This is a genomic window from Thiomonas sp. (assembly GCF_034007205.1).
Lineage (GTDB): Bacteria > Pseudomonadota > Gammaproteobacteria > Burkholderiales > Burkholderiaceae_C > Thiomonas.
Genome location: NZ_JAVERI010000002.1, coordinates 1 through 221,451, shown reverse-complemented (window position 1 = coordinate 221,451; position 221,451 = coordinate 1). Strand labels below are relative to the sequence as shown.

Below are 221,451 nucleotides of genomic sequence, written 5' to 3'. Positions count from 1 at the left end.
TGCGATCTGGCAGCCTGGACGCGAACCTGCGGCCTGGCCCGGCTGGACGCCCAAGCCCTGATTCAATCGGTGTTGGGTTGGACTCGCGCGCAGCAGGCCGCGCATCCCGAACGCGAACTCGGCGCGGCGGACCTGGCCCAGCTGAACGCGCTTGCCGTCCGCCTGCGCGAAGGCGAGCCCCTGGCCTATGTGCTGGGCGAGCGCGAGTTTTTCGGTCTGAGCTTCAAGGTGACCCCCAACGTGCTCATTCCCCGCCCCGATACCGAGCTGCTGGTGGAACTCGCCCTGCGTCATCTCGACGCCCTGCCCGCCGGTCGCCTGCCAGCGGTGCTGGACATGGGCACGGGAAGTGGCGCCATCGCCATCGCCATCGCGCACGCCCGCCCTCAGGCTCAGGTCTGGGCGCTCGATGCCAGCACCGCGGCACTGGCTGTGGCGCAATGCAATGCGCAGCGCCTGCTCGATCCGCAGCGCCCGGGGGGTGCCCTGCGCTTGCTCCAATCCAACTGGTGGGATGCCCTGCGTCCGCTGACCGGGGTGGCGCATTTCGACTGCATTGTTTCCAACCCGCCTTACATCGCCGTGGACGATCCGCACCTGCCCGCCTTGCGCCATGAACCCTCTCTTGCGCTGACCGGCCGACAACCCAACGCGGACGGGATGGACGATCTGCGCCAGATCATTGCACAAGCCGACCGATTTCTGCGCGACGACGGCTGTCTGCTGCTGGAGCATGGCTATGATCAGGCTGCGGTGGTGCGCGATTTGCTGACCATGCACCACTATCAGGACGTATTCAGCGCGCGCGATCTGGCCGGTATCGAGCGTGCGAGCGGGGGCATTCTCCCCGGCCTGCGGTCAAGGCGGGCAGCTTCTAAAATGCCTTGATCGACATCAACCAGGAAAACCCGCCATGTCCAGTGTGCAGGAGCAAATCGATCAAATCGTCAAGAACAACGACGTCGTGCTGTTCATGAAAGGCTCGCCGCAGTTCCCCATGTGCGGTTTTTCGGGGCGTGCCGTGCAGTTGCTCAAATCTTGCGGCGTCAGCCAGATCAAGGCGGTGGACGTGCTGCAGGACGAGGCCATTCGTCAGGGCATCAAGGAATACGCCAACTGGCCCACCATTCCCCAGCTTTACGTCAGGGGCGAATTTGTCGGCGGCTCGGACATCATGGCGGAAATGGCACAAAGCGGCGAACTGCAAGCCCTGCTCGACGGCCTGAAGTAGTTTAATAGTAAATACGCTGATACCCGCGTCCGCCATTTTCCTCACCCCTTGGAATCCCGCCCCGCGTCCATGACCCGACCGCGACTCATCGTGGCACTGACCGGGGCGACGGGCGTCATCTATGGCGTGCGTCTGCTGCAACACCTGCGGCGGCTCGGCAGCGTCGAGACGCACCTGCTCATTTCCGCAGCCGGCGTGCTCAACCTCAAGTTGGAAATGAATCTGGATCGCAAGGCGGTCGACGCGCTGGCCGATGCGGTGCATCCCGTCGGCGACATCGGCGCAGCTATTGCAAGCGGCTCGTTTTCCACCCTGGGCATGGTGGTGGCTCCCTGCTCCATGCGCTCTCTGGCGGCCATTGCGCACGGTTTTTGCGACAACCTCATCACTCGCGCGGCAGACGTTTGCCTCAAAGAGCGCCGCAAGCTGGTGCTGCTGCCGCGCGAAGCGCCGCTCAACCTGGCGCATCTGCGCAATATGACCGCCGTCACGGAAATGGGCGGCGTCATTTTTCCGCCCCTGCCCGCGTTCTATCTGCGCCCCGCCAGCATCGAAGCCATGATCGACGCCAGCCTGGCGCGGGTACTCGACCAGTTCGCCATCGCCCACGATCTCGGCGAGGAATGGGCGGGCGTCAGAGGGTGTGAATGAATCCGCCATGCCCGGGCGGCATCCTTTCCTGGGTTTATGTGCCGCCGAAGCGCCTGGCGAATGCGCGCAACAAAGCCGCATCCACCTCGGGCAGCAAGGCGTTGACTCTGGCCAGCCTGGCATCGTCCATCGTGCGCTGCGCCGCAGACCAGGCGGACTGCGGCCAGTAAGCGTCCCAGCGCCAGCGCGGCATCACATGCCAGTGCAGATGCGGCACCACATTGCCCAGACTGGCGAGGTTGATCTTGTCGGGAGCGAGTGTCGCACGCAGCGTCTGCTCGACCAGCACCACGGCGTCCATGCAGCTCAGCCGCTGCAGTGCGCTCAAGTCGCTGAACTCGGTCAAGTGCGCGTTCCACACGATCCGGTACAGCGCGGGCAGCAAGGCGTCGTCGGCACGAATCAAGCGAAATTCGGCGCCGCGCCAGATCACCCGGCCACCGTCGGTGTCACACAGAGGGCAGTTCGTTCCGTTCGGCATGTCCATTTCAAGAGCACGGGATGGTTCACAGGCCTGACATGAGGCAGCTGTGTTGGCGTTTTGCTGCTCGCCCGCAATTCAGACAGAACGGGCCATAAAACAGTCCGGCTCGCAGAAGATGTTATCGGCATCGCACCCGATACGGCTGTTGTTCGAATCACACGCTCGCGGGCAAAGCGGGGGCGGGCCGCGCGACTGATTCGATGGATTCATTTATCCCAGATCAAAAGATTGCAATTTCGGCATATCGGGTTCGTTGTTTTTGCGTCTTGTCACAATTGCAACTTACTGTATCTGTGACCATACTGACCTTGATCGATCCGTTTCGCGCACCGACTGGAGTGTCCGTCATGCCGCTTACCCACCGCTTCGCGCCTGCTGCCCGCTTCGGCTTCTGGCTCCATCTGGCCGCTCTCCTTGCGGCCGCGGCCAGCGCCCCGCCCGCGCTGGCCTCCCCTGCTTCGTCAGCGCCGCAGTCGGCCATTGCCGAGGTCGATATCAACGCGCCTTATGCCGTGATTCCCAAGATCCCCACCGGCCCGAAGGCCACGGTCGACCACAGCAAGTTCAAGGAGCTTCAAGGGCCGTTCAAAAGCGGCCCCGAAGTCACCGCGGCCTGCCTGAGCTGCCATACCGAGGCGGCCAAGCAGATCAAGAGCACCCTCCACTGGAAGTGGGAAGCCGTCGAACAAGACTCCAAGCGCATCGTCGGCAAGAACAAGGTGATGAACAACTTCTGCGTGTCTACGCCGAGCAACCAACAATACTGCACAGGCTGCCACGTCGGCTATGGGGATGCCAAGAGCGGTGAGTTCGTCGCCTTCAGCAAACGACCGGACACCGATGTGGACTGCCTGGTCTGCCACGACCAGACCGGCAAATACGTCAAGGCGCCCTACCAGTCGGGCAACCCGCCGACCACCCCCATCGAGATGCCGCCGGGCTCGGGCAAGTTCATCGAACCGATCGATCTGGCCGTGATCGCTCAGCATGTGGGCGAACCCGCACGCGCCAATTGCGGCACCTGCCACTTCAACGGCGGCGGCGGCGACGGCGTGAAGCACGGCGATCTCGACAGCTCGCTCATCAATCCGCCCAAATCACTCGACGTGCACATGGCCAAGGACGGGCTGAACTTCACCTGCCAGACCTGCCACGTCACCGGTGGACACGAGGTCAGCGGCAGCCACTACAAACTCGACGCCAAACACCTCGGCGGCCAATATGTGCGCGGCAGCCAGCACAATATGGGCAGCGCGGCGAGCTGCCAGTCCTGCCACGGCGACACCCCGCACAAGGGCAATCTGGCGCAGGAGCTGAACATGCACACCCGCAACATCGCCTGCCAGACCTGCCACATCCCCGAGTTCGCCCGCGGCGGCGTGCCCACCAAGATGGAGTGGGACTATTCCAAGGCCGGTCAGCGCGGCCCCGACGGCAAACCCCTGGTCATCAATGACGAGCACGGCCACCCGACCTATCTGGGCATCAAGGGCCAGTTCAAGCTGGGCGAGGACGTCGTGCCCGACTACACCTGGTTCAACGGAGCGGTGAAGTGGATGAATATCGGCGAGAACGCCGTGCCGAACAAGGACGGCGTGATCGCCATCAATCAATACGGTGGCAGCCCCACCGATGGCAAGTCGCGCATCTGGCCGGTCAAGACCATGAAAGGCACCCAGCCCTACGACCCGGAGATGCACCGTCTGCTGGCCATCCACAACGCCGGTTTCGATGATGCGGCCTACTGGCACACCATGGACTGGGAAAAATCCATCGCCGCAGGCATGAAGGAGGCGGGGCTGGAGTGGTCGGGCAAGTATGAATTCGTCAAGACCACCACCACCTGGCCGATCACGCATATGGTCGCGCCCAAGGACAAGGCGCTCAACTGCGCGCAATGCCATGCCAACAACGGGCGGCTGGAGAAAATCGACGGCATCTACATCCCCGGACGCAGCAAAGACCATCAGACCTGGATCGAAACCATCGGTCTGGGTGTGGCCGGGCTGAGCCTGGCCGGGGTGATGGTGCATGGCGGCATCCGCAGCTTCCTGTGGCTGCGCCGTCGCAACAAGCCCGGAAGCAAGAACCACTGATCACCCGCGCAAGGCAAACCCTCAGAGGAATCCGTCATGGCCACAACACATCGCGTCATCCTGTTCAAGCGGTTCGAGCGCTTCTGGCACTGGAGCCAGGCCGGGCTCATCATCCTGCTCATGCTCTCGGGCTTTCGCATCCACGGCCTATACGACCTGGGCGTAGACTTCCTCACCGCGCTGCGCATCCACACCATCGCCGCCTGGGCACTGGTGATCCTGTGGGTGTTCGCCATTTTCTGGCACTTCACCACCGGCGAATGGAAGCAATACATCCCGACCTTCGACAAAGTCTTTCTGGTCGCGCGGCACTACGCCTGGGGCATGTTCCGCGGCGAGGAGCACCCCTACCATCCGACTCCGGCGCGCAAGCACAACCCGCTGCAGCGTCTGGCGTATCTGTGGTTGAAGCTGATGATCAACCCCATCATCTGGATCAGCGGCATCTGGCTGCTGTTCTTTGCCGACTGGGGCGCCTGGCCGGTCTGGCAGCAGTGGGGCATCAGCCTGCAGCTCGTAGCCTGGGCGCACACCATCGGCGCCTACATGATGCTGATCTTCTTCATCATCCACGTCTATCTGACGACCACCGGCCACACCCCGACGGCGCACATCATGGCCATGATCCGCGGCTATGAAGACGAGCCCGAGGATACTGCAGCTCCTGCGCAGCCGACGCCCGTGCAACGGACGCAAAAAATCGCTGCCGTCACTGAAAAAGTCTGATCAGAACTCGTCAGACATCGCGCGCCGCACCCCAGCGGCGCGCATTTTCGTCCAAGCCTGATCCAGCGAACCGTCCAGGTCGATGGCGCGGCAGGCGTCTTCCACCACCGTCACGCCAAATCCTGCGGCGCGAGCATCCCAAGCGCTCCAGGCCACACAGAAATCCGTGGCCAATCCGCACAGCACCAGTTCGCGCACGCCCTGCTCGCGCAGATAGCCCGTCAAACCGGTTGGCGTCCTGCGGTCGGCCTCGAAAAAGGCTGAATAACTGTCGATGCCCGCCCGCCAGCCTTTGCGGAGGATGGCCTGGGCATGGGGAATGTGCAGCTCGGGGTGGAAATCGGCGTCGCGTGTGCCCTGGACGCAATGATCCGGCCAGAGCACCTGCGGCCCATAGTCCAGGTTGATGGTCTCGAAGGGCTGCCGCCCCGGGTGGGAACTGGCAAAAGAGACATGGCCCGGCGGGTGCCAGTCCTGCGTCAGCACCACCTGCGCAAACTTTGCCGCCAGCCGGTTGATCACCGGCACGACGGCTTCACCATCGGGCACCGGCAGGCCGCCGCCGGTGCAAAAGCCGTTCTGCACGTCGATCACCAGCAGAGCGGGGGCGGCAGCGTTCATGATTACAGCAATACGCGCTCGATGCCGCCGTTGTTCGCCGCCTTGACGTAGTCGGCCATCCAATTTTCGCCGATGAGGTGACGTGCCATTTCGATCACGACGTAGTCGGCTTCGAGCAGGCCGTGCTGCAGATCGTTGCCATAACGGGCCAGGCCCTGCAGGCACGACGGGCAGGAAGTCAGAATCTTGATGTCTCCGGCAAAGCCATCGGCCCGCAGCGCCAGCTCGTTCTTGCGCAGTTCTTCTTCCTTGCGAAAGCGCACCTGCGTGGCGATGTCGGGCCGCGAGATGCCAAACGTGCCGCTTTCGCCGCAGCAACGATCACTTTTGAGCACACCGTCACCCAGCAGCGCCTTGACGGTCTTCATCGGCTCCTGCGTTTTCATCGGGCTGTGGCAAGGGTCGTGATACAGATACTTCACCGCGCCCGCCGCGCCGTTGCCGCTCAGTCTGTAACCCTTTTCCAGCAGATATTCGTGGATGTCGATGATGCGGCAGCCGGGGAAAATCTTGTCGAATTCATAGCCCTGCAACTGGTCGTAGCAGGTGCCGCAGCTCACCACCACGGTCTTGATGTCGAGATAGTTGAGGGTGTTGGCCACGCGGTGGAACAGCACCCGGTTGTCGGTGATGATCTTCTCGGCCTTGTCGAACTGGCCCGAACCGCGCTGCGGATAGCCGCAGCACAGATAGCCCGGCGGCAGCACCGTCTGCACCCCGGCATGCCACAGCATGGCCTGCGTCGCCAGCCCGACCTGGCTGAACAGCCGCTCCGAGCCGCAGCCGGGAAAATAGAACACCGCCTCGCTGTCCACCGAGGTCGCGGCCGGATTGCGGATGATCGGCACGAAATCCTTGTCTTCGATGTCGAGCAGCGCGCGCGCGGTCTTCTTGGGCAGGCCGCCCGGCATGGGCTTGTTGATGAAGTGGATCACCTGTTCGCGGATCGGCGGCTTGCCCACGGTGAGAGGCGGATGCGCCGTCTGCGGTCTGGCCAGCGGCCTGAGCAGGCGTGTGGCCAGACGCTGCACCTTGAAGCCCACGCCGACCATCGCGGTGCGCACCAGCTTGATGGTCTGCGGCTGTGTGGCATTGAGAAAGAACATCGCCGCGACATTGCCCGGCTTGAAGCTCTTCTTGCCCATCTTGCGCAGCAGGTTGCGCATATTCATGGTGACATCGCCGAAGTCGATGTCCACCGGGCAGGGTGTCACGCATTTGTGGCAGACCGTGCAATGATCGGCCACGTCCTCGAACTCTTCCCAGTGGCGGATACTCACGCCACGCCGGGTCTGCTCCTCGTACAGGAAGGCCTCGATCAGCGCCGAGGTGGCGAGAATCTTGTCGCGCGGCGAATACAGCAGATTGGCGCGCGGCACATGCGTGGCGCACACACCCTTGCACTTGCCGCAGCGCAGGCAGTCCTTCACCGAAGCGCTGATCGCGCCGATGTCGCTTTGCTGCATGATGAGCGACTCATGCCCCATCAGGTTGAAGCTGGGGGTGTAGGCATTGCGCAGATCGGCGGGGAGCGCCGGGTCACCCTGCAGCTTGCCTTTGTTGAAACGGCCCTCGGGATCGACCTCGCGCTTGTAGGCGCGGAACGCGCCGATCTCATCCTCGCCGAGAAATTCCAGCTTGGTGATGCCGATCCCATGCTCGCCCGAAATCACCCCGCCCAGGCTGCGCGCCAGCGCCATGATGCGGGCCACCGCGTCGTGCGCCTGCTGCAACATGGCGTAATCGTCGGAGTTGACGGGGATGTTGGTGTGCACATTGCCATCACCCGCGTGCATGTGCAGCGCCACCCAGCAGCGGCTTTTGAGCACGCGCTGGTGAATGGCGTCGATTTCGCGGCGCAAGGGTTCGAACAGGCCGCCAGCGAACACCGCAGCCAGCGGCTTGCGCAATTCGGCCTTCCAGGAGGCGCGCAGAGAATGATCCTGCAACAGATGGAACAGCGTGCTCTGCGCAGCGTCGGCCCCGGCGAACACCGAAGTCAGCGCGGGAATGGGCGCGCGCTGTGCGGCGGGCAGCGAAGGCAGCGGCGCATCGAGATGGTCGAGATAGAACGACCAGCGCGCATGCACCGCGGCGAGCAGATCCAGCGCCTGCGCGCGCTTGGCTTCGAGGTCTTCCGGCGAAAGCGCGGGCTCGCCATCGGCCAGCTCTTCATTGCGCGCCAGCGGCAGCGTGCCGCGCAGCGCGCGGTCGATTTCGGCCACCAGCGCCAGCTTGTTCTTCAGCGACAGCTCGACGTTGATGCGCTCGATGCCATCGACATACTCCCCCATGCGCGGCAGCGGGATGACCACGTCTTCATTGATCTTGAAGGCATTGGTGTGGCGGGCGATGGCCGCGGTGCGCTTGCGGTCGAGCCAGAATTTCTTGCGCGCTTCGGCGCTCACCGCGATGAAGCCCTCGCCCACCCGCGCATTGGCCATGCGCACCACCTCGGAGGCGGCGCGGGCCACGGCTGCTTCGTCTTCGCCGACGATGTCGCCGAACAGCACCATCTTGGGCAGCGTGCCGCGGGCGCTCTTGGTCGCATAGCCCACGGCCTTGAGATAGCGATCATCGAGATGTTCGAGGCCTGCCAGAATCGCCCCGCCCGGCCGGGCGTCGAGAAAGGTCTTGATCTCGACGATGCTGGGAATGGCCTCGCGCGCCTGGCCGAAAAATTCCAGACAGACGGTGCGCGCATGCGGCGGCATTTTGTGCAACACCCAGCGGGCGCTGGTGATGATGCCGTCGCACCCTTCCTTTTGCACGCCCGGCAGACCGGCGAGGAATTTATCGGTCACGTCCTTGCCCAGACCCGCCTTGCGGAACCGCGCGCCGGGAATCTCCAGCAGCCGCTGCTCCAGCAGGGTCACGCCGTCGGCGGCGAAAGTGCGGATGTCGAAGCGCGCCACCTCGACATCGTGAATCTTGCCGAGGTTGTGGTCGAGCCGCTGCACTTCCACCCAGCGGCCCTGCGGATCGACCATGCGCCAGGAGGCCAGATTGTCGATCGCCGTGCCCCACAGCACGGCCTTCTTGCCACCGGCGTTCATGGCCACATTGCCGCCCACGCAGGACGCATCGGCCGAGGTCGGATCGACCGCGAACACCAGCCCGGCGGCTTCCGCCGCATCGGCCACGCGCTGCGTCACCACGCCGGCCGGCGTCTGGATGGTGGGCACGGGATGGGCCAAGCCGGGCAGTTCGATGTATTCGACCGGACCGATGCGGTCGAGCTTTTCGGTATTGATCACCGCGCTCTTCCACACCAGCGGGATGGCCCCGCCGGTATAGCCGGTGCCGCCTCCGCGCGGAATGATGGTCAGCCCCAATTCGATGCAGCCCTGCACCAGCCCGGCGATTTCAGCCTCGCTGTCGGGACAGAGCACGACAAAGGGATACTCCACCCGCCAGTCGGTGGCGTCGGTCACGTGCGACACCCGCGCCATGCCGTCGAAGCGGATCGCGCCCTGCGCGCTGTGCCGCCCCAGCACCTTGCGGGCGCGCTGGCGCAACGCCGCGGCCTCGTCGAACCAGGCGGCGAAGGCGGCCACGGCGCCACGGGCACGGTCGAGCAGTTGACGCACCAGGGCGTCGCGCTGCGCGTCCGAGCCTGGGCTGCGTGCGCTGTCGTCGCGGCGGCGGTCGATTTCGCGCAGCCGGTGTTCGAGCGCCTCGATCAGCGCGGCACGCCGCTTGCGGCTCTGCAGCAGATCGTCCTGCAAAAACGGATTGCGCTGCACCACCCAGATGTCGCCCAGCACCTCGTACAGCATGCGCGCCGAACGCCCGGTGCGCCGCTCCTGCCGCAACTGGTTGAGCCAATCCCAGGCCTGTTCGCCCAGCAGTCGCATCACCACTTCGCGGTCGGAGAAGGAGGTGTAGTTGTACGGGATTTCTCGCAGGCGGGGCGGGGCATCTGTACCGCCCTGGCTGAGCATAGGAAGCAAATCAGGAGCTTGTGAAGCGGGGGCGTTCATCGCGGCGGCGGTCCGGCAGGCGGACCGGGGAGATAAAGCGCCATTGTAGGGATACCGCTATTTCCCCATGACAACAACGCCTGACGCATTTTCATGCCCTATTCCCGACTACCCAGGCTGTTTGACACAGATCAGGAAAAACGCTGAAAACCGCAGGTTTCAATAAAACCTTAGGTTTTCATCAAAACTCCTTCCCCGCTGGCGACGAGGGGGATTTGCTCAGCGCTGCGCCGGCACGGCCACGTAGATCTCCACCCGCCGATTGGCGGCGCGGCCCGCAGCCGTGGCGTTGCTCGCCACCGGGTTTTGCGGCCCCAGTCCCTGGGTAACAATGCGCTGCGGCGCCACACCGCGCGACACGAGAAAATTCTTCACCGTCAGCGCGCGGTTTTCGGACAACGGGTAATTGATCGCGTCGGTTCCCGTGCTGTCGGTGAAGCCGAACACCTGCACGGTTTCAGCGGGGTTCTGATTCAGGCCGGTGGCCAGGCTTTCCAGAATGGGATACATGCGCGGATTGAGCTGGGCGCTGCCCGTGGCAAACCCGGCGTCGGCCGGCACGTTCATCTTCAGGCGGTTGTCCTGCGTCTGCGTCACCTGCACGCCCGTGCCCGAGGCCTGTGCCTGCGCCTGCAATTGCTGCTTTTGCTGCTCCAGATGCTGGTTCCACAGATAACCGCCCAGCGCGCCCACCGCCGCACCGGCCAGGGCGCCCGTCGTTGCGCTCTTGCCGGTATTGCCGCCAGCCGTCAGTGCACCAATGACCGCCCCGGTCGCGGCGCCGATCCCGGCTCCCGTGGCCGTGCTTTTCTGTGATTCGTTCATGTTCGCGCAACCGCCCAGCGACAGCGCGACGAGACTGGCCGAGAGGACGATGGCAAGAGTTTTTTGCGACTTCATGAGAGACTCCTTGTATTGAGAGGGTGTGAACAAATCCGCCATGCCCGCTCATCGCGCCCAAAGCGCCCCCTGCAGCGTTGCAAATGCGCGCCGTGCCGAGGGGCACGGCTGTGCTTTGCGCCTTGATTGGAGCACTTTGGACGCGCTGCTCGGCCACGCCGGATTCATTCACACCCTCTGAGTGGTCATATCTTTTGACAAGTTTAGGCCCGTTCCGGCAGCGATTACGCAACAATGCGGAACTGTGATGTTGAATTTTCAGTCTATTCTTCAAGCATGACACGGTGGAGAATCGTTCCATGAATCACGCCATTGCATCATCTCCCGCGCTCGCACAGCGTTCCTCTGGACTGCAGCCACACTGGACGCTGGACTGGATTGATTATTCGCGCATTTGCACGAGGCTGGTACACGACAACGTCGAGCTGTTCTATCTGCTGACCAGCGCCTCATTCATCGAGTCGGGGTCGGAAACCTATACCCGCAATCTGGTCGAGCACTTCGAAGCCTACCCGCCGATCTCCGACTGGCTGCAACACCAGTGGGAGCCCGAAGAACTGCAGCATGGCCGCGCGCTCAAGACCTATGTGCAGACGGTATGGCCCGAGTTCGACTGGGAGGCGGCCTACGCCTCTTTTTTCAGCGAATACTCCCGCCTGTGCACCGTCGAGGAACTGGAGGAAGAGCGCCCGCTGGAGCTCGTGGCCCGCTGCGTGGTGGAAACGGGCACGGCCACCTACTACCAGACCCTGCGCGACCTCACCGGCGAACCGGTGCTCGCCGACCTGGCCGAGCACATCCGCATCGACGAAGTGCAGCATTACAAACACTTTTACCGCTATTTCAAGGAACTCAACACCGAGCGCAATTTGTCGCGCGGGCGCATTCTCGGCGCGCTCAAGCGCCGTCTCACCGAACTGCGCACCAGCGACTCCGACATCGCGCTGCGCCACGTCTGGATGTTCCAGCCCCACCTCGATGCAGCAGACGATGTACCGTTCGAACATATCACTCAACGCCTGTACCGCCATATGGGCGCGCGGCTGCCGATGGAGCAGGCGGTGAAAATGCTGCTCAAGCCGCTGGCGCTGCCGCATCGCATGGAGCATTGGATCGAGCGCCCTTTGACTCTTTTGGCGCGGCGGGTGATGGCGGCCTGAGCGTCGCTTTTTTCGCGTTGCACGACAGGTGGATAGCGCTTGAGCTCATACCCGAGCGCCATGGTCGGGCATAGAGTTTCCGCCGCTTTCACCTTTCAGAACCGCGGCCTATATTGCCATGATCAAGACCCCATCCGCTGCGGATGCGTGGTAGCGATATTCACAACTGTCGAGGAGACGCAAGATGCAAAAGTCCCTGCACATCGACCCGGACAAGTGCACGGGTTGCCTGCAATGCGAAATGGCCTGCTCGTATGAAAACTACGGCATTTTCAACACCGCCAAGAGCCGCATCAAGGTGTTCGATTTCCACGAAACCGGGCGCAAGGTGCCCTACACCTGCACCCAGTGCGACGAGGCCTGGTGCCTGCACGCCTGCCCGGTGGAGGCCATCAAGCTCGACGCCGCCACGGGTGCCAAGATCGTGCTCGAAGACGTCTGCGTGGGGTGCAAGGTCTGCACCATCGCCTGCCCCTTCGGCACGGTGAACTACGTCGCCGATACCGGCAAGGTGCAGAAGTGCGACCTCTGCGGCGGCGAACCCGCCTGCGCCGAAGCCTGCCCCACCGGCGCCATCACCTATATCGATGCCAGCTGGACCGGACTGTCGCGCATGCAGCAATGGGCCGACCGGCTGGGCAACCAGAACGCCGCGGCCTGAAAACACAGACATCCCAAAGGAGACCACCATGACCTGGGCTGGAAAAATCCTGCGCGTCAATCTCACGCAAGGCACCCTCAAGAGCGAGCCGCTGAACATGCAGTGGGCACGCGACTACATCGGCCAGCGCGGACTGGCGACCAAATACTTCGTCGAGGAGGTCGACCCCAAGGTCGATCCGCTGTCGCCCGACAACAAGCTGATCTACGCCACCGGGCCGCTGACCGGCACGCCGGTTTCCACCGGCGGACGCTATTCCGTCATCACCAAGGGCGCGCTCACCGGCGCCATCGCCTGCTCCAATTCGGGCGGCTACTTCGGCGCCGAGCTGAAAATGGCCGGATGGGACATGATCATCATCGAGGGCAAGTCGCCCAAGCCGGTGTATCTGTCGATCGAAAACGACAAGGCCGAGTTGCGCGACGCCGCACCGATCTGGGGCAAGACGGTGTGGGAAACCGAGCCGTGGATCAAGAACCACCACCAGGATCCGCAGATCCGCGTCAGCTCCATCGGCCGCGCCGGAGAGAACGGGGTGATGTATGCCGCCATCGTCAACGACCTGCACCGCGCCGCCGGTCGCTCGGGCGTGGGCACGGTGATGGGCAGCAAGAACCTCAAGGCCATCGCCGTGCGCGGCACCCTGGGCGTGGGCAATGTGCGCGATCCCAAGGCGTTCATGGCCGCGGTCAATGCGGGGAAAAAGGTGCTGCACGACAACGCCGTCACCGGACAGGGACTGCCCAAATACGGCACCCAGGTGCTGATGAACGTGATCAACGAAATCGGCGCCATGCCCACGCGCAATCACCGCGACGTCCAGTTCGAGGGCGCGAAAGACATCTCCGGCGAGGCGATGCACGAGCCGCGCAAGACCGACGGCAAACCCAATCTGGTCACCAACCAGGCCTGCTTCGGCTGCACCATCGCCTGCGGCCGCATCAGCAAGATCGATGAACATCACTTCACCGTCGAGAATAAGCCGCAATACTGGGGCGCCTCGGGCGGCCTGGAGTATGAAGCCGCCTGGGCGCTGGGCTCGGCCTGCGGCGTCGATGATCTCGAAGCCCTGACCTACGCCAACTTCATCTGCAACGAAGACGGCATGGACCCGATCACCTTCGGCGCGACCGTCGGCGCGGTGATGGAGCTGTACGACATGGGCCTGCTGACCAAGGAGCAACTCGGCATCGAAGCGCCTTTCGGCTCGGCCAGGGCGCTGACCTATTTCGCCGAAATCACCGCGCACGGCGAGGGCTTCGGCAAGGAGATCGCGCTGGGCAGCAAGCGGCTGACGGCCAAATACGGCCATCCCGAACTGAGCATGAGCGTCAAGGGGCAGGAGTTCCCCGCCTACGACTCGCGCGGCATCCAGGGCATGGGGCTGGCCTACGCCACGTCCAACCGCGGCGCCTGCCACCTGCGCGGCTATACCGTCGCCTCCGAGGTGCTGGGCATTCCGGTCAAGACCGATCCGCTGGTGAGCGAGGGCAAGCCCGAACTGGTCAAGGCCTTCCAAGACGCCACAGCAGTGTTCGATTCCGCCGGCATCTGCCTGTTCACCAGTTTCGCCTGGACGCTGGCCGACGTGCAGCCGCAGCTCGCCGCCGCTTGCGACGAGGGCTTCACGATGGAAAACCTGGCCACCATCGGCGAACGCATCTGGAATATGGAGCGCGACTACAACAACCGCGCAGGCTTCACCGCCCGGGATGACACCTTGCCGCCGCGCCTGCTTCACGAGCCCGCCAAGACCGGCCCGGCCAAGGGGCTGGTGAACAAGCTGCCCGAGATGCTGCCGCGGTATTACGAGCTGCGCGGCTGGACCCCGGAAGGCATGCTCAAGCCCGAAACCCGCACGCGGCTCGGGCTTTGACTTGAGCCCCCTCCCCACGCGTGGGGAGGGTTGGGGTGGGGAGGGTTGCGCACCCACCACCTCCCCCTCCCAACCTCCCCCACACCGTGGGGGAGGAGTCGGACGGCGTGAGATCGGTTCGGAATCGAGGCAAACAACATGAAACACCACGTCATCATCGGCAATGGCCCTGCAGGCGTCGTCGCCGCAGAAACCCTGCGCAAACACATCGCCGCCGAAGACCGCATCACCCTGATCGGCGACGAAGAAGGGCCGCCGTATTCGCGCATGGCGATTCCCTACCTGCTGCATGGCGACATCACCGAGCGCGGCACTTGGCTGCGCAAGGAGCCGCAGCACTTCAGGCAGCTTGGCATCGACCCGCGCCATGCGCGGGTGAAGTCGCTCGACGCCGCGAGCAAAACCCTCGCCCTCGAATCCGGCGAGGCGCTGCCCTTCGACACCCTGCTGCTCGCCACCGGCTCGGCGCCGGTGCTGCCGCGCATTCCCGGCATCCACGCCCAGCGGGTGCATACCTGCTGGACGCTGGAAGACGCCCGCACCATCGCCCGGTTCGCCGTGCCCGGTGCACGGGTCATCCAGCTCGGCGCCGGTTTCATCGGCTGCATCATCATGGAAAGCCTGGTGCGCCGCCGGGTGCAGCTCACCGTGGTGGAAATGGGCGACCGCATGGTGCCGCGCATGATGGGGGAAACCGCAGGCGGCATGATCCGCGACTGGGTGCAAGGCAAGGGCGTGGCGGTGCACACCGGTACGCGCATCGAATCCATCGAATCGAACCCAGCCGACATCGCAGCGCCGCTGGCCGTGCGCCTGTCCACCGGCGAGCGACTGGCCGCCGATCTGGTGATTTCGGCGGCAGGCGTCAAGCCCAATATCGGTTTTCTCGAAGGCTCCGGCGTGCATTGTCTGCAGGGTGTGCTCACCGACGAGCACATGCAGACCAATGTACCCGGCATCTATGCCGCCGGGGATTGCGCCGAGGCCTTCGACCTGCTCTACGGCAAGCCCATCGTCAGCGCCATCCAGCCCAACGCGGTCGATCAGGCCTATGTCGCGGCGATGAATATGGCGGGCAAGCGCACGAAGCTGCGCGGCGTCACCCAGATCAACGTGCTCGACACCCTCGGGCTGATCTCCAGCAGCTTCGGCCAGTGGCAGGGCGTGCCGGGGGGACAGGGCGTCGAACTGACCGACCGTGCCGGCTACAAACACCTCAGCCTGCAGTTCGAGGGCGATGTGATGGTCGGCAGCAACAGCATCGGCACGACCGAACACATCGGCGTGTTGCGCGGCCTGGTGGAAGGCCGGGTGCGGCTCGGCGCCTGGAAAGACCGGCTGCTGGCCGACCCCACCCGCCTGATGGAAGCCTATCTCGCCAGTGCGCAGGCGCAGGACCGGCGCACCGATAGGGTCTATCACTGATGGAGATTCATCCGCTCATGGGCGCACCCACCTCCTCCCCCGATGCCCGGATGGCTCCGCCTGCGGCCCGCGTGCGCATCACCCTCAAACTGATGGCCACGCTGACGGACTATCTGCCCCAACCGCGGCAGGGCCATCAGATCACGCTTGACATCGCCCCCGGCGACACCATTCAGGACGTGGTGGAGCGTTTTCGCCTGCCCTGGAAACTGGTGCACCTGGTTCTGGTGAATGGCATCTACATCCCCCCGGACCAGCGCGGCACCCGCGTGCTGCAGGACGGTGAAACCCTGGCGATCTGGCCGCCCGTGGCCGGCGGCTGAACTGACCAAGGCATGTACGGCCTCGACGCCCCGGCGCATTGCCGGCTCGACATGGCCATCACCCGCAGCGCCTTCGTGCGGCAGTTGGCGATGGCGTTTCCCACGCTGCGCGCCGAAGGCCCCGAGGCCTTCTCAGGGCATGACGCCGGTAGCGACTGGCACATCCGCCTGCACCCTGCCGAACCCACCCGCCTGGGACGGATCGAGCTGGAGCGCTGGCGGGTCGAGGTGACGCTCAGCGCGGCCGGCCCTGACGAGCGTCAGGCATGGTGGCAACGCTTCACCGCCCATTTTCAAAAAGGCGGCGGGTAGAGGCACGCGCAATAGAGGCGCCGAACCGTTCAAGGCCAAGGCTGCCCATGTTCCTGTGCACCTGCTCGGCGCCGTGCAGAACGTCCTGCAGGATCTGCGGCACCTCGAAAACAGCCCGGTTGCGATACGCGGCCACGCGCGCGCGGCTGGCGGCGAGATCGTCGAGAAACGCGGGCAGCGCCGTCTCGATGGCGCGAAAGCTCGGCAACACCATGCCGAAGCCGTTTTCTCGCACCCAGTCGGTGTTGTAGCGCTCCTGTGGCATGGTCCAGGCGTTGCGCGTGACGATCACCGGCAGCCCCAGATGCAGCGCCTCGCTGAGCGAACCCGGACCGGGCTTGCCGATGAAAAAATCGCCCAGCCGCATCACCTCGGCCACCGCGCTGGTGAAGCCCATCACATGGCGCGGCGCTGTAGCCGGCAAGGCGCGCAGCCTGGCCGCCAGCCTGTCGTTGTGACCGCACATGAAAATGAGCTGCACATCGGGCAGGCGCTCGGCGATGGCCAGCATGCTGCGCGAGCCGTGCCCGCCGAACATCACCACCCCGACCGGACGCCGTGGATCGAAGCCCAGAGCCTGCAGCCTCGCGGCGCGGTCGAAGCCCACCGGCTCGGCGTAGAAATCGGGGCGGATGATCATGCCCGAGGTCGCGTGCACTTTCTCGGCGGCGAACCCAGACTGCAGGGCCTGGCGCACGGCATGCTCCGAGCCGCAGATGAGGTGCTGATCCTGCCCCTGCTCCATCCAGAAATGCGGCGGAAAGTCGGCCAGGTCGGTCAACAGCGTGACATACGGCACGCCGGGCAGAGTGGCCGTCAGACTCTCATACAGCGAGCGGTTGAAATTGGGGATGAGCGACACCACCAGATCGGGCTCGGTGCGCAGCCAGTGCAGCTTGAGGATTTTCAGCAGCGTGGGATGCAGCAGTCGCAGCGCCCCTTGCAGCAGCTTGAGTTCATGCCGCAGGCCGATGGTCAGGCCGCGCGCCAGGCGGGCGTTGTAATAGTCTTCCGGCGAAAACGTGTATTTGCGCAGCGTGCCCTGCGGATCGAGCACCTCGGTGAGGTTGACCAGCCGCACCTGCCACGGCAGGCCCGCCTGCGCGATGCTCTGCTGCAATGCCAGCGCCGAAGCGCGGTGGCCTCCGCCCGCGTTGAAATAGATCAAATCGACATTTTTTGTTTGCATGATGCTGCGCAGAATACCCGAAGATATTTACGTCACATGAATAAATTACCACGTCATGACTTCAGAGCAAAGTCGCTGTCGCCGTCGCCGTTTTGTCCCTGAGCGGAGCCCTCACTCCAGATCGGCCTCGGGGTTGTCGAGGCTGAACACTTCGGCGTTGTCGTCGTAGGCGTAGAGCTCGGCGTAGCGGCCCCAGTCGATCGCGGTATCGAGCACGCGGCGGGCTTCGTCTTCGCTGAGGTAGTCTTCGAGTTCGGTGAGAAAGCGCGAATCGGGCGCGCGGTGGTTGTAGCGTTCGTCGAGCACCGCGCGGATACGCGCCACCAGCGGCACGCGCTCGATCAGGTGGCGGGCGAACAATTCCTTGCGCTCCTGCAGCGTGCCGTCGACGAACAACCGTCCGGCGGGCAGCAGCATGATGTCGCCCTCCTCGGCCTGAGCGAAGCCCAGCAGTTCCGCGCCTTCGATCAGCGGGAACAGATCGTCGACCGAGAAGTGCATGTCCTCGGCCAGTTCGGGCAGGCTGATGCGGGTGTTGGCGCTGCTCTTTTCGAGCGCATCGAGTTCTTCGAGCAGACCGGCCAGGGCGTTGACCGAGAGCGTGGGCAGACGCAGGCCGATGCCCGGCGCCTGCTTGCGCACGGCGTCGCGCCCCGTCGGCCTGGCGGTCATGGCGCCGTAGATGCTTTCCACCAGGTCGCGGAACTGCTGCGATTCGCGCTCGCGCGGATGCGACAGGTCGATGCGCATCTCGCTGATCACCCGGCCGGGGTTGGAGCCGAGGATGACGATGCGGTCGGCCATCAGCACCGCCTCCTCGATGTTGTGCGACACCAGCAGGATGCCGCGCGTCGGGATCTTGCGCTCGGCCCAGAGGTCGAGCAGGTCGGTGCGCAGGGTTTCGGCGGTGAGCACGTCGAGCGCCGAGAACGGCTCGTCCATCAGCAACACGTCGGGGTTGATGACCAGCGCGCGGGCGAACCCCACGCGCTGGCGCATGCCGCCCGACAACTCGCGTGGATAGGCCGACTCGAAACCATCCAGACCGATGAGATCGATGGCGGCGAGCGCGCGCGCGCGGCGCTCTGCGGGCGGCACCTTGAGCGCTTCCAGGCCGAGTTCGACGTTCTGCAGCACCGTCAGCCAGGGAAACAGCGCAAAGCTCTGGAACACCATCGCCAGCCCCGGCACCGGCCCGTCGATCGGTTCGCCACGGTGCAGTGCGCTGCCGCCGGTGGCGGGCACCAGACCCGCCAGGATGCGAAGCAGGGTCGACTTGCCCGAACCGGATCGCCCCAGCAGCACCAGAATTTCGCCGTCGCGCAGTTCGAGATCGACGCCGTCGAGAATGACCAGTTCGCTGCCATCGGAGGTGCGATACGACTTGCGCACCCCGCTGAGTTGAAAGATGGGGTCGGCCGACGTAACGAGCCGGTCCTGGGCAATCACGGCATTCATGGAAAGTCTCCCAAAGGCATGAAAATGGGCGTTCAATCGAGCCGCACCCGCGTGGCGGCAATGTCGTAGAGGCGGTGCCAGACCAGACGGTTGATGGCGATGACGTACAGCGCCATCACGCCCACGCCCAGGCCGACCTTGAGCGTCTGCCCCTGCTGCGTGGCCTCGGTGATGTAGGCGCCCAGCCCGGTGGCGATCAGGGTGTGACTGCCCCAGCTCACCACTTCGGCGACGATGCTGGCGTTCCATGCGCCGCCCGAGGCGGTGAGCGCGCCGGTGACAAAACCCGGAAACACGGCGGGCAGGTAGAGCCGGCGCCACAGCAGCCAGCCGCGCAAACCCAGGTTGCGCCCGGCCTCGCGCAAATCGCTGGGCAGGCTCGATGCCGCGCCGATGACCGAGAACAGGATGTACCACTGGCTGCCCAGAATCATCAGCGGCGCGGTGAACACATTCACATCGAGATGCCAGTGCACGATGGCCACGACCACCAGCGGAAACAGCAGGTTGGCGGGAAAGGCGGCGAGAAACTGCGCCACCGGCTGCGCCACCGCCGCCCAGCGCGGACGCAGGCCGATCCAGATGCCCACCGGCACCCAGATCAGCGCCGACAGCCCCACCAGCACGAACACCTTGATCGCGGTGAACGCGCCCAGCAACATCACATGACCGACCTGCAGCCAGCCGAAATCGCGCGGCAGCACCAGAACCAATGCCACGATCAGGCCGAGGGTGAACAGCACCATGCTCGCAACGAACACCCGTTCGCCCCACACGGAAGGCGCGCGCCGCGGCGGCTTGTGCAGGGGCACCGCAGGCAGCAGGCGCACACTGGCTTCCCACAGCGCGGCGGGCAGCCGCGTCAACCGCTGCGTCAGGCGGGTGCGGCGCAGGAAATCGAGCACCACCGAGCGCGGCGCGTCCACGCTGACGGTGTCGTCAAGACGGAACTTGTCGGCCCAGGCGACGATGGGGCGAAACAGCAGAAAGTCATACGACAGAATCACCCCGATCATCGCCAGAATCGCCCAGCCGATGGCGCCCAGATCCTTGGCGGCTATGGCCGCGGCGATGTACGAGCCGATGCCCGGCACCGACACCTGCTGCCCGGCCACGGTCAGCGCCTCGGCGGCGACGACGAAGAACCAGCCGCCCGACATGGACATCATCGCGTTCCACAGCAGGCCGGGGGCGGCGTAGGGGAGTTCGAGCTTCCAGAAGCGCTGCCAGGCGTTGAGACGGTAGAGCGTGGCGGCCTCGGCGAGGTCGCGCGGCACGGTCTTGAGCGACTGGTACAGGCTGAAGGTCATGTTCCAGACCTGCGAAGTCCACACCGCGAAAATCACCGCGAACTGCAGCCCCAGCAGGCTGCCCGGAAACAGCGCGATGAAGCCGGTGACGGTGATCGACAGATAGCCCAGAATCGGCACCGACTGCAGCACGTCGAGCAGCGGCACCATGATCCTCTCGGCATAGCGGTTGTTGGCCGCGATCCAGGCGTAGATCAGCGTGAACACGGTACTTGCAGCGAGTGCGGCCAGCATGCGCAGCACGGTGTAGAGCGCATATTCCGGCAGGTTTCCCGGATCGAGCGAGAGCGAGATGCGCTCGCCCAGATGGAATGGCACAGCCATCTGGCGGCTTGCATGGCCGATGATAAGCAGCATGCCGATGACCAGCGGCAGCGCGATCAGATCGCGGCGATTGGGCAGAGGCAACGCCAGAGGACGAAAGTTGAAGGCCATGAAGACGAACGCCAGCAGGAACGGGAATTGCAGGAAAACAGCCGTCAAGTCTAACCAGTAGCGCAGGAAATCTCGATCTTGTGATCGTCATGGACTTCACGCAAAAGTATCCGTGCATTTCAGCCACGCGCCTGCAGGCCTTCACGCAGGCCATGCACAATTGACGCATGCAAGCCAGAACCTACCTCCGCGCCTCGCTGCTTGCGGCGCTCGTCGTCATCAGCCTCAAGCTGCTGGCCTGGAAGGTCACCGGCTCGGTGGGCTTTCTGTCGGACGCGATGGAATCCATCGTCAACGTCGCCGCCGCCGCGTTCGCGCTGTTCATCGTGCGCATCGCCGAAGCGCCGCCCGACGCCGACCACCCTTACGGTCACACCAAGGCGGAGTATTTCTCCAGCGGCGCCGAGGGTCTGCTCATCGGCGTGGCCGCGGCGCTCATCCTGATCGAAGCCGCCCAGCGACTCACCCACCCGCAGGCCATCAGCGACGTGCCGCTGGGTGCGGTGATTTCTGCTGCGGCCACGGCAATCAACCTCTTTGTCGCGTTGTGGATGCTGCGCGGCGCCAAGCGCCTGCGCTCCATCGTCATCGAAGCCGACGCCCGGCATCTGCTCACCGATGTCTGGACCTCCGCCGGGGTGATCGCCGCCGTGCTGCTGGTGCCGCTGACCGGCTGGCTCTGGCTCGACCCGGTGATCGGCATCGTGGTGGCGCTGCACATTCTGCGCGAAGCGTTTTCGCTCGTGAAGCGCTCGGTCGACGGCCTGATGGACAAATCGATGGACGCCGCCGATCTCGCCGGCCTGCAGGCCGTGCTCGACCGTTTCCGTTCGCAGGATATGCGCTTCGACCATGTGCGCACCCGCGTGGCCGGCACCCGGCGCTTCGCTTCCATGCACCTGCACATGCCGGGCCAGTGGTCGCTGCAGCGCGCCGCCGACTGCCGTTACGCCGTGGAAAAGGCGCTGATCGAGGCCTATCCCGGCATGACCGTGACCATCGAAATGCTGACTTCGGCGCAGGAAAGCCTGCAGGAGGAAAATGCGCAGATGCGAAGCGCAACCACCGACTGCCAGACGGGCGCCGCCCCGCATCCGCACTGAAACCCGTCCGCCCCTCGTTCCCACGCTTTTGCCCCGGAGAAACTCATGCAACTCACCAGCCCTGCCTTTGCCGATGGTCAGCCGATTCCACCGCAATACGCTTTTTGCAAACCTTCGGCGGTCGGCCATGTCACCCTGTCGCAGAACCTCAACCCGCCGCTGAGCTGGTCGGGCGTGCCGCAGGAGGCGCAGAGCCTGGTGCTGATCTGCCACGACCCCGATGTGCCCAGCCGCGCCGACGACGTCAACCTCGACGGCCACTCCGTCCCGGCGGACCTGCCCCGCGTGGACTTCTATCACTGGCTGCTGGTGGACATACCCGCCACCCGCACGAAGATCGACGAAAAGGAATTCAGCCATGAAATCACCCCGCGCGGCAAGCCGGGGCCGGACTGCTCAGACGGCATGCGCCAGGGCGTGAACGACTACACCGCCTGGTTCGCCGGGGATCAGGACATGGCCGGGCAGTACTTCGGCTACGACGGCCCCTGCCCGCCATGGAACGACAGTCTGCTGCACCGCTACATCTTCACGCTGTACGCGCTGGACGTGGCGCGCTGCCCGGTGGAAGGCGTTTTCAACGGCGCTCAACTGCGCGCCGCCCTCGCCGGACATGTGCTGGCCCAGGCCAGCCTGACCGGCACTTACACCCTCAACCCGGCCCTGCGCTGAAATCCATGACCGACACGCCAGGCGATCCGACGCCCCCGCCGCAGAAAAAGGGCATGAACGTGCAGCTCAGCGGGCTGCTGGGCATCGTGCTGGGCATCGTGGTGCTGGTGGGCATTTTCAGCCTGCTGCGCGCGCGCCTGGTGAACCAAGCCGTGGACGCGCCCCAACTGCAGCTCGCCAACGACAGCCCGTGCATGGCCGAGGGCATCAAGGCGCTGGCAGCAGGCGGCAAACCCATCACCTACGGCCAGCTCAACCATCTCAAAAAACAGTGCGGCCAAACGCAGGACTGATCAGCCAAGTGCAGCCGGGCCGATGCGGGCGAACTGCACCTGCACCCTGAATCCCAGGCGAGATGCTCCCCGCGACAAATCGCTCAGCGTGATCTCGGCCTCATGCTGGCGGGCGATTTCTCGCACGATGGCCAGCCCAAGACCGCTGCCCTCGCTGCCGTTGTCCAGAATGCGGTAGAAGGGCTCGAACACCAGCGCGCGCTCGGCTTCGGGAATGCCCGGTCCGCTGTCGTCCACCTGAAGCAGCACCGAGGGCGCAGCGCGCAGATCACCGGCTGTGGCGCTGCGCAGCCGCAGGGCGACGCTGCCGCCCGGCGGGGTATAGGTGATGGCGTTGTGCAGCAGGTTCTTGATGAGTTCCTGCAGCAGCAGGGCATTGCCGCGCACCGGCAGCGGCTGCGGCGGGCTGTCGAATTCCAGCTCCAGCTTCTTGTCCAGCGCCAGCATGGCCAGTTCCTGCATGGCCTCGGCAGCGGGCTGGCGCAGGTCGATGGTCTCGAATACCGCGCGGGCCGCGCCGCCCTGGTTTTCGGCGCGGGTCAGCGCCAGCAACTGGTTGACCAGCCGGGTGGTGCGCTCCACGCTGCGCCCGATCTGCCGCAGGCTGGCGCGCAGTTCGTCGGGGTCGGTTTCGCGCTGCGCCAGTTCGGCCTGCATGCGCAGACCGGCCAGCGGCGTCTTGATCTGGTGCGCCGCGTCGGCGACGAAGCGCTTTTGCGTCTGCAGCGACTGCTGCAAGCGGGCGAACAGGCTGTTGATCGAATCGACCAGCGGCGCGATCTCCTCTGGCGCTTCCTGTTCTTCGATAGGGCTCAAGTCGTCGGCACGACGGCGACGGATGCGTGCCTGCAATTCGTTGAGCGGCGCGATGCCCTGCCCGAGGCCGAACCACACCAGCAGAATGAAAATCGGCACCACCACGAACTGCGGCAGGATGACGCCCTGCACGATGTCGCGCGCCAGCCGCGTGCGCGCCTCCATGCTCTGCGCCACCTGCACCAGCACCGGCCCGGTGGGGCTGGCCCCGGCCTGGGCCGGCGGCCAGACCCAGGCTCCGGCCAGTCGCGCACCGTGCGCGTCGATCTCGCCGTCGCGCCAGATGACCGTGAGGTGCGCCGTCGCGCGAGCCGGCGGCAGGCTCGCAGGCGCGGGCATCCCCGGCTCACCGGCCAGCAGCGCACCCGTCCTGCTGCGCACCTGGTAGCCGAGCAGGCCGCCCGCAGGCGGCTGGCGCAGCGTCTGCTGCCACAGGGCCGACTTCACCGCTTCGTGCACACCCTGAGTCTGCACCTGCGCGGCGAGTTGCAGCAGCGTGTGCTGCAGCGCGGCGTCGTAGGGTTTGGCGGCAATCGCCTGCGCCACCAGATAGGTGATGCCGATGGACAGCGGCCACAGCACCAGCATGGGCGCGAGCATCCAGTCGAGAATTTCGCCGAACAGCGAACGGGGATGGTGTCGGCGTTTGCGCTTTCCCGTCCTTTCGGCCGGCTCTCCCCGCTGCTGCATTTCAGGCATCGGGACGCGAGGCCTTGGTCACCTGTGGGACGGTCGGCGCGATTTTCTCCAGGCAGTAGCCCAGGCCGCGCACCGTGGCGATGCGCACCGGGCCGACTTCGATCTTTTTGCGCAACCGGTGCACATAGACCTCGATGGCGTTGGTGCTCACCTCCTCGCCCCAGACGCACAGATGCTCGACGAGCTGATCCTTGCTCACCAGCCGCCCGGCGCGCTGCAGCAGCACTTCGAGCAGGGTGAGCTCGCGCGCGGAGAGTTCCACCACATGGCCGTCTAGCGTGACCACGCGGCCGGTCATGTCGTACTGCAGCGGGCCGTGCTGGATGATGGCGCTGGCCCCGCCCATGCCCCGGCGCGACAGGGCGCGCACCCGCGCTTCGAGCTCCTGCAGGGCGAAGGGCTTGGCCATGTAGTCGTCGGCGCCCAGGTCGAGGCCGCGCACCTTGTCTTCCACACTGTCCGCCGCAGTGAGGATGAGCACGGGCACGGTGGAGCCGCGCGCGCGCAATCTGCGCAGCACTTCGAAGCCTGACAGCCGCGGCAGCCCCAGGTCGAGAATGAGCAGATCGAATTCGCTGGACTGCAGCGCGGCGTCGGCGCTGTTGCCATCGGCCACCTGATCGACGGCATAGCCCAGGGCGCGCAGCGAGCGCACCAGCCCATCGGCCAGGACCCGGTCATCTTCGGCAATCAGAATCCGCATGCAAGTCTCCGCCCGGGTGTCTGGGCACCGTTCCCGGGATGTTATGGCGCGGATTCTAGGAGCCTGCCGGACTTGGGGCGCGGAAGGCGAAAAAGGGCCGTGTGGATGCCATGTGGCGGCGGATTTGCAGCCCCATAGCCGAAGCTATGGGGCAAAAAGCCGCTGCCGCAGGGCGCCGCACCGCCCTTTTGCAGCCCGCGATCCTCAAGTCCGACAGGCTCCTAGGAGCCTGCCGGACTTGATTCGCGCAAAGTGACGGGCAGCGCCTCGGCAAGCTGGATTTGAAGGGTGCGCGTGGGAAAGGCGAATTCCACGCCGTGCGGCGCAAACGCGCGCATCAGGCCGAGGTTGATCGCCTGCTGCGCGTCCATATACGCGGTGTAGTCGGGAGTCGTCATCCAGTAAACGACTTCGAAATTCAGGCTGGAGTCGCCGAAATCCTTGAAATGCGCGCGGTCGAAGCGGACATCGGCTTGCTGCTCGACGACGGCCTTCACCCAAGACGGAATTTCTGCCAGGGTATCCGGCGGGGTGTCGTAGGTCACGCCGAAGGCGAACACCACGCGCCGCTCCTGCATGAACTTGTAGTTGCGCAGCCGGGCCTTGGTGAGGTCGGTGTTGGAAAACACCACGATCTCGCCGCTGAGCGAACGGATGCGGGTGGTCTTCAGGCCGATGTTCTCCACCGTGCCGGTAAACCCGTCCACATCGACGAAGTGCCCGATCTGAAACGGTTTGTCCAGCACGATGGACAGGCTGGAGAACAGGTCGCCGAGGATGTTCTGCAGCGCCAGGCCCACGGCAATGCCGCCCACGCCCAGACCGGCCAGCAGGGTGGTGACGTTGAAGCCGAGGTTGTCGAGCAGCAGCAAAAACACCAGCGACCACAGCACCAGCCGGGCGATGAAGCTCATCGCGGCCAGGCCGGTGGCGGTTTCGGGATCGTGAGAGATGGCGCGCTCGCGCGAGACGCGAATCCAGAAATCGAGAAAGCGCGACACCCACAGCCCGATCTGCACAAACAGCCCCACCGCCGCCAATCCCGACAGCCATTGGCTCACCGCAGCCGGCAGGGTCAGGCTCTGCACCGCCGGGTACAGGCCGACGAGCGCGACCAGCGGCAGGCGGGTGCCCTGCACGGCGTTGCCCAAGGCGTCGTCCCAATGGTTGCTGGTGCGCGACGCCAGCGCGCTGATCCACGACACCAGAACCGGCTTGACGACGGAGACCAGCACCACGGTCAGCACCAGCCAGCCCAGCGCGATCAACCAGTTCTGCAGGGGGTTGCCCAAAATGGGAAGGGAGAGCCATGCGCTCATCTCGCAGCCTTTCTCGGAGAAAACCCGAAGGAATGATCAGGATTGAAACGACGCAGGGCCGTTCGGCGCCTGCTCATGCCATTGGACACGATGACGCGGCAGATGCTGCGGCTGGGCGCGCTGCAAATAGGCGATCATGCCTTCGCGGATGCGGCAGCGCAGCTCCCAGGCGCGCGCCGAATTGGCCGCGCTGACCAGAAAGCGCACCTGCACAGCGGTCTCGTTGGCGTCGGTCACGTGCACCAGGGCCAGGCGGCCGTCCCAGTCGGGATCGGCGGCGCACAGGCGTTTGAGTTCACGGCGCAGTTCTTCGATCGGCGTGGCGTAGTCCACCCATAAGAACACCGTGCCCAGCAGGCTGGCGCTGGTGCGCGTCCAGTTCTGAAACGGGTGCTCGATGAACCACTGCAGCGGCAGGATCAGCCGCCTGTCGTCCCACACGCGAAACACCACGTAGGTGCCGGTGATCTCTTCCACCCGCCCCCACTCGCCCTCGACGATGAGCACGTCGTTGATGCGAAAGGGCTCGGTCAGCGCGATCTGCAGGCCGGCGAGCAGATTGCTCAGCACGGGACGTGCGGCAAGACCGACGACGATTCCCGCGATCCCCGCCGAAGCCAGCAGGCTGGCGCCGACCTGGCGCACGTCGGGAATGCTCATCAGCGCCACGGAAAGACCCACGATCAGTATGAGAAAGCTCAGCACGCGCGTGAGTACCCGGGCCCGGGTGAGCAGGCCGCGCACTTCCAGATTGACGTCGAGCAAATTGGGATCGTCGGGCAGTTGCAGGCCGCCGCGCCGCAGCAGCACAAGTTCTCCGCCCGCGCGCACCAGACGCATGGCCAGCCAGGTCAGCGCGGCGATCAGGCTCAGATGCAAAGGCCCGATCACCCAGGACCAGCTCTGAAGCCGCTGCTGCAAAAGCCCCGCATCGACACGCAACACCAGCAGCAGCCATGCCAGCCGCAGCGGGCTGCGCAGGTGCGCATACAGAAACTGCCAGATGCCCTCAGGCCCGCTGGCCTTGAGCAGCAACCGCACGCCCAGCACGAACAGCGGCGCCGCCAGCAAGGTCAGCGCCAGAGCCAGTGAGTCGGGCGGATGGGACGATACCCAGGCCCACAGCATCGCCCAGCTTGCGTTCAGGTCGGTGCGCATCGACGGTCTACCCCGTTCACTGCGCCCGCAACTGCGCAAACAGTTCGAGCACGTGGCGGGTCCAGTGGCTGATGTCGTAACGGCTGATGAGCGCATCCATGCGCTGCATGCGCTCGCGCTGTTCGTCGCGCGGCATGTCCAGGGCGCGGTCGATGGCGTCGTCCATCTGGCTGAGGCTGTAGGGGTTGACCAGCACGGCGTCCCGCAGCTCCACGGCGGCACCGGCGAACTCCGACAGCACCAGCACGCCGCTCTCGTTCACGTGCGCGGCGATGAACTCCTTGGCCACGAGGTTCAGGCCGTCGCGCAGCGGCGTGATCCAGCAGATGTCGGCGGCGCGGTAATAGCTCAGCGTCTCCTCGAAAGGCATGGGGGTGGTGGAGAGCAGGATGGGCGTCCAGGTGAGCGAGCCGTGATGGCCGTTGATGCGCCCGACGAGCTGCTCGATGTTCTGCTGCGCCCGCTTGTAGACGCGCATGCCGTCGGCCGCGGCCACCGCGGTGACCAGCAGCCGGACCCTGCCGTGCAGCTCGGGGCGGCGCACCAGCAGCCGCTCGAAGGCCAGCAGCATTTCGCGCGTGCCCTTGGCATAGTCCACCCGCCCGATCGACACGATGACGGTCTGCCCGGCCATTTCGCGGCGGATGTCCGCCACCCGTGCAAGATTCTCCGACTTTTGCACCGTGCTGCGGATGAGGTCGGCATGCGTGCCGATGGGAAAGGCGTCGATGCGGATCATGCGTCCGCCCGCGTTGATCGACACCGGCGTCACCGGCTCGGACAGCGCGGTGCCGGTGGCCTGCAGTTCCGGGTAGACCTTGCGCTCGACCAGGCCCTCGGTTTTGCGCAGCGACTGCACCAGCGCGGCAAAGTTGCGGGCGTAGCGCGGCACGTGAAAACCCACCAGATCGCAGTCGAGCAGGCTGTCGAGGATTTCGTCGCGCCACGGCAGGATGTTGAACACATCGGGCGCGGGAAACGGCGTGTGGTGGAAGAAGGCGATCTTCACATCCGGGCGCATCTGCCGCACGAAACCCGGCACCAGCCACAGGTTGTAGTCGTGCACCCAGATCACCGCCCCTGGCGCGGCCTCGGCGCACGCCGCCTCGGCGAACAGGCGGTTGACCTCACGGAACACGCTCCACTGGCAGTTCTCCGTGGAGTAAAGCGAGGGAAAGCTGTTGAGCACCGGCCACAGCGCCTCTTTGGAGACGACGTGATAGAACTGCTCGATCTGCTCGGGCGTGAGCGGCAGCCGCACCACCTCGTAGCTGCCGTAGCTGTCATTCACCGTGATGCGGCGCTCGAACTTCACCGGCTTGCCCGCGGGCGATTTTTTCCACGCCACCCAACTGGCCCGGTCAACCTGGCCGATGAAGCCCTTGAGCGCGGGCACGATGCCGTTCGGACTCCTGTTTTCCTTCAGGACGATCTGGCCGCCCTCGCCGTGTTCCTCATACGGTTGTCTGTGATAGACGATGACCAGAGATGAAGCCATTGAAATCCCCCTGTTGATGAAATCGCTGCAAGGCGTCGAGCACCCCCGCCGCGCCCGGCTGCGCGCTGCGGTACACATGGGTATGCGGCGCGATGGCCTGCTCCAGCGCGGCCTCGCTGTTGCTCACGGCCACGCCGGTCAGTCCGGTCTGGAACATCGACAGATCGTTGAGCGTGTCGCCCGCGACCAGGGTGCGGTGTGCGGGCAGGCCGAGCGCGGCCAGGGTGCGCAGCAGGGTCGAGCCCTTCTGCACCCCGCGCGGCAGCACGTCGAAGTACTGGTTGTCCGACATCAGGGTGTCGAAGCCCAGCCGCCGCAGTTCGCTCGCCGCCGCCCACGCGGGTTCGGCGTGTCCATAAAAGTAGGAGCGACGGCGGCCGCCGTGCAGCGGCTGGGGCTGCAAGGTCGGATGGCGTTGAACGATGGCATCGATCTGCCGCGCCGTGTCTGCGGGCCAGCTTGCGTCCAGCCATTGTTCGAGCGCTGCAATCGGCGCGAAATCCGCGCCCGTGCCCACGCTGGTGCCGACATCGCCGATCACATGATCGGGCTGCACCGGCAGCTCGCGCGCGAGCTGGCGCATGAAGTCCAGCCCGCGCCCGCTGACGAAAATCAGCACGATCTCGCTGCGGCGCTGCGCGATCCATTCATACAAGGCCGCGCGCTGCGCCTCGTTGCCGCCCAGGAAAGTGCCATCGAGATCGGTGGCCAGGATGGTTTTTGGCATCGGCCTCTTCCTCATTGCGACTGCCGCGACTGCGCGCGGGAAAGGGTGGGGCGCAAACCCTGCGCGTCGCGCAGCAAACGGTGTGCATGCACGGCTGAAGCGACGGGAAAACCCAGCGCGTCGTCCTGCTGCACCGGCTGGTTCAGCAGGCTCTGCAAAGCCGCTTCGGCAGTCTGGCGCCGCCCCAGCACATTGCGCACCGCAGCCGCGACATGCAGACGCAAGCCCAGCCGCCGTTCCAGAACCTGCACCGACTGACTGCTGAGGGCGCCTTCGGCCAGCTCGCCCTCGCCGCTGGGAAATTCGCCGCGGCCCAGCCGCATGCCCAGCCGGGTGTTGCGCGATTGCGCCGAAGACGCGGTGAGAAACAGATCGCCCGCGCCCGCGCTCGACAGCAGGGTTTCGGGGCGACCGCCCAGGGCCAGGGTGAGGCGCCGCATGTCGTGCAGACCGCGGGTGAGGATGGCCGCACGCGCGTTCTCGCCCTGCTCGCAGCTCATGGCCATGCCGCAGGCGATGGCGATCATGTTCTTCAGCGCGCCGCCGACCTGCACACCGATGGCGTCGTCGGTCATGTCGATTTGCACGCCGCCCGCCGCGAACGCCGCGCACAGTCCGCCCGTCGTGCGCTGCGCATGGCGCTGTACGTCCACGGCGTGGCGCAGCCGCGGCGCAGGCAGGCCGACAGTCAAGGCCGCAGGCAGACCGCGCACCACTTCATGCGCGAAGCTCGGCCCGCCAATGGCGCCGATCAGCACATCGGGCCGCAGTTCCCGCTGCAACACCTGAGTCATCAGCGCGCCGCTGCCCTGCTCGATGCCCTTGCAGGCCGCCAGCACCACGGCACGCCGCTGCAGCCAAGGCGCGGCGGTCCGCGCGACTTCGCGCAGCGCGGCCGACGGCACGGCCATGAATACCGCATCGGCGCCGTCGAGCACCTCGGCCATCCGGCTGCCGGCCTTCAGGCCGGCAGGCAATTCCAGTTCCGGCAGATGCCGCGGATTGCGCGCCTGAGTCGCGATGGCCTGGGTGAGATCGGGACGGCGCGCCCACAGGCGCACCTCCAATCCACCACGCCGCAGGGCACAGGCCAGTGCCGTGCCCCAAGCGCCGGCGCCGATCACGGCGACGCGGGTCGGTTGACCCATGATCAAGGATGAAGCAGGGTTCTGCATGGACTCTCCCAAGGTCGTGGACAACCCAAAAAGTTGTCCGATGGCAGGACGCCCGGCAAAGCGGAGCGTGGCGACTGGGTGGCCGCGCGTGCAGACGCGGCCAGTGGGCATTCAGCGCGAATGCCATGAAGCAAGGGGCATGAACCCCGATGCCGCCCAAGGGATGGGATGGACAGCTCTTTTCTCCGGCCCACGCAGGCCAGACACCACAAGCAGAACTCGCTACTTGCGTAGAGATTTCTGGAGACTCATCGATTCAAAAAACCAATGAATAGATTGTAAAGCAATTTAACAAGAATTAAAACATCAATCTCACCAAATTACCCACTCATTTCGGAACGATGCAAGGAAGATCGGGTTGATGCCCGATGATCTGCCTATATCGCCCTGAAAGCGCTCGCTGCAGCGCAACAAAAAAACAGGGGGAATCAAGCCGCCTGCATGAAGCCGCCCACGAAGGCTTCGAGCGCCGGCCAGGCGCCACCGGCGCGCGGGTCGTTGACCAGCGCGGCGAAGGTGTAGCGCCTCCCGTTGCGGGCCTGCGCATAGCCGGCGAGCGACAGCACGCCGTCGAGGCTGCCGGTCTTGGCGTGGATGCGCCCGGCCGTGTCGGGATCGCGGAAATGGCGGCGCAGCGTGCCGTCTTCTCCGGCCAGGGGAAGCGACGACACGAACTCGGGCATCACCGGGCTGTTCCACGCCGCGCGCAGCAGCGCATTGAGGTCAGTCGCCGAAATGCGCGCGATGCGCGACAGACCGCAGCCGTTGTCCAGCACCAGGCCCGGCATGGCCAGGTCGTGCGCAGACAGCCATTGCATTACCGCCTGCTGCGCACCCTCCCAGGTCGCGCGCTGCGCGCCGGCCTGCAGCGCCAGGGTGAGGAAGACCTGCTGCGCCATGACGTTGTTGCTGTATTTGTTGATGTCGCGCACGATCACCGCCAGCGCGGGCGAGTCCCACACCGTCAGCTCGGTGGCGCCTGCGGGCAGATCGGCGGTGCGCACCTGCCCGTTCCAGGCGATGCCGACCTGCGCGAACAGCGCGCCCAGCAGGCGCTGCACATAGGCGTTGTCGCTCACTTCGGGGGCGATGTTCCAGGTCTGCGGGCCGCAGGCCGCCGCGTAGCCCCCGGAAAAGCGCGGGGCGAAGGGCTGCTTCCAGTCGGCGCCCAGCCTGTCCTTCCAGTTGCCGCAGGCGGCCGTGGTGAGCCTGGGCGCTTCGCGCAGATCGAAGCCCGCCAGCGGCGGCTCCACCGTGACGCGCACCTGACGAGCCTGCGCGTCGGGCACGAAGCCCAGGCGCAGCACGCCGAAGTTCACCAGAAACGCATCGGGGCCGACGTTGTAGGGCGCGGTGGCGTCGCCGTCGAAGGCGGCGGGATCGTGCGGCGGCAGATCGAAAGCCTGGCGGTCGATGAGCACGTCGCCACGAATTCGGCGGATGCCCAGATCGCGCAGGCGCCCCGCGATGCTCCACAGGTTGTCGGCCATCAGATGCGGGTCGCCGCTGCCGACGAAGGCCAGATCGCCCTGCAGCACCCCGGCGCGGATCGGCCCCGTGGCGTACACCGGCGTCTTCCACACATGGGCCGGGCCGAGGATGCGCAGCGCGGCATAGGTGGTCACCAGCTTGAGCACCGAGGCCGGATTCATCAGCGCATCGGCGTTGAAAAAAAGCTCGGACGTTGCGCTGTCCTGCGCCTGCAGCACAAAGGCGCAGGACTGCTGCGGAATGCGCGCAGTGGCCAGCGCCTGCGCCACGCCAGCGGGCAGCGCCGTCGATGCGCCCAGGCCGATCTGCTGCGCCCGCGCCAGCAGCGGGGCGCCTCCCAGAGCCAAAGAAGAAGCGAGAAAACGGCGGCGACTGGATTGCATGGCTTGAACGGCGGAGAATGACGTGCAAATGGTAGAGGCTGGCCGTCAGGCGGGGCTGGAAAAGCCCCCACGCTCACGGCGTTCGCTTCTCCCCGAGGGGGCGCAGCACGCTTGGGGCGGCCCGGCGCGTGCTGATGCCCCATCCCCTGCCTACAATGCGCCGCATCATGACGTCCCGCAACCCCTTCACCTTTCAGTGGCAAGAGGCCGCCGAGCGCAACAACTCGGCGCTGTGCGTGGGTCTCGATCCGGAGCCCTCGCGCTTTCCCGCGCCCTGGACCCACGACCCGCTGCGGCTATACGACTTCTGCGCCGCCATCGTCGATGCCACGGCCGATCTGGTCTGCGCCTACAAACCGCAGATCGCCTACTTCGCCGCGCTGGGCGCGGAGGGCCAGCTCGAACGCCTCGTCGCCCACATCCGCAAGACGGCGCCAGGGGTGCCCGTCATCCTCGACGCCAAGCGCGGCGACATCGGCGCCACCGCGCAGCAATACGCCCGCGAAGCCTTCGAGCGCTTCGATGCCGACGCGCTGACCGTCTCGCCCTATATGGGCCTGGATTCGATCGAACCCTATCTCGCCTATCCCGAGCGCGGCCTGTTCGTGCTGTGCCGCACCTCCAATCCCGGCGGCGCGGACCTGCAGACCCTGCCCATCGCTCACACCGCGGCGACAAGCCACCTCGGAGATGAGTTGCTGTTCGAGCGCGTGGCGCGGCTGGCCGCGCTGGACTGGAACCGCCACGGGCAGAACGGCCTGGTGGCCGGCGCCACCAACCCGGCCGACATCGAACGCATCCGCGCCGTCGCGCCGCAGGCGCCGCTGCTCATTCCCGGCATCGGCGCTCAGGGCGGCGACCTCGCCGCCACCGTGCGCGCGGCGCGCGGCCATTTCCTCATCAACGCCTCGCGCAGCGTGCTCTACGCCAGCAGCGGGCGCGATTTTGTCGATGCCGCAAGACGCGAAGCCCGCCGCCTGCGCGACGCCATCAATCAGGAGGCCCACGCCGCCGCCCGAGCGCACTCCGCACCATGAATTCCTCCACTCCAGAACCCAACCTCACCCACTTCGACGCCACCGGCCAGGCGCATATGGTCGATGTCGGCGCGAAGGATGAAACGCATCGCGTTGCCGTGGCCACCGGCTGCATCCGCATGCAGCCCGCCACCTTCGCCCTGGTGCAGGGCGGCAGCGCGAAGAAAGGCGACGTCATCGGCGTCGCCCGCACCGCCGCCATCATGGCGAGCAAGCGCACCGCCGACCTCATTCCGCTGTGCCACCCCATCGCCCTCAACCGCGTGGCGGTGGACTTCCGGCTGCAGCCCGAGGACAGCAGCATCCACTGCACCGTCACCGCCGAAACCCGCGGCCGCACCGGCGTCGAGATGGAAGCGCTCACCGCCGTACAGATCGGCCTGCTCACCATCTACGACATGTGCAAGGCGGTGGACCGCGGCATGACCATCGACGGCGTGCGTCTGCTCGAAAAGCACGGCGGCAAGTCGGGCGACTGGATCGCTTCGTGACTGTTAGCCTGAGCGGGCAGCGCGCCTGAACCGACCCGCGCGCAGGGACATGCCGCTGTTCCTACAATCGCGCCCATGAACATGATGACCGAACCCGCGCTGTTGCGCCTGGACGAGGCGCGCCGCGTCTTGCTCGACCCCTATCAGATCGATGAGTCCGCCTTGCAGCGTGCGCTCGCCAAGGTGTTCGAGCACAAGCTCGACTACGCCGACGTCTATCTGCAATACACCCGCTCCGAAGGCTGGAGTCTGGAAGAGGGCCTGGTGAAGTCCGGCAGCTTCGACATCGAGCAGGGCTTCGGCATCCGCGCGGTGCAGGGCGAGAAAACCGCCTTCGCCTATTCCGACGAGATTTCCGAGATGGCGCTGCTCGAAGCCGCCGACACGGTACGCAGCATTGCCCGCGCCGGCCACGGCAGCGCCAGGGTGCCTGCCGACACCCGGCGCAGCGCGGCGCGCGTGCTCTACGGGGCGACCGATCCGATCTCTGCGCTCAATTCCCACGCCAAGGTGGCGCTGCTGCAAAAGGTGGACCGGCTGGCGCGCGCCAAGGATCCGCGCGTGGTGCAGGTCATGGCCAGCCTGGGCGGCGAGCACGACGTGATGCTGGTGCTGCGTTCAGACGGCCTGCTCGCTGCCGACGTGCGTCCGCTGGTTCGGCTGAGCGTGAACGTCATCGTCGAGCAGAACGGGCGGCGCGAATCCGGTTCGTCGGGCGGCGGCGGGCGCTACAGCCTGGGCTATTTCGACGACGCCCTCATCGAGCAGTATGTCGACGAGGCGGTGAACACCGCGCTGGTGAATCTCGAATCGCGCCCCGCGCCCGCTGGCGAGATGAGCGTGGTGCTCGGCCCCGGCTGGCCCGGCGTGCTGCTGCACGAGGCGGTGGGCCACGGTCTGGAAGGCGACTTCAACCGCAAGGGATCGAGCGCCTTCTCCGGCCGCATGGGCCAGCGCGTGGCCGCCCGCGGCGTGACCGTGCTCGACGACGGCACCCTGCCAGACCGGCGCGGCTCGCTCAATGTCGACGACGAAGGCAACCCGACGCAGCGCAATGTGCTGATCGAAGACGGCATTCTGGTCGGCTATATGCAAGACATGCTCAACGCCCGGCTGATGGGCCGCGCGCCCACCGGCAATGGCCGCCGCGAGAGCTACGCCCATGTGCCCATGCCGCGCATGACCAACACCTATATGCTGGCGGGCGACCGCGATCCGGCGGAAATCCTCGCCAGCATCGACCGCGGCCTGTATGCGGTGAACTTCGGCGGCGGCCAGGTGGACATCACCAGCGGCAAATTCGTGTTCTCCGCAAGCGTTGCCTGGTGGGTGGAAAAGGGCAAGCCGCTCTACCCGGTGAAAGGCGCCACGCTGATCGGCAACGGCCCCGACGCCCTCACCCGCGTGAGCATGATCGGACGCGATCTGCGCCTGGACAGCGGCGTGGGCACCTGCGGCAAGGAAGGCCAGAGCGTGCCCGTCGGCGTGGGCCAGCCCACCCTGCGCATCGACGGCGTGACCGTGGGCGGCACGGGCTGAGTGGGTGGGTTTTTTCGGACTTTCACCCGTCGCTGCGCTCTACCCCGCCTTCGTTCTGCGCGATGGCAGCCTGCGCCGCATGCCTTGATCACTCCACCTTCAGCCCGGCGAGTTCGGGCTTGCGCTCGGGCGGCGGCAGCTTCAGCGCCTGCAGATGCTGCACCACCAGCCGCGCAACGATCAGGTTGCGCACCGGCTTGCGATCGGCGGGGACGACATACCAGGGCGCGTGATCGAAGCTGGTGCGCGCGAGCGCCTCGCCGTAGGCGGCCTGATAAGGTTTCCAATACTGCCGCTCCTGCAGATCGGACGGATCGAACTTCCAGTGCTTCAGCGGGTTGTCGATGCGTTCCTGCAGGCGCTCGCGCTGCTCGTCGAAGCTCAGGTGCAGGAAACACTTGACGATGGCCGTGCCCGACTCGGCGAGCATCTGCTCGAAGTCGGCGATCTGCCGCAGGTAGCGCTTCATCTCGCCGTTTTTCAACTCGCCGTGCACCCGGCGGATCACCGGTTCTTCGTAATGGCTGCGGTTGAACACGCCGATGCAGCCCAGAGACGGCACCTGCGCGTGTGCCCGCCAGAGAAAATCGCGTCGGCGTTCCTGTGGCGTGGGCACGCTGAACGACGCCGCGCGCACGCCCAGCGGATTGACGCCGGTGAACACCGCCTTGGTCGTGCTGTCCTTGCCTGCGGAGTCCATGCCCTGCAGGATCACCAGCAGTGCCTGGGCGCGCCGCGTGAACATCGCATCCTGCAACTCGCCGATTCTCCCGCGCAGGCCGTCGAGCTCGGCTTCGATCTCGTCTTTGGAAGGATCACCCGGCAGGTCGATCTGCGTGGGGCGATCGGCCAGATCGAGCGACTCGCCCGGTTCCACCCGCAGGCGGCGTAAATCAGTCAGCGTGGCCATCAGCCGCCCCGTTCAACGCCGCACGCCCTTGGCGAGCAGCGCCAGATTCTTGATGGCGCGCTCCTCACCCTGCGCTGCCGCACGCTCCCACCATTGCAGCGCCTTGTCCGCATCCTGCGGCTTGCCCAGTCCGCGGTAATACAGCACGCCCAGACTGAACTGCGCCTGCGCATCGCCCTGTTCGGCGGCGCGCTGATACCAACCCGCCGCCTGGACATGGTCTTGCGCCACGCCACGACCCAACGCCAGCAGCGCAGCCAGATCACGCTGCGCGGCAGATTGGCCCATCTCGGCGGCCTTGCGCAGCCAGGCTGCGGCCTGCGCTTCATCGACGGCAACGCCCTGGCCGGTGAGCAAGAGATGACCATAGCGGTAACAGGCTTCGCGGTGGCCCTGTTTCGCCGCTTTCGAGAACATGGCGGCGGCTTCTGCGGCATCGGCCGCGCCGCCGCGCCCCTGGAGCAGGAAAACGCCGAAATTGCATTGACCTTCGGCGTCGCCCGCCTGCGCTGCGCGTTGGTACCAGTGTCGTGCCTGTTCGTCGCTGCGGGGCACGCCGCGCCCGTGTTCGTACAAAAAACCCAGGCCATTCATCGCCCGGGCCAACCCCGCTTCGGATGCCTGTTCCCACAGGGCCAGCGCCTGCGCATCGTCCTGCTCGACGCCATGCCCATGCACATACAGCCAGCCCAGGTTGTACCTGGCTCCGGCAGAACCCTGATCGGCGGCCTTGCGGTACCAGTGCGCCGCATGAACGAAATCCTTGCGGTCGTGGTAGTGCGCGCCCAGCCACTCCTGGGCGGCCGCATCGCCCTCGTGTGCCAGAACTTCGAGCGGATGCTGCGTCTCGCTGAAATCGAGGTGCCGCGGCGGTTGCGTGTGAATGCCGAGATCGAGCTCGGCAGCAGTGGATGAACTCATGGAGGCGACGAATTTTTGCAGGCATGCAGCATACCGCCGACTCGCCCCGGAACGGAACCATCCGGCGCTATGCTTGCACTCTTGTTTCAACGTGTTTCTTCCCGCGTTCAATCCCCCTTTTCCGGAGACTCTTTCATGCGCCGCTGGATATCCCTCGTGCTGCTTTCCCTGGCCCTGCTGAGCCTGAGCGGATGCGGCTACAACGCCCTGCAGTCGTCCGACGAACAGGTCAAGGCCAGTTGGGCCGAAGTGCTCAACCAATACCAGCGACGGGCCGATCTGGTGCCCAATCTGGTGAACGTGGTCAAGGGTTATGCCGCGCACGAAAAAGACGTGTTCGTGCAGGTGACCGAGGCGCGCGCCAAGGTCGGCCAGGTCCAGGCCACGCCTGAACTGATCAACGATCCGGCCGCCTTCGCCAAGTTCCAGGCAGCGCAGGCGCAGATGACCAGCGCGCTGTCGCGGCTGATCGCGGTATCCGAAAATTACCCGCAGCTCAAGGCCGATGGCGTGTTCCGCGATCTGCAGGCGCAGCTCGAAGGCACGGAGAACCGCATCGCCGTGGCGCGCATGCGCTATATCGAGGCGGTACAGAACTACAACAATCTGGTGCGCCAGTTCCCGAGCAACCTCACCGCCATGGTCATCGGCATGAAGGTCAAGCCCAGTTTCACCGTGGAGAACGAGAAGGCCATTTCGGTGGCACCCAAGGTGGATTTCGGCGGCATGGCGCCCGCGCCCGCCGCGTCCCGGTAAGGACGGCATGAGGCAGTCTGGCAGTTCGCTGGCACGCTGGCTGGCGGTGTGGCTGGCCGCGTTGCTCTGGTGCGCCTTCGGCCTCACGGCGCAAGCCGCGCTGGCGCCGATTCCCGCGCTCACCGCGCCGGTCACCGACCTCACCGGCACGCTGACCCCGGAGCAGACCGCCACGCTGGACCAGGAATTGCGCGCCTTTGCCGCGCAAAAGGGCAGTCAGATCGCCATACTCATGGTGCCCAGCACCGCGCCCGAGGCCATCGAGCAATACAGCATTCGCGTGGTCGATGCGTGGAAGCTCGGCCGCAAGGCACAGGACGATGGCGTGCTGCTGCTCGTCGCCAAGGACGACCGCGCGATGCGCATCGAAGTGGGCTACGGACTGGAAGGCGCCATACCCGACGCCATCGCCCGGCGCATCATCGCCGAGATCATCACCCCGAAGTTCAAGCAAGGCGACTATTTCGCCGGACTGCAGGCCGGCGTGCAACAACTGATGAAGCTGATCGACGGCGAGCAGTTGCCGCCGCCGCAGGCGGCAAGGCCAGGCGCCGACCGCACCAGCGCGCAGGAAATCGGCTTCATGGTGCTGATCGGCGCGGTCGTGCTGGGCTCGGTGCTGCGCAGCGCGCTCGGGCGCACCGTCGGCGCCGGGCTCAGCGGCCTGATCGCCGGCGGCGTGGGGGGGTGGCTGGTCGGCTCGGCATGGCTGGGTTTGACATTCGGCGCGCTCGCCTTTCTCGCCGTGTTCAGCGGCATACGTTTGGGCGGCGGGCCGGGCGGACTGGGTGGCGGCTTCGGCGGCGGTCACCGCGGCTCGGGCGGATTCAGCGGTGGCGGCGGCGGATTCGGCGGAGGCGGCGCTTCGGGCCGGTGGTGAGATGCGCTTATCCCGCCTGTGGCGACACCTTCGCTTCGCCCCCTGGCAAACCCGCCGGGCCTTTCCACAGAGCACGCTGGGCGCGATCGCCCGGGCCATCCGCGAGGCCGAACAATCGCACGGCAGTGAAATCCGTTTCGCCGTGGAAGGCGCGCTCGACCTGCCCGAGCTTTGGCGCGGCCTGAGCGCCCGCGAGCGCGCCATCGAGGTGTTCTCGCACCTGCATGTGTGGGATACCGAGTACAACGACGGCGTGCTGATCTACCTGCTGCTGGCCGAGCACGATGTGGAAATCGTGGCCGACCGCGGCCTGCGCGAGCGCGTATCGGCTGCGCAATGGGAACAGGTGTGTCGCGGCATGGAAGCGCTGCTGCGCCAGGGCCGCTTCGAGGCCGCCGCGCTGCACGGCGTGGCCGAGGTCAGCCGCCTGCTCGCTCTGCATGCGCCCGCGCGCAGCGGCGAAAAACGCAACGAACTGCCCGACTGGCCGGTGGTGCTGCGGATGTAGTTTGAGTGCACCCGGGGTCGGCCATGCGGCCTTCCTTGGCAAGGGTCAGGGAAACAAACCCTTGAACAGACCGGGAACGACCTTTTGCAGCGGCTCGGTCTGGTCGGGCGCCAACTGTTTCTGCAGTTCGTGCCGCAAGGTGTTTTTCAGCGTCTGTTTCAACAAATTGCCCCCCGCCTGCGACCACAGCACGGTGTAGGCCGGCTGAGCAAAACTGCCCGAGATGCGGACCGGCACGGTCACGCCGCGCAGCGCCGCGAGATCGGACCCGCCGAGCCCTGGCAACGAACCGACGACGCTGGGCAGCAGCAGATAGTCCAGCCGCTGCCGGGGCAGATCGAACCAGCCCTCGCCGCCCGCGCGCAACAGCGGACTCTGCACGGTCAGATCGTTGTTTTTCGCCACCCCGTCGTGCAATGCAAAGGTCGCGCCCAGGGACGTGAAATCGGTCTGTTCGCCGGCAGCAGCAGCAAACTGCCCATCCTTGCGCGCCGCCAGCAGGGCGCGGGCGTTGCGCAGCATCTGCGCCAGATCGAAGCCCTTGACGGCGCCGTTGCGCACATCGAGCCGCGCCTGGCCCGAGAGGCTGGCGATGAGCGCGGGCAGGGTCTTGCCCTGTGCCGTCAGGTTCATGCTCCAGTTGGCCTTGCCGAGCAGAAAATCCTTGCCCGCCAGAGCCTGCAGCACCGGCTGCACGCTGACATCGCGCCCGCTCTGCTGCAGGGCATACTGCTGCTGCGCCAGATTCACCCGCAGGCTGGCGTCCACCCTGCCGCCAAAGCCCTGCGCGCTCAAGCGCTGCAAGTCCAGGGTCTTGCGGTCGCTGGTCAACCGGCCCTGCACCGCGCTCCATTGCATGCCCTTGTAGAGCAGGCTGCCGATGTTGAACTGCGCGTCGAGCCCGAATTTTTCAAAGGCCGACAGGTCGATGGCAGCAGGCGCGGGCACGGGCGCGGCAGCCTTCGGTTGCGCTGCGCCGGGCGGCAGCCAGTCGTCGAGGTTGACGCGGTCGGCGTTCGCGTCCAAGCGCAGGATGCCTTGCTGCGCCCATCCGCCTGAGAACTTCACCCCGCTGCCCGCCACCAGGCCCTGAAGCTGAAACTGCGCGGTGGGGCCTTTGACGCCCTCGCCGCCGTCGTATTGCGCGTTGCCCTGCAGCGCCAGGGTCTGCGGCTGGGCTCCGGGGACGAACTGGCCCGACAACTTGATCGCGGGCAACGAGTAGTGCGCGTGCGCGAGATCGAGTTGCAGCGGCGAGGCCAGAGTCAGGCGCATCGCCCCCGGTTTGCCACTCACCCCGCGCTGCACATCGCACTGCGCCACGGGCACGCGCAGCGCGCTCCAGGCGCCCGCGGCCTGCTGGGTCTTGCACTGCATCTGCAGCAGCTGCGCCGCGCCGAGTTCGGCGCTGGCTTCGAGCGGCCCGATCTGCACGGCGTCGCCCTTGGTGTCCAGCGTCGGCAGGCTCATCTGCGCGCTCGCGGTGTCGCCGCTCTCGGTGCGTCCCGTGGTCTTGATGCGCCATTGCCGCGCCGTCAGCGCCCAAGTCGAACCCGTGGACAGACCGAGCTGATCGGCGCTGATCTGGGTCTGCATCGCTCTCAGCCCGGGCACATCGCCCTGAGCCGAGATCACCAGATCGGTCAATGCCAGACTGTGCTGTGCGGGTTCGGCCCGCAACTTGCCGCGCAGGACGATGCGGGTTGCCAGCACCGGCTGAACGAAGCGCGCCGTGGTCTGCAGATGCAAGGCCCCGGCGCTGCCCCCGTCCAACCCGGAAAGGCCGATGTCGAGGCCGTCGAGCTGGCCGTGGATCTTCGCCTTGTCGTCGTCATAAACGAGCACGCCCTGCTCCACCTGCAGACGGTGCACCGACAGGCCCAGCGGGCTGCGCGCCGACGCGGATTCGGGCTGGAGGCCAGGCTGATTTTCGGGCAGCAGATCGGCGAAGTTCAAGCGCCCCTGCGCGTTGCGGGCTACATGAATCTGCGGCTTGACCATCACCACCCGATCGACCACCAGCTTGCGCCGCAGCAGCGCGAACAGATCGAGGTGCAGCCGCAGGTCGTCGGCCCGGGCGAACAGCGCAGGAGAATCGCGCTCGCTCAAGGTGAAGGGCCCCGTGCGCAGGGTCAAGGGCGGAAACAGCCTGAGCTCGATTCGACCCGGCAGCGTCAGTGTGCGGTGCTCGCGCTCCTGCACCACCTGGATCAGCGTGGCCTTGTACTGGTTCGGATCGAAGGTCAGCAGCAGAATGCTCAGGCCACCCACGACCAGGATGACCGCCGCCAGCACGGCCGCCAGCAGCCCTTTGAGCAAACGCATCGGCCAGCGCCTGCGCGGCGCGGGCGCGGCAGGCTGCGGCGCGGTGACCTCAGTCATGGGCGGGGATTGCACCGCTTAGCCGGTGCACCGGAGGCACAATGCGGGTTTTGTCGGTCAACATGGCCGCTGATTCTAGGCAGCTTGTCTAACAGCCCGAAGTCCTCAGAAACACCGCGCATCGAGCGCAGCCATTCCACCATGTCCTCTCCTTCTTCCGACCTCCTGATCTGCGGCGGCGGCATTGCTGGCAAGGCCTGCGCGCTGGCCCTGGCGCAGGCCGGGCTCGATGTCATCCTGCTGGGCGCACGCCCGGCCGCGGCGCTGCCCGCCCAAGGCTATGCCCAGCGGGTGTATGCGCTCAATGCGGCATCGAGACTATTGCTCGAAGAATTGCGCGTCTGGCCGCAGATGCCGCCCGAGCGCATCGCGCCGGTGCGGGCCATGCACATCCGCGCCGACGGCGCCCAGCTCGCCTTCGATGCCCAGGACGCGCGCAGCGAAGCGCTGGCCTGGATCGTCGAAGCCGACGCCATCGAAGGCGCGCTCGATCTGGCGCTGCGCTTCGAGCGCCGCGTGGTCATCGACCCGGCGCAGGCCGCGCGCTTGAGCCATCTTCCCGAACATGCCGGTCAACCCGCGCGGTGGCAGGTGCAAACCTCCGAGGGCCGCACCCTGCAAACCCCGCTGCTCATCGGCGCCGACGGCGAGCACAGCCTGGTGCGCAAGGTCTCGGGCATCGCGCTGGATACGCACGACTACCTGCAGCGCGGCGTGGTCGCCCATTTCCTCTGCGCCGCGCCGCACGAGGGCGTCGCCTTCCAGACCTTCGCCGATGGCCGCAGACCGTCCTCTCCTCCCCCACTTGCTGGGGGAGGTTGGGAGGGGCATCCTTCGTCTCGCGCAGCGCCGTCCTCTCCTCCCCCGCTTGCCGGGGGAGGTTGGGAGGGGGAACTGCCCGACAGCGGCGTCATCGCCCTGCTGCCGCTGGCGCCGCTGCACGGCCAGGCGATGGTGTCGCTGGTCTGGTCGGCCCCCGAGTCACTGGCGCAGGAACTGCTGGCCCTCTCGCCCGAAGCGCTGGCGCAGCGGGTTCAGGCCCATCTGCCCGCGCTGCGCGCGCAACACCTCGGGCCGCTGCAGGCCACCGGCAGCGCGGCAGCCTGGCGTCTGCAGCGTCAACTGGCCCGTCGCACCGTGGCCGAAGGCCTGGTGCTGATCGGCGACGCGGCGCATCGCGTGCATCCGCTGGCCGGTCAGGGGCTGAACCTGGGCCTGCAGGATGTGCAGGTGCTCGCCCGCACCCTGCAGCAGCGCGGCGCGGGCCAGGCGGTGCACGACCCGCGGCTGCTGCGCCGTTATGCCCGCGCCCGGGCCGAACAGGTGCTGGCGCTGGCCACCACCACCGACGCGCTCGCCCGGCTGTACGGGCCGCAAAGCCTCGTGCCTGGACCGCTGCGCGCGCTGGGTCTGCAGGCCGCCAATGCCCTGCCGCCGATCCGCCAGTGGCTCACCCGCTATGCTTCGGGTCTTCCCTATCTTGTCTGAGCCCACATGAACTCCCTGCTCTCCCGCTTCGTCCTGCGCGTGCTGCGCGGGGCTGCACTGTCCGCGGCCTTTTTGTCTGTGCCGGTCATGGCGCAAAACGTTTCGGAAATCCGCGCCGCGCTCGACAAAGTCATGCCCGGCCTGCCCGCCAGCGCCAAGATCATCAAAACCCCTTATGCCGGGCTGTATGAAGTGGACGTCGGCAGCAAGATTTTCTACACCGATGCCAAGGCCACTTTTTTGTTCGCGGGCGAGATTTTCGACACCAAGACCCAGACCAACGTCACCAAGGCCCGCATCGACGAATTGCGCCGGGTGAACTGGAAGGATCTGCCCTTCAAGGACTCGTTCAAGCTGGTTTTCGGCAACGGCAAGCGCCAGATCGCCATTTTTGAAGACCCGTACTGCCCGTACTGCCACAAGATGGAAGCCACGCTGGAGAAGATGAGCAATGTCACGCTGCATGTGTTCGTCGTGCCCATCATCCGCCGCGAGTCGATGCAGCAGGCGCGCGACATCTGGTGCACCCCCGACCGCAGCAAGGCCTGGCTGGCGTGGATGAACAATCAGGTGCAGCCGCCCAAGGCCGCCGCGAGCTGCGTCGATCCGCTCAAGGCCAATGTGGAACTGGCGGAGAAACTGGGCATTGCGTCCACCCCCACGCTGATTTTCATGGATGGCAGCCGCATGGAAGGCGCCCTGCCGCAGGAAGAAGTCGAGAAAAAGCTGGCTGCGGTCAAGTAAGCCTTCAACGCAGACCCAGGCCGAAGCGCCACAGCAGATACACCGCCATGCCGCCCGCGATGGCGGCGAGCAGTTTGCGCGTACCCAGCGCCAGCGCGGCGCTGGCCAGCGCACCGGCCAGCCAGGGGTTGCGCCAGCTCAAATCCCAGTGCCGGCCGTCGGGCAGCAGCACCATCGGCACGACGATGGCGGTGAGCACCGCCACCGGCACATGGCGCAGCGCCTGCTGCACCCGCGGCGCAAATCGCAGCCGCCCGCCCAGCCCGAACAGGGTGTAGCGGATGGCGAAAGTCACCGCCGCCATTCCGGCGATCACCGCCCACAGACTCCAGTTCATCGTGTCTCTCCCACGGGCGCCGGGCGGCGGCGACCGTCCATCCACACCCCGACCGCCACCCCGGCGCAGGCGGCGAGCATCAGCCCGAGCTTGTACGGCAGATCGCGCCCGGCCAGCGCCACCGCCGCCGCGGTGAGCGCCACGGCCATGCCCGGACGCTCGCGCAGCAGCGGCGCGACGATGCCCACGAAGGTCGCCACCAGCGCGAACTCCAGTCCGAGATGGGTGAGCGCCGGGCTGGCCGCACCCAGCCAGGCCCCGGCTGCGGTCCACCCCAGCCAGTTGAGGTACATGGCCGCTCCCGAACCCGCCGTGTACCAGTGCTTGAACGGCGCGTCGTCATCGCGGGTGTAGCGGTGATGCACCGTGGCAAAGGTTTCGTCGGTCAGCCAGAACGCCAGCAGCACCCGCCAGCGCTGCGGCAGACGCGCCATCTGCGGCTGCAGGCTGGCGGCGTAGAGCAGGTGGCGCAGGTTGACGACCAGGGTGGTGAACACCACGACCAGCACGCTGGCGCCACTGCCCAGCAGACTCAGCGCAATGAACTGCGCCGACCCGGCAAACACCAGCGCCGACATGGGCAGCGCGCCGGCGACGCCCAGCGGACTGGCCGACGCCAGCGCGCCGAAAATCAGCCCGAAGGGCGCAGCGCCCAGCAGCAGCGGCAGGGTGTCGCGCGCGCCGTGGAAAAACTCGGTGGAACGCCCTGCCGGGTGAGGCGGGGATGGGGAAGGGATCGAATCCATGCCCACAACCCTAGCGGCGTGGTGTCTTGCGGTCTTGAACATTCTTGCTCTGAGTGCCCCCAGGGCCGGGCTGCGCCCCGAGGGGGTCAAGGAAACTTGGGGCGGACCGGCGTTTCCTTGAGCGCATACCCCCCAGGCGTGATGCCGAAGGCGCGCTTGAACAGCCGGTGCAGATGCGACTGGTCGGCAAAGCCCAGACTTGCCGCGACGTCCGCCGGACTCAGCCCATCGCGCAGTAGGCGTTTGGCCTGCGCCAGCCGCCACTGGTTGCGCCAGGCGTGGGGCGGCAGCCCGACGCTGAGCGAGAACACGCGGTTGAGGTGCCAGGGGCTCAGGCCCGTTTCGCGCGCCAGGTCATCGAGGGTCAGCGCCGCATCCGTATCGGCGCGCAAAAGTTCCTGCACCCTGCGCACCGCGGCATCTTCGCGCCCGGTCGCTGGCTCGCTGACTCCGGCATGGCGCAGCAGCGGCGTCATGGCCTCGCGCCAGACGCTGCCGCGCTGCAAGGCGTCGTCCGAGTCCGTCAGGACGGCGTGCAGGCCCTGCAAGGCCCGGAACAGCGCGGCATCGTCGAACACCAAGCGATCGAAAGTCGGCGCACGCGCATCGCCGTCGCGCAGCTCGGCCATCAGATCGCCCAGTTTTTCCGGCGCGGGATAGAGCGCGCGATAGGCCCAGCCCCACTCTCCGCCGCTCTGCCCCGTGTGCACCTCGCCCGGCGGGATCACGATGAGACTGCCTGCGTTCGCTGCGCCTTCCATCCCGCGACATCGAAAGCGCTCGCAGCCTTCTTCGATCAAGGCGATGACGAAGGTGTCGTGCACATGCGGGGTAAACCGGTGATGCACATAGCGCGCCGTCAGCAGTTCCATGCCCGCGAAATCGGAGGCGATGTGCATGCGGGCCGATTCGATCTGTGGGGCGGCGGCGCAGGAAGACATGCAGAGATTGTCCGGCACTTTCCTTTGCCAGCGCTGCGAGTCGATCTTGTCATCCGCCAAAAACCTTGCCACTCACTCGGCCTTGCAGGATTTTTCACTTGTTTTGGCGTAAAAGTGATAGACCTTACATAAACAGCCTGGAGACCGCCATGCGTCTGTCCCGCCTCGAACCGTCCGATACCGATCAACTGTTTCAATGGCTGCACGAAGCCGACGAACTGGCGCAAGCGCGCGGCCATGCCGACGGACTCAGCGGCACGGCGCAGGATTTGCCCATCCTCCAGGCCCTGTTCGCGCAGTCGCCCGATACCGCGCTGACCCCCGAGCAGCTTCACGCCCTGTCGGCGGCGCTGGGCCGCATTCTGCTGCACGAGCAGGAGGGCAGCGACTGGGCCATCGTGCAGGGCGAACAGCAACGCGGCTATGCCATCCGCCGCATGGGCACGCTGCACTGGATTTCGCCCGAAGCCGTGTTGCGTTCGCACCTGCGCGGCAAGGCCGCCCTCGATCTGCGCCGGGTGTTCGCCTATATGCGCGATCTGCTCGATCCGCGCGCGCGGATGCACTAACGCTGAATCAACCCCCTCCCCACTCGTGGGGGTGGAGGCGAAAAAGGCAAAGCCAACTGCTTGGCTTTGCCCCGCCGGAACGGGGCTGGCTTGCAAGCCAGCCACTGGACGGGTTGGGGTGGGGAAAAGGCGCGTTCAAGAAGCCGGTTTGAGCGGCGTATAACCGTCGTTCAGGGTATGCAGAAAGGCGATGATGTCGCGCATGTCCTGCGCGCTCATCGCCGGTTTTTCGCCCAGGTGGCGGTTCAACGGCGGGTCGGTCACGTCCACATTGGCGTGATATTGCGGCGGCAGGTCGTCGTACTTCTGCACTTTGCCATCGACGGTGGGGTAAATCTTGCCCGGCTGCACGTCGCGAAAGTTGTAGAAATCGAGCACCTGCTTGAGCGAGTGATACACCCCGTTGTGGAAATACACCGGCCGCTGCGCCACATTGCGCAGCGTCGGGGTGAGGAACATGCCGCAGTATTGCGTCTGGTTTTTCAGATCGGTGCGGAAGGGCCCGCAAATCCCCAGGTCGAAGTAGTGCGGATTGTGGTTGGCCGGAATGTGCGGATTGCGCGGCACCCCCAGCGCCTCGTACTGCGTGTCGGTGAACAGCGGCGGCAGATGATCCTGGGTTGGCTGGTCGAGATGGCAGGCGGCGCAATCGCCCTTGTGCACGTCGTTGAACGCCAGATAACCGCGCATTTGCTGCGGCGTCAGTCTCGCCTTGCCCTGCAGCCAGGCGTCGAACTGGCTGTTGAAGGCGTGGAACTTCGGGTCTTCGATCTGGTAGCGGGCGATGGCGAACAGCGCTTCGGCCACGGTCTGTTTCGGGTCTTCGAACACGTTCGGCCCGAAAAGCTGCAAAAAATCCTTGGCATAGGGCTGATGTTCGATGATGCCCGCCACCCGCTGCGGCGTGCCGGCGTCCATTTCCACCGGGTTGAACAGCGGGCCACCCGCCTGCTGCTGCAGGGTATCGACGCGGCCGTCCCAGAACAGCCCGCCCGCGGGCACCAGGTTCTGCCCCGCCTGCGCCGTGCTCTGCGCGGTCTTGGTCGCGCGCTTGGCGTTTTTCGACAGCGTGACGAGTTGCTGCAGGGTGATGGTTTCGTTTTCGTCGTTGTCCGGCCCGATGGAAAACGCCTGCTGCCGGTAGAGATAGGCCAGAGACGGCGGCGGACGAAAGCCCGGCGATAGGCGCTCGGGGCCGCCATGCATCACCGGCCCGCTGCCCGGCGGCGGGTTGTAACCATAGGCCGGGTCGTGGCAGGAGGCGCAGGACATCTTGCCCGAGGCCGACAACGCCTTGTCGAAAAACAGTTGCCGCCCCAGCAGCGCCACCGCCGACAAAGGTTGCTGCGGCGGCAGCACGAACTGTACCGGATGCGGATTGCCGCCCAGCGCGTAGGTAAAGCTCTGCACCGGATGGAGCAGCCAGACGATGGGCGCGATGCTCGGCTGCTCGTGCATGCCCCAGGCCAGCGCGGCGCCGCTGCCCGCGATCAAGATGACGAGCGCCGTAACCAGGCGCCGCCTCCAGCGGGGACGGCCAGGTGTTCGCGGACGCGCCTGCGGCGCAGGCCGGGAAGCGACGGCGGGAGTGGAAGGGCCGGTGGACATGATTGCTTTTTCGTCGTATTTGGGAAACGCTAAAAACCGCAGGTTCCATTAAAAACCCCTCCCCCGCCAGCGGGGGAGGCTGGGAGGGGGCCGATTCACAGCCTGCTCCCCACCCCAACCCTCCCCACAAGCGGGGAGGGAGAGAACACCCTCCCCCACGGCGTGGGGAGGTTCGGAGGTGCATTGTTTGCATAGCGCAGCACCGTCTTCTCCTCCCCCGCTTGCCGGGGGAGGTTGGGAGGGGGAGAGAGGCGTCTGATTCATCATGCCTCTCCCCACCCCAACCCTCCCCACCCGTGGGGAGGGAGAACCCATCAGCGCTTCCTTAGGTCCTTTCCACTGATGCCAGGCCGGGCGCCAGGGGAAAAGACCGCCCGGTCTGGGCGGTCGAATGCAGCGCGATCAGCTCTGCTTGGTGAACAGCGAGACGTTGAATTGCGGCGTCAGGCTGTTTGCCGGCGGCTTGCTCAGCACCGTGCCCTGCGCCGGATCGATGAACACCTTGGGCGCGCTGCCCTGCGATTTGCTGAAATCGAACAGGCCCATGATGGAACCGGCGCCGGCATCGAACGAGCCGCCGCCCAGACGTTCGCCGCCCAGCCAGTTGTCCTCGATGAACTTCACGACGGATGCCTGGCTGATCGGTGTGTTGCTGACATAGTTGCTCCTGGCCCAGGGCGAGATCACCAGGAAGGGAATCCGCGTGCCGGGGCCGCAGCGGCCGTTGACCGGCTTGCCGTTCACGCCATTGAGCGGCGTGCCCTTGCCGCACACCCCCGCGCCATCGAGCTGGTCGGCCTGGGGATCGAACGAGGGATTGGTGGTGGTGGCGAAGGCGTGGTCATACCAGCCGTCGGAATCGTCCCAGGTGACGATCACCGCGGTGCTGCTCCACTGCGGCTGCTGTTCGAGGAAGTTGACCACCTGCGCGACAAAGGCCTGCTCGTCCAGCGGGTCGGAATAGCCCGCGTGGCCGTCCTCGAACGCCGGCGCCTTCAGGTACGCCACCGCCGGCATGTCGCCGGCCTTGACCGCGGCAAAGAAGTCCTGCAGACCGTACTCGTGGTTGGCCGGATCGGGGGTCTTGCCGTCGGTCTCCAGGGTGTGGCCGATGGCCAGGGTCGAACTCGGGCGGGCGTGGGTCGGGTTGGCGGTGCTCTTGTAATACTGGAACCAGTTGTGGTGCTGGATGTAGTCGCCCACATTGGCGCCGACCACGGGCGAGTAGGTGCTGCGCTTGCAGCCGGTGGTGCCGTTGGGGTTGGTCACGCCGAGGTTGAACCCGCCCATGAAGCCGCCCCAGGAGATGTTCTTGCCGTTGAGCAGGTCGCCGATGTTCTTGCCCGTCATGGCCACCTGGTTCTTTGGGTTGGAGCAGACGTCATAGGCCGGATCGACGTCGTTGATCAGGCCAAAGCCGCCCTGCCCGTCGCTGATGTAGTAGGAATACTTGCTCAGGGTGAAGGGCTGATCCGTCGTGGCCACAAGTTTCACGCCATTGGTCTGGCCGCTCACCACTTCCAGCGCGCCCGGGGTCGAAGGGCCGTAGGTATCGGTGTAGGCGTCGTCGCTCAGGGCGAAGTTCTGCGCATAGTTCCACATCGCGCCGACGGTGTTGCCGTCGAAATAGCCCATGACCTGACCCTTGGTGCCGAAGGCGCCCACACCGCCGGGCGTGGCCGCGCCGGTGTATTTCGGGAACAGATCAGCCTTGCCGCCGTCGTACGCCTGCTGCTCTGCCGTGTAGGCATGGTTCTGGTCGGCGGTCGCGGCCTGGGAACGATCGAGGCGGAACGGCTCGGCAGCGTCCGTGCCGTTGGCGGTGTTGGTGAAGTTGGGATTCTTGGTCATCAGATTGGCGGTGACCAGGTTGTTGACCGAAGGCGTACCCGCCTTGGCGGTGAACGCCGGTTCGCCCGCCGGGTTGGCGGCCTTGGGATAGGTGGCGAAGTAGTGGTCGAACGACACGTTTTCCTGATACAGCACGACGACGTGCTTGATCGGGGTGGCGGTGGCCAGCGCACGAGCCGCGGTGTAATTGGTGCCGGGCACGGTGGCGACGGCATCCGACCCGCCGCCGCAGGCAACCAGAGTAACGCCGGCCACGGCAAGCGCCGAGGCCAGTAGGGTTTTGCGCAACATGGTGAAACTCCCTGAAGGATGTGAACGAAGGAACTGCGCGAGGAGGGCAATGTCATCCGCGCCTCACGCAATGCCCGCCATTCTTGGGAGGGCAAATGTCGTTTCCGTGACCAGGTTGCGCCGGGCAACAACTGGTTTCAAACCATACGAATGGATAACGGTTTGTCGCATTCGGACAGCCTGCTGACGCCCGCTGCCGACACAGCCAGAGCGCAAGGAAAATTCAGCGCGCGAGGTTTTTCAGCGCCTGGCGGATGCCGTCATCCACGCTGCACCCTGCAGGCAGCGCCTTGACCGCGGCGGCGGCTTCGCGCTCGGAATAGCCCAGCGCGATGAGGGCCTGCAGGATGTCGGAAGCGCTGCCCCCGGCGGCCGTTGCGGCCCCACCCAGATCGGCGCCGAGCTTGCCCTTGAGTTCGAGCAGCAGACGCTCGGCGGTCTTCTTGCCGATGCCCGGCACGCGGATGAAGCGCGCGACGTCCTGCTGCGTCACGGCCTGGGCGATCTCGTTCACGCTCAGGCCGGAGAGCACGGCCAATGCGATGCGCGGGCCGATGCCGCTGATCTTGAGCAGCTCGCGAAACGTGCCGCGCTCGCCCGCGGTGGCGAAACCGTAGAGCAGGTGCGCGTCTTCGCGGATGACGGTGTGGATGAGCAGGGTGACGCTCTGCCCCACGGCGGGCAGGTCGTACAGGGTGCTCATCGGCACATCGACCTCGTAGCCCACCCCGCCCACGTCGAGCAGGATTTGCGGGGGGGATTTGTCGAGCAGGATGCCGTGCAGTCTTCCGATCATGCGCAAACTTTAGCAGCGCGGGGAAGGCCTGCCGCTAACATTCGCGGATTGTTCTGCAGCGACCCCTCATGACCCGACCCTCCTCCTACAGCAAACAAGACCTCATCACCTGCGGCGAGGGCCGACTGTTCGGCCCGGGCAATGCGCAGCTCCCCTTGCGCGAAATGCTGATGATGGACCGCATCTCCCATATCGCAGCCGAAGGTGGAACCTACGGCAAGGGCGTGATCGAAGCCGAACTCGACATCCACCCCGACCTGTGGTTTTTCGGCGTGCACTTCCAGGGCGACCCGGTGATGCCCGGCTGCCTGGGGCTGGATGCCATGTGGCAGCTCGTGGGCTTTTACCTCGGCTGGATGGGCGGCCTGGGCCGCGGTCGCGCGCTGGGCGTCGGTGAGGTGAAATTCACCGGCCAGGTGCTGCCCACGGCGAAGCTGGTGCAATACCGCATCGACCTCAAACGGGTGATCAACAGCCGTCTGGTGATGGGCATCGGCGATGGCATCATGCGGGTCGATGGCCGGGAAATCTACACCGCCAAGGATCTGCGCGTCGGGCTGTTCACGTCCACCGAAGGGTTCTGAACAACGGATCAGGGCCCCGCACCTGATCGGGGCAGACCCTATAGGCGGCGGCACCGGAACAACGATACAGTCCAAATGTATCCAATTGTTATTGAGGCCGTTTTATGCGCCCGTCCCCCTTTCCCGATCTTCAACGCCGCCGCCTGTTGGGCTGGGGCCTCGGTGTGGCCGGGCTGGCAGCCGCTGGCGCCGCCGCGCCGCACCTGGCCGCCTTCGCCGCCGACGCGGTGGACTTCATTCGCGGCCCCAAGGTGCCCGATGTGCCGTTCACCCAGGTGTCCGATCACGTCTATGTGATCTACGCCGCCGATGGCTTTCCCACCGAAAGCAATCAGGGCATGATGAGCAATATCACCGCGGTGAAAACCGCCAAGGGCGTGGTCATCCTCGACTCCGGCGCGTCGGTGCAGATCGGCGAAATGGTCATCCGCCAGTTGCCCCAGGTGAGCGACAAGCCGGTGATCGCGGTGTTCAACTCGCACTATCACGGCGATCACTGGCTGGGCAACGACGCCTTCGTCGCCGCGTTCGGCGACGAACTCCCGATCTACGCCATGGCGCACACCCGCGAGATGATCCGCGGCTACACCGGCACCGAATGGCAGCAGGCCATGCTCAAGTGGACCAACCAGTCCACTGCAGGCACGCGCGTCATCGCCCCCAACCGCGACGTGAAGCACGGCGACCTGTTCGACTTCGGCGACGTCACCCTGCGCGCGCACCATTACGGCACCGCGCACACGCCTTCAGACGTTTGCATCGAAGTGGTGCAGGACAGAATCACCCATGTGGGCGATGTGCTGATGGACCGTCGCATCGCCAATATGGACGACGGCTCCTACCCCGGCTCGCTGCACTATATGGACAAGCTGGAGCAGAACATCCCGGCAAGCAACTGGCTGCCCGGCCACGGCCATGCGGGACGTGAAGTGATGGCCTGGCAGCGCGAACTGTTCACCGCGATCTGGGAACACGCGCAGAAGGCCGCGCAGGACATGGCCGGCCCCGACGCCGCGATCGCCGCGGCCAAGGCCGATCCGCGCGTGGCGTCCAAGGCCAAGGAGACCGCGGGTTGGGACAACAACATCGGCAAGTACATCAGCCTCGCCTATCTGGAGGCGGAGCAGAAGGTGTAGCCAGCCTGAGAACACCCCCAGACCTGCCGCGTTCGCGTCATCCCCCCGAAGGGGATGAGAAAACCTGGGGCGGCCCTGCGTTTCCTTGAGAGCCAGGCCAGATCTGCGCGAATCTGCCGTCAAGCGGCTGAGGCTGTCCACGCCGAAGCGAGCAGCCTGATCGCGAGGTAGGCCATCAGCATCGCGATGGCGACATCAAGCCAACGCCAGGCCGGCGCCGACTTGAACAGCCATGCCATGCGCCGGCTGCCCCAGGCGAGGGCGACGAACCACAGTAGCGACGCCAGCATGGTTCCCGCCGCGAACGGAACCTGCTGCGCCGCCGGTTTGCCCGCTCCGATCGACCCGATGAGTACCACCGTGTCCAGCCAAGCGTATGGATTGGCAAATCCCAGCAGGAAGGCCGTTTTCAATACCCCGCGCTGCGATACGGCATTCCCGCTTTCATCCGGTGTGGATGCGTTGCGAAGGCTGGCGCGCAGCCGCTGCCCGCCGAACCAGACCAGGTAGACCGCCCCGGCGATAACCAGCGCGGATTGCGCGCGGGGACTGTGGCCGAGCAGCACGCCGACCCCGGCTATGCCCAGCGCAATCAGCACCGCATCGGCCAGCACGCAGATCACCACGACCCCCCAAACGGCTCCGCCAGCCACGGCCTGCCGGATGACCAAAGTGTCCTTTGGCCCTGGGGCGGCGAACAAACCGATACCCAGCAACAAGCCTTCGCTGAATAGTGCAGCAAGCATGCGGATCACGCCCTCTTTGCCGACATCTGGAAGCCATCGGTGTCTTGAGCGAAGCTATATCGAGCTTTCGTCGCGGAGTCGACACCCCGATACTCCTGCAATATGCGCGAGTCACTCTGCATCATCGTCATCGACATCGAGACGGTGCCGTAGCCAGAGGCAACCAGCGAGACGCAGCAATCCTTGAGATTCTTCATGACAGACTCCAGTTGAGCATGAATAAAAGGCGGCAGACGTCCACCGTCGGAACTTCGGAACCATCGACTCGAACACTTGCGTTCTGTCAGTGATCGGGCACGCAGGGGACATCTGCTTGGGCGCCAGTTTCATGAATGCGGATGAAGTCTGCATGTCGGTGTGTTCTCCGCCGCGTGCAAACCGTCGGTTTTGATGAACAATCCATCGGGCAGGAATCATGAGCAGCTACGCAGATCAACACAACGGACTTCGAGCCATCCTCGCAAGGCGCAGCCGGGAGCTGGGAAAGACTCGCGCCGGCATCGCGCGCGATGCGGAGTTGTCTCGTACCTACCTTTACGCTCTGGCCAATGGCAGCGCGCAAGACCCCTCCGTGCGGACCCTGGTCAAACTCGCCCGCGCCTTGCAGGTGTCGCCCCTGCTGCTGTTTCGCCACTACGCGGATGCCGCGGGAGCGCCGATGTCCGGGGCGCCATTGCTGCCGACGAATCGCGCGGTCGGTCTGCACGACTCGGAAGACGTTGCCGTGTTCAATGCGGACTTGACCATGCCCGACCATGCCCTGGTCCTGCCGGGGGAAGCGTTCCGCAAGGTCTGGGAAGTCCAGAACGTCGGCAACGTGCCGTGGCGCGGGCGGCGGCTGGTGCGCGTCGACGACGACTACGTCCTCGCCCGTCGCACCGCGGACGGCCTGCGCGCCGTGCTCAGCCCGTCGCTCGCCAGCCTGCACCGCGAGATTGCGATCCCCGACGCCCTGCCCGGCCAGCCCGCGCAGATCGGCGTCGACTTCTCGGCGCCGAATGAGAGCTGCACGGTCGCCTCGATCTGGCGCATCGAAGACGCGCAAGGCCGACCCTGCTACGGCCCTGCCTTCCTCTGCCACGTCATCGTGACGGTCATGGCGCGGTGAAGTCGGCAAATGGCCCGAGCCGGTTGACGCTACCGCACCTGCTCCACCGCCAGCGGCACTTTCACACCGTGCTCGAACTCCGACAGGGTGATGCTGGGGTCGGCGAGTTCGCCGGTGGCGGTGAAGTGAATGTCGCTGTCGGTCACGCCGTCGTAGTCGATATGGCGGATGTACGGCAGATAGACCTTGGGGTCGCTCGACCCCGCTTTCATCATCGCGTGCGCCAGCACCATGGCCGCGTCATAGGCGTTGGGCGAGTAGAGCTGGAAGGCGGCCGCGCCGAACTCGGCGTCGTAGCGCGCTTTCCACGCCTTGCCCTTGGGCAGCTCGGACAGCGGCGCGCCGCCCTGCGCGCAGATCGTGCCGTTGACTGCGTCGCCCGCCACCTTGGCCATGATGGGCGCGCAAATGCCGTCGCCCCCCATCAGCCGCGCGGTGATTCCGATCTGGCGCATCTGCCGCACCATCGGCCCGGCCTGGCTGTACATGCCGCCGTAGAAAATCACTTGCGGATGGTCGGCCTTGATGCGTGTGAGAATGGCGGAAAAGTCGCTGGTCTTGTCATCGGTGTATTCGCGGTCGACCACGTCCATTCCGAGCTTTTTCGCCGTGGCGGCGAACACATCGGCCAGCCCCTGGCCGTAGGCGGTGCGGTCGTCGATCACCGCCACCCGCTGCACATGCAGGGTGTCGTGGGCATACTCGGCCAGCCCCGCGCCCAGCGCGTTGTCGTTGGCGATCATGCGGAAAAAGGTCTTATACCCTTGTTCGGCGATCTTGGGCGAGGTGGACGACGGGGTGATTTGCGGAATTCCCGCCCGGGCGTAAATGCGCGCCGCCGGGAAAGTGCAACCCGAAGTCTGATGGCCGATGACGCCGCTCACCCCCTCGTCCACCAGCTTCTGCGCCACCAGCGTGGCCTGCGTGGGCAGACCCTGATCGTCTTCGGCATCCATCGCCCAGCGCACCGCCTTGCCGCCGATCGCGGCATGCTCGGCATTGAGCCGGTTCAGCGCCATCTGCACGCCGTTGACCGCGTCCTGCCCGCTGGCCGCCAAGGGGCCGGACAGCGGCACGGCCACACCGATGAGCACACGCGGCTCGGCCGCATGCGCCGACAGCCCCAGACCGGCGAACAGCGCCAAAGACATTCCCGTCAATCGCCAAGATGAAGTCATGAGGTTCTCCTTGAAAACGATGAATCCGGATCATCGAGCAAGAACCGTGCGCGGCCTGTAAGCAGATGCATCTGCACCTACTGAGAAACACGCCGGGCCGCCCCAAGTGTTTCTCACCCCCTCCGGGGGCCTGACTCGCAGAGGCAGGTCTGGGGGCACTCGGCAACCCGCCTTCAACCGATCAGCCGCCCTCCTCGCACCCGCATGCCGCGCAGTTGCGCGGCGCTGAGCTTGCCGCTTTCCACATCGATCTTGCCTGCGCCTGCCGGTGGAGCCGCCCGCTGCAGCGCCGCCAGACCGCGCTGGGTGTGGGCGTGGCAAATCGCCAGCCCGAGCGCATCTGCGGCGTCGGCACCGGGCTGGCCGGGAAGCGCGAGCAGTCGCGCCACCATGTCCTGGATCTGCGACTTGCTGGCGCGGCCGTAGCCGACGATGGATTTTTTCAGTTGCAGCGCGGTGTACTCGACCACCGGCAGCCCTTGCGCCACCAGCGCGGCGATCGCCGCGCCGCGCGCCTGCCCCAGCAGCAGGGTGGACTGTGGGTTGACGTTGACGAACACGATTTCCACCACGGCCACATCCGCCTGCGCCTCGCGCGCCACCTGGCTTACGCCGTCGAACAGGGTCTTGAGCCGCTCGGGCAGTGCGCCTTTGGGAATGCGGATGGCGCCACTGCCCCGATAGCCCAGGCGCTGTCCGTGGGCATCGATCACGCCATAGCCGGTGGTGTTGAGTCCGGGGTCGATGCCGAGGATGCGCATGGGGTGCGCCGCGGCTCAGTGCCGGAAATGCCGCATGCCGGTGAGCACCATCGCCATGCCGTGCTCGTCGGCGGCTTTGATGACTTCGGCGTCGCGCATCGAGCCGCCGGGCTGGATGACGGCTTTGATGCCGGCCTGCGCGGCATTGTCGATGCCGTCGCGGAAGGGGAAGAAGGCGTCGGATGCCATCACCGAGCCGGGCACGGACAGGCCGGCGTGCTCGGCCTTGATGGCGGCGATGCGCGCGGAGTTGACCCGGCTCATCTGGCCCGCGCCCACGCCGATGGTGGCGTTGTCGTTGGCGTAGACGATGGCGTTGGACTTGACGAACTTGGCCACGCGCCAGGCGAACTGCAGGTCGCGCATTTCTTCCGCGGTCGGCTGGCGCTGACTCACCACCTGGATGTCGCCGGACAGCAGCAGGTCGGCGTCCTGCACCAGCAGCCCGCCGGTCACGCGCTTGTAGTCCAGGCGCTGACCCGGCTGCGCGGGCCAGGCGCCAGTACTCAGCAGACGCACGTTTTTCTTCGCCGCGCAGACGTCGATGGCGGCCTGCGACACGCTGGGCGCGATGATGACTTCGACGAACTGACGCTCGACGATGGTCTGCGCCGTGGCCGCGTCGAGTTCGCGGTTGAACGCGATGATGCCGCCAAAGGCCGATTCGGGATCGGTCTTGTAGGCACGGTCATAGGCGTCCAGAAGACTGGCGCCATACGCCACGCCGCAGGGATTGGCGTGCTTGACGATGACGCAGGCGGGGGCCGCGTCGAACTGCTTGACGCATTCCAGCGCGGCGTCGGCGTCGGCGATGTTGTTGTAGCTCAGCTCCTTGCCCTGCAACTGGCGGGCGGTGGCGATGCTGGCCTCGCGCGCACCCGGCTCGACGTAGAACGCCGCGTTCTGATGCGGGTTCTCGCCGTAGCGCAGGTCCTGCTGCTTGACGAAGGACAGGTTGAGCTGCCGCGGAAACTGCGCCCGCGTGCCGTCCTCCTGCAGCGCGGACAGGTAGTTGGAAATGGCCGCGTCGTACTGCGCAATGCGGTTGAACGCCGCCACCGACAGACGAAAGCGCGTGGCCTCGCTCACCTGGCTAGAGGCGCGCAGCTCGGCAACGACCACGGCGTAGTCGGCGGGATCGGTCAGCACCGCGACGTGGCGGTAGTTCTTCGCGCCGGAGCGCACCATGGCCGGGCCGCCGATGTCGATGTTCTCGATGGCCTCATCGAGCGTGTGCGGCCCCGCCACCGTGGCCTCGAAGGGGTAGAGGTTGACGCAGAGGATGTCGATCGCCGGCAGGTCGTGCGCCTCGGTCTGCGCCACGTGCTCGGGCAAGTCGCGCCGCGCCAGCAGCCCGGCATGCACCTTGGGATGCAGGGTCTTCACCCGGCCGTCGAGCATTTCGGGAAAGCCGGTGTAGTCGGCCACCTCAAGCACCGGCAGCCCGGCGCCCCGCAGCAGTCTGGCGGTGCCGCCGGTGGACAGCAGACGCACGCCCAGCGCGTGCAGGTCGCGGGCGAAGTCGAGCACGCCGGTCTTGTCGGAAACGGAAATCAGGGCTTGCATGGCAGTCTCGGAGGATGGAAATGGACGGGTGGGCTGGGCGGGTCAAAGCAGCTTGTGTTCGGCCAGCTTCTTGCGCAGGGTGTTGCGGTTGATGTCGAGCCAGCGCGCCGCGAGCGTCTGGTTGCCCTCGGCATGCTTCATCACCGTGGCCAGCAGCGGTTTTTCCACCGCAGCCAGCACCATGGCATGTATGCCGTGCGGCTCGGAGCCGCCGAGGTCGTCGAAGTAGGCTTCGAGGCTGTCGACGACACATTGTTCGAGCGTGGTCTTGCGGGGGGCGGCAGGCATGGCGGGACGCGAGTGAGCGGGACTGCAGGCGGAGAGGGTTCAGGCGGCCAGCGGCGCGGTCTGGTTCGAGTCGGGGTCGAGAAAGCCGCGCAGCGCGGCGAGTTGTTCGGCTGCGCTGCCCAGGGTGTTGAACTGCCGACGAAACGCATCGCCACCCGGCAAGGACGCGACATACCAGCCCACATGCTTGCGCGCGGTGCGCACGCCGATGGCTTGGCCGTACAGCGCATAGTGATCGTCGAGGTGGACGAACAGCCAGTCGCACCATTGCGCGGGCGCGGGGTCGGGCAGCACGACGCCGCCCTGCAGAAAGGCAGCGACCTGGCCGAACAGCCAGGGCCGGCCCAGGGCGGCACGGCCGATCATCACCGCGTCGGCGCCGCTTTGCCGCAGCACGGCAGCGGCCTTTTGCGGCGAGTCGATGTCGCCGTTGGCCACCACCGGAATGCCGACACTGCGCTTGACTTCGGCAAGGGTGTCGTATTCCGCTTGGCCGCCATAACCCTGCTCGCGGGTGCGGCCATGCACCACAAGCATGGCGGCTCCCGCGGCTTCGGCGCGGCGGGCGATGCGTGGCGCGTTACGGGCGCTGGCGCACCAGCCCGCGCGCATCTTGAGCGTGACCGGGGCGTCGAACGGGCGGGCGGCCGCCACCGCAGCCTCCACCAGCCGGGCGGCGAGGTCTTCGTCCTGCATCAGCGCGGAACCGGCCCAGCGATTGCACACCTTCTTTGCCGGGCAGCCCATATTGATGTCGATGATGTCGGCGCCGCGCTCCAGGTTGTAGCGCGTGGCCTCGGCGATCTGCCCGGGGTCGGTGCCGACGATCTGCACCGCAATCGGCGCGGCCTCGCCATCGTGATTGGCGCGGCGCGAGGTCTTGAGGGTGTCGCGCAGATCGGCACGCGAAGTCACCATCTCACTCACGCAATAGCCCGCGCCGAGTTGTCGCGCCAGACGACGGTAGGGCCGGTCGGTCACGCCCGCCATCGGCGCGGCGAACACGCGGTTGGGCAGCAGGTGCCGACCCAGGCGCAGGCCGTGCGCAAGCCCGGGAAGGGGCGCGGAGGAAATGGGATCGGCGGGGTTGGACATGCGCGTGGCGAACGGTCAGCGAGCAGAAGGCGGGCCACATCGGCGCTGCCGTTTTTTTGAGCAGCAGATTTTAGGCGATCCGGCGGACCGCCAGCCCGCGGCTCACTTCGGCTGCGCGGGCCGAGCCCCAGCGTCTGGCTCGGGTGCCAGGCCCTGCGCGCGCCGCTCGGAGATCCGGGCCCACACGGCGCGCTTGCCGGCATCATCCAGACACGACCAGTCGCTGATTTCCTGCAGGGTGCGGGCGCAGCCCCGGCAAAGCCCGCTGGCCACGTCCAGCGTGCAGACATCGATGCAGGGGGAGGCGACGGTCATCGCGGAGGCTGGGTCACTGCGCTCGGGGTTGCACCCAGCCAGCGCGGCAGGTCGTCGGGCCGCAGGGCAAAGACCGCGTGCGGATGCCCTGCCGCGGCCCAGATGCGGTCGAAGCGCCACAGGCTGTCGTCCACCAGGGCGATGGGCGGCTGGGTATGGCCCACCGGGCTGACCCCGCCGATGGCAAAGCCGGTGGCCGCGCGGACGAAATCGGCGTCGGCGCGCGAGAGCCGGCCCACCCGCGCGGCCACGGCGTGTTCGTCCACCCGGCGGTCGCCGGCGCAGACCACCAGCACGGCACGCTCGCTGTCCACATGCCGGAACACGATGGACTTGGCGATCTGCCCGAGCGCCACGCCGAGCGCGTCGGCCGCCTGCTGCGCGGTGCGTGCGGCGGCGTCGAGCATGACGGGCCGCTCGGCATGGCCCAGGGCGGCGAGCGCGTCGATCACGCGCTGCACGGAGTCCGAAGGAGAGGAGATCACGGCGACTGGCATGGCTTGAACAGGGTTTTGAAAAGGGTTTGAAGGGCCGTCGTTCACGCCGCGCAAACCGGCTCGCCCCGCTGGTCAGCCCACTTGGCGAGCAGCGCCTTGCCGGCGCGGCTGTGGTTCGGACGGTCGATGGCACGGGTGATGAAGTCGCCCGCCTCGACCACGGCGCGCAGGTTCACCCCCGTGTCCAGCCCCAAGCCGTGCAGCAGGTAGAGCACGTCTTCGGTGGCGACATTGCCGGTGGCACCCTTTGCATACGGGCAGCCGCCCAGACCGGCGACTGAGGAATGAAAACGGGCCACCCCCATCTGCAGCGCCGCGAGTATATTGGCCAGCGCCTGGCCATAGGTGTCGTGGAAGTGACCGGCCAGCCTGTCGATGGGGAAGACTGCGGCGCTGGCCTCGAACACGGCCTGCACCGCGCCCGCGGTGCCCACGCCGATGGTGTCGGCAATGTCGATGCAGTCGCAGCCCAGGTCGGCCATGCGGCGCACCACCTCGGCGACCGCTGCCGGTTCGACCGCGCCCTGGTACGGGCAGCCCAGCGCCACGGAGATGCTGCCGCGCAGCTTCACCCCCGCAGTCTTGGCAGCCTCGGCCACGGGACGAAAGCGCTCGATCGATTCGGCGATGGAGCAGTTGATGTTCTTCTGCGCGAAAGCCTCGCTCGCGGCGCTGAACACCACGACCTCGCCGGCGCCCGCGGCCAGCGCCGCTTCCATGCCTTTCATATTGGGCACCAGGGCCGAGTAAAGGGTGCCCGGACGGCGGCGGATGCCCGCCATCACCTCGCTGCTGCCCGCCATCTGCGGCACCCATTTGGGCGAGACGAAGGCAGCGGCCTCCACGTTCGGAAAGCCTGCCGCCGACAGGCGGTCGATCAGCGCGATCTTCACCGCGGCGGGCACGGGCCTGGCTTCGTTCTGCAGCCCGTCGCGCGGGCCGACCTCGACGACTTCGACGAATTTCGGCAAATTGCCCAAGGCTTTCATTCCAGTGTCTCCAGCTTCAAACCTCAATAACCCAGCCGCATGTCCACCACGCCGCCCGGTTTTTCGCCGCGCTCGATGGCGGCAATCTTGCGCATCACCTGCGCCGCAGACGGCCCCACCAGAGTCTGCGCCGCCACGTGCGGGGTGACGCGCACCCGCGGATGGCGCCACAGCGGATCGTCTCCCGGCAGCGGCTCGGTGGCGAACACGTCGAGCAGGGCGCTGGACAGATGCCCGCCGTGCAGCAGATCGAGCAGGTCGGCCTGATCGATGACCGCGCCGCGGCTGGCGTTGATGACATGCGCGCCCTGCGGCAGGCGGCTCAGTGCAGCGTAGTCGAGCAGGCCGCGGGTGTCTGCGGTCAACGGCAACAACACCACCAGCACCCGGGTCTGCGCCAGAAATTCATCGAGGCGATCCAAGGCATGGATTGGGCAGCCCAGCTCGGCGGCAAAACGCGACTGTCCGCTGCGGCTGCAGGCCAGAATGGGAAAGTCCATCGCCGCCACGCGCCGCGCCGCCGCTGCGCCCATCTGCCCCAGACCGAGAAAACCCACGGTGAAACTGGCGCGTGGCGGCAGGGGCAGCGGCTCCCAACGGGCTTGGGCCTGCTGCGCGGCGTAGTCCATCATGCGGCGATAGGCGTGCAACACGCCTTCGGCCACATAGTCGCCCATCTGCCGCCCCATGCCCGCGTCTTCGAGCCGGATGAGCGGCACGCCGGGATGCAGCCGGTGCAGCACCGGAGCGATGGCGTCCACCCCCGCACCCAGATTGAACACGGCGCGCAGCCCCATCTGCCCTTGCAGCCAGTCGGTCGGCGGCTTCCACACCAGGGCGAACTCGGCCTGGGTTTCGGGCTGACGGCAGGCATCGATGACCTCGACGGCCAGGCCGGTTTCCTGGGCATGCTGCATCAGCGCCTCGCGCCAGCGGCGAAACGGCTCGTCCGGGTCCCACACCGCCAACCTCATGCCGACACGCCCTCGGTTTTCAACGCTTCGATGCGCAGCAGCTCTGCGCCTTCGCTCACCTGATCGCCCACCGCGCAGAGCACCTCGCTCACCTGCCCGGCCGACGGGGCGCTGAGGGTGTGTTCCATCTTCATGGCTTCGAGCACCAGCAGCGGGGCGCCGGCCTGCACCGTGTCGCCCGGCTGCACATGCAGGGCGATGATCTTTCCGGGCATCGGCGCGGTCAGGCGGCCGCCCGCCTGTCCCGCGTCGGCGGCGCCCAGATCGGCACCCAATCGTTGCAGCATGGCCTGCTCGCCGCCTGAGAACACCTGAAAGGATGTCTCGCCCAGCCGCACGACATTCACTTGCGCGCGCTGCCCGCCCAAGGTGATGACCAGGGCGAATTCCGTCGTGGCAGCGTTCACCCGCGCGCAGTGCGCAGAACAGGCGAAGCGCTGCGGCTGCTCCAGCCCCGGCGTCTGGATGCGCAAGGGCCGACCTGCTGCCGCCGGATGCAGCGTGCAGTCCAGCGTCCCCCACGGACTGTCGAAGCGAAACGCGCGCGGCGGCATCGCGCCGTTGGTAAACCCGTCGCAGGCCGACCAGGGATCGGCGGTCTGCTGCGCGCGTTCGTCTTCGAGCAAGGCGCCGATCACGGCGGCGCAGGCCAGCGACTGTGGCATGGACGGCGGCGCCAGCAGCGCCTGCTGCTCGCGGGCGATCAATCCGGTGTCGAGCGCGGCCTGGGCAAACGCGGCAACCCCCAGCAGGCGGTGGAGAAACTGCGCATTGGTCTGCAAACCGGCGATGCGGGTCGCGGCCAGCGCCTGGCGCAGCCGCCTGCGCGCCTGCTCGCGCGTCTCGCCCCAGGCCACGAACTTGGCGATCATGGGGTCGTAGAACGGGGTGATGGTGTCGCCCTCGCGCACCCCGCCATCGACTCGAATCCCATCTGCGTCTACCGGGCCGAAAGCGGCGTGCGGCGGCAGCGCCAGCCGTCGCAACTGACCGGTGACAGGCAGAAACCCGGCCTCGGGATGTTCGGCGTAGAGCCGCGCCTCGATGGCATGGCCGCTGCAGCGCACCTCGGCCTGGGTGATGGGCAGCGGTTCGCCCGCGGCCACGCGCAATTGCCACGCCACCAGGTCCAGCCCGGTGATCAGCTCGGTGACCGGATGCTCGACCTGCAGGCGCGTATTCATCTCCATGAAATAGAACGTCTGCGGCGTCCCGGCTTCGCTGCATTCGACGATGAATTCCACCGTGCCTGCGCCGACATAGCCCACCGCGCGGGCGGCGGCCACGGCGGCCTCGCCCATCTCGCGGCGCAGGGCCTCGGGCAGACCGGGGGCCGGGGCTTCCTCGATGACTTTCTGATGGCGGCGCTGCATCGAACAATCACGCTCGAACAGCCACAGCACATGCCCGTGCCGGTCGGCAAACACCTGGATCTCGATATGCCGCGGGTTGCGCACCAGGCGCTCGATGAGCACCGCATCGTTGCCGAAGCTGCTCTGCGCCTCGCGGCGGCACGAGGCCAGCGCCGCAGCGAAATCTTCGGCGCGCCGCACCTCGCGCATGCCCTTGCCGCCGCCGCCCGCGCTCGCCTTGATGAGCACGGGAAAACCGATGCGCTCGGCTTCGGCCTGGAGCAGCGCCGCGCTTTGGTCCGCGCCGTGATAGCCGGGCACCAGCGGTACGCCTGCCGCCTGCATCAGCCGCTTGGACTCGGCCTTCAGCCCCATCGCCTGCATGGCCTCGGGCGGCGGGCCGATGAACACCACCCCGGCCTCGGCGCACTGCCGGGCGAAGCCTGCGTTCTCGCTGAGAAAGCCATAGCCGGGATGGATGGCCTGCGCGCCGGTGTCGCGCGCCGCCCGCAGGATGCGCTCGCCGCGCAGATAGCTCTGCGCCGCCTCGGCCGGGCCGATGCCCACCGCCTCGTCGCACGCCGCCACATGCGCGGCCTGCGCATCGGCCTCGGAATACACCGCGACGGTGCCGATGCCCAGCCTGCGGCAGGTGGCGGCCACGCGGCAGGCGATCTCGCCGCGATTGGCGATCAGGATTTTCGAGAACATCTCAGCACTCCCAGGTCTGTGCGGCGGCGAGATCGCCCGCTACGGCGCTGCGCGCCTGCAGTCGATTTGGCTGCGCCGCTGCGTCCCGGCGCTGCCGGGACTGGTCGCCGCGATTGGTGATCAGGATTTTCGAGAACATCTCCAGTCTCCGTTTGGTGGCTTGCATCAATCTGGTTTGTCCCGGTACGGCACATCGGTCGCGCCGTGTGGGGGTTGCTTTGCGACAGGTTCAGGTCTGCCGCTGAACATCCGCACCATGCGGCCCAGCAGACCGCGGACGAAGTGAAAGCTCTTGCGCGCCAGCCACACCATGACGATCAGCACCCCCACCAGGGCGATGAAAAACAGCACCGGGTGCACCCAGGCCAGCCACAGCCCGCCGAGCACCAGCGCGTCTTCGCCCAGCGAAGCGCCGACGTTGGAAAACGGCTCGGGCGAGGTGTTGATCGCCGCGCGGGTGGAGAGCTTGGTGCCGTGGCTCACCGCGGCCAGACCGCCGCCCGCCGCAGCCGCCAATGCGGCGACAAAGGTGTGATCCAGCCCGAACACGCTGGCGGCCAGCACCGCCCCGGCCGGGATGCGCAGCAGGGTGGAAATGAAGTCGAGCAGGCTGTCCACGCCCGGAATCTTGTCGCCGACGAATTCGAGAAAGGCCAGAAACCCGGTGATGCCCACCGCCACCGGGCTGGCCAGCGGCTGCAGCCCGGCAGGCAGTTGCACCCAACCCGCCATGCCCGCAACCCCGACGGCGAACATGACCAGAAAGGCGCGCAGGCCGCTGGCCCAGCCCAGCACGGCGGCAAGGGCCAGGAGTTGCAGGGTGTCGAGCGTGGGGGCGGTCATGTTCCTGCTTCGGGTTGCAGCGCGGTCACCTTGTGCCCCGAAGCCGCATTCGGCATGGGCGAGGCGCCCTCCGCGGCATGCAGGCCGAGGCGGGCGAACAGCGCGCGGTCGGCATCGACCTCGGCGTTGCCGGTGACCAGCAGGGTGTCGCCGTAGAAGATGGAATTGGCGCCCGCGAGAAAGCACAGCGCCTGGATGCCGTCGCCGAGTTCGCGCCGTCCGGCCGACAGCCGCACCCGGGCGCGTGGCATGACGATGCGCGCCGCGGCCACGGTGCGCACGAACTCGAAGGGGTCGAGGTCGGGGGCGTGTTCAAGCGGTGTGCCCGCCACCCGCACCAGCGCGTTGATCGGCACCGATTCGGGATGGGGATCGAGCGCGGCGAGCTGGGCCAGCAGGCCCGCGCGATCGCGTCGCGTCTCGCCCATGCCGACAATGCCGCCGCAGCACACCGCCATGCCGGCCTCGCGCACGGCCTGCAGTGTGTCCAGGCGCTCCCGATAGGTGCGGGTGGTGATGATCTGGCCGTAGAACTCGGGAGAGGTGTCGAGGTTGTGGTTGTAGTAGTCCAGCCCGGCGTCGGCCAGGCGCCGTGCCTGCTCGGGCCGCAGCATGCCCAGGGTCATACAGGTTTCCAGCCCGAGCGCCTTGACGCCTTCGACCATCGCGGCCACGGCGTCGAGGTCGCGGTCTTTCGGTTCGCGCCAGGCCGCACCCATGCAAAAGCGCGCGGCGCCCGCCTCTTTCGCCGCGCGGGCGTTGGCCAGCACGAGGTCGAGGTCCATCAGCCTGCCCGCCTTCAGCCCGACCTCGTGATGCGCCGATTGCGGACAGTAGCCGCAATCTTCGGCGCAGCCGCCGGTCTTGATCGACAGCAGCGAGGAAAGCTGGATGTCGGTGGCATCGAAATGCGCACGGTGCACCTGCTGTGCCTGCCAGAGCAGTTCGGGCAGGGGCAGATCGAGCAGGGTTTCGATGCGCTCGGGCGTGCAGTCGCTGGGGTTTTTCTGGGTCATGGCGGTGTGCGGGTGGAAAAGGAGGGAGTGAAATTCAAACTTGCGAGTCGCCACGCCTATGCGTTGACCCAGTTCGGCTTGCGTTTGGACAGAAAGGCGGCGATGCCCTCGCGCCCGTCGGCGCTGGCGCGTGCCTGCGCGATGCGCTCGGCGGTGTCGGCGAGCAAGGCTTCGCCAAGCGGTCGATGCGGCACCTCCGCCAGCAGGCGCTTGGCCGCGGCCAGCGCCTGCGGCGAGGCATGTTGCAGCGCGGCGCACCAGCGCTGCACCTGCGCGTCGAGGGCGGCCGCGTCTGCAGCCACTTCATGGATCAGACCGATGGCCTGCGCCGTGGCCGCGTCGAGCACTTCGGCGGTCAAGGTGTAACGCTGCGCCGCCCGCTCGCCGATGGCGCGCAGCACATGCGGCATGATGGTGGCGGGAATCAGCCCCAGCTTGACCTCACTCAGACAGAAGCGCGCGGTCTGCACCGCCACCGCCAGATCGCAGGCGGCCACCAGACCGAAACCGCCGGCGAAGGCATCGCCCTGCACCCGCGCGATCACGGGCCTGGGGCATTCGGCCACCGCGCGCAACATGCGCGCGAGCTGCAGGGCGTCGTCACGATTCTGTGCCTCGTTGAAACCGGCCAGTTGCTGCATATACCGCAGATCGGCCCCGGCGCAGAAGGCCGGGCCTTGGGCCGCCAGCACCACGCAGCGCACCCCGGCCTCCTCGCCGAGTTCGACGAAGGCCGTGTGCAGCGCGGCGATGGTCGCGGCATCGAAGGCGTTGCGCACTTCGGGGCGGTGAAGGGTGACGGTGGCGACGGCCCCCTCCCGCTGGACATTGATGGGATGCTCACTCATGGCCTGGGCTCGGCAGCCGCTTCATCGCGCAGCATGTAGATCAGATCGAGCACCGGCGAGGCATGCCCCATGGCGGTCAGCGCCGCGGTGATCTGCCCGCGGTGATGCGTGGCGTGGTTGAACACATGCGCCAGCGTAGCCGCGAACGGCGCGGAGATCGGTTCACCCTTGCTGGTGGCGTAGTGGAAAGGCTGGCCGAAATCGGCCTCGCTCAGTCGCTCGATGTAAGGCAGCCAGGCTTGGACGACCTCCTTCAAACGCTGCGCCAGCCGGGCGCGATCGGGCTCGACCTCGTCGTCGAGATTCAGGCCTGCGGGCGACACGCCTTCGATGAAACGGCGCTGCCACAGCAGCCCTTCGCCGACCAACAGATGATTGAGGGTGCCGTGAATGCTCTTGAAAAACAGCCCGCAGTCGCGCCGGTAATCGGCCTCCATCAGCAACGCGATATGTTCATCGAGCAGGCGGCGCGTGGCCCAGACGTGGTAGCGCGCCAGGGTGAGGAAATGGTCTTGAAGCGCATTCATTGCGGCCATGTCTCGAGATCTCCCACATTTTTGAACTGCTCGAAATCCGCGTCGCGGTGCAGCAGCACATGACCCTGCGTCATGCAATGACTCGCCAGCAGCACGTCGACGGCGCTGCGCACCGTGCGCCCCTGCATGCGCAGGCGGCGGTACAGCGCGGCGGCGCGCACGGCTTGTTCGGCTCCGCCGATGTCCACCTGGGGCAGTGCGCGCATGAGTTGTTCGGCCTCATGCATGGCGCGGCTTTCGCGAAAGCCGCGCAGCACCTCGAACAGCACCAGATCGGCCATGCCGACCTCGACGCTGGAGTCGCCCAGACAGCGGGCGAGCACCCCGCTTCCGCCGTTGCGATCGCCGCGGAAAAAATCGATCCAGACGCTGGAGTCGACCAGGATCATGCGGACCTGCTCCGGCGGGAAGCTTTGGCTGCGGACTTGGACGTTGCGGACTTGGAGACGGCTGGGGAAGCGGGTTTGGCGGATTTCGCCGCTTTGGCCGCACCGTAAGGCCTGCGCGGCTCGTTCGCCTGCGGCATGGCGGCTGCTTCGGCCCAGGCCGCGTCGGAGTCGTCCCACTGCAACTGCCCGCGCAAGGCGAGCAGGCCTTCGTAAACCTTGCGGCGGCGCAACAGCCGCAAGCCTTCCTCGACCGCTTCCTTCTTGGTCTTGTAGCCCCCGGCCTGCATCGCGGCGGCCATCAATTCGTCGTCGATGTCGATATTGGTGCGCATGGTGAATCCCCTGCAATGTGTAGAAATTACTGCAATGATACACATCACATGCGAAACACGCCGAAGCGCGTTTGCGCAATCGGCGCGTTGAGCGCCGCCGACAGGCCCAGCGCCAGCACCCGCCGCGTCTGGGCCGGGTCGATGATGCCGTCGTCCCACAGCCGCGCGGTGGCGTAGTAGGGATGGCCCTGGGTTTCGTACTGCGCGCGGATCGGCGCCTTGAACGCCTCTTCCTCCTGCGCGCTCCAACTGCCGCCGCGCGCCTCGATGCCGTCGCGCCGCACCGTGGCGAGCACGCTCGCCGCCTGCTCGCCGCCCATCACGCTGATGCGGGCGTTGGGCCACATCCAGAGCTGGCGCGGGCCGTAGGCTCTGCCGCACATGCCGTAGTTGCCGGCGCCGAACGAGCCGCCGATGATCACGGTGAATTTCGGCACGGCGGCGCAGGCCACTGCCGTGACCAGCTTGGCGCCGTGGCGGGCGATGCCCTCGTTCTCGGCCTTCCTGCCGACCATGAATCCGGTGATGTTCTGCAGGAACACCAGCGGGATGCGGCGCTGGCAGCACAGTTCGATGAAATGCGCGCCCTTGACCGCGCTGTCGGAAAACAGGATGCCGTTGTTGGCGAGTATGCCCACCGGCATGCCGTGCAGATGCGCGAATCCGGTGACCAGGGTCGAGCCGAAGCGCGACTTGAATTCGTCGAAGTCGGAGCCGTCGACCAGCCGGGCGATGACCTCGCGCACGTCGTAGGGCTTGCGCGTGTCGGTCGGGATCAGGCCGTACAGCTCGTCGGCCGCATACAGCGGTTCGCGCGGTTCGCGCAGATCGACCGCGGCGCGCTCGGCCGGGCGCAGCCGCGAGACGATGCGCCGCGCGATGTCCAGCGCATGCGCGTCGTTGCGCGCCAGATGGTCCGCCACGCCCGACAGCCGGGTGTGGACGTCGCCACCGCCCAGTTCCTCGGCGCTGACCTCCTCGCCGGTGGCGGCCTTGACCAGCGGCGGGCCGCCGAGGAAGATCGTTCCCTGGTTGGCGACGATGATCGACTCGTCGCTCATCGCCGGCACATACGCGCCGCCGGCGGTACACGAGCCCATGACCACCGCGATCTGCGCGATGCCTTCCGCACTCAGCGTCGCCTGGTTGTAGAAAATGCGGCCGAAGTGGTCGCGGTCGGGGAACACCTCGTCCTGATTCGGCAGGTTGGCGCCGCCGGAATCGACCAGGTAGATGCAGGGCAGACGGTTCTCGCGGGCAATCTCCTGCGCGCGCAGGTGCTTTTTGACGGTCATCGGGTAATAGGTGCCTCCCTTGACCGTGGCGTCGTTGCACACGATCATGCATTCGCGCCCGCTGACCCGGCCGATTCCGGTGATGATCCCGGCTCCCGGAGCGGCGTCGTCGTACAGCCCGAGCGCGGCCAGCGGAGAAAACTCGAGAAACGGCGATCCGGGATCGAGCAGTTCGGCGACGCGGTCGCGCGGCAGCAGCTTGCCGCGGGCGACATGCCTGGCGCGCGCTGCTTCGCCGCCGCCCTCGGCCACGCGGTTCAGGCGCGCGCGCAGGTCGTCGACCAGCGACTGCATCGCCGCTGCATTGGCGGCGAACTCGGCGCTGCGCGGGTTGATTCGGGTTTCGAGTATGGACATGGGTCGGGATGGTGGATGGGGGCGCCTTCAGGCGGTCTTTTCGGCGCTCAGCCCGAGTTCCTGCTGCATCGCCTCGCGGATCTTGAACTTCTGCACCTTGCCGGTGATGGTCAGCGGAAAGCTCGGCACGAAGCGGATGTAGCGCGGGATCTTGTAGTGCGCGATTTGCCCTTTGCAGAAGTCGCGGATGTCGTCCTCGGTCGGCTGCGTTCCGGCCTTGGGGATGATCCAGGCGCACAGTTCCTCGCCGTACTTCGGGTCGGGAACGCCGACCACCTGCACGTCCTGCACCATCGGGTGGCGGTAGAGGAACTCCTCGACCTCGCGCGGGTAGACGTTCTCGCCGCCGCGGATCACCATGTCCTTGATGCGACCGACGATGTTGACATAGCCCTCGGTGTCCATGGTCGCGAGGTCGCCGGTGTGCATCCAGCCATCACGGTCGATCGCCTCGCGGGTCTGCTCCTCGTCTCCCCAGTAGCCGTGCATCACCGAATAGCCGCGGGTGCAGAGTTCGCCCGGCGTGCCGCGCGGCACCACCTGGCCGGTCTGCGAATCGACGACTTTCACTTCCAGGTGCGGCTGCACCTGGCCCACCGTGCTCACCCGCTTGTCCAGCGGGGTGTCGGTCGAACTCTGGCAGCTCACCGGCGAGGTCTCGGTCATGCCGTAGGCAATGGTGATTTCCGCCAGGTGCATGTCGCGCACCACCCGCTTCATCACCTCGATCGGGCAGGGGCTGCCGGCCATGATGCCGGTGCGCAGCGTCGACAGGTCGTACTCCTTGAACCGCGGATGGTCGAGCATGGCGATGAACATGGTCGGCACGCCGTGCAGCCCGGTGCAGCGCTCTTCCTGCACCGCCTGCAGGGCGAGCAGCGGGTCGAAGGCATCGTTGGGGTAGACGATGGTCGCGCCGTGGGTGAGGCAGGCGAGGTTGCCCAGCACCATGCCGAAGCAGTGGTAGAGCGGCACCGGGATGCACAGCCGATCCTGCGCGGTCAGCTTCATCGCCTCGCCGATGAAGTAGCCGTTGTTCAGGATGTTGCTGTGGGTCAGCGTCGCGCCCTTGGGAAAGCCGGTGGTGCCGCTGGTGAACTGGATGTTGACCGGCTCATGCGCTTCGAGCGTCGCGGCAGCCGCAGCGACCGCCGGGTCGCCGGCATCACCCTGCGCGATCCAGTCGGCAAAGCGCAGCATGCCGGGCTCGTCGTGCGCGCCCAGATGCACGACCAGCCGCAGATCGGGCAGCCGCGCGGCGTGCAGCGTTCCGGCAGGCTGCTCGCGCAGTTCGGGAGCGAGCTCGCGCAGCATCGCCAGGTAGTCGCTGGTCTTGAATGCAGTCATCGTCACCAGCGCCTTGCACCCCACCTTGTTGAGCGCGTATTCGACCTCGGCGGTGCGGTAGGCCGGGTTGATGTTGACCAGGATGATCCCGACCTTGGCGGTGGCCAGTTGCATCAGCACCCATTCGACGCAGTTGTGCGCCCAGATGCCGACCCGGTCGCCCTTGCGCAGGCCGCTGCGCAGCATCGCGCTGGCCAGCCGGTCGACCTCGCGCTTGAGTTCGGCATAGCTCAAGCGCCGGTTCTGCTGGCGCACCACCAGCGCCTCGTGCTCGGCCATGCGCTGCGCCATGGCATCGAAAAAATCGCCGATGGTCTGGGTCAGCAGCGGCTGGTCGGTCGCGCCGCAGGCGTAGCTCAGCATCGATACTGCGTTGTCGGACATGATGATCTCCTCATGAGAAAACGCCGGGCCGCCCCAAGTTTTCTCATCCCCCTCGGGGGGCCTGACGCGAATGCGGCAGGTCTGGGGGCACTCTTATCAAACGCCCGCGACTGCGCACGGGTCGGTTGTGGCGTCAAAAACCGCCGGTCTGAAGCCAATGTTCCAGTTGTGGCAGCCGGTCGACTCCCCAGAAGGGTTGATCGTCCGCCACCATAAAGGGGGCGCCACACATGCCCGCAGCCAGCGCGCGCTCGACGTTGGCGCGCAGCCGCGCCTTGATCGCCGCGTCGGCGGTGAATCGCTCCACGGTTCCGGCAGGCAGCCCGATCTCGGCCCCGATCGCGTCGAGCACCGGCAACTCGGCGATGTTGCGGTTGTGCGCGAAGTAGGCGGCAAAGCAGGCGTGCAGCCAGGGCAGCGCATGCTGGTCGTCCTCCTGCTGCAGCCCGATCAGCACCCGCGCCGCCTGGAAGGTGGCGATCGGGAACGGATCGGGCTGGTGGTAGGGCACGCCGTAGAACCGCGCCGAGCGCGGGATGTCGATGCGCGCGTAATCGCCCTTGAGCGGCTGCTCGACCAGCGGCCGCGACCCGGTCGCCTCGAACACCGGGCCGAGCAGCACCGGCACCCATTCGATGTCGCGCAGATGGCGCGCGGCGATCGCCTCGATCCGGGTACTGGCCAGATAGGCATACGGCGACGAGAAGTCGAAGAAGAAAGTGATCGGACTGACGGGCATGGAGGTCTCCTGGTTTTTCACAGCGCGCGGGCGATGAGCATTTTCTGCACGTCGCTGGTGCCTTCGTAAATCTGGCAAACCCGCACGTCGCGCCAGATGCGCTCGACCGGAAAGTCGGCGACATAGCCGTAGCCGCCGTGGATCTGCATCGCCGCGCTGCACACGGCTTCGGCCATCTGGCTGGCGTGCAGCTTGGCCATCGCCGCCTCCTTCAGGCAGGGCTGGCCAGCGTCCTTGAGGCTGGCGGCGTGCCAGATGAGCTGCCGCGCGGCCTCGATCTGCATCGCCATGTCGGCGAGGCGGAACTGCACCGCCTGGTGCCCGAACAGCGGCTTGCCGAATGCACTGCGCTCGCGCGCATAGCGCAGCGCCTGCTCGAACGCCGCCCGCGCCATGCCCACCGCCTGCGAGGCGATGCCGATGCGCCCGCCCTCCAGCCCGGACAGCGCGATCTTGTACCCCTCGCCCTCGGCGCCGATGCGATTGTCCACCGGCACGCGGCAGCCATCGAAGCGGATCTGCGCGGTGTCGCTGGCCGACTGGCCGGTCTTGTCCTCGATGCGCTCGACGATATAGCCCGGCGTGTCGGTCGGCACGATGAAGGCGCTGATGCCCTTCTTGCCGGCGGCGCGGTCGGTGGCCGCGAGCACGATCGCCACCTGTCCGTTCCTGCCGCTGGTGATGAACTGCTTGACCCCATCGAGCACGTAATGGTCGCCATCGCGCCGCGAGGTCGTCCGCAGGTTCGAAGCGTCCGACCCGGCCTGCGGTTCGGTCAGGGCGAACGCGCCGATCATCTCGCCGCGCGCCAGCGGCCGCAGCCAGCGATTCTTTTGCGCGTCGCTTGCCCAGGCGAGCAGGATCGAGCACACCGGGCAGTTGTTGACGCTGACAATCGTGCTGGTCGCGCCGTCGGCGGCGGCGATTTCCTCGATCGCCAGCGCGAGAGACAGGTAGTCGAGCCCGGCGCCGTCCCATTCGGCGGGAACGGCGATTCCCAGGCAGCCCAATCGCGCGAGGCCCTGCAGCGCCTCGCGCGGAAAATGCGCAGCGCGCGCCCAAGCGGCGGCGTGCGGCGCGATCTCCGCCTGCGCATAGTCGCGCACGGCGTCGCGGATCATGCGGTGGTCGTCATCGAGCAGCATGGCAGGATTGTGGTCGTGCAATGGAATGCACTCCCCCTCCCAGCCTCCCCCACAGCGTGGGGGAGGAGCAGGCCGCTCCCTCCCCATGCATGGGGAGGGCTGGGGTGGGGAGTGTTTGGGCGCTCACAGCAGTTCGACAGCCATCGCGGTGGCCTCGCCGCCGCCGATGCACAGCGCCGCGACCCCGCGCCTGACACCCCTCTGCCGCATAGCGCCGAGCAGGGTGACGACGATGCGTGCTCCCGAGGCGCCGATGGGGTGGCCCAGCGCCACCGCGCCGCCGTGGACATTGACGATGTCGTGCGGCAGCTTGAACTCCTGCATCGCCGCCATCGTGACCGCGGCGAAGGCCTCGTTGACCTCCCACAGTCCGACGTCGCCGGTCTTCCAGCCGGCCTTGTCCAGCACCTTGTGGATCGCACCGACCGGAGCGGTGGTGAACCATTCGGGCGCCTGCGCGTGCACCGCATGCGACACGATGCGCGCGATCGGCGTGCAGCCGAGTCTTTCGGCGGTCGATGCGCGCATCAGCACGGTCGCTACGGCGCCGTCGGAAATGCTCGACGAGGTCGCAGCGGTGATGGTGCCGTCCTTCTTGAAAGCCGGCTTGAGGCCCGGAATCTTGTCGAGCCTGGCCTTGAACGGCTGCTCGTCGCGGCTGATCTGCGTCTCACCCGTTTTGCCGGGTAGGGTGACCGGCGCGATTTCCCAGTCGAAGCTGCCGTCCTCGTTGGCGCGCTTGCTGCGCTCGGTCGAGGTCATGGCGAACTGGTCCATCTCCTCGCGGGTAAAGCCATACTTGGCCACGCAGCTCTCGGCAAACACCCCCATCGCCTTGCCGCGGTCGTAGGCGTCCTCCAGACCGTCGAGCGCCATGTGGTCGTAGAACTGGGTGATGCCGTACTTCACCCCCTTGCGAACGAAGGCGAGGTGCGGCGCGTTGGTCATGCTCTCCATGCCGCCTGCGACCATCACTTCGGCCGAGCCGATGGCGAGCATGTCGTGGGCGAACATCATCGCGCGCATTCCCGAGCCGCACATCTTGGACAGCGTGACCGCGCCGGTCGACTGAGGCAATCCCGCCTTCAATGCCGCCTGCCGCGCCGGCGCCTGCCCCTGCCCGGCCATCAGGCAATTGCCCATCAGGACTTCGTCGACCGCCGCGGGCTCGACCCCTGCCCGCTGCACTGCGGCGGCGATCGCGGTGGCGCCGAGTTCCCAGGCGGGGACTGCGGCAAAATCGCCGAGCAGGCCGCCGATGGGGGTGCGTGCGGCGGAAACGATCACAATCGGGTCGGACTTCATGTGGCCTCCAGTTCAGAGTGGTGGGTTTGCGGATCGACACTCTTGGCGTCGGCATTGCCGCAGGCGCGAAAGCGCCGCGACGGGTCGTAAGGGAACACGTCGTACAGATAGCCTTCGCGGATTCGGCTCTGGTGCTCCTGCCAGAACGCCACGTCGAGCAGGTCGGCGTGGTGTTTCATGAACACCGCGCGCACCTTCGGGTTGCCGAGCAGGAACTGTCCGAAGGTCTCCGGGAACACGTCGTGCGGCCCGACCGCATACCACGGCTCTGCGGCCATTTCGTCCTCCTCGTTGCGCGGCTGCGGCACCCGGCGGAAGTTGCAGTCGGTGACGTACTCGATTTCGTCGTAGTCGTAGAACACCACCTTGCCGTGGCGGGTGATGCCGAAGTTCTTCCACAGCATGTCGCCGGGAAAGATGTTGGCCGCAACCATGTCCTTGATGGCGTTGCCGTACTCGATCACCGCGGCCTCGAGCTGCTGGTCGTCGGCTTCCTGCAGATAGATGTTGAGCGGAATCATGCGCCGCTCGATGTAGCAGTGACGGATGATGATGCTGTCGCCGTCGAACTCGAGCTGCGACGGGCAGTGGGTCTGGATTTCGTCGATCAGTTCGGGTGAGAACCGCGACCGCGGAAACGCCACATTGGAATATTCCAGCGTCTCGGCCATGCGTCCCACGCGGTCGTGCTGCTTGACCAGCAGGTACTTGGACTTGATTTTGTCGCGCGTGGTGTCCTTCTGCGGCGGGTAGAAGTCCCTGATGACCTTGAACACGAAGGGAAACGACGGCAGCGTGAACACCACCATCACCATGCCCTTGATTCCCGGAGCGACGATGAACCGGTCGCTCGAATGCCGCAGGTGGTAGAGGAAGTCGCGGTAGAACAGCGTCTTGCCCTGCTTGGCCAGGCCGAGCGCGCTGTACAGCTCGGCGCGCGGCTTGCGCGGCATCAGGCTGCGCAGGAACTGCACATACGCCGACGGAATCTCCATGTCGACCATGAAGTAGGCGCGGGCAAACGAGAACAGCAGCAGCAGGTCGTCTTCGCTCAGCAGCACGGTGTCGATGTAGAGCCTGCCGCGCTCGTCGTGCAGGATGGGCAGCGCCAGCGGAAACTCGGTGAAGCCGTTGATCACCTTGCCGACCGCATACGCCCCCTTGTTGCGGTAGAACAGCGAGTCGAGCATCTGGATCTGGAAGTTCGCGCGCAGCCGCACGTCGCTGCCGAAGCGGCGCCGCACTTCGCGCAGCACGTCGGTGATGTCGCGGTCGAGGTCGTCGAACGGCCGCTCGAGCTGGAAGTTCTCGATCGCGCGGCGCAGACAGCGGTGCAGCGCGTCGTGGGTATGCGGGTAGTAGGCGCGGAAGGTGGGCTTGGCCGCAGGCTCGTCATTCTCGATGTACTCGGTCGACACCGCCGGACGCACGAACAGGAACTCGTTGTTGAAATGCTCGCGCCGCAGGATCTTGGTCGTCACCGAGTTGAAAAAGGTCTCTGCGAGTTCGGGCTGGTGGTGGTTGGTCAGCAGCCCGATGAAATGCAGCTTGGCCTGCTGCCACACCTCCATCGGCTGCGACCCGGCGTCGAATTCGCGCTGCAGCCGCTCGGTGCCCTCCTCGACCCGCTGGTCGTAGAACGCGATGCGGTCGCTCTGCGCCTTTTGCTGCCCGGCCCAGTCGGCGCGCTCGAAGCGCTGCTTGGCCGCGGCGCTGACCTGGCGAAACGGCCGGTAGTGGCGGTTGAAACCTTCGAGCATGGCCTGCGCCATGGCGAAGGCCACCGGGGAATCGAGACGGTGCGGGAACTGGTTCATGGCTTCAGGCAAGACGACACCCGACGCACTGTAAGCCCGTACCGACGACGCGGTAAAGACGGGGGCCGTGCTAGGCTTTTTGCCATGTGGTCGCGCGGATGACCCCGACTGCACCATTCAAACCAAACAGGAGAACCGCCATGCCCGCACTGCTGCCCAATGTCGATCCAGACGGACTGCTGGAGTATTCGGTGGTGTACACCGACCGCTCGCTCAACCATATGTCGGCGCGCTTCCAGCAGGTCATGCGCGATCTGTCGGGGATGCTCAAACAGGCCTACGACGCGCAGGCGGCGGTCATCGTGCCCGGCAGCGGCACCTTTGCCATGGAAGCCGTGGCGCGGCAATTCGTGCAGGGCGCACCGGTGCTGATCGTGCGCAATGGCTGGTTCAGCTATCGCTGGAGCCAGATCATCGACATGGGGCATCTCACCGACAAAGTGACGGTGCTCAAGGCCCGCCGCGTGGCCGATGCGCCCGAGTCGCCCTTCTTGCCGGCACCCCTCGACGAAGTGGTCGCCACTATTGCCCGCGAGAAACCCGCCGTGGTGTTCGCCCCGCATGTGGAAACGTCTGCCGGCATGATGCTGCCCGACGACTATCTGCGCGCCGTGGCCGACGCGGTGCATGCCGTGGGCGGTCTTTTCGTGCTCGACTGCATCGCCTCGGGCGCGATGTGGGTGGACATGCAGGCCACCGGCGTGGACGTGCTGATCAGCGCGCCGCAAAAGGGCTGGAGCGGCCAGCCCTGCTGCGGCTTCGCCCTGCTGTCCGACCGGGCCTTGCAGCGGCTGCAGACGACGACGAGCGACAGCTTCGCCTGCGACCTGAAAAAGTGGCATCAGATCATGCAGGCGTACGAAAAAGGCACGCATGCCTATCACGCCACCCTGCCCACCGACACCCTGGCCGAAGTGCGCGACCAGATGCGCGAGGCGTTCGGCTACGGCCTGCCCGCGCTCAAGGCCGCGCAGATGGAATTGGGCCGCGCGGTGCGCGCTTCGCTTCAGCGGCGCGGCGTCAAGAGCGTGGCCGCGCCCGGCTTTCAGGCCCCCGGCGTGGTGGTGAGCTATACCCGCGATCCCGACATCCAGAACGGCAAGAAGTTTGCCGCGCAGGGCGTGCAGATCGCCGCCGGCGTGCCGCTGGCCTGCGACGAACCGGACGACTACATGAGTTTCCGCCTCGGCCTGTTCGGGCTGGACAAATGGAAGGACGTGCCCGCCGCCGTGCAGCGGCTGGACGCCGTGCTCGACGCGGTGGGTTTGCAGTTGCCGGAAAAGACGCATCGCTAAAGGACCCGCCGAAAAAATCTCCCTCCCCGCCTCTCCATGGTGTGGGAGAGGTGAGATCACTCCCTCTCCACTCGTGGGGGTGGAGGCGGAAAAGGCAAAGCCAACTGCTTGGCTTTGCCCCGTAGGAACGGGGCTGGCTTGCAAGCCAGCCCTTGGACGGGTTGGGGTGGGTATCCCCTCCCGACCTTCCCCACACAGTGGGGAAGGTGACATCACTCCCTCTCCACTTGTGGGGAGGGTTGGGGTGGGGATCGGGCGGTGAATCAAGCCCCTATTTCCCCCTCCCAACCTCCCCCGCCAGCGGGGGAGGGGTTTTCCAGCGTCTTCCAAGCGCATCGATCACTCAGCCCTGTTCGCCGCGGTGCTTCACGCCGTTTGCGTGAACAGTTCCCGGCCGATGAGCATGCGGCGAATTTCGGATGTGCCCGCACCGATCTCGTAAAGCTTGGCGTCACGCCACAGCCGGCCCAGCGGATAGTCGTTGATATAGCCGTTGCCACCGAAAATCTGAATGCCCTCACCGGCCATCCAGGTGGCTTTCTCGGCGCACCACAGGATGACCGCAGCACAGTCCTTGCGCACATTGCGGGCATGGCCATCTCCCAGCGCGTCGAGGTTCTTGCCGACGGTGTAGAGCAGGCTGCGCGCGGCCTGCAGCACGGTGTACATATCGGCGAGCTTGCCCTGGATGAGCTGGAACTCGCCGATGGCCTGGCCGAACTGTCTGCGCTCGTGCACATAAGGAACGACGTTGTCCATCACCGCCTGCATGATGCCCACCGGCCCGGCGGCGAGCACCGCGCGCTCGTAGTCCAGCCCGCTCATCAGCACCCGCACCCCGCCGCCCGCCTCGCCCAGCACGTTGTCGGCGGGAACCTCGCAATCCTGGAACACCAGCTCACCGGTGTGGCTGCCGCGCATGCCCAGCTTGTCGAGCTTCTGCGCCACCGAAAAGCCCTTGAAGCCCTTTTCCACCAGAAAGGCAGTGATGCCCCTGGGGCCGGCCGCCGGGTCGGTCTTGGCGTAGACGACCAGCACGTCGGCGTCGGGCCCGTTGGTGATCCACATCTTGCTGCCGTTGAGCACAAAGGCGTCTCCACGTTCGTCCGCCCGCAGCTTCATGCCCACCACGTCGCTGCCGGCGCCGGTCTCGCTCATCGCCAGCGCACCGACATGCTCGCCGCTGAGCAGCTTGGGCAGGTATTTCGCCTTCTGCGCTGCGCTGCCGTTGCGGCGGATCTGGTTGACGCACAGGTTGGAATGCGCGCCGTAGCTCAGTCCCACCGACGCGCTGGCGCGCGAGATTTCCTCCATCGCCACCATATGCGCCACATAACCCATGCCCGTGCCGCCGTCGGCCTCGGGAACGGTCACGCCCAGCAGTCCCAGGTCGCCGAACTTGCGCCACAGGTCCAGCGGGAACTGGTCGCTGCGGTCGATCTCGGCGGCGCGCGGAGCGATCTCGGCCTGCGCGAAGTCGCGCACCGCCTCGCGCAGCGCGGCGATGTCCTCGCCGAGTTGGAAGTCCAGTCCGGGCAGTTGCATGGGGGGCATCGGAGTCTCCTCGTTTTTTGGTTCGGCAAGCGTCCATCCCGCCTGAACGCCATCCGCTACGTCGGCGATCTTACCTTCCGTTTACGTCAAAGTAAATTGATTCTTCGGCAAGCAGCAACGGCATCATCCGCCCAGCTTTTTGAGCAGACTGCGCGCCTCAGACTCATAGGCGCGAACCTCCTCCAGCGTCGCGCGCAGGTCGGCCATGCGGGCTTCGATGTCGGCGCGATGCGCGGCCAGCACTTCGAGATAGCGGCGCAATTGCGGCACGGTATCGCGCGGCGACTCGTACATCATCACCAATTCCTTGATCTCGGCCAGGCTCAGGCCCAGCCGCTTGCCGCGCTGGGTGAGCTTCAGCCGCGTGCGGTCGCCCTGGGTGTAGACACGCAGCCGGCCCTCGCGCTGCGGGCTGAGCAGGCCGGCTTCTTCGTAGAAACGGATGGCACGGGTGGTGAGGTCGAACTCGCGGGCCAGTTCGCCAATGGTGAAGGTGGCGGCGGCGGAGGCAGCGGCGGTTTTTTTCATTCGTGCCTATACTCGGTGGCAGTTGACGTTAACGTCAAGTCTACCCCGAGATCAAAAAATTCCGCCTGCCATGCCCACTCCACCTGCCGCTGATGCCATCCGTTACCCCTTTGGAGACACAACGCCCTCACTGGGCGAGAGCGTCGAACTGGGCCCTGGCGTGCGCTGGCTGCGCATGGGCCTGCCTTTCGCGTTGAATCACATCAACCTCTGGCTGCTGGAAGACACCCTCGACGGCGTGCGCGGCTGGACCCTCGTCGATTGCGGCATCGATTCCGCGCCGACCCGCGCAGCGTGGGAGCAGGTGTTCGCCACGCAGTTGCGCGGCCTGCCGGTGCTGCGCGTCGTGGTCACGCACATGCACCCCGACCATGTGGGGCTGGCGCACTGGCTCACTGCGCGCTGGAACTGCCTGCTGTGGATGAGCGCCACCGACTACGCCATATCCTGCATGGCCGCGCGCGGCTGCATCGCCATCGGCGGCGAGCTGATGGCGGCTCACTTTGCCGCGCACGGACTTGCCGACCCCGACACCCTGGCCGCCATCCGCAAGCGCACCGACTACTACACCGGCCTGGTACCCGCGATGCCCACGCGCTTCGTGCGCCTGCAGGACGGCGACGTGCTGCGCATCGGCACACGCGACTGGCGCTGCGTGGCGGGCTATGGTCACGCGCCGGAGCACATCAGTCTGCATTGCGAGAAGGACGCCCTGTTCATCGCCGGCGACATGCTGCTGCCGCGCATTTCCACCAACATCAGCGTGAACGACAACGAACCGCTGTCCAACCCCTTGCAACAGTTTCTCGACAGCCTGGCGCGCTTTGCCACGCTTTTGACCGAAGACACGCTGGTTTTGCCCTCGCACGGCCTGCCCTTCCGCGGCGCGCTGGCCCGCATCACGCAGTTGCAGCAGCATCACCGCGAACGTCTGGCCGAGGTGGTGGCCGCCTGCGCCACACCGCAAACCGCGGCCGACCTGCTGCCCGTGCTGTTCAAACGCACGCTGGACGTGCATCAGATGACCTTCGCCATGGGCGAGTCCATCGCCCATCTGCACAAGCTGTGGTTCGACGGACAACTGCGCCGCGTGGTCGACGATGGGGTGTACCGCTTCGTGCGGTAGTGCCTGCGCCCTGCATGGACCGGCTCTGGCGCAGCGCGACGCCATCATCGTCTTTTTCAAACCGACCTTGACGCCGCATTGCGCATAATGCCGTCCTATGCTCAATGTGTTCACCCTCAAGAACGGCCGCCTGGTGCAGCAGGAGATCGACGACCCGCAGACCCTCGCCGCTCTGCAGCCCGTCTGGGTCGATCTGGAATCGGCCGATCCGCGCGAGCTTGGCTGGGTCGAGGCGCGCTTTGGCCTGAGCATCCCCACCGATGTGCTCGACCAGGATCTGGAAGAATCGGCCCGCTTCTACGAGGAGGAAGAAGAAAACCAGCTCCATCTGCGCTCGGACTTTCTCATCAGCGACGAGGAGCGCCCGCGCAACGAGCGTGTGGCCTTCATCATCCACGGCAGCGTGCTGTTTTCCATCCACACGCACGACCTCACCGTGTTCCGTCTGCTGCGACTGCGGGCGCGGCGCATGCCGGGGCTGATCGAAAACGCCACCGACGTGCTGCTCGCGCTCTACCTCACCGACGCCGAATATTCCGCCGACACGCTCGAAGGCATTTACGACGATCTGGAAGCCATCGGCGCGCACATCCTCAAGCCACGCCCCAGCGACCAGGACGCCTCGCAGGCGCTCACCGGCATAGCGCAGCAGGAAGACCTGAATGGCCGCATCCGCCGCAATGTGATGGACACCCGCCGCGCGCTCAGCTTTCTGCTGCGCAGCCGCCATCTCAGCGCCGATCAATCGGTGGAAGCGCGGCAGATCCTGCGCGACCTCGATTCGCTCGACGGCCACACCGCCTTCCTGTTCGACAAGATCAACTTCCTGATGGACGCCACGGTGGGCTTCATCAACATCAACCAGAACAAGGTGATCAAGATTTTTTCTGTGGCCTCGGTGGCGATGCTGCCGCCCACGCTCATTGCCAGCATCTACGGCATGAACTTCAAGCTCATGCCCGAGCTCGACTGGCGCTTCGGCTACCCCTTCGCCCTGGCGCTGATGGTGATTTCGGTCATCGCGCCGTTCTGGTTTTTCCGCAAAAAGGGCTGGCTGGATTAGGGCCTGACTCATCCAGCCGCCCAGCCTAGTCTTACTGTTTTATAAATCAAGGCATTATCGATACTTCTTGAAGTGAGGGGTTAGTCTTGATGGACGAGCTCCAAGAGTTTGATCGATACATGGCGCATCTGAACGAAGGGCTGGGCCATGCAGACCGGCACGCGGGGTTGCGTGGGTACTGCACGGGACTGATGTCGTCGCTGCAGCGCAAGAGCGTGGAGCCCATGGCCGCGCATATCGATCCCCTGAAAGCGCTCGCGTCACCAGTCGCTGCATCACTTTGTGGCTGATGCGAACGGGTCGGACGAGCAGATGCTGCTGCGCGTGTGCCAATGGGTCGTGCCCCTGATGGACTTTGCTGGCGGCGGCTGCTGGATCATCGACGACACGGGCTTTCCCAGGCAGGGCAGGCATTCGGTGGGGGTGGAGCGCCAATACCGTGGAATGCTGGGCAAAGCAGGACAACTGCCAGGTGGCCGTGAGCGTGTCGCTCGCGTGCAAGCCAGCCATTGGGCGGGTTGGAGTGGGGAGGGGTTTACCGCAGGGCCAGTTGCACCGCCCCGCTGTGGGTGAAGGGAATCTGCAGCATGGTCTGGCCGATCTCGGCCGTGCCCTGAATCACATAGCGCACCGTGCCGTCGGGCGGCAGGGTGGCGATGAGGCTGAGCAGCGTTGCGCTGTTCACGTCGACCTGCACGGGCACCTGCGCCTGCTGCTGCGCGGCGATGGTGACGGGTGCGGTGCTCACTCCCTGTGCGACTTCCAGGCCGTTGAACTGAAGCTGGAACCGCAGTTTCTGCAGCGGCAAGGCGAGAGCGCCGGGGTTGCGCAGATCGAGGGTGAGGTCGAGGATGGCGGTGGCGCCTTGCAGCGCGATGCCGTCCACGCTGCCGATCGACACCTCCGGCGCCTGGCTGCTTGGCTGCGACCAGGCAGTCGCCCCGACGAAAAGCAGCACGCCCATCAGCGCGACCCTCAGCGCGCCCAGCACGGCTTGCCAGCTCCGCATCGGCCAGGGCTCGGTCAATGCCCGGCGAAGTCCACCAGGGTGAACAGCGGCAGCCCCGCGTCGCGCAGCATCTGCGACCCGCCGAGCTCGGGCAGATTCACGATGGCCGCGCCCTCGACCACGCTGGCGCCGAGCTTTTCGAGCAGGCGCTTGCCCGCCATCATGGTGCCGCCGGTGGCGATGAGGTCGTCGATGAGCAGCACGCAGTCTCCGGGCCGCACCGCGTCGGTGTGAATCTCCACGGTGGCGCTGCCGTATTCGAGTTCGTATTCCTCAGATACCGTGTCGTAGGGCAGCTTGCCCTTCTTGCGGATGGGGACGAAACCGATGTTCAGTTCGTAGGCAATGACGGCGCCGAGGATGAAGCCGCGCGCGTCGATGCCGGCCACCACATCCGGGCGCAGATCGGGGGCCATGTAGCGGTGCACGAACTGGTCGATGAGCACGCGGAACACGCGCGGGTTCTGCAGCAGCGGGGTGATGTCGCGGAACTGCACGCCGGGCGTCGGCCAGTCGGGCACGGTGCGGATATGCTGGCGCAGATAGTCGATGACGTTCATGGTGAAACCGTTGAGAACAAAAAATCAGCTCGCCGCGCCGTCGCCGAACACATCGTGATACGAGGCATAGGAGGCGCCCGACAGCACGGGAAACAGCACCAGCAGGCCGAGGCCGAAAGGCAGCATGGCAACGATGGAAATCGGCAGCAGCAGCACGGTGAACAACGTAATGGGCGCGATGTTGGCAAACCCGGCGCGCACCGACAGTTTCACCGCGTTCCACGGGCTCAAGCCCCCGAGCGCCACCAGGGTGTTGACGAACCAGAACGCCACGCTGAACAGATACAGCGCCAGCAGCACCAGCAGCATCAGGGTCATGAACGAACCCGCCAACGCGCCCATGCCCGCGGCCATGCCCATGCCGGGGGTCATCACCTTGGCGAACGCGCCGAAACTGGCCAGCCCCAGGCCGAACACCGCGCCCAGCCCCATCACGATCACCGCGCCGATCACTCCTCCCAAAGCCAGCACCAGCAGGGAGGCCAGCAGCAGCGGGCCGATGCGGCGAGTCCAGCGCTGCGTGGCCGACGACAGCGCACCTTCGTTTTCTGGCTCCAGCGGAACGCCAGCGGGGGTGATCTCCCGCGCCCGCGTCATCCGCGTGCGAAGCAGCGCCGCAAAAATCACGCCGAAGGCCAGCAGCGGCAGACTCAGCCATTGCGACAGCAGCCCCCCCATCGGCAACTCGCCCAGCAGCCACAGCAGCACAAGCAGCGCCACGGCCAGGCCCAGCCACGGCAGCGGCGCCTGCATGAAACTGCGCCAGCCGTCAGCCCACCAGCGCAGGCCGTATGCCGCAGGAACGCGGCGAAACGCGGGGTCTGGAACGACGAGATCGGTCGAGGTCATGGCGGGCCATATGGAGTGAGGACGGCCCCATTATCTGCGGCAAAGTTGAACAATTGCCCAGCGACAACGGGGTTGGGCTGCAAGCCAGCCATTGGACGGGTTGGGGTGGGGAGAGGCGTGATGAATCAAACGCCTCTCTCCCCCTCCCAACCTCCCCCAGCAAGTGGGGGAGGAGAAGACGGCGCTGCGCTGTGCAAGCGATGCCCCTCCCAACCTCCCCCACAAGTGGGGGAGGTGTGATCGGCTCCCTCTCCCTTTGGGAGAGGGTTGGGGTGAGGGTACGCGCGCCAAGGCAATCCCCCTCGCCGCCAGCCGCCCCAAGGACGCCCCCCCACAGCGTGGGGGAGGTGAGAAACGCGCTTCGCGTTTCCTTCGGGCGCTTCAGGCTTGCGTGGCCATGCTTCAGCCAGATTGCAGCACATTGGCCCCAGGCTGCTTGAGCAGTTGCGCCCATTCCTCCAGTTCGCGCGGTTCGCCGAACAGGTAGCCCTGCATGCTTTGCAGACCCATGGCGTGCAGGGCCTGGGCGCATTCGCGCGTTTCCACGCCCTCGGCGACGACGTTGATCGACAGCCGCCGCGAGAACTCGACCAGGGCGCGCACGATTTCGGCGTTGCGCACGTCCTTGGCGACATCCGCGGTGAAGCTGGCGGGGATCTTGATGTCGCTGGGATCGAGAATCTTGAGGTATTCGAAAGAGGCGTAGCCCTCGCCGAAATCGTCCATCGCCACACGCACGCCCGCCTGGCGCAGCGACTGCACATTGCGCGCCACGCTGGGAAAGGCGGGAATGGCGCGGCGCTCGGTCACTTCGACCATCAGGCGCTCGGGCGCCCAGGCGTAGCGCTGCAGGGTGGTCTCGATGTGCTCGATCAGCGCCGGGTCGCCGATCTGATCGGCCTCGATATTGACCGAGATATAGCCGTTCCAGCCCGTCCAGTTGGACAGCACCCGCGCCTCGGAGATGGCCTCTTCCATCACCCAGAAAAACAGCTCGCTGGTCTGCGCCGGAGTGAGTTGCGGCAGGAACATCAGCGGGGAATGCCGCCTGGGGGCGTCTTGCGCGCGCCAGCGAAACAGCACCTCCAGCCCGATGACCTGGCCCGCCGGAAAACGCACCTGTGGTTGATAGACCAGCGCCGGCGCCCCCGCCCCGGCATGGGCCGCAATCTCGGAAAAAACGTCGCGTTCCACGATATAGGCGCCGCTGCAATCGTTGTTGATGGAATCAAGCCTGAATATTTCCGGCAGGTTAGCATGGGTTTTGAATCGTTTGAATCTGAATTGACGAATCCTGTGAGCACCTGCGACAGAGCGCCTGGCCCGGAAAACTGCGCAAGACACATGACCTCATCCCTCACGTCTCGATCACGCACCGCTCAGGTGCGCACCCAAGCCGACAAGACGCCCTCCGGCCCAAGCTACCGCGTCTCGGTGGACGATGCGCACGCGCACCAGTTTCTGGTCGAACTCGATTTGCCCGAGCCGGAACCAGCGGGGCAGGAATTCTGGCTCCCGGTGTGGATACCCGGCAGCTATCTGGTGCGCGAGTTCGCTCGCCATGTGCTGCAGGTGCAGGCCGAATGCAAGGGCCAACCCGTCGCGCTGCGCAAGATCGCCAAGAACCGCTGGCGCGCCGCCCCCAGCAAAGGGCCGCTGCGGCTGCGCTACCGGGTCTATGCCTTCGATCTGTCGGTGCGCACCGCCTACCTCGATGCCCAGCGCGGCTTTTTCAACGCCAGCAGCCTGCTGCTCGCCGCAAGCGGGCGCGAGGCCTTGCCGCATGCCGTCACCCTGGTTCGCCCCGACTTCGCGCCGCACTGGACGCTGGCGACCACCCTGCCCGCCGTGCAATGCGACGCCAGCGGCTTTGGCCTGCGTCGCGCGGCGAACTACGACGAGCTGATCGACCACCCGGTGGAAATGGGCGATTTGCTGCGGCTGGAGTTCAACGCGGGCGGGGTGCAGCATGTCATGGTCATCGCCCAGGCGGGCAGACCGCACGACGAAGTGGACACGAAGCGGCTGGCGCGCGACCTCAAGCGCATCTGCAGCGCGCAGATCGCGCTGTTCGAGCCGCGACGCAAGCACGCGCCTTTTGCGCAATACCTGTTCATGGTGGCGCCGACCGCCGAGGGCTACGGCGGGCTGGAACATGCCGACTGCACTGCGCTGATGTGCACCCGCCGCAGCCTGCCGCACCCGCGCCTGCAGCAAACCGACAGTGACTACCGCGACTTTCTCGGCCTGTGCAGCCACGAGTACTTTCACGCCTGGAACGTCAAGCGCATCAAGCCCAGCGCCTTCACGCCCTACGACCTGCAAGGCGAAAACCCCACCACCCTGCTGTGGCTGTTCGAGGGCTTCACCGCGTATTACGACGATCTGCTGGTGCTGCGCGCCGGTCTGATCACCCCGCAGCAATACCTCGACGGCCTGGCCCGCACCCTCGGCGCGGTGCTGCGCACGCCGGGACGCTTGGTGCAGAGCGTGGCCGAGGCCAGCTTCGATGCCTGGACCAAGTATTACCGCCCGGATGAAAACACCGCCAATGCCACGGTGAGCTATTACCAGCTCGGCGCGCTGGTGGCGCTGGCGATCGACCTGCGACTGCGGCGCGAAAGCGCCGCCACGCTGGACGACGTGATGCGCCTGCTGTGGACACGCTACGGCCGCGATGACGCGCCGCTGCGGGCGCAAGGCGTGGCCGAAGACGCGCTGCCCGCGCTGCTCAAGGAGATGAGCGGCCTGGACTGGCGCGACTTTTTCCGCCGCCATGTTCACGGCACCGAGCTGCCGCCGCTGCAAACCCCGCTCGCCGATTTCGGCGTGCAATGGACGACGCCGCCCGACGCCGCGCTCGACGCGCTGGGGCTGGCCGTGCAGGAGCAGCCCGGCGGCTGGCTGGCCGTGCAGCGCGTGCGCAACGGCGGCTGGGCCGAGCGCGCGGGCCTGGCCGCGGGCGATGTGCTGCTGACGCTGCAGGGCGAGCGCGCGCGCAAGACCGTGATCGAGCGCCGCCACGCGCTGGCGCGCGCGGGCGAGGTCTGGCGCCTCGCCTGGCTGCGGCAAGACCTGGAGCAGCGCAGCGAAACGCCTTGGTTCGCGCTGCCCGCCAGCCGCGTGCAATTGCGGTTGGCCGACAAACCCAAACCCGCGCAGCGCCAGCGCCTGAGCGCCTGGCTGGGTTGTACGCTCTGACGCACAATGGCTTTGCCCCACACTTTCAGGAGATGCCCATGGAGACCACTGACGACGCCGCCGTCCTCACCGCAACCCGAGGCCCTGTCGGTCTCATCACCCTCAACCGCCCCAAGCAGCTCAACGCCCTGAACGACGCGCTGATGGACGCGCTGGGCGCGGCGCTTCAGGCTTTCGATGCCGACCCGGCCATCGGCTGCATCATCGTCACCGGCAGCGACAAGGCCTTTGCCGCCGGGGCCGACATCGCCGCGATGGCGCAAAAGACCTTTCCCGCGAGCTATACCGAAGACTTCATCAGCCGCAACTGGGAAACGGTGATGCAGGTGCGCAAGCCGGTGATCGCCCTGGTGCGCGGCTACGCTCTCGGCGGAGGCTGCGAGCTGGCGATGATGTGCGACCTCATCGTCGCCGCCGACAACGCCCAGTTCGGCCAGCCCGAAATCAAGATCGGCATCATGCCCGGCGCAGGCGGCACGCAGCGCCTCACGCGCGCCGTGGGCAAGGCCAAGGCCATGGATCTGGTGCTCACCGGCAGGATGATGGACGCGCAGGAGGCCGAGCGCAGCGGCCTGATCGCGCGCATCGTGCCGTTGGCCGGCGCGCTCGACGAGACGGTGGCGATGGCCGAAACCATTGCCGGTTTTTCGCGGCCTGCGGTGCTCATGGCCAAGGAGAGCGTCAACCGCGCTTTCGAGACGCCGCTGGCCGAAGGGCTGCGGTTCGAACGCCGCCTGTTTCAATCGCTGTTCGCCACCGCCGACCAGAAGGAAGGCATGGCCGCTTTTCTGGAGAAGCGCAAACCGCTTTTCACCCACCGCTGATGCGCTATACTGCGCCGCTTGTTTCGAAATGGCGCTTTAGCTCAGTCGGTTAGAGCGACGGAATCATAATCCGCAGGTCCGGGGTTCGAGTCCCTGAAGCGCCACCAGTTTTTCATCTCGCAAATCCATTCGTAACCTTGCGCCGAATTTCGTGGGCGCTGACCTTAGGAGCCTGTCGGACTTGAGGATCGTCGGCTGCAAAACGGCTCCACCGGTCCATTTTTCACCGCCTTCTTGGGCAATAGTTCGACTATTGCCCGGCGAAATCGGCAAAAACTGTCCTCGCCGGGGCCGTTTTTCGCTATCGACGCCCCAAGTCCGACTGGCTCCTGGCCCATGCACACTTTGCCTGGGCTTTTTTGCTTTGCGCGCCAAGCAAACCGTTTTGTTTGTCCAAGGAGTCGGCCATGAAACATCAACGATTGCAACGCCGAAGGGCGCTGGGCACGGTGCTTGTGACGCTTTGGGCCGCGCTGTGTCTGGGCGGCTCGGCGCAGGCGCAGATGAAGAACTATCCGATGGGCAGCCTGCAGGGTCAAGCAACGTTTGGCGCGTTTCCGAAAGTCAGCATCAACTGCACCGATTACACCCTCGGCCCAGGCGTGCGGGTGATCGGCCCGCAAAACCGCATCATCCCCCGCAACCAGCTCGACGGCCTGAAGGCGCCGGTCGTGTTTCAGACCGATGCGATGGGCAATGTGTTTCGCGTGTGGCTGGTGACCGAAGCCGCCGCCGGGCCGCCCCAAGGCGGCGACAGCCCGCTCCAACTGCCCAAGGCGCCAGGACAGTGCGGGCTGTTCTTCAGCAATTGACCGAGGCTTGCAACGTGACGAAAAAGGTCTTTATCAAGACATTCGGCTGCCAGATGAACGAGTACGACTCGGCCAAGATGGCCGACGTGCTGGGCGCCGCCGAGGGCTATGAAACGGCCGCTACCCCGCAGGAAGCCGATCTCATTTTGCTCAACACCTGTTCCATCCGCGAAAAGGCGCAGGAAAAGGTGTTCAGCGATCTGGGGCGGCTGCGCGAGCTCAAGGCGGACAAGCCGGGTCTGCTCATCGGCGTGGGTGGCTGCGTGGCCAGCCAGGAGGGCGAAGCCATTCTCCAGCGCGCGCCGTATGTCGATCTGGTGTTCGGCCCGCAGACCCTGCACCGCCTGCCGCAGCTCATTGCGCAGCGCCGGTCGCAGGGGCGCGCGCAGGTGGACATCAGCTTTCCGGAAATCGAGAAGTTCGACAACCTGCCGCCCGCGCGGGTGGAGGGGCCGAGCGCCTTCGTCTCCATCATGGAAGGCTGCAGCAAGTATTGCAGCTATTGCGTGGTGCCCTATACCCGCGGCGAGGAAGTCTCGCGCCCGCTGGTCGACGTGCTCACCGAGGTGGCCGAGCTGGCTTCGCTGGGCGTGCGCGAAGTCACCCTGCTGGGGCAGAACGTCAACGCCTGGCTGGGCGCGGGCGAAGGCGAGGATTTCGCCTTTTTGCTCGAATGCGTGGCCGAGATCGACGGCATCGAGCGCATTCGCTACACCACCAGCCATCCCAAGGAATTCACCCAGCGGCTGATCGACGCCTACGGCCGCATTCCCAAGCTGGTCAACCATGTGCATCTGCCGGTGCAGCATGGCAGCGACCGCATTCTGGCGGCGATGAAGCGCGGCTATACCGTGCTGGAGTTCAAGAGCACCGTGCGGCGGCTGCGCGCGGTGCGCCCCGACATCTGCATCGGCTCGGACTTCATCGTCGGCTTTCCGGGCGAGACCGAGGCCGACTTCGCGCTGCTGATGAAGCTCATCGACGAGGTGCGGTTCGACGCCAGCTTCAGCTTCATTTTCAGCCCGCGACCCGGCACCCCGGCAGCCAATCTGCCCGACTACACCCCGCCCGAGGTCAAGCTGCAACGGCTGCAGACGCTGCAGGCGCGCATCGAGGCCAACGCGCAGGCGGTGAATCTGGCGATGGTCGGTACGGTGCAAGCCGTGCTGATCGAAGGGCCGGGCAGGAAAGACCCGACCGAGCTGCAAGGCCGCACCGAGAACAACCGCATCGTGCACCTCCAGGGCGACACCAAGGGCGGCGCACGGCTGATCGGCCGGATCGTGCCGGTGCGCATCACCGCCGCCTACGCGCACTCGCTGCGCGGCGAGGTTTGCAGGGTCGAAACCGATCAGGCCGCGATGGTTTGACCCGCCCGGCCTGACGGCATCGGCGCACCTACTTGATGAGCAGCCGCAGGCTGTCCCAGGCGCGGCCAAACAGACCGGCTTCGGGCACGGCCTTCATCACTTCCAGCGGATAGACCGCCAGCGGCTTGCCGCTCAGGCTGACATCGAGCTGGCCGATGCGCTGCCCGGCCTGCAGCGGCGCCACCAGCGGGTCGGGGCGAACCACCTTGGTCTGCAGATCCTTGCCCATGCCGCGCGGCACCGAAATGACCACGGGCGCGGTCGAACCCAGTTCCGCCTTGTCCACGGCGCCTTTCCATACCGGCGCGGTCAGCACCGGCTTGCCCGGTTGAGCGAGCACGATGTCGTCGAAGTTCTGATAGGCCCAGTTGAGCAGCACCTGGCTCTCCTCGCCGCGGGCACGTTCGCTGGGCGTGCCCATGACGACGGTGAGGATGCGGCGCGGGCCATTGGGAAAGTCCCGCAGCGCCGAAGTGATCATGCAGTAACCGGCCTCGGACGTATAGCCCGTCTTCATGCCATCCACCGACGGATCGGTGAACAGCAGGCTCACGCGGTTGGGCTGGGTGATGTGGTTGTAGGTGAACTCCTTGACCTTGAAATAGCGCGCGTAATCCTGCGGAAAGTCGCGGATGATGTGCGTGGCGATGATCGACAGGTCGTAGGCCGTGGTGTAGTGGCCAGGGTCGGGCAGGCCGGTGGGATCCATGAAGTGCGTGCCCTTGAGCCCCCATTGCTGCGCCTGGCGGTTCATCATGGCGACGAAGGCGCTCACCGAGCCGGCCACGGTCTGCGCCAGGGTCATGGCGGCGTCGTTGCCCGATTGCACGATCAGGCCCAGCAGCAGATCGTTGACCGACACCGGCACGCGCGGATCGATGAACATGCGCGAGCCGCCGGTCTGCCAGGCTTCTTTCGACTCGGTCACCATCTGATCGAGCTTGATCGTGCCCTCTTTGAGCGCCTTGAAGGTGAGGTAGGCGGTCATCAGCTTGGTGAGCGAGGCGGGCGCCTCCTGGGCGTGGGCATCGTGCTCGGCCAGGATCTGCCCGCTGGTCAGGTCGAGCACCAGCCAGGAGCGGGCATCGAGCTTGGGCGGCGGCACGGTGGCGAGCAGGGCCTGCATCGGCGTGAGCGCAGCGGCGGCAGGGCTTGCAGCCGATGCCGTTGCGGCGGGGGATGAGGCGGGAGCCGGGGCGGCCTGCGCCCAAGGCGACAGCGCGAGCAGACAGGCCGCACCGCAGGCGGCGACAAAAGATTGAACGGACATAGGCGAATCCTGGGACTCAAAACAAAACGGAAAAACCGACACCCTAACAGCCTGCGAGCCAAACAGGGGCGACGAAGTTTTGCCGCGCGGGCTGGCGGCGCGGCTCAGGGTCAGAGCGTCGTGCGGCGCGAAGGTTCGATGTTTTCTGGATTCAACTCACCGCGCCGTGCCAGTGGCAGACCCAGTCGCGCAGCGGCAGCAGCAGGCCGTGGAAAAAATGCCCCGCGCCCGGAAACACGACCACGGGCAACTGCTGCGGCCGCGCCCAGTCGAGCACGGCGGGCAGCGGCACCACGTCGTCCTGTTCGCCGTGCAGCACGAGCAGGCGCTGCGCGAGCGGGGCCGCGTTCGCCGGTTTGATGGGCGGCACGTCGAAGCGGGTGACGGCGGTTCCGACCAGAGTGAGGTGCTGCAGCGCCACGCCCCGTTGCTGCAGGGCTTGCGCGCCACAGGCGGCGACGGCGGCGCCGAAGGAAAATCCGGCCAGCGCCAGGGGCAAGTCGTGGACTTCCAAACCAGCTTGCGGCGCGATTTGAAGGGTGAAGTGGTCGAGCACCGCCAGCAGATCGTCAGTCTCACCCACGCCGTGGTCGAACGATCCGGCGGTGCCGCCCACACCGCGAAAATTGGGCCGCACCGCGACGAAACCGAGCTGCAGCCAGGCTCGGGCCAGGGTCTGCGCCACCTTGTTGTCGAGCGTGCCGCCGAACAGGGGATGGGGGTGAGCCACCAGCGCCAGGCCGCGCGGCGGGCCTGCGGGCGCATCGATCGCCACTTCGATCGGCCCCACCGGGCCATCGACCAGCAGCCTGCGGGTTTGCGCGTTCATTTGCAGCGAGACGGATCAGGAAGCCGTTTCGGGGGATTCAGGTGCATCGGGCAGTCGCAGGCGCTCGACCACTTCGCCGCGCAGCAGATGGCTTTGCACGATCTCGTCGATGTCGCTCTGATCGACATAGGTGTACCAGACGCCCTCGGGATAGACCACGCAGACCGGCCCCTCCTCGCAGCGATCGAGACAGCCCGCGCGGTTGACGCGCACCTGGCCCGCGCCCGCCAGCCCCAGTGCCTTGACCGCCGATTTGCAGTGCTCGAACGCGGCCTCCGCCCCGCTGGCGGCGCAGCACGGGCGCGTGGCGCCGGCATCGCGCTGGTTCAGACAGAAAAAAATATGGTGTCGGTAATAGCTCATGGAATCAATTGTCGTGGCGCGCACGCCGCAGCGCACGCGCGGCCAGATAGAGAAGTGCGGCGAACGGCCATAGCCAGCTCAACCACTGCGGCAAACCATACAGCCGGATGAATAGGCCCTGGCTCCAAGCCTGCAGGTTCAGAGCGTAGTACGGCCCCGGCCCGGCGGCGTTGATCCACAGCAGCGCCAGCCCCAGGCAGATCACGCCGCCCGCCGCCGCCCAGCGCGGCGGCAGATACGACAGCGGCAGGCCGATCATCAGCCCCAGCGCCACGCTGCGCAGGGTGGGCACCGTCGCCCAGGCCAACGCATGCCCGGGACCGAAACTCAACGCGGCCGACAGACTGACGGCCAGCAGGCCGGTGAAGGTCAGCGCCAGCGCCAGCCGCAGCCGCGGGGCGCCCGGACGCAGCAGCGCCGCCAGCAGCAGAATCGAACCAGCGAGCATGGCCGCGGTGATGCCGGTCTGGCGCAGCCCGCTCATCGGGGCGAAATCCGGCAGCCGCAGACCGCTGTTGACGAACCACGCCGACAGAATGCGCCAGGTATCGGTATCGAACGCGGGCTGCAGCAGGGTCGGCCCGATCTGCCCGGTGCCGAACAGCACGGCGGCAGGCCAGAGCAGCGCCAGCGGCCACAGTGCCAGCAGCAGCAGGCCATAGCCCACGTGTGGAGCGAACCAGCGCTCCCGCCACAGTCGCAGCAGCGCCGCGAGCCGCAGGCGCGGCAATAACCACACGCAGATCGCCGCGCCCAGAGCACCGCCGAGCGAATTGGTCAGCCAGTCGAGGTTGGACGACACGCGCATGGGCAGCAGGGCCTGCAACGCCTCCATGCCGAAGGACAGGCCGCTGGCCAGCACGCTGGCGGCAAGCCACGACGCCCAGCGCGGCCAGCGCGCCGGCAGATTGCGCGCGACGAGATAGCCCAGCGGCAGATAGCCACCGACGTTGATGAGCAGATCGCTCGCGGTGATGTAGCGCGGCAGCGGCGCAAGCGCGAAATCAAAGGGCGTCAGCCCCTGCCAGCGCCATCCTGAAAACGGATAGAGGCTGGCATAGACGATCAGCAGCGCATAACCTGCCAGCGCATAGCGCGCAAAGCGGGAAACCGGGCGCGCGCCATGCGCTGGGCTATGCGAGGACATGAGGCGTCAGCGCCCGACCCAGGCGCGCCCGGCAGATTCCTGAACCGTCAAAACGGCTTGATGACCACCAGCGGAATGATGATGAACAGGATGATGGTGGGGATTTCGTTGAACCAGCGATACCACTTGTGGCTGCGGGTGTTGGTTCCCTGCTCGAACTGCCGCAGGATGCGCTTGCACCAGAACATATAGATCACCAGCAGCACGACCAGCGTGACCTTGGTGTGCATCCAGCCATTGCCCGGGCTGTGCAGGCCGATGCCGTAATACAGCCACAACACCAGGCCGAGAATGATGGCCGGCCACATCAGGATGTGGGTGAAGCGGTAGAGTTTGCGGCCCATCATCAGCAGGCGCTCGCGCTCGGCTGTGCTGTCCGCGGGCACCATGGCCAGGTTGACGAAAATGCGCGGCAGGTAGAACAGCCCGGCGTACCACGCGATCACGAAAATGATGTGCCAGGTCAGCACCCACTGAAATGCCATTTCGAACTCCCTTTTTCAGACTGATGTGCAGTGTAAAAGAGCCGCCCGGGAACCTTGTTGCAGAAGGGCAAACCAACAAGCCAAACCAAAACGGCGGGCAAAAAAATCCCCGGCAGTGCTGGCCGGGGATTCAAGCCTTGAAACAAGGCCCCGCTCAGGGAGGAGAAGCGGGAGAAAGCACACCAGGCGGCGCACCCTCTGCCTGGAAAAGATAGCATTCATCGCATCAAGTTCCACTCCATGACAAACCAAAGATGAAAAACTTTGTGAACCTGCCGGGCTTTCCCGCCATCCGCATGCGGCGTCTGCGCCGCGACGACTTCAGCCGCCGCCTGGTGCGCGAACACACTCTGAGCGCCGACGATCTGATCTATCCGGTGTTCATCCTCGACGGCCAAAACCAGCGCCAGAGCGTGGCGTCGATGCCTGGGGTGGAGCGCCTGAGCGTGGATTTGCTGCTGCCGGTGGCGGAAGAATGCGTGAAACTGGGCATTCCGGTGCTGGCGCTGTTTCCGGTGATCGACCCCAAGCTCAAGACCCCCGATGGCGTCGAAGCCACCAACCCCGACGGCCTCGTGCCCCGCGCGGTGCAGGCGCTCAAGCGGGAATTTCCCCAGCTCGGCGTGCTCACCGATGTGGCGCTCGACCCCTACACCTCGCACGGACAGGACGGTCTGCTCGACGACACCGGCTACATCCTCAACGAGCCCACGGTGGCCATGCTGGTCAAGCAGGCGCTCACCCACGCCGCCGCTGGTGTGGACATCGTCGCGCCCAGCGACATGATGGACGGCCGCATCGGCGCCATTCGTCAGGCGCTGGAGGCCGACAGCCATATTCACACCCGCATCATGGCCTACAGCGCGAAGTACGCCAGCGCGTTCTACGGCCCGTTCCGTGACGCCGTGGGCTCGGCAGCCAACCTGGGCAAGGCCGACAAGAAGGCGTATCAGATGGACCCGGGCAACTCCGACGAAGCGCTGCGCGAAGTGGCGCTGGACATCGCCGAGGGTGCCGACATGGTGATGGTCAAGCCCGGCATGCCTTATCTGGACATCGTGCGCCGGGTGAAAGACGAATTCCGCATGCCGACCTTCGCCTATCAGGTCAGCGGCGAATACGCCATGCTCAAGGCGGCGGCGCAGAACGGCTGGCTAGACCACGACGCGGTGATGATGGAAAGCCTGCTGGCGTTCAAGCGCGCCGGGGCCGACGGCATCCTCACCTATTTCGCCGTCGAGGCGGCGCGCAAGTTGCGGCAAGACTGAACGACCGGAGCCTCCCCATGAAAGTCCGCGTCTGGGATTTGCCTCTGCGCCTGTTCCACTGGGCGCTGGCGGCCTGCGTCACTGTTTCCATCGTCACCGGACTGAGCGGCGGCAACGCCATGCAGTACCACTTCTGGAGCGGTTACACGCTGATTGCGCTGCTGGTGTTCCGGCTGGTCTGGGGCGTGATCGGCAGTCAGCACGCGCGTTTCCGGAACTTCGTGCGCGGCCCGCGCGCGGTTCTGCGCTACGTGCGCGGCGACGACCCGCGACCCGAACACCTGCGCGTGGGCCACAACCCGCTGGGCAGCCTGTCGGTGATCGCACTGCTCGCCGTGGTGACGCTGCAGGTGGTCAGCGGCCTGTTTGCCAACGACGAGATTTTCAACCAAGGCCCGCTGGCCATCTATGTGAGCAACCGTACCAGCGCCATTTTCACCTTCTATCACACCACCATCGGCCAGCCGCTGATCTACGCCCTCGTCGGCCTGCACATCGCCGCCATCGCCTATTACGCGGTGGTCAAGCGCCAGAATCTGGTGCGCCCCATGCTGACCGGCGACATCGACACCGTGGCCGGCGTGACGCCCGCGCGCGATACCTGGGGCTTGCGCGGGCTGGCCTTGCTCATCGTCGCCGCAGGCGGAGCGCTGGCGTGGTGGATTTCCACTCTGGGCAGCGTGGGCGGCTATTGATCCAACAGCGGCCAGCGCCCGATGACGTCATAGCGTCCCGTGCCCAGCACCGAGTGCACCAGCGCAAAGCCGCGCACCGTCCAGCGCAGCGGGGCGAAGGTGTTGGGCGGCTGCGAGTTCTGCGCCCGTCGCGCCAGGGTCACATGCGGAGCGAAGGCGCGCGCATCGAACGGCAGACCGAGCTGGCCAACCTGCTGCGCCAGCACCGCGCGCAACGAGAGCAAGGCGGCAGGAGGCTGCGACGGCGCGAGATGGGCGATGCCGCCGTGGCGCCAGATCGCTGCCCGGTCGAGCGTCAGCGCAAAATCGGTCCCGTGGCGCGCCACCCGTTCGCCCGCTTCCAGCAAGGTCGTCACGCGGTCTGCGGGCACGCCTTCCATGAACAGCACGGTGAGATGCAGTTTGGCCGCAGGCGTGGGTCGCGCGGGCAGCGCCCATTGCCATTGCGCCTGATGCGCGGCGATGTGCTGGCGCTGCGCCCGATCCGGCCACAGCGCGAAAAACAACCGCAGCGCAAGCGTGTCGTGCGGCTGAGACAAGGGCAAAGGAGAGGCAGACATGATCGATGCGGCTTTGCAGTCTGTGTTCGTCGCAACCATGCTATCCAAGGCCACGCCATGATCTCCTTCTCTTTCCCGTTCCAATCTGACCTGACCCGCAGGCGCCTGAGCCTCGCGCTCGGCCTGACCGCAGGCGGGCCGCTCTGGCTCGGCAGTCTGGCGGCGCAGGCGGCCACGCTGCCGCCTCTGCCGCGCTACACCCAGCCGGTGCGGGCGCATTCGCCGCTGGTCGGGCGCATCCTGCAAGGTGGTCAACAGTTCATCACCCCGCAGCAACTGCTCAGCAATTGTGCGCAAGTGGCGCTGTGCCTGCTGGGCGAGCAGCACGACCATCCCGATCATCATGCGGTGCAGGCCTGGATCATCACCGCGCTGGCGCAGCGCGGCAAGTTGGCTGCAGTCGCTCTGGAAATGGCCGACGCCGGACGGCGTTACGACGGCCCGCGCGCTGCGCCCGAGGCCGTGGTGCGCGAGCGGCTGCACTGGAACGAAGCCGGCTGGCCGTGGGCGATGTACGCCGCGCCGGTGATGGCCGCGGTGCGCGCGGGCGTGCCGGTGGCGGGCGTCAACCTGCCGCGGGCCGACATGCGCGCGGCCATGCGGCAGTCGCTCTGGGACGCGAGCGTGTCGCCCGCAGTGCGCCAGCGCATTCTCGATGACGTGGCCGAAAGCCACTGCGGCCTGCTGCCCGCTTCGCAACTCCCGGCCATGGTGCGCGTCCAGCTCGCGCGCGACGACAGCATGGCCGCGCACGGTCTGGCACTGATGCGCCCCGGCAAGACCGTGGTGCTGCTCACTGGCAGCTTTCATGCCGACCGCAACCTGGGCGTGGCGCTGCATCTGGCGGCGCATGTGGAGCAAACTCCACCCGGCGTGCCGCGCCCCCTCAAGGTATTCAGCCTGCTGCTGCAGGGTCTGGCGCCCGACACGCAAGCCGAACTCGCTGCGGGGTATGACGCCGTGTGGTTCACCCCCGGCACACCGCCGATCGACCATTGCGCGCAACTGCGCCTGAGGATGAAAGGACCAGCAAGGCCATGACCCATCCTTTCTGCTGTGGCGGCGGCGACCCGACCTCGCCCGTTCAACTGACCTCGGTGCCGACCCGCCCGGCCTGCGGCGCCGAACTGCGTCCCTTGCCGGGCGATTGCTGCGTGTTCTGCTCGTATGGCAGCGTGCCCTGCCCGCCGGTGCAGCGCCTGCGCGGGATCAAGCCCGGCGCTGCACCGCCTGCATGATGCCTTGCAACAGGGCTGTCGGGCTGGGCGGGCAGCCCGGCACGGTCACGTCCACCGGCAGCACCTCGGCCACCCGGCCACACACGGCGTAGCCGCTGCTGTGCACGCCGCAGCCGCTGGCGCAATCTCCGGCGGCGACCACCAGCCTGGGCTCGGGCATGGCGTCATAGGTGCGCCGCAGCGCCAGTTCCATATGGCGCGATACCGGGCCGGTGACCAGCAGCAGATCGGCATGGCGCGGACTGGCGACGAACTGGATGCCCAGTCCCTCGATGTTGTAATAGGGATTGGAAAGGGCGTTGATCTCCAGTTCGCAGCCGTTGCACGAGCCGGCATCGACCACGCGGATGGACAGCGCGCGCCCGATCAGGCGCAGCAGATCGGCCTGGATGCGCTGCACCGCGGCCTCGGCGAAAGCCTCGGATGGAACGGCGGCCGGGGTTTCGCTGATGCGGCCCACGCGGGCGATCTGTCGCAGGGTCTTCCACATGGCGGTTCAGAGGGTGTGAATGAATCCGGCGTGGTCAAGCGGCGTGTCCAAAGGGTTCCAATCAAGGCGCAAAGCACAGCCGTGCCCGTAGGCACGGCGCGCATTTGCAACGCCGAATGGGGGTGTTTGGGCGCGAAGAGCGGGCATGGCGGATTTGTTCACACCCTCTCAAAGATCGTGTCCGGAATAGGACAGATTGAAGGATTTGTTGATCAGCGGAAAGTCGGGCACGATGTCGCCGATGACCGCCCATTCGATGGCCGGCCAGTTCTGCCACGACGGATCGTGCGGATGGCAGCGGGCGATGCGGCCTTGGGCGTCGGTCTCCAGCGCAATGCACTGCGGCCCGCGCCAGCCCTCCACCAGCCCCAGCGCCAAGCCCGCAGACACGGACTGCGGCCAGTCGGCCCGCACACCGCCTTCCGGCAGGCTGGACAGAACATCGCCGCACAGCCGCAGCGCGGTGAACACCTCGGCAAAGCGCACCGCCACGCGCGCCCCCACGTCGCCCTCCTGCGCCTGTGCGGGTTCGACGCCCAACGCGGCGTAGGGTGCGAACTGCGGCAGGGTGCGCAAGTCGAGCGCCTGCCCGCTGGCGCGCCCGGCCAGGCCGATCATGCCCAGGCGCGCAGCGAGGTCCGGCTCGACCCGGCCCGTGGTCCTGAAGCGGTCTTGCAGGCCCTCGTGCTGATCCAGAATGTCCTTGAGCCGCAGCACTTCGACGCCGAGCAAGACCCCCTGGTTGTGCAGCATGGCCACGGCGTCGGCGTCCAGATCGAGCCCGACGCCGCCAGGTTGCACCGCGTCCATGGGATAACGTGCGCCGAACACGCGCAGGTTGAGCCGCAGCATGTCTTCCTTGAGACGGCCGAACTGCGCCAGGGCAAAGCCGAAGCCGCCATCGTTGGCGATGGCGCCGATGTCGCCCAGATGATTGGCCAGGCGCTCGCGTTCGAGCAGCAGGGCGCGCAGCGCCAGCGCCCGCGGCGGCGGCTGCACCCCCGCCAGCGTCTCGCAGGCCATGCAATAAGCCCAGGCATTGGCCACGGCGCTGTCGCCGCTCAAGCGCGCGGCCAGGCGCACGCCGTCCTGCAGGGTCATGCCCTCGAAACGTTTTTCCACCCCCTTGTGGGTAAAGCCAAGGCGTTCCTCCAGCCGCAGGATCTTTTCGCCGACGATGGAAAAACGGAACTGCCCCGGCTCGATCACCCCGGCATGCACCGGGCCGACCGGCACTTCGTGCACGCCGTCGCCGTCGACCGGGACGAAGGCATAGTGTTCCGCCTGCGCCTGCCCGCAAGGGGGCTGCGGCAGCTGCGCACCGCGCCGCAGCGGATGGACTTGGGCGGGCCAGGCGGTGTGGCGCAGCCAGGGGCGCGCGTCCATGCCCAGCGCCTGCACGCCCAGCAGATCGCGCAGCGCGCGCTGCAGGCGTTCGGCCACCGGGAACCCGGTGTGCAGGCCGGGATAGTGCATCACGTCCGGGGCGAGGTCGAGCTGCACCAGGGTCAGGCCGTGCGCTTGCAGCCAGCAGGCGTACAGCGAGGTGGCGCCGGGCTGCGTGGCGCTGGCGTCCTTGCCCCACAGGGTCAACAAACGCGCGCCGCGCTCCAGCGCAGCCTGAGCCTGGGCAGACCAGCCCAGCGCGTCGACCCGGTGGTGTTCGAGGGGGAGAATGGCGCAGCGGGCTTGCACGGATCAACCCCCGATCATCGCGGCCGCCGTGTGCCACCAGGACACCAGAAACTGCGGTATCCACAGCCCGAGCAGCAGCACCAGCGCCAGATGCACGAACACCGGCGCCATATTGGGCGCATGCGAGAGTTCGCGCAGGCTGCTGCGGCCAAACACCATGCCCTGCCCGCGCAGGAACAACGCGCCAAACGCCACGCCCAGCCCCAGCAACAGGATGGGCGTGGCCCAGGGCTGTTGCTGCATCGCCGTGGTGAGGATGAGAAATTCACTGGCGAACACACTGAACGGCGGCATGCCCGCAATGGCCAGTACGCCGATCATCAACCCCCAGCCGAGTGCGGGCGACTGTTCGCGCAGCCCCTGGATGTCCTCGATGCGCTGACTGTGCGCTTTTTGCGAGGCGTGGCCCGTGGTGTAGAAAATGGCGCTCTTGGTCAGGGCATGGCCGGTCATGTGCAGCAGGGCGGCGAAATTGGCCACCGGCCCGCCCATGCCAAAGGCGAAGGTGATGATGCCCATGTGTTCGATGGACGAGTAGGCGAACATGCGCTTCACATCCTTTTGCCGCCACAGCAAAAACGCGCCGACGAGCACCGAGACCAGCCCGAAGGCCATGAGCATCTGTGCCGGCCAGAACGCATGCAGACTGCCCTCGACCAGCACCTTGCTGCGCATCACCGCGTACAGCGCCACGTTGAGCAGCAGGCCCGACAGCACCGCAGAAACCGGCGTCGGGCCTTCTGCATGCGCGTCGGGCAGCCAGCTATGCAGCGGCGCCAGGCCGACCTTGGTGCCATAGCCCACGAGCAGAAAGACGAAGGCGATGCCGATGATGCCCGGCTCGAGCCGGCCTTTGACCGCATCGAGCCGGGTCCACAGCAGCGCATTCATGCCGGCGTGGCCCAGCACCCGCTCCGCAGCGAAATACAGCAGCACGGTGCCAAACAGCGCCAGCGCGATGCCCACGCCGCACAGGATGAAGTATTTCCACGCCGCTTCCAGGCTGGCCTTGGTGCGGTAGAGCGAGACCAGCAGCACGGTGGTCAGCGTGGCCGCCTCCATCGCCACCCAGAGGATGCCCATATTGTTCGTGGTCAGCGCCAGCAGCATGGTGAACATGAAGGCCTGATACATGCTGTGATAGAGCCGCAGCCGCGCCGCAGTCAAGCGTCCGCGGTCCTGCTCGATGCGCATATACGGCTGGGAGAAGGCCGCCGTGGTCATGCCGACGAAGGCGGTCAGCGCCACGAAGAACACATTGAACGGATCGATGAAAAACTGCTCGGCAAACACCCGCATCGGCCCTTGGGCGATGACCCGCGCCGTCAGCACGCTGGCGGCGGCGAACGTCGCGGCGCTGAAGGCCAGATTGACCTGTGGCGCGAAACCGCGCTGGCCGACGAAAGCCAGCACCGCGGCGCCCAGCAGAGGAATGGCAAGGACGATCAACAGCTCCATTCAGTCCTCTTTGAGGGTTTCCATATGCTGCAGGTCCAGACTGTCGAACTGTTCCCTGATCTGGAAAAAGAAAATTCCCAGGATGAACACCCCGACCAGCACGTCCAGGCCGATGCCCATTTCCACCACCATCGGCATGCCCTGCGTGGCGCTGGTGGCGGCGAACAGCAGGCCGTTTTCCATCGCCAGAAAGCCCACCACCTGGGCGACGGCCTTGCGCCGCACGATCATCATCAGGAAAGCCAGCAACACCAGCGCCAGCGCGATGCCCAGGGTGCCGCGCGTGGCCTCGCCGGCGAACCGGGAGATGGGCTGCGCCAGGACGAAGGAAAAGATCACCAGCACGATGCCGATGATCTGCAGGGTGGGAATGTTCACCAGGGTTTCGGTATCCCATTCGGCATGCAGGCGGCGGATGAGCCTGTGCAGCACCAGCGGCAGCACGATGACCTTGAGCAGCAGGGTCAGCGCGGCAGACTGATAAAGCTCGGCATCGCCCGTCGAATACGCCACAGCGACCGTGCTGGCCACCAGCAAGGCGCCCTGCGCAGCGAACAGGTTGACCAGATTGACCACCCGGCGCTGCGCCAGCATGGCAAAAGACAGCAGCAGCAGCAAGGCGGCGATCAGGTGGATGAGCTGCGTGCTCAGCGGCAGGGCGGGCAGCGCATGCAGGCCCGGCGCAGACGAAACGGCTGCGGCAGGCGCGGAAGCGAACAGGGCAAGTGCGGACATGGCGTCGTCCTCAGTGCGAGAGCATCAGCCGCACCAGCAAGCCGAGCACGGCGAGCAGAAAAGCGGTACCCAAAAATTCGGGGTCGCGAAAAATACGCAGCTTGGCGCTCAGGGTTTCGATCAGCGCAATGCCGAAACCAGCTGCCGCCAGTTTGAGCAGCAGCGACGGCAGCGCGACCAGCAGCCACAGCACGCCGTCGGCATGGCTCGCCATGCCCCAGGGCAGGAACAGCGCAAAGCCGATGCAGGCGTAGTTGAACAGCTTGAGGCTGCTGGCCCACTCCACCAGCGCCAGATGGCGCGCGGAATACTCCAGCACCATGGCCTCGTGGATCATGGTCAGTTCCAGATGGGTGGTCGGGTTGTCCACCGGAATGCGCGCGTTCTCGGCCAGCAGCACCATCACGAACGCCACGGCGGCAAAGGCCAGACTGGCGTGCAGCGCCAGATGCTGCGACTGCAGGAACCCGGCGATCGTCGGCAGCAGGGTGCTGCCCGAGATCAGCGAGGAGGTGAACACCACCATCAGCAGCGCGGGCTCGGCGAGGAAGCCCACCATCATGTCGCGCCGCGCGCCCATGCTGCCAAAGGCGGTGCCGATGTCCATGCCGGCAAGGGCGATGAACACCCGCGCCAGCGCAAACAGGCCCACCAGCGCAATGACATCGGCTGCCTGCGCAAACGGCAGATCGGTCGAGAGCGAGGGAATGATGGCCGCAGCCACCACCATGATGCCAAACAGCAGATACGGCACGACGCGAAACAGCGGCGTGGCGTCATGCGCCAGCACCGCGTCCTTGCGCAGCAGCTTGGCGATGCGCGCATACGGCTGCCAGATGGGCGCAGCGCTGCGGTTGGACAGCCAGGCACGGCACTGCATCACCCACCCGGACAAGAGCGGGGCCAGCAGCACCGACACGGCGACCGCCAGCAATTGCGTCAGCAAGGCGGAAACGCTCACTGGACTACCCTCCTCGCTGCGCTCGACTCCCCAAGGGAGTTGAGCGCTCCTTCGGAGCGGCCGTGCGGAGCGCTCATCGCACCACCACCATCAGCAACACCAGCAGGGTGAGGAAGCTGTAGAGCAGATAGACCGAAATCCGCCCCTGCTGAATCTTCCCCACCTGCCGCGCCAGCCACAGCACCGCCTGCGCCAGCGGCGTGTAGAACTGCGACCAGAACCTGTCTTCCACCGAGACCCGGTAGCGCGGCGCCGCGTCGTCCGGTCGCGGCACTTCGACCCGCTCCAGGAAGAATGGACTGAACACCCGGCGGATCGGCTGCCCGAAGCCTTCGGCGCTGTCCTGCATGCGTCCGCTCAGGCCGGGTGCGCCGCAGTCCCAGGGCGCGGCGCGGCGCAAGCGCCCCGCGTAGACGCGGTGCGTCATCAACCCCGTCAGGCTGACGGCCAGCACCGCGACGAGCAGAATCATCACGGGGCTGTAGGACGCCCGCTGCGGCGACAACGGCACCAGCCAGAACCAGTTGCCCGTTTGCGCCAGCGGCTTGCCCAGCACCAGCTGGTTGACCCGGTCGATGGCCTGCAGCACCCAGGTCGGAATCAGGCCCAGCAACACACAGCCTGCGGCCAGCCACAACAGACCGATGCGCTCCAGCCAGCCGACATCGTGCGCCTGTTCCAGTTGCGGTTCACGCGCACGCCCCAGAAAAATGATCCCATAGAACTTGACCATGACATACGCCGCCAGCGCCGCCGTCAGCGCCAGCAACGCCGCACCCAGAGGGATGAGCAGATTGAAAAACGGCTCGGGGATCTGCGGCGTGAACAAGAATGATTGCAACAACAGCCATTCGGCGACAAAACCGTTGAGCGGCGGCAGCCCGGCGATGGCCAGCGTGCCGATCAGCGCCGTCCAGCCCACCCAGGGCATGGGGCGCAGCAGGCCGCCGAGCTTGCCCAGGCTGCGCTGCCTGGTGGCGTGCAGCACGGCGCCGGTGGCCAGGAACAGCAGACTCTTGAAAAAGGCATGGTTGAGCAGGTGGTACAGCATGGCTGCGAGCGCCAGCGCCGCAAACACCGCCAGCCCGACACCGTGGAACACCAGCGCCAGGCCCAAGGCGGCGAAGGCGATGCCGATGTTCTCGATGGATGAATAAGCCAGCAGCCGCTTCATGTCGGTCTGTACCGCGGCGAACAACACGCCGAACAGAGCCCCGAACAGCCCCAGCGCCAACAGCGGCACTCCCCACCACCACAGCGGCGCGTGCAGCAGGTCGAAGCTCACCCGCAGCAGACCGTAGAGTGCCGTCTTGAGCATCACCCCGCTCATCAGTGCCGAGACCGGCGAAGGCGCGGCCGGGTGCGCCTCGGGCAGCCAGATGTGCAAGGGCACCAACCCGGCCTTGGCGCCAAAGCCGATGACCGCCAGACCGAAGGCCACGCTGGCCCAGGCCGGGTTCAGCGGCGCGTGGCGCATGGCCTCGAACGTCAGACCGGCGATTCCGTCCTGCATCATCACCCCAAAGCACAACAGCAGCGCGATGGCCCCCAGATGCGCCAACAGCAGATACACATAACCGGCTCTGCGGATTTCCGCCATGCGGTGCTGGGAGACCACCAGGAAATATGAGGCCATGGCCATGACCTCCCAGGCCAGCATGAAGCTGTAGGCGTCTGCAGCGAGCATCACCATGCTCATCGCCGCCAGGAACACGTGGTACTGCATACCCAGCAGCCCCGGGGCCGTGCCTTCACCCTCGCGGAAGTAACCGGCAGCAAAGGTGGAAATCCCCACCGTGGATGACCCCAGCAGAAACAGGAAAAACCCCGACAGGGCGTCCAGCCGCAGATGCATGGGCAGGCCCGGCAGACCGATGGGCAGGACCAGCGATTGCGGCGCAGCGAACAGCGCCAGCAACCCCACACCGGCCATCACCAGGCTGCCCAGCGCGCCCAGGGGAAAGATCACCCGCGCCACCCAGCGCGTGGAACGCGGCGCGACGAAACCCGCCAGCCCCATGCCCACCCAAGCCGCGATCACACCCAAGCCGATGGGAAGCAGATCAGATGCGTTCATTGGGGTTGCGTGAAATTGAGATTCACATAAGATGTGCATCACATGCTAATACAACTCACCCCGCCATGGAACAGCGCACCAGCCGATTGACCGTTCTGATCGACCCGCAGAAAAAAGCGGTATTCGAGCATCTGTGTGCGAAGGAAGACCAGACCCCGTCGCAAGTGGTGCGGCGCCTGATCCGCGAATACATCGAAGCCCGGCTCGGCCGCCCCTGGCAACCCGGCGAAACCCCCGAAGACGCGCTGAGGCGCTGACCTCCTGATCCCGCAGTAGGACGAAGGGAGGGCCAGCAGCCTGTCGGACTTGAAGAATTCCTCCCCCGCTTGCCGGGGGAGGTCGGGAGGGGCATCCCTTGCATAGCGCAGCGCCGTCTTCTCCTCCCCCGCTTGCCGGGGGAGGTCGGGAGGGGGAGCGATGCGTTTGATTCCTCGCGCCTCTCCCCACAAGTAGCGAGGGAGGCGTTGTGCGCTACCCGCTCTCTCGTCTATCTCATTGATAGGTTCCGTTCACTGCGCTGCATCTCTCGCGCTCATTTCTTCAGTGTTTCCCCTGGAAAACCGTCATTTCCCTCCGGGCGGCTTGGGCGCCCTGGCGATTTCGGCGGGCGTGCAGTTGCCCAGCGACACCAGGCAATACCGCACGTCCTTGGGGGCGCCGCCCTTGGGCCAGTCGTAGATGCTCATGGGGAAATCGGGCCGGGGCTGATGCGAGAAGTAAGCCGCCACGTCCACCGCATCCTGATCGCTCATTGAACCACCCTCCTCGCTGCGCTCGACTCCCCGAGGGAGTTGAGCGCCACCTTCGGGCGGCCGTGCGGAGGCGCTCATGCGACCGACCCCCGTTGGCGGATGCAGACTGTCGGCCACAGGCATGGCGCCCTTGACGAAACCGGCGGCGGTGTAGGTGCGCGCCATGCCGGCGCCGATGTTGAACGAATCCGGCCCCCACAGCGGCGGGAAGACATACTCGCCCTTGGCGTTCTTGCTGCCCTGGCCGTCGATGCCATGACAGGCGGCGCAACGCTCGGCGTAGATCGCCTTGCCGCGCACGGGATCGGGCTTGATCGACGTGCTGATCTTGTACAGCGCGGCGCCCTTGACCTTGGCGTCGGCGGGAACGTCCTTGGACATCCAGGCCATGAAGGCGAGCATGGCCTTCATTTCGCGGGAATCCTTCGGGATGGGCTTGCCGTTCATCGACCGCAGCATGCAGCCGTTGATGCGGTCGGCCATGCTGACCACCCGGGCGGCGCGACCGTTGTACATGGGGTAGAGCACGTTCTGCCCGACAAAGGCCGAGGAGTGGGGCACAAAACCGCCGCCCAAGTGACAGCTCGTGCAATTCATCGCCGCGCCGACGTTGTGAGGCAGCAGTTTCCTGGTCTGCGTCATCAGGCGGTAGCCGTAGAGGATTTCCGCGCCGTTGGGTTCATGCGACAGCGCGGCGAGGTTGGGCGCCTTGAAAGGCACTTCGCGCGTCGGCTTGGGCTTGGCGACCAGCGCCGGTGCTGCGGGCGCCGATGCGGTTTGGGCCAGGACAGGCTGGGCTGCGATGCCCGCCAGCAGGCACGCTGCCAGCAGGGTGTGCACCGTCATGTTGGCGCGTGAATCGGTTGTGCTGTTTTTCATGATGGTCTGCCTCAATGGGTTTTGGCGATGTCTGCGCGAACTTTCGCCACTTCGCTGGCGCTGACCGCCGCCCCGCTGTTGCCCCAGCCGCTGCGCACGAAGGTGGCGATGTCGGCCACCTGCTGGTCGCTGAGCACGCTGGCGAAGGCGGGCATGGTGAACTGGTGAATGCCTTTGACTTCGGCGGTCTGCCCCCCGGCCAGAATCACATGGATCAGATTGAGCGCATCGCGCGATTCCACCGTGGGATTGCTCGCCATGGCCGGAAACACGCCTGCGGCGCCTTCTCCGTCGTTCTGATGGCAAAGGGCGCAATGCTGCGCATAGGCCAGGGAGCCGACGGAGTGCAGATCGGGCTGCGGCGCGGGCGCGACGGGCTGCGGCGCCCTGGGCTTGTTCGGATCGGCAGGCAGCGATTTGAGGTAGATCGCCACCGCCTCCAGGTCGGCGTCGGTCCAGTGCTGTGAGCTGTGGTGGATGACCTCGGTCATGCTGCCCATCGCCGCGCCGGTACTGTTGCGCCCGGTCTTGAGCAATTGCACGATGTCGGCCACGCTCCAGCCGCCCAGACCGCCCACGCCATTGCCGCGCAGATTGCTGGCATACCAGTTCTCGACCTTGGCGCCCGAGAGAAACAGCGAGCCATCGGCGCCGCTGGCGCTCAGCGCCTTTTCCTGCATGCCGATGCCGCGCGGGGTGTGGCAGGCGCCGCAGTGCCCCAGACCTTCCACCAGATAGGCGCCGCGGTTCCATTGCGCGCCCTGTTTGGGATCGGGCTGGTAGGCATGGTCATCGGAGGCGTACATCCACTTCCAGATCGCCAGCGGCCAGCGCAGGGTCAGCGGCCAGATCATGGTGGGCGGCTTGTCGGGCTGTGCCACCGGCTTCACGCCCTGCATGAAGTAGGCGTAAAGCGCTTTCATGTCTTCGGGCGTGACCTTGGCATAGGACGGATACGGCATGGCCGGATAAAGATATTTCCCGCCGGGTGCGACACCTTTGCGCACTGCACGATCAAAATCCTCGAAGGTGTATTTGCCAATGCCATCGGTTGGATCGGGCGTGATATTGCTCGAATAAATCGTGCCCATCGGCAGCGGCATGGGCAAACCGCCGGCAAATGGCTTGCCGCCCGGCGCAGTGTGGCAGGCGATGCAGTCGCCGACCTTGGCCACGTAGGCTCCCCGCTCGATTTCCTGCGGTGAAAACCGGGGAGACGCCTGCGCGAAACCAACCCAGCCGATTATCAATAAAAATCCTGACACATAATGTAATCTGGATTTTTTGTTTGTGACACTCATATTTCTGCCCTCCTTGTCGTTCGCATTTTTGTGCCTCGCAGCACGTTGGATCACAGATTAACTTGTGGAATATTCTGATTCTTGACTCAGCGCAAGGGTTGTTTGTCCGAATTACAAAATGAAACGAATACGGCAGCATCCAATCAAAACGCGATCCCCTTGCCCTCGCGACAAGGGATTGCATGGCACTCAAGATCGCGCGGTACCATCGCCCGGCCCGCCCGCCCATCTCCTGCTCCAACGCTCGCCCATGACCGACCGCGTCCGCCCCAACCAGTTCGCCCTGCTGGGCCAGCGCCGTTTCGCGCCGTTTTTCTGGACGCAGTTCGGCGGTGCGGGCAACGACAATCTGTTCAAGTTCGCCTTCACCGTGATGGTGGCCTATCGTGCCGAAGCAGCTTCGGCGCAGTCCACCGGGCTGATGGTCAACCTGATCGCCGCGCTCTACATCCTGCCCTTCGTGTTGTTCTCGGCCACCAGCGGGCAACTGGCCGACAAGTTCGACAAGGCGGTACTGATGCGCCGGGTGAAGACGCTGGAAATCGCCATCATGGCGCTGGCGCTGTGGGGCTTCGTCACCGCCAATGTGCCGGCGCTGCTGGTCTGCGCCTTTGGCATGGGGCTGCATTCCACGCTGTTCGGCCCGGCCAAGTATGCCTATCTGCCGCAGCATCTCGACACAGCCGAGCTGACCGGGGGCAACGGCATGACCGAGATGGGCACCTTCGTCGCCATTCTGCTGGGCAATCTGGCCGGCGGCCTGGTGATGACCGCAGGGCGCGGCCCGCTGATCGCCGGTCTGGCCTGCGTGACCGTAGCGCTGCTGGGCTGGACTGCGGCGCGCTTCATTCCCGCCACGGCGCCGGTGGACCCGCAACTGCGCATCGACTGGAACCCGTTCACCGAGACCGCACGCAACCTGCGCCTGGCAGCAAGCGACCGCACGGTGCTGCAGGCGCTGCTGGCGATTTCGTGGATGTGGTTTTACGGCGTGGCCTTCCTCACGCAGTTTCCGGTGTTCGCCAAGGACGTGCTCGGCGGCAACGAGGCGGTGGCCTCGCTGTTGCTGGCGGTGTTTTCCATCGGCATCGCGTTGGGTTCGCTGGCCTGCGAGGGGCTGGCGCGCGGGCGGGTGGAGATCGGCCTGGTGCCGCTGGGCGCCATCGGCATGACGGCGTTTGGCATCGACCTGTATTTCGCCACGCTGAACCTGCCGCACGAAGCCGCGCTGCAGGGCGTTCTACCCTTCGTGCGCGATCCGGCGCACTGGCGGGTGATGCTCGACCTGTTCCTGCTCTCGACCAGCGCCGGCATCTACAGCGTGCCGCTGTACGCGCTGATCCAGCACCACACCCCGCCCACGCACCGTTCGCGGGTGATCGCGGCCAACAACATCCTCAACGCGCTTTACATGGTGGTGTGCTCGGGCTACTGCGCGGCGATGCTGGTCGCCGGAGTGAGCGTGCCCGCGCTGCTGCTGAGCGTGGCGCTGCTCAATGCGCTGGCCGCCCTCTGGCTGATCTGGCGCCAGCCGCTGTACGGTCAGCGCTTTCTGGCCTGGGCGCGGCAAAGGGCTTGATGGACTCGCCGTCATCGCCCGGGAACGACGCGGTGTAGAGCGACTGTGCGAACATTCTGCAGTTTGTCGTATTCACTGCGCATGCCGTCCTCCCCCCCGCCTTCCGACCCGCAACAGGCACCGCTGTCCGTCAACCAGTTCAAGCTGCTGGGGCAGCGCCGCTTCGCGCCGTTTTTCTGGACGCAGTTCACCAATGCGGGCAATGACAACCTGCTGAAGTTCGCCTTCACCATGCTGGTGACCTACCGCGCCGAGGCGCAGACCGGGCTGCCCGCGGGGCTGATGGTCAACCTCATCGCCGCGCTGTATGTGCTGCCCTTCGTGCTGCTGTCGGCCACGGCCGGGCAGCTTGCGGACAAGTGCGACATGGGCGTCATCATGCGGCGCATCAAGTCTTTCGAGATTGTCATCATGCTCGGCGCGCTGTGGGGCTTCGTCACGGTGAATGTGCCGCTGCTGCTGGTTTGCGTGCTGGGCATGGGGCTGCATTCCACCCTGTTCGGCCCGGTGAAATTCGCCTATCTGCCGCGTCACCTGCACACCGCGGAACTCACCGGCGGCAACGGCATGACCGAGATGGGCGGCTTCGTCGCCATTCTGCTGGGCAGCCTGGTGGGCGGGGTGCTGATGACCTACCCGCAAGGGCCGGTGTTCGCCGGAGCGACCTGTCTTGCCATTTCGCTGGCGGGCTGGACCATGGCACGCTTCGTGCCGCGCACCCCGTCGTTGGTCTGTGAAACCGGCATCAACTGGAACCCGTTCACGGCCACCGCGCGCAGCCTCAGGCTCGCTGCCGCCGACCGCTCCGTGCTGGCGGCGCTGATCGCCATCGCCTGGATGTGGTTCTACGGCGTGGCGTTTCTCACGCAGTTTCCGATCTTCACCCGCGAGGTGGTGCACGGCAGCGAGGCCGTGGCGTCGCTGCTGCTGGTGATTTTCGCCGTGGGCATCGGCCTGGGCTCGGTGGCCTGCGAGTGGATGGCGCACGGCCGGGTGGAAATCGGCCTGGTGCTGGTGGGCGCCATCGGCATGTCGGTGTTCGGCGTCGATCTGTTCGTCGCCACCCGGCACCTGCCGCACAACGGGCAGTTGCAAACCCTCACGCTGTTCCTGCGCGAAGGCGTGCACTGGCGCTTGATGGTCGATCTGCTGCTGATCTCGGCCAGCGCCGGAATTTACAGCGTGCCGCTGTATGCCTTCATCCAGCATCGCGTGGCCGAAACCCACCGCGCCCGGGTGATCGCCGCCAGCAATATGCTCAACGCCCTGTTCATGATCGCCTGCGCGGCGTATTGCGCCACCTTGCTGACCTCGGGCGTGGGCGTGCCGATGCTGCTGCTGACCGTAGCCCTGTTCAACGCCCTGATGCTCGCCTGGCTGGTGTGGAAGCAGCCGATCTACGGGCGGCGCTTCATCGCCTGGGTGCTGCGCCGAAAGGCGACGACGCCGCTGTAGCGAAACGCTGCAGGATGCCTCCACCGCTTGCAGGGGAAGTGAGGAGGAGATAAGCGATTGATTCATCGCGTTTTTCCCCACCCCAACCCTCCCCACGAGTGGGGAGGGAGAGCACACCCCTCCCCCACGGCGTGGGGGAGGTTGGGAGGGGGAGAGGCCCACCCGAAGCCCGACAGACTCATAGTCGAATCAGCGTTTCCCTGAAGAACTTTCTCGATGGCACGCCTTGCTGCAGAGATTCCCCCTTCAACCCTAAAGTATCTAGTAAGTTGTAGACTTCAAACAATTCTTTCACAGCCACCGGTTTTGCCCCATGTCTTCCCTGCCTTCCCCAGACCCCTCCCGCCTCACCATCGGTGAACTCGCGCAGCGTGCGCAGTTGGGGGCCGAGACGCTGCGTTACTACGAGCGTCTGGGTCTGCTCGAACCGGCGCAGCGCACCGCCAGCGGCTACCGGCTGTACGCGCCGCAAGCCGTCGAGCGGCTCGACTTCATCCGGCGGGCGCAGGCGTTGGGGTTTTCGCTGGCGCAGATCGGCGAGTTGCTGGCGCTGCACGCCCGACCCGAAGCCGACATGGGCGCGGTGCGCGCCATCGCCGCGCAGCGGCTGGCCGAGATCGACGCCAAGATCGACGACCTGCAGCGCATGAAACAAGGTCTGCAAACGCTGCTCGATGCCTGCCCCGGCCACGGCGCCACGAAGCAATGCCCCATCCTCGCCTCCTTGCGGGGCGAGAAGGAGAACGTCCATGAATGAGTCCATCACGCCTGACTCCGGCCTGACCGCCTGCCCGGTGGAGCCGCGCGAAACAGCGGCGCCCGCGCCAGCCGACAAAGCCCCGGCCACAGGCCAGACCCTGCGCCTCGACGTAGGCGGCATGACCTGCGCCTCGTGCAGCGCGCGGGTGGAGCGCGCCTTGCGCAAGCTCCCCGGCGTACTGGTAGCAAGCGTCAACCTCGCCACCACTCAGGCCGAGGTGACTTACGACCCGCAGACCGCCACCCCGCAAGCCATTGCCGATGCGGTGAGCGCCGCAGGCTACACCCCGATCGTCGCCGAAGCAGCGCTGGACGTGGAGGGCATGACCTGCGCCTCCTGCGCGGGCCGGGTGGAACGCGCACTGCGCAAGCTGCCCGGCGTGCTGTCCGCCACGGTGAATCTGGCGGTCAACCGCGCGCAGGTGCGCTATCTGCCCGCCATGCTCGACGCCGGGGCGCTGGCGCAGGCCGTGGTGGATGCGGGCTACGGCGCGCACCCGGTGCAGGAGTGCGACGACGCGGCAGATCAAGGAAACGCAGGGCCGCCCCAAGTTTCCTTGACCCCCTCGGGGGGCGGGTCGGCAAGCCGACCCAAGGGGCGCACATCAAACGCCAGCGCTGCCGCCCACGCCCGCAGTCTGGCGCGCATGCGGCGCGACGTCGTGCTCGCGGCCCTTCTCGCGCTGCCGGTGCTGGTGCTGGCTATGCTGCCCATGGTCTGGCCCGCCTTCGACGCCGCGCTGCTGCGCACCTCGCCCATCCCGCGCTTCTGGGACTGGGTGCAGTTCGCCCTCACCAGCGCCGTGCTGTTCGGCCCCGGGCGGCGGTTCTTTCGCACCGGCGCCATCGCCTACCGCCATCTCTCGCCCGACATGAATTCGCTGGTCGCCACCGGCACCGGCGCGGCCTGGGCCTACAGCACGCTGGTGCTGCTGGCGCCGCAGTGGTTTGCCGCCGAGTCGCGGCATGTGTATTTCGACTCCGCCGCCGTGGTGGTGGCGGTGATCCTGGCGGGCAAGTATCTGGAGGAACTGGCCAAGGGCCGCGCCTCCACCGCCATCCACAAGCTCCTCGGGCTGCAGGCCAAACAGGCCACGCGCCTCGATGCGCAGGGCGTGGAGCAATCGGTCAGCCTCGCCGCGCTGCACATCGGCGACCGTGTGCTGGTGCGCCCCGGCGAGCGCCTGCCGGTGGACGGCAGGGTGATCGAAGGCGACAGCCATGTGGATGAATCCATGCTCACCGGCGAGGCCGTGCCGGTGAGCCGCAAACCGGGCGACACGGTAGTGGGCGGCACGGTCAATGCCGAAGGCCGGCTGGTGATCGAAGCCACCGCGCTGGGCAAGGACACGGTGCTGGCGCAGATCGTGCGCCTGGTGGAAAACGCCCAGACCGGCAAGCTGCCGGTGCAGCGCGTGGCCGACCGCGTGGTCGCCGTGTTCACCCCCGTCGTGCTGCTGATCGCCGCGGCCAGCTTCGCCGCGTGGCTGATGCTCACGGGTGATATCAGCGCCGCGCTGGTCGCCGCAGTCGCCGTGCTGGTGGTGGCCTGCCCCTGCGCCATGGGTCTGGCCACCCCGGCGGCCATTCTGGTGGGCAGCAGCCGCGCGGCGGAAATGGGCGTGCTGTTCCGCAAGGGCGAGGCGCTGGAGGCGCTCTCGCGCATCGACACCGTGCTGCTCGACAAGACCGGCACCGTCACCCGCGGCAGGCCCGCGCTCACCGCACTGCACAGCGCTCTCGACGAGAACGAAGCGCTGCGCCTGGCCGCCGCCCTCGAAGCCGACTCCGAGCACCCGCTGGCCCGCGCCGTGCGCGAGGCGGCGCAGCAGCGCGGGCTGGACATTCCCGCCGTGCAGGATTTCGCCGCCATCCCCGGCTATGGCGTGCGCGCCGCCCTCGAAGGCCACGCCCTGCTGCTGGGCGCGCGGCGCTTGATGGCGCGAGAAGGCATCGCCCTGAACGCCTTCGGCGCGCAGGCCGACGCGCTCGAAGCGCAAGGCCAGACGGCGGTGTTTCTGGCGCAGGACCAGCGCTGCGTCGCCGTGCTCGGCATCGCCGACCCGATCAAGCCCGAAGCCTTTGCCGTGGTGCAGGCGCTGCGCCAGCGCGGCCTGCACATCGCCCTGGTCACCGGAGACGCCCGGCGCACCGCACAGGCCGTGGCCGACGCGCTGGGCATTCAGCAAGTGCATGCGGAAGTGCTGCCACAGGACAAGGCCCGCGTGGTCAGCGAGTTGCAGGCGCAGGGGCGTCGTGTGGCCTTCGTCGGCGATGGCCTGAACGACGGCCCGGCGCTGGCGCAGGCCGACGTCGGCCTGGCGCTGGCCAGCGGTACCGATGTGGCCATCGAAGCCGCCGACGTCAGCCTGACCCGCGGCGACCTCGCCACCCTGCCCACGGCGATCGACACTGCGCGCCGCACCCTGCGCACCATCCACGGCAATCTGTTCTGGGCGTTCGCCTACAACATCGTGCTCATTCCCCTGGCCGCGGGCGTGGCCACGCCCTGGGGCATGCACCTGCACCCCATGCTGGCCGGCGTGGCGATGGGGCTGTCCTCGGTGTTCGTGCTGGGCAACAGCCTGCGGCTCAAACGGCTTTCATCCTGGCAAGCGCCCGTCTCTCGCCCAGCGGCACCATCGCCGGCACTCTCCCCCTTGACCCACACCCCCTGAAAGGAGCTTTGACATGCCTTCCATCGTGTTTTCCGCCCAGCCCTGCTGTGCCTTCGACGACGCCATCACCCGCACCACCGAGGCGCTCAAGGCGCAGGGTTTCGGCATCATCAGCGACATCGACGTGTCGGCCACCCTCAAGGCCAAGCTCGGCGTCGACCGACCGCCCTATCGCATCCTCGGCGCCTGCGCGCCGGGCTACGCCCTGAAGGCGCTCGACTTCGACCCGCACATCGGCGCCCTGCTGCCGTGCAATGTGGTGGTGCGCGAAGATGCGGCCAGGCAGCAGATCGTGGTCGATTTCATGAACCCCACCTCGGTGCTCGGCCTGATCGACAAACCCGAAGTGCACGCCGTCGCAAAGGAAGTCTGCGAAAAGCTGATGAAGGTGCGCGACGCCCTCGCCCAAGCCGCTTGAACTTCAGTCCCCACGAGGAGAAAAACGCATGAACACCATCCAACTGCAAATCACCGGCATGAGCTGCGGCCATTGCGTTGCCGCCGTCACCAAGGCGCTCAAGGCCGTTCCCGGCACGCAGGACGCCCAGGTCGACCTGAACAGCGGCCGCGCCACCGTGCAGGGCAGCGCCGCACCCGAAGCGCTGGTCAAGGCCGTGATCGAGGAAGGCTACGGGGCGGCGCTCAAGGAATGAATCGGCGCCTCATCTCTTATCGGAGCATCGGCCACAGCGTGGCGAGCAACAGGGCCGCCATGGTTAGGTTGAACACCTTGACGCGCCCTTGTTCGGTCAACAAATGACGCAGCCGGGCGCCCCCCAGCGCCCAGACGCTGATGGTCGGCAGATTGATCAAGCTGAACAGCGCCGCCACCGCCAGCACGAGCGAAAACCCACCCGAGCCTGGCACATAAACGGAGAACACGCTCAGCGCCATGAGCCACAGCTTGGGGTTGACCCACTGGAAGGCGAAGGCGCCGATGTAGCGCATGGGACGAGACTCCCGCACAGCGGAACCGTCGGGAGGCGATGCGCGGGCAATGCGCCAGGCGAGGTAGATCATGTAGAGCGCGCCGATCCATTTCATGGCGACTTCGGCCCAGGGCCAAAGCGAGAACAGTTCCGCCAGCCCCAGGCCGACGCTGGCGAGCAGGATCAGCACGCCCGTGCTGATGCCCAGCAGGTGCGGAATCGACGCGCGAAAGCCAAAGTTCGCGCCCGAGGCCAGCAGCATCAGATTGTTCGGCCCCGGCGTGACGGAGGTGACGAAGGCGAACAGCGCCAGCGCAGGAAGGTTGATGTCGAACATGGTTTTTTGCGCAACGAGAATATTGCGGGACTTATTTGGGTGGACGATGGCCTCACTGTAGGCATTGCCACGCCGATAAAACAGATGCAGCATCCGGCTATCTGTATCGATACAAACGCGATTTTTCGAAGTCTGTACTGGCCGAATCACCTGCCCACTGTGAGGTGTAACACCGACCGATCTCTGCCATGATGCCGGGCATGAACGCCGATCCCATCACCCCGCTCTATCTCGCCCTTGCCGAGCGCCTGGCCGGGCTGGCGGCTTCCGGCTCGCTGCGACCGGGCGCGCGTCTGCCTTCGGTTCGCGCCCTGTCTGAACAGCATGGCGTCTCCATCTCCACAGCGGTGCAGGCCTACCGCACGCTCGAGGATCGCGGCGTGATCGAGGCGCGTCCCAAGTCCGGGTTTTTCGTGCGACGACCGCGCAGCCTGCCGCCGGTGCCCGCCGCCACGCGACCTCCCGCGCGGGCGGTGGCAGTGGAAACGAACGCCATTGCCGACGCGGTGCTCGACGCCGCGGGCGACCCTGCCTGCATTTCGTTTGGCGCGGCCACCGCCAGCGAAGACCTCTATGCGGTCGAGCGGGTGCGCCGCGCCATCGCGCGCAGCGCCCAACGGCATGCCAACAGCCTCGGCGTTTACGCCACTGCGCCGGGCATCGCGCCGCTGCGGCAGGCCATCTCGCGCCGCGCGCTGGATCTGGGCTGCAACCTCGATCACCGCAATATCGTCGTCACCAATGGCTGCATGGAAGCCATCACCCTGTGCCTGCGCGCGGTGACGCAGCCCGGCGATGTCATCGCCATCGAGTCGCCGACCTACTTCGGCTTTCTGCGCGCCATGCAGGCGCTGGGCCTGCGCGCGGTGGAAATTCCCATGCAGCCCGGGGCCGGGCTCTCGCTGGAAGCCCTGGAAGTCGCGCTGGACACCCAGCCGGTCAAGGCGGTCGTCGCCGTGCCGACGCTGTCCAACCCCTTGGGCGCCATCATGCCCGCCGCCAGCAAAAAACGCCTGGCGGAACTGCTGGGGGTACGCGGCATCCCGCTGATCGAGGATGTGATCTGCAACGACCTCGCCCCCACCGAGGAAGACCGCCGCGCCGTGCGTGCATTCGACCGCAGCGGCAACGTGATGATCTGCGGCTCGTTCGGCAAGACCCTGGCGCCGGGACTGCGCGGCATCGGCTGGGTGGAGGCGGGGCGCTGGAGCGCACAGGTCGCCAACTTCAAGCGCGCCCTCAGCGGCGGCGGCAGCGCAGTGATCGAATGGGCCGTGGCCGACCTGCTCGAACAAGGCGGCTACGAGCAAAGCCTGCGCCAACTTCGGCGCTGCTTCGCCGACCAGACCCACATCGCACGTCAGATCATCGCCGCCGCATTCCCGCCCGGCTCACGGGCGACCGACCCCGCCGGGGGCTTCATTCTCTGGATCGAGCTGCCCAGGTCGGTCGATGCCGTCGTGCTGTATCAACGCTGCATCGAACAAAACATCGTCATCGTTCCCGGCACGCTGTTCACCACATCCACCCGCTACCGCAACTGCCTGCGGCTCAACGTCGGCGGACGCTGGACGGCAGAACGGGAAGAGGCCTTGCACGCGGTCGGTCGCATCGCGACGCAACTGGCAGGGTGAAAGCGGGTTGTCCACGCGAACTGACCGCCATATACTTGCGCCATATACAAGCCTGCGCTCTGAACATGGCCACCACGACCGTCTTTACCAACAACCGCTCTCAGGCAGTCCGTCTGCCAGCAGATCTGCGCTTGCCCGAGGCCGTCAAGCAGGTCAGCATTCGGGCGCGAGGCAAGGAGCGCATCATCGCGCCGCTCGAATCGAGCTGGGACAGTTTCTTTCATGACGGCCCCGCGGTCAGCGACGACTTTCTGCAAGAACGCGCGCCGCAGCAACAAGCCGCGCGTGAGTCTCTGTGATGCTGGCTTATCTGCTCGATACCAACATCGTCATTTACGTCATCAAACGGCGGCCGGTGGAAGTACTTGGCGCTTTCAACGCCAACGCGGCGCGCATGGCCATTTCGGTCATTACCCTCGCAGAACTCTTGCATGGTGCGGAAAAAAGCACTAGGCCCGCAGCCAATCTGGCGGTCGTCGAGGATTTTGTCAGCCGCCTTGAAGTGTTGCCCTACACCGCAAAAGCGGCGCAACACTACGGACAGATCCGCGCCGCACTCGAACGTGCGGGCGAGCCCATCGGGGTCAACGACCTGCATATCGCAGCGCACGCACGCAGCGAAGGGCTGACGCTGGTGACGAACAACGAGGGTGAATTCCGCCGCGTGCCCGCCCTGCAAATCCAAAACTGGTTGCAACCGTGAGCACGCTGGAAATCCGCTGAAGACGAGCGAAGTATCCGACCGATCACACCCCCCGCGTCCGGTCGGCGCGGAACCGGGCGACGAAGGCGTCGAACGTACCGGCGTCGAGCGCGGCGCGCATCTCGCGCATGAGTTGCAGGTAGTAGTGCAGATTGTGGGTGGTGGCGAGCATGCCGTAGAGCATCTCGCCGCAGCGGTCGAGGTGGTGCAGGTAGGCGCGCGAGAACTGCCGGCAGGTGGGGCAGGTGCAGGTCTCGTCGAGCGGGCGTTCATCGAGCTTGAAGCGGGCGTTGCGGATGCGCAGATCGCCGTAGCGGGTGAACAGATGGCCGTTGCGCGCGTTGCGCGTGGGCATGACGCAGTCGAACAGGTCGATGCCAGCAGCAACGCCGTCGACCAGGTCTTCGGGCGTGCCCACGCCCATGAGATAGCGCGGCTTGTCGGCCGGCAGGCGCGGCGCGGTGTGGCGCAGCAGGCGCAGCATGTCGTCTTTCGGCTCGCCCACGCTCAGGCCGCCGATGGCGTAGCCGGGCAAATCGAGCGCGGCGAGGGCGTCGATCGAGGCGTCGCGCAAAGGCTCGAACAGGCCGCCCTGGACGATGCCGAACAGGGCGTTGGGGTTTTGCAGCCGCGCGAACTCGGTCTTGCAGCGCGCGGCCCAGCGCAGCGAAAGCTCCATCGAGGCGCGCGCCTCGGCCTCGGTGGTGAGGTGCCTTTGCCCGCTGCGATCGACGTCGTAGGGCGTGCATTCGTCGAACTGCATGACGATGTCGGAATTGAGCACGGTCTGGATCTGCATGCTCACCTCGGGGGTGAGGAAGAGCTTGTCGCCGTTGACCGGCGAGGCGAATCGCACGCCTTCCTCGCTGATTCTGCGCATCGCCCCCAGGCTCCACACCTGAAAGCCGCCGCTGTCGGTGAGGATGGGCGCGTCCCAGCCGATGAAGCGGTGCAGCCCGCCGAATTGCCGCACGACCTCCAGCCCCGGACGCAGCCAGAGGTGGAAGGTGTTGCCCAGGATGATCTGCGCCCCGGCCTGCCTGAGACCGTCGGGCGTGATGCCCTTGACGGTGCCGTAGGTGCCCACCGGCATGAATTGCGGCGTATCGATGGTGCCATGATGGAGTATGAGCGTGCCACGGCGGGCAAGGCCAGCGGTGTGGTGAACGGTGAATTGCAGCATGGGCGGCATTGTTTCAGACTTGCTCCTTCTGGCCGACTGATCGGCTAACCTATGCACCGCCATGACCGCGCCTTCCACTGCCGCCGCTCCCGCCGCCCTGACCTGGGCGGCGCAAGCGGGCGCGTCCGAGCGACGCGTATGCCGCCTTCAGGGCGAGTGGAACGCGCGCGGCCTGACGCGCGAGCCGGACACTCGCCCGCCCGCAGGCACGCGGCACATCGCCCTCGACGCCAGCGGCGCCAAGCTCGACACCAGCGGCGCGCTGCTGCTGGTGCGCAGCATGGCGCAATGGCAAGGCGCCGGGGCCACGGTGGATGTCAGCGGCCTGAACGCTTCTCAGCAGCAATTGCTCGATCTGGTGCGCCGGCGCGCGCTGGCGCTGCCGCCCGCCGCGCGCCGCCTGGGGCTGCTGGGCGACATCGGCCGCGCCGCGCTGATGGCGCTGGACGAATTGCGCGCCCTGCTGGCCTTCATCGGCGAACTGGTGTGGCGTGGCGCGCCGCTGCTGCTGCAACCCTGGCGGATGCGCTGGCGCGAAGTCATTCACGAAATCGACGCGGCGGGGCTGCGCGCGCTGGGCATCATCGGCCTGCTGTCCTTTCTCATCGGCATGGTCATGGCCTATCAGGCCGGAGCCACGCTGGAGACCTACGGCGCCAACATCCTCATCGTCAATCTGGTGTCCATCATCACCCTGCGCGAACTCGGGCCGCTGCTGGCCGCCATTCTGGTGGCGGGGCGCACCGGCTCGTCCTACACCGCGCAGATCGGCACCATGCGCATCACCGAGGAGGTGGACGCGCTGCGCGCGCTGGGGCTGTCGCCCTTCGACATGCTGGTGCTGCCCAAGGTCATCGCCCTCATCATCACCCTGCCGCTGCTGGCGCTGTTTGCCGATGTCATGGGGCTGGCGGGCGGCGGCTTGGTGGCCGCCGTCGGTTATGGCGTGCCGCTGAGCGAATACATCGCGCGCATTCCACAGGTGGTGGGGCTGAAGATGCTGATGCTCGGCCTGGTGAAGGCACCGGTATTCGCCGTGGTCATCGCGCTGGTGGGCTGCATGCAGGGCCTGCGCGTGTCGGGCAGCGCGGCAGCGGTGGGCCGCGCCACGACGGTGAGCGTGGTGCAGGCCATCTTCCTGGTGATCGTGATCGACGCCAGTTTTTCGGTGCTCTACAACCTGCTGCATCTATGAAACCGCCCGCCGATCTGGTCATCGACGCCCAGGGCATCGTCAACCGCTTTGGCGACGTGGTGGTGCATGACGGGCTGAACCTGGCGGTGCCGCGCGGCGTCATCATGGCGCTGGTGGGCGGATCGGGCTCGGGCAAGACGGTGCTGGTGCGCAGCCTGCTGTTGCTGCGCGCGCCCAGCGCCGGCACGCTCAGGCTGTTCGGTGTGGACGCGCTGGCCGCAGGCGATGCGCAGCGGCAGGCGCTGCGCCAGCGCATCGGCGTGCTGTTCCAGGGCGGGGCGCTGTTCACCGGGCTGACGGTGCTGGAAAACGTGCTGCTGCCGCTGCGCGAGCAGGGACTGGTGGACCGGCGCCTGCTGCCCGAGCTGGGCATGCTCAAGATCGGCCTGGCCGGGCTGCCGGCCGACGCGGCGCACAAGTATCCGGCCGAACTCTCGGGCGGCATGGTCAAGCGCGCCGCGCTGGCGCGCGCGCTGGCGCTCGACCCGGAACTGCTGGTGCTCGACGAGCCGACCTCGGGGCTGGACCCGATCGCCGGCGCGGCGTTCGATCAGCTCATCCGCGAGCTGCGCGATCTGCTGGGCCTGACCATACTGCAGGTCACGCACGATCTCGATTCGATCTGGCATGGCAGCGACACCGTGGCCTTTCTCGCCCGCAACAAAATGCTGGCGGTCGGCCCGGCTGCGGAGCTGGCGCGGCGCGACGAACCGGAACTCGCCGCCTACTTCCGCGGCAGCCGTTCGGCGGCCTATCTGCAGGAAGCGACGCACGCAATGACAACACGGGGTTGATCGCATGGAATCCAAAGTCAATTACACCGCCGTCGGCCTGTTCGTGGTGCTGCTGGGCGCGCTGCTCGGCGGCCTGGCGTGGTGGCTGGCCACCGGCGGCCAGCAAATCCCGACCCGGCCCTACCTGATCTACGCCACCGACAACGTCAGCGGCCTGAAGACCGACAGCAATGTGCTGTACCGCGGCGTCACCGTCGGCAAGGTGGCGAGCATCGAGATCGACCCGAAAAACCCTGCGCTCATCCGCATCGAGGTGGATATCGACCGCAACGTGCCCATCCGCAGCGACACCGTGGCCCAGCTCAGTCCGCTGGGCGTCACCGGGCTGTCGGCGGTCAACCTCATCGGCGGCGCCTCATCCACACCGCTGCCCACGCCGCCGGGCGAGCCCGAGCCCGTCATTCCCTACAAGCCCTCGGTGTTCACGCAGATCGAGGGCGGCATCAACGATGCGGCCATCACCCTGGCGCGCATCAGCCAGCGGGTGGACGCGCTGCTCAGCCCGGCCAATGTGCAGTCGATCAGCGACACGCTGCGCAATCTGCAGACGCTCTCCAGCACGCTGGCAGCCAACCAGACCAACATCGACCAGACGTTTGCCAACGCCCGCCAGACCAGCGCCAATCTGGTGCAGATGAGCGCGCAGGGCAGCACGCTGATGCGGCAGAGCCAGGCGCTGGTGCAGCGGCTCGACGGCGTGACGGCGCAGCTCGGCGCCGTGATGCCGCAAATCGGCGCCGCCGCCAACAGCGTCGCGCAGGCGGGCGCCACCACCACCGCCTTCACCACCGCCGGGGCGCAGGCCATGAACCAACTGCAGACCCGCACCCTGCCCGAAGTGGACGCGCTGGTGCGCAATCTGCAGCAGCTCAGCAGCCAGCTCGGCGCCCTGGCCGAAAACCTCAAAGCCGATCCCAGCCAACTGCTTTATGGCCCGGCCCTGCCGCCGCCGGGCCCGGGAGAATCACGATGACTACGTTCCTTCCCAGGCCGCTACGCCGCGGCGTGCTGGCCGCCGGGCTGGTGTTGGGCAGCCTGGCGCTGTCCGCCTGCGCCCTGCCAGCGGGCCGCGCGCCGGTACAGCAGACCTATCGCCTGACCGCCCCCGACATCCGCACCGCGCCGCTGCCGCAGCCCACGGTGATTCAACTGCGGCCGGTGCGCGCCAGCGCCGGGTTTGAGTCGGCCTCCATGATGTACAGCCGCAGCCCGGACACTCTGGAGCCCTACCGCGACAGTCGCTGGCTCGCGCCCCCGGCGCAGCTCGTCGGCCAGGCCATCGCAAGCGCCCTCAGCCGCCAGCCCTGGGTCAGCGCGGTACAGCGGCAATCGGTGCTGGTGAACGCGCCGTGGGCGCTGCACTGCGATCTGAACCGGCTGGAGCATGATGTTCGGTCGCAGCGGGGCACTGTGCATCTCGGCCTGACCTGCGTACTGGCGAATACGCGCACCCACCGCATTGCCGCGCATTGGCATTTCGACGGCAGCCAGCCGATTGCGGTGAACGACGCCGCGCACTTCGCGCAGGGCGCGCAGATCCTGCTGGATCAGGCGATCGAGGGCATCGTCGATCACACCCGCGCGGCGGTGGCGGCCTCGCAGCCCTGAGCGCCCCCGGACCCGTCGCTGCGCGTCAGCCACATCGCGTCGCCGTAGCTGAAAAAGCGGTAGCGCTGCGCAATCGCATGGGCATAGGTCGCGCGTATCGTCTCCATGCCGGCGAAGGCCGATACCAGCATCAGCAGCGTGGACCTGGGCAGGTGGAAATTGGTCAGCAGCGCGTCCACCACGCGAAAGCGATAGCCCGGCGTGATGAACAGCGCGGTTTCGCGCGCACCCGGCAGCACCGTGCCGAACGGCGCTGCGTCCGCCTCGGCTGCCAGCGCCGCCGATTCGAGCGCGCGCAAGGCCGTCGTGCCCACCGCGACCACGCGCGGGGCGGCGCGCATCCGGCCTGTGGCGCGCGCCTCGGCCTGCCGCGCCTGCACCTGCGCAATCGCCTGCGCGGTGGCCTGCGGCACGGTGTACCACTCGCTGTGCATGGTGTGCTGGCGCAGATCGTTCACCCGCACCGGCTGAAACGTGCCCGCGCCGACGTGCAGGGTCACGGCCGCGCGCTGCACCCCCATCGCATCGATTCTCGCCAGGATGTCGTCGTCGAAATGCAGACCCGCCGTGGGCGCGGCCACCGAGCCGGGATGCTGCGCATACACCGTCTGGTAGCGCTGCGCATCGTCATCGTCCGGCGCGTGGGTGATATAGGGCGGCAGGGGCACCGCGCCATACTGCTGCAGCAAGGCCAGCGGTTCGGCGGGAAACTCCAGCTCGAACAGGCCGCCATCCGGCCCGGCCCGGCCCACGGTGCGAACGGCGAACCCAGCGCCCTGCTTCGCACCGTCACGGGCTGGCTGCTCATCCGGCCGTGCCGCGCCCAGCCAGAGGATCTGGCCCGGCTTGGGCGACTTGCTCGCCCGCACATGCGCCCAGACCCGGCGGCCCGCGCGTACCCGCTCGACCAGCACTTCCACCGCACCGCCCCGAGCGGCGCCGGCATCGTCCGCCGCCTTGAAGCCCCACAGTCGCGCTGGAATCACCCGGGTGTCGTTGAACACCACCAGATCGCCCGGGCGCAGCAGGCCGGGCAACTCGCGAAAGCCGCGGTCGATCAGCGCGGGTGGGCTGCCCGCATCGAGCAGCCGACTGTCGCCGCGCTGCGCCGGGGGATGCTGGGCGATCAGTTCGGCAGGCAGGTGGAAATCGAAATCGTCTGCGCAGAGACCGGGCGGCATCGCACCCGGCTCTCCCGCGGCATCGCGGACAAGAGGAGGAGTCATCGAATGGGAAGTGGAGCGAGGCAAGAGGCCGGTTGCAGCCACGCATGCGGCGCCCGCCGCGCGAGTCAGCGGGCGCGCCGCAGAATATCGAGCAGCCCGGATGGAGCGATGATCTTAAACAAGGTTCGCAATGTCTGACTCTTGAAGGTGTGGTAGGCGAACACGCTGCTGGCCAGCAGGCCGATGGCCGCTTGGGGCTGAAGCTCGGCCAGCATGTCGGCCGCGCTGAGGCTGAGCGCCCCCAGGTGACGCCGCACGCGGCGATCGCGGCGCCGTCCGAGCTCGCTCTCGCGCGCATAGATTTTCCTGGCGACCGCAAGCGAATCCAGCGCCGTGCGCGGACTGGAGGAAATCTGAGTGGCGCTGCGCCGGTAATCCAGCAGCGGGATGTCAAGATGCGCCACGGGGCCGACGCGGGCCACGCGCACGAACCATTCCCACTCGCAGACGATCTTGATGTCGGTATCGAACATTCCGGCACTTGCAGCGCGGCCCTGCGGAACATGACCGTGGGTGGATGGATGAAATTGCCCTGCACCAATTCGTCGTGAACCTCTCCCCAGTAGACCGCAATGGCGTCCTGACCGTTCTGCCGGGCGCGCTCCTGGTGCAGCAAGTCAAAGGTTTCCTCATGCGGATATCGCGCCCGCACGCCGCCGCGCCGCGCACTGCAACGGCTGTAATAGACGCCGCAGTAAGAGGCGGGCGCCAAGGGGCCGGTTGCGTCGAAGGCGCCAAAGTCGGAACTGCAGAGCAGGATGTCTGGATGCGACTGGAGATAGCGCAGTTGCATCGCGATGCGATCCGGCCGGCACAGATCGTCGGCATCGAGCAGTGCGATGTATTCGCCCCGTGCCGCCTGCACGCTCACATTCCTCGCCACGGCAATACCCGCGTTGGCCTGCCGGATCACGCGCACTCGCCCCGCATAAGCCTCCAGGAGCTTTGCCGTGCCATCGGTGGAGCCGTCGTCCACGACCACGACATCGAGGTTGGTGTGCGTCTGGGCAAACAGACTGTCGAGTGTTTGCGCAAGGGTGCCGCTGGCGTTATACGCCGGGATGACCACGGAAACCAAGGCTTGCGGGTCGGTATTCATTGGGTAGGCGACTCGGCAATGGGGCTGGCGGTGAGCTTGGTCTGCGCGGCGTCGATGTGATCGGCAGGTTCAGCCGGTACGCGATTGCCCGCAAGCCGCGCCTTGACCTGGTAAAGCCAGCAGATCAGACCAGGGCGGTAGACCCGCAAACCAAGCGTTTCCCGGGTCTGCTGGAAGAAATGCCGCTTGTGGCCGTAATCGCCCTTGAGCATGTCAAAGTGAGTGCATTTTTCCGCAATGGCCGCTTCGATGACATAAGCCATGAGCACTTCGCCCGGACTGAGCGCAAGGTGCTTGGGATCGAATCCCGCCTGAAAGTAGTAAAGCGTCGCGCCATTGCGAAAGCCGTAGAACATGGCAATGGTCTGAGCATTCATCTGCAGCCCGTACAAGCGCAACCTGCCCTGCGCCAGCAGGGCATGCATGAGGGCCCGGTGGAATCCCAGGTACTGTGGCGAGGTGAAGCTGGGTTCTTCGGTGCGCCCCTGCCAACGCTGCCGATGCATCTCGGCGAGCCGCTCGAACGCCGAATCTATCTGCGCGTCTTGGTGGATCTGAAAAAAACGCGCATCTGGCTGCGCTTCAAATTTTCGGCGCTTGCGGCCCAAAACCTCGCGTCGATTGCGACTGAGGCCCTGGCGATAGCGGTCCCAGTCTGGCGGCAAATCGCCAAAAATGATGCGGTTCACCGTCGTGCGCACGATCGAGCCTGAAATCTGCGTGCTTTGCTGCGTCCAGCAAGCCAGCAAGGCTGAATCGGCGGGCAGATCGACGAGATCGAGCAGCTGCCAGTCATGAACGTGGTTGAGCACATGATCGACGAACGCTCTGGCCACGGCGTGTTCATGGACAGGATCGAACAGCATGCCCAGATCGTCTGGCGCGGTATCGCCGCCAGCACCTATCGGCCTGAGCTTGCGCACCCGCAGGATCTTGTATGCGCGGTGCGTCTCCAGGTACAGCGGAAAAATGCCCACGGCCCGTCCGCCGAGGCGTGCCACGAGAATCCTCAGATGCCGCCCCTGTCCGTAATGCGACCACCACAGGCGCTGCCAATCCCAACCGAGGAACAGGCTGTTGCGCGGGGTCAGGCCCTCGATGGCACGCCACTCGGGCTCCAGGGCGTCGAAGCCCGACGTCGAGGTGACGAGCTCGATCTGCATCGCCTCATGCGAAGTCATCACCATCACGCCCAGGGCCGATGCATGCGCCAGGCGAGCAGCGGAAGATGCGAGGTGACGGGAATGCGGGGGATGGCGATCGGATCGACCCCGGCGGACACCGTACCCTCTTCGGTGGTCACGGCGGCGCGGTAGATCGAGCGGGCGATTCTTCGCACGCGCTCGTCCTCCGACCCATTGGGATAGCAAAACAGATCGACGCTTCGACCCAGCTCGGCCTCCAGGCGCTCACGGCTGTCATGCAGTTCATGCTCGATTTCATCTTCGCTCAGGGTCGGCAGGATGGGGTGGGTCATGGTGTGCGACCCGATCGACAGCTTGCCCTGGTCGCAGGCGCGAACCTCGTCCCAGCTCATCATGTCGTAGGCCTCGTGCTCCGCGTCGGTGGGCATGAAGCCAGGGGTGCAATCGCGCAGAATGGCCTGCGCATGCCGCCTCTGCGTCAGGGACAGCGTTTTCATCCAGGCAATGACGCCTTCCAGATGATGCGCGGGCGAATTCAAGGTCTGCGCACATTCCATCAGCCCGGCGTGGGACAGGCGCTGCAGCCGGGCGCGCGCCTCGTGGTTCCACATCCACTGTCCCGCATCCACCAGGCCGGGGCAGACAAAAATCGTCGCCGGGATTTCGAGCTGCTGGAGGATGGGCCCGGCGATGCGATATTGATTGCACAGCCCGTCATCGAAGGTGATGGCGAGCTGGCTGCGGCCCGCCCCGGCGGGCGCAGGCTCGCCGCTCAGAATATCGCGCACCATGACGTCGAATGCCACGATGTCGTAGTGCTGCTTCAGCCACGCCATCACACGGTGCAGATCTGCTGCCGACATCTGGCTCGTCCCCACGCCGTGCAGCATGAGGATGCGACGCGCCGGACGGCGATGCGCAAGCCAATGCGACGCGCCACTTCTCCACGCCACCGCCAGGGCGGAGGTGCGCGCGTAATTTTTCAGCATGCCGGGAGCAGAGGAATCAGCCATGTGAGCAATGGTCGCTTGCCGTGCCAATCATTTCCATCCCCAAAAAGGGCGCGTCATGGTTCGATCCGCCTTACCCTGAACACTATACGAATCATGACACCTGTAAAGAATCCTTTCCCCCCGGATCGATGGATGAAACAAACGACGGCAGCGAACAGTCTAGTTTTATTTAATCAATCGCATTGCAACTTTCAATTGTCCTTTTCAATTTTCCCGGCCTAAGCTGTGTCCATCGCACTCGCAAGCGCGATCCTCAACCCCAAAGGAGATTCAGACCATGTCGAACGAACTGAAATGCCCGGTGGCGCACAGCACGCACACCCAGACCGTCGCCGGTGCGGTGAGCAACGCCGATTGGTGGCCGAACCAGCTCAACTTGGGCATGCTGCAGCAGCAATCCGAAAAATCCAACCCCATGGGTGCGGACTTCGACTACGCCCAGGCGTTCAAGACCCTCGATCTCGACGCCGTGGTCGACGACCTCAAGGCGCTGATGACCGATTCGCAGGACTGGTGGCCCGCCGATTACGGCCACTACGGCCCGCTGTTCATCCGCATGGCATGGCACGCGGCGGGCACCTACCGCATCGGCGACGGCCGCGGCGGCGCCGGTCACGGCCAGCAGCGCTTCGCCCCGCTCAACAGTTGGCCCGACAACGTCAACCTCGACAAGGCGCGCCGCCTGCTGTGGCCGGTGAAACAGAAATACGGCAACAAGCTGTCGTGGGCCGATCTGCTGGTGCTCGCGGGCAACGTGGCGCTGGAGAGCATGGGGTTCAAGACCTTCGGCTTCGCCGGTGGCCGCCCCGACCAGTGGGAGCCTGACGAGTCGGTGTATTGGGGCTCGGAGGGCAAGTGGCTCGACGACCAGCGTCAGGGCACCCAGGCGGAGCAATTCGAGAACCCTCTGGCCGCCGTGCAGATGGGCCTGATCTACGTGAATCCCGAAGGACCCGGCGGCAAGCCCGATCCGCTCGTTTCTGCGCAGATGGTGCGCGAGACCTTCGCCCGCATGGCGATGAACGACTATGAGACCGTGGCCCTCACCGCCGGGGGGCACACCTTCGGCAAGTGTCACGGCGCCGGGCCTGCCTCCCACGTCGGCCCGGAGCCCGAAGCAGCGCCGGTGGAGCAAATGGGGCTGGGCTGGATCAGCAGCTACAAGAGCGGCAAGGGCGGCGACCAGATCGGCAGCGGACTCGAAGGCTCGTGGACACCCACACCGACGCAGTGGGACATGAGCTATCTCGAAGTGCTGTTCGGCAACGAATGGGTCTCGACCAAGAGCCCCGCGGGCGCCAATCAGTGGACGCCCAGGGAACACAACGACCGCAACATGGCCCCGGCGGCGGACGATCCGGGCAAAAAGGTGCCGATCATCATGACCGACGCCGACATGGCCCTGCGCATGGACCCGGCCTATGAAAACATCGCGCGCCACTTCCTCGCCCATCCCGACGAATTCGCCGACGCCTTCGCCCGCGCCTGGTTCAAGCTCACCCACCGCGACATGGGGCCGCGCAGCCGCTACCTCGGCAAGCTCGTGCCCAAGGAAGTGCTGATCTGGCAAGACCCGGTGCCCGCCGTCGATCATCCGCTGATCGACGCCGCCGACATTGCCGCGCTCAAGGCCAGGCTGCTCGCCTGCGGGCTGTCCATCTCCGAACTGGTGCGCACCGCCTGGGCCTCGGCCTCGACCTTCCGCGGCAGCGACAAGCGCGGCGGGGCCAACGGCGCGCGCATCCGCCTGGCACCGCAAAAAGACTGGGAAGCCAATCAACCGGCCGAGCTGGCCAGGGTGCTGACCACACTCGAAACCCTCAAGAAGGAGTTCAACGCGCAGGCCGCCGGCGGCAAGAAGGTTTCACTGGCCGACCTGATCGTGCTGGGCGGCTGCGCGGCGGTGGAAGCAGCGGCAAAGAAGGCCGGGGTCGAAGTCAAGGTACCGTTCTCGCCCGGACGCACCGACGCCACGCAGGAACAGACCGATGTGGACTCGTTCGCCGTGCTCGAACCCAAGGCCGACGGCTTTCGCAACTACAGCCGCAAGGGTTATGCCGGATATGCCGCCGAGCTGCTGGTGGACAAGGCGCAACTGTTGAACCTGAGCGCGCCCGAAATGACCGTGCTGATCGGCGGCCTGCGTGCGCTGGGCGCCAACGTCGGCGGCAGCAGGCATGGCGTGTTCACCCACCGACCGGAAACCCTGAGCAACGACTTTTTCGTCAACCTGCTCGACATGGGCACGAAGTGGGAGCGCACCGCCACCGAGGGCGTGATGGAAGGCCGCGACCGCAAGACCGGGGCGCTGAAGTGGACGGCCACCACGGTTGATCTGGTGTTCGGCTCGAACGCCCAGTTGCGCGCCATTGCCGAGGTGTATGCCGCCAGCGATGCGCAGCCCAAGTTCGCGCACGACTTCGCCGCGGCCTTCGGCAAGGTGATGAATCTGGACCGCTTCGATCTGGCCTGAATCCGATCCGAACCTTGAGGCAGCCGGTCGAGGCAACGAGACCGGCTGGCTGGACTTCGCCGGGCTCGTCTCGACTCTTTTCATGCGCGGTAGTGACGCCACGCAAGCACCCAGGTGCCCAGCAACAGCGCCGTCACGGCCAGTCCGATGGCGGAGAAGTCGAGCGACTCCAGCCCTGCCCACAGAGATCCCGTAACGCCTGCATGCTCGCCGAGCCATTGCAGCCACTCCACCCCGCCGATGACAAGCGCGACCAAGACCGACAGCCCGGTGATGACCACGTTGAAGCCCAGCTTGCGCGCGGCGTCCTGCATGGCCCAGTCATAGACTTTGAGCATGGCCAGGCCGTCCAGGGTATCCATCAGACTCATGCCGGCGGCAAACAGCAGGGGAAAAACCAGCACGCCCCACACCGGAAAATGACTGTGCTGGGCGAACGCCGCGGAAAGTCCCAGCACCGCCACTTCGGTCGCCGTATCGAAGCCCAGGCCGAAAAGAAATCCCAGCGGCAGCATCTGCCAACTGGCGCGAATGCGGGCATACACCGCGTGAAACCATCGGCTCACGCCGCCGCGTTGCGCCAGCAAGCGCTCGACGGCGGCCTGACTCACGACCTCACCCCGGCGCGCGGCCAGAAGCAGACGCAGCAGGCGACGGAAAAGGGCCAGATTCACCAGCCCGATCAGGGTGAGGAAGGCGGCGGAGACCAGCGTGCCGATCCACCCGCCCGCCACGCCGGCAGTCCGCATGAAGGCATGGGCGTCGCGCGCCAGCAGCGCCACCATTGCCGACAGCAGCACGACCACGCCGCTGTGCCCCAGCGAGAAAAACAGGCCGACCGCCACCGGTCTCTGGCCGTCCTGACGCAGCTTGCGCGTGACGTTGTCGATGGCGGCGATGTGGTCGGCGTCGAAGGCATGGCGCAGGCCGAGAAAATAGGCCAGCAGGCCGATGCCCAGCAGCGCCGGGTGACCGGGCAGCAACGCCAGCAGCCAGCCCCATGCGGCGAGATGCAGGGCCAGCAGGGTGAAGCCGGTGGCGCTGAGTACGCGGCGGTCGAAACCACCGGGCAAGCGAGGAAAGTGCGTTCTCTCCCTCCCCGCTTGCGGGGAGGGTTGGGGTGGGGAGCTTCTGCGCCGCGCCATCACGCCGGCTGCAGCAATCCCTTGGTTTCGATGAACCGCACCACCGCCTCCAGCCCGTCGAGGGTCTTGAGGTTGGTCATGGCATAGGGTCTGCCCGGACGCATGCGCTCGGTGTCGGCGCGCATCACGTCGAGGTTGGCGCCCACGTGCGGGGCCAGATCGGTCTTGTTGATGACGAACAGATCGCTCTTGGTGATGCCAGGCCCGCCCTTGCGCGGAATCTTCTCGCCGCCGGCCACGTCGATGACGTAGATCGTCAGGTCACTGAGCTCCGGGCTGAAGGTGGCGGCCAGGTTGTCGCCGCCGGACTCGATGAACACGATGTCGGCGTCGGGAAACTGCTCCAGCATGCGGTCGACCGCTTCGAGGTTGATCGAGGCATCTTCGCGGATGGCCGTGTGCGGGCAGCCGCCGGTTTCCACACCCATGATGCGTTCGGCCTCCAGCGCGCCGGCCACCGTCAGCAGGCGCTGATCTTCCTTGGTGTAGATGTCGTTGGTGACGACCACGAGGTCGTAGCGCTCGCGCATCGTCTTGCACAGCATTTCCAGCAGGGTGGTCTTGCCCGAGCCCACCGGACCGCCGATGCCCACGCGCAGCGGCGGCAGGCGCTTGCTGCGGCGCGGGATGTGATGCAGCGGACTGGCGGTGTCGGTGGAGTGTGCGTTCATGAGCGGAATAGGCGGGAGTATTGGATTTCGTGCTGGCTGCTGAGGATGGCCAGCATGGGCGAGAAGCTCTGCCAGTCGTCCATGCGGTCTTGCAGATTTCGTGCCTGCTCGACCGCAGCGGGGATGTCGGGTAGCAGGGCGGCGAGCAATCGCTGCCCGCTGCTCTGGCCCAGCGGCACCGCGCGCATCGCCGCCTGCACCTGGTTCTCCAGCCAGGAGAAGGCCAGGGCGTGGGCCATGTGTTGCGCGTCCAGCCCCAGCGCCAAGCCACCCAGGGCGAAGGCCAGCTGCCAGGCGGGTGCGGGTTCGAGTTGCGCGGCCAGCGGCAGCGCGGGGTGATCGGGGCGCAGATTGCGCAGCCACTCCAGCATGGAGCGGCCCATCTGCTGGCTTTGCTGGCGCAACTCAAAGGTCTCGCGAGTCGCCAGCACCCAGGTCTGGATGGTTTGCAGCGCGGCGGAATCGGCAGCTTCCCAGGCGGCGTGGGCGGCGCAGGCCGCGGGCAGTTCGCTGCGAGCCACGGTGAGCTGCAACTGGCCGCGCAGCCAGGCGAGCGTCTGGTTTTCGTCGGACACGAGGCCCGCATCCACCGCCGCTTCCAGCCCCTCCGAGTAACTGAATCCGCCCACCGGCAGGGCGGGCGAAGACAGCCACATCATGTGCAGCGCGGCCGAGGCATCGGCCTGGAGCGCCACGCCCAACGAGGTCGGCTCAGGCGTGGTCGTGCCCATCCTGCTCGTGCGAATGCGCGTGGTCGTTGCTTTGGGCATGCGCCGGGCGATCTCCATCACCATGCGCATGGGCATGACTCTCTCCATAGGCGCCCGCCTCGGGCTCGAACGGCGCCTGCACTTCGGTGACGATCAGGTGCATGCGGCGCAGCATGTCGGCCAGCACGGGGTCGGGCTCGAACTGCAGGCAGTCGGCCCGCACTTCGAGCTGTACATGGCGATTGCCCAGGTGATAGGCGGCGCGCGGCAGATCGGTGGCCAGACCATGCGCCGGGCAGGCGCGCACCTGCAGCACCGTCTGCGGCGCGGCGACCACGCGGATCATCGAGCCGTCTTCAGCCACCAGCAGGTCGCCGCCGCGCAGCACCGTGCCGCGCGGCAGGAACACGGCGAGGTGGCGGCCCGCGCTGTCGTGCGCGTCGAAGCGGCTTTTGCTGCGCGTGTCCCAGTCGAGGCTGACCGTGGCGGCGCGCTGGACCAGCGCAGGGGCAAGGCCGCGTGCGGCGGGAAGATGTTTGTTGACGGTGAGCATGGCGGAGTTTGTGGAGAGTCGGTTTGCAGGAAATCGGGGATCAGTTTAATATAACAACTGTTATAACTTTATTTCGCCACCAGGAAGCCGCCATGTCCGCCCTCAAACTCACCCAGATCGGTAATTCCGTCGGCGTCATTCTGCCCAAGGAACTCCTCGCCCGCCTCAGGCTGGAAAAGGGCGACACGGTGTTCGTCACCGAGGCGGCCAATGGCGTCACCCTCACCCCTTACGACCCCGCGCTGGGTGAACAACTGCAACTGGGCCGCGAATTCATGCGCGAGTACCGCGACACCTTCCACCAACTCGCCAAATGAACTGGCGTTTCATCGACCGGCGTGCGCTGCTGCTGTTGCACGACGAAAGCCTGGCCGAACACGGCGGCGCGCCCGGCCTGCGAGATGAAGGTCTGCTCGAATCGGCGCTGGCTCGGCCACTGCATCTGGTGGCCTACGGCGAGCCGGATCTTGCCGCGCTTGCCGCCGCCTATGGGGTGGGCCTGGCGAAAAATCATGCTTTCGTCGACGGCAACAAGCGAGCAGCTTTTCTCGCGGTCGGTTTGTTCCTTGCCCTGAACGGCCAGCGCCTTGCCGCGACACAGGCCGAAGCCACGCTCACCATGCTCTCAGTCGCCTCCGGCGATATGCCCGAGGATGATTTTGCCGTGTGGATCCGCGCACATCTGCTGCCGCGCTAACCGAAAGGGTTGACCACACGCACCCCGGCGATGATGGCCCCGGCATGCAAGTCCTCCGTGAACAGTTCGGTGCAGCCGCTGGCCTGGGCCGCCTGGACGATGAGGGCGTCGTAGAACGACAGATTCCAGCGTTGCCGCAGGTCCAGCGCCTGCAGGATCGCTTGCGGCGACGTAGAGACCACATCGAATCCGGCAAAAAATTCCAGGCGGGCGCGGATGAGATCGACAGGCAAGCCGAGCTTGCGCAACCCGGCTGCGGCGAACTCCTGCAGCACCTGCGTCGAGATCACGCCCGAGGCCTCGACCATGTGGCTGCGGATCAGCCCGATGGCGATTTGCTGTTTGTCTCCGGCGTCGCCCGCGTCGGCGTAGAGCAGCACGTTGGTGTCGATGAAACTGCGCGCATTCACCGGGGCTCGCCCTCGTTGCGCAGATGGAGTTGCTCGCGGTCGAAGGTCCAGCCGCGCAGGCGCCCAGGGCTTTGCAGCGCCGACTGCGCGTAGGCCTCCGCTGCTGCCGCGCGTTGCTGCTCCCCGGCAAGGCGCTCCAGATAGTCGCGCACAACTTGGTTCAGACTCTTGCCCATGGCTTGCGCCGCTACACGCGCCCGCTCGGCGACCTGCTCATCCACGGCCAGGGTGATGTTCATTGGGTTGGCTCCAGTCGAAATCACACATAATATGTGCACACAGTTTATGTGCGAAATGCAAAAATACAAGAGATCGTGCCGGAGGGCGCGGCCGAGCAGTCTCAAAACAGGAAATATCGCTGCGCCATTGGCAGCATCGCGGCCGGCTCACAGGTGAGCAACACGCCGTCGGCGCGCACCTCGTAGGTCTGCGCGTCGACCTCCATGCGTGGGATGTAGGCGTTGTGGACGAGGTCGGATTTTTTGACGCTGCGGCAGTTGCGCACGGCGACCAGGGGTTTGCGCAGGTGCTGTTGCCGGGCGATGCCGCCGTCCAGCGCGGCCTGCGAAACGAAGGTCAGCGAGGTGGCGGTGCGCGCGCCGCCGAATGCGCCAAACATGGGGCGGGTGTGCACCGGCTGCGGCGTGGGAATCGAGGCGTTGGCGTCGCCCATCAGCGCGGCGGCGATGAAGCCGCCCTTGAGAATGATGCTCGGCTTCACGCCGAACCACGCCGGGCGCCACAGCACCAGGTCGGCCCATTTGCCGACTTCGATGGAGCCGACCTCGTGCGCGATGCCGTGAGTCAGCGCGGGGTTGAGGGTGTACTTGGCAACGTAGCGTCTGGCGCGAAAGTTGTCGTTGCGGGACTCGCCCTGCGCACCTGTGGCGCCGGAAGGCGGAGCCAGCCAGCCGCGCTGCGCCTTCATCTTGTGCGCGGTCTGCCAGGTGCGCAGAATGACTTCGCCCACGCGCCCCATCGCCTGGCTGTCGCTGGACATGATGCTGATCGCGCCCAGATCGTGCAGCACGTCCTCGGCGGCGATGGTCTCGCGGCGGATGCGGCTCTCGGCGAAGGCCAGGTCTTCGGCAATATTGGCATCGAGGTGGTGGCACACCATCAGCATGTCGAGGTGTTCGTCGATGGTGTTGACGGTGAAGGGCCGCGTGGGGTTGGTGCTTGACGGCAGTACACTGGCCTCGCCCAGCACGCGCAGGATGTCGGGCGCATGGCCTCCGCCCGCGCCTTCGGTGTGGAAGGTGTGGATGGTGCGGCCCTTGAAGGCGGCGATGGTGTCTTCGACGAAGCCGCTCTCGTTGAGGGTGTCGGTATGGATGGCGACCTGCACGTCGGTTTCTTCGGCCACCGAGAGGCAGCAGTCGATGGCCGCGGGCGTCGTGCCCCAGTCTTCATGCAGCTTCAGGCCGATGGCGCCGGCCTCGACCTGCTCGCGCAGCGCCGCGGGCTGGCTGGCGTTGCCCTTGCCGAGAAAGCCCAGATTCATCGGGAAAGCATCGGCCGCCTGCAGCATGCGGGCGATGTTTTCCGGCCCCGGCGTGCAGGTGGTGGCGTTGGTGCCGGTGGCCGGTCCCGTGCCGCCGCCCAGCATGGTGGTGACCCCGCTCATCAGCGCCTCTTCGATCTGCTGCGGGCAGATGAAGTGGATGTGGCTGTCGATGCCGCCGGCGGTGAGGATGAGGCCTTCTCCCGCGAGGATTTCCGTTCCGGGGCCGATGACCATGTCCACCCCCGGCTGCACGTCGGGATTGCCCGCCTTGCCGATGGCGGCGATGCGCTGGCCGCGGATGCCCACGTCGGCCTTGACGATGCCCCAGTGATCGAGGATGAGCGCATTGGTGATGACCAGATCCATCGCCCCGTCGGCGCGCGTGCGCTGGCTCTGGCCCATGCCGTCGCGGATGGTCTTGCCGCCGCCGAACTTCACCTCTTCGCCATAGCCGCCGGCGCGCAGGGTGTAGTCGTCTTCCACTTCGATGAGCAGGTCGGTATCGGCCAGGCGCACGCGGTCGCCCACGGTGGGGCCGAACATCTCGGCATAGGCGCGGCGGGAGATCGTGGCCATCACAGCGCCCCCATCACGTCTTGGCGGAAACCGATGACCACCCGATCACCTGCAAAGGGCACGAGGGACACGGTCCGTTGCTGCCCCGGCTCGAAGCGCACCGCGGTGCCCGAGGCGATGTTCAGGCGCATGCCGCGCGCGCGAGCGCGGTCGAAGCGCAGCGCCGGGTTGGTTTCGGCGAAGTGATAGTGCGAGCCGACCTGGATGGGCCGGTCGCCCGCGTTTTCCACCACCAGCGTGATGGGCTCGCGGCCGGGGTTCAAAACGAGGTCGCCATCGAGACAAAGGATTTCTCCGGGGATCATGGCAGTTCCGTTCAGACGATGGGTTGGTGCACGGTGACGAGCTTGGTGCCGTCGGGGAAGGTGGCTTCGACCTGGATGTCGGGAATGAGTTCGGCCACGCCCTCCATCACCTCGTCGCGGGTCAGCAGGGTGCGGCCGAAGCTCATCAACTCGGCCACGCTGCGGCCGTCGCGCGCGCCTTCCATCACCGCGGCGGTGATGTAGGCGATGGCTTCGGGCACGTTGAGCTTCAGGCCGCGCGCCCTGCGACGTTCGGCCAGCAGCGCGGCGGTGAAGATCAGCAGCTTGTCTTTTTCGCGGGGGGTGAGGTCCATGAGCGACGCAAGAAATGGAAAGGGTGAGGCGAGCTTAACGCGTTGCCACGTCGAAAGTGAAGGCTGCGAAAGTTCAGACCGGTATTGCTGCAAAAAGCAGACCTGCGGCCCATGCTGCAGACACCTGGCCTCGATTCGCCCCGGTTTGGTGCAAACGCACCAAAGTCGATTCTGACCCCGCTCGCCGTGGCGTCTCCAGCCCGATTGTGGAGCGTGTTCAGGCCCGCGCCGCGCAAGTTCTTGCCAACCGTCATCGAACTGTCACCCCGCACTGAAGGGGGCGGACAAAACCGTGGCACGCGACTTGCACCACAAGCAACGCTGCACCCACTCTCACCCTTGGAGGAAACCCCACATGGATCGTCGTACCGCACTCAAGACCGTTGGCGGCGCCGTCGCCGCAGCGGCGGCCAGCACCCTGCCCTTCCCCGCCATCGCCGCGAGCAAGGCGCCCATCAAGGTCGGCATCCTGCATTCGCTCTCGGGCACCATGGCCATTTCCGAAACCGCGCTCAAGGACGTGGATCTGATGACCATCGCCGAGATCAATGCCGCGGGCGGAGTTGACGGTCACATGATCGAGCCGGTGGTGGTCGACCCCGCCTCCAACTGGCCGCTGTTCGCCGAGAAGGCGCGCCAGCTCATCAGCCAGGACAAGGTCGCCGCGATCTTCGGCTGCTGGACCTCGGTGTCGCGCAAGTCGGTGCTGCCAGTGCTCGACGAGTTGAACGGCCTGCTGTTCTACCCGGTGCAGTTCGAGGGCCAGGAGCAGAACAGGCATGTGGTCTACACCGGAGCCGCGCCCAACCAGCAGGCCATTCCGGCCACCGAATACCTCATGAGCAAGGACGGCGGCGGGGCCAGGCGCTTCTTCCTGCTGGGCACCGACTATGTCTACCCCCGCACGACCAACGCCATCCTGCGCGGCTTCCTGCATTCCAAGGGCGTGAAGGACGCAGACATCGCCGAGGTCTATACGCCGTTCGGCTTTTCCAACTACCAGAACATCGTCGCCGACATCAAGAAGTTCGCCTCCGCCGGCCCGACCTGCGTGATCTCCACCGTGAACGGCGACTCCAATGTGCCGTTCTACAAGGAGCTGGGCAACCAGGGCATCAAGGCCACCGACATTCCGGTGGTCGGCTTCTCCATCGCCGAGCAGGAGATCGCGGGTATGGACGTCAAGCCGCTGGTGGGACAGCTCACCGCGTGGAACTACTTCGAGTCGCTGAAGAATCCGCGCAACGCCAGGTTCGTCAAGTCGTGGCAGGACTGGGTGAAAAAGGAAAAGCTGAAAGACTATCCGGTCACCGACGATCCGATGGAAGCGTCCTACATCGGTATTCACCTGTGGAAGCAGGCGGTGGAGAAGGCCAAGTCCACCAAGACCGATGCGGTGCGCAAGGCGCTGATCGGGCAGAAGTTCGCCGCCCCCGATGGCTACACCGTCGAAGTGCTGGAGAACCAGTACCTGAGCAAGCCGGTATTCATCGGCCAGATCAACGACAAGGCGCAATTCGACGTGGTGTGGAAGTCCAAGGGTCTGGTGCCGGGCGAGTCGTGGAGCCCCTACATCCCCAAACCGAAGAACGCCTGAGCGTTGGGCAGCGCAAACACTCCCCCTCCCAACCTCCCCCACGCCGTGGGGGAGGAGCAAATCGCAGTACATCGCGATGGTTTGCTCCCTCTCCGCTCGCGGGGAGGGTTGGGGTGGGGAGTCTTGAAAGCATCGATCCTTCTCTGTTTCGTTCACGACCATGACCTCTACGCGCACCCTGTGGCACCGACCCGGCGCATGGCTGCGCAGGGCGCTCGGCCTGCTGCTGCTCGGCTTGACGCCATTGACGCATGCCCTGACCCCGCAGGAAGCACTGGCCCTTTCCAGCGGCGACACCGACGAGCGCATCGCCGCCCTGCACAAGGCCGTGGCCAAGCCCGACCCGCAACTCGCCGAGTTTCTGCACAAGCTGCTCGACGGCGATGTGCAGATCGATGGCGACATGGTGCAGGTGCAAAAGGGCAATGACTGGATCGACCTGGCCACCGGCAAGGCCGTCACCCCCAGCGACAACGCGCAGGGCGTGGTCAACAACAACTATGTGCGCAAGGAACTGCAATCGGCCCGCGCCGCGCTCGACCTGTTTTCGCCGCAGCGCGCCCAGCGTCTGAAGGCCGTGCAGCAACTGCAGGACGATCCCACCCCGGTCGACCGCGGTCTGGTGGAGCAGGCGCTGAAAACCGAAAAAGACCCGGAAATCCTGCAGCGGCTGCAACTGATGCACGCCGCCATCCTGCTCACCAGCGCCAGCGCCGCCGAACGGCTGGCCGCAGCCAAGCAACTGGCGGCCAGCAACTACCCGGCAGTGCGCGCCCTGCTGCTGTCGCGGCTGGACAAAAAGGACGGCGCCTACGTTGAGTCGTCCCCGCTGGTGCGCACGCAGATCGAGAAAAGCCTGGCAGAGATCGACAGCCGCCTGGCCTGGGGCGAGCGGCTGGGCACGCTGTTTTCGGGCATCAGCCTGGGCAGCATCCTGCTGCTGGCCGCGCTGGGCCTGGCCGTCACCTACGGACTGATGGGCGTGATCAATATGGCGCAGGGCGAGTTCATCATGATCGGCGCCTATGCCACCTATGTGATGCAGGGCCTGTTCCAGCACTATCTGCCGGGTTATGTGCACTACGCGCTCATCGCCGCCGTGCCGTTCTCGTTCGTCGTGGCGGGGGGCATCGGCATGCTGATCGAGCGCACCATCATCCGCCGCTTGTACGGCCGCCCGCTCGAAACCCTGCTGGCCACCTGGGGCATCAGTCTGGTGCTGATCCAGGCGGTGCGCAGCCTGTTCGGGCCGCAGAACGTGCAGGTGGACAACCCGCCGTGGATGTCGGGCGGCTTCAACCTCATGGCCAATCTCATCCTGCCGTACAACCGCATGGTCATCATCGCCTTCACCGCCGTGGTGTTGCTCGGCATGTGGCTGCTGATCTCCCGCACGCGGCTGGGCCTGTTCGTGCGCGCCGTCACGCAGAACCGGCCGATGGCCTCCTGCATGGGGGTGCGCACGCCGCGCGTGGACATGCTGGCCTTCGGCCTGGGCACGGGCATTGCGGGCCTGGCGGGCTGCGCGCTCAGTCAGATCGGCAATGTCAGCCCGGAGATGGGTACAGGCTATATCGTCGATTGCTTCATGGTCGTGGTGCTGGGCGGCGTGGGCCAGCTCACCGGCACGGTGGCGGCCGCCATGGGCCTGGGGGTGGCCAACACCCTGCTCGAAGGCGTGGCGGGCGCGGTGCTGGCGAAGATCGCCGTGCTGGTGGCCATCATCCTGTTCATTCAGAAACGTCCGCAGGGCCTGTTCGCCCTCAAGGGCCGCAGCGTGGAGGGCTGAATCCCCATGGCCGCCATATTCGATGAATCCGGCACGCTGGCGTCGCCGCCGCGGGTGCGACTGCAGTCGCCCACGGCCTTTCTGCCGCTGTGGGGCTGGGCTGCGCTGATCGGCTTTTTGGTGCTTTCCGCCGTGCTGGTGCCGCTGCTGGCGCTGGCTCTGCCGCAGGACAGCATCCTGCATCTGTCGCCCTACTGGGTCGGGCTGTCGGGCAAGATTCTGTGCTACGCCATGGTGGCGCTGGCGATGGATCTGGTCTGGGGTTATGCCGGCATCCTGTCGCTGGGCCACGGCCTGTTCTTTGCGCTCGGCGGCTATGCCATGGGCATGTACCTCAACCGCGCGATGAATGCGGCCAGCGGCAACCTGCCCGACTTCATGCAGTTCATGCAGTGGACGCAGTTCCCCTGGTACTGGGTGGGCACCGAGCATTTCGCCTGGGCGCTGTTCCTGGCGGTGGCGGCTCCGGGCCTGCTGGCCTTCGTGTTCGGCTTTTTCGCCTTCCGCTCGCGCATCAAGGGGGTGTATTTTTCCATCATCACCCAGGCGCTCACCTATGCGGCCATGCTGCTGTTCTTTCGCAACGAAACCGGCTTCGGCGGCAACAATGGCCTGACCGATTTCAAGGTGCTGCTGGGCTTCCCGATGGGCACGGCGGGCATGACGGTGGCGCTGTTCGTCGCCAGCAGCCTCGTCCTGGTCGGCATGTTCCTGTTCTCGCGCTGGCTGGTGCGCAGCAAGTTCGGCCGCGTGCTCACCGCCGTGCGCGACGCCGAGAGCCGGGTGATGTTCTGCGGCTACAACCCGCTGTGGTTCAAGCTCGGGGTGTGGACGGTGTCGGCCATGATGTGCGGCATCGCGGGCGCGCTGTATGCGCCGCAGGTAGGCATCATCAACCCCAGCGAAATGTCCACCTCCAACTCGATCGAGATCGCCATCTGGACGGCCATCGGCGGACGCGGCACGCTGATCGGCCCCATCGTCGGCGCGGTGCTGGTGAACGCGGCCAAGAGCTGGCTGACGGTGGCCATGCCGCAGGTCTGGCTGTATGTGCTCGGCGGGCTGTTCATCGTCGTCACGCTGTACGCGCCGTATGGCCTCGTCGGCCTGCTCAGGCAACTGAGAGCCCCCAGGGCTGAGCTGCGCCCAGCCCGCCCCCCAAGGGGGTCAAGGAAACTTGGGGCGGCCCTGCGTTTCCTTGGGAGGGCGCGCCGTGGCTGAACTCGACTGGCGGGAGATCGTGTACCAGGAGCCCCTGCCCGAGCTCAGCGGCGATGCCACCGCGGGCTACGGCCACCTCATGCAACCTGGCGTGGACCTCAGCCACGGCGTGGCCCTTTATCTGGACGACATCAGCGTGAGTTTCGACGGCTTTCGCGCCCTCAACAAACTCAGTCTCTCGCTCGACGTCGGCGAACTGCGCTGCGTCATCGGCCCCAACGGCGCGGGCAAGACGACGATGATGGACGTCATCACCGGCAAGACCCGGCCCGACTCCGGCAGCGCCTTTTTCGGCCAGACCATCGATCTGCTCAAGCTGCGCGAGGCCGAGATCGTCGCCGCCGGGATAGGCCGCAAGTTCCAGAAACCCACGGTGTTCGAACACCTCAGCGTGCAGGACAACCTGGAACTGGCGCTCAAGTCCGACAAGCGGGCGCGCGCCACGCTGTTCTTCCGCCTGAACGCCGCGCAACGCCAGCGGGTCGAAGAAGTGCTCGAACAAATCCGCCTGCACGATCAGGCCGCGCGCCGCGCCGGCGACCTGTCTCACGGCCAGAAGCAGTGGCTGGAAATCGGCATGCTGCTGATGCTCGAACCCCAGCTCCTGCTGCTCGACGAGCCCGTGGCCGGCATGACCGACTTCGAGACCGACCGCACCGCCGAACTCTTTGTCTCGCTGGCTGGCAGGCACACCCTGATGGTGGTCGAACACGACATGGAATTCGTGCGCAAGATCGCGCACAGAGTCACCGTGCTGCATGAAGGCAGCGTGCTCGCCGAAGGCAGCCTGGAGCAGGTGCAGGCCGACGAGCGCGTGGTCGAGGTCTATCTGGGGCGCTGAACATCATGCTCCACATCGATACGGTCAACCAGTACTACGGCGGCAGCCACATCCTGCGCAACGTCAGCCTCAGCCTGGAAAAAGGCCAGGTGCTCACCCTGCTGGGGCGCAATGGCGTGGGCAAGACCACGCTGCTCAAGGCCATCATGGGGCTGATCGGCATTCGGAGCGGCAGCATTTCTTTCGACGGCCAGCGCATCGACAAGATGCGGCCCGATACGCGCGCCCGGCTGGGCATCGGCTATGTGCCGCAGGGCCGGGAAATCTTCCCCCGCCTCACCGTGGAAGAAAACCTGCGCATGGGCCTGGCCTACAAGCCCGGTGCAGCCACCGTGTCGGAAGAACTGTTTGAACTGTTCCCGGTGCTCAAGCAAATGCTGCACCGACGCGGCGGCGATCTCTCCGGCGGCCAGCAGCAGCAACTCGCCATCGCCCGCGCGCTGGCCGCAGGCCCCGGGCTGCTCATCCTCGACGAACCCACCGAGGGCATCCAGCCCTCGATCATCAAGGACATCGAGCGCGTCATCCGCATGCTCGCCCAGCGCGGCGACATGGCCATCCTGCTGGTCGAGCAGTACTACGACTTCGCCAAGGCCCTGGCCGACACCTATTGCGTGATGTCGCGCGGCGAAGTCATCAAGGCAGGCAAGGGCGCCGACATGGACGCCGACGGCGTGCGCGACCTGATTGCGGTGTGACCCTCGCCTTGGCGCGGCGGTTTGTCGATCAGCCGGTCCAGCGGGCTGGCGAACTCGCAAAATGGCGTTGACCTGTGAACTTTTCCCGAGACGCCGCCGGGCCAGGGCGTGAACAATGCAAGACCTGACCGACCCGGTCGCCTGTTCTCCCCCTTGCGCACATGACCCTCTGGCCCCGCCGCAGTCTTGAGCCCCCTCCCGCAGCAGGCGGCGAGGAAGCGGCGCGCCCGGCGGGCGATGCCCTGCCGCCGCTCGGGCGGTTGGGTCTGTTCGTGCACAGGCAGGACGAGCACGCCTATGTATTGGCCGTCTGGCCCGAGATCGCCGGGCGGATGCGGCTGCTCGGTCTGTGGGGTGGGTTGATTTTTTTGCTCGCCGGCATCGTCGACTGGACCAGGCTGCACGACAGCCCGCCGTTCTTCTGGCTGCTGGCCGTGCGCCTGGCCGTGCTCGCGCTGGGCCTGAACCTTTGGCGCCTGGCGCGACCGGGCGCCCCCGCCCGCCCGACGGCCCTGCGCCTGGCGCTGATTCTGTTCGAACTCGGCGCCATCGTCGCGCTGCGGCTGGTCAATCTGGGCCATGGCGAGTTCTCGCCCTATCAGGGGTTGACGGGGCTGCTCGTCGTGGCGGCGGCCTACGCCTTCGTGCCCATGCTCAGCCCGGCCAATTTCTGGCTGTTGCCGCTGGGCACCGCGAGTCTTTTCATCCAGGCCTTCTGCTGGCAAGAGGCTTCCCTGCGCGACCTCAGCGCCCTGCTGGTCATCGCCCTGTATGTGCACGTCCTGGGATGGACGACCGCAGTCCACAACGCCCGCTCTTCCCGCCTGCTGTGGATCGAGCGTCAACGGGTGGACAAGGAGATGCACGAGCGACGCATGGCGGAGAGCAATCTGCGCCACCTGTTCGAGGTCTGCCCGGTGCCGCTGGTGCTGAGCCGGCAGGACAATGGCGCGGTGCTGCGTTTCAATCACGCCGCGCAGGCCTTGCTCGACCCCGGGCGGCATCATCCCGATCCGGGTTCGGCCCATGCGTCGAGTTTTTATGCGGACGCGGGCACGCGCAATGCGGTGGCCGAGGCACTGAAGGCGCGCGGCGAAGCGGGGCCAGTGGATGCGCGCATGTTGACCTCGGGCGGTGCGCCCATCCACGTCATGCTGGCCGCGCGCGGCCTGCGCTTCGATGGCAAGCCCGCGGTGCTCACCAGCCTGGTGGAAATCACCGACCGCAAGCAGCGCGAGCAGGCGCTGACCCGCATGACCCAGATCGACGCCCTGACCGGGGTCTACAACCGCCGCGGATTTTTCGAGCGCGCCCAGGCCTTGCTGGAAGCCGCGCGCGACAGGTCGCCCAGCCTGCTGTTGATCGATGCCGACCACTTCAAGCGCGTCAACGACACCCACGGTCACGCCGTGGGCGATACCGTGCTGGTGCAACTGGCCAATCGCATGGGCGCCGCGCTGCGTGAGGGCGACTTGCTCGGGCGCATCGGCGGCGAGGAGTTCGCCGTGTTTCTGCCCGCCACGAATGAGCAAACCGCAAGCGAACTGGCCGAGCGCATACGCCTGGCGGTGGCACGGCATGCGCTGCGCATCCAGGGTCTGCGCGTGCCCATGACCCTGAGCATCGGCGTGAGTATTCTGCTGCCCGGCGAGCCGAATCTGGATGCCGCGCTGCATCGGGCCGACACGGCGATGTATCGGGCCAAGAGGAACGGGCGCAACCGGATGGAAGCGCAGACGGCATCAAAGGAACAGGACGGACCTGACGCAAGTCTGCTCGGCTGATCTGGTCGACAGATCAGGTTGACAGATCAGGTTGACCAGACGCGCGGCACGCAAGCGCCCAATCCCCATCCCGCCTGCCGCCAGCCGCCCCACACCGCGCGGCACAGCGCGGCCACGGGCTCGATGCGCTGCCCCAGCACCCGCAGGGCGACGATCTGCGCGTGCGGCGAGGTGACGCCAAACAGCGCATCGCCCCACACCGTCGCCCCGGCCACCTGCCGCGCCGCGTCGAGCAGCGCCTCGCGGCGTCGCGCGGCCAGCGGACTGCCCGCAGCGAAAAACAGAGTGGCCAGCGCGGTATGGCCGTGCAAGCCGCCCGGGCTGTGCAGCAGCGCGTCATCGTCGCCCGCGATGCAGCCCCGTTCCAGCCAGACACCGGGCAGTTCGATGTGCTGGATGAAGCGCCCGGAGCGGAACGCGGCGTCTGCTGCAGGCAGGCCCAGCGCCAGCAGATCCCAGGCGATGAGCTCGGCGCCCGGCGCGAGGTGGAAGCGGCTGCGGTTCTCGCCCAGGCAGTCGTTGTATGCCAGTGTTTCCAGCGGCAGCCATTCCAGCCGGGCTCCGGGCTGCAGCCACGCTTGCAGGGTTTGCCGCGCAGGTGCGCCGGTGCTGCGATAGAAGCGTCCCGCCCCCGGCGTGGTGATCAGCGCGTGCGCGCCGGTTTGCACCGCCACGTCGATGTCCAGAATGTCGCCGCCGACCAGTCCGCCCGGCGGATGCACCAGCACCTGATGGCAGATGCCTGCACCTTCGGGATAGTGGCTGGCGAGCGCGCGCAGCCCGCCCTCGTGCTGGTGGCGCAGCACGGTGCGCGCGGCCTCGAAGGAGAACTGCAACTGCAATCGGGAGTGCCAGGGGGCCATGGACGAACAGAAGGAAGCCGGATGGAGCAGATCAGCGATGGCGCTCGATCTTGACCGGTTTGTACCAGAGCAGTTCGCGGACTCGGCGTACCCCCTTTTCATGCCAGCCTCTTCTATGCTGCGCGCTGGGCGGTCTTCGGAGCAAAAATCATGGCAATCCAAGCGAGAAGGGCGGCGCTGCTGACGGTGTTCGCGCTGGTTCTGGCGCTGGCGTGGTGGCGACCCTTGGAGGGCATGGCGCAGCAGTCTGCGCACGACGGCCTGCAGCGCGCGCTGGTGACCTATGCCTCGGCGCGGGCGATCAATGGCGTGCTCAGCGTGGCCAAGAGCGCGTCGGTGAGTTTTCAGGTCGGCGCGGGCGCTTCGGTCCAGCCGGGCGCGGCGCTCGACCCGCTGGACGACCTGGTCGAGCAGTTTTCCACCGTCATGCTGGTGGCGACCCTGTCGTTCGCCATGCAGCAGGTGCTGATCGCGGTGTTCAGCGCCTGGCCGCTGGCCGTGGCGCTGACCGTGCTGTTCGGGGCTTGGGCGGTGCAGGTGCTGCGGGGGCGGCGCGCACCGCCCTGGCTGGCGCGGCTGGCGGTCGGGCTGTTGACGCTCAGCCTGAGCGTGCCCGTTGCATCGCTGGCCAGCGAGCTCACCTACCGCCTGCTGATGGCGCGCGACTATGCCGCAGCCCAGGCGCAGGTCAGCCTCACGGCCCCCGCGACCGCCGAAGCAACCGTCCCAGCCGAGGCCGGCAGCGGGGCCTTGGACAAGCTCAGGCAGTTGTGGTCGCAGACGCAGGACATCGGCCCGCAGGTGCAGGCGCTGCAGGCCAAGGCGGGCAGCATGGTGTCGCATCTCATCACCCTGGCCGCCGTCTTTCTGATCCAGACCGTGGTGCTGCCGCTGCTGTTTCTGTGGGCCCTGCTGCGGCTGTACCGTCTGTCGCTGTGGAAGTCGCCGCCGCTTGGCCTGCCCGCCGTAAGATGAGCTGAGAGGGTGTAAACGAATCCGCCATGCCCGCTCATCGCGCCCAAAGCGCCCCACTCGGTGTTGCAAATGCGCGCCGTGCCGACGGGCACGGCTGTGCTTTGCGCCTTGATTGGAACCCTTTGGGCGCGCTGCTCGGCCACGCCGGATTCATTCACACCCTCTGTTGGAGCTAACCATGACCTCATCCAGACCCTCGTTCCATTGGGACGATCCGCTGCAGCTCGACGCCCAGCTCAGCGCCGACGAACGCGCGGTGCGCGACGCGGCGCAGGCGTATTGCCAGGATCGGCTCGTGCCGCGCGTCCTGAGCGCATTCCGCTTTGAGACCACCGATCCGTCGATCTTCGGCGAAATGGGCGCGCTCGGACTGCTGGGCGCGACGATACCTGAGGCCTATGGCGGCGCCGGGCTGAACCAGGTCGGCTACGGCCTGATCGCGCGTGAGGTCGAGCGGGTCGATTCGGGCTACCGCTCGATGATGAGCGTGCAGAGTTCGCTGGTCATGCTGCCGATCTTCGCCTTCGGCACCGAGGCGATGAAGCGGAAGTACCTGCCTCGGCTGGCCCGCGGCGAATGGATCGGCTGCTTCGGCCTGACCGAGCCCAATCACGGCTCCGACCCCGGCGGCATGCGCACGCGCGCCCGCGCCGTGCCCGGCGGCTACGCGCTCACCGGCAACAAGACGTGGATCAGCAACAGCCCGATCGCCGATGTGTTCGTGGTCTGGGCCAGGGACGACGCGGGCGAGATTCGCGGCTTCGTGCTCGACAAGGGGGCCAAGGGCCTGAGCGCACCGGCTATCCACGGCAAGGTCGGCCTGCGTACCTCGATCACCGGCGGCATCGTGATGGACGGCGTGTTCTGTCCCGAGGAAAACGCCTTCCCCGAGGTGCGCGGGCTCAAGGGCCCCTTCACCTGCCTGAACAGCGCGCGCTACGGCATCGCCTGGGGCGCGATGGGCGCCGCCGAAGACTGCTACGCCCGCGCGCGGCAGTACGTGCTCGACCGGCAGCAGTTCGGCCGGCCATTGGCGGCCAATCAGCTCATCCAGAAAAAGCTGGCCGACATGAGCACCGAAATCGCCCTCGGGCTGCAGGCCGTGCTCAGACTCGGGCGCATGAAGGACGAAGGCACGGCGTCGCCCGAAGTCACCTCGCTGCTCAAACGCAACAACTGCGGCAAGGCACTCGACATCGCCCGCACCGCGCGCGACATGCTCGGCGGCAACGGCATTTCCGACGAGTTCGGCGTGGCGCGCCATCTGGTGAATCTCGAAGTGGTCAACACCTACGAGGGCACGCACGACATCCACGCCCTCATCCTGGGCCGGGCGATCACCGGCATTGCAGCGTTTTGAACCCAGATTGTCCATTAGGGCACGGGATGATGGCGAGGCGGTTTGGGGATGGATTTGTCCCAGCGTGACAAGCCCATAGCCAAAGCTATGGGCGCGAAGCGCTGGGGCGAAGACGCCCCAAAACGACCGCCAGCGCCCGTGTAGGGGCGCAGCCCCGACTAATGGACAATCTGGGTTGAACGCCGTTCAAACCGACCAGAATTCCCAGGCGTCCATGCTCAGGTTGCCGTAGTGCACGCCGCCGGCATGGTGGCGCGCCCTGGCGCCAACGCCGGCGGCGCCCAGCGCCCAGAAAAGCGGCAGCAGATGCTCGTCGGTGGGATGGGCGCGGGCGGCGTGCGGCGCCCTGCGGCGGTAATCGAGCAGTGCGTCCGTGTCGCCGCGGTCGATCATGCCGCGCATTCCGACCTCCGCCTGTGCGGCGGAGCAAGTTCAGCAAGGCAGGTTCAGTCGCGCAGTCGTTCGCTGCCGGGATCGATCTGCGGCCCGCGATAGAGGAAGTCGCTGATGTGCACCGTGACCTGCTCGGGCGTGATCAGCACCACGCCGTAGCCGGGCGCTTCGTGCGTGAACCGATCGGTTTCGGCGAGGAAATCCAGGCCGGACTGATGCGCCGTGGCCGGCAGGGTGGAGAAGGGAATGCCATGCCAACTCCCCGAGATCGGTCGGTGGATGTGGCCGAAAAACAGATGGCGAATTTGGCCACGGATAGGGCCATACCCCCGCAGCAGGGCGCCGAAGGCGCGGGCGTCCTCGGCGACGAGGTTGATGTCGTCGAAGGCGGCGATGCCCACACCGAAGGGCGGGTGGTGCATGAACAGGAATACCGGCGTTGCGTCGGCCTGGGCGCGGTCGAGTTGCGCGCGCATCCATTCGAGGCGTCCAGCGTCGAAGTAGCCTGCTGAAGGGTTGCGTGGGTCGGCATCGCCGATCACCGTGTCGAGCAGGATGAAGCGGCCGGCCGAGGTGTCTTGCGTCCACTGCACGAAGCCGTTGTCGTCCACCGGCGTTTCAGGGAACGCGGCGCGAAAACGACCCCGGTCGTCGTGGTTGCCGATCAGCGGCAGCACCGGCATGGGCAGCATTTGCAGACACTCGCGCAGGCTGGCGTAGGCCGCGGCTTCGCCCCAGTGCGTCAGGTCGCCGGTGACCACACACAGCTCGGCGTCGGCATGCTGGTGCGCAATGTGCTCGACCGCCGCCTGCAACCGCGCCAGCGGGTCGATACCGTAGAGACTGCGGCCCGGCGTGGTGAGATGGGTGTCGGTGAGGTGAATGAGCTTCATGGCGTGTCCTTCGCGGGCAGCAGGCGCATGGCATCGGCCTGCCAGCCGATGTGCACCCGGCTGCCGATGGGCAGTTGCTGCGCGGCGCTGGTGGACAGGTCGGACAGCAAACGCTCGCCGCTGTCGAGATCGACGCGCAAGCGCGTAACGGCGCCGAAGAAGGTGCTTTCGCGCACCGTGCCCTGCAGCACCGCACCGCTCGGCGTACTGCCGTTGAGCGCGTGCAACTGCACATCTTCGGGGCGCAGGTAAAGATGCAGTTCCTCGCTCACCAGACCGCGCGCGCGCGGCGCCTGCAGCGGCTTGTCCATCACAGAAATCATGCCCTGCCCGGCATCGAGCAGACGCGCGGGCAGGCGGCTGGAAATGCCGATGAACTGGGCGACGAAAGGATGCTCCGGCTCCTGATAAATCGCCGCTGGCGCGCCGACCTGCACCATGCGACCCTCGAACATCACCGCCACGCGGTCGGAGATGGACAGCGCCTCCTCCTGATCGTGGGTGACGAACACGGTGGTGATGCCGGTCTCGCGCTGAATGCGGCGAATCTCCTCGCGCAACTGCACCCGCACCTTGGCGTCGAGCGCCGACAAAGGTTCGTCGAGCAACAACAGTGTGGGCTGGATGGCCAGGGCGCGCGCCAGCGCCACGCGCTGCTGTTGGCCACCGGAGAGCTGGTGCGGGTACTTGTCGGCATGGGCCGACAGGCCTACGAGTTCGAGCATCTCGCCCACGCGGCGAGCTTGCTCGGCAGCGTCGATTTTGCGTACCCGCAAGCCGAAGCGCACGTTCTCCGCCGCGGTCATATTGGGAAACAGGCTGTACGCCTGAAACACCATGCCGAACTGGCGCTGATTGGCGGGCAGCGCGGTGATGTCGCGCCCGTCCACCCGCACACTGCCGCGCTCGGGGTGCTCGAACCCCGCGATGATGCGCAGCAGCGTGGTCTTGCCGCAGCCCGAGGGACCGAGCAGCGAGACAAACTCGCCGCTGCTCAGATTCAGGGAAATGTCGTGCAGCACGGTGCGGTTGCCGTAAAGCTTGGCCACCCCGTTGATTTCAAGCGTCGCCATCAGTGCGCGCCTCCGAGTTGCGCCTGGCCTTTGCCGCGCCCCGACAGCAGCACGCCCAGCATCGCCAGCCAGGTGATGACAAAGCTCAGCAGAGTGAGTGCCGCCGCCTCGGTGGCCGAGGTCTGGCCGACGTAGTTGATATAGACCGCGAAGGTGTTGAACAGCAGCACATTCGCAAAAGTGAACTCGCCCATGACGATGGCGATGGTGAGCAGCGCCGCACCCGCCAGCGCACTGGCGAGATTGGGCACCAGCACCCGCAGCAAGAAAGTGCCCCAACCTGCGCCCAGGCTGTGCGAAGCCTCGGTGAGGGTGCGCAAATCGAGCGCGCGCATGCCCACATCCAGCGCCCGGTAGGTGTAGGGCAGCGCCAGAATGACGTAAGGCACCACCAGATAGTTGGGCGTGCCGACGAACCAGTCCGGCCCATGAAACAGCGCGGTGAGCCCGGCCACCAGCACGATGGGCGGCACGACGAAAGGCAGCACCGAAATGAAGTCGAATAGCGGCTTCATGCGCGGCGCGCGCAGGTGCATCCAGAACACCGCGGGCACCAGCACCACCAGACTGAGCGCGATGGTTTCCAGCGCCAGCCGCAGAGACAGCCACAGGCTGTTCCACATCTCGCTCTGGCGCACCAGACTCGCATAGGCGCTGAGGCCGTAACGGTCACCGCCTTCCCAGAAGCTGAACACGCCGGTAGCGAACAAGGGCAGCGCGAAATACAGCCCGACGATGAGCAATAACGCCATGCCCGAAACTGGAAGTCGTTGACGAACAGATGCGTTCATCGTCCTCTCCAGCGATTGGCGCGGCGGGCCACCAGCGCGTACAGCAACATCACCACCACCATCACCGCGATCATGCCCAGCGCCAGCGCAGCGCCGGCTTGCGGCTCCAGCATGACGTTGCCCGACAGCACATTGCTGATTTCGATGGGCACCAGGCCGATATTGCCCGAAGTCAGCGCGTAAGGCGTGGCGTAGGCCGAAAACGAATTGCCGAACAGCAGCAGGTAGGCCGACAGCAGCGACGGCAACAGAATCGGCAGGCCCACATGCCGCCAGTACACCCAGGTGCGCGCACCGAGGCTTTCCGCGGCCTCGCGCCATTCGCGCCGCAGCCCTTCGATGGCCGGGATGATGACAATGATCATCAGCGGAATCTGAAAGTAGCCATACACCAGAATCAAGCCACTCATCGAGTAGAGATTGAAGCCCGAGGCGTACAGGTCGATCCCTAGGCTTTTCAGCCAGACCGTCACCATGCCCAGACTGCCCAGGGTGGCGATGAAGGCAAACGCCAGCGGCACCCCGGCGAAGTTCGCCGCCACCGCGCTGAACGAGGTGAGCAGAGAACGCAGCCCCTTGGGCGCCTTGGGGTGCAAAATGAAATAGGCCGCCAGACCGCCGAACACCAGACCGACTGCAGCCGAGACCGCCGAGAGCACGATGGAGTTGGAAAACGCCTGCACCGTCTGCGGCTGCGCCAGCTCGGCGATGTAGCGCAGCGTCAGGCCGTGCGGGTCGATGAGCGCCTGCGCCAGCAAGCGCAGCGCGGGCAGCAGCAGGAACACCAGCACATAAAGCAGAAAGGGGCCGATGAACAGCACCGTGCCCCAATGTCGGCCCAGCCAGCCCGGCAGGCGCACCGAGCGGCTGGCGATTGACGCCCTGTCAGACGCCATACCCGCCGGTGCATCAGATGCCTGCCGCATTACACCTTGACCATCTTGGCCCAGTCAGCCTTGAGCACGCCTTGCGCCTTTTCGGTCTGCGCCTTGTCGGCGAACACGACTTCTTTGTAGGCCGCGGCCGGGGGCAGCTCAGCCATGAGCGACTGCGGAATCACGCCGCGGGCCACCATGTCGTTGAAGCGCGCCGGGTGCGCATAACCTTCGAGGTAGATGAGCTGACCCGCGTCGGACATCAGGAACTCTTCCCACAGTTGCGCTGCCTTCAGGTTGGGGGCGAACTTGCTGATGGCCTGGCAGTAGTAGCCGCCATAGGGCTTGCCGTCCGTCGGGATGATGGTGTCGATCTTGACCTTGTCGGCCTCTTTCTTGGCCTGAGCGATGTTGAGATAGTCCCAGTTGACGACGATGGGCGTCTGGCCCGAAACCAGGCTGGCCGAAGTGGCATCGGACGGGTTGAAGTTACCGGCCTTGGCCAGCTTGGCGAAGAACTCCACGCCGGGCAGCATATTGTCGAGCGAGCCGCCGTTGGCCAGCGACGCCGCAAACACCCCGGCGAACGCAGCACCTGCGCCCAACGGGCTGCCGTTGAGCGCCACCATGCCCTTGTATTCGGGCTTGAGCAGATCGGCCCAGGTTTGCGGCGCGTTCTTCACCACATTGCGGTTCACGCCGAACGACACCACGCCGAAGTAGTCGCCCCACCACAGGCCACCGGCATCTTTCATGTTGTCGGGAACGCTCGCCCAGGTCGCCACCTTGTAGGGCTGGAACAGCCCTTCCTGCACCCCGGCCAGCGCGAAGGCGGGGCCGACATCCACCACGTCCGGGCCGCGGCTCTGGCCTTTGAGCGATTTGATCGCCTGCAGCTCCTGCGCCGAGCTGGCGTCCGGCGAGGCGCTGTTGACCTTGATGCCGTACATCTTGGAGAACTCGGCAATCATCTTGCCGTAATTAGCCCAGTCCGGCGGCAGCGCGATGACATTGAGCTTGCCTTCGGCCTTGGCTGCGGCGATCAGCCCCTTGTTCGTCGGCGCGGCGGCAGCGGCAAACGCGTTGCCGACAAAACCCGGAATGAGGGCCGAACCCAGGCTGGCGCCCGCAGCACCGGCAGTGAGTTTGAGGAAATGACGGCGAGTATCGTGCGAACGTTTGGTCATGAGTGACTCCAAGTTATAGGCAAAGAAAACAACGGAGCGTAAGGCCGGGAAGTGACGAATTGATGACGTTTATTTTGCTGCAAAAAACCGCTTTAGCCCATTCATTTCGCCGCTGGCGACCCGACGAGCCAGCCGTGCGTCACCTCGACCCGCACCTCGCTGCCAGGCGCCAGCCGCTGGACGTGATCGCACAGCAAGCGGCTTTCGGGCGCACCGAACAAGGCCAGTTCCAGCTCATGATCCTGCCCTCGGTAACGATGCCGCATGACAAGGGCATTTGCGGCTCCTTCAGTCAGACGCACTGCGGCTGGCCGCACCAGTGCCAGCCCGCTGATGCCATCAGCCAGGTGCGAGAACTGCGCTGCGTCCACGGGAAAGCACAGGCCAGCGCAGCGCGCAAGGCCCCCCGGGCCGGTTTGCACGGGCAGAATCCGCCCACGCCCGATGAATCCCGCCACGAAGCGCGACTGCGGCTGTTCGTGCAGATCCTGCGGAGTGCCGACCTGTTCCAACCGTCCGCCATTGAGCACGGCGATGCGGTCGGCCAGCGCCATGGCCTCGTGCTGATCGTGGGTCACGTAGATCAGCGTGCCGCCTAAAGCGGCGTGAAAGTCGCGCAGCGCGTCCATCATCTGATCGCGCAAGTGCACGTCGAGGCTGGCCAACGGTTCGTCGAGCAAAGTGAGTCGCGGGCGCTGCACAAGACAGCGCGCCAACGCCACACGCTGCCGCTGTCCACCGGAGAGCTGATCAGGCCGCTTGGAGGCATATGCCGCGAGCCCCATTTGCTCCAACGCAGCGCCCACCTGTTGCATCCGCTGCGCGCTCGGCAACTTCTTGACCCGCAGCGGATAGGCGATGTTCTCCGCCACGCTCAGGTGCGGCCATAGTGCGTAGCTCTGGAACACGATGCCCACGTCGCGCCGCTCTGCGGGCACGCTGCGCTGCGCATCGGCGATCACCGCGTCATCGAATTGGATGACCCCCTCGCTGGGCGACTCGAACCCGGCCAGCAGACGCAGCAAAGTCGTCTTGCCGCAGCCCGACGGGCCGAGCAGCGCCAGAAACTCGCCGCTGCGGATGTCGAGATCGATTTGATTGAGCGCCGTGGCGCCTTGTGAAAAGCGCTTGCTCAAGGCGCGCAGGGAAATTGCCGTCATGCGGCGCATGCTAGGCGACGAACATGGCAGTCTGTTGACACATGACGGTCATGTTGCGCGGATAGCTTCACGGCTTTGTTAGACCACCCAAGACTCGCATCATGCAATACACAACACGTTCACACATCCTCCTCAATGCTCGCCGCCGCCAGGTTCTCACCACCGGGCTTGGCCTTGGGCTGAGTGCCTTTTCGCTGGGCATCGCCCGTGCCAATACCGCCGTCAAGGGCGATCTGGTGCTCTACACCAGCCAGCTTTTGCAGGATGCGCAACAAACCGTGGCCGCGTTCGAGCAGACCCATCCCCATGTCAAAGTGCGCTGGGTGCGCGATGGCACCACGCAGCTGCTGACCAAGCTGCGCGCCGAGTTCGCCGCCGGTGCGCCGCAGCCCGATGTGCTGCTCATCGCCGACGAGCTGGCGATGGCCGGACTCAAACGCGAAGACCGTCTACAGCCCTACAAGGATGCGCCTTTCGAGGGCTTTCCCGCTTCGTTGCGCGAGCCCGGCGGATATTGGTATGGCACCAAACTCATTACCACTGGCATTGCCTACAACACCGCAGCAAAGATGGTGCCCAAGCGCTGGTGGGATTTACAGCAACCCGAGGCTATGGGACAGATCGATATGCCCAGCCCGCTTTACTCCGGCGCGGCGATGGTCATGGTCGAGGCTTTCACGCAGCATCCCAACCTCGGCTGGAAGTATTACGACATGCTCGCCAAACAAAAAGCCATCGCCCAGGGCGGCAACGGCGGTGTGTTCAAAAACGTCTCCAGCGGCGCCAAGCTCTACGCCGCGCTGGTGGACTTTCTCGCCATCCGCTCCGAGCAGAAGGGCGCGCCGATCCGCTTCGTCTTTCCAGAAGAAGGGGTGTCTGCCGTCACCGAGCCGGTGGCCGTGCTCAAGACCGCGCGCAATGTCGATGCCGCGCGCGCCTTTGTCGATTTCTGCCTCTCGGCGCCGGGCCAGGAACTCGTCGCCCGCCAGGGCATGATGCCGGCCCGTGCGGGCATCACCCCGCCACTCGGATTCCCCAAGCTCGGCAGCTTCAAGCTGCTCAACGTGGACGCCGACCGCGCGCTCGACACCGTCGAAGCCGACAAAAAACGCTTCAGCGCCCTGTTCGTCTGATGCGTTTTTCCGTCTGGATGCGCGCCCACCGGCGCCTCCAGTGGCGCGCTGAAACCGCGCTCGCTCTGGGCGTGGGCGCGGTTTTGACAGCCCTGGTCGCGCTTCCCCTGTTGCGCATCGGCCAGCAAGCGCTCTGGGCCGATGGCAGCTGGCGGCTGGCTGCCGCTTGGACACGGCTCATCGCCCCCGACACGCTTCAGGCCACAGTCAACAGTCTGATCGTCTCGCTCGGCGGCACGGCGGTGGCCGTGGTCTTCGGCACGGCCTATGCGCTGCTCGTTGGCCTCACCGACCTGCGCGGTAAACGCGGCCTGATCTTTCTGCTGCTGTTGCCGCTGATGATTCCGCCGCAGATCACCGCCATGAGCTGGGCGCAATTGCTCGGGCCGGGCAGCGCGCTGCTCAAGCCCCTGGGCCTCGCTCCGGCGCCAGGGTCGTCCAATCCGATGTACGGTCTGGCGGGCATCACCCTGCTGCTCGGCCTACAGCAAACGCCGCTGGTATTCCTGGCCCTGCGGCCCGGTGTGTCCAGTCTGCCGAGCGACCTCATCGAAGCCGCGCAAAGCGCAGGCGCCTGCTCCTTGTGGCGGCTGCGCACCGTGCTGCTTCCGGTGCTGATGCCGGGCGTGCTGGCGGGTGCGGCGCTGAGCTTCGTCTCCTGTCTCGACAACTTCGGCATTCCCGCATTGCTGGGCACGCCGGTGGGCTACACCGTACTGTCCACCCTCATCTACCAGAAGCTCTCGGGCTTCGGCCTGTCGGTGCTGTCCGACGTGGCGCAGCTCAGCCTGCTCGCTGCGGCTCTGGCCCTGCTCGGCCTGGGCGCACAGGGGCTGCTGCAGCGACGCTGGCAGGGGCATCTCAGCGGCGCGTCCAGTCCTTATTGCATCACACTCGGGCGCTGGAAAACGACCTTGACCGCGGCCGCCTGGGCGCTGCTCATCGCCGTACTCATCACCCCGGCGCTGGCTTTGCTCGCCACCTCGCTGGTCTCGATCTACGGTCTGCCGCTAACGCCCAAGACCCTGACCTGGGCACACTACCAAAGCCTGCTCGGTGACGATATGGTGCGCACCGCCTTGCGCAACAGCCTGTGGCTGGCCGGATGGGCCGCGGCACTGACCGCCGCCATCGCCCTGCCCGTGGGATATCTGGTGGTATGGGACAAAGGACGCGTTACCGCCGCGCTGGCAGCGCTGGCCGATCTGCCCTTCGCGCTGCCCGGAGCGGTGGTCGCCGTGGCCGCCATTCTCATGCTGCTGCCGCCGCTGCCGGTGCTGCACATCAGCCTTTACAGCTCGCTGTGGATCATTCTCTACGCCTATCTGCTGCGCTTTCTCACTCTGGCCATCAAGCCGGTGGTGGCCGGGCTATCGCGGCTTGACCCAGCACTCAACGACGCCGCACGCAGTTGCGGCGCCGGGCTGTTCATGCGCCTGCGCACCATCGTCTGGCCACTAGCTGCGCCTCTGCTGCTGGGCGGCGGCATTCTGGTTTTTCTCATGGCGCTGAACGAACTCACCGTCTCTGCCCTGTTGTGGTCGTCCGGCTCTGAAACCCTCGGCGTGCTCATCTACAACTTCGAGGAAGGTGGCTCTACCGGCGCCGCCGCCGCGCTGTCGGTGCTCACCATCGTGGCCGTGCTCGGACTGCTTGGCGTCTTGCAGACGCTTTCCAGGCGGCTACCCAAAGGGTCTCTGCCGTGGGCCTGATGCTCGCTCCCAGCTACTTTCAATGTGACGTCATTCAGATGTCACAAGAGTTTCCTAGCCTTGCATCATGCTTTCTATTTCTGTGCAGGGGCTGACCAAGCGGTTTCCCAATCACCTGGCGACGGATGACCTCAGTCTCGACATCGAAGAGGGGCAGTTCGTCGTCGTGCTCGGCCCTTCGGGCTGCGGCAAGACCACGCTGCTACGGCTGATTGCCGGGTTCGAGCAGGCCGACGCCGGGCGCATTCATCTGCATGGGCGCGAGGTCACCCAATTGCCGCCCGGGGCCCGCGATCTGGGCATGGTGTTCCAGAGCTACGCGCTGTTTCCCCATCTGAGCGTGGCGGACAACCTGCAGTTCGGACTGCAACTGCGCCGCGTGTCTGCTGCCGAGCGCAAGCAGCGTCTGGAGCAGACCAGTGCTTTGCTGGGGCTCGATCAGCTGCTTTCGCGCAAACCTGCTCAGCTCTCGGGCGGACAGCAGCAGCGGGTGGCGCTGGGCCGCGCCATCATCGGCGGGCGCCGCATCATCCTGATGGACGAGCCGCTGTCGAATCTGGACGCCAAGCTGCGGCAGGACATGCGGCGTGAAATCAAGGCGCTTGCGGTGAAGCTGGGCATCACCGTGGTCTATGCCACGCACGATCAGGCCGAGGCGCTGAGCATGGGCGATGTAGTGGTGGTCATGCACGAAGCGCGCATCGTGCAGGTGGCCGTGCCTGCGACCTTGTACGAGCGGCCGAACAGCCTTTTTGTCGCACGCTTCATCGGCTCGCCGCCGATGAATCTGCTGCCGCTCGAACCCAGCGCGCATGGGCTGCGCATCGCAGGCACGCAGCAGCCCGTCATGCTGCCCGCCGTGCAGCCAGTCATGCCAATCGACAGCAGCGCCAGCCTCACCCTGGGCATCCGCCCCGAGCATCTGTGGGCCAACCCCGCCGCGCATCATCCCCAGTTGCTGATGCGCGTCGATTCAGTGGAATACCAAGGTTCCGACAGCATCGTCAACGGCCATTTGGGCCCTCACGCCCTTGCCGCCCGCCTGCCCGGTCGGGCGCAGTACGCCGCAGGCCAGACCCTGCCACTGGGCTGGAGCCCGCAAGACCTCTGCCTGTTCGACCCACAAAGCGGCAAACGCCTCGACCTCGCCGCACCCACCGATTTTCTCCACCGTTCACAAACTCAAGAGGATGCACCATGCAACGTCGTGATTTCCTGAAGGCTTCGGCCCTTCCCCTGTTCAGCGCGTCGGTACTGCCATCGGCGCGCGCCGCCCAAGTCATCGAACTGCCGATGTACTACCCCGTCGCCGTGGGCGGGCCGATCGCCAAGATTCTCGATGGCTACGCCGAGCAGTTCCACAAGGCCAACCCGGACGTGGTCGTCAAGCCCATCTACACCGGCAGCTATCAAGACACCATCACCAAAACACTGACCGCGCTGCGCAGCGGCGGCGGCAGCGCGCCGAAGATGGCCGTTGCGCTCGCGGTGGATGTGTTCACCCTGTTCGACCAGGGCGTGCTGGTTTCTGCGGAAGACCTCGCTGGCGGCGACAAGGGCTGGCTCAAGAGTTTTTATCCCGCTTTTCTGGCCAACTCGCAGGTCGCAGGCAAGACCTGGAGCGTGCCCTTCCAGCGCTCGACACCCGTGCTGTACTGGAACAAGGCCGCCTTCAAGGCCGTGGGTTTGAACCCCGACAAGGCGCCGGAAAACTGGGACGAGATGCGCGACATGGCCCGACGCCTGACCAAACTGCACAACCCCGTCAGCCCGACCGATTGGGGCCTGCAAATTCCGACCTCCGGCTTTCCCTACTGGTTGTTTCAGGGACTGTCCATCGAAAACGGTCAGGCGCGCCTGGCCTCGCCCGATGGCAAAACCACTTATTTCGACGCACCTGAAACCATCGGCGCACTCGACTATCTGGTCAAACTCTCGCGCACCGACAAGGTCATGCCCGAGGGCATCATCAACTGGGGCACGACGCCGCAAGACTTTTTCCAGCACCGCTGCGCCATGATGTGGACCACCACCGGCAACCTCACCAACGTCAAAGCCAACGCCAAGTTCGACTTTGGCGTGGCCATGCTGCCGCAGCACAAGCGCCGCGGCGCGCCCACGGGCGGCGGCAACCTCTATGTCTTCAACAACACCACCGAGGCCGAGCGCGCCGCTGCCCTGCGCTTCATCCGCTGGGTGACTTCGCCGGAAATGGCGGCAGACTGGGGCATCCAGACCGGTTATGTGGCCACCAGCCCGGCGGCCTGGGAGACGCCGCGCCTGAAGGAATACGTCGCCGGTTTCCCGCAAGCCGCCGTCGCCCGCGACCAACTGAAATACGCCGAGCCCGAGTTGTCCACGCACGACAACCAGCGGGTTACCAAAGTGTTCAACGACGGGCTGGAAGCGGCCATCACCGCGCAGAAAACCCCGGCGGCTGCGCTCAAGGAGGCGCAGGCCACGGCCGAAGGCATCCTGCGCCGTTATCGCAACAGTTGATCGTCCCCAACGCGCTGCGGCCGCCGCGTCGTGCCGCCGCGCTGTTTTGTTCCCTTCCAAGATGCTCAACCCTAAGCAAGGCGCTCGCCGCGCCTGGCGCCAAACCCTGCTCGCCTGGGCCTTGCTCGCGCCGGCTCTGCTGCTGCTGACCACGTTCACCCTCTACCCGGCTCTCTCCACGCTTTGGCAGAGCGTGATGTCCACGCCCAGCGGCCAGCAACCCACCCAATTCGTGGGCACGCGGCATTTCGCCCAGATGCTCGCTGACCCGGTATTTCGCCAGGTCATGCGCAACAACCTGCTTTATGCCCTCGTCTCCATTCCCGCTTCGATTGCGCTCGCGCTGCTGATGGCGCTGTTGATGAATGCGCGCATTCCCGGCCGGGCGCTGGCGCGCATGGCTTACTTCACCCCCACGGTGCTGCCGCTGGTGGCCGCCGCGAACATCTGGCTGTTTTTCTACACCCCCGGCTATGGCCTGCTCGACCAGTTCATGCATGGGCTCGGCCTGCCCGGCCGCAACTGGCTGGGCGAGCCCGCCACAGCGCTGTGGGCGGTCACGGTAGTCGCCGTGTGGAAGCAGGCGGGGTTTTTCATGATCTTCTATCTGGCCGCGCTGCAAAACATTCCCCAGCACCTGATCGATGCCGCCCGCATCGAAGGCGCGTCGGCCTGGCAGGTGTTCCACCGCGTCACCCTGCCGCTCATCGGGCCGACCACCTTGTTCATTTTGATCAACGCCGTCATCGGCGCCTTCAGCCTGGTGGACGCGCTGTTCGTGCTCACCAACGGCGGCCCCGACAACAGCAGCAATCTGCTGCTGTATTACATCTACCAAAACGCCTTCCAGTATTGGGACACCGGCTACGCCGCCGCACTCACGGTGGTGCTCATCGCCATCCTCGGGCTGGCGTCGTGGGTGCAGTTCGCCAGCATGGGCCGTCGCACGCACTACCAATGAAGCCCGCCACCTCTTTGCTGACTCTCAGCGCCTGGGCGCTTGCGCTGTTGTGGATCATGCCCCTGCTGTTTGCGCTATGGGCCGCCTTTCATCAGGCCGCCGATGTCGCGCACTTCAGCTTGCTGGCGCCCCTGACCCTCGACAACTTCGCCCGCGCCTGGAAAGCCGCACCGTTCGCACGCTATTTTCTCAACACCTTCCTTGTCGTCACGCTCATTCTGGCCGCCCAACTTGTGGTGTGCGTGCTGGCGGCCTACGCCTTTGCCCGCTACCGCTTCGCCGGGCGCAGCCTGCTGTTCGCGCTGGTCATGGTGCAACTGCTGGTCATGCCCAATATGCTCATCGTTGAGAACTACCACACCATGGCGCAGCTCGGCCTGATCAACCACCTGCTCGCCATCGGCCTGCCCTACTTCGCCTCTGCGTTTGGCATCTTTCTGCTGCGCCAGATTTTTTTAAGCGTGCCGCATGAACTGGTCGATGCCGCCAGCATCGAGGGCGCTGGCCCGCTGGCCGTGCTCTGGCATGTCTATCTGCCGCTGGCCCGGCCAGTGCTCGTGGCCTATGGCCTGGTGTCGGTGAGCTATCACTGGAACGACTTTCTCTGGCCCCTGATCGTCACCAACTCGCCCGACAGCCGCGTGCTGACTGTCGGTTTGCAGGTGTTCTCCACCGCAGATCAGGGGGTGGACTGGCCCCTCATCAGCACCGCCGCACTGATGACCTCGGCCCCGCTATTGGTCGCCTTCTTGCTGTTTCAACGGCACTTTGTGCAGAGCTTCATGCGCGCAGGCATTCGATAGTTTTGAAACATATCGGTACATATCGGCTAGCCCAAAAAAGTGTCATTTTGGTGACATCAAAAAAACGTCGCTAAACTGCGACTACAGCGCAAAATAACAATTTTGTCATTATCGGAAAAAAATCTGTTTCTATATTTCATTCCAGCCTCTCCAGGGCGATTGTGAACGAACCTGTTTCGTCAGCAATATTTAGAGGGGTGAGACGCAAGTCTCACCCCAATTTTTTCCTACAGGAGAACCGAATGAAAAAGACACTCATGGCCGCGGCACTCGCCGGCCTGTTTTCCGGCGCCGCATTTGCAGCCGATAGCGTGACACTCTATGGCACGATGGACTTGGGTATTGCGCATTATGACAATGGCGGCTCGTCGACCGTCACCAATATGTCGCAAGGCGGCGTGAGCAACTCGCGCATTGGCCTGAAAGGCAAAGAAGATCTGGGCGGCGGATTAAACGCTATTTTCCAGCTTGAAACCGGTATTTGCGCACAAGGCGGCCCGCTGACCAGCGGCGGCTATTGCTCCGGCGGCGGCTTCTTCCAGCGCCAGTCGTGGGTCGGATTGCAAGGTGGTTTCGGCACCCTGCGCCTGGGCCGTTACTACACCTATTCCGACCTCGACCTGTATGACTTCGACCCGTTCACCGACAACACGGTGGCTGGGGTGGGCAACCTGCCGGAAAAGTGGATTCCGGTGCGCTTCAGCCAGTCGATCACCTATGACAGCCCCTCGTTCAGCGGGTTCGACATCGGCGCGCAACTGGCTTTCGGTGACGGCTCCGGCCTGACCTCCAGCACCGCTTCGAAGACCATCGGCGGCTATGGCCTGCGTGCCCGCTACCTGAGCGGCCCGGTGCGCGTCAGTCTGGAAACCACGCGCGTCAATGACATCAATGGCAATGCCACGGTCAAGGATATGCGTGTTTCTGGCGCATATAACTTCGGCATCCTGTCACTGAGCGCGCTTTACGGCCAGAATAGCCCGGACAGCGCCGTCATCACCCCGACGGCGTCTGGAAAAATATTCAAAACCAAGTATTTCATGGTGGGTGCGTCGGTTCCCGTCGGCCCGGGCAACATTCTGGCATCTTATACCCAGATCAAGAACGATACGGTGGCCAACGCGGGCGCAAAACAGATCGGCCTTGGTTATTGGTATAACCTGTCGAAGCGCACCATGCTGTATGCCAATTATTCGCGCATCAGCAACGACGCCAATGCGCTGTATACGGTTGGCATCGGCAATGATGCCCCAATGGGCCCGAACGGATCGACCTCTTCCGGCCTGATGTTTGGCATGAAGCACACCTTTTAATTCATTCCTTTTGAATCAGACTTGATAATCCTGGCGGCAACCCCGCCAGGATTATCTATTGGAGAGAAAAATGAATAAAACCCAGTTTCTCGCCGGTGTGACTGTCACATTGGCTTGCGGCCTGAGCAGCGTCGGCATCACCAGCGCGCACGCTGCCGAGCGCGTCAAAATTCAGTTCTGGAACGCCATGAGCGGCGAGCTGGGCAAGACGGTGCAGCATGTGGTGGACGAATTCAACGCCTCGCAAACGCAGTACGAGGTAGTCTCGGTCAACAAGGGCAGCTATCCCGACACCATGATGTCAGCGGTAGCCGCCTTCCGCGCCAAGAATCCGCCCGACATCGTGCAAGTGTTCGATGTGGGCACGGCCACCATGATGGCGGCCAAGGGCGCCTATGTGCCGGTTTATGAGCTGATGGCCAAAGAGGGCATTCCCTTCTCCACCAGCCAGTTCATCGGCGGCGCGGCGAGCTACTACTCCAATGCGCAGGGCAAGCTGGTGTCCATGCCGTTCAATTCGTCCACGCCAGTGCTTTACTACAACAAGGATTTGCTGGCCAAGGCCGGCATGCAGCCGCCCAAGACCTGGCAGGAAATGGGTGAAGTGGGCCAGAAACTCAAGGCCGCGGGCGTGAAGTGCGGCTTTACCACCGGCTGGCCGGACTGGGTGCAATTCGAGCAGTTCTCGCTCTGGAACGGCATTCCCTACGCCACGCAGGACAACGGCTTCAAGTCGTACAAGAACGTCAAGCTGCTGGTCAACGACAAGCCCTATGTGCAGCATGTCGCCGATCTGGTGCAATGGTCGAAGGACGGCATTTTCAAATATGCCGGAGCCGGCAGCACCAACGCCACGCCGCTGTTCAACAGCGGCGAATGCGCGATGTATATGGACAGCTCGGCATCCTTTGCCGCCGTCAACGCCGGGGCCAAGTTTCCTTTCGGCATCGCCCCGATGCCGTATGACGCCAAGCTGAAAACCGCGCCGCAAAACACCGCGGTGGGCGGCGCCTCGCTGTGGGTGATGAAGGGCGTTGCCGCCGACCATTACGCCGGCATCGCCAAGTTCCTCGACTTCCTCGGCTCGGCCAAGACGCAGTCGTACTGGGCGAAGAAAACCGGCTATGTGCCGGTGAGCAAGGCGGGCTTTGGGCTGCTCAAGGCCGAGGGCTTCTACGAGAAAAACCCCGGTGCGCTGGTAGCCATTGAGGAACTCACCCACAAACCGCCCAAGCCGTTCACCATGGGCATCCGCCTGGGCTATATGCCGCAGATCCGCGACAACATCCGCGCCGAACTCGAAGACGCGCTGGCCGGCAAGAAAACCGCGCAGCAGGCCATGGACGCCGTGGTGAGCAAGGGCGACAAGCTGCTGGCGCAATTCAGTCAGACCTCGGGCCAGTAAACGTGACGGCTTGTCCCACGGGCGCGGCTTCGCTCAAGCGCAATCGCGCGAAGCCGCGCCGGGTCGTGGATGCGGCGCCGTTTCCGCACCGCGTCCTGCCCTATTTCTTGCTGGCGCCGCAACTGGCGGTGACGGTGCTGTTCTTCGTCTGGCCTGCGCTGCAGGCACTCTCGGGCGCGTTCTACCAAACCGATCCGTTCGGTTTGAGCCAGCAGTTCGTCGGCCTGAGCAACTTCGCCTCACTGTTTGAAGAGCACAGCTATCTGCGCGCCTTCCGGGTCACAGCGATCTACGCCGTTACCGCCACCGTGCTGGCGATGGGGCTGGGCCTGCTGTTGGCCGTGCTGACCGACGGCCTGCTGAGGGCGCGCGGCGTGTACCGCACGCTGTTCATCTGGCCCTACGCCGTCGCACCGGCCATCACCGGCGCGCTGTGGGTGTTCATGTTCTCGCCGCAGGTCGGTGCAGGGGCCCAGTTGCTGCAGGCGATGGGGGTGAACTGGAACTACATCCTCGATGGCGATCAGGCCTTGCTGCTGGTGATTGCGATGACGGCCTGGCAGCAGATCGCCTACAACTTTCTGTTTTTCACCGCCGGCCTGCAGGCCATTCCCGCGTCGTTGCTGGAGGCTGCAGCGCTCGATGGCGCGGGGCCGGTGCGCCGTTTCTGGACCATCGTCTTTCCGCTGCTGGCGCCCACCAGTTTCTTTCTTCTGGTGATGAACAGCGTGTTCATTCTGTTCGACACTTTCGGACTGATCAATATCGTGACCAAGGGAGGCCCAGGCGAGGCCACGCAAACCCTGGTCTACAAGCTCTATCAAGACGGTTTCCAGAACCTCAACCTCGGCTCTGCGGCCGCGCAATCGGTGGTGCTGATGGTGCTGGTCGCCGGACTGACGATAGTGCAGTTCCGCTTCATTGGCGCAAAGGTGCATTACCAGTGAAGTCAGATCCGCTTCGGTCGGCGGGGCTGCGCCACGCCTTGCTCATCCTCATGGCCGTTGTGGTCGCGTTGCCGCTTTACCTGGCGGTGGTCGCTGCCAGCCACACGCCGCAGGCCTTGCTCGGGCACTTTCCGCTGCTGCCCGGCGACATGCTGCTCGACAACCTGCGCACGGTGCTCAGCGTCGGACTGCCCGGCACCATTCCCGTCTGGCGCATGCTGCTCAACAGCCTCGTCATGGCGCTGGGCATCACCCTGGGCAAGCTGTTCATCTCCATTCTTTCGGCGTATGCGGTGGTGTATTTCCGCTTTCCGCTGCGCATGGCGGCGTTCTGGCTGATCTTTTTCACCCTGATGATGCCCATCGAAGTGCGGTTCTTTCCCACTTATCAGGTCACCGCCAATCTGCACCTGCTCAACAGCTACAGCGGCCTGATCTTGCCGCTGATCGCCTCTGCGACGGCCACCTTCCTGTTCCGCCAGTTTTTCATGACCCTGCCGCGCAGCCTGGTCGATGCCGCGCGCATCGACGGCGCCGGGCCGATCCGCTTCTTTATCGACATGGTTCTGCCGCTGTCGCGCACCAATATCGCCGCGCTGTTCGTGCTGGTCTTCGTGTACGGCTGGAACCAGTATCTCTGGCCCCTGCTCACGACCACCGATGCGGGCTACACCACGGTGGTCATGGGCATGCAGGGCATGATCAACGCGGGCGCCTCCTTTGCGCTGCCGCGCTGGGATCTGATCATGGCCACCGCCTTGCTCGCGCTGCTGCCGCCGGTGATCGTGGTGCTGCTGATGCAGCGCTGGTTCATCAAGGGCCTGACCGATTCCGACAAATAAGCATCATGGCCACCCTCGTTCTCAAGCAAGTCAGCAAACGCTTCGGCGACACCACCGCCCTGCAGCCGTCGTCGCTCGACGTGCCCGACGGCGAATTCGTCGTGCTCGTCGGCCCGTCGGGCTGCGGCAAGACCACGCTGCTGCGCCTGATCGCCGGGCTTGAAGCCCCCAGCGACGGCGACATCCTGATCGGCGACAGGCGCGTCAACGACCTCGAACCCAGCGCGCGCGACATCGCCATGGTGTTCCAGAACTATGCGCTCTACCCGCACATGAAGGTGCGCGACAACCTCACCTACGGCCTGCGCCTGCGCGGCGCCAGCAAGGAAGACATCGCCCGCCGCGTGCAATGGGCCGCCGGTCTGCTCGGCCTGAGCGAACTGCTCGAACGCAAACCCTCGGCGCTATCCGGCGGACAGCGCCAGCGCGTGGCGATGGGGCGCGCCATCGTGCGCGAGCCGCAACTCTTCCTGTTCGACGAGCCGCTGTCCAACCTCGATGCCCGGCTGCGCAACCACATGCGGGTGGAAATCAAGCAGCTTCACCAGCGGCTGAAAACGACCACGGTGTTCGTCACCCACGATCAGGTCGAGGCCATGACCCTGGCGCAGCGCGTGGTGGTGATGAACCAGGGCCGCATCGAGCAGGTGGGCACGCCGGGCGAGGTGTATGCCCGGCCGGCCAGCGTGTTCGTCGCCGGGTTTCTCGGCGCACCGGGCATGAACCTGTTCGACGCCGAACTCGGCGCCGACGGCCAGACCCTGCACATCGCCCAGGCCGCGCCGCTGCATTTAGGTTCGACACTGAACGCGACGCAATGCGAGCTGGTCGTGGGTATCCGCCCCGAAGCCCTCGCGCCCGATCCGCAGGGTGCATGGCAAATGGACATCGTGCTGCGCGAAGCGCTGGGCGCAGAGACCCTGCTGCACGGCATGATCGGCGCACAGCCCTGCGTGGTGCGGGTGGCGGGAGACGCGCCCTGGCAGGAAGGGCAGCGCATGGGCTTGCGCATCGACCCTGCCGCGCTGCATGTGTTCGACCGCGCGACCGGTGCGCGCATCGCGGCCTGAGCCGCACACCTACCATCTCGATGTGAACCGCGCCGCCGTTGCCTCGCCCGCCTCCAGCCTCGCCTGCGACGTACTCGTCGTCGGCGGCGGCATCAATGGCGCGGGCATTGCGCGCGATCTGGCCGGGCGCGGCCTCGATGTGGTGCTGTGCGAGCGCGACGATCTGGCGGCGCATACCTCGTCGGCGTCCACCAAGCTGATCCACGGCGGCCTGCGCTATCTGGAGTATTACGAATTCGGCCTGGTGCGCAAGGCCCTGCAGGAGCGCGAAGTGCTGCTGCGCAGCGCGCCGCATCTCATGTGGCCGCTGCGCTTTGTCATGCCGCATGCGCCTGCCATGCGTCCGGCCTGGATGATCCGCGCCGGGCTGTTTCTCTACGACCATCTGGCGCGGCGCGAGTGGCTGCCGGGGTCGGGCCGCATCGATCTGCGCACCCATGCCGCGGGCGCCCCGCTGAAGGCCGGATACACCCGCGGCTTCATCTATTCCGACGGCTGGGTGGACGACGCCCGGCTGGTCGCGCTGTGCGCGGTCGATGCCGCCGAGCGCGGCGCCACAGTCCTCACCCGCACCGCCTGCATCGACGCCATGCGCCACGGCACGGGCTGGCAGGCCACGCTGCGCGATGCGGCCGGGGTCGAGCGGCAGGTGAGCGCCCGCGCCCTGGTCAACGCGGCCGGCCCTTGGGCCGAGCAGTTGCTCAAGCACACCGTGCGCAACGCCGACGGCAGCCCGCCGCACGAGCGCGCCTCGCTGCGCCTGGTGCGCGGCAGCCACATCGTGCTGCCCCGGCTGTTTGCGCACGAACACGCCTACCTCTTCCAGGCGGGCGATGGCCGCATCGTGTTCGCCATTCCCTACGAGCGCGACTTCACCCTGATCGGCACCACCGATGTCGAAGTGACCGCGCCCGACGGCGCCGAGATCTGCAGCGACGCCGAGGCCGCCTACCTCTGCGCCGAGGTCAACCGCTACTTCCGCAGCGAAGTCCGCCCGGAGCACATCGTGTGGCGCTACGCCGGAGTGCGTCCCTTGCTCGAAGATCATGCGGGCGCCCATGACGCCGGGCCGCCCCAAGGCATGGGCAGCCCCCTCGGGGCTGAGTGCCGCGTCTCCAGTCTGGCCTGCGCCAGACTGGACGGCACGAAGGGGCCTTGCTTGGAGCAAGGCCGCGCCCTGCAAGGGCAGCGACCGCTGAGCGGGAGCGTGGGGGCCGTCATTCCTCCAAAAGCGGCCACACGCGACTACAAGCTCGAACTCGACCGCGACGGCGCCCCGCTGCTCACCGTGTGGGGCGGCAAGATCACCACCTTTCGCAAGCTCGCCGAACAGGCCGCCGACCAGGTCTGCATGGCGCTGAACGAAGCATGCCCGGCGTGGACGCGCGACGCCTTCCTTCCCGGCGGCGATCTGTCGGCCTGGATCGGCCCCGCGCAGCGCCCCGACACCGACTTCGCGCGCTTTGTGCAGGCCGTGCGGCAGCGCCATCCCTGGCTTGCGCCCGAGCTGGCGCATCGCCTGGCCCGCGCCTACGGCAGCCGCATCGACCGCGTGCTGCGAACGGCCGACGGCAGCGCCGCCACGCAACTCCAAGACCTCGGCGCCGAGATCGCCCCCGGCTTGTTCGAGGCCGAACTGCGCTACCTGCGCGACCATGAATGGGCCGCCAGCGCCGACGATGTGCTCTGGCGCCGCAGCAAGATCGGCCTGCACCTGCTCGCCGCCCACCCGGCAGGCCCCCGGCCTCAAGCCGTCTCCGACTGGTTCGCCAGCCGCTGACTGCGCTCCGCGCCGCCGCGCTCGACTTTTCGCGCTCCGCCGTCAGCAGGGGACTCAAGGAATCGGGCGCATCAAAGCGGGTGCGCATGCTGCACCTGCCCGGTAACCGGCGCGAATTTTTCCGCATTCGCAGCCGTCTGGGCCATTTTTCGCACTCTGGCCGAAGAACACCGCAACCCACGCTTTCGCTGCTGCGCGACGCCCTGCCGACGCAGCCGGACGGCCCGCTGAACACTGAACGCTGCACAGCAACGCATGCCCAGCGAAGACGTGCGCCGGCTCATGCAACCGGGCGGCGCGGTGCAAAATCTGCCGTCCTTCAAAGGCCGCGTCAAACGGATCGCCACGCGCAGGCGCTCGGCCGAGTCATCCGCAGCGCTGCAAGTCGTGGAGAACTGAGCCGCAAGGCGCCGCACTGCCGTTTTACAGCCCGGGTGTACAGCCCGCGATCCTCAATCCCGACAGTCTCGACAGTCTCCTATCCCCCTCACCCCACCGCCTTTCTCAACATCTCCCCCACCTGCTGCGGGTTGGCGCGCCCGCCGGTGGCCTTCATCACCTGGCCGACCAGGGCGTTGAGGGCTTTTTCCTTGCCGGCGCGGTACTCCTCGACGTTCTTCGGGTTGGCGGCGAGCACGGCGTCGACGGCGGACTGTAGGGCGGCGCTGTCGTTGACCTGCGCCAGACCGCGCGCGTCGATGATGGCGGCTACATTGCCGCCCTGTTCGCCCGCCCACAGCGCGGCGAAGACTTCCTTGGCGGTCTTGCTTGAGAGGGTGCCGTCGTCGATCTTGTGGGTGAGCGCGGCGAGTTGCGCGGCGCTCAGGGGACTGGCGTCGATGTCGAGTTCACCGCGGTTGAGCTGGGCGGCGAGTTCGCCCATGATCCAGTTGGCGGCGAGTTTCGGCGGTGCGCCCGCGGCCACGCAGGCCTCGAAGTAGGCGGCGTGGGCGCGGGTCTGGGTCATCTGTGCCGCGGCATCCGGGCTCAGGCCGTGGGCCGCGACGAAGCGCGCGGCCATCTGGCCGGGAAGCTCGGGCATGCCTTCGCGCACCCGCTCGATCCACTCGGGCGAGATGATGAGCGGCGGCAGGTCGGGGTCGGGGAAGTAGCGGTAGTCGTGCGCGTCTTCCTTGGTGCGCATGGTGCGGGTCTCGCCCTTGTCGGGGTCGTACAGCCGGGTTTCCTGCACCACCTTGCCGCCGTCTTCGATGAGTTCGATCTGGCGGCGCACCTCGAATTCGATAGCCTTTTCGAGAAAGCGAAAGCTGTTGAGGTTCTTGATCTCGCAGCGCGTGCCCAGGGGCTCGCCGGGGCGGCGCACGGAGACGTTGGCGTCGCAGCGGAACGAGCCCTCCTGCAGGTTGCCGTCGCAGATGTCCAGCCACATGACCAGCGCGTGCAGCGCGCGGGCGTATTCGGCGGCTTCGCGTGCGCTGCGCAGGTCGGGCTCGGTGACGACTTCGAGCAGCGGCGTGCCGGCGCGGTTGAGGTCGATGCCGCTGGCGGCGTTGCCCGCGCGGTCGAACAGGCCGGCTTCGTGCAGCGACTTGCCCGCGTCTTCTTCGAGGTGGGCGCGGGTGAGCTGCAGGCGGTGCGGCTTGCCGTCCACCAGAAAGTCGACCACCCCGCCCTGCACCACGGGAATCTCGTACTGGCTGATCTGGTAGCCCTTGGGCAGGTCGGGGTAGAAGTAGTTCTTGCGCGCGAACACCGAGCGCGGCGCGATGGTCGCGCCCAAAGCCAGACCGAGGCGGATGGCGCGTTCCACCGCGGCGCGGTTGGCCACCGGCAACACGCCGGGCAGCGCCAGATCGACGGCGCAGGCCTGGGTGTTGGGCGCGGCGCCGAAGGCGGTGGGCGCCCCGGAGAACATCTTGGACACGGTGGAGAGCTGAACATGTGTTTCCAGCCCGATGACCACTTCCCATTGCATGGTGATTTCCTTACGACGAACGGCGGAACGCCGACAGCAGCAGCGCGGCGCCGATGAACAGGGTGCCGAAGCTGCGCTGCAGCCAGAGTTGGTGGTGCGGCGCGCGCAAGGCGCGCAGCACCCGCGCGGCCAGCAGGGTGTAGCCGTTCATCACCACGATGTCGGTGATGAACAGCGACAGCCCGCACAGCAGATATTGCGGCAGTTGCGGCGCGGCCGGGTTGATGAACTGCGGCAGCACCGCGAGCATGAACACCAGCCCCTTGGGGTTGCTGGCGTTGATGAGAAAACCGCGCAGCACGAGTTGGCCGCGCGCTGGCGGCGTGGCGTTTTTGGAGGTTTTGCTGCTGCCGCTGCCTTCGACCAGGCTGTGCGCAGGCGAGCGCCATTGCTGAATGCCCAGCCACAGCAGATAGGCCACGCCGAACCACTTGATCACGCTGAACGCGGTTTCGCTCGCGGCCAGAATGGCGCCCAGCCCAGCGGCAACCACCAGCAGAATGGCGGCGATGCCCAGTTGCAGGCCGAGGATGTTCCACACGCCTACACGCCAGCCGTGGCGCAGGCCTGTGGTCATGCACGAGATCGCGCCCGCGCCGGGCGAGAGGCTGATGAGCCAGCTCGCCACGAAGAAGGTCAGCCAGGTGTGCAGATCCATTTTTTAGCTCAGCCGCGCGGGATTTTGGACGAATTGAAGGCGACGAGCTTGTGCCAGTCGATGGCGCCGTCGGGAAGGCAGAACTCTTGGATGAAGTCGGCGCTGAAGCGGTTGATGACTTTGGCGTAGGCGGTGCTGAATGCCTCGTTTCGAGCCCTTGCCTGATGGCCCAGCGGTTCGATGAGGTCTTGATACATCTCGGGCGAGCCGGAAATCAGTTCCCAAAACGATTGACCGCAGAGCTTGAGGTATTCGCCCTTGTCCGGTTTGTTGTCACGGCCATAGCAGCAGCCGTTTACGGTAATCATGTGCCTGGATGCGCCGTAGATGCGTCGCGCCTGTTTGAAATGGTCGCGCATTTTTTTGATCTGGCTGGAATTGCCCCAGTTTGGCCCGGACTTGATGGACACGATGTAGCGCGCGCCATCGCGGTCGAACTCCAGATCGATGCCTTCGCTGGTCGACTTTCGACCGTCATAAACCAGCGAGCAGACGTGGATGGCAAGGCTTTCCAGAAAGTCGCCAAAAATCGTTTCCTCTTGTGAGGACAGATGGGCATCGAGCAACTGCTCTACCAGTACCGGTGCCGACTCGACGTGCTTGGCCTTGAATAGATATGGATTTTTGCGCTTGAGCACCGTTTTTAGCTTGAGCCCATCCAGGCTCTGCAGCCGCTTGTCGTGGAACTGCGGCACGTGCTGCTCGATGAAATCGGTCAGTCGCGCCTTAAGACTGGTTTCCATAGGCCGCCGCCTCCTCCATGAGCGCAAGCTGCTTGCCCACGGCCGCTTCGGCCATGTCGCAATACTCACGGGACAGATCGATGCCGATGCTGTTGCGGCCCAACTCATGGGCGGCTTTCAAGGTCGTACCCGATCCGACGAAGGGATCGAGCACGGTATCTCCGGGGTCGGAAAACAGTTTGATGAACCATTCCGGCAGGCTTTGCGGAAAGGCCGCGCTGTGGTTTTTGTTGCTGCACTCGGTGGCCAGATGCAGCACATTGGTCGGGTAGGCCATGGGGCGCTCCAGCCAGTTGGCGATATTTTTTCCAAAGCCGCTTTCCACCTGCGAATCGAAGCGCACCACATCGTTTTTGCCCAGGTTTTTGAGCCGCTTTCCAGCCCAGTCGCCCATTGGCACCATGACCGCTTCCTGATTCATCTTGAACTTGCGCTCCTTGGTGAAATGCAGACAGCGTTCCCAGGCGTCGCGAAAGCGGTTGGGCCATTTGCCGGGATAGCAATTGCGCTTGTGCCAGATGTATTCCTCGGTCCACAGCCAGCCTTGTTGCCGCAAGGCCAGGATGAGTTCGAGCACATAGGTGTGGCGCTCGCCGTTCTCGGCCTTTTCCTTGATGTTGAGGATGAACGAGCCCGAGGGTTTCAGCACGCGCAGAAATTCTGCGGAGCGGGGCAGAAACCATTCCACATACTTTTCCGGTGCGATGCCGCCATAGGTGTTCTTGCGCCGGTCGGCGTAGGGCGGTGAGGTGACGATGAGGTCGACACTCTGGCCCGGGAAGGACTGGAGCACTTCGGCACAATCGCCTTGCAGCACCTGAGACGTTGTTGTCATGAGTTTTTCCTTGCTCAGAAGGGGCTGCGGCGATGCCAGTCGCTCACCTGCTGGTACTGGTGGGCGACCCGCAGCAGGCGGGCCTCGGCGAAGTGCGGGCCGATGAGTTGCAGGCCGACCGGGCGGCGCGCATTCTGTCCCGCGCCGAAACCGGCGGGCACGCTCATGCCCGGCAGTCCGGCCAGACTGGCCGACAGGGTGTAGATGTCGGCCAGGTAGTTGGCCAGCGGATCGGCCTTGTCGCCCCGGTTCCAGGCGACGGTGGGCGACACCGGGCCGGCGATCACGTCGCACTGGGTGAAGGCGCGGGCGAAATCGTCGGCGATCAGGCGGCGGATTTTCTGCGCCTGCAGGTAGTAGGCGTCGTAATAACCGTGCGACAGCACATAGGTGCCGATCATGATGCGGCGCTTGACCTCGGGGCCGAAGCCTTCGGCGCGGCTCTTGCCGTACATCTCGGCCAGGTCTTTGTATTGCGCCGCGCGGTGGCCGAAGCGCACGCCGTCGAAGCGGCTCAGGTTGGAACTGGCCTCGGCGGGCGCGATGATGTAGTAGGCCGGAATGGACAGTTCGGTCAGCGGCAGCGAGACGTCGACCAACGTGGCGCCCAGGCTCTCCATCGTCTCGAGGGCTGCGCGCACGGCGGCTTCGACCTCGTTGGCCAGGCCTGCGCCGAAGTATTCGCGCGGCAGGCCGATGCGCAGGCCTTTGATCGGCTGCGCGGCGGAGGCGCCGGGCAGGGGTTGGTCGAGCGCGGCGGTGTAGTCGGGAACGGGGCGCTGCACGCTGGTGGCGTCGCGCGGGTCGAACCCGGTCATCGCCGTGAGCAGCGCGGCGCAGTCCCACGCGGTCTGCGCGATCGGGCCGGCCTGGTCGAGGCTGGAGGCGAAGGCGATCATGCCGTAGCGCGAGCACAGGCCGTAGGTCGGCTTGATGCCGGTGATGCCGCACATCGCCGCGGGCTGGCGGATCGAGCCGCCGGTGTCGGTGCCGGTGGCGGCGGGAACGAGCCTTGCGGCCACCGCCGCCGCCGAGCCGCCGCTGGAGCCGCCGGGAATGGCGTCGGCGTCCCAGGGGTTGCGCACCGGGCCGTAAGCCGAGTTCTCGTTGGACGAGCCCATGGCGAATTCGTCCATATTGGTCTTGCCCACCGTCACCATGCCCGCGCCGCCAACGCCATCGGCGCCTGCGCCCAGCCGGGCGACCACGGTGGCATCGAACGGGCTGACATAACCGGCGAGCATGCGCGAGGCGGCTGTGGCCGGCAGGTCGCGGGTGACGAACACGTCCTTGTGCGCCAGCGGCACACCGAGCAGCGGGCGCGAATCACCCGCGGCGCGGGCGGCGTCGGCGGCCTGCGCGGACTTCAATGCGCCCTCGGCATCGACATGGAGGAAGGCGCCCAGATCGGCGCGGGCGGCGATGCGGTCGAGCGCGGCCCGGGTGAGTTCGACGCTGGACACTTGCCGCGCGGCCAGCGCGGCGGACAGCGTGCGCAGGTCGGCGTTGGCGAAATCTGATGGGTTGTTCATTCGACCACCCTCGGCACGAGAAACAGGCCATCCTGCGCGTCGGGCGCGTTGCGCATCGCGGCCTCGCGGATGTCGCCCTCGGTCACGACGTCGTCGCGCAGGCGCAGCGGCATGTCCTGCACGGCGCAGAGCGGGTGCGAAAGCGGCTCGACGCCGTCGGTGCTGACCGCGCGCATTTGCTCGACCACGGCAAAGAAGGCGTTCAGGTCGGTCAGCAGGTGTTCGCGCTCGCTGGCGGACAGATCCAGCCGGGCGAGTTGCGCCAGGCGGTCGATATCGGGAAGGGTGAGGGACATGGTGGGGCGGGAATCGAGCCGCAAAACCTGCTTTTCTGGCAGGCGAACGGATCGGGGCAATTGCCTGATGGATGCATACGGAAAACGCCATTTTATGCGCATGCATGGGTTATGATTGCCCGATTTGGCGCACGGGATTTGGCCGAAAAATCAAGGCCGTTTGTTGCTTTTTTCACACACCTCCAGAAAGCCGGGCGCGTTTGGGCGCCGACACATTCCATGTTTCGTACCTTTCGCCAGTATTTTTCGACGGATCTCGCCATCGACCTGGGCACCGCCAACACCCTGATCTATGTGCGGGGCAAGGGCATCGTTCTCGACGAGCCGTCGGTGGTCGCCATCCGCCACGAGGGCGGGCCCAGCGGCAAGAAAACCATCCAGGCCGTCGGCAAGGAAGCCAAGCAGATGCTGGGCAAGGTGCCGGGCAATATCGAGGCGATCCGCCCGATGAAGGACGGCGTGATCGCCGACTTCACCGTGACCGAGCAGATGCTCAAGCAGTTCATCAAGATGGCGCACGACACGCGGATGTTCCGGCCGAGTCCGCGCATCATCATCTGCGTACCGTGCGGCAGCACCCAGGTCGAGCGCCGCGCCATTCGCGAGTCGGCGCTGGGCGCGGGCGCCAGCGAGGTCTACCTCATCGAGGAACCGATGGCCGCGGCCATCGGCGCCGGACTGCCGGTGAGCGAAGCCACCGGTTCGATGATCGTCGACATCGGCGGCGGCACCACCGAAGTCGGCGTCATTTCGCTGGGCGGCACGGTCTACATGGGCAGTGTGCGCGTGGGCGGCGACAAGTTCGACGAGGCCATCATCAACTACATCCGGCGCAATTACGGCATGCTGATCGGCGAGCCCACGGCAGAAGCCATCAAGAAGCAGATCGGCTCGGCCTTCCCCGGCTCCGAGGTCAAGGAAATGGAAGTCAAGGGCCGCAACCTCAGCGAAGGCGTGCCGCGCAGCTTCACCATCAGTTCCAACGAAATTCTCGAAGCGCTGACCGATCCGCTCAACCAGATCGTCTCGGCGGTGAAAAACGCGCTCGAACAGACCCCGCCCGAACTCGGCGCCGACATTGCCGAGCGCGGCATGATGCTCACCGGCGGCGGCGCGCTGCTGCGCGACCTCGACCGCCTGCTGGCCGAAGAAACCGGCCTGCCGGTGCTGGTGGCCGAAGATCCGCTGACCTGCGTGGCCCGCGGCAGCGGCATGGCGCTGGAGCGCATGGATCGGCTGGGCACGATTTTCACGTCGGAATAAGCGGCGTCCTGTCCAGGCGCGCGGCTTGGGCCTCGCGCGATGCGGGCGTTTGCAGCCCGGCGTTTTTTCTCTTGGGTCATGGCCTACAGCACATTCGAACGCACTCCCCCGCCGTTTTTCCGGCAGGGGCCTTCTGCGCTCACGCGGCTGCTGCTGTTCTCTGCGCTGGCGGTGTTGCTGATGGCGCTGGACGTGCGCTTCAAGGTCACGCCCCTGCTGCGCCAGGGCTTGTCGGTGGCGATCTATCCGCTGCAGCGCGCGGCGCAGGCGCCGGTGGACTGGTCGCGGCGACTCGGCGGCTATCTCGAAGCACCGGCCAAGGCGCAGGCGGAGATCAGCCGACTGCAGCGCGCCAATGTGGCGCTGTCGCTGCAGGCCCAGATCGATGCGCAACTGCGGCTGGAAAACAACCGTCTGCGCGCCTTGCTGCACTTGCAGCAGAGTCTGCCGCCGAAGTCGGTGGCCGCACAGATCAGCGCGCAGGCCGCCGATCCCTTCAGCCGCACGGTGGTGATCGACCGCGGCAGCCTGCAGGGCGTGGAACTCGGCGCGCCGGTGATCGATGAAACCGGGCTGCTCGGGCAGGTCACGCGCGACTATCCGTGGAGCGCCGAAGTCACCCTCGTCACCGACCGCGACGCCATCGTGCCGGTGCAGAACCAGCGTACCGGCGAACGCGGCGTGGTGTACGGCGAGCCGGGGCTGGGCCAGGGCGGCATGGAGCTGCGCTGGATGCCCGCCGCCGCCGATGTGCACGTGGGCGATGTACTCGTGACCAGCGGGGTGGACGGCATCTACCCGGCTGGCCTGCGCGTGGCGCGGGTGACCTCGGTGACGCGCCAGCGCGATACCGCCTTCGCCCGGGTGATGTGCGCGCCGCTGGCCGACGTCGACGGCGGGCGGCAGGTGCTGGTGCTGCAGCCGCTCACGCCGCTGGTGGCGGGGCCGAAGGTGCAAAAGTCGGGCAAGACGGCGTCGGCGCCCGCCGCTGCCGCTTCTGCCTCATCCCGCTGAGCTGCCTGCCGTGTCGTTCCTGCCGCGCCGCCGCCGTTCCGATCAGGGCGCCATGCCCGCTGCGCAGGCGCCCGCGGGCGGCGCGCGCGAAGTGCTGCTGCTGCCGGTCAATCCCTGGTTCATCGCGCTGAGTCTGCTGGTGGCGCTGCTGATCGACTTTCTGCCTCTGGGCCGCCTGGCGTGGATGCCCGATCTGGTCGCGCTCACCCTGGTGTTCTGGAATGTGCATCAGCCGCGCCGCGTGGGCATGGCCGTGGCGTTCGCGCTGGGGCTGGCGGTGGACGTGCAGCAAGGCTCCGTGCTGGGGCAGCATGCGCTCATCTACACGGTGCTGAGCTATTTCGCCATCACGCTGCACCGGCGGCTGCTGTGGTTTGCGCCGCTGCAGCAGGCCTTGCATGTGCTGCCGCTGTTTGTGGCCACGCAGGTGTTGCTGCTGCTGGTGGGCATGTGGGCGGGCGGCAGTTTTCCGGGCTGGGCGTTTTTGCTGGCGCCGTTCATACAGGCGGCGCTGTGGCCCGTGTTGACCTGGTTGCTGCTGGCGCCGCAGCGCCGTGCGCCGGATGCCGACCGCAATCGCCCCTTGTGATGGACGCCCTGCTGAACCTTGCGCCCGCAATGGGCTCCATCTTCATTCGAACCTCATTTAAGCCCTGTTTGAAGCCCTGTTTGCGATGACCGAGCTGCGCAATATCGAACGCGAGCTGTTCCGCTTTCGCCGCCGCCTGATTCTGGCAGCGGCCGTGGTGGTGCTGAGCTTTGCGCTGCTCATTGGCCGCTGGGTGTGGCTGCAGGTGGTGCGGCATCGGCAGTTTTCCACCCAGGCGCTGGACAACCGTATCGCGCTCGTGCCGATTGCGCCGCAGCGCGGGCTGATTCTCGACCGCAACGGCATCATTCTGGCCAACAATTACGCGGCGTACACGCTGGAGATCACGCCGTCGAAAGTGAAGGGCCGGCTGCAGGACACCATCGACGCGCTCAAGGCCATCGTGCCGATCACGCCGTTCGACGAGCGGCGCTTCGACAATCTGCTGTCGCAGTCGCGGCGCTTTGAGTCGCTGCCGATTCTCAACAAGCTCAGCGACGACGAGGTGGCGCGCTTCGTGGTGCAGCGCTTTCGCTTTCCGGGGGTGAATGTGCGCGCGCGGCTGTTTCGCAACTATCCGCTGGGCGCGCTGGGCTGCCATCTGCTGGGCTATATCGGCCGCATCAACCAGGCCGAACAGCAGCGCATCGACGACAGCGACGACGCCAGCAACTACCTCGGCACCGACCACATCGGCAAGCTCGGCGTGGAGCAGGCTTACGAGGCGCAACTGCACGGCGTCACCGGCTATGAGGAAGTCGAGGTCAACGCCACGGGGCGCCCGGTGCGCAAGATCAAGACCGTGGCCGCGATTCCCGGGCAGAACCTGGTGCTCGGGGTGGACATCCGGCTGCAGAAACTCATCGAAGACCTCTACGGCAAGCGGCGCGGCGCCTGCGTGGCCATCGACCCGCGCAATGGCGAGGTGCTGGCCTTCGTCTCCATGCCGACCTACGACCCCAATCTATTCGTCGACGGCATCGATCAGGTCAACTGGGACGCGCTCAATACCTCGCCCGACCGTCCGCTGCTCAACCGCGCGCTGCGCGGCACCTTTCCGCCGGGCTCGACCTACAAGCCCTATCTGGCGACGGGGGCGCTCACCGAAGGCATCCGCACCGCGCAGTGGAGCTTTCACGATCCCGGCTTTTTCATGTTCGCCGGACACCGCTTCCGCGACGACGTGCCGGGGGGACATGGCATCGTGGACATGCACAAGGCCATTCAGGTGTCGTGCGACGTGTACTTCTATATGGTGGCGCACGACTGGGGCGTGGACGGCATGGCCCGGTGGACGCAGCAGTTCGGCTTCGGCCAGGTCACCGGCATCGACCTCAAGGGCGAGGCCAAGGGCGTGCTGCCCTCGCGGGAATGGAAGCGCCGCGCCTTTCGCAGCCCGGAGCAGCAGCGCTGGTATCCGGGCGACACCATCAGCCTGGGGATCGGCCAGGGCTACAACAGCTTCACCCCGCTGCAGATGGGCGTGGCGCTGTCCACGCTGGCCAATCGGGGCACGCGCTACGAGCCGCGCGTGGTGCGCGCCATCGAGGACATGGCCACGCGCCGCTTCACGCCGGTGGCCGCGCCGGTGGCCCAGCGCATCGAGCTGAATCCGGCGTACTGGCAGGTGGTGCACGACGGCATGATCGCGGTGAACCAGACCGGCGGCACCGCGGCCGAAGCCTTCAAGGGGGCGCCCTACACCGCAGCGGGCAAGACCGGCACGGCACAGGTGATCTCCGTGGCGCAGAACCAGACCTATGACGCCAAGGACATCGCGCATCATCTGCGCGACCACGCGCTGTATGTGGTGTACGCCCCGGCGGAAAACCCGGTGATCGCCCTGGCGCTGATCGTGGAAAACGCCGGGTTTGGTGGCGTCGCCGCCGCGCCGATTGCGCGCAAGGCGCTCGACTATTACCTGCTCGGCCTCTACCCCACCGACGAGGAAATCGAAAAAATCAGCGGGGTCAGGCCGCAGCCGGTGCAGTTTGCCTATGCCGGCGAGCGCGAAGGCGTGCCGCCCATTCCCGGCGCCAAGCCGCCTCCTGGTCCGGCGGCGTCCGGCCCGGCGAGCGCGGCTGCGGCGGGAAGCGCCGCAGGGATCGCCGCAAAACCCGCGTCTGCACCGACAGCAGCGTCTCCCGCGCGCGCCCAGCCCACCGCCCTCGACGCGGATGCCGTGGGCAACTATCCGCGCACCGCCTGCACCGGCGGTCTGCGTATGCCGCTGTTTACCCGCTTCGGCGCCCGGCCCGAGGTGAGTGATGAAGCGCAAGGAGTCCGGCTATGAGTGTGAGCTTCGGCCGTCCGCCGCTGTGGCAGCGGGTTCGCCCCTACCTCACCGGCTTCGACGCGCCGCTGGCCGCGGCGCTGCTGTGGCTGGTGGCCATCGGCTGCATCGTGCTGTTTTCCGCCTTGCAGGACGCGCATGTACCGTTCGACGATCACCTGCGCAATCTGGGTATCGGTTTTCTGGTGCTGTTCGTCACTGCGCAGGTGCCGCCGCAGCGGCTGATGCAGATCGCCGTGCCGGTCTACACCTTTGGCGTGGCGCTGCTCATCGCCACGGCGATGTTCGGCCTGGTGCGCAAGGGCGCGCGCCGCTGGCTCGATCTGGGCATCACCGTGGTGCAGCCTTCGGAGATCATGAAAATCGCCGTGCCGCTGATGCTGGCGTGGTACTTCCAGAAGCGCGAGGGTTTCATTCGCGTCAAAGACTTTTTCATCGCCGCCGCTCTGCTGGCCATTCCGGTGGGGCTCATCATGAAGCAGCCCGACCTGGGCACTGCGCTGCTGGTGCTGTTCACCGGGTCTTTCGTCATCTTCTTCGCCGGGCTGTCGTGGCGCATCATCGCCTTGCTGTTCGCGCTGGCAGCGGCCAGCGCGCCGGTGATGTGGCATTTCATGCACGACTATCAGCGCCAGAGGCTGATGATGCTGCTCGACCCGCAGAGCGACCCGCTGGGCAAGGGTTTCAACATCATCCAGAGCATGATCGCCATCGGCTCGGGCGGGGTGTTCGGCCAAGGCTATCTGCACGGCACCCAGGCGCATCTCAATTTCGTGCCCGAATCGCATACCGACTTCGTGTTCTCCGTGCTGGCGGAGGAGTGGGGGCTGGCGGGCAACCTCATGCTGCTGGCAGCCTATACCTTTTTCATCGTGCGCGGGCTGATGATCGCGGCGGGCGCCCCCACGCTGTTCTCGCGCCTGCTGGCGGCATCGATCAGCCTGATCTTTTTCCTCTACGCCTTCGTCAACATGGGCATGGTGTCGGGCATCCTGCCGGTCGTCGGCGTGCCCCTGCCCTTCGTCAGCTACGGCGGCACCGCGCTCATCACCCTGATGCTGGGCGCGGGCATGCTGTTCTCGATCGCCAGGTCCAGGCGGCTGGTGCAGAGTTGAGCGACACACGCGGGTATCGCATGCTCCCGGCCAGTCACGCCGGATGGCCTTCAAGGTTTTTCCGGTGGTCGCTGACCACGGCCGCAATCATGTCCGCGATGACGCGCACCCGCGGCGCGTCGCGCAGCCCTTGTTGAATCACCAGCCAGATGTCCTGCGACACGCATTGCGTCGGCGGCAGGCAGCGCATGAGCTGCGGACGGGGGTCGGCGATGTAGCACGGCAGCACGGCCAGCCCCAGCCCCTGCTCCGCCGCATGCAACTGCGTGAACAGGCTGTTCGCCGTGAGCGCGATGGGCGCATCGGCAAACTGCTCGCGCTGCCACCGCGCCTGCGCCAGATGCTGAAGGGAAGCATCCCAGCCGATCCACGGCAGTTTGGCGAGACCCGCCTTGCCCGGCTTTCGAGCCTGCGGCGCCAGGCCCTTCGCGGCGTACACCGCATAAGCCTGCACCCCCAGCTTGCGCACGGTGAGACCGCCCGCCTCGGGCCGCACCAGCCGCAGCGCCAGATCGGCGTCGCGCCGGTAGAGATCCTGGATCGCCGCCCCGGTCACCAGCTCCAGCACGAGTTGCGGATAACGCGGCGCCAGCGCCGCCCAGCGCGGCAGGATCAGCAGATTCGCCAGCGCCTCATTGGTCGCCAGGCGCACGTGGCCGCGGGGCGTGCTGCCAGCGTCCGCCGCACGGCCTTGCAACTGCACGATGGCATCTTCGACGCGCCGCGCATCCTCCAGCAGTGAGGTGCCGTCCTCAGTGAGCCGGTAGCCGCTGGCGTGGCGCACGAACAGCGTCACGCCCAGCGCCATTTCCAGCAGCGTGATGCGCCGCCCCACGGTGGAGGGGCTTACGCCAAGCTGCACCGCCGCCGCCGACAGGCTGCGCGTGCGCGCCACCAGCAGCAACAGGCGCACATCGTCCCAGTTCAGCTTTTCCATCATTGCAAAACCACCTTGCGTCGTTTTGTCTTCACGAGCATAGCGCGTGGCACAACAATGGCGGTCATCCCGCAATGGAGTGCACGACATGCCTGAAACCTCTGAACGCTACGCACGTGGCTGGAATCTGCTCAAGACCATCGACGGCGAAGCCGGCGAGCGCGTCATAGCGTCCCTGCAGGAGGTGGCGCCCGATCTGGCGCGCTACGTCATCGAGTTCGGCTTCGGCGACGTCTATGCGCGGGGCGTGCTCACTCTGAAAGAACGCGAGATCGCCACGGTCGCCGCGCTGACTGCGCTCGGAAACGCGCAGCCGCAACTCAAGGTGCATCTGCATGGCGCGCTTAACGTCGGCTGCAGCCGCGAGGAGGTGGTCGAAGTGCTGATCCAGATGGCCGTCTATGCCGGATTCCCTGCCGCGCTCAACGGCATTGCGGCCTTGAAGGAGGTGCTGGCCGAGCGGGCGTCGAATGACGCCGTTCGCTGAGGATCTCCGCATGGTCCAGTCCCTGTCCCCGTGAGGCCGCCATGCATCGAAATGATGCAAGCCTGGATTCCCGATCCCGCTGCGTGTGCGCCTGGCGCACGCGCCCAGACCGATCATGACGGCCGGTCAAATCAAGGCGGCTCATGTCGCTCGGCTTGCATGCGTAATGGTGGCGGCGGGTAGTGGTCGTGATGGCGACCACGCTGCGACGCCGTGCTGCTGCGCGTGATGTGCGATCGGTGTACCCGGTCCGATTCCGCAGCCGCGAGCGTCCTGCAGCACAACAGTCGCTTTCTGTTTCTGCGGTTTGGGCTGTGTTCCTGCCTGGGCATCAAGGGGCGGAATGGGAAATCTCGGCCGCAGCGCGGCGCAAGGTTTCCTCGGGCACGCCGCTGTCGCGCAGCCTGTCGATCAGTCGCGCGACGGGTGACCCCTCGAACCGTTCCATATCGTCACGCAGACCGGCACCGACATACGCGCGCAGCAAGGCTTGATAACCGGCGAAACCGCGCAGCGGGGCCATGCGCTTGAGGTCGTCCACCACGTCCTGCGGCATGCGCAAAGTGACGGCAACCATGGACCTGTCTTTGGCCAGTCGACGCTTAATCGTTTCCATTTTCATAGCGAGACCTCTCGGGTGGTTCTGCCTTCCTGGCAGAGATGATGCGGATGTAATCGTCTTCGAACATCCTGTGCACGACAAAAAGCACCCGGAAATCGAAATCCGCACCGATGGCTGCGTCGCGTTGCTCGCCTCGATCGGATGCGTCGTGGTAGCGCACGAAGGGGTCAAGAAAGACCTCTGCCGCCTGCTCGAATGAAACCTGATGCTTGTCGATGTTCTTGCGCGCCTTGTCCGCATTCCAGCGGAATCGGATACCGTGCAGCACGTACTCGATGTCCATGGCCAAAGCATAGGCGATGTATTGCAATTGTCAATATGCCGCATGGCTATAGGCGTGGCTACACATCACTCTTCACTCAGGCTCCATCACGCTGTTGCAATCACTTCCAGCCCTCCACCACGACTTTGCCGATGCTGCTGCCCGTCTCCACCAGCGCGTGCGCGCGCTTCAGCGTGGCGGCGTCGATCGGACCGAGGCGGGTGTGCAGCGTGGTCTGCAACTGGCCGGCATCGACCCGACGCGCCACCTCGTCGAGTAACTCGCCTTGCGCGGCGAGATCGGCGGTGGCGAACATCGAGCGGGTGAACATGAATTCCCAGTGGATGGACACGCTCTTGCGCTTGAACGCCATGATGTCGAGTGTCGGGTGATCGTCGATCAGCGCGAAGCGTCCCTGCGGCGCGATCAGTTCGGCGATGTCAGCCAGGTGCTGCTGCGTCTGCGTGGTGCCAAACACGAAGGCGGGCGCGCCCAGCCCAAGCGCCTGCACCTGCGGCGCCAGCGGCTGGCTGTGATCGACGATGTGATGGGCGCCCATGCGCTCTACCCAGTCGCGCGTTTCGGGGCGCGAGGCGGTGGCGATGACGGTGAGCCCGGTCAAATGCCGCGCCAGTTGCGTGGCGATGGAGCCCACCCCGCCCGCTCCGCCGATGATGAGCAGTGCGGTCGCAGCGCCGGGCACGGGGCGGCGCACGTCCAGTCGGTCGAACAGCGCCTCCCACGCGGTGATGGCCGTCAGCGGCAGCGCCGCAGCTTCGGCGAAGTCGAGGCTGGCCGGCATGTGGCCGACGATGCGCTCATCCACACAGTGCAGCGCGGAGTAGCTGCCGGGCCGGGTGATGTCGCCGGCGTAGAACACGCGGTCGCCCGGATGAAAGCGCGTGGCCTCGGGGCCGACGGCCCGCACGACGCCCGCGGCATCCCAGCCCAGCACCTTCCACTCGCCTGCGGGCGGTGCGCTGCTGGCGCGCACCTTCACGTCGGCGGGGTTCACCGAAATGGCCTCGACCGCGACCAGCAAGTCGTGACCGGACGGCTGGGGATCGGGCAATTCAATATCGACCAGTGACGCACTGGCGTCGATGGGCAGCGGGGTTTGATAGGCGATGGCACGCATGGTGTTCTCCTTGGGATTGAATGCGGCGGCGGATTGCGCAGGAGAAACGTAGTGTTTACCATGCATCTGAGCAAGAACGCACATGAAGTGCACATAGTGCCAAAAAGGATACCGTATGCCACGCATGCGCCATCGCAACCTGCAGTGCAGCCCCGGCTGCGTGGTGGAAGCCACGCTCAGCCTGATCGACGGCAAGTGGAAAGGCGTGGTGCTCTACCACTTGCTCGACGGCACGCTGCGCTTCAACGAACTGCGCCGCCGCCTGCCCAACGTCACCCAGCGCATGCTGACCAACCAGTTGCGCGAACTGGAGTCGGACGGCCTGATCGCGCGCAAGGTGTACGCCGAGGTGCCGCCCAAGGTGGAATACAGCCTCACCGCACGCGGCCGCAGCCTGCAGCCGGTGATGGCGGCGCTGAAGGCGTGGGGGGATGCGCACATCGAGGTGGCCACACTGGCCGGAGCCGTCACCGAGACCGCTCTTGCGGCATCGGATTGAGCACAGCCTAGGAGCCTGTCGGACTTGAGGATCGCGGGCTGCAAAAGGGCGGTGCGGCGCCCTGCGGCAGCGTCTTTTTGCCCCATGGCTTCGGCTATGGGGCGGCAAATCCGCCGCCACATGGCATCCACACCGCCCTTTTTCGCTTTCCGCGCCCCAAGTCCGACAGGCTCCTGGGCGAGCACGGCCAGCACCGCGCCCGCGAACACCACGCCGGCGCCGAGGCTCATCGCCATCGTGAAGCCTGCGGGCGGACTGCCGCCCGCCGCGAACACGCTGCCCAGCACGCCCACGCCCAGCGTGGCGCCGACCATGCGCGCGCTGTTGATCATCGCCGAGGCGGTGCCCGCGCGGGCGGGTTCGACTGCGGCCACGGCGCTGGCCAGCACCGGGCCGGTGTTCAGCGCCATGCCCACGCCGGTGAGCAGCAAACCGGCTTCGGCCAGCCACAGGATTTGCCCCGCGTTTGAACCCGCCAGCACGGCGATGCCCGCGCCGATCAGCGCCATGCCGCCCGCCATCAGCCGCCGCGTGCCGAAGCGTACGCTCCACGGCCCGGAGCGGTGCGACAGCGCGACGAAGGCCAGCGACATCGGCAGCAGCGCCAGACCGGCGCCGGTGGCGTCGAGCACGCCACTGCGCAGCCAGTTCAGCGGCAGCAGGAACAGCACGCCGTACATGCCGAAGGTCATCGCCGCGGCCACGCCGTTCACCGCGGCCAGCCGCGCGTTGCGCAACAGCGCCAAGGGGATCATCGCCCCCGTTCCGGCACGGCGTTCGGCGCGCACGAACAGCAGCGCGGCCAGCAGTGCCACCCCCACGGCGGGTAACAAAAGACGATGCACGATGGCGGCCACCGCCAGCGCGGCCAGCAGCAGGCCGCCAAACGACTGACCCGGCAGATCGACGCGCCGCCCCTGCGCATCGCTTGATTCGGGAATGGCGCGCGGCGCCCACAGCATCACCGCGAGGCCGATGGGCACGATCAGCAGAAACACACTGCGCCAGCCCGCGGTCTGGATCAGCCAGCCGCCCAGCGTCGGGCCGATGGCCAGCGCCGCGCCATTGGTGCCCGCCCACACGCCGATGGCATGGGCGCGTTCGTGCGGGTCGGCCCAGATCACGCGGATCAGCGCCAGACTGGCGGGCAGAAGCAAGGCCGCGCCGATGCCCGCCAGCACGCGCCCGGCGATCAGCACGGTGATGGTCGGCGCCAGCCCGGCGAGCAAGGAGCCCAGCACGAACACCGCCGCGCCCGCCAGCAGCACGCGCCGCCGCCCGAGCAGATCGGCCAGCGTGCCGCCGGTCATCAACAGCGCGGCATAGCTCAGGTTGTAACCGTCCACCACCCATTGCAGCGCCGGCAGCGGCGTGTGCAACCCCACGCCGATGGCATGCACCGCGAGATTGACCACCGAGGTATCGACCTGCGCGATGAGCACGGCCAGGCAGAGGATGAGCAGGATGATGCGGCGATCAGTGGGTGCGGCGACGGCGAGGGACATGGCATCGAAATCGAGTGACGATGCCGCCATGTTCGGCTTGCATGCCGCGTCATGCTTCGGCCTGCACCGAAGCATGGCAGGCGCAAGCACTCCAGAATCTCCTCCATGACCTTTGCAACCGGAGACTGGCATGACGATCACTTGTTTGATTCGCTACGAGATCGACCCCTTCCAGCTCGATGCCTTCAGGCAGTATGCCGAGAACTGGGGGCGCATCATTCCCGCCTGCGGTGGCCATCTGCTGGGATATTTCCTGCCGCATGAAGGCAGCAACAACGTGGCCTGGGGGCTGATCGCCTTTGAATCGCTGGCGGCCTACGAACGCTATCGTCAGCGCCTGAAATCAGACCCACAGGGCAGGGAGAACTTTGCCTTCGCGCAGAAGCAGCGTTTCATCGTGCGCGAGGAGCGCAGCTTCGTGTCGGTGGTCGAGGGTACTTTCGGCATCCCGGCGCATGCCCTGGAGGGCGGGGCATGATCGCCGTCATTTTCGAAGTGACCCCGCGCGAGGGGCGCCAGGATGACTATCTCGCGGCGGCGGAAGGGCTGCGCATACATCTGCAGCGCATCGACGGATTTCTCTCCATCGAGCGCTTCGCCAGCCTGTCGCAGCCGGACAAACTGTTGTCGCTGTCGTTCTGGCGCGATGAGGCGGCGGTTGCGCGCTGGCGTAAGCTGGACGCGCACCGTGCGGCTCAGATGCAGGGGCGCGCCGACATCTTCCACGACTACCGCGCGCGCGTCGCTGAAATCGTGCGCGACTATGGCCTGTACGACCGCGCCCAGGCGCCGCTTGATTCTCGGGATGCGCACGGCTGAATCGTGTGCCATCGCCATCAACCACACCGACTGACCCAGCCCGCCATGACCCACGACATCGATATCGCCCGCATCGCCGCGCTCGTGGGTGAACCCGCGCGCGCCGCCATGCTGCTGGCGCTGGGCGACGGCCGGGCGCTGCCTGCGGGCGAGCTGGCGGCCTGCGCCGGGGTGAGCGCGGCGACCGCCAGCGGGCATCTGGCTGCGATGCGCGAGGCCGGTCTGCTGGACGCGAAGCAGCAGGGCCGCCATCGCTACTACCGGCTGGCCTCGGCGCAGGTCGCCGCGCTGCTGGAATCGCTGATGCTGGTCGCGGCGCAGAACCCGGCGCGCGTGGCCAGCTCGCGCGTCGATCCGCTGTTGCGGGCCGGGCGCACCTGCTACAGCCATCTCGCCGGGCGGCTGGGGGTCTCGATCTGCGACGGGCTGTTGGCGCGCGAAGCGCTGCACATCGACGACGACCTGGCGCACTTCACACCACTCGGCCTGGCGTTACTCGACGATTTCGGCCTCGATACGCGCGCTCTGCGCCACCAGCCGGTGAGCAAGACTTGCATCGACTGGAGCGAACGGCGCCATCATTTGAGCGGCCCTGTCGGCGTAGCGATCTATCGCCGATGCCTAGAACTCGGCTGGGTGCGGCATCACCTCGACAGTCGCGCGGTGAGCGTGACGGAAACAGGCGGACGCGGGTTGCGCGACTGGCTCGGAATCAGATGGCCAGGCGACGCGGAATCCGTGCCGGCGCATCGAGCGGGTACCTGAGCAAAGTCGCCGCGCTGACCGCCGCCGGCGCTCACGCATCGACGGCAGCAGGAGTCTGTTACTCGCCCACACTGCGGGCCGTGGGAATCCTGGCGCCGCGCGTCCGCACCAGGGCAAGAGTGGCCGCGACGAGGAGCGCCAGCGCCGCCAGCAACAGCGGCGCATCAAAGCTGTGCTGCCGCGCGGCCAGCCAGGCCGCCGTCAGCGGCCCGACGATCTGCCCGACGCCAAACGCGGCGGTCAACGCGGCGATCAGGCGGGTGTGGTCATGCGGCATCAGCAGGCGCGCTTCGCGCATCACCACCATCGGGATGGGCATGAGCATGCTGCCGGTCAGCACGGTCGCCAGCGCGAGGCCGAGGATGCTCGGCCAGACCAGAATCAGGGCGGTGCCCGCAATCATCGCCATGAAAGCGCCCGCCAGAACGGAGCGATGATCGACGTGCCGCAAGATGCGCGGCAGCAGCAGGGTCAGGATGACGGTCGCTGCGCCGTACAGCGGCCAGAACCACTCGCGCAGCGCGGGCAGGTGCAGATGCTCGCCGGCGATGACCGGCAGAAAGGTGGCGGGGATGACATAGCCGAAACCGAACAGGCCATAGGCGGCGATCAGTGCCCAGGCCGGCCCCATCGGCTGCGCCGGGCTTGCCGCGTCGGCCCGTGCCGGGGTTGCTTCGGGCGCATGGCCCAGCGTGCGCCAGAGCAGCGCCATCACCCCGGCGCAGGCCAGACCGAAGCCGATCCAGCTCGCCGCCGAACCCACGCCCAGGGGCTGCAATCCAGCCACCACCACGCCGCTCGCCACGATGCCGACGCCGGGGCCGGTGAACACCAGTGCTTCGAGCAGAGGATGCGCCACCGGTGCGGATACGCGACGCATGCTCCAGGCGATGCCGTGCACCATCAGCACCGCCGCCGCGACGCCTGCCAGCAGGCGCCAGGCCAGCCACGGCACCATGCCATGGGCAAGTCCCATGCCCGCGGTGGACAGCGCAATCGCCACCAGTCCCCAGCGCAGCACCTGCCGCTGCGGCAAGGCCACCACGGTGCACAGCAAGGCCCCGGCCAGATAGCCGATATTGTTCACCGAGGCCAGCCAGCCGCCCCCGACCAGACTCAGCCCGGCATCGGCCTGCATGATCGGCAGCAGCGGCGTGAGCAGAAACCGGCCGATGCCGATGCCGATGGCGAGCACGGTCATGCCGGTCAGGGCATTGCGCAGAGGGGTGTTCATGGAGGTGTCCACAGGGGAATTGCAGAATGCTCTGGTTCAGCGGCGGGCCGCGCAGCGGACCGTCGCCGCAACCCGTTGTCGGCCCGCTCATTGCCAGGGCGGAGTCACGGTGCACGGGCGCCGTTCATGCCCCCCCCGGACAGCCTGCTGATACCGCACCAGCGCCTCGGGGTCATCGATCGATCCGTGATGGTGTACCTGCCGCCAGCCGAGCTGGCCGCCGAAATACTGGAACACGCGGCTGGTTCGTATCGCCAGGGGTACCGTGTGACTGTCGCGCGCGAATTCGCCTCGCTCGCGACCCGCGAACACGACGGTGTCTTGGCCCACATACTCGACGACATCGTGGAACTCCACCCAGACCTGCGCGGGGCCGCTGAAGATGCGCTGATACAGCGCGCGGATGTCGTCGAGCCCCCGCATGATCCCGCCCAGCGGATTGTCCAGCGAGATCAGGGTACCTGGCGCCCATACGGCCTCCAATGCGTCCAGCGAGCGCTGGTTGAAGGCGAAGTAGAAACACTCGAGCGCGGCGCGTGCGCCCTCAAGAGATGGCTCACGCGCATCGACTCGACGGTCGACTGCGCTGCGGCCGTAGGTTCGTGACAGCATCTGCGATGTCGGCATGGCTGCTTCCTTTCTTCGACCCGATGTCTTTTGGGGTTGACACCATGTTAGGTGCCAGAATTCAGCTATAAAAGCGAATAATTCAGAACAAACACATCGGAAGAAGCGATCATGGACCTGCGTGAACTGGAAGCCTTTCAAGCCGTGGTCGATGCCGGCGGTATCGGCCGCGCGGCGTTGCGCCTGCACCGCGCGCAATCGAGCATCACCGCGCGCATCCGTCAACTGGAAACCTCGCTGGGGGTGGCGCTGTTCGAACGCGAGGGGCGCGCGCTGCGCCTGACCGCGGCCGGCGATGCGTTGCTGGGCTATGCCGGACGCCTGCTCGACCTCGCCGAGGCCGCCCGTGCCGCGGTGCGCCAGGACGGCATCGGCGGACGACTGCGGCTGGGCGCGATGGAAAGCGTAGCCGCGAGCCGCTTGCCGTTGCCGCTGGCCGAGTTCCATCGCCGCCATCCCGAGGTCATGGTCGAACTGCAGACCGCGCCCTCGCGCGAATTGATCGCCCGCGTGCAAGCCGGCGCGCTGGATGCGGCCATCGTCGGCGAGGAAGTGGACGCGGCACGCTACGCGGGCGTGCCGCTGTATCGCGAGGAACTGGTGCTGGTCGGCGCGCACGACGATCCCTCGCTGGCCAGCCCCAGACTGCTCGACGGCAAGACCGTGCTGGTGTTTTTCGGCCAGGGCTGCGCCTACCGCCGTCGTTTCGAGCAGTGGCTGCAGGCGCTGCGCGTGGTGCCGGCGCGCATGCTCGAATTCGCCTCGTATCACGCCCTGCTCGCGGCCGCGGCCAGCGGTGTGGGCGTGTGCCTGATCCCGCGCTCGGTGCTGGCGATCTACCCGCAGCGCGAGGCGCTGGCCGTGGCCGCGGTGCCCAAGCGCGTGGCGCGGCTGCAAACCCTGCTGGTGACACCGCGCGCCTTGCATACCCCGGCGCTGACGCGACTGGTCGAAGCGCTGCGCGCCGATGCGAGCGCGAGCAACGCCGCCTGAGCGCTGCTCGGGGCACTTCGCCAGGGTTGCACGGGGCGCGCTCCGCGCCAGGTCGTCGCCGCTGTTGCACTGGAATCAACGATCCCAGGTACACCACCGTGAATGGGCAGAAAGTGCTTCTCTGCCAAAACACGCGCCGGACGATACGTTCTGTAGCAAAAGGACGACTCGGCGCGTGATAAAAAGTCTGCACAAAAACACCCATCCGATTTGAGGAGACAACCATGAAATCCCATTCCTTCATGCGCCCCGCGCGCCATCTGGCCCTGGCCTTCGCGCTCGCGCTCGCGGGCTTTGCAACCGCGCAGGCCGCCAATCCGTCGATGCTGAACGACTTCAAGTTCGACGCGCCGACCTTCATCCACAAACTGCCGTTCGCCAAATACGACGTGGTGCTGCAGGTCAGTGAGGACGACCCGGAGCGTTGGGCGCTGGTGCTCAACAACGCGCAGAACATCCTCGACGCCGTGGGGCAGGAAAACGCGCGCGTGGTGGTCGTGGCCTATGGCCCAGGGCTGAAAATGCTGCTCAAGAACAGCCCGCAGGCCAAGCGCATTGCCTCGCAGAATGAGGAGGGCATCGAATTCGACGCCTGCCACAACACCATGGAAGGCATGGCGAAAAAACTCGGCCACCTGCCGGCGCTGGTGCCGCAGGCGGTGATCGTGCCCGCCGGGGTGCTGCGCATCATGCAGCTCGAACATGCGGGGTTCGAGTACATCAAGCCCTGAAGCGGGCGAATTCAGTCGGCTTGCAGCGCGGTCAGCGCGTCGTCGAAGGCGCCGATCAGCGCTTCCACGTCGGCTGCGGTGTGCGCGGGGCTGGCCAGCAGCATGTTGTGGAACGGGGTCAGCAGCACACCGCGGTTGAGCAGCGCCAGTTGCAGTGCGGGCTCCAGCGCGTGGTCGAAGGCGGCGCGGGCTTCGCTGCCGTTGCGCGGGCGTTGCGGCGCGAACTGCACTTCGCAGCGCGCGCCGATGCGCGTCACCGTCCAGCGCAATCCGTGGCTTGCGATGACGCCTTCCAGCCCGTCGGCCACCTGCTGCGCGACGGCGAACATGTGGGCGTAGGCGGCTTCGGTCATCACTTCGGACAGCATGGCGCGCATCAGCCGCAGGGTGAGCAGTCCCGCTGACAGGGTAGTGCCGATGCCCGAGTGCCCGGGCGCGGCGGCGGCCTTGGCGGCCTGCATGCGCGCGCCGACCTCCGCCGTGAAGCCATAGGCGGCGCCGGGCGTGCCGCCCGCAATCGGCTTGCCGAGGATGAGCACGTCGGGCTGCAGACCGTTGGCGCGGCAGTAGCCGCCGGGGCCGCAGGACAGGGTGTGCGTCTCGTCGATCACCAGCAGCGCGCCGTACTCGCGGGTGAGCCGGCGCACGGCTTCGAGAAAGCCGGGTTCGGGCAGGACCATGCCGATATTGGTGAGCACCGGCTCGGTCAGCACGCAGGCGACGTCACCCGCTGCCAGCGCGTTCCGCAGCGCGTCGAGATCGTTGAACTCGACCACCCGGGTGTAGGCGGTGAGGTCGTGCACCTGACCGAGCAGGCTGGGGCGGGTGTGCGTGGCCCCCTGCGCGTCGAGGTCGACGAACACATCATCCACCGTGCCGTGATAGCAGCCGTTGAACACCACGATGTGGCGGTGCTGCGTGATCGCCCGCGCCCAGCGCAGCACGAAGCGGTTGGCGTCGCTGGCGGTGGCGGTGAACTGCCACATCGGCAGCCCGAAGCGCTGCTCCAGCAGATCGGCCACGTCGAGTGCGACGGTCGATGGCAGCATGGTGGTGGCACCATCGGCGCCATGCTCCGCCAGGGTGCGGGCGATGGCTGCGGGGCTGTGGCCGAACATGGCGCCGGTGTCGCCCAGGCAGAAGTCGATGACTTCGTGGCCGTCCACATCGAACAGCCGCGCGCCCTGCGCCCGGTCGACGTACAGCGGCACGGGCGTGGGCGCATCGGCCATCCAGTGCAAGGGCACGCCGAACAGAAAGTGGCGCTGCCCCTTCGCATGCAGCGCGGCGCAGCGCGGGTGCTCGGCCAGGAAGCGGGCGGTCTCAAGCGCGTGAAAGCGGGCGACGCGGTCGGCGGGAAGGGTTGTGGGGCTCATGACGGTGGGCGTCGGAAGATGCTGTGGAAAACGGCCGATGCGCAGTATCGCCAAGCCCGCGGGGGCATGGCAAGCACCGAAATGGCCCCGCGCGCGGTGGGCAAAGTGGTTCTATCGTTCATGACAAATTGTCGATATGGTTCAGACCGCTTGCAGGGCTTCATTGGCGTTAGGGTGACGGCGAGTCCGCCGCCCGCTGAACTTCGCAGTCCGCTCACAAATTCAAAACATCATGGTTCAGCACGCTTTTGCCTTTCTGTCACAGCAACGGTTCCTCGGCGCACCCCCATGCGCCGGGGAAGCGCCAGCCGCGCGTTTTGGCGTGGCCGGCGTGGCCTGGGACGGGGCGGTGACCAACCGCCCCGGCGCCCGATTCGGGCCGAACGCCATCCGCCAGGCCAGCCTGATGCTGTGCGATGCGACGCACCCGTTTTTCGACCTTTCACCCACCGCAGACCTTTGCGATCACGGCGATCTATATCTGCCCAACACCAGCCTGGAGACGATGCGCACGGCGCTTCAAGCCCAGGCGCAGCCGCTGATGCAGCATCAGCACATGGTCTGGCTGGGCGGCGATCATTCCATCACCCTGTCCCTGCTGCGGGCGCTGCGCGCGGTGCACGGCCAACCGCTGGCGGTGCTGCATTTCGACGCGCATTGCGACACCTGGAGCGACCATTTCGGCGAGCCTTCGGGCCACGGCACCTGGGTTTACGAGGCGGTGCAGGAAGGGCTGGTAGTGCCGCAGGGGTTCGTGCAGGTGGGCATCCGCTCGGCGGCGCAGCGCGAGGCGCGCGACTACGTCGACACCCTCGGCGGACGGGTGATCACCGCGCGCGAGCTGCGCGGCCTGGAGAGCCCGTCGCAGCTCGCGCCGATCACTGCCGAGATCCGCGCCCGGCTGGATGCGAGCAACGCCCCGGTGTACGTCACGCTCGACATCGACTGCCTCGACCCGGCCTTCGCCCCGGGCACCGGCACGCCCGAACCCGGCGGCCTGAGCAGCGCGCAGGTGCTGTCGCTGCTCGAAGAGCTGTGCGCCATGCAGCTTCCCTTCGTCGGCATGGATTGCGTGGAGGTGTCGCCGCCTTACGACCACGCCGAGCTGACCTCCCACATTGCCGCAGTCTGCGTCTGGACCTATCTGTGCGCGCGCCTCGCGGCGGAACACCCCCCATCCCACTGACCCCGGAAGGACCCCGCGCATGATGCGGCTGGAAGAGCAGGCGCAGCGCCTGATCGAGAACTCGTACTACGTCGCCACCGCGCATGCCGCGCCGCGCCACCCACCCCTGCAAGGCGAGGTGCAGGCCGATGTGTGCATCGTCGGCGGCGGTCTGGCCGGGCTGTCGGCCGCGCTGGAACTGCGCCAGCGCGGCATGCAGGTGGTGCTGCTCGAAGGACGGCACATCGGCTGGGGCGCCTCGGGCCGCAACGGCGGCCAGGCGCTGGCGGGCTACGCCAGCGAGATGGGGCCCTTCGAACGCCAGCTCGGCGCCCAGAGCGCGCACTTCGCCTGGGAGATGTCGCTCGACGCCATCCGCCTGATGCGCAGCCGCATCGACGAATACGCCATAGCCTGCGACTGGACGCCGGGCGCGATGAGCGTGGCGGTCACGCCCAGGAAGGCCCGCGCGCTGCACGCCTGGGCCGAGCACATGCAGCGCGAATACGGCTACGCCCATCTGCAGAGCTTCGATGCCCAGCAGACCCGCAGCCTGATCGCCAGCCCACGCTATTGCGCCGCGGTGCTCGACGATTTCGGCGGCCATCTGCATCCGCTCAATTACACCCTGGGGCTGGGCCGCGCCGCGCAGGGTGCCGGGGTGGTGCTGCACGAGCAATCGCCGGTCATCCGCGTCAAACCCGCCGCGCAGTCGGGCGGCGGCAAGGCGCGGGTAGAGACGGCGCAGGGCAGCGTGCGCGCGAGCCATGTGCTGCTCGCGGGCAATGTGCACCTGGGGCAGGTGTCGCCCCGGCTGGCGCGGCGCATCATGCCGGTGGGCACCTACATCATCGCCACCGAACCGCTGGGTGCGCAGCGCGCCCAGTCGCTGGTGCGCAATCGCGCCTGTGTGTGCGATACCCAGTTCGTGCTCGACTACTACCGCCTCACTGGCGATGATCGTCTGCTGTTCGGCGGCCGCGTGAGCTATTCCACCGCCACTCCGCGCGACCTCGTCGCCACCATGCGCCGCGGCATGCTGGCGGTCTATCCGCAACTCGGCGATGTGAAGATCACCCATGCCTGGGGCGGCTTCGTCGACATCACCCTGAACCGCGCGCCCGACTTCGGCCGCCTCGCGCCCGATGTGCTCTATCTGCAGGGCTTCTCCGGCCACGGCCTGGCGCTCACCGGCATGGCCGGGCTGCTCGCCGCCGAGGCTATCGCCGGCCAGGCCGAGCGCTTCGACGTGTTCACGCGGCTACGCCACAAGCCCTTCCCCGGCGGCGACCTGCTGCGCACCCCTGCGCTGGTGCTGGGCATGCTGTGGTACCGGCTGCGTGATCTGCTGTGAACGCTGTGCAGCTGATCCGCGGCTAGGCGCTTGATTCTTCAAATTCAAGGCAAAACACCTGCACCCCGTTTGAGATTTCTGCGGGTACACCCTCGTTTTTTGTGTCGGATCTCCAGTGCGCCATGACGTGTTATCACACGGATTACATTGGGTTTCAAATCATCCCGGTTCTTCCTCTATCTCTTTGTTTGCCGTCTGCCTATAGTCGCCTTGGTTCACAAAAAAACGTCATTTCATTTGGGTGACACAACAGGAGACAGGCATGAACAAAGAGGACTTGAAAGAGCAGTTTCAGATCGACCGCCGTACCTTGATCAAGACGGGCGGCGCCGCGGGCCTGGCGGCCTTGCTGGGCACGCAAGTGACGAGTTGGGGCGCCAGCGAAAAGCCGATCAAGATCGGCATGGTCGATCCGATGACGGGCACTTATGCCGCGTTGGGCCACAGCGAAATCACCGGCGCCAAGCTGGCTGAGGCAGAGATCAACAAGGCTGGCGGCGTGCTCGGCCGCCCCCTGCAACTCTTCGTCGAGGACAGTGCTGGCAATCCGGGCACGGCCGTAGATAAATGCTCGCGCCTGCTGTCGCAGAACGAGGTGGATTTTTTAATGGGCACGGTGAACTCGGCCTCGTCGCTGGCGGTTTCGCAGTTCGCCAGCCGCCATCACAAGCTGTATGTCTGCACCGGCGGTCACGTTGACAGCCTTACGGGGTCGGACTGCAAGTCCACCACCTTCCGCACCTGCTCGACCACCTGGATGCTGACGGCTGGCGATTTCGATCTGCTCTACAAGAAGTTCGGCAAGAAGTGGTACTTCATCACGCCAGATTACGCCTTCGGTCATGCGTTGCAGGCCGATTACACCAAGCAGCTCAAAAAGGTAGGCGGCTTTGTTGCGGGGGCCGCGCTGACGCCGCTGGGCACCACCGATTTCACCTCCTACCTCATCAACGCCAAGGCCACCTCGCCCGACGTGCTGTGCCTGCTGGTGGCGGGCAATGATCTGGTCAACTGCATGAAGCAGATCACGCAGTTCGGCCTGGACAAATCCATGGCGGTAGGCGGCTCGATGATGGAGCTCGAGCCGCTACAGGCCCTGCCGCAAACCGCCCGCTACGGCTGGTGGACCATGGAGTGGTACTGGAATCAACCGAAGGTGCCGCATGTGGCCTCTTTCGTCGAAAGCTACAAGGCGGCGTCGGGCGGCGAATACCCTTCGGCCCGGTCCTGGTTCGGCTATGCCAGCACCCATGCTATCGCGCTGGCGGTGGCCAGGGCCCAATCGACCGACACGGACAGAGTGGTACGGGCGATGGAAGGTCTGGCCCTGCCGCCGGAAGTGGCGCTGAAACCCGGCCAGGCGGTTTACCGCGCTGCGGATCACCAACTCCTGAGCGGCATGTACCCGGGCGAGGTGGTCAAGGGCGGGAAATATCCCAATCTGTTCCATGTGGCCGAAGTCGTGCCCGGAAGCAAGATCGCCCTACCCGCTTCAGTGTCCGGCTGCGAGCTGCCCAAGGCCTGAGCGAGGCCGAACAACCGTACCCCGCCTTTTTCTGCCGTGTTTGCTGCGAGGCTGCGCCCATGCTGCGGGCCTCGCAGCGGTTGCTGCGCGCCACGAGACTCAGGACTGGTGAGGTGGGGAGTCGTGCTCTGAAACCCCGTTTTGCATCCCGAGGCCTTACTGTGGACCTGATCCTTCTGTTCAACACCTTCAATGGGCTGATCACCGGCGCCTTTTATGCCCTCATGGCGCTTGGGCTGGCGCTCATTCTCGGCCTGAACAACACCATCAATTTCGCGCATGGCGCTTTCATGGCGCTGGCGGCGTATTTCGCCTACACGCTCGAGCCTCATCTGGGCTTCTGGGGGGCGCTCATCGTGGCGCCCTTGCTGGCGGGCGCGGTTGGTTTGGTGGTCGAGCGGCTGCTCATCCGTCGTCTCTATGGCCGCGATCCGCTTTACACCTTGTTGTTGACATTCGGCCTCGCCTTGATCATTCAAGACATGATCCGCACCATCTGGGGCGCCACAGGCGTGCCCTTGACGATTCCGCAGTCTTTGGGGCACCCCCTGAGTCAAACCTATTTTTTTCTGACGGGCTACCGCCTGTTCGTCGTGGCCGTGGCGCTGATCGGCACTGGCGCGTTATTCGCCATCTTGCGTTATACGCGACTGGGCATTCGTATTCGTGCAGGTAACGCCGATCTCGAAACGGTTTCGGCCATGGGGGTGAACATCTATTTGCTGCGCACGGCGAACTTTGTCATCGGCATCATCTTCGCGGGCATCGCGGGCATTCTGGCGGCGGGGCAGCTCGGCCTCGATCCGACGATGGGTGACGGGTTGCTGATGCCGGCTTTCGTCGCCATCGTCGTCGGGGGCGTCGGCTCCTTGCTGGGCTCGATGCTCGGCGGCCTGCTCATCGGCGCTGCTGCCGGCATCACGACGAGTTTTTACCCGGCCGCCAGCGAAGTGGTGATCTACCTCATCATGGCCTTGATGCTGATCGTGCGACCGCGCGGACTGATGGGCCAGGAGGGCCTGCTTGAATGAATGCTCAAACGATTTCCAAACAGAACGCCTCAGGACAATTGCCCACGGGCGCAGGCACAGGGGGGGCGCGATCGAATTGGCTTGGTCTTGCGATCCTCGCCGCCGCGTTGCTCACGGCGCCCCTCTGGCTGCATTACCTTGGCGGCTACGATGATCTTGCCTCGCGGGTGCTCATCTATGCCTTGGCGGCGATGGGGTTGAACCTGGTGCTCGGGTTCACCGGTGGCCTGTCCTTCGGCCATGCGGCCTACTTCGGTCTGGGCGCTTACGGCGTGGGGCTGATGCTCAAGTACTACACCCACAACGTGGCGCTTGCGCTCATCGGCGGCACTTTGCTGGGCGGTCTTGCGGCGGCAGTGCTGGCGCCCGTGGTCGTGCGCCGTCGTGGCATTTACTTCGCCATGATCACCATCGCCATCGGGCAGATGTTTTATTTCATCGCGGTGCGCTGGAATGTCGTGACCGGCGGTCTCGACGGACTGACGGGTTTTTCGCGGCACGCCCTGCATTTTCCCGGATGGGTCTGGTCGATGAACGACACCGGGTTTTATTACCTGGTGGTGCTGTGCTTTGCGCTGGGCGCGCTGGCGCTCTGGGTGGTGTTGAACTCACCGCTTGGCCATACCTTCGTTGCCGTGCGCGAAAACCACAAGCGGCTCACCTTTCTGGGGGCGAATGTGCAGAAATACGCGGCGCTCTCGTTTGCGATTTCGGGCTTTGTCGTGGCCCTTGCAGGCGGGCTCAATGCGCTGTTGGATAACTTCGCCTCGCCCAATCTGCTGAACTACTCGCTCTCTGGCGATTTCGTCATCATCGCCGTGCTGGGCGGGATGCGCAGTTTCTGGGGGCCGTTCGTCGGTGCGATCATTTTTGTCGCCGCACGCGATTACGCCAGCACGGTGACGCAGAACTGGATGTCGGTCATCGGCCTGATTTTCATTCTGTCGGTGCTGTTTTTCCCCATGGGCATCATGGGGTTCCTGCACAAACTCAGGACGGAGAAGCGATGAGCCCCTTGCTCGAATTGCAATCGGTGTCGCGTCGCTTTGGCGCGGTGCAGGCCCTGAAGGACATTTCGCTCAGCGTGCAGCCCGGCGAGTTGCGCGCGCTCATCGGACCCAATGGCGCGGGTAAAACCACGTTGTTCAACCTCATCAGCGGTTTCTTCCCGCCGAGTGAGGGGCGGATCATCTTCGACGGCCAGCCGATCCAAACCGTCAACCCCAGCACCTTGGTCAAGCGCGGCATCATTCGTACCTTCCAGATCACGGAGATTTTCCGCTCGCTCACGGTGTATGAGAACCTGCGCATTGCCGTTGAAGTGGCGCAGGGCGTGAGCCTTCGGCCGTGGATGAGCCGGGCGTTGCGGGCGCGCATCGATCGACAGGTAGAGGAGTTGATGTATCTGGTCAAAATCAATGGGAAGGCCGATCGGGTTACCGGCGCCATGTCGCACGGTGATCAGCGGGTTGTCGAGGTGGGATTGGCGCTGGCCCGGCATCCCAAACTGCTGCTGCTCGACGAGCCTACCGCCGGCATGGGTGACGAAGAAACGCATCACATGACCGCGTTGATTCGAGATCTGAACAAAAACCAGGGCATCACGACTCTGTTCGTCGAGCACGACATGGAAATCGTGTTCGGCATCGCCGACCGCATCACCGTGCTCGACAACGGTGCCATGCTGGCCGAGGGCAATGCCGAAGAAGTCGCCGCCAACCCGCGAGTCCAGGCCGCCTACCTGGGCCAGGCGGCCTGAGCGGCGCAACATCGAACCGATTACCGGGAATTACCAGTCATGACATCCGTCTTAGAACTCGACGCCATTCACACCTATTACGACAAAAGCCACATTCTCAAGGGCGTGTCGATGACCGTGGACGAAGGCGAACTCGTCGCCCTGTTGGGCCGCAATGGCGCCGGTAAAACCACCACCATGCGATCCATCATGGGGCTGACGCCGCCACGCCGCGGCCAGATCAAAATCTTCGGCCATGCCATGACAGGCGCATCGCCGCACCGCGTCGCGGCGGCCGGCGTGGGGTATGTGCCCGAAGGCCGGAAAATTTTCGGTCACCTCACCGTGCACGAGAACCTGCTGGTCGCCCGCGAGACGGCCGGGCGCTGGAATATCGATGCGGTGTACCAGTTGTTTCCCCGCTTGCACGAACGGCGCACCAGCAAGGCGGGGCGTCTTTCAGGCGGCGAGCAGGAGATGCTGGCCATTGCCCGTGCGCTGCTGCTCAATCCCAAGCTGCTCATCCTCGACGAACCCTCCCAAGGGTTGGCGCCCGTGATCGTGCAGGAGGTCATGCGCACGGTAGATCGCATGAAGGAAGAGGGGATTTCGGTGCTGCTGGTCGAACAGAACGCCTTTCTCGCGTTGCAGTTGGCCGATCGCGCCTATGTGCTGTCTGAAGGCGAGATCGTGTTTTCGGGCGATGCGGCCGAATTACGAGATGACAAGGCCCGCATGGAACAGCTCGCGGGCGTGGCCCACGCCGCAGCTTGAGGCTGGCTCAGTCAGTCAACCGATCGCGGATCAGCAGGCACAGCTTCTGCGCCCACGGCGGCACGCGCTCGGTGGGCACGTAGGCGTAGCCGAGGATCAGCCCGCGTTGTCTGGGTTGGCTCAGGTAGTAACGCGATAGCGGCCGCACCGTCATGCCCTGGGCGTCGGCGGCGCGGGCGATGGCTTCGTCGTCCACCTCACCGCACTGCGGCGTGAACAGCAGGCACAGATGCAAGCCGGACTCCTGGCCGGAAATCTGCACCCTCTCTCCCAGACAGCGCTGGATGCGCCGCGCCAACTCGTCGCGCCGTGCCTGATAGGCCACGCGCAGGCGGCGGATCAGGGTGCCCAGATGCCCCTCGGTGATGAAATCGGTCAGAGCTGCCTGCAGCATGAGCTGACCGGGGCGGTACAGATCGTACAGCCCGGTGTTGAACGCGGGGAGCAGATCGGTCGGCACCACCAGATAACCCAGACGGATGCCGGGGTACATCACCTTGGAAAACGTGCCCGAGTAAAGCACCTGCGCATGATCGTCGAGCCCCTGCAGACTGGCGTAGGGTCGGCCGCCGAAGCGGAACTCGCTGTCGTAGTCGTCCTCGAAAATCCAGCAGCGCTGCTGCGCGGCGAACTGCAGCAGGGCGCGGCGGCGTTGCAGGCTCATCACATGGCCGAGCGGGTATTGATGCGAGGGCGTGACGTAGATCAGCCGCGGCCGCCCCTGCTGCCAGTCGGCGGCCGATGGCGCCATGCCCTCCAGGTCCACCTCGATGGGTTTGAGTTTCAGCCCGGCGGCCTGCAGCGCCCGGCGTGCGCCCCAGTAGCAGGGGTTTTCCACCCAGGCCTCGTCGCCGTGATCGGTGAGCAGGCGCGCGGCCAGGTCGAGCGACTGCTGCGTGCCCGAGGTGATGAGCACCTGCTCGGGCGTGACCCGCACCGAGCGCGACAGACTGAGGTAGCCGGCAATGGCCTCGCGCAACGGCATATAGCCGCCTTCCTGTCCATAATCGAGCAGGTCGCGGTCGAGGCTGCGCCAATACTTGGCCTGCAGCTTTTGCCAGAGATGAATGGGGAATTCGGCGAACTCGATCTCGCCTGGCGCAAAGGGCTGGACTTCGAAATCCGCCGAGCCCGACTGCGCGGTCAGCAGTTGGCCGCGCTGCGAGAGTTCGCGCGGCGAGGCGCCTGCACCCTGGGCCTGCGCCGGTTTGCGTCCGCGCGCGGGGCTCAGCGGCCCGAGTTCGGGCAGGGTCTCGGAGACGAAGGTGCCGCTGCCCTGCCGCGCGGTGAGGTAGCCTTCGGCGGTGAGCTGGTTGATGGCCGACATCACCGTGTTGCGCGACAGGCCCAGGTCGCGCGCCAGGTCGCGCGTGGAGGGCAGTTGCACCCCGGCGGTGATGCGTCCGGCCAGAATGGCGCCGCGCAGCGAGAGATACAGGCGCCGGTTCAGCGGCGGAGCCGGGCTGACGTCGCCTTCGCCTTCGGCGCGCTGAAGTTCGGTGAGCAGGAGTTCGAAAAGGGCAAGCGGGCGCATGGACGGTATGAAGCCGGGATTGGCTCCATGACAAAAGCGGGGAGTGGCACTTCCGAGAGTACCAGTTGGCAGCTAAATTGAGGTCATGGAATCACGCTAACCTATCGAAAACCCTAGGTTTTTTGTTTCTGAAATGGTGCGCGCGCATGTTGCGTTGCACCAAATCCGGGCGCGACAATGGGGCTGTTCCAGGCTTGGAGGGTCTGCTGTGTTGCACCATGATGGTGAACGTGTCCGACCACCCTTTTTCGTTCTTGCGTTATCGTTGCCGATCATGCCGTCTTCCCCCGTTTCATATCCCCTCGTCGCCGTCACCACCGACCTGAAGCCGTTGGGCGGGCACCCGACCTATGCGGTGGCGCAGAAATATGTCGATCCGCTGCTGCCGCTGTCCGGGGTGCTGCCGTTGCTGTTGCCGTCGATGGGCGCCGATCTGCCGATCGACGCGGTGCTCGACGGTGTGGACGGACTGGTGTTCACCGGCTCGCCCTCGAATATCGAACCGCATCATTACGGCCAGACCTTGAGCAACCCCGAATCGCCGGCCGACCCGGCGCGCGATGCCACCACGCTGCCGCTGATCCGGGCGGCCATCGCCCGCTGCATTCCGGTGTTCGGCATTTGTCGCGGCTTCCAGGAAATCAATGTGGCCCTCGGCGGTACGCTGCTGCAGGAGGTGCACAACACGCCGGGTTTCGACGATCACCGCGAAAACGAGGCGCTCGACGCCGCCGGACAATACGGCCCCGCGCATCGCGTGCGGGCCGTGCCCGGCGGCATGCTGGCGGCCATCGTCGGCGCCGATTCCTGGGAGGTCAACAGCCTGCATGGTCAGGGCATCCAGACCCTCGCGCCCGATCTGCTGGCGCAGGCGCACGCGCCCGACGGCCTGATCGAGGCTTACACCTATCAACCCGCGCACCGCACCGACGCCGGCTTTTTGCTGGCGGTGCAGTGGCATCCCGAATGGCAGGCCGCGCAAAACCCCGTGTCGCGCGCGCTCTATGCCGCTTTCGGCAAGGCCTGTCGGCAGTTCGCCGCGCGCAAGCGCGATGGCCTGCTGGCACGCGCTGCCTGAAGCATCTCGCGTCCGCCTTTGGCGTTCAAAGCGGACGTATTCATTGGAATCATCCAAGTACAGTGTCTCGCAAATCACTTGCCATGAAACCGTGTCTTTTTCCGCCATGCTGCGTTGCAACCCCTTGCCCTATGCCCAATAGAGCTGCGGGGTTGCGCCTTGCCTGGCGAAAAAATCCATCGGTTTCATCCTGTCAAGCCATTTGCGAAACACTGCACTAGAAACGCAAACCGGAAATCTCATCATGAGCAGCAGCGACAACCGCAAACAATGGACCTTCAACGACCTTGAAGGCTGGCTCAACGCCCAACGCATCACCGAAATCGAGTGCCTCGTGCCCGACCTGACCGGAGTGGCGCGCGGCAAGATCCTGCCGCGCAGCAAGTTCACCGAAGACCGCGGCATGCGTCTGCCCGAAAGCATCATCGGCCTGACCGTGACCGGCAACTGGCCCGAGGACGAGCGCCTGGAAACCCTGATCGCCGATACCGACCGCGACATGAATCTGGTGCCCGATCCCAGCACGGCGCGCGTCGTGCCCTGGGCCACCGATCCCACGGCGCAGGTCATCCACGACTGCTACTTCAAGGACGGCGAGCCGCTCGACTACGCCCCGCGCACGGTGCTGAAGAACATGCTCAGGATCTACGCCGAAAAGGGCTGGGCGCCGGTGGTCGCGCCCGAGTTGGAGTTCTATCTGGTGGACAAGAACACCGACCCCGACCAGCCGCTGCGCCCGCCGGTGGGCCGCTCGGGCCGCGCCGAAACCTCGCGCCAGCACTACAGCATCGACGCCGTCAACGAGTTCGATCCGCTGTTCGAGGACATCTACGACTATTGCGAGGCGATGGATCTGGATGTCGATACCCTGATTCACGAAGTCGGCGCCGGGCAGATGGAGATCAACTTCCTGCACGGCGACCCGCTCGATCTGGCCGACAAGGTGTTCTTCTTCAAGCGCACGCTGCGCGAAGCGGCGCTGCGCCACAATATGTTCGCCACCTTCATGGCCAAGCCGATGGCGGGCGAACCCGGCAGCGCCATGCATGTGCACCAGAGCATCGTCGATCGCAAGACCGGCATGAATGTGTTCAGCAATCCCGACGGCACAGCGTCGGAGCTGTTCCGCCACTACATCGGCGGCCTGCAGAAATACATTCCGCATGTCATGGCGCTGTTCGCGCCGTATGTGAACTCGTACCGGCGGCTGGTGGCCAATACGGCAGCGCCGACCAATGTCGAATGGGGGGCCGACAACCGCACCGTGGGCATCCGCATTCCCAATTCCGGGCCGGAGAACCGGCGCATGGAAAACCGCGTCATCGGCGCCGACGCGAATCCCTATGTCGCGCTGGCGGCCAGCCTGGCCTGCGGCTATCTGGGCATGGTCAACCAGATCGAGCCGCTGCCCGAGATGAAGACCAATGCCTACGCGGCGCCCAACGCCATACCGCTGCCGCAAAGCCTGTCGGAATCGGTGCGCATGCTCGACGACGTGCCCGAGCTCGAAGCCATTCTGGGCAAGCGCTTCTGCGGCATCTACAAGGCGGTGAAGATGAGCGAGTACGCCGAGTTCATGAAAGTCATCAGCCCCTGGGAGCGCGAGCACCTGCTGCTGCATGTCTGATCGGCCGCAGATCCAACGACAAACCGACATTCAACGGAGATTCGCATGAAACCCAATGATCTTCCTCAGTTCGATACCGCCGCGCTGCGCGCCAAGGACGCGGCGCATCACCTGCACCCCTTCACCGACACGCAAAGCCTGAACGCCGCAGGCAGCCGCGTGATCGTGCGCGGCGAGGGCGTGCGCATCTGGGACTCGGAAGGCAACGAGATCATCGACGGCATGTCCGGGCTGTGGTGCGTCAATCTCGGCTATGGCCGCCAGGACCTGGTCGATGCGGCCACGCGGCAGATGCAGACCCTGCCGTTCTACAACGCCTTTTTCAAGACCACCACGGCGCCCGCCGCCGAGCTGGCCGCGCTGCTGCCGCAGGTGGCGCCGCCCGGCTTCAACCATGTGTTCTTCACCAACTCGGGCTCCGAGGGCAACGACACCATCATCCGCCTGGTGCGCCGCTACTGGGATCTGATGGGTCAGCCGCAGCGCAAGACGATCATCAGCCGCCACAACGCCTACCACGGCAGCACGCTGGGCGGCGCCTCGCTGGGCGGAATGAGCGGCATGCACGAACAGGGCGACCTGCCGCTGCCGGGCATCACCCACATCGACCAGCCTTATCAATTGCAGCACGGACAGCCGGGCGAGAGCGCGCACGACTTCGGCCTGCGCGCCGCGGGCTGGCTGGAGGCCAAGATTCTCGAACTCGGCGCCGACAAGGTGGCCGCGTTCATCGGCGAGCCGGTGCAGGGCGCGGGCGGGGTCATCATTCCGCCGGCGAGCTACTGGCCGGAGATTCAGCGCATCTGCGACCAGTACGGCATCCTGCTGATTTCCGACGAAGTCATCTGCGGCTTTGGCCGCCTGGGCACCTGGTTCGGCTGCCAGCATCCGCACATCGACTCCAGGCCCGACCTCATCACCTTCGCCAAGGGCGTCACCTCGGGCTACCTGCCGCTGGGCGGGGTGCTGGTGGGCGAACGCGTGGCCAAGGTGCTGATCGAGCAGGGCGGCGAGTTTCACCACGGCTTCACCTACTCGGGACACCCGACCTGCTGCGCCGTGGCGATTGCCAATGTCAAGGCGCTGCGCGACGAAGGCGTGGTCGAGCGCGTGGCGACAGACACAGCGCCTTACCTGAAGGCGCAGTTCGCCACCCTGGCCGACCACCCGCTGGTGGGCGATGTCGATTCCCTGGGCATGGTCGCCGGGCTGGTGCTGTACAAGGACAAGGCCAGCCGCACGCTGTTCCCGGCCAAACTGGGCGTGGGCTATGTCTGCCGCGACCACTGCTTCAGGAACGGCGTGGTGATGCGCGCCGTGGAAGAACGCATGATCATCGCTCCGCCGCTGGTGATGAGCCACGACGACATCGACGAGATGATCCGCCGCATCCGCCGCAGCCTGGACGACACGCTCTCGGGTCTGCGCGCGCAGGGCTTGGTATAAACCCAACCCGCCCCTTCCGTTCCGGTCTGTTGCGGCACATACGGGTATGGAAATTGCAAAGACTTACCCCGCTTCATCTGTTGTTTTCGATTGGGCTTCATACACACTTGAGAGGTACTTCATGTCACACAAACTGCATACGAAGTCAGTCCGCCGCAAGCTGCTGGCGGCCTGCCTGGCTGGCGCCGCGGCGCTGACCTTCGGCGCTGCTGCCCCAGCGCAAGCCGCGGGCGTGCTCAACATCTACAACTGGTCCGACTACATCGCCCCGACCACCGTGCCCGGTTTCGAGAAGGCCACCGGCATCAAGGTGCGCTACGACACCTTCGACTCCAACGAAACCCTGTTCGCCAAGATGGTGGCCGGCGACACGGGCTATGACATCGTCGTGCCGTCGTCGAACTGGGCGGCCATCGACATCAAGGGCGGGCTGCTGCACCCGCTCGACAAGGCCAAGATCCCCAACTACAAGAACCTCGATCCGGGGCTGATGAAGCAGCTCGCCGCGGTCGACCCGGGCAACAAATACCTCATTCCCTGGATGTGGGGCTACACCACGGTGGGCATCAACGTCACCCAGGTGAAAAAGGCGCTGGGCGACACCCCCATGCCGGCCAACCCCTGGGACTTGATCTTCAACCCCACCTATGCCGACAAGATCAAGTCCTGCGGCATTTCCATGCTCGACTCGGGCGGCGACATCATGGAGGCCGCATTCAACTACCTCGGCATTGCGCAGGATACCCAGAACGCGGCCGACTTCGAGAAGGCCTACGCCATGCTGGGCAAGATCCGCAAGGACGTGAGCATTTTCTCGTCCTCGGGCTATATCAACGACCTGGCCGGCGGCTCGATCTGCATGTCGCTGGGCTGGTCGGGCGATATGGGCATTGCCGCCGCACGCGCCAAGGCCGCCAAGAACAAGCAGGACATCGAGGTGTTTCCGCCCACGCATGGCGCCGTCGTGTTCATCGACACCATGGCCATCCCCAAGGATGCGAAGAACGTCGACAACGCCTACAAGTGGATGAACTATGTGCTCGAGCCCAAGGTGGCTGCGGCCGACACCAACGAAGTCACCTACGCCAACCCGGTGCCGTCGTCGCTGCCGTATGTCGATGGCAGCATCAAGGACAACGACTTCGTGTTCCTCAAGCCCGACATGGTGGCCAAGCTGATTCCGCCCAAGGTCTATACCCCCGAGCAGCGTCGTCTGGTGACGCGCCTGTACACCAAGTTCAAGACCGGTCTGTAATCGCAACGTCCTGCGGCGCTCCCGTCACGGTTCGACGAGAGCGCTGCCTCACCCCGCCACTCACCCAACTCGCCAGAGCGACGATGGAGCCCGCGCTGTGACGCCCACTTCCCCGAGCGAAAACCCTTTTCTGCGCATCGACGGCATCACCCGCCGTTTCGACGAGGTGGTCGCAGTCAATGACATCAATCTCGACATTCAAAAGGGAGAAATTTTCGCCCTGCTCGGATCGAGCGGCTGCGGCAAATCCACCCTGCTGCGCATGCTGGGCGGTTTCGAGACGCCGACAGCCGGCCGCATTTTTCTCGAAGGCGACGACATCACCGACCTGCCGCCCTATGAGCGGCCGATCAACATGATGTTCCAGTCGTATGCGCTGTTCCCGCATCTGACGGTCTACGACAACATCGCCTTCGGGCTGCGCCGCGACCACATGCCCAGGGACCAGATCGCGCAGCGCGTGGCCGAAATGCTCGAACTGGCGCAGCTCAAGCCCTACGCCAAACGCAAGCCGCACCAGCTCTCGGGCGGGCAGCAGCAGCGCGTGGCACTTGCGCGCAGTCTGGCCAGGCGCCCGCGCCTGCTGCTGCTCGACGAACCGCTGGCCGCACTCGACAAGAAGCTGCGCGAGCGCACCCAGATCGAACTGGTCAACATCCTGCGCCAGGTCGGCGTCACCTGTGTGATCGTCACCCACGACCAGGAGGAAGCGATGACCATGGCCGACCGCATCGCGGTCATGCGCGACGGCCGCTTCCTGCAATTGGGAACGCCCGTGGAAGTCTACGAAACACCCAACTGCCTGTTCGTCGCCGACTTCATCGGCGACGTCAACCTGTTCGCCGGCCGGGTCGAAGTCGACGAACCCGACCACGTGGTGATCGCATCGCCGCAATGCCGGCACTACGTCAGCCACGGCATCACCGGCACCGAGGGCATGCCGGTGCACGTGGCGATCCGGCCCGAGAAGATCTGCCTGCAGGAGCGCGAACCGACGGTCGAGCAGCGCGAATCGCCGGCCGAACACGGCTACAACTGCGTCCGAGGCAGCATCGAAGGGATCGCCTATTTCGGCAAGTACACGCTGTTCCACGTGCTGCTGGACGACGGCATGGTGATCAAGGTGACCCGCGAGAATGCCGCGCGCCACGAGGAATCGCGGCTGCTGCGCGGCCAGAAGGTCCATGCCTGGTGGGACGGCAGCGATGTCGTCGTCCTGAACCGCTGAGGTTGCTGCGCCATGAAGCCACTTCGTCCGACAGGCGAACGCCGCCGACCGACCCACTGGGGCCGCAAGGTCGTCATCGGCATTCCACAGATCTGGCTGCTGGCCTTTCTGCTGGCGCCTTTTTTCATTCTGCTCAAGATCAGCGTGTCGGAAACCGACGCGCTGGGCATCGGCTTCGATCCGATCGTCAGCTATGCGCATGATGCGCTGCAGGTGCACATCCGCTTCACGCCCTACCTGGCGCTGGTGCGCGACAGCCTCTACATCCTCACCTATCTTTCTTCGCTGTGGTACGCGCTGCTGACCACGGTGCTGTGCCTGGTGATCGGCTATCCGTTTTCCTACTTCATCGCCCGCGCCAGGGCCACGCTGCGCCCCGCCCTGCTGATGCTGGTGATGCTGCCGTTCTGGACCTCGTTCCTGATCCGCATCTACGCCTGGAAGAACCTGCTCGACGTCAACGGCCTGGTCAATCAGTTCCTGATGTGGGTCGGCATCATCCATACCCCGCTGCGCATGATGTTCACCGAGTTCTCCTTCATGGTGGGCATGGTGTATGGCTACATTCCCTTCATGATCCTGCCGCTGTACGCCACGCTGGTCAAAATGGATCACCGGCTGGTCGAGGCCGCAGCCGATCTGGGCTCCACGCCGTTCAAGACCTTCTGGCTCGTCACCGTGCCGCTGTCCAGGTCGGGCATCATCGCCGGCAGCCTGCTGGTGTTCATTCCCGCGGTGGGCGAATACGTCATTCCCGAACTGCTCGCCGGCCCGTCCACGCTCAACATCGGCCGGGTGATGTGGAACGAGTTCTTCCTCAACCTCGACTGGCAGCGCGCCTCGGCGGTGGCCATCGTGATGATCGTGCTCATCCTGCTGCCGATCGCGGTGTTCAACAGGTATCAGACCAAGGCTCTGGAGGGCACGCGATGAAAAAGACCGCCGTGCTGCCGCTGACCTGGATGCTCGTGGTCTATGTGTTTCTCTACCTGCCCATCGTGGTGCTGGTGGTGTACTCGTTCAACGATTCGCGCATGGTCACCATCTGGGGCGGGTGGACGCTCAAGTGGTATGGCGCGGTGGTGCACGACCATGAAGTCATCAGCGGCCTGATCCTGTCGCTCAAGGTGGCGCTGGCCACCGCCACGACCTCGGTGCTGCTGGGTACCCTGGCGGCGTTCGCGCTGGTGCGCTACCGGCGCTTCGCCGGCAAGAGCCTGCTCAATTTCATGATCAACATCCCGCTGGTCATGCCCACGGTGGTCATCGCGCTGGCGCTGCTGCTGTTTTTCGTCACGGTGCAGAAGGCGCTGGGGTTTCCGCAGAAGGGGTTTTTCACCATCTATATCGGGCATACGGTGATGGCGATCTCTTATGCCGCCGTGGTCATCCAGTCGCGGCTCAAGGAAATGGATCGGTCGATCGAAGAGGCCGCAATGGATCTGGGCGCCCGTCCCTTCCAGGTGTTCATGCTGGTCACCCTGCCGTCCATCTCACAGGCGCTGGTTTCCGCCTGGCTGCTGGCCTTCTCGCTGTCGCTCGACGAAGTGGTGATTTCCGCCTTCCTCTCCGGGCCGGGTGCAACCACGCTGCCCGTGGTGATTTTCTCGCGCGCCCGCCTGGGGCTGAGTCCCACGATCAATGTGGTCGGCGCCATCACGGTTTATCTGGTCATCATTGCGGTGGCGGTGAGCAGCCTGCTGATGGCGCGGCGCGAGCGTCAGCGCGCCAGGCAGGCCGCGCAGGCCCTGCGTATGGATGCAGAACCTGAGCAGGCCAAGGGGTTTGGCGCCAGGCTCATGACCGCCGAGGGGAGGTGAACTGGGCGTAGGCCAGCCCTGGGGGCGCTCATCAGGCATCTGGGAAAACCACACCCGGGTGCGTAAGCACTACGCCATCATGGCGCAGAAGAATTAGACACATCACTCAGGAGATTCGCATGACCGAGAACTTCAACCGCATCTGGCACCAGCGCGCCGACGACCTGCTCTCGCGCGGCATCGACGGCCGCATGGTGATCGACGGCCGCCGCTGGGCCGCGACCGACGGCAGCCTGTTCGACTGCATCTCGCCCGTCGACGGCAAGGTGATCGCCCGCGTCGCCCGCGGCAAGCAGGCCGACATCGACCGCGCCGTGGCCTCGGCCCGCGCCGCCTTTGCCGACCGCCGCTGGGCCGGGCAGCCGCCCGCTGCGCGCAAGAAAGTGCTGGTGGCCTTCGCCGAATCGATGCGCGCCGCGCGCGACGAACTCGCGCTGCTCGAAACCCTCGACATGGGCAAGCCGATCAAGAACAGCCTGTCCACCGATGTGCCGGCCGCAGCACGGTGCATCCAGTGGTACGGCGAGGCGGTGGACAAGATCTACGACGAAATCGCCCCCACCGGCGCCGACGCGCTGGCGCTCATCCGCCGCGAGCCTGTGGGCGTGGTCGGCGCCATCGTGCCCTGGAATTACCCCATGCTCATGGCCTCGTGGAAGCTGGGGCCGGCGCTGGCCGCGGGCAACAGCGTGGTGCTCAAGCCCTCCGAAAAATCGCCGCTCACCGCGCTGCGCCTGGCCGAACTGGCGCTGGAGGCGGGTCTGCCCGAAGGCGTGTTCAACGTCGTGCCCGGCTTCGGCCATGAGGCCGGAGAAGCGCTGGCGTTGCACATGGACGTGGACGCCATCGGCTTCACCGGCTCCACCCGCACCGGGCGTCGCATGCTCGAATACGCCAGCCGCAGCAACTTGAAGCGCGTCTACAACGAACTCGGCGGCAAGTCGGCCAATATCGTGTTCGCCGACTTCGACGATCTCGACCGTGCTGCGGCCACGTCCATCGGCAGCATGTTCTACAACCAGGGCGAGAGCTGCAACGCGCCCTCGCGCCTGCTGGTGCAGGACAGCATCGCCGATGCGTTCGTGGACAAGCTCGCCGCGCTCACCCCGCAGTACCACCCGGCCGACCCGCTGGACGCCTCGACCGTGCTGGGCGCGCTGGTGGACGAAACCCAGACGCAGACCGTGCTCGGCTACATCCAGGCCGGCATCGATGAAGGCGCCAAGTGCGTGACCGGCGGCTGCCGCGCGCTGCAGGAAACGGGCGGGCAATATGTGGCGCCCACGGTGTTCGACGGCGTGAAGAACAGCATGAAAATCGCCCGCGAAGAGATTTTCGGCCCGGTGCTGTCGGTCATCCGCTTCGACACGGAGGACGAAGCCATCGCCCTGGCCAACGACAGCGCCTACGGTCTGCACGCGGGGGTGTGGACGCGCAACCTCGACCGCGCGGTGCGCGTGTCGCGCGCCTTGCAGTCGGGCACCGTGCACGTCAACCAGTACGACGAGGACGACATCACCGTGCCCTTCGGCGGTGTGAAGCAGTCGGGCAATGGGCGCGACAAATCGCTGCACGCCTTCGACAAGTACACCGAACTCAAGACCACCTGGATTCGTATCGACAGCGCGAATTGAACCCTCCCCACCCCGGCCCTCCCCACAGGTGGGGAGGGAGCGATCTCACCTCCTCCACAAGGTGGGGGAGGCCGGGAGGGGGAATCTTTTGGAGACGCATCATGAACCACTCACTGAACGAACAACTGCAGGCCCGCCGCGCCGCTGCCACCCCGCGCGGCGTCGGCGTCATGGCCGGCTTCTATGCCGACCGCGCCGAGGGCGCCGAGCTCTGGGACGTCGAGGGCCAGCGCTACATCGACTTCGCCGGCGGCATCGCCGTGCTCAACGTCGGCCATCGTCATCCCAAGGTCGTCGCGGCGATCTCGCAGCAATTGGAGCGTTTCACCCACACCTGCTATCAGGTCGTGCCGTATGAGAGCTATGTCAGCCTGGCCGAAAAGCTGGGCGCCCTCACGCCCGGCAGCCATGCCAAGAAAACCGCGCTGTTCTCCACCGGTGCGGAGGCCGTGGAGAATGCCGTCAAGATCGCCCGCGCCCACACCGGGCGCGGCGGGGTGATCGCCTTCAGCGGTGCGTTTCATGGCCGCAGCCTGTTTGCCGTGTCGCTGACCGGCAAGGTGCAGCCGTACAAGGCCGGTTTCGGCCCCTTCCCGCCGGAGATTTACCACGCGCCCTTCCCGGCCGAAGGCGTGCCGCTGGACGAGGTGAAGAAGGCGGTGGAACATATTTTCAAGGCCGACATCGAGTCCTCGCGCGTGGCCGCCATCATTTTCGAGCCCATCCAGGGCGAGGGCGGCTTCAACGTCATACAGGCCGAGGCGGTGAAGTGGCTGCGCGAACTGTGCGATGAGCACGGCATCGTGCTCATCGCCGACGAGGTGCAGACCGGCTTCGGCCGCACCGGCAAGCTGTTCGCGATGGAGCACTATTTCGAGCAGACCGGCGTGCTCCCTGATCTGATGACCATCGCCAAATCGCTGGCCTCGGGCATGCCGCTGTCGGCCGTGACGGGCCGCGCCGAGATCATGGACGCGCCCGCCCCCGGCGGCCTGGGCGGCACCTACGCCGGCAACCCGCTGGCCATCGCCGCCGCGCATGCCGTGATCGATATCATGCGCGAGGAGCAATTGCCCGCGCGCGGGCAGAAGCTGGGCGATCAGCTCAAGGCCCGGCTGAACGCGCGCCGCAGCGACGTGCCGCAGATCGCCGACGTGCGCGGTCTGGGGGCGATGGTGGCGGTGCAGTTCAACGACCCTGCCACCGGCCTGCCAGACGCCGCCTTCACCAAGCGGGTGCAGGCCGAGGCGATGGCGCGCAAGCTCATTCTGCTCACCTGCGGGGTTGACTACAACGTGGTGCGCTTCCTGTTCCCGCTGACGACTTCAGACGCGGTGTTCGCCGAAGCCCTCGACATCCTCGACGCCGCGCTGCTGGCGGCCAAGGGCTGACTTGGGCGGCTTATTTGCCGTCGCGGCGCATGCGGTTGCGCCGGGTCATGGCGCGGCAGGGTTGAGTATCGTCCTTGCGCGCCTTGCGGCCGTAGCGTCCGGCGTAGCGGTCGAACACGGCGCGTGGCACGAACTGCAGAAACTGGCTCAGCCATCCCATCTGCCACGGAATGGTGACATAGGCGCGGCCCGCGTCGATGGCGGGCAGGGCACGGCGCGCGAATTCGGCCGCAGAGATGAGAAAGGGCATGCGAAAGCGGTTGCCCGCGGTCATGGGCGTTTGGACATAACCGGGGCTGAGGGTGACGACCTTCACCCCGCTGGGGCGCAGTTCCACGCGCAGGCTTTCGAGCGAGCGGATGAGCGCGGCCTTGCTGGCGCAATACGCGGCGTGGCAGGGCAGACCGCGCACCCCGGCCACGCTGGCGATGCCCACGAGCGTGCCGCTGCGGCGTTCGCGCATCGGCGCGATGAAGGGGGAGAGGGTGGCCAGCGCCGCCGCCCAGTTGATGTCCATGATGTCGATGGCCACGTCGAGGTCGTCGGCCTGCGACAGATCGACGCCGTGGCTGATGCCGGCGTTGGCGATGACCACCTGCGGGCAGCCCCATTCGCGCATCAGTGTGTCGGCTTCGAGGCGCAGGCGGTCGGTGTCGCGCACGTCGAGCGCGATCAGGCGCACGCGGCCGGCATCCAAGGGGTCGAGCCCGGCGCCGCGCGCGACCTGTTCGAGCAACTCGGCGCGGCGGGCGACCAGCGCCAGCCGCCAGCCGCGCGCCGCATAGGCGGCAGCGAGCGCGGCGCCGATGCCGCTGGATGCGCCCGTGAGCAGCACGATGGGGGCGGGCGTTGCGGTGTTCATGGCTTGGGCGCTGGCGCGGTCTGGCGCGGCGCGATGACGGCTTGCACCCGCCCTTGCAGCGAGTAGATGCCGGTCACGCCGTTGAAGTCCACGGCATTGCCGGAAAAAACGGTCTGCCCTTGCTGCACCGCCGTGGGCCGGTTGGACTGCACGAGCTGTTGCCGGGGAAAGAGGTTGAGGAACTCGCCGCGCAGGATCACCGGGGCTTGCCCGGGCACGCCGCTGCGCTCCACCACCGCCTGGCCAAACAACTGCACATTGCTGGCGTCCTTGTTGGACAGGGCGCGCAGCGCGCTGGCCGTGGTGATGATGCCTTGCGGGTTGATCGCACGCAGTTGCGGTGCGGTGATGTCGAAGGTGTCGGAGGCAGGCAGGTGCATCATCTGCGTGCCGCGCAACACGGCGCCGAGCTGCCCGTGGGCGTTGTAGCTTGCCGCCGAAAACCCGCGCAGCAGGTAGTCGGGCTGATCGGAATGCGCCGCGCCGAGTCGAGGGCCTTGCTCGGCGTGCATCACCACCTGGGCCACCCACCAACTGAACGCGGCGGCGAGCGCCAGCAGCAGGATCGGCGCCCAGGCGCTCAGACGCAGCCAGAACTGGCGCAGATTCATTCTCATGCCCATGGAGGCTTCACCGTGTGCTCGGTTGCACGGCGCCGGGCTCGGCCAGCGTGCCGCTGATGGGGTCGGAAATGGAGCGCGCATCACCGCGAGTGATCGCTCCTCCCCCACGGCGTGGGGGAGGTTGGGAGGGGCATCCTGAGTCTTGCGCAGCGCTGACTTCTCCTCCCCCACTTGCTGGGGGAGGTTGGGAGGGGCATCCTATGTTCTGCGTAGCGCTGACTTCTCCTCCCCCACTTGCTGGGGGAGGTTGGGAGGGGGAGAGGCCCGCCTTGGGGCGGCCCAGCGGCGGGGTGTGAGTGGGCCCCCACGCTTCGGCTTCGCCTGCGCTGCCCTTGCAGGGCGCGGCATCGCCCGAGGCGACGCCCCTTCGTGCCGTCCAGTCTGGCGCAGGCCAGACTGGAGCCGCGGCACTCAGCCCCGAGGGGGCCATCCCCACCCCGGCCCTCCCCACAAGTGGGGAGGGAGTAGCCACTCCTCCCCCACTGCGTGGGGGAGGTTGGGAGGGGGAAAAGCCCGCCTTGGGACGGCCCGGCGGCGAGGTGTGCGGCTTGCCGTCGAGCGCATCCTGCAGCAGGGCGGCGTAGGCGCCGCGCGCCATCAGCAGCAGATCGCAGACCTCGCGCACCGCGCCCAGACCGGCCGGGGCGCGGGTGACGTGGCACACGCGGGCGAGCACCTCGGGGTGGCTTTGCGGCGGTGCGGCGCTGAAACCCGCGCGGGCGATCAGGGCGAGGTCGGGCCAGTCGTCGCCGATGATGGCCACCTGTTCCCAGCTCAACTGGAGCTGGTCGAGCAGGCTTTGCGCCGCGGGCAGCTTGGCGCCGCTGCCCAACACGCTGTGCTGCAGGCCGAGCTCGGCGATGCGCGCGCGCAGCGCGGGGCTGTCGCGCCCGGAAATCACCACGGGCTCGATGCCCGCGCTCATCAGCAGCTTCAGGCCGTGGCCGTCGAGGGTGGAAAAGCGCTTGAGTTCTTCTCCCTGAGCGCCGTAGAGCAGATCGCCGGGGGTGAGCACTCCGTCCACATCGAGCAGCAGCAGCCGCACGTCGAGGGCGGCGAGGATCAGCTCGGGATCGAAGGCGAGGCGGGGGGTGGCGTCCATGGCGGTGTAGGGCTCAAATCACCTTGGCGGCGAACAGGTCGTGCATGTTCAGCGCACCGACGGGTTTTCCCTGCGCATCGGCGACGAGCAATTGGTTGATGCGATATTGCTCCATCAATTGCACCGCTTCGACGGCGAGCGCGTCGGGGCCGATGGTGCGCGGCTGCGGGTGCATGGCCTGCTGCGCCTGCAGGGTGTTGAGGTTGGCGCCCTTTTCGATGAGGCGGCGCAGATCGCCGTCGGTGATGATGCCCGTCAGCACGCCCTGCGCATCGACCACGGCGGTCATGCCCAGGCCCTTGCGGGTGATTTCCATCAGCGCGGCGGTGAAGGGTGCGCCTTCTGGCACGCTGGGCACGGCCTGGCCGCTGCGCATCACATCGCGTACATGGGTGAGCAGTTTGCGCCCCAGGCTGCCGCCGGGGTGGGTGCGGGCGAAGTCTTCGGGGCCGAAGCCGCGCGCGTCGAGCAGCGCCACCGCCAGCGCGTCGCCCAGCGCCAGTTGCGCCGTGGTGCTGGCGGTGGGCGCGAGGTTGAGCGGGCAGGCTTCCTGTTCGACGGCGCAATCGAGCAGGATGTCGGCATGCCGCGCCAGGGTGGAGTCGGTGCGGCCGGTCATGCCGATGAGCGTGGCCCCCAGGCGCTTGACCTGCGGCACGATGCGGGTGAGCTCCTCGGTCTCGCCCGAGTTGGACAGGGCCAGGAACACATCGTCGCGCGTCACCATGCCCAGGTCGCCGTGGCTGGCTTCGGCCGGGTGCACGAAGTAGGCCGGGGTGCCGGTGGAGGCGAGGGTGGCGGCGATCTTGCGGCCCACATGCCCCGACTTGCCCATGCCCGAAACCACCACGCGCCCGGAGCTCTGCAGGATGCACTGCACTGCCTGCGCCAACGCGGTAGAGAGCCCCCAGGGTCGGCTGGCCGACCCGCCCCCCGAGGGGGTCAAGGAAACTTGGGGCGGCCCGGCGTTTCCTTGAGACAACGGCGGAGCGGCCAGGCGCTCGCGCAGGGTCAGCAGAGCGCGGGCTTCGATGTCCAAGGTGTCACGCGCGAGTTGCACCGCGCGCTCAGGCGAGAAGGGGGTGTGCATCCACGGCAGTATAAAAACCGCAGCGCGTTCTGTCCGATTGCCGGTTCAGCTCACGATGCCCTGATGCATGGCGTAGCGCACCAGGTCGGCGTCGTTGTCGAGGGCGAGCTTGTGCATCAGCCGCGTCTTGTGCGTGCTCACCGTCTTGCAACTGATGTGCAGTTCTTCGGCCACCTGATTGACCGATTTGCCTTCGACCAGCCGCATGAACACCTGCATTTCCCGGTCGGTAAGACGGGCATGCGGTATTTCGGCCGCCTCGCCCTCGTTCATGTAGTTGGCCAGATGTTCGGCCACGCCGGGCGTGAGGTAGCGGCCGCCCTGGACGACCTTGTGAATGGCCTCGACCAGCACATCGGGGCTGCAGCCCTTGGTGAGATAGCCCGCTGCGCCGCCGCGCAGGGCGCGCAGCGCGAACTGCTGCTCGGGATGCATGCTCAGCATGAGTACCGGCAGCTCGGGATGCATGTGCTTGATGCGTTTGAGCAGATCGAGCCCGCTGCCCTGCGGCATCGACACGTCGAGCAGCACCACGCTCCAGGACTGATCGCGGATGGATTGCATGGCTTGGCCGAGATCGCCGCGCCAGATCGCCTGCATGCCGCTGGAGCCGAGAAAGCGTGCCAGGCTCTCGCCCAGCAGCGCATGGTCGTCGATGATGAGCACGCGCAGCTCATCCAAGGTCGTCTCCTGCGGATCGGTGAGGCCGGGCCGCATCGGCGCCATCGGCCAACTGCGGGGGGCCAAGCGGCATGCACACCTGCACGCGCACGCCGCCCCGCGGCGACTGGTCGAGCTCAAAGCTGCCGCCGAAGACCGCGGCGCGTTCTCGCATGCCGCGCAGGCCCAGCGACGGGCGACTGGCGGGCGGCTCTTGCGGCGTGTAGCCGATGCCGTCGTCCTCCACAGAAATGCAGATTCGATGTGCCTGCACCTCGATGCAGCGCACCCAGGCCCGGCGCGCCCGCGCATGGCGCACCACATTCGTCAGCCCCTCCTGCGCGATGCGAAACAGCTCGGTGGCGATCAGCTCGCTGACCGCGCTTTTGTAACCCAGCTCGGTCGACACCCGAATACCGTAGCGTTTGGCGTATTGCTCGGCCATCCAGCGCAGCGCGGCCTTCAGCCCCAGGTCGAGCACGCTGGGCCGCAATTCGGAGGCGACGCGCCGACCGGCCTCAGCCGCGGCCCGAATGAGCCGGTCGACGTTGTCAAACAGCTCCGGCGCCTGGGCAGCGCCGAACTGCTTGCGCAGCAGTGCCACGTCCATCTGCAGGGCGGTGAGCACCTGGCCCAGATCGTCATGCAGGTCGCGCGCCATGCGCGCCCGCTCCGCCTCGCGCACCGACTCCAGATGCGAGGCGATCTCGCGCAGATCGATGGAGAGGTTGAGCAATTGCGATTCGCGCAGATGACTCTGCGTGACGTTGAGCATGATGCCGGTGGACTCGGCCGCGAGCGCATCGAGACTGCGCGTATGGGCCCGGATATTCACCCACTTGAGCCCATGCGGCGTGTGCAGGCGCCCTTCCCAGTTCCAGAAGCCGCAAGCGACGCTGGCCTGCAACGCGGCATGAAACGGCGCGAGATCCAGCGGGTCGATCTGCTCCAGGAGATGCTGCGCGCAGTCCTGCAACGTGGCGGGCGCTATGCCACAGACCGTCAGGCAACTGGCGCTGGCAAAGTCGAACCGCAGTTGCCCGCCGTCATGCTGCAAGCGAAACACAAATCCCGGAAGCTGATCGATCAGCGCGGTCAGGCGATCGGTCGTTTCACGCATCGGGCCGTGTGGAGGCATAAGGCCTGCTTGAAGTGCAAAGGTTCAAAAGAAGAGCGGAATCACCGCATCCAGTTTGAAAAATCTGCGGAAGGATCAGTCAATTCAACGTGAATTTCAGCAGTACACGGAGGAAACAGGAAAATTCTGACATAAAAATCAGAAAAATCCGACACGCAAGTCAGGGGGTGACGATCGATTCGGCATAGGAAAAATTCGACAATTCATGCATCGCAACAGGCATATTTTGGCTTCTGCCAAGTCGCTGGCCCAGACTCTGTAAAGGGGGGATGAGTTCCAGGGCGCAAACCGGTCGAGCGGATTGCGCGCCTCATGTAACAGAAAGTGTTTTTTCGATGTATTGCGGGGCGGTTTCGGGGGTCATGGGTCGAAACGGCCTCATTCTTGATATGGCTGGGCTGTGCGGCGGTCATGGACGCACCAGCGCAAGTCAAAGTGAGGGAGTTGTCATGAATTCATTCTTTTTGAAGGCGGGAACCTTTGCCGCAGCGGCTTTGGTGACCCTTGCGGGCTGCGGTGGCGGCACGACAGATCCTGTCGCCGCCAATACGTCGACTGCCGGAACCGGCACGGCGGCGATCGCCGACACGCAGCCCGCCATCATCGGAGGCAGCACCACGGGCGCCCAACCGGCACCCGCGCCTGCGCCGGCACCGGAACCAGCGCCTGTGATCACTCCCACCCCGGCACCTGCTCCGGCACCTGCTCCGGCACCTGCTCCGGC

The 221,451-nt window shown here is 66.0% G+C and carries 213 protein-coding genes, 1 tRNA gene and 6 pseudogenes (1 of these 220 only partly in view); 106 read left to right on the top strand and 114 right to left on the bottom strand.

The annotated features are described in order from the left end of the window. The 3 genes from prmC to RBR52_RS02695 all read left to right on the top strand — a co-directional run. Nucleotides 1-888, top strand: partial view of a peptide chain release factor N(5)-glutamine methyltransferase gene (gene prmC, locus RBR52_RS02705; protein WP_320375629.1) — the 3' portion only. It extends 12 nt beyond the left edge of the window; only the last 888 of its 900 coding nucleotides appear in the window; its start codon lies off the left edge, out of view; it ends in the stop codon at nt 886-888. Between the two features lie 25 nt (nt 889-913). Continuing rightward, nucleotides 914-1,231: a Grx4 family monothiol glutaredoxin gene (gene grxD / locus RBR52_RS02700; RefSeq protein WP_320375628.1), complete on the top strand. Its 318-nt coding sequence runs from the start codon at nt 914-916 to the stop codon at nt 1,229-1,231. A 69-nt stretch (nt 1,232-1,300) separates the two neighbouring features. Further along, nucleotides 1,301-1,882: a UbiX family flavin prenyltransferase gene (locus RBR52_RS02695; RefSeq protein WP_320375627.1), complete on the top strand. Its 582-nt coding sequence runs from the start codon at nt 1,301-1,303 to the stop codon at nt 1,880-1,882. 34 nt (nt 1,883-1,916) lie between these two features. Here the strand turns inward: RBR52_RS02695 and RBR52_RS02690 are convergent, their stop codons facing one another. Next, on the bottom strand, nt 1,917-2,363 hold the full coding sequence (locus tag RBR52_RS02690; RefSeq protein WP_320375711.1) for an HIT family protein: 447 nt from the start codon (nt 2,361-2,363) through the stop codon (nt 1,917-1,919). A gap of 350 nt (nt 2,364-2,713) precedes the next feature. On the opposite strand from RBR52_RS02690, the gene RBR52_RS02685 reads away from it, so the two are divergent. Further along, nucleotides 2,714-4,462 (top strand): tetrathionate reductase family octaheme c-type cytochrome, encoded by a 1,749-nt coding sequence (locus RBR52_RS02685; protein WP_320375626.1) that lies wholly within the window; start codon nt 2,714-2,716, stop codon nt 4,460-4,462. A 36-nt stretch (nt 4,463-4,498) separates the two neighbouring features. Further along, nucleotides 4,499-5,188, top strand: coding sequence for a cytochrome b/b6 domain-containing protein (locus RBR52_RS02680; protein WP_320375625.1), 690 nt, complete (start codon nt 4,499-4,501; stop codon nt 5,186-5,188). Here the strand turns inward: RBR52_RS02680 and pncA are convergent, their stop codons facing one another. From pncA to RBR52_RS02665, 3 genes are all read right to left on the bottom strand, one after another. Then, nucleotides 5,189-5,809, bottom strand: a complete 621-nt coding sequence (gene pncA / locus RBR52_RS02675) for a bifunctional nicotinamidase/pyrazinamidase (protein WP_320375624.1) — start codon at nt 5,807-5,809, stop codon at nt 5,189-5,191. A gap of 2 nt (nt 5,810-5,811) precedes the next feature. Continuing rightward, nucleotides 5,812-9,792 carry a DUF3683 domain-containing protein gene (locus RBR52_RS02670; RefSeq protein WP_413818283.1) on the bottom strand — a complete coding sequence of 1,327 codons (3,981 nt, stop codon included), beginning with the start codon at nt 9,790-9,792 and terminating at the stop codon, nt 5,812-5,814. A gap of 219 nt (nt 9,793-10,011) precedes the next feature. After that, nucleotides 10,012-10,692: an OmpA family protein gene (locus tag RBR52_RS02665; RefSeq protein WP_320375623.1), complete on the bottom strand. Its 681-nt coding sequence runs from the start codon at nt 10,690-10,692 to the stop codon at nt 10,012-10,014. A 299-nt stretch (nt 10,693-10,991) separates the two neighbouring features. Between RBR52_RS02665 and RBR52_RS02660 the strand changes: the two genes are divergently transcribed. The 6 genes from RBR52_RS02660 (at nt 10,992) to RBR52_RS02635 (ending at nt 16,449) form a co-directional block, all read left to right on the top strand. Further along, nucleotides 10,992-11,852 carry a ferritin-like domain-containing protein gene (locus RBR52_RS02660; protein WP_320375622.1) on the top strand — a complete coding sequence of 287 codons (861 nt, stop codon included), beginning with the start codon at nt 10,992-10,994 and terminating at the stop codon, nt 11,850-11,852. Nucleotides 11,853-12,036: 184 nt separating this feature from the next. Continuing rightward, on the top strand, nt 12,037-12,513 hold the full coding sequence (locus RBR52_RS02655; RefSeq protein ID WP_320375621.1) for a 4Fe-4S dicluster domain-containing protein: 477 nt from the start codon (nt 12,037-12,039) through the stop codon (nt 12,511-12,513). Nucleotides 12,514-12,541: 28 nt separating this feature from the next. Beyond that, nucleotides 12,542-14,389, top strand: coding sequence for an aldehyde ferredoxin oxidoreductase family protein (locus RBR52_RS02650; RefSeq protein WP_320375620.1), 1,848 nt, complete (start codon nt 12,542-12,544; stop codon nt 14,387-14,389). A 138-nt stretch (nt 14,390-14,527) separates the two neighbouring features. Further along, nucleotides 14,528-15,814 carry an FAD/NAD(P)-binding oxidoreductase gene (locus RBR52_RS02645; protein ID WP_320375619.1) on the top strand — a complete coding sequence of 429 codons (1,287 nt, stop codon included), beginning with the start codon at nt 14,528-14,530 and terminating at the stop codon, nt 15,812-15,814. 71 nt (nt 15,815-15,885) lie between these two features. Continuing rightward, complete coding sequence (locus RBR52_RS02640) at nt 15,886-16,137, top strand: MoaD/ThiS family protein (RefSeq protein WP_320375709.1); 252 nt, start codon at nt 15,886-15,888, stop codon at nt 16,135-16,137. Nucleotides 16,138-16,149: 12 nt separating this feature from the next. Further along, complete coding sequence (locus RBR52_RS02635; RefSeq protein WP_320375618.1) at nt 16,150-16,449, top strand: hypothetical protein; 300 nt, start codon at nt 16,150-16,152, stop codon at nt 16,447-16,449. Here the strand turns inward: RBR52_RS02635 and RBR52_RS02630 are convergent. The 3 genes from RBR52_RS02630 to RBR52_RS02620 form a co-directional block, all read right to left on the bottom strand. Further along, nucleotides 16,418-17,638, bottom strand: coding sequence for a glycosyltransferase (locus RBR52_RS02630; RefSeq protein WP_320375617.1), 1,221 nt, complete (start codon nt 17,636-17,638; stop codon nt 16,418-16,420). The two genes, RBR52_RS02635 and RBR52_RS02630, sit on opposite strands and share 32 nt — an antisense overlap. Nucleotides 17,639-17,749: 111 nt before the next feature. Continuing rightward, nucleotides 17,750-19,096, bottom strand: a complete 1,347-nt coding sequence (locus RBR52_RS02625; RefSeq protein WP_320375616.1) for a nitrate/sulfonate/bicarbonate ABC transporter ATP-binding protein — start codon at nt 19,094-19,096, stop codon at nt 17,750-17,752. Between the two features lie 32 nt (nt 19,097-19,128). Beyond that, the gene (locus RBR52_RS02620; protein WP_413818285.1) at nt 19,129-20,841 is read right to left on the bottom strand and encodes an ABC transporter permease; all 1,713 of its coding nucleotides are present in this window, start codon (nt 20,839-20,841) and stop codon (nt 19,129-19,131) included. A 167-nt stretch (nt 20,842-21,008) separates the two neighbouring features. Here RBR52_RS02620 and RBR52_RS02615 point away from each other — a divergent pair, with 167 nt between their 5' ends. The 3 genes from RBR52_RS02615 to RBR52_RS02605 are packed head-to-tail and all read left to right on the top strand — an operon-like array spanning nt 21,009 to nt 22,909. Continuing rightward, on the top strand, nt 21,009-21,944 hold the full coding sequence (locus RBR52_RS02615) for a cation diffusion facilitator family transporter (RefSeq protein WP_320375614.1): 936 nt from the start codon (nt 21,009-21,011) through the stop codon (nt 21,942-21,944). Nucleotides 21,945-21,989: 45 nt separating this feature from the next. Beyond that, nucleotides 21,990-22,616, top strand: a complete 627-nt coding sequence (locus tag RBR52_RS02610; protein ID WP_320375613.1) for a YbhB/YbcL family Raf kinase inhibitor-like protein — start codon at nt 21,990-21,992, stop codon at nt 22,614-22,616. Between the two features lie 5 nt (nt 22,617-22,621). After that, a complete protein-coding gene (locus tag RBR52_RS02605) occupies nt 22,622-22,909 on the top strand; it encodes a hypothetical protein (RefSeq protein ID WP_320375612.1) in 288 nt (95 codons plus the stop codon). On the opposite strand, the gene RBR52_RS02600 is transcribed toward RBR52_RS02605, so the two are convergent. From RBR52_RS02600 to dacB, 8 genes are all read right to left on the bottom strand, one after another. Next, complete coding sequence (locus RBR52_RS02600) at nt 22,910-24,424, bottom strand: sensor histidine kinase (protein ID WP_320375611.1); 1,515 nt, start codon at nt 24,422-24,424, stop codon at nt 22,910-22,912. It abuts the gene before it with no gap. Further along, complete coding sequence (locus RBR52_RS02595) at nt 24,417-25,127, bottom strand: response regulator transcription factor (RefSeq protein ID WP_320375610.1); 711 nt, start codon at nt 25,125-25,127, stop codon at nt 24,417-24,419. Before RBR52_RS02595 ends, RBR52_RS02600 begins: the two co-directional genes overlap by 8 nt. Nucleotides 25,128-25,348: 221 nt before the next feature. After that, on the bottom strand, nt 25,349-26,446 hold the full coding sequence (locus RBR52_RS02590; protein ID WP_320375609.1) for a mechanosensitive ion channel family protein: 1,098 nt from the start codon (nt 26,444-26,446) through the stop codon (nt 25,349-25,351). Between the two features lie 36 nt (nt 26,447-26,482). Further along, complete coding sequence (locus RBR52_RS02585; protein ID WP_320375608.1) at nt 26,483-27,604, bottom strand: mechanosensitive ion channel family protein; 1,122 nt, start codon at nt 27,602-27,604, stop codon at nt 26,483-26,485. 16 nt (nt 27,605-27,620) lie between these two features. Further along, nucleotides 27,621-29,102 (bottom strand): glucosylglycerol-phosphate synthase, encoded by a 1,482-nt coding sequence (gene ggpS, locus RBR52_RS02580; protein WP_320375607.1) that lies wholly within the window; start codon nt 29,100-29,102, stop codon nt 27,621-27,623. Further along, on the bottom strand, nt 29,059-29,829 hold the full coding sequence (locus RBR52_RS02575; protein ID WP_320375606.1) for an HAD-IIB family hydrolase: 771 nt from the start codon (nt 29,827-29,829) through the stop codon (nt 29,059-29,061). The genes ggpS and RBR52_RS02575 overlap by 44 nt, the downstream gene beginning before the upstream one ends. Nucleotides 29,830-29,840: 11 nt before the next feature. After that, entirely contained in the window at nt 29,841-30,977 is a 1,137-nt protein-coding gene (locus tag RBR52_RS02570) for an NAD(P)H-dependent glycerol-3-phosphate dehydrogenase (RefSeq protein ID WP_320375605.1), read from the bottom strand. 455 nt (nt 30,978-31,432) lie between these two features. Continuing rightward, entirely contained in the window at nt 31,433-32,878 is a 1,446-nt protein-coding gene (gene dacB, locus RBR52_RS02565) for a D-alanyl-D-alanine carboxypeptidase/D-alanyl-D-alanine-endopeptidase (protein WP_320375604.1), read from the bottom strand. Nucleotides 32,879-33,045: 167 nt separating this feature from the next. Here dacB and pyrF point away from each other — a divergent pair, with 167 nt between their 5' ends. The 3 genes from pyrF to tldD all read left to right on the top strand — a co-directional run bounded on the left by pyrF (nt 33,046) and on the right by tldD (nt 35,945). After that, entirely contained in the window at nt 33,046-33,915 is an 870-nt protein-coding gene (gene pyrF / locus RBR52_RS02560; RefSeq protein ID WP_320375603.1) for an orotidine-5'-phosphate decarboxylase, read from the top strand. Further along, nucleotides 33,912-34,406, top strand: a complete 495-nt coding sequence (gene moaC, locus RBR52_RS02555) for a cyclic pyranopterin monophosphate synthase MoaC (protein ID WP_320375602.1) — start codon at nt 33,912-33,914, stop codon at nt 34,404-34,406. Before pyrF ends, moaC begins: the two co-directional genes overlap by 4 nt. 75 nt (nt 34,407-34,481) lie before the next feature. After that, nucleotides 34,482-35,945: a metalloprotease TldD gene (gene tldD, locus RBR52_RS02550; RefSeq protein WP_320375601.1), complete on the top strand. Its 1,464-nt coding sequence runs from the start codon at nt 34,482-34,484 to the stop codon at nt 35,943-35,945. Between the two features lie 88 nt (nt 35,946-36,033). On the opposite strand, the gene RBR52_RS02545 is transcribed toward tldD, so the two are convergent. Then, the gene (locus RBR52_RS02545) at nt 36,034-36,855 is read right to left on the bottom strand and encodes a PPK2 family polyphosphate kinase (protein ID WP_320375600.1); all 822 of its coding nucleotides are present in this window, start codon (nt 36,853-36,855) and stop codon (nt 36,034-36,036) included. Nucleotides 36,856-36,867: 12 nt separating this feature from the next. Next, on the bottom strand, nt 36,868-37,776 hold the full coding sequence (locus tag RBR52_RS02540) for a tetratricopeptide repeat protein (protein ID WP_320375599.1): 909 nt from the start codon (nt 37,774-37,776) through the stop codon (nt 36,868-36,870). Between the two features lie 135 nt (nt 37,777-37,911). On the opposite strand from RBR52_RS02540, the gene RBR52_RS02535 reads away from it, so the two are divergent. The 3 genes from RBR52_RS02535 to RBR52_RS02525 are packed head-to-tail and all read left to right on the top strand — an operon-like array spanning nt 37,912 to nt 39,920. Then, nucleotides 37,912-38,532: a LemA family protein gene (locus RBR52_RS02535; RefSeq protein WP_320375598.1), complete on the top strand. Its 621-nt coding sequence runs from the start codon at nt 37,912-37,914 to the stop codon at nt 38,530-38,532. A gap of 7 nt (nt 38,533-38,539) precedes the next feature. Beyond that, complete coding sequence (locus tag RBR52_RS02530; protein ID WP_320375597.1) at nt 38,540-39,412, top strand: TPM domain-containing protein; 873 nt, start codon at nt 38,540-38,542, stop codon at nt 39,410-39,412. Nucleotide 39,413: 1 nt separating this feature from the next. Then, on the top strand, nt 39,414-39,920 hold the full coding sequence (locus tag RBR52_RS02525; protein WP_320375596.1) for a TPM domain-containing protein: 507 nt from the start codon (nt 39,414-39,416) through the stop codon (nt 39,918-39,920). Between the two features lie 45 nt (nt 39,921-39,965). On the opposite strand, the gene RBR52_RS02520 is transcribed toward RBR52_RS02525, so the two are convergent. Then, the gene (locus RBR52_RS02520; RefSeq protein ID WP_320375595.1) at nt 39,966-42,302 is read right to left on the bottom strand and encodes an AsmA family protein; all 2,337 of its coding nucleotides are present in this window, start codon (nt 42,300-42,302) and stop codon (nt 39,966-39,968) included. A gap of 141 nt (nt 42,303-42,443) precedes the next feature. Here RBR52_RS02520 and RBR52_RS02515 point away from each other — a divergent pair, with 141 nt between their 5' ends. Both RBR52_RS02515 and RBR52_RS02510 read left to right on the top strand, forming a co-directional pair. Then, entirely contained in the window at nt 42,444-43,790 is a 1,347-nt protein-coding gene (locus tag RBR52_RS02515) for an FAD-dependent monooxygenase (protein WP_320375594.1), read from the top strand. Nucleotides 43,791-43,796: 6 nt separating this feature from the next. After that, complete coding sequence (locus RBR52_RS02510; protein ID WP_320375593.1) at nt 43,797-44,534, top strand: DsbC family protein; 738 nt, start codon at nt 43,797-43,799, stop codon at nt 44,532-44,534. Nucleotides 44,535-44,538: 4 nt separating this feature from the next. Here RBR52_RS02510 and RBR52_RS02505 read toward each other — a convergent pair whose 3' ends face one another. The 3 genes from RBR52_RS02505 to RBR52_RS02495 all read right to left on the bottom strand — a co-directional run bounded on the left by RBR52_RS02505 (nt 44,539) and on the right by RBR52_RS02495 (nt 46,558). After that, nucleotides 44,539-44,871, bottom strand: a complete 333-nt coding sequence (locus RBR52_RS02505) for an AzlD domain-containing protein (RefSeq protein WP_320375592.1) — start codon at nt 44,869-44,871, stop codon at nt 44,539-44,541. Then, on the bottom strand, nt 44,868-45,617 hold the full coding sequence (locus RBR52_RS02500; RefSeq protein WP_320375591.1) for an AzlC family ABC transporter permease: 750 nt from the start codon (nt 45,615-45,617) through the stop codon (nt 44,868-44,870). The genes RBR52_RS02505 and RBR52_RS02500 overlap by 4 nt, the downstream gene beginning before the upstream one ends. Before the next feature lie 86 nt (nt 45,618-45,703). Then, entirely contained in the window at nt 45,704-46,558 is an 855-nt protein-coding gene (locus tag RBR52_RS02495) for an AraC family transcriptional regulator (RefSeq protein ID WP_320375590.1), read from the bottom strand. Between the two features lie 149 nt (nt 46,559-46,707). On the opposite strand from RBR52_RS02495, the gene RBR52_RS02490 reads away from it, so the two are divergent. Beyond that, the gene (locus RBR52_RS02490) at nt 46,708-47,127 is read left to right on the top strand and encodes a DUF3806 domain-containing protein (RefSeq protein ID WP_320375589.1); all 420 of its coding nucleotides are present in this window, start codon (nt 46,708-46,710) and stop codon (nt 47,125-47,127) included. Between the two features lie 135 nt (nt 47,128-47,262). Here the strand turns inward: RBR52_RS02490 and RBR52_RS02485 are convergent, their stop codons facing one another. From RBR52_RS02485 to ruvA, 3 genes are all read right to left on the bottom strand, one after another. Further along, nucleotides 47,263-48,735: a cytochrome-c peroxidase gene (locus tag RBR52_RS02485; RefSeq protein WP_320375588.1), complete on the bottom strand. Its 1,473-nt coding sequence runs from the start codon at nt 48,733-48,735 to the stop codon at nt 47,263-47,265. A 402-nt stretch (nt 48,736-49,137) separates the two neighbouring features. Next, nucleotides 49,138-50,877, bottom strand: a complete 1,740-nt coding sequence (locus tag RBR52_RS02480; RefSeq protein WP_320375587.1) for an alkaline phosphatase family protein — start codon at nt 50,875-50,877, stop codon at nt 49,138-49,140. A gap of 223 nt (nt 50,878-51,100) precedes the next feature. Further along, nucleotides 51,101-51,673 (bottom strand): Holliday junction branch migration protein RuvA, encoded by a 573-nt coding sequence (gene ruvA / locus RBR52_RS02475; RefSeq protein ID WP_320375586.1) that lies wholly within the window; start codon nt 51,671-51,673, stop codon nt 51,101-51,103. A 68-nt stretch (nt 51,674-51,741) separates the two neighbouring features. On the opposite strand from ruvA, the gene fabA reads away from it, so the two are divergent. Both fabA and RBR52_RS02465 read left to right on the top strand, forming a co-directional pair. Further along, nucleotides 51,742-52,257: a 3-hydroxyacyl-[acyl-carrier-protein] dehydratase FabA gene (gene fabA / locus RBR52_RS02470; protein WP_320375585.1), complete on the top strand. Its 516-nt coding sequence runs from the start codon at nt 51,742-51,744 to the stop codon at nt 52,255-52,257. A gap of 104 nt (nt 52,258-52,361) precedes the next feature. Continuing rightward, on the top strand, nt 52,362-53,393 hold the full coding sequence (locus RBR52_RS02465) for an MBL fold metallo-hydrolase (protein ID WP_320375584.1): 1,032 nt from the start codon (nt 52,362-52,364) through the stop codon (nt 53,391-53,393). A gap of 119 nt (nt 53,394-53,512) precedes the next feature. Here RBR52_RS02465 and RBR52_RS02460 read toward each other — a convergent pair whose 3' ends face one another. After that, nucleotides 53,513-54,139 carry a LysE/ArgO family amino acid transporter gene (locus RBR52_RS02460; protein ID WP_320375708.1) on the bottom strand — a complete coding sequence of 209 codons (627 nt, stop codon included), beginning with the start codon at nt 54,137-54,139 and terminating at the stop codon, nt 53,513-53,515. A gap of 5 nt (nt 54,140-54,144) precedes the next feature. Continuing rightward, a complete protein-coding gene (locus RBR52_RS02455; protein ID WP_320375583.1) occupies nt 54,145-54,336 on the bottom strand; it encodes a hypothetical protein in 192 nt (63 codons plus the stop codon). A 218-nt stretch (nt 54,337-54,554) separates the two neighbouring features. Between RBR52_RS02455 and RBR52_RS02450 the strand changes: the two genes are divergently transcribed. Next, a complete protein-coding gene (locus tag RBR52_RS02450; RefSeq protein ID WP_320375582.1) occupies nt 54,555-55,247 on the top strand; it encodes an NBR1-Ig-like domain-containing protein in 693 nt (230 codons plus the stop codon). Between the two features lie 29 nt (nt 55,248-55,276). Here the strand turns inward: RBR52_RS02450 and RBR52_RS02445 are convergent, their stop codons facing one another. From RBR52_RS02445 to aceK, 23 genes are all read right to left on the bottom strand, one after another. Then, the gene (locus tag RBR52_RS02445; protein ID WP_320375581.1) at nt 55,277-56,425 is read right to left on the bottom strand and encodes a branched-chain amino acid ABC transporter substrate-binding protein; all 1,149 of its coding nucleotides are present in this window, start codon (nt 56,423-56,425) and stop codon (nt 55,277-55,279) included. Nucleotides 56,426-56,598: 173 nt separating this feature from the next. Beyond that, nucleotides 56,599-57,186, bottom strand: coding sequence for a crossover junction endodeoxyribonuclease RuvC (ruvC, locus tag RBR52_RS02440; RefSeq protein ID WP_320375580.1), 588 nt, complete (start codon nt 57,184-57,186; stop codon nt 56,599-56,601). A 15-nt stretch (nt 57,187-57,201) separates the two neighbouring features. Then, complete coding sequence (purH, locus tag RBR52_RS02435; RefSeq protein WP_320375579.1) at nt 57,202-58,752, bottom strand: bifunctional phosphoribosylaminoimidazolecarboxamide formyltransferase/IMP cyclohydrolase; 1,551 nt, start codon at nt 58,750-58,752, stop codon at nt 57,202-57,204. A gap of 42 nt (nt 58,753-58,794) precedes the next feature. Beyond that, a complete protein-coding gene (locus RBR52_RS02430) occupies nt 58,795-59,040 on the bottom strand; it encodes a helix-turn-helix domain-containing protein (protein WP_320375578.1) in 246 nt (81 codons plus the stop codon). Nucleotides 59,041-59,079: 39 nt separating this feature from the next. Then, nucleotides 59,080-60,135 carry a tRNA dihydrouridine synthase DusB gene (gene dusB, locus RBR52_RS02425; protein ID WP_320375577.1) on the bottom strand — a complete coding sequence of 352 codons (1,056 nt, stop codon included), beginning with the start codon at nt 60,133-60,135 and terminating at the stop codon, nt 59,080-59,082. 102 nt (nt 60,136-60,237) lie between these two features. Continuing rightward, entirely contained in the window at nt 60,238-60,450 is a 213-nt protein-coding gene (locus tag RBR52_RS02420) for a DUF1289 domain-containing protein (RefSeq protein ID WP_320375575.1), read from the bottom strand. Then, the gene (locus tag RBR52_RS02415; protein ID WP_320375574.1) at nt 60,447-60,947 is read right to left on the bottom strand and encodes a YbaK/EbsC family protein; all 501 of its coding nucleotides are present in this window, start codon (nt 60,945-60,947) and stop codon (nt 60,447-60,449) included. Before RBR52_RS02415 ends, RBR52_RS02420 begins: the two co-directional genes overlap by 4 nt. 41 nt (nt 60,948-60,988) lie before the next feature. Continuing rightward, nucleotides 60,989-61,936 (bottom strand): hydroxymethylglutaryl-CoA lyase, encoded by a 948-nt coding sequence (locus tag RBR52_RS02410; protein ID WP_320375573.1) that lies wholly within the window; start codon nt 61,934-61,936, stop codon nt 60,989-60,991. A 23-nt stretch (nt 61,937-61,959) separates the two neighbouring features. Next, entirely contained in the window at nt 61,960-62,910 is a 951-nt protein-coding gene (locus tag RBR52_RS02405) for an NAD(P)-dependent oxidoreductase (protein ID WP_320375572.1), read from the bottom strand. Further along, nucleotides 62,907-64,973 (bottom strand): acetyl/propionyl/methylcrotonyl-CoA carboxylase subunit alpha, encoded by a 2,067-nt coding sequence (locus RBR52_RS02400; RefSeq protein ID WP_320375571.1) that lies wholly within the window; start codon nt 64,971-64,973, stop codon nt 62,907-62,909. Before RBR52_RS02400 ends, RBR52_RS02405 begins: the two co-directional genes overlap by 4 nt. A gap of 1 nt (nt 64,974) precedes the next feature. Further along, the gene (locus RBR52_RS02395; RefSeq protein WP_320375570.1) at nt 64,975-65,112 is read right to left on the bottom strand and encodes a hypothetical protein; all 138 of its coding nucleotides are present in this window, start codon (nt 65,110-65,112) and stop codon (nt 64,975-64,977) included. A gap of 26 nt (nt 65,113-65,138) precedes the next feature. Further along, the gene (locus RBR52_RS02390) at nt 65,139-65,816 is read right to left on the bottom strand and encodes a DUF4126 domain-containing protein (protein WP_320375569.1); all 678 of its coding nucleotides are present in this window, start codon (nt 65,814-65,816) and stop codon (nt 65,139-65,141) included. Next, complete coding sequence (gene bioB / locus RBR52_RS02385; RefSeq protein ID WP_320375568.1) at nt 65,813-66,832, bottom strand: biotin synthase BioB; 1,020 nt, start codon at nt 66,830-66,832, stop codon at nt 65,813-65,815. Before bioB ends, RBR52_RS02390 begins: the two co-directional genes overlap by 4 nt. Nucleotides 66,833-66,888: 56 nt before the next feature. Continuing rightward, the gene (locus RBR52_RS02380; protein WP_320375567.1) at nt 66,889-67,680 is read right to left on the bottom strand and encodes an enoyl-CoA hydratase-related protein; all 792 of its coding nucleotides are present in this window, start codon (nt 67,678-67,680) and stop codon (nt 66,889-66,891) included. Then, on the bottom strand, nt 67,677-68,207 hold the full coding sequence (locus RBR52_RS02375) for a DinB family protein (RefSeq protein WP_320375566.1): 531 nt from the start codon (nt 68,205-68,207) through the stop codon (nt 67,677-67,679). The genes RBR52_RS02380 and RBR52_RS02375 overlap by 4 nt, the downstream gene beginning before the upstream one ends. Continuing rightward, on the bottom strand, nt 68,204-68,605 hold the full coding sequence (locus tag RBR52_RS02370; protein ID WP_320375565.1) for a PIN domain-containing protein: 402 nt from the start codon (nt 68,603-68,605) through the stop codon (nt 68,204-68,206). The genes RBR52_RS02375 and RBR52_RS02370 overlap by 4 nt, the downstream gene beginning before the upstream one ends. Beyond that, entirely contained in the window at nt 68,602-68,937 is a 336-nt protein-coding gene (locus RBR52_RS02365; protein ID WP_320375564.1) for a type II toxin-antitoxin system VapB family antitoxin, read from the bottom strand. The genes RBR52_RS02370 and RBR52_RS02365 overlap by 4 nt, the downstream gene beginning before the upstream one ends. Nucleotides 68,938-68,981: 44 nt before the next feature. Next, entirely contained in the window at nt 68,982-70,589 is a 1,608-nt protein-coding gene (locus RBR52_RS02360) for a carboxyl transferase domain-containing protein (RefSeq protein WP_320375563.1), read from the bottom strand. A gap of 27 nt (nt 70,590-70,616) precedes the next feature. Next, entirely contained in the window at nt 70,617-72,320 is a 1,704-nt protein-coding gene (locus RBR52_RS02355) for an AMP-binding protein (RefSeq protein ID WP_320375562.1), read from the bottom strand. Between the two features lie 133 nt (nt 72,321-72,453). Continuing rightward, on the bottom strand, nt 72,454-73,059 hold the full coding sequence (locus RBR52_RS02350; protein ID WP_320375561.1) for a 2-hydroxychromene-2-carboxylate isomerase: 606 nt from the start codon (nt 73,057-73,059) through the stop codon (nt 72,454-72,456). 17 nt (nt 73,060-73,076) lie between these two features. Continuing rightward, nucleotides 73,077-74,204: an acyl-CoA dehydrogenase family protein gene (locus RBR52_RS02345; RefSeq protein WP_320375560.1), complete on the bottom strand. Its 1,128-nt coding sequence runs from the start codon at nt 74,202-74,204 to the stop codon at nt 73,077-73,079. A 123-nt stretch (nt 74,205-74,327) separates the two neighbouring features. Then, nucleotides 74,328-75,509 (bottom strand): acetyl-CoA C-acyltransferase, encoded by a 1,182-nt coding sequence (locus RBR52_RS02340; protein ID WP_320375559.1) that lies wholly within the window; start codon nt 75,507-75,509, stop codon nt 74,328-74,330. Next, on the bottom strand, nt 75,506-77,326 hold the full coding sequence (gene aceK / locus RBR52_RS02335) for a bifunctional isocitrate dehydrogenase kinase/phosphatase (RefSeq protein WP_320375558.1): 1,821 nt from the start codon (nt 77,324-77,326) through the stop codon (nt 75,506-75,508). Before aceK ends, RBR52_RS02340 begins: the two co-directional genes overlap by 4 nt. Nucleotides 77,327-77,466: 140 nt before the next feature. Between aceK and RBR52_RS02330 the strand changes: the two genes are divergently transcribed. Continuing rightward, a complete protein-coding gene (locus tag RBR52_RS02330; protein WP_320375557.1) occupies nt 77,467-78,621 on the top strand; it encodes an aminotransferase class V-fold PLP-dependent enzyme in 1,155 nt (384 codons plus the stop codon). Nucleotides 78,622-78,987: 366 nt separating this feature from the next. Here RBR52_RS02330 and RBR52_RS02325 read toward each other — a convergent pair whose 3' ends face one another. Both RBR52_RS02325 and RBR52_RS02320 read right to left on the bottom strand, forming a co-directional pair. After that, nucleotides 78,988-80,166, bottom strand: coding sequence for an isovaleryl-CoA dehydrogenase (locus RBR52_RS02325; protein ID WP_320375707.1), 1,179 nt, complete (start codon nt 80,164-80,166; stop codon nt 78,988-78,990). Nucleotides 80,167-80,298: 132 nt separating this feature from the next. Beyond that, on the bottom strand, nt 80,299-80,703 hold the full coding sequence (locus tag RBR52_RS02320; RefSeq protein WP_320375556.1) for a MerR family DNA-binding transcriptional regulator: 405 nt from the start codon (nt 80,701-80,703) through the stop codon (nt 80,299-80,301). A gap of 70 nt (nt 80,704-80,773) precedes the next feature. Here RBR52_RS02320 and RBR52_RS02315 point away from each other — a divergent pair, with 70 nt between their 5' ends. From RBR52_RS02315 to RBR52_RS02305, 3 genes and pseudogenes are all read left to right on the top strand, one after another. Next, nucleotides 80,774-81,829 (top strand): MBL fold metallo-hydrolase, encoded by a 1,056-nt coding sequence (locus RBR52_RS02315; protein WP_320375555.1) that lies wholly within the window; start codon nt 80,774-80,776, stop codon nt 81,827-81,829. A 97-nt stretch (nt 81,830-81,926) separates the two neighbouring features. Further along, nucleotides 81,927-82,892 (top strand): magnesium/cobalt transporter CorA, encoded by a 966-nt coding sequence (corA, locus tag RBR52_RS02310; protein WP_320375554.1) that lies wholly within the window; start codon nt 81,927-81,929, stop codon nt 82,890-82,892. Nucleotides 82,893-82,981: 89 nt separating this feature from the next. Next, nucleotides 82,982-83,400 (top strand): annotated as a pseudogene (locus RBR52_RS02305) (transposase); the annotation flags it as partial. A gap of 27 nt (nt 83,401-83,427) precedes the next feature. Here RBR52_RS02305 and RBR52_RS02300 read toward each other — a convergent pair. The 4 genes from RBR52_RS02300 to RBR52_RS02285 all read right to left on the bottom strand — a co-directional run bounded on the left by RBR52_RS02300 (nt 83,428) and on the right by RBR52_RS02285 (nt 86,504). After that, on the bottom strand, nt 83,428-83,901 hold the full coding sequence (locus RBR52_RS02300) for an LEA type 2 family protein (RefSeq protein WP_320375553.1): 474 nt from the start codon (nt 83,899-83,901) through the stop codon (nt 83,428-83,430). Nucleotides 83,902-83,915: 14 nt separating this feature from the next. Continuing rightward, nucleotides 83,916-84,461 (bottom strand): adenine phosphoribosyltransferase, encoded by a 546-nt coding sequence (locus RBR52_RS02295; RefSeq protein WP_320375552.1) that lies wholly within the window; start codon nt 84,459-84,461, stop codon nt 83,916-83,918. A 24-nt stretch (nt 84,462-84,485) separates the two neighbouring features. Beyond that, nucleotides 84,486-85,310, bottom strand: a complete 825-nt coding sequence (locus RBR52_RS02290) for a hypothetical protein (RefSeq protein WP_320375551.1) — start codon at nt 85,308-85,310, stop codon at nt 84,486-84,488. A 402-nt stretch (nt 85,311-85,712) separates the two neighbouring features. Further along, nucleotides 85,713-86,504, bottom strand: coding sequence for an EAL domain-containing protein (locus RBR52_RS02285; RefSeq protein WP_320375550.1), 792 nt, complete (start codon nt 86,502-86,504; stop codon nt 85,713-85,715). Between the two features lie 150 nt (nt 86,505-86,654). Here RBR52_RS02285 and RBR52_RS02280 point away from each other — a divergent pair, with 150 nt between their 5' ends. The 5 genes from RBR52_RS02280 to miaB all read left to right on the top strand — a co-directional run bounded on the left by RBR52_RS02280 (nt 86,655) and on the right by miaB (nt 91,517). Continuing rightward, nucleotides 86,655-88,511 (top strand): M61 family peptidase, encoded by a 1,857-nt coding sequence (locus RBR52_RS02280; RefSeq protein WP_320375549.1) that lies wholly within the window; start codon nt 86,655-86,657, stop codon nt 88,509-88,511. Nucleotides 88,512-88,549: 38 nt separating this feature from the next. Continuing rightward, nucleotides 88,550-89,335, top strand: a complete 786-nt coding sequence (locus RBR52_RS02275) for an enoyl-CoA hydratase (protein WP_320375548.1) — start codon at nt 88,550-88,552, stop codon at nt 89,333-89,335. Between the two features lie 30 nt (nt 89,336-89,365). Beyond that, nucleotides 89,366-89,442: transfer RNA gene (locus RBR52_RS02270), tRNA-Met, on the top strand. Between the two features lie 300 nt (nt 89,443-89,742). Then, nucleotides 89,743-90,147, top strand: coding sequence for a hypothetical protein (locus RBR52_RS02265; RefSeq protein WP_320375547.1), 405 nt, complete (start codon nt 89,743-89,745; stop codon nt 90,145-90,147). Nucleotides 90,148-90,161: 14 nt separating this feature from the next. Further along, the gene (gene miaB, locus RBR52_RS02260) at nt 90,162-91,517 is read left to right on the top strand and encodes a tRNA (N6-isopentenyl adenosine(37)-C2)-methylthiotransferase MiaB (RefSeq protein ID WP_320375546.1); all 1,356 of its coding nucleotides are present in this window, start codon (nt 90,162-90,164) and stop codon (nt 91,515-91,517) included. Nucleotides 91,518-91,545: 28 nt separating this feature from the next. Here the strand turns inward: miaB and RBR52_RS02255 are convergent, their stop codons facing one another. The 5 genes from RBR52_RS02255 to RBR52_RS02235 form a co-directional block, all read right to left on the bottom strand. Next, on the bottom strand, nt 91,546-92,787 hold the full coding sequence (locus RBR52_RS02255; RefSeq protein ID WP_320375545.1) for a D-alanyl-D-alanine carboxypeptidase family protein: 1,242 nt from the start codon (nt 92,785-92,787) through the stop codon (nt 91,546-91,548). 151 nt (nt 92,788-92,938) lie between these two features. Next, entirely contained in the window at nt 92,939-93,616 is a 678-nt protein-coding gene (locus RBR52_RS02250) for an alpha/beta hydrolase (protein WP_320375544.1), read from the bottom strand. Nucleotides 93,617-93,631: 15 nt separating this feature from the next. Then, complete coding sequence (locus RBR52_RS02245) at nt 93,632-93,979, bottom strand: (2Fe-2S) ferredoxin domain-containing protein (protein ID WP_320375543.1); 348 nt, start codon at nt 93,977-93,979, stop codon at nt 93,632-93,634. Between the two features lie 4 nt (nt 93,980-93,983). Then, entirely contained in the window at nt 93,984-95,126 is a 1,143-nt protein-coding gene (locus RBR52_RS02240) for a VanZ family protein (protein ID WP_320375542.1), read from the bottom strand. A 47-nt stretch (nt 95,127-95,173) separates the two neighbouring features. Beyond that, nucleotides 95,174-95,611, bottom strand: a complete 438-nt coding sequence (locus RBR52_RS02235) for a CopD family protein (protein WP_320375541.1) — start codon at nt 95,609-95,611, stop codon at nt 95,174-95,176. A 254-nt stretch (nt 95,612-95,865) separates the two neighbouring features. Between RBR52_RS02235 and hemB the strand changes: the two genes are divergently transcribed. Beyond that, complete coding sequence (gene hemB / locus RBR52_RS02230; protein WP_320375540.1) at nt 95,866-96,879, top strand: porphobilinogen synthase; 1,014 nt, start codon at nt 95,866-95,868, stop codon at nt 96,877-96,879. 17 nt (nt 96,880-96,896) lie between these two features. Beyond that, complete coding sequence (locus RBR52_RS02225; RefSeq protein ID WP_320375539.1) at nt 96,897-97,574, top strand: cytochrome b/b6 domain-containing protein; 678 nt, start codon at nt 96,897-96,899, stop codon at nt 97,572-97,574. Here RBR52_RS02225 and thpR read toward each other — a convergent pair. Then, nucleotides 97,568-98,134, bottom strand: coding sequence for an RNA 2',3'-cyclic phosphodiesterase (gene thpR, locus RBR52_RS02220; RefSeq protein WP_320375538.1), 567 nt, complete (start codon nt 98,132-98,134; stop codon nt 97,568-97,570). The two genes, RBR52_RS02225 and thpR, sit on opposite strands and share 7 nt — an antisense overlap. 57 nt (nt 98,135-98,191) lie before the next feature. Here thpR and RBR52_RS02215 point away from each other — a divergent pair, with 57 nt between their 5' ends. Together RBR52_RS02215 and RBR52_RS02210 are read left to right on the top strand one after the other, a co-directional pair. After that, entirely contained in the window at nt 98,192-99,175 is a 984-nt protein-coding gene (locus tag RBR52_RS02215) for a ChaN family lipoprotein (RefSeq protein WP_320375537.1), read from the top strand. Further along, the gene (locus RBR52_RS02210; RefSeq protein ID WP_320375536.1) at nt 99,172-99,372 is read left to right on the top strand and encodes a GDCCVxC domain-containing (seleno)protein; all 201 of its coding nucleotides are present in this window, start codon (nt 99,172-99,174) and stop codon (nt 99,370-99,372) included. The genes RBR52_RS02215 and RBR52_RS02210 overlap by 4 nt, the downstream gene beginning before the upstream one ends. On the opposite strand, the gene RBR52_RS02205 is transcribed toward RBR52_RS02210, so the two are convergent. The 6 genes from RBR52_RS02205 to hyfB all read right to left on the bottom strand — a co-directional run bounded on the left by RBR52_RS02205 (nt 99,344) and on the right by hyfB (nt 106,788). After that, nucleotides 99,344-99,862, bottom strand: coding sequence for an NADH-quinone oxidoreductase subunit NuoB (locus RBR52_RS02205; protein WP_320375535.1), 519 nt, complete (start codon nt 99,860-99,862; stop codon nt 99,344-99,346). The two genes, RBR52_RS02210 and RBR52_RS02205, sit on opposite strands and share 29 nt — an antisense overlap. 168 nt (nt 99,863-100,030) lie before the next feature. Further along, a complete protein-coding gene (locus RBR52_RS02200; RefSeq protein WP_320375534.1) occupies nt 100,031-101,557 on the bottom strand; it encodes a Ni,Fe-hydrogenase III large subunit in 1,527 nt (508 codons plus the stop codon). 3 nt (nt 101,558-101,560) lie between these two features. After that, entirely contained in the window at nt 101,561-103,015 is a 1,455-nt protein-coding gene (locus RBR52_RS02195; protein WP_320375533.1) for a hydrogenase 4 subunit F, read from the bottom strand. After that, nucleotides 103,016-103,750, bottom strand: a complete 735-nt coding sequence (locus RBR52_RS02190; protein WP_320375532.1) for a formate hydrogenlyase — start codon at nt 103,748-103,750, stop codon at nt 103,016-103,018. It lies immediately after the preceding gene. A 10-nt stretch (nt 103,751-103,760) separates the two neighbouring features. Then, nucleotides 103,761-104,711 (bottom strand): respiratory chain complex I subunit 1 family protein, encoded by a 951-nt coding sequence (locus RBR52_RS02185; protein WP_320375531.1) that lies wholly within the window; start codon nt 104,709-104,711, stop codon nt 103,761-103,763. Nucleotides 104,712-104,784: 73 nt separating this feature from the next. Next, entirely contained in the window at nt 104,785-106,788 is a 2,004-nt protein-coding gene (gene hyfB, locus RBR52_RS02180; RefSeq protein WP_320375530.1) for a hydrogenase 4 subunit B, read from the bottom strand. Between the two features lie 65 nt (nt 106,789-106,853). Between hyfB and RBR52_RS02175 the strand changes: the two genes are divergently transcribed. Beyond that, the gene (locus tag RBR52_RS02175; protein WP_320375529.1) at nt 106,854-107,045 is read left to right on the top strand and encodes a ribbon-helix-helix protein, CopG family; all 192 of its coding nucleotides are present in this window, start codon (nt 106,854-106,856) and stop codon (nt 107,043-107,045) included. 306 nt (nt 107,046-107,351) lie between these two features. Here RBR52_RS02175 and RBR52_RS02170 read toward each other — a convergent pair whose 3' ends face one another. Then, nucleotides 107,352-108,419: a c-type cytochrome gene (locus RBR52_RS02170; RefSeq protein ID WP_320375528.1), complete on the bottom strand. Its 1,068-nt coding sequence runs from the start codon at nt 108,417-108,419 to the stop codon at nt 107,352-107,354. 11 nt (nt 108,420-108,430) lie between these two features. Next, nucleotides 108,431-109,720, bottom strand: a complete 1,290-nt coding sequence (locus tag RBR52_RS02165; RefSeq protein ID WP_413818282.1) for a c-type cytochrome — start codon at nt 109,718-109,720, stop codon at nt 108,431-108,433. A 250-nt stretch (nt 109,721-109,970) separates the two neighbouring features. Here RBR52_RS02165 and RBR52_RS02160 point away from each other — a divergent pair. The 6 genes and pseudogenes from RBR52_RS02160 to RBR52_RS02135 form a co-directional block, all read left to right on the top strand. Further along, nucleotides 109,971-111,293 (top strand): annotated as a pseudogene (locus RBR52_RS02160) (MFS transporter); the annotation flags it as partial. A gap of 87 nt (nt 111,294-111,380) precedes the next feature. After that, nucleotides 111,381-112,754 carry an MFS transporter gene (locus RBR52_RS02155; RefSeq protein ID WP_320375526.1) on the top strand — a complete coding sequence of 458 codons (1,374 nt, stop codon included), beginning with the start codon at nt 111,381-111,383 and terminating at the stop codon, nt 112,752-112,754. 313 nt (nt 112,755-113,067) lie between these two features. Beyond that, on the top strand, nt 113,068-113,511 hold the full coding sequence (locus tag RBR52_RS02150) for a heavy metal-responsive transcriptional regulator (protein WP_320375525.1): 444 nt from the start codon (nt 113,068-113,070) through the stop codon (nt 113,509-113,511). After that, nucleotides 113,504-116,191, top strand: coding sequence for a heavy metal translocating P-type ATPase (locus tag RBR52_RS02145; RefSeq protein ID WP_320375524.1), 2,688 nt, complete (start codon nt 113,504-113,506; stop codon nt 116,189-116,191). The genes RBR52_RS02150 and RBR52_RS02145 overlap by 8 nt, the downstream gene beginning before the upstream one ends. A 13-nt stretch (nt 116,192-116,204) precedes the next feature. After that, a complete protein-coding gene (locus tag RBR52_RS02140) occupies nt 116,205-116,609 on the top strand; it encodes a DUF302 domain-containing protein (RefSeq protein WP_320375523.1) in 405 nt (134 codons plus the stop codon). A 28-nt stretch (nt 116,610-116,637) separates the two neighbouring features. Continuing rightward, the gene (locus tag RBR52_RS02135) at nt 116,638-116,844 is read left to right on the top strand and encodes a CopZ family metallochaperone (protein ID WP_320375522.1); all 207 of its coding nucleotides are present in this window, start codon (nt 116,638-116,640) and stop codon (nt 116,842-116,844) included. A 16-nt stretch (nt 116,845-116,860) separates the two neighbouring features. On the opposite strand, the gene RBR52_RS02130 is transcribed toward RBR52_RS02135, so the two are convergent. After that, nucleotides 116,861-117,457: a LysE family translocator gene (locus RBR52_RS02130; protein WP_320375521.1), complete on the bottom strand. Its 597-nt coding sequence runs from the start codon at nt 117,455-117,457 to the stop codon at nt 116,861-116,863. A 200-nt stretch (nt 117,458-117,657) separates the two neighbouring features. Here RBR52_RS02130 and RBR52_RS02125 point away from each other — a divergent pair, with 200 nt between their 5' ends. From RBR52_RS02125 to vapC, 3 genes are all read left to right on the top strand, one after another. Beyond that, complete coding sequence (locus RBR52_RS02125) at nt 117,658-119,091, top strand: PLP-dependent aminotransferase family protein (RefSeq protein ID WP_320375520.1); 1,434 nt, start codon at nt 117,658-117,660, stop codon at nt 119,089-119,091. Between the two features lie 65 nt (nt 119,092-119,156). Beyond that, entirely contained in the window at nt 119,157-119,390 is a 234-nt protein-coding gene (gene vapB, locus RBR52_RS02120; RefSeq protein WP_320375518.1) for a type II toxin-antitoxin system VapB family antitoxin, read from the top strand. Next, a complete protein-coding gene (gene vapC / locus RBR52_RS02115; protein WP_320375517.1) occupies nt 119,390-119,794 on the top strand; it encodes a type II toxin-antitoxin system tRNA(fMet)-specific endonuclease VapC in 405 nt (134 codons plus the stop codon). The genes vapB and vapC overlap by 1 nt, the downstream gene beginning before the upstream one ends. Before the next feature lie 43 nt (nt 119,795-119,837). Here the strand turns inward: vapC and tgt are convergent, their stop codons facing one another. Then, nucleotides 119,838-120,977, bottom strand: coding sequence for a tRNA guanosine(34) transglycosylase Tgt (gene tgt, locus RBR52_RS02110; protein WP_320375516.1), 1,140 nt, complete (start codon nt 120,975-120,977; stop codon nt 119,838-119,840). A gap of 61 nt (nt 120,978-121,038) precedes the next feature. Between tgt and RBR52_RS02105 the strand changes: the two genes are divergently transcribed. Genes RBR52_RS02105 through RBR52_RS02090 form a run of 4 tightly spaced genes read left to right on the top strand, consistent with a single transcriptional unit; the run spans nt 121,039 to nt 124,574 of the window. Further along, a complete protein-coding gene (locus tag RBR52_RS02105; RefSeq protein ID WP_320375515.1) occupies nt 121,039-122,172 on the top strand; it encodes an ABC transporter permease in 1,134 nt (377 codons plus the stop codon). Further along, nucleotides 122,169-122,966 (top strand): ABC transporter ATP-binding protein, encoded by a 798-nt coding sequence (locus RBR52_RS02100; protein ID WP_320375514.1) that lies wholly within the window; start codon nt 122,169-122,171, stop codon nt 122,964-122,966. The genes RBR52_RS02105 and RBR52_RS02100 overlap by 4 nt, the downstream gene beginning before the upstream one ends. 4 nt (nt 122,967-122,970) lie before the next feature. Continuing rightward, nucleotides 122,971-123,939, top strand: coding sequence for an MlaD family protein (locus tag RBR52_RS02095; RefSeq protein WP_320375513.1), 969 nt, complete (start codon nt 122,971-122,973; stop codon nt 123,937-123,939). Further along, on the top strand, nt 123,936-124,574 hold the full coding sequence (locus tag RBR52_RS02090) for an ABC-type transport auxiliary lipoprotein family protein (RefSeq protein WP_320375512.1): 639 nt from the start codon (nt 123,936-123,938) through the stop codon (nt 124,572-124,574). Before RBR52_RS02095 ends, RBR52_RS02090 begins: the two co-directional genes overlap by 4 nt. Here the strand turns inward: RBR52_RS02090 and queA are convergent. The 5 genes and pseudogenes from queA to RBR52_RS02065 form a co-directional block, all read right to left on the bottom strand. Next, nucleotides 124,538-125,755 (bottom strand): tRNA preQ1(34) S-adenosylmethionine ribosyltransferase-isomerase QueA, encoded by a 1,218-nt coding sequence (queA, locus tag RBR52_RS02085; RefSeq protein ID WP_320375705.1) that lies wholly within the window; start codon nt 125,753-125,755, stop codon nt 124,538-124,540. The two genes, RBR52_RS02090 and queA, sit on opposite strands and share 37 nt — an antisense overlap. A gap of 110 nt (nt 125,756-125,865) precedes the next feature. After that, nucleotides 125,866-126,273, bottom strand: coding sequence for a hypothetical protein (locus RBR52_RS02080; protein ID WP_320375511.1), 408 nt, complete (start codon nt 126,271-126,273; stop codon nt 125,866-125,868). Between the two features lie 305 nt (nt 126,274-126,578). Then, nucleotides 126,579-126,899, bottom strand: a pseudogene (locus tag RBR52_RS02075) (glycosyltransferase family 2 protein); the annotation flags it as partial. Beyond that, nucleotides 126,896-128,080 carry a GNAT family N-acetyltransferase gene (locus RBR52_RS02070; protein ID WP_320375510.1) on the bottom strand — a complete coding sequence of 395 codons (1,185 nt, stop codon included), beginning with the start codon at nt 128,078-128,080 and terminating at the stop codon, nt 126,896-126,898. The pseudogene RBR52_RS02075 and the gene RBR52_RS02070, both read right to left, overlap by 4 nt. A 5-nt stretch (nt 128,081-128,085) precedes the next feature. Next, nucleotides 128,086-129,057 (bottom strand): polysaccharide deacetylase family protein, encoded by a 972-nt coding sequence (locus RBR52_RS02065; protein ID WP_320375509.1) that lies wholly within the window; start codon nt 129,055-129,057, stop codon nt 128,086-128,088. A gap of 277 nt (nt 129,058-129,334) precedes the next feature. On the opposite strand from RBR52_RS02065, the gene katG reads away from it, so the two are divergent. Further along, nucleotides 129,335-131,530 (top strand): catalase/peroxidase HPI, encoded by a 2,196-nt coding sequence (katG, locus tag RBR52_RS02060; RefSeq protein ID WP_320375508.1) that lies wholly within the window; start codon nt 129,335-129,337, stop codon nt 131,528-131,530. 80 nt (nt 131,531-131,610) lie between these two features. Here the strand turns inward: katG and RBR52_RS02055 are convergent, their stop codons facing one another. The 4 genes from RBR52_RS02055 to ureE all read right to left on the bottom strand — a co-directional run bounded on the left by RBR52_RS02055 (nt 131,611) and on the right by ureE (nt 134,609). Further along, complete coding sequence (locus tag RBR52_RS02055; protein WP_320375507.1) at nt 131,611-132,603, bottom strand: HoxN/HupN/NixA family nickel/cobalt transporter; 993 nt, start codon at nt 132,601-132,603, stop codon at nt 131,611-131,613. Nucleotides 132,604-132,674: 71 nt separating this feature from the next. Next, nucleotides 132,675-133,346: an urease accessory protein UreG gene (ureG, locus tag RBR52_RS02050; protein ID WP_320375506.1), complete on the bottom strand. Its 672-nt coding sequence runs from the start codon at nt 133,344-133,346 to the stop codon at nt 132,675-132,677. After that, entirely contained in the window at nt 133,343-134,152 is an 810-nt protein-coding gene (locus RBR52_RS02045) for an urease accessory protein UreF (RefSeq protein ID WP_413818281.1), read from the bottom strand. Before RBR52_RS02045 ends, ureG begins: the two co-directional genes overlap by 4 nt. Beyond that, nucleotides 134,058-134,609: an urease accessory protein UreE gene (gene ureE, locus RBR52_RS02040; protein WP_320375505.1), complete on the bottom strand. Its 552-nt coding sequence runs from the start codon at nt 134,607-134,609 to the stop codon at nt 134,058-134,060. Before ureE ends, RBR52_RS02045 begins: the two co-directional genes overlap by 95 nt. A gap of 92 nt (nt 134,610-134,701) precedes the next feature. Between ureE and RBR52_RS02035 the strand changes: the two genes are divergently transcribed. Then, nucleotides 134,702-134,926, top strand: coding sequence for an AbrB/MazE/SpoVT family DNA-binding domain-containing protein (locus RBR52_RS02035; RefSeq protein ID WP_320375504.1), 225 nt, complete (start codon nt 134,702-134,704; stop codon nt 134,924-134,926). Further along, a complete protein-coding gene (locus tag RBR52_RS02030; RefSeq protein WP_320375503.1) occupies nt 134,923-135,306 on the top strand; it encodes a type II toxin-antitoxin system death-on-curing family toxin in 384 nt (127 codons plus the stop codon). The genes RBR52_RS02035 and RBR52_RS02030 overlap by 4 nt, the downstream gene beginning before the upstream one ends. On the opposite strand, the gene RBR52_RS02025 is transcribed toward RBR52_RS02030, so the two are convergent. The 5 genes from RBR52_RS02025 to ureA all read right to left on the bottom strand — a co-directional run bounded on the left by RBR52_RS02025 (nt 135,303) and on the right by ureA (nt 138,418). Then, entirely contained in the window at nt 135,303-135,716 is a 414-nt protein-coding gene (locus RBR52_RS02025; RefSeq protein ID WP_320375502.1) for a PIN domain-containing protein, read from the bottom strand. The two genes, RBR52_RS02030 and RBR52_RS02025, sit on opposite strands and share 4 nt — an antisense overlap. After that, entirely contained in the window at nt 135,713-135,955 is a 243-nt protein-coding gene (locus RBR52_RS02020) for a MerR family transcriptional regulator (protein ID WP_320375501.1), read from the bottom strand. Before RBR52_RS02020 ends, RBR52_RS02025 begins: the two co-directional genes overlap by 4 nt. A gap of 101 nt (nt 135,956-136,056) precedes the next feature. Then, nucleotides 136,057-137,799 (bottom strand): urease subunit alpha, encoded by a 1,743-nt coding sequence (gene ureC / locus RBR52_RS02015; protein ID WP_320375500.1) that lies wholly within the window; start codon nt 137,797-137,799, stop codon nt 136,057-136,059. Continuing rightward, entirely contained in the window at nt 137,799-138,104 is a 306-nt protein-coding gene (locus tag RBR52_RS02010) for an urease subunit beta (RefSeq protein ID WP_320375499.1), read from the bottom strand. The genes ureC and RBR52_RS02010 overlap by 1 nt, the downstream gene beginning before the upstream one ends. An 11-nt stretch (nt 138,105-138,115) precedes the next feature. Beyond that, a complete protein-coding gene (gene ureA, locus RBR52_RS02005) occupies nt 138,116-138,418 on the bottom strand; it encodes an urease subunit gamma (RefSeq protein WP_320375498.1) in 303 nt (100 codons plus the stop codon). A gap of 355 nt (nt 138,419-138,773) precedes the next feature. On the opposite strand from ureA, the gene urtA reads away from it, so the two are divergent. The 6 genes from urtA to RBR52_RS01975 all read left to right on the top strand — a co-directional run bounded on the left by urtA (nt 138,774) and on the right by RBR52_RS01975 (nt 146,348). After that, nucleotides 138,774-140,015 carry an urea ABC transporter substrate-binding protein gene (gene urtA / locus RBR52_RS02000; protein ID WP_320375497.1) on the top strand — a complete coding sequence of 414 codons (1,242 nt, stop codon included), beginning with the start codon at nt 138,774-138,776 and terminating at the stop codon, nt 140,013-140,015. A gap of 160 nt (nt 140,016-140,175) precedes the next feature. Beyond that, nucleotides 140,176-141,804, top strand: coding sequence for an urea ABC transporter permease subunit UrtB (gene urtB / locus RBR52_RS01995; protein ID WP_320375496.1), 1,629 nt, complete (start codon nt 140,176-140,178; stop codon nt 141,802-141,804). Nucleotides 141,805-141,810: 6 nt separating this feature from the next. After that, nucleotides 141,811-143,025 (top strand): urea ABC transporter permease subunit UrtC, encoded by a 1,215-nt coding sequence (urtC, locus tag RBR52_RS01990; protein ID WP_320375495.1) that lies wholly within the window; start codon nt 141,811-141,813, stop codon nt 143,023-143,025. Further along, nucleotides 143,018-143,866, top strand: a complete 849-nt coding sequence (gene urtD, locus RBR52_RS01985) for an urea ABC transporter ATP-binding protein UrtD (protein ID WP_413818280.1) — start codon at nt 143,018-143,020, stop codon at nt 143,864-143,866. The genes urtC and urtD overlap by 8 nt, the downstream gene beginning before the upstream one ends. 5 nt (nt 143,867-143,871) lie before the next feature. Then, entirely contained in the window at nt 143,872-144,564 is a 693-nt protein-coding gene (urtE, locus tag RBR52_RS01980) for an urea ABC transporter ATP-binding subunit UrtE (protein WP_320375494.1), read from the top strand. 161 nt (nt 144,565-144,725) lie between these two features. Further along, nucleotides 144,726-146,348: a GGDEF domain-containing protein gene (locus RBR52_RS01975; protein ID WP_320375493.1), complete on the top strand. Its 1,623-nt coding sequence runs from the start codon at nt 144,726-144,728 to the stop codon at nt 146,346-146,348. 26 nt (nt 146,349-146,374) lie between these two features. On the opposite strand, the gene RBR52_RS01970 is transcribed toward RBR52_RS01975, so the two are convergent. Continuing rightward, nucleotides 146,375-147,211, bottom strand: a complete 837-nt coding sequence (locus tag RBR52_RS01970) for an urease accessory protein UreD (RefSeq protein WP_320375492.1) — start codon at nt 147,209-147,211, stop codon at nt 146,375-146,377. A 150-nt stretch (nt 147,212-147,361) separates the two neighbouring features. On the opposite strand from RBR52_RS01970, the gene RBR52_RS01965 reads away from it, so the two are divergent. Both RBR52_RS01965 and RBR52_RS01960 read left to right on the top strand, forming a co-directional pair. Further along, nucleotides 147,362-148,186 (top strand): hypothetical protein, encoded by an 825-nt coding sequence (locus RBR52_RS01965; RefSeq protein ID WP_320375491.1) that lies wholly within the window; start codon nt 147,362-147,364, stop codon nt 148,184-148,186. Nucleotides 148,187-148,364: 178 nt separating this feature from the next. Next, on the top strand, nt 148,365-149,546 hold the full coding sequence (locus RBR52_RS01960; protein WP_320375490.1) for an acyl-CoA dehydrogenase: 1,182 nt from the start codon (nt 148,365-148,367) through the stop codon (nt 149,544-149,546). A 186-nt stretch (nt 149,547-149,732) separates the two neighbouring features. Here RBR52_RS01960 and RBR52_RS01955 read toward each other — a convergent pair whose 3' ends face one another. From RBR52_RS01955 to RBR52_RS01925, 7 genes are all read right to left on the bottom strand, one after another. Continuing rightward, the gene (locus tag RBR52_RS01955) at nt 149,733-149,948 is read right to left on the bottom strand and encodes a hypothetical protein (protein WP_413818279.1); all 216 of its coding nucleotides are present in this window, start codon (nt 149,946-149,948) and stop codon (nt 149,733-149,735) included. 44 nt (nt 149,949-149,992) lie between these two features. Further along, the gene (locus tag RBR52_RS01950; RefSeq protein WP_320375489.1) at nt 149,993-150,832 is read right to left on the bottom strand and encodes a phosphodiesterase; all 840 of its coding nucleotides are present in this window, start codon (nt 150,830-150,832) and stop codon (nt 149,993-149,995) included. Beyond that, nucleotides 150,829-151,905, bottom strand: a complete 1,077-nt coding sequence (locus tag RBR52_RS01945; protein ID WP_156054060.1) for an ABC transporter ATP-binding protein — start codon at nt 151,903-151,905, stop codon at nt 150,829-150,831. The genes RBR52_RS01950 and RBR52_RS01945 overlap by 4 nt, the downstream gene beginning before the upstream one ends. Further along, entirely contained in the window at nt 151,905-152,696 is a 792-nt protein-coding gene (locus RBR52_RS01940) for an ABC transporter permease (protein WP_156054059.1), read from the bottom strand. The genes RBR52_RS01945 and RBR52_RS01940 overlap by 1 nt, the downstream gene beginning before the upstream one ends. After that, nucleotides 152,693-153,592 carry an ABC transporter permease gene (locus RBR52_RS01935; protein WP_156054058.1) on the bottom strand — a complete coding sequence of 300 codons (900 nt, stop codon included), beginning with the start codon at nt 153,590-153,592 and terminating at the stop codon, nt 152,693-152,695. The genes RBR52_RS01940 and RBR52_RS01935 overlap by 4 nt, the downstream gene beginning before the upstream one ends. Before the next feature lie 29 nt (nt 153,593-153,621). Further along, nucleotides 153,622-154,758 (bottom strand): ABC transporter substrate-binding protein, encoded by a 1,137-nt coding sequence (locus tag RBR52_RS01930; protein ID WP_156054057.1) that lies wholly within the window; start codon nt 154,756-154,758, stop codon nt 153,622-153,624. Between the two features lie 101 nt (nt 154,759-154,859). Then, nucleotides 154,860-155,918 (bottom strand): ABC transporter ATP-binding protein, encoded by a 1,059-nt coding sequence (locus RBR52_RS01925; protein WP_320375488.1) that lies wholly within the window; start codon nt 155,916-155,918, stop codon nt 154,860-154,862. A 101-nt stretch (nt 155,919-156,019) separates the two neighbouring features. Here RBR52_RS01925 and RBR52_RS01920 point away from each other — a divergent pair, with 101 nt between their 5' ends. The 13 genes from RBR52_RS01920 to RBR52_RS01860 all read left to right on the top strand — a co-directional run bounded on the left by RBR52_RS01920 (nt 156,020) and on the right by RBR52_RS01860 (nt 170,782). After that, nucleotides 156,020-157,051, top strand: coding sequence for an ABC transporter substrate-binding protein (locus RBR52_RS01920; RefSeq protein ID WP_156054055.1), 1,032 nt, complete (start codon nt 156,020-156,022; stop codon nt 157,049-157,051). Continuing rightward, entirely contained in the window at nt 157,051-158,763 is a 1,713-nt protein-coding gene (locus RBR52_RS01915) for an ABC transporter permease (RefSeq protein ID WP_156054054.1), read from the top strand. Before RBR52_RS01920 ends, RBR52_RS01915 begins: the two co-directional genes overlap by 1 nt. Before the next feature lie 67 nt (nt 158,764-158,830). Continuing rightward, nucleotides 158,831-159,982 carry an ABC transporter ATP-binding protein gene (locus RBR52_RS01910; protein WP_320375487.1) on the top strand — a complete coding sequence of 384 codons (1,152 nt, stop codon included), beginning with the start codon at nt 158,831-158,833 and terminating at the stop codon, nt 159,980-159,982. Beyond that, a complete protein-coding gene (locus RBR52_RS01905; protein ID WP_156054052.1) occupies nt 159,961-161,262 on the top strand; it encodes an ABC transporter substrate-binding protein in 1,302 nt (433 codons plus the stop codon). The genes RBR52_RS01910 and RBR52_RS01905 overlap by 22 nt, the downstream gene beginning before the upstream one ends. A gap of 61 nt (nt 161,263-161,323) precedes the next feature. Further along, nucleotides 161,324-162,223, top strand: coding sequence for a carbohydrate ABC transporter permease (locus RBR52_RS01900; RefSeq protein ID WP_156054051.1), 900 nt, complete (start codon nt 161,324-161,326; stop codon nt 162,221-162,223). Beyond that, the gene (locus tag RBR52_RS01895) at nt 162,220-163,026 is read left to right on the top strand and encodes a carbohydrate ABC transporter permease (RefSeq protein ID WP_156054050.1); all 807 of its coding nucleotides are present in this window, start codon (nt 162,220-162,222) and stop codon (nt 163,024-163,026) included. The genes RBR52_RS01900 and RBR52_RS01895 overlap by 4 nt, the downstream gene beginning before the upstream one ends. Nucleotides 163,027-163,268: 242 nt before the next feature. Beyond that, nucleotides 163,269-164,339, top strand: coding sequence for a porin (locus RBR52_RS01890; RefSeq protein ID WP_156054049.1), 1,071 nt, complete (start codon nt 163,269-163,271; stop codon nt 164,337-164,339). 70 nt (nt 164,340-164,409) lie between these two features. After that, a complete protein-coding gene (gene ugpB / locus RBR52_RS01885) occupies nt 164,410-165,744 on the top strand; it encodes a sn-glycerol-3-phosphate ABC transporter substrate-binding protein UgpB (protein ID WP_320375485.1) in 1,335 nt (444 codons plus the stop codon). Between the two features lie 65 nt (nt 165,745-165,809). Further along, nucleotides 165,810-166,691, top strand: a complete 882-nt coding sequence (gene ugpA, locus RBR52_RS01880; RefSeq protein ID WP_320375702.1) for a sn-glycerol-3-phosphate ABC transporter permease UgpA — start codon at nt 165,810-165,812, stop codon at nt 166,689-166,691. Continuing rightward, nucleotides 166,688-167,533 carry a sn-glycerol-3-phosphate ABC transporter permease UgpE gene (ugpE, locus tag RBR52_RS01875; RefSeq protein WP_320375484.1) on the top strand — a complete coding sequence of 282 codons (846 nt, stop codon included), beginning with the start codon at nt 166,688-166,690 and terminating at the stop codon, nt 167,531-167,533. Before ugpA ends, ugpE begins: the two co-directional genes overlap by 4 nt. A 5-nt stretch (nt 167,534-167,538) precedes the next feature. Further along, complete coding sequence (locus RBR52_RS01870; protein WP_320375483.1) at nt 167,539-168,603, top strand: sn-glycerol-3-phosphate ABC transporter ATP-binding protein UgpC; 1,065 nt, start codon at nt 167,539-167,541, stop codon at nt 168,601-168,603. Continuing rightward, entirely contained in the window at nt 168,563-170,383 is a 1,821-nt protein-coding gene (glpD, locus tag RBR52_RS01865; RefSeq protein WP_413818278.1) for a glycerol-3-phosphate dehydrogenase, read from the top strand. Before RBR52_RS01870 ends, glpD begins: the two co-directional genes overlap by 41 nt. Nucleotides 170,384-170,638: 255 nt before the next feature. Next, nucleotides 170,639-170,782, top strand: coding sequence for a hypothetical protein (locus RBR52_RS01860; protein ID WP_320375482.1), 144 nt, complete (start codon nt 170,639-170,641; stop codon nt 170,780-170,782). An 88-nt stretch (nt 170,783-170,870) separates the two neighbouring features. Here the strand turns inward: RBR52_RS01860 and gatB are convergent, their stop codons facing one another. From gatB to gatC, 6 genes are read right to left on the bottom strand one after another with little or no spacing between them, the layout of a single operon-like run. Beyond that, nucleotides 170,871-172,319: an Asp-tRNA(Asn)/Glu-tRNA(Gln) amidotransferase subunit GatB gene (gene gatB / locus RBR52_RS01855; RefSeq protein WP_320375481.1), complete on the bottom strand. Its 1,449-nt coding sequence runs from the start codon at nt 172,317-172,319 to the stop codon at nt 170,871-170,873. A gap of 10 nt (nt 172,320-172,329) precedes the next feature. Beyond that, nucleotides 172,330-172,977, bottom strand: a complete 648-nt coding sequence (locus RBR52_RS01850) for a LysE family transporter (protein ID WP_320375480.1) — start codon at nt 172,975-172,977, stop codon at nt 172,330-172,332. Between the two features lie 8 nt (nt 172,978-172,985). Further along, nucleotides 172,986-173,720: a PmeII family type II restriction endonuclease gene (locus RBR52_RS01845; RefSeq protein WP_320375479.1), complete on the bottom strand. Its 735-nt coding sequence runs from the start codon at nt 173,718-173,720 to the stop codon at nt 172,986-172,988. Beyond that, a complete protein-coding gene (locus RBR52_RS01840) occupies nt 173,704-174,555 on the bottom strand; it encodes a site-specific DNA-methyltransferase (protein ID WP_320375478.1) in 852 nt (283 codons plus the stop codon). Before RBR52_RS01840 ends, RBR52_RS01845 begins: the two co-directional genes overlap by 17 nt. Nucleotides 174,556-174,569: 14 nt before the next feature. After that, entirely contained in the window at nt 174,570-176,087 is a 1,518-nt protein-coding gene (gene gatA, locus RBR52_RS01835; RefSeq protein ID WP_320375477.1) for an Asp-tRNA(Asn)/Glu-tRNA(Gln) amidotransferase subunit GatA, read from the bottom strand. Beyond that, on the bottom strand, nt 176,084-176,383 hold the full coding sequence (gene gatC / locus RBR52_RS01830; RefSeq protein ID WP_320375476.1) for an Asp-tRNA(Asn)/Glu-tRNA(Gln) amidotransferase subunit GatC: 300 nt from the start codon (nt 176,381-176,383) through the stop codon (nt 176,084-176,086). Before gatC ends, gatA begins: the two co-directional genes overlap by 4 nt. A gap of 219 nt (nt 176,384-176,602) precedes the next feature. On the opposite strand from gatC, the gene RBR52_RS01825 reads away from it, so the two are divergent. The 5 genes from RBR52_RS01825 (at nt 176,603) to rodA (ending at nt 182,657) form a co-directional block, all read left to right on the top strand. Then, complete coding sequence (locus RBR52_RS01825) at nt 176,603-177,646, top strand: rod shape-determining protein (protein ID WP_320375475.1); 1,044 nt, start codon at nt 176,603-176,605, stop codon at nt 177,644-177,646. A 78-nt stretch (nt 177,647-177,724) separates the two neighbouring features. Beyond that, complete coding sequence (gene mreC, locus RBR52_RS01820) at nt 177,725-178,660, top strand: rod shape-determining protein MreC (RefSeq protein WP_320375474.1); 936 nt, start codon at nt 177,725-177,727, stop codon at nt 178,658-178,660. A 52-nt stretch (nt 178,661-178,712) separates the two neighbouring features. Then, a complete protein-coding gene (mreD, locus tag RBR52_RS01815) occupies nt 178,713-179,249 on the top strand; it encodes a rod shape-determining protein MreD (protein WP_320375700.1) in 537 nt (178 codons plus the stop codon). 85 nt (nt 179,250-179,334) lie between these two features. Next, nucleotides 179,335-181,542 (top strand): penicillin-binding protein 2, encoded by a 2,208-nt coding sequence (gene mrdA, locus RBR52_RS01810; RefSeq protein WP_320375473.1) that lies wholly within the window; start codon nt 179,335-179,337, stop codon nt 181,540-181,542. Continuing rightward, nucleotides 181,539-182,657, top strand: coding sequence for a rod shape-determining protein RodA (gene rodA, locus RBR52_RS01805; RefSeq protein ID WP_320375472.1), 1,119 nt, complete (start codon nt 181,539-181,541; stop codon nt 182,655-182,657). The genes mrdA and rodA overlap by 4 nt, the downstream gene beginning before the upstream one ends. A gap of 34 nt (nt 182,658-182,691) precedes the next feature. Here rodA and RBR52_RS01800 read toward each other — a convergent pair whose 3' ends face one another. Then, nucleotides 182,692-183,597, bottom strand: a complete 906-nt coding sequence (locus RBR52_RS01800; protein WP_320375471.1) for a LysR family transcriptional regulator — start codon at nt 183,595-183,597, stop codon at nt 182,692-182,694. 85 nt (nt 183,598-183,682) lie between these two features. Between RBR52_RS01800 and RBR52_RS01795 the strand changes: the two genes are divergently transcribed. Continuing rightward, complete coding sequence (locus tag RBR52_RS01795) at nt 183,683-184,081, top strand: carboxymuconolactone decarboxylase family protein (RefSeq protein ID WP_320375470.1); 399 nt, start codon at nt 183,683-183,685, stop codon at nt 184,079-184,081. Nucleotides 184,082-184,412: 331 nt separating this feature from the next. On the opposite strand, the gene RBR52_RS01790 is transcribed toward RBR52_RS01795, so the two are convergent. The 3 genes from RBR52_RS01790 to RBR52_RS01780 form a co-directional block, all read right to left on the bottom strand. Continuing rightward, nucleotides 184,413-184,658 (bottom strand): hypothetical protein, encoded by a 246-nt coding sequence (locus RBR52_RS01790; RefSeq protein ID WP_320375469.1) that lies wholly within the window; start codon nt 184,656-184,658, stop codon nt 184,413-184,415. Nucleotides 184,659-184,683: 25 nt separating this feature from the next. Next, nucleotides 184,684-185,013: a BrnT family toxin gene (locus RBR52_RS01785; RefSeq protein WP_320375468.1), complete on the bottom strand. Its 330-nt coding sequence runs from the start codon at nt 185,011-185,013 to the stop codon at nt 184,684-184,686. Nucleotides 185,014-185,086: 73 nt separating this feature from the next. Next, nucleotides 185,087-186,103 carry a zinc-binding alcohol dehydrogenase family protein gene (locus tag RBR52_RS01780; protein ID WP_320375467.1) on the bottom strand — a complete coding sequence of 339 codons (1,017 nt, stop codon included), beginning with the start codon at nt 186,101-186,103 and terminating at the stop codon, nt 185,087-185,089. A gap of 124 nt (nt 186,104-186,227) precedes the next feature. On the opposite strand from RBR52_RS01780, the gene RBR52_RS01775 reads away from it, so the two are divergent. Beyond that, on the top strand, nt 186,228-186,602 hold the full coding sequence (locus RBR52_RS01775; RefSeq protein WP_413818284.1) for a winged helix-turn-helix transcriptional regulator: 375 nt from the start codon (nt 186,228-186,230) through the stop codon (nt 186,600-186,602). A 674-nt stretch (nt 186,603-187,276) separates the two neighbouring features. Here the strand turns inward: RBR52_RS01775 and RBR52_RS01770 are convergent. Beyond that, nucleotides 187,277-188,107: pseudogene (locus tag RBR52_RS01770) on the bottom strand (MFS transporter); the annotation flags it as partial. 130 nt (nt 188,108-188,237) lie between these two features. Here RBR52_RS01770 and RBR52_RS01765 point away from each other — a divergent pair. The 3 genes from RBR52_RS01765 to RBR52_RS01755 are packed head-to-tail and all read left to right on the top strand — an operon-like array spanning nt 188,238 to nt 189,691. Beyond that, nucleotides 188,238-188,585, top strand: coding sequence for an NIPSNAP family protein (locus tag RBR52_RS01765; protein ID WP_320375466.1), 348 nt, complete (start codon nt 188,238-188,240; stop codon nt 188,583-188,585). Further along, entirely contained in the window at nt 188,582-188,926 is a 345-nt protein-coding gene (locus tag RBR52_RS01760; RefSeq protein WP_320375465.1) for an antibiotic biosynthesis monooxygenase, read from the top strand. Before RBR52_RS01765 ends, RBR52_RS01760 begins: the two co-directional genes overlap by 4 nt. A 45-nt stretch (nt 188,927-188,971) precedes the next feature. After that, complete coding sequence (locus RBR52_RS01755; protein ID WP_320375464.1) at nt 188,972-189,691, top strand: helix-turn-helix transcriptional regulator; 720 nt, start codon at nt 188,972-188,974, stop codon at nt 189,689-189,691. A gap of 58 nt (nt 189,692-189,749) precedes the next feature. Here the strand turns inward: RBR52_RS01755 and RBR52_RS01750 are convergent, their stop codons facing one another. Both RBR52_RS01750 and RBR52_RS01745 read right to left on the bottom strand, forming a co-directional pair. Beyond that, entirely contained in the window at nt 189,750-190,925 is a 1,176-nt protein-coding gene (locus RBR52_RS01750; protein ID WP_320375463.1) for a YbfB/YjiJ family MFS transporter, read from the bottom strand. 87 nt (nt 190,926-191,012) lie between these two features. Further along, a complete protein-coding gene (locus RBR52_RS01745) occupies nt 191,013-191,552 on the bottom strand; it encodes a YybH family protein (protein WP_320375462.1) in 540 nt (179 codons plus the stop codon). Between the two features lie 111 nt (nt 191,553-191,663). Here RBR52_RS01745 and RBR52_RS01740 point away from each other — a divergent pair, with 111 nt between their 5' ends. Both RBR52_RS01740 and RBR52_RS01735 read left to right on the top strand, forming a co-directional pair. After that, nucleotides 191,664-192,545, top strand: a complete 882-nt coding sequence (locus tag RBR52_RS01740; RefSeq protein ID WP_320375461.1) for a LysR substrate-binding domain-containing protein — start codon at nt 191,664-191,666, stop codon at nt 192,543-192,545. Between the two features lie 224 nt (nt 192,546-192,769). Next, the gene (locus RBR52_RS01735; RefSeq protein ID WP_320375460.1) at nt 192,770-193,276 is read left to right on the top strand and encodes a hypothetical protein; all 507 of its coding nucleotides are present in this window, start codon (nt 192,770-192,772) and stop codon (nt 193,274-193,276) included. Nucleotides 193,277-193,287: 11 nt separating this feature from the next. Here RBR52_RS01735 and RBR52_RS01730 read toward each other — a convergent pair whose 3' ends face one another. Further along, complete coding sequence (locus tag RBR52_RS01730; protein ID WP_320375459.1) at nt 193,288-194,652, bottom strand: aspartate aminotransferase family protein; 1,365 nt, start codon at nt 194,650-194,652, stop codon at nt 193,288-193,290. Between the two features lie 232 nt (nt 194,653-194,884). Between RBR52_RS01730 and speB the strand changes: the two genes are divergently transcribed. From speB to RBR52_RS01695, 7 genes are all read left to right on the top strand, one after another. Further along, the gene (speB, locus tag RBR52_RS01725; RefSeq protein ID WP_320375458.1) at nt 194,885-195,838 is read left to right on the top strand and encodes an agmatinase; all 954 of its coding nucleotides are present in this window, start codon (nt 194,885-194,887) and stop codon (nt 195,836-195,838) included. A gap of 19 nt (nt 195,839-195,857) precedes the next feature. After that, entirely contained in the window at nt 195,858-197,171 is a 1,314-nt protein-coding gene (locus RBR52_RS01720) for an FAD-binding oxidoreductase (RefSeq protein ID WP_320375457.1), read from the top strand. Nucleotides 197,172-197,433: 262 nt separating this feature from the next. Beyond that, on the top strand, nt 197,434-198,696 hold the full coding sequence (locus RBR52_RS01715; protein ID WP_320375456.1) for an ABC transporter substrate-binding protein: 1,263 nt from the start codon (nt 197,434-197,436) through the stop codon (nt 198,694-198,696). A gap of 161 nt (nt 198,697-198,857) precedes the next feature. Continuing rightward, nucleotides 198,858-199,727 (top strand): branched-chain amino acid ABC transporter permease, encoded by an 870-nt coding sequence (locus RBR52_RS01710; protein WP_320375699.1) that lies wholly within the window; start codon nt 198,858-198,860, stop codon nt 199,725-199,727. 92 nt (nt 199,728-199,819) lie between these two features. After that, nucleotides 199,820-200,737, top strand: coding sequence for a branched-chain amino acid ABC transporter permease (locus RBR52_RS01705; RefSeq protein ID WP_320375698.1), 918 nt, complete (start codon nt 199,820-199,822; stop codon nt 200,735-200,737). After that, nucleotides 200,734-201,486, top strand: a complete 753-nt coding sequence (locus RBR52_RS01700; RefSeq protein ID WP_320375455.1) for an ABC transporter ATP-binding protein — start codon at nt 200,734-200,736, stop codon at nt 201,484-201,486. The genes RBR52_RS01705 and RBR52_RS01700 overlap by 4 nt, the downstream gene beginning before the upstream one ends. A gap of 39 nt (nt 201,487-201,525) precedes the next feature. Then, entirely contained in the window at nt 201,526-202,239 is a 714-nt protein-coding gene (locus RBR52_RS01695; protein WP_320375454.1) for an ABC transporter ATP-binding protein, read from the top strand. Between the two features lie 7 nt (nt 202,240-202,246). Here the strand turns inward: RBR52_RS01695 and RBR52_RS01690 are convergent, their stop codons facing one another. Beyond that, the gene (locus RBR52_RS01690; protein ID WP_320375453.1) at nt 202,247-203,773 is read right to left on the bottom strand and encodes a PLP-dependent aminotransferase family protein; all 1,527 of its coding nucleotides are present in this window, start codon (nt 203,771-203,773) and stop codon (nt 202,247-202,249) included. A 274-nt stretch (nt 203,774-204,047) separates the two neighbouring features. Here RBR52_RS01690 and RBR52_RS01685 point away from each other — a divergent pair, with 274 nt between their 5' ends. From RBR52_RS01685 to gabT, 9 genes are all read left to right on the top strand, one after another. Further along, nucleotides 204,048-204,851 carry a gamma-glutamyl-gamma-aminobutyrate hydrolase family protein gene (locus RBR52_RS01685; RefSeq protein ID WP_320375452.1) on the top strand — a complete coding sequence of 268 codons (804 nt, stop codon included), beginning with the start codon at nt 204,048-204,050 and terminating at the stop codon, nt 204,849-204,851. A 244-nt stretch (nt 204,852-205,095) separates the two neighbouring features. Continuing rightward, nucleotides 205,096-206,478, top strand: a complete 1,383-nt coding sequence (locus tag RBR52_RS01680) for a glutamine synthetase family protein (RefSeq protein ID WP_320375451.1) — start codon at nt 205,096-205,098, stop codon at nt 206,476-206,478. A gap of 45 nt (nt 206,479-206,523) precedes the next feature. Continuing rightward, nucleotides 206,524-207,924, top strand: a complete 1,401-nt coding sequence (locus RBR52_RS01675; RefSeq protein WP_320375450.1) for an aspartate aminotransferase family protein — start codon at nt 206,524-206,526, stop codon at nt 207,922-207,924. 121 nt (nt 207,925-208,045) lie between these two features. Continuing rightward, nucleotides 208,046-209,179 carry an extracellular solute-binding protein gene (locus RBR52_RS01670; protein ID WP_320375449.1) on the top strand — a complete coding sequence of 378 codons (1,134 nt, stop codon included), beginning with the start codon at nt 208,046-208,048 and terminating at the stop codon, nt 209,177-209,179. 97 nt (nt 209,180-209,276) lie between these two features. Then, nucleotides 209,277-210,407, top strand: a complete 1,131-nt coding sequence (locus tag RBR52_RS01665) for an ABC transporter ATP-binding protein (protein ID WP_320375448.1) — start codon at nt 209,277-209,279, stop codon at nt 210,405-210,407. A gap of 12 nt (nt 210,408-210,419) precedes the next feature. Next, nucleotides 210,420-211,340, top strand: coding sequence for an ABC transporter permease subunit (locus RBR52_RS01660; protein ID WP_320375447.1), 921 nt, complete (start codon nt 210,420-210,422; stop codon nt 211,338-211,340). Next, nucleotides 211,337-212,227: an ABC transporter permease gene (locus RBR52_RS01655; RefSeq protein ID WP_320375446.1), complete on the top strand. Its 891-nt coding sequence runs from the start codon at nt 211,337-211,339 to the stop codon at nt 212,225-212,227. The genes RBR52_RS01660 and RBR52_RS01655 overlap by 4 nt, the downstream gene beginning before the upstream one ends. Nucleotides 212,228-212,346: 119 nt before the next feature. Continuing rightward, complete coding sequence (locus RBR52_RS01650) at nt 212,347-213,861, top strand: aldehyde dehydrogenase (protein WP_320375445.1); 1,515 nt, start codon at nt 212,347-212,349, stop codon at nt 213,859-213,861. A 101-nt stretch (nt 213,862-213,962) separates the two neighbouring features. Beyond that, complete coding sequence (gene gabT, locus RBR52_RS01645; protein ID WP_320375444.1) at nt 213,963-215,252, top strand: 4-aminobutyrate--2-oxoglutarate transaminase; 1,290 nt, start codon at nt 213,963-213,965, stop codon at nt 215,250-215,252. 10 nt (nt 215,253-215,262) lie between these two features. Here gabT and RBR52_RS01640 read toward each other — a convergent pair whose 3' ends face one another. From RBR52_RS01640 to RBR52_RS01615, 6 genes and pseudogenes are all read right to left on the bottom strand, one after another. Then, on the bottom strand, nt 215,263-216,114 hold the full coding sequence (locus RBR52_RS01640; RefSeq protein ID WP_320375443.1) for an SDR family oxidoreductase: 852 nt from the start codon (nt 216,112-216,114) through the stop codon (nt 215,263-215,265). After that, nucleotides 216,111-216,725, bottom strand: a complete 615-nt coding sequence (lptC, locus tag RBR52_RS01635; RefSeq protein WP_320375442.1) for an LPS export ABC transporter periplasmic protein LptC — start codon at nt 216,723-216,725, stop codon at nt 216,111-216,113. Before lptC ends, RBR52_RS01640 begins: the two co-directional genes overlap by 4 nt. A 574-nt stretch (nt 216,726-217,299) precedes the next feature. Beyond that, a pseudogene (locus tag RBR52_RS01630) lies at nt 217,300-217,839 on the bottom strand (KdsC family phosphatase); the annotation flags it as partial. A gap of 13 nt (nt 217,840-217,852) precedes the next feature. Continuing rightward, nucleotides 217,853-218,929: a KpsF/GutQ family sugar-phosphate isomerase gene (locus tag RBR52_RS01625; protein ID WP_320375441.1), complete on the bottom strand. Its 1,077-nt coding sequence runs from the start codon at nt 218,927-218,929 to the stop codon at nt 217,853-217,855. Nucleotides 218,930-218,974: 45 nt separating this feature from the next. After that, a complete protein-coding gene (locus tag RBR52_RS01620) occupies nt 218,975-219,610 on the bottom strand; it encodes a response regulator transcription factor (protein WP_320375440.1) in 636 nt (211 codons plus the stop codon). After that, nucleotides 219,603-220,709: a histidine kinase gene (locus RBR52_RS01615; RefSeq protein ID WP_320375439.1), complete on the bottom strand. Its 1,107-nt coding sequence runs from the start codon at nt 220,707-220,709 to the stop codon at nt 219,603-219,605. The genes RBR52_RS01620 and RBR52_RS01615 overlap by 8 nt, the downstream gene beginning before the upstream one ends. 467 nt (nt 220,710-221,176) lie before the next feature. Here RBR52_RS01615 and RBR52_RS01610 point away from each other — a divergent pair. After that, nucleotides 221,177-221,451: pseudogene (locus RBR52_RS01610) on the top strand (hypothetical protein); the annotation flags it as partial.

Excerpts from the sequence above, each read along its gene's own strand:
- grxD (WP_320375628.1), top strand. The coding sequence starts at position 914 with ATGTCCAGTGTGCAGGAGCAAATCGATCAAATCGTCAAGAACAACGAC.
- RBR52_RS02695 (WP_320375627.1), top strand. The coding sequence starts at position 1,301 with ATGACCCGACCGCGACTCATCGTGGCACTGACCGGGGCGACGGGCGTC.
- RBR52_RS02690 (WP_320375711.1), bottom strand. The coding sequence starts at position 2,363 with ATGCCGAACGGAACGAACTGCCCTCTGTGTGACACCGACGGTGGCCGG.
- RBR52_RS02685 (WP_320375626.1), top strand. The coding sequence starts at position 2,714 with ATGCCGCTTACCCACCGCTTCGCGCCTGCTGCCCGCTTCGGCTTCTGG.
- RBR52_RS02680 (WP_320375625.1), top strand. The coding sequence starts at position 4,499 with ATGGCCACAACACATCGCGTCATCCTGTTCAAGCGGTTCGAGCGCTTC.
- pncA (WP_320375624.1), bottom strand. The coding sequence starts at position 5,809 with ATGAACGCTGCCGCCCCCGCTCTGCTGGTGATCGACGTGCAGAACGGC.
- RBR52_RS02670 (WP_413818283.1), bottom strand. The coding sequence starts at position 9,792 with ATGAACGCCCCCGCTTCACAAGCTCCTGATTTGCTTCCTATGCTCAGC.
- RBR52_RS02665 (WP_320375623.1), bottom strand. The coding sequence starts at position 10,692 with ATGAAGTCGCAAAAAACTCTTGCCATCGTCCTCTCGGCCAGTCTCGTC.
- RBR52_RS02660 (WP_320375622.1), top strand. The coding sequence starts at position 10,992 with ATGAATCACGCCATTGCATCATCTCCCGCGCTCGCACAGCGTTCCTCT.
- RBR52_RS02655 (WP_320375621.1), top strand. The coding sequence starts at position 12,037 with ATGCAAAAGTCCCTGCACATCGACCCGGACAAGTGCACGGGTTGCCTG.
- RBR52_RS02650 (WP_320375620.1), top strand. The coding sequence starts at position 12,542 with ATGACCTGGGCTGGAAAAATCCTGCGCGTCAATCTCACGCAAGGCACC.
- RBR52_RS02645 (WP_320375619.1), top strand. The coding sequence starts at position 14,528 with ATGAAACACCACGTCATCATCGGCAATGGCCCTGCAGGCGTCGTCGCC.
- RBR52_RS02635 (WP_320375618.1), top strand. The coding sequence starts at position 16,150 with ATGTACGGCCTCGACGCCCCGGCGCATTGCCGGCTCGACATGGCCATC.
- RBR52_RS02630 (WP_320375617.1), bottom strand. The coding sequence starts at position 17,638 with ATGCAAACAAAAAATGTCGATTTGATCTATTTCAACGCGGGCGGAGGC.
- RBR52_RS02625 (WP_320375616.1), bottom strand. The coding sequence starts at position 19,096 with ATGAATGCCGTGATTGCCCAGGACCGGCTCGTTACGTCGGCCGACCCC.
- RBR52_RS02620 (WP_413818285.1), bottom strand. The coding sequence starts at position 20,841 with ATGGCCTTCAACTTTCGTCCTCTGGCGTTGCCTCTGCCCAATCGCCGC.
- RBR52_RS02615 (WP_320375614.1), top strand. The coding sequence starts at position 21,009 with ATGCAAGCCAGAACCTACCTCCGCGCCTCGCTGCTTGCGGCGCTCGTC.
- RBR52_RS02610 (WP_320375613.1), top strand. The coding sequence starts at position 21,990 with ATGCAACTCACCAGCCCTGCCTTTGCCGATGGTCAGCCGATTCCACCG.
- RBR52_RS02605 (WP_320375612.1), top strand. The coding sequence starts at position 22,622 with ATGACCGACACGCCAGGCGATCCGACGCCCCCGCCGCAGAAAAAGGGC.
- RBR52_RS02600 (WP_320375611.1), bottom strand. The coding sequence starts at position 24,424 with ATGCCTGAAATGCAGCAGCGGGGAGAGCCGGCCGAAAGGACGGGAAAG.
- RBR52_RS02595 (WP_320375610.1), bottom strand. The coding sequence starts at position 25,127 with ATGCGGATTCTGATTGCCGAAGATGACCGGGTCCTGGCCGATGGGCTG.
- RBR52_RS02590 (WP_320375609.1), bottom strand. The coding sequence starts at position 26,446 with ATGAGCGCATGGCTCTCCCTTCCCATTTTGGGCAACCCCCTGCAGAAC.
- RBR52_RS02585 (WP_320375608.1), bottom strand. The coding sequence starts at position 27,604 with ATGCGCACCGACCTGAACGCAAGCTGGGCGATGCTGTGGGCCTGGGTA.
- ggpS (WP_320375607.1), bottom strand. The coding sequence starts at position 29,102 with ATGGCTTCATCTCTGGTCATCGTCTATCACAGACAACCGTATGAGGAA.
- RBR52_RS02575 (WP_320375606.1), bottom strand. The coding sequence starts at position 29,829 with ATGCCAAAAACCATCCTGGCCACCGATCTCGATGGCACTTTCCTGGGC.
- RBR52_RS02570 (WP_320375605.1), bottom strand. The coding sequence starts at position 30,977 with ATGGGTCAACCGACCCGCGTCGCCGTGATCGGCGCCGGCGCTTGGGGC.
- dacB (WP_320375604.1), bottom strand. The coding sequence starts at position 32,878 with ATGCAATCCAGTCGCCGCCGTTTTCTCGCTTCTTCTTTGGCTCTGGGA.
- pyrF (WP_320375603.1), top strand. The coding sequence starts at position 33,046 with ATGACGTCCCGCAACCCCTTCACCTTTCAGTGGCAAGAGGCCGCCGAG.
- moaC (WP_320375602.1), top strand. The coding sequence starts at position 33,912 with ATGAATTCCTCCACTCCAGAACCCAACCTCACCCACTTCGACGCCACC.
- tldD (WP_320375601.1), top strand. The coding sequence starts at position 34,482 with ATGAACATGATGACCGAACCCGCGCTGTTGCGCCTGGACGAGGCGCGC.
- RBR52_RS02545 (WP_320375600.1), bottom strand. The coding sequence starts at position 36,855 with ATGGCCACGCTGACTGATTTACGCCGCCTGCGGGTGGAACCGGGCGAG.
- RBR52_RS02540 (WP_320375599.1), bottom strand. The coding sequence starts at position 37,776 with ATGAGTTCATCCACTGCTGCCGAGCTCGATCTCGGCATTCACACGCAA.
- RBR52_RS02535 (WP_320375598.1), top strand. The coding sequence starts at position 37,912 with ATGCGCCGCTGGATATCCCTCGTGCTGCTTTCCCTGGCCCTGCTGAGC.
- RBR52_RS02530 (WP_320375597.1), top strand. The coding sequence starts at position 38,540 with ATGAGGCAGTCTGGCAGTTCGCTGGCACGCTGGCTGGCGGTGTGGCTG.
- RBR52_RS02525 (WP_320375596.1), top strand. The coding sequence starts at position 39,414 with ATGCGCTTATCCCGCCTGTGGCGACACCTTCGCTTCGCCCCCTGGCAA.
- RBR52_RS02520 (WP_320375595.1), bottom strand. The coding sequence starts at position 42,302 with ATGACTGAGGTCACCGCGCCGCAGCCTGCCGCGCCCGCGCCGCGCAGG.
- RBR52_RS02515 (WP_320375594.1), top strand. The coding sequence starts at position 42,444 with ATGTCCTCTCCTTCTTCCGACCTCCTGATCTGCGGCGGCGGCATTGCT.
- RBR52_RS02510 (WP_320375593.1), top strand. The coding sequence starts at position 43,797 with ATGAACTCCCTGCTCTCCCGCTTCGTCCTGCGCGTGCTGCGCGGGGCT.
- RBR52_RS02505 (WP_320375592.1), bottom strand. The coding sequence starts at position 44,871 with ATGAACTGGAGTCTGTGGGCGGTGATCGCCGGAATGGCGGCGGTGACT.
- RBR52_RS02500 (WP_320375591.1), bottom strand. The coding sequence starts at position 45,617 with ATGGATTCGATCCCTTCCCCATCCCCGCCTCACCCGGCAGGGCGTTCC.
- RBR52_RS02495 (WP_320375590.1), bottom strand. The coding sequence starts at position 46,558 with ATGTCTTCCTGCGCCGCCGCCCCACAGATCGAATCGGCCCGCATGCAC.
- RBR52_RS02490 (WP_320375589.1), top strand. The coding sequence starts at position 46,708 with ATGCGTCTGTCCCGCCTCGAACCGTCCGATACCGATCAACTGTTTCAA.
- RBR52_RS02485 (WP_320375588.1), bottom strand. The coding sequence starts at position 48,735 with ATGTCCACCGGCCCTTCCACTCCCGCCGTCGCTTCCCGGCCTGCGCCG.
- RBR52_RS02480 (WP_320375587.1), bottom strand. The coding sequence starts at position 50,877 with ATGTTGCGCAAAACCCTACTGGCCTCGGCGCTTGCCGTGGCCGGCGTT.
- ruvA (WP_320375586.1), bottom strand. The coding sequence starts at position 51,673 with ATGATCGGAAGACTGCACGGCATCCTGCTCGACAAATCCCCCCCGCAA.
- fabA (WP_320375585.1), top strand. The coding sequence starts at position 51,742 with ATGACCCGACCCTCCTCCTACAGCAAACAAGACCTCATCACCTGCGGC.
- RBR52_RS02465 (WP_320375584.1), top strand. The coding sequence starts at position 52,362 with ATGCGCCCGTCCCCCTTTCCCGATCTTCAACGCCGCCGCCTGTTGGGC.
- RBR52_RS02460 (WP_320375708.1), bottom strand. The coding sequence starts at position 54,139 with ATGCTTGCTGCACTATTCAGCGAAGGCTTGTTGCTGGGTATCGGTTTG.
- RBR52_RS02455 (WP_320375583.1), bottom strand. The coding sequence starts at position 54,336 with ATGAAGAATCTCAAGGATTGCTGCGTCTCGCTGGTTGCCTCTGGCTAC.
- RBR52_RS02450 (WP_320375582.1), top strand. The coding sequence starts at position 54,555 with ATGAGCAGCTACGCAGATCAACACAACGGACTTCGAGCCATCCTCGCA.
- RBR52_RS02445 (WP_320375581.1), bottom strand. The coding sequence starts at position 56,425 with ATGACTTCATCTTGGCGATTGACGGGAATGTCTTTGGCGCTGTTCGCC.
- ruvC (WP_320375580.1), bottom strand. The coding sequence starts at position 57,186 with ATGCGCATCCTCGGCATCGACCCCGGACTCAACACCACCGGCTATGGC.
- purH (WP_320375579.1), bottom strand. The coding sequence starts at position 58,752 with ATGCAAGCCCTGATTTCCGTTTCCGACAAGACCGGCGTGCTCGACTTC.
- RBR52_RS02430 (WP_320375578.1), bottom strand. The coding sequence starts at position 59,040 with ATGCCTGCCGCCCCCCGCAAGACCACGCTCGAACAATGTGTCGTCGAC.
- dusB (WP_320375577.1), bottom strand. The coding sequence starts at position 60,135 with ATGTCCAACCCCGCCGATCCCATTTCCTCCGCGCCCCTTCCCGGGCTT.
- RBR52_RS02420 (WP_320375575.1), bottom strand. The coding sequence starts at position 60,450 with ATGACCGTCGCCTCCCCCTGCATCGATGTCTGCACGCTGGACGTGGCC.
- RBR52_RS02415 (WP_320375574.1), bottom strand. The coding sequence starts at position 60,947 with ATGCCAGTCGCCGTGATCTCCTCTCCTTCGGACTCCGTGCAGCGCGTG.
- RBR52_RS02410 (WP_320375573.1), bottom strand. The coding sequence starts at position 61,936 with ATGAAAGCCTTGGGCAATTTGCCGAAATTCGTCGAAGTCGTCGAGGTC.
- RBR52_RS02405 (WP_320375572.1), bottom strand. The coding sequence starts at position 62,910 with ATGAGGTTGGCGGTGTGGGACCCGGACGAGCCGTTTCGCCGCTGGCGC.
- RBR52_RS02400 (WP_320375571.1), bottom strand. The coding sequence starts at position 64,973 with ATGTTCTCGAAAATCCTGATCGCCAATCGCGGCGAGATCGCCTGCCGC.
- RBR52_RS02395 (WP_320375570.1), bottom strand. The coding sequence starts at position 65,112 with ATGTTCTCGAAAATCCTGATCACCAATCGCGGCGACCAGTCCCGGCAG.
- RBR52_RS02390 (WP_320375569.1), bottom strand. The coding sequence starts at position 65,816 with ATGACCGCCCCCACGCTCGACACCCTGCAACTCCTGGCCCTTGCCGCC.
- bioB (WP_320375568.1), bottom strand. The coding sequence starts at position 66,832 with ATGACCCAGAAAAACCCCAGCGACTGCACGCCCGAGCGCATCGAAACC.
- RBR52_RS02380 (WP_320375567.1), bottom strand. The coding sequence starts at position 67,680 with ATGAGTGAGCATCCCATCAATGTCCAGCGGGAGGGGGCCGTCGCCACC.
- RBR52_RS02375 (WP_320375566.1), bottom strand. The coding sequence starts at position 68,207 with ATGAATGCGCTTCAAGACCATTTCCTCACCCTGGCGCGCTACCACGTC.
- RBR52_RS02370 (WP_320375565.1), bottom strand. The coding sequence starts at position 68,605 with ATGATCCTGGTCGACTCCAGCGTCTGGATCGATTTTTTCCGCGGCGAT.
- RBR52_RS02365 (WP_320375564.1), bottom strand. The coding sequence starts at position 68,937 with ATGCGCACCAATATCGACATCGACGACGAATTGATGGCCGCCGCGATG.
- RBR52_RS02360 (WP_320375563.1), bottom strand. The coding sequence starts at position 70,589 with ATGTCCATACTCGAAACCCGAATCAACCCGCGCAGCGCCGAGTTCGCC.
- RBR52_RS02355 (WP_320375562.1), bottom strand. The coding sequence starts at position 72,320 with ATGTCCGACAACGCAGTATCGATGCTGAGCTACGCCTGCGGCGCGACC.
- RBR52_RS02350 (WP_320375561.1), bottom strand. The coding sequence starts at position 73,059 with ATGCCCGTCAGTCCGATCACTTTCTTCTTCGACTTCTCGTCGCCGTAT.
- RBR52_RS02345 (WP_320375560.1), bottom strand. The coding sequence starts at position 74,204 with ATGCTGCTCGATGACGACCACCGCATGATCCGCGACGCCGTGCGCGAC.
- RBR52_RS02340 (WP_320375559.1), bottom strand. The coding sequence starts at position 75,509 with ATGAAGTCCGACCCGATTGTGATCGTTTCCGCCGCACGCACCCCCATC.
- aceK (WP_320375558.1), bottom strand. The coding sequence starts at position 77,326 with ATGAACCAGTTCCCGCACCGTCTCGATTCCCCGGTGGCCTTCGCCATG.
- RBR52_RS02330 (WP_320375557.1), top strand. The coding sequence starts at position 77,467 with ATGCCCGCACTGCTGCCCAATGTCGATCCAGACGGACTGCTGGAGTAT.
- RBR52_RS02325 (WP_320375707.1), bottom strand. The coding sequence starts at position 80,166 with ATGCAACTGCCCGGACTGGACTTCCAACTCGGCGAGGACATCGCCGCG.
- RBR52_RS02320 (WP_320375556.1), bottom strand. The coding sequence starts at position 80,703 with ATGAAAAAAACCGCCGCTGCCTCCGCCGCCGCCACCTTCACCATTGGC.
- RBR52_RS02315 (WP_320375555.1), top strand. The coding sequence starts at position 80,774 with ATGCCCACTCCACCTGCCGCTGATGCCATCCGTTACCCCTTTGGAGAC.
- corA (WP_320375554.1), top strand. The coding sequence starts at position 81,927 with ATGCTCAATGTGTTCACCCTCAAGAACGGCCGCCTGGTGCAGCAGGAG.
- RBR52_RS02300 (WP_320375553.1), bottom strand. The coding sequence starts at position 83,901 with ATGCGGAGCTGGCAAGCCGTGCTGGGCGCGCTGAGGGTCGCGCTGATG.
- RBR52_RS02295 (WP_320375552.1), bottom strand. The coding sequence starts at position 84,461 with ATGAACGTCATCGACTATCTGCGCCAGCATATCCGCACCGTGCCCGAC.
- RBR52_RS02290 (WP_320375551.1), bottom strand. The coding sequence starts at position 85,310 with ATGACCTCGACCGATCTCGTCGTTCCAGACCCCGCGTTTCGCCGCGTT.
- RBR52_RS02280 (WP_320375549.1), top strand. The coding sequence starts at position 86,655 with ATGACCTCATCCCTCACGTCTCGATCACGCACCGCTCAGGTGCGCACC.
- RBR52_RS02275 (WP_320375548.1), top strand. The coding sequence starts at position 88,550 with ATGGAGACCACTGACGACGCCGCCGTCCTCACCGCAACCCGAGGCCCT.
- RBR52_RS02265 (WP_320375547.1), top strand. The coding sequence starts at position 89,743 with ATGAAACATCAACGATTGCAACGCCGAAGGGCGCTGGGCACGGTGCTT.
- RBR52_RS02255 (WP_320375545.1), bottom strand. The coding sequence starts at position 92,787 with ATGTCCGTTCAATCTTTTGTCGCCGCCTGCGGTGCGGCCTGTCTGCTC.
- RBR52_RS02250 (WP_320375544.1), bottom strand. The coding sequence starts at position 93,616 with ATGAACGCGCAAACCCGCAGGCTGCTGGTCGATGGCCCGGTGGGGCCG.
- RBR52_RS02245 (WP_320375543.1), bottom strand. The coding sequence starts at position 93,979 with ATGAGCTATTACCGACACCATATTTTTTTCTGTCTGAACCAGCGCGAT.
- RBR52_RS02240 (WP_320375542.1), bottom strand. The coding sequence starts at position 95,126 with ATGTCCTCGCATAGCCCAGCGCATGGCGCGCGCCCGGTTTCCCGCTTT.
- RBR52_RS02235 (WP_320375541.1), bottom strand. The coding sequence starts at position 95,611 with ATGGCATTTCAGTGGGTGCTGACCTGGCACATCATTTTCGTGATCGCG.
- hemB (WP_320375540.1), top strand. The coding sequence starts at position 95,866 with ATGAAAAACTTTGTGAACCTGCCGGGCTTTCCCGCCATCCGCATGCGG.
- RBR52_RS02225 (WP_320375539.1), top strand. The coding sequence starts at position 96,897 with ATGAAAGTCCGCGTCTGGGATTTGCCTCTGCGCCTGTTCCACTGGGCG.
- thpR (WP_320375538.1), bottom strand. The coding sequence starts at position 98,134 with ATGTCTGCCTCTCCTTTGCCCTTGTCTCAGCCGCACGACACGCTTGCG.
- RBR52_RS02215 (WP_320375537.1), top strand. The coding sequence starts at position 98,192 with ATGATCTCCTTCTCTTTCCCGTTCCAATCTGACCTGACCCGCAGGCGC.
- RBR52_RS02210 (WP_320375536.1), top strand. The coding sequence starts at position 99,172 with ATGACCCATCCTTTCTGCTGTGGCGGCGGCGACCCGACCTCGCCCGTT.
- RBR52_RS02205 (WP_320375535.1), bottom strand. The coding sequence starts at position 99,862 with ATGTGGAAGACCCTGCGACAGATCGCCCGCGTGGGCCGCATCAGCGAA.
- RBR52_RS02195 (WP_320375533.1), bottom strand. The coding sequence starts at position 103,015 with ATGGAGCTGTTGATCGTCCTTGCCATTCCTCTGCTGGGCGCCGCGGTG.
- RBR52_RS02190 (WP_320375532.1), bottom strand. The coding sequence starts at position 103,750 with ATGTCCGCACTTGCCCTGTTCGCTTCCGCGCCTGCCGCAGCCGTTTCG.
- hyfB (WP_320375530.1), bottom strand. The coding sequence starts at position 106,788 with ATGAACGCATCTGATCTGCTTCCCATCGGCTTGGGTGTGATCGCGGCT.
- RBR52_RS02175 (WP_320375529.1), top strand. The coding sequence starts at position 106,854 with ATGGAACAGCGCACCAGCCGATTGACCGTTCTGATCGACCCGCAGAAA.
- RBR52_RS02170 (WP_320375528.1), bottom strand. The coding sequence starts at position 108,419 with ATGAAAAACAGCACAACCGATTCACGCGCCAACATGACGGTGCACACC.
- RBR52_RS02165 (WP_413818282.1), bottom strand. The coding sequence starts at position 109,720 with ATGAGTGTCACAAACAAAAAATCCAGATTACATTATGTGTCAGGATTT.
- RBR52_RS02155 (WP_320375526.1), top strand. The coding sequence starts at position 111,381 with ATGCCGTCCTCCCCCCCGCCTTCCGACCCGCAACAGGCACCGCTGTCC.
- RBR52_RS02150 (WP_320375525.1), top strand. The coding sequence starts at position 113,068 with ATGTCTTCCCTGCCTTCCCCAGACCCCTCCCGCCTCACCATCGGTGAA.
- RBR52_RS02145 (WP_320375524.1), top strand. The coding sequence starts at position 113,504 with ATGAATGAGTCCATCACGCCTGACTCCGGCCTGACCGCCTGCCCGGTG.
- RBR52_RS02140 (WP_320375523.1), top strand. The coding sequence starts at position 116,205 with ATGCCTTCCATCGTGTTTTCCGCCCAGCCCTGCTGTGCCTTCGACGAC.
- RBR52_RS02135 (WP_320375522.1), top strand. The coding sequence starts at position 116,638 with ATGAACACCATCCAACTGCAAATCACCGGCATGAGCTGCGGCCATTGC.
- RBR52_RS02130 (WP_320375521.1), bottom strand. The coding sequence starts at position 117,457 with ATGTTCGACATCAACCTTCCTGCGCTGGCGCTGTTCGCCTTCGTCACC.
- RBR52_RS02125 (WP_320375520.1), top strand. The coding sequence starts at position 117,658 with ATGAACGCCGATCCCATCACCCCGCTCTATCTCGCCCTTGCCGAGCGC.
- vapB (WP_320375518.1), top strand. The coding sequence starts at position 119,157 with ATGGCCACCACGACCGTCTTTACCAACAACCGCTCTCAGGCAGTCCGT.
- vapC (WP_320375517.1), top strand. The coding sequence starts at position 119,390 with ATGCTGGCTTATCTGCTCGATACCAACATCGTCATTTACGTCATCAAA.
- tgt (WP_320375516.1), bottom strand. The coding sequence starts at position 120,977 with ATGCTGCAATTCACCGTTCACCACACCGCTGGCCTTGCCCGCCGTGGC.
- RBR52_RS02105 (WP_320375515.1), top strand. The coding sequence starts at position 121,039 with ATGACCGCGCCTTCCACTGCCGCCGCTCCCGCCGCCCTGACCTGGGCG.
- RBR52_RS02100 (WP_320375514.1), top strand. The coding sequence starts at position 122,169 with ATGAAACCGCCCGCCGATCTGGTCATCGACGCCCAGGGCATCGTCAAC.
- RBR52_RS02095 (WP_320375513.1), top strand. The coding sequence starts at position 122,971 with ATGGAATCCAAAGTCAATTACACCGCCGTCGGCCTGTTCGTGGTGCTG.
- RBR52_RS02090 (WP_320375512.1), top strand. The coding sequence starts at position 123,936 with ATGACTACGTTCCTTCCCAGGCCGCTACGCCGCGGCGTGCTGGCCGCC.
- queA (WP_320375705.1), bottom strand. The coding sequence starts at position 125,755 with ATGCCGCCCGGTCTCTGCGCAGACGATTTCGATTTCCACCTGCCTGCC.
- RBR52_RS02080 (WP_320375511.1), bottom strand. The coding sequence starts at position 126,273 with ATGTTCGATACCGACATCAAGATCGTCTGCGAGTGGGAATGGTTCGTG.
- RBR52_RS02070 (WP_320375510.1), bottom strand. The coding sequence starts at position 128,080 with ATGACTTCGCATGAGGCGATGCAGATCGAGCTCGTCACCTCGACGTCG.
- RBR52_RS02065 (WP_320375509.1), bottom strand. The coding sequence starts at position 129,057 with ATGGCTGATTCCTCTGCTCCCGGCATGCTGAAAAATTACGCGCGCACC.
- katG (WP_320375508.1), top strand. The coding sequence starts at position 129,335 with ATGTCGAACGAACTGAAATGCCCGGTGGCGCACAGCACGCACACCCAG.
- ureG (WP_320375506.1), bottom strand. The coding sequence starts at position 133,346 with ATGAACGCACACTCCACCGACACCGCCAGTCCGCTGCATCACATCCCG.
- RBR52_RS02045 (WP_413818281.1), bottom strand. The coding sequence starts at position 134,152 with ATGCCCATGCGCATGGTGATGGAGATCGCCCGGCGCATGCCCAAAGCA.
- ureE (WP_320375505.1), bottom strand. The coding sequence starts at position 134,609 with ATGCTCACCGTCAACAAACATCTTCCCGCCGCACGCGGCCTTGCCCCT.
- RBR52_RS02035 (WP_320375504.1), top strand. The coding sequence starts at position 134,702 with ATGTCCGCCCTCAAACTCACCCAGATCGGTAATTCCGTCGGCGTCATT.
- RBR52_RS02030 (WP_320375503.1), top strand. The coding sequence starts at position 134,923 with ATGAACTGGCGTTTCATCGACCGGCGTGCGCTGCTGCTGTTGCACGAC.
- RBR52_RS02020 (WP_320375501.1), bottom strand. The coding sequence starts at position 135,955 with ATGAACATCACCCTGGCCGTGGATGAGCAGGTCGCCGAGCGGGCGCGT.
- ureC (WP_320375500.1), bottom strand. The coding sequence starts at position 137,799 with ATGGCCACGATCTCCCGCCGCGCCTATGCCGAGATGTTCGGCCCCACC.
- RBR52_RS02010 (WP_320375499.1), bottom strand. The coding sequence starts at position 138,104 with ATGATCCCCGGAGAAATCCTTTGTCTCGATGGCGACCTCGTTTTGAAC.
- ureA (WP_320375498.1), bottom strand. The coding sequence starts at position 138,418 with ATGGACCTCACCCCCCGCGAAAAAGACAAGCTGCTGATCTTCACCGCC.
- urtA (WP_320375497.1), top strand. The coding sequence starts at position 138,774 with ATGGATCGTCGTACCGCACTCAAGACCGTTGGCGGCGCCGTCGCCGCA.
- urtB (WP_320375496.1), top strand. The coding sequence starts at position 140,176 with ATGACCTCTACGCGCACCCTGTGGCACCGACCCGGCGCATGGCTGCGC.
- urtC (WP_320375495.1), top strand. The coding sequence starts at position 141,811 with ATGGCCGCCATATTCGATGAATCCGGCACGCTGGCGTCGCCGCCGCGG.
- urtE (WP_320375494.1), top strand. The coding sequence starts at position 143,872 with ATGCTCCACATCGATACGGTCAACCAGTACTACGGCGGCAGCCACATC.
- RBR52_RS01975 (WP_320375493.1), top strand. The coding sequence starts at position 144,726 with ATGACCCTCTGGCCCCGCCGCAGTCTTGAGCCCCCTCCCGCAGCAGGC.
- RBR52_RS01970 (WP_320375492.1), bottom strand. The coding sequence starts at position 147,211 with ATGGCCCCCTGGCACTCCCGATTGCAGTTGCAGTTCTCCTTCGAGGCC.
- RBR52_RS01965 (WP_320375491.1), top strand. The coding sequence starts at position 147,362 with ATGGCAATCCAAGCGAGAAGGGCGGCGCTGCTGACGGTGTTCGCGCTG.
- RBR52_RS01960 (WP_320375490.1), top strand. The coding sequence starts at position 148,365 with ATGACCTCATCCAGACCCTCGTTCCATTGGGACGATCCGCTGCAGCTC.
- RBR52_RS01955 (WP_413818279.1), bottom strand. The coding sequence starts at position 149,948 with ATGCGCGGCATGATCGACCGCGGCGACACGGACGCACTGCTCGATTAC.
- RBR52_RS01950 (WP_320375489.1), bottom strand. The coding sequence starts at position 150,832 with ATGAAGCTCATTCACCTCACCGACACCCATCTCACCACGCCGGGCCGC.
- RBR52_RS01945 (WP_156054060.1), bottom strand. The coding sequence starts at position 151,905 with ATGGCGACGCTTGAAATCAACGGGGTGGCCAAGCTTTACGGCAACCGC.
- RBR52_RS01940 (WP_156054059.1), bottom strand. The coding sequence starts at position 152,696 with ATGAACGCATCTGTTCGTCAACGACTTCCAGTTTCGGGCATGGCGTTA.
- RBR52_RS01935 (WP_156054058.1), bottom strand. The coding sequence starts at position 153,592 with ATGGCGTCTGACAGGGCGTCAATCGCCAGCCGCTCGGTGCGCCTGCCG.
- RBR52_RS01930 (WP_156054057.1), bottom strand. The coding sequence starts at position 154,758 with ATGACCAAACGTTCGCACGATACTCGCCGTCATTTCCTCAAACTCACT.
- RBR52_RS01925 (WP_320375488.1), bottom strand. The coding sequence starts at position 155,918 with ATGACGGCAATTTCCCTGCGCGCCTTGAGCAAGCGCTTTTCACAAGGC.
- RBR52_RS01920 (WP_156054055.1), top strand. The coding sequence starts at position 156,020 with ATGCAATACACAACACGTTCACACATCCTCCTCAATGCTCGCCGCCGC.
- RBR52_RS01915 (WP_156054054.1), top strand. The coding sequence starts at position 157,051 with ATGCGTTTTTCCGTCTGGATGCGCGCCCACCGGCGCCTCCAGTGGCGC.
- RBR52_RS01910 (WP_320375487.1), top strand. The coding sequence starts at position 158,831 with ATGCTTTCTATTTCTGTGCAGGGGCTGACCAAGCGGTTTCCCAATCAC.
- RBR52_RS01905 (WP_156054052.1), top strand. The coding sequence starts at position 159,961 with ATGCAACGTCGTGATTTCCTGAAGGCTTCGGCCCTTCCCCTGTTCAGC.
- RBR52_RS01900 (WP_156054051.1), top strand. The coding sequence starts at position 161,324 with ATGCTCAACCCTAAGCAAGGCGCTCGCCGCGCCTGGCGCCAAACCCTG.
- RBR52_RS01895 (WP_156054050.1), top strand. The coding sequence starts at position 162,220 with ATGAAGCCCGCCACCTCTTTGCTGACTCTCAGCGCCTGGGCGCTTGCG.
- RBR52_RS01890 (WP_156054049.1), top strand. The coding sequence starts at position 163,269 with ATGAAAAAGACACTCATGGCCGCGGCACTCGCCGGCCTGTTTTCCGGC.
- ugpB (WP_320375485.1), top strand. The coding sequence starts at position 164,410 with ATGAATAAAACCCAGTTTCTCGCCGGTGTGACTGTCACATTGGCTTGC.
- RBR52_RS01870 (WP_320375483.1), top strand. The coding sequence starts at position 167,539 with ATGGCCACCCTCGTTCTCAAGCAAGTCAGCAAACGCTTCGGCGACACC.
- glpD (WP_413818278.1), top strand. The coding sequence starts at position 168,563 with ATGTGTTCGACCGCGCGACCGGTGCGCGCATCGCGGCCTGAGCCGCAC.
- RBR52_RS01860 (WP_320375482.1), top strand. The coding sequence starts at position 170,639 with ATGCCCAGCGAAGACGTGCGCCGGCTCATGCAACCGGGCGGCGCGGTG.
- gatB (WP_320375481.1), bottom strand. The coding sequence starts at position 172,319 with ATGCAATGGGAAGTGGTCATCGGGCTGGAAACACATGTTCAGCTCTCC.
- RBR52_RS01850 (WP_320375480.1), bottom strand. The coding sequence starts at position 172,977 with ATGGATCTGCACACCTGGCTGACCTTCTTCGTGGCGAGCTGGCTCATC.
- RBR52_RS01845 (WP_320375479.1), bottom strand. The coding sequence starts at position 173,720 with ATGGAAACCAGTCTTAAGGCGCGACTGACCGATTTCATCGAGCAGCAC.
- RBR52_RS01840 (WP_320375478.1), bottom strand. The coding sequence starts at position 174,555 with ATGACAACAACGTCTCAGGTGCTGCAAGGCGATTGTGCCGAAGTGCTC.
- gatA (WP_320375477.1), bottom strand. The coding sequence starts at position 176,087 with ATGAACAACCCATCAGATTTCGCCAACGCCGACCTGCGCACGCTGTCC.
- gatC (WP_320375476.1), bottom strand. The coding sequence starts at position 176,383 with ATGTCCCTCACCCTTCCCGATATCGACCGCCTGGCGCAACTCGCCCGG.
- RBR52_RS01825 (WP_320375475.1), top strand. The coding sequence starts at position 176,603 with ATGTTTCGTACCTTTCGCCAGTATTTTTCGACGGATCTCGCCATCGAC.
- mreC (WP_320375474.1), top strand. The coding sequence starts at position 177,725 with ATGGCCTACAGCACATTCGAACGCACTCCCCCGCCGTTTTTCCGGCAG.
- mreD (WP_320375700.1), top strand. The coding sequence starts at position 178,713 with ATGCCCGCTGCGCAGGCGCCCGCGGGCGGCGCGCGCGAAGTGCTGCTG.
- mrdA (WP_320375473.1), top strand. The coding sequence starts at position 179,335 with ATGACCGAGCTGCGCAATATCGAACGCGAGCTGTTCCGCTTTCGCCGC.
- rodA (WP_320375472.1), top strand. The coding sequence starts at position 181,539 with ATGAGTGTGAGCTTCGGCCGTCCGCCGCTGTGGCAGCGGGTTCGCCCC.
- RBR52_RS01800 (WP_320375471.1), bottom strand. The coding sequence starts at position 183,597 with ATGATGGAAAAGCTGAACTGGGACGATGTGCGCCTGTTGCTGCTGGTG.
- RBR52_RS01795 (WP_320375470.1), top strand. The coding sequence starts at position 183,683 with ATGCCTGAAACCTCTGAACGCTACGCACGTGGCTGGAATCTGCTCAAG.
- RBR52_RS01790 (WP_320375469.1), bottom strand. The coding sequence starts at position 184,658 with ATGGTTGCCGTCACTTTGCGCATGCCGCAGGACGTGGTGGACGACCTC.
- RBR52_RS01780 (WP_320375467.1), bottom strand. The coding sequence starts at position 186,103 with ATGCGTGCCATCGCCTATCAAACCCCGCTGCCCATCGACGCCAGTGCG.
- RBR52_RS01775 (WP_413818284.1), top strand. The coding sequence starts at position 186,228 with ATGCGCCATCGCAACCTGCAGTGCAGCCCCGGCTGCGTGGTGGAAGCC.
- RBR52_RS01765 (WP_320375466.1), top strand. The coding sequence starts at position 188,238 with ATGACGATCACTTGTTTGATTCGCTACGAGATCGACCCCTTCCAGCTC.
- RBR52_RS01760 (WP_320375465.1), top strand. The coding sequence starts at position 188,582 with ATGATCGCCGTCATTTTCGAAGTGACCCCGCGCGAGGGGCGCCAGGAT.
- RBR52_RS01755 (WP_320375464.1), top strand. The coding sequence starts at position 188,972 with ATGACCCACGACATCGATATCGCCCGCATCGCCGCGCTCGTGGGTGAA.
- RBR52_RS01750 (WP_320375463.1), bottom strand. The coding sequence starts at position 190,925 with ATGAACACCCCTCTGCGCAATGCCCTGACCGGCATGACCGTGCTCGCC.
- RBR52_RS01745 (WP_320375462.1), bottom strand. The coding sequence starts at position 191,552 with ATGCCGACATCGCAGATGCTGTCACGAACCTACGGCCGCAGCGCAGTC.
- RBR52_RS01740 (WP_320375461.1), top strand. The coding sequence starts at position 191,664 with ATGGACCTGCGTGAACTGGAAGCCTTTCAAGCCGTGGTCGATGCCGGC.
- RBR52_RS01735 (WP_320375460.1), top strand. The coding sequence starts at position 192,770 with ATGAAATCCCATTCCTTCATGCGCCCCGCGCGCCATCTGGCCCTGGCC.
- RBR52_RS01730 (WP_320375459.1), bottom strand. The coding sequence starts at position 194,652 with ATGAGCCCCACAACCCTTCCCGCCGACCGCGTCGCCCGCTTTCACGCG.
- speB (WP_320375458.1), top strand. The coding sequence starts at position 194,885 with ATGGTTCAGCACGCTTTTGCCTTTCTGTCACAGCAACGGTTCCTCGGC.
- RBR52_RS01720 (WP_320375457.1), top strand. The coding sequence starts at position 195,858 with ATGATGCGGCTGGAAGAGCAGGCGCAGCGCCTGATCGAGAACTCGTAC.
- RBR52_RS01715 (WP_320375456.1), top strand. The coding sequence starts at position 197,434 with ATGAACAAAGAGGACTTGAAAGAGCAGTTTCAGATCGACCGCCGTACC.
- RBR52_RS01700 (WP_320375455.1), top strand. The coding sequence starts at position 200,734 with ATGAGCCCCTTGCTCGAATTGCAATCGGTGTCGCGTCGCTTTGGCGCG.
- RBR52_RS01695 (WP_320375454.1), top strand. The coding sequence starts at position 201,526 with ATGACATCCGTCTTAGAACTCGACGCCATTCACACCTATTACGACAAA.
- RBR52_RS01690 (WP_320375453.1), bottom strand. The coding sequence starts at position 203,773 with ATGCGCCCGCTTGCCCTTTTCGAACTCCTGCTCACCGAACTTCAGCGC.
- RBR52_RS01685 (WP_320375452.1), top strand. The coding sequence starts at position 204,048 with ATGCCGTCTTCCCCCGTTTCATATCCCCTCGTCGCCGTCACCACCGAC.
- RBR52_RS01680 (WP_320375451.1), top strand. The coding sequence starts at position 205,096 with ATGAGCAGCAGCGACAACCGCAAACAATGGACCTTCAACGACCTTGAA.
- RBR52_RS01675 (WP_320375450.1), top strand. The coding sequence starts at position 206,524 with ATGAAACCCAATGATCTTCCTCAGTTCGATACCGCCGCGCTGCGCGCC.
- RBR52_RS01670 (WP_320375449.1), top strand. The coding sequence starts at position 208,046 with ATGTCACACAAACTGCATACGAAGTCAGTCCGCCGCAAGCTGCTGGCG.
- RBR52_RS01660 (WP_320375447.1), top strand. The coding sequence starts at position 210,420 with ATGAAGCCACTTCGTCCGACAGGCGAACGCCGCCGACCGACCCACTGG.
- RBR52_RS01655 (WP_320375446.1), top strand. The coding sequence starts at position 211,337 with ATGAAAAAGACCGCCGTGCTGCCGCTGACCTGGATGCTCGTGGTCTAT.
- RBR52_RS01650 (WP_320375445.1), top strand. The coding sequence starts at position 212,347 with ATGACCGAGAACTTCAACCGCATCTGGCACCAGCGCGCCGACGACCTG.
- gabT (WP_320375444.1), top strand. The coding sequence starts at position 213,963 with ATGAACCACTCACTGAACGAACAACTGCAGGCCCGCCGCGCCGCTGCC.
- RBR52_RS01640 (WP_320375443.1), bottom strand. The coding sequence starts at position 216,114 with ATGAACACCGCAACGCCCGCCCCCATCGTGCTGCTCACGGGCGCATCC.
- lptC (WP_320375442.1), bottom strand. The coding sequence starts at position 216,725 with ATGAATCTGCGCCAGTTCTGGCTGCGTCTGAGCGCCTGGGCGCCGATC.
- RBR52_RS01625 (WP_320375441.1), bottom strand. The coding sequence starts at position 218,929 with ATGCACACCCCCTTCTCGCCTGAGCGCGCGGTGCAACTCGCGCGTGAC.
- RBR52_RS01615 (WP_320375439.1), bottom strand. The coding sequence starts at position 220,709 with ATGCGTGAAACGACCGATCGCCTGACCGCGCTGATCGATCAGCTTCCG.